We start from the raw sequence: 230,686 nt of genomic DNA, 5'->3' as shown, positions 1-230,686 counted from the left end.
AATTCAAAACGCTGCATCCAAAAAGAAACAAGTAAGCCTGTAATTCCTCCCAGAATAATCGGCATGATATAAAGAACGGGTTTAACGACACCAAAAACATAGATAAACTGAAACGTGGCGACAATAAAAAGCAGTAAAGAGCCAATTAGAAAGGCTCTAACAAACTTTTTTATGGAGTAAGGCTCTAAGAATTGCATTGATTGGAAATGCCTATTAACTCTTAATAATGAATTCAATGTAACAACAAAAACGGTTTTATACCAATAAATAACGTATTAACCTGTTAAAACGTTATTTATATCTATTTATTAATGATTTTTTATCATCTGCCTATGGAAGTAATGCATGGTGTTTGCACTTATATAGCAAGTAGATGTAATACAATGTCATTCCACTGATTTAAAATTGCTAACCTGTGAAGACATTACCTTTTTTACCGATTACTCCTTATTTACCTTCAATCTTGCAACAACTAGCTGAACAACAGGTTTTGGTGCTTCAGGCTGAGCCTGGTGCGGGAAAATCTACGGCTGTGCCGCTCTATTTATTGGCTAATATGTCTAGCGATAAGGGTAAGATTTTAATGTTAGAGCCACGGCGTTTAGCGGCCAAGTCAATCGCTCAATATCTAGCAAAACAACTAAATGAGCCAGTGGGTCATACGGTAGGTTATCAGGTAAGAAATGAGCGAAAAATTAGCTCAAATACTCGTTTAGAGATTATTACCGAAGGGATTCTTACCAGTAAGATTCAAAATGATCCTGAATTGAAAGACGTGGGTTTAGTGATTTTTGATGAATTTCATGAACGTTCTATTCATGCCGATTTCGGATTGACGCTGTGTAAAGATATTCGCAGTGGTTATAACGAATCACTTAAAGTGCTGGTGATGTCTGCCACCATCAATACCCAAAAAGTCAGTGCCTTTTTAGATAATGCACCCATTATTGAATCTGAAGGCCGATGTTTTCCTGTTTCTACACATTATCTTACCAGGCCTGTTAAATCTAACCATGCTAGAGATTGGTTGCCAGAGCTTATTAGTTTTATTGCTCAAGCATTAGCCGAAACCCATGGCGATGTTTTGGTATTTTTACCAGGCCAGGGTGAAATTAAACGTTGTTTAGAAACCCTTACCAATCAATTAGATTCGGCAAAAATTGTGGTATTACCGTTATATGGTGGCTTAAAAAATGACCAACAACAGCAAGCGATATTACCTGATAAACAAGGTCGCCAAAAAGTCGTTTTAGCTACTAATATTGCTGAAACCAGTTTAACCATTGAAAACATATCGGCGGTGGTGGATTCCGGTTTTGAAAGAGTCTCTTTATACGATGTCTCTAGCGGTATGAGTCGTTTACTGACTCAACGAATCTCTTTGGCATCGGCTAACCAACGACAAGGCCGTGCAGGGCGTGTGCAAGCAGGGCAATGTTATCGCCTATGGACGCAAAGCCAACAACAAGCCTTAAAACCATTTAGTGCGGAAGAGATTACCACCACCGATTTAGCATCATTACAGTTGTCTTTGGTGCAATGGGGGGTGAAAAATTATACCGATTTAGATTGGTTAACCTTACCACCCAAGGCCCATATAGATGCCGCCTTAAATTTATTGCAACGCCTTGATTTAATCAATACCAACCAAGCCTTAACAGCAAAAGGTAAACGAGCGATTCAGTTTTCTATTGAACCTAGGTTTGCTAGTTTATTAGTGTCCGTTGCTAATGCAGACTCTTCAACTCAATCAATGGCGTGTGATTTGGTAGCGGTTTTGCAAGACAGTCACTTTTTACACGCTTCTGATGATTCTGATTTAGTTACTAGAATGCTGGCATTACAAAGTTATCGTAAAGATCGTCAGCAGGCTGTGAAACGTTATCAAATTAAAACGGCTATTGCAGAACAAGCTCTAATCAATGCCAAAAAAATGGCGAGTTTACTTGGCTGTAAAGTGCTTGCTGAGCACGACTTATCTGCTTTGCAAAGCCAATTAGGCGGATTAGTTTCTAAGATTTATCCAGATAGAATTGCCAAACGTAGAACTCAACAGTCAAATGAAAACAGGTATCTATTAAGCAACGGTAAAGGGGCAACTTTAGGTGAATTTAATCATTTAAAAAACAGTGATTGGCTAGCTATTGCAGATTTAGATGGTCAACGCAAAGACGGTAAGATTTTTTTAGCGGCTCACATTGAACAAGCGGTTTTAGCAGAAACAATAGGCTTTGAGACTAAAGCGTATTATCGTTATGAGCCTACAACTCAAAAGATTGTAGGCAAACAACAAACTAAATTGGGGGTGATTGTATTAGCTGAAGCAGAACTGAATGAACCAGATAAGGATGAATTGCAAGCCTGCTTACGGCAAGCCATTATAGACAGTGATTTAAAGCTACTTAACTTATCGAAAAATCTCCAGGCCTGGTTAAACCGAGTTAATTGGTTAATATTGCAAAACCTACAACAGACTCAAAACTGGCCTGATTTTACTTTACCAGGCCTGGTAAATTCAGTTGAACAGTGGCTGTTTCCCTATATTGAGTCTATCACTTCAGTTAAAGAGTTAACTAAAGTTGATATAAGCAGTTTGATTAAATCACGATTGCCATATGAATATATGGCTGAGATTGATAGTCAAGCTCCTGAATATTATGTGACTCCAACGGGTAAAAAAATTAAGATAGATTATTCTGGGCAGTTACCAAAGGTATCCGTAGTATTACAAGAGCTGTTTGGTGAATTAAGCTCGCCAAAACTGGCTTGGGGCAAAACCAACTTAGCATTCGAAATGCTTTCTCCCGCACAAAGACCCATTCAAGTGACCAGTGATTTAGCCAATTTTTGGCAAAGTTCCTATTTTGAAGTTGCTAAAGAGATGAAGGGCCGTTACCCAAAACATCGCTGGCCCGACAAACCTCTAGAAGAAAAAGCAGGGCGTTCTATTAAGAGTAAAGCTTAATTAAGAATTACGTTTAACCAATATGGCGTAGATGCACTGCGTGAAAAAATCTAAAGCTATTCTGGATAAGTTGAAAGACAGCTTTACTGAAATACTTTTTACCAGGCCTGGTAATTCTTTTTTACGTTTTGTTTAGCTTTTATATTTGTTTCACTCTTTCAAATCGCTTCTGTCTAATAGTTGTATAAACGCAGACCTTTTATCCCTTAGCAGATTGAGTTGTCTTATAGCCTCTTCATCATCAAAAACAGTTTTTGCCTGTACAGCCTTCCTTGCTATATTGTGTATTTCTTGATGTGTGCGATTAATCTGATCAAAAGTGGTTTGGTATTTAAAGGTTTCAAGACCTTTAGAATGCAGCCATAAGCCAAATTCACATCTTAAATGCGATAAAATTTGAATGTTTTCTAGCGACGAGTTATGCAATACCGCAGATTCAATTTTATCCACCCAAGCAGTATGAGCGAGCTGTGCTTTTAAAATTCGTTTTTTATGAGAGTTTATTTCATAGATGTTTTCCCAGTTAGGGTCCAAATTTGGTTTTTCTAGCCACGCATAAGTCTGCTCTTTAGACATTGGCTTGGCAATGGCATAACCTTGAATGATATTTACACCTAACTGCAGTAAAAGTTTGATATGTTCTTGCGTTTCTGCCCCTTCAGCGACGACGGTTAAATTAAATGCTTCGGCCATCGATTTTATAGCTTCAATAATACTTAAACTGTTGGTTTCAGTGAATATCTCACGAATAAACATTTGGTCAATTTTGACCTCATTTACGGGTAAATTCTTTAAGTAATTGAGCGAGGCGTGGCCCGTTCCAAAGTCATCAATGGCAAATTTAAAACCTTTGGCTTGGAACCGTATAATTTGTTGAGCAATTTTTTGAACTTGCTCTAAAGCAGAGCTTTCTAAAATTTCTAGAGTGAGTTGCTGAGGAGCAATATTATGGTTGTCTTCAAAGAGTTGAATAAGTAGATTACAAAAATCTTCGTTGAGTAAAATTGAACCTTCAATATTCAAGCTCACGCCAAATCGGTAGCCTTTTTTATTGAAGTTTATCAATGCCTGGACACCCTGTTTAAGGATATACTGACTAATGGTATCCATTAAACCGAACTGCTGAATTTTTCCAAGAAATTTATCAGGAGACAGAATTCCTTTTTGAGGATGATTCCAGCGAACCAACCCCTCTAAAGAGAGGATTTGGTTACTTCTACAATTTACTTTTGGTTGAAAGAAAAGTTCAAACTCTTGGTTTTGAATGGCATCTAATAAGGCTTTTTTCTCATTTAAGTTATACCATTCATATTGAACAATTCTGTTTTTTCCTTGCTGTTTAGCCTCGTACATAGTTTGGTCGGCTAGTCGCAATAATTGCTCCGAACCAATTTTTTCTGAATATTTATGATGGTAATAGACCACACCAATACTGCATGAAACTTTAAGAGATTGTTCCTCATATTCAACCTCCTTAGAGGCATCAGTAAGTAAACGTTTTGCAATATTATAAAGCTCATGAATGTGTTGATTACCAGTAATGAGAACCACAAACTCGTCCCCACCAATACGTGATACCGTGTCACTTTCGCGCACGGTATTTACAAAACGTGAAGCAATGGTTTTAAGTAGGTGGTCACCCGCTTGGTGTCCATAAAGATCATTAACTTGTTTAAAACCATCTAGATCAATAAACATTAAAGCAATGATATCTTCTGTACGTTGTATGGAGGCAATAGCTTGGGTAATACGATCAGAAAGTAAAAAGCGATTAGGTAGATTGGTCAGAGCATCATAATGCGCCATTTTTTCTAACTCTAGCTGATATTCCTTTTCGTGGGTAATGTCCGCAAACAATGCAATAAAGTATTCCGGTTCATTATTAGTATCATACACAACACTGATTTTTAAACTTTGTGGGTAGACTTCACCATCTTTGCGGCGATTCCAGATTTCACCTTCCCAGCAGCCGTTATCTAGTAGGCTTTTCCAAAGCTTTTGATAAAACTCTTTGTCTTGATGACCTGAGCTGAACATGTTTGGGTTAGCACCCAAGATTTCTTCTATTTTATAGCCAGTAATCTCGCAGACTCTTTCATTGGCTTGTACTATTTTATTATTTTTGTCGGAAATAAAAATTCCTTCATTGGCAGACTCAAATACAGTCGCAGCTTGTTTTAGACTTTTTTCAGAGGCTACTTCTTGAGTGATGTCGGTTACTAAACCATCAATAGATATAAGTTTATCTTTTTCATAAACGCCATGCTGTTGAACTAAAACGATTTTTTCTTGTTGGCTTTTGGGAGTAATAAAACGAAGAAAAAATTGATTGTTAAGATCTTCACCAGAGATAATTCTTGCAATAAATTTTGTCCCTTCTTCGATAGAATCTGGTAACCAATTGATTTTTTCAAACCACGCTTTATGTAAAACCTCATCAACAGAAATTTCAAATATATCAACAATCCCTTCTGAAACATAATTCAGTATGCCCTCAGCACCATTGTGAGAAAAAACCAAATGGTTATTACCTAAGTCATTTAATAAACGTTCATATTTGTTTTTTTGAGATTCAAGTTTATCGACTGAACGTCGTTCTTTAACCAAGTGCCAAAGCTCATTACAAATCAAGAGGCAAGTATCGGTATCTAGTTGGTTATAGTCAGAGTTTTTATTGCCTATTCCTGCCAATAAAACCACTTGATCCTTTTCAATGACCGGTAAAGATATCATACGTTTTAATGGTGAGTGGCCTGTTGGTAAGCCTTTCTTATGTTGATAAGATGCATAGTCATTAATTATTACGATCTTTTTTTGGCGTGCAGCATCAGCCCATGCTCCCGCTTCTCTTATGGGGTAATGCGATTCATAGTCGGTCACATGGCAATATTCTTTTAAAGTATTGTGCGACCAAGCTACCAGTTGTATTTCTTGTTTGGCTTGGTCAACAATGTGAATAAAACTGATTTCGCTGTCAGTTAACTCTTCAATACGTTCTAAGGCATATTGCATTAAATCAGTTTCAGAATGTTCTTCTGCATATTTAGGGAGCGTTAACAGCACTTCATCAATTCGATTTTGACGGTTTAATTTTTTTTGTTGTTGATTAATTGTTTTTAAGCGGTTTTGGAACATGAATAAGAAAATAATAAAAAACAACATTGTAAGAGCAATACTTATGATTGAAAGCTTGTATTGTTCCCACAGGTCACCAAGGGTGATTTTTTCTTTAATATCATAAGGTGGAAGTTTTAATTCCCTTATAAGGTTATCTAAAGGCTTATAGTCCAGAGGTGCAACAAAACCAGCGATTCCAGCTTGTTTTGCAGCAGGGTTGTCTGCTCTTAAAGAGAAGAGAGCAACGACAATATCTCTTTTTAGATTATCATCTAAACCCGGCAGGATGATAAATGGCCATTCTGGATAAAGTGGAGTGGAAAGCAATTGTGGAAAAGCACGATCCGTTTTTTGATTGAGAATGTGCAATTGGTCTAGCTTGAGTTTACCTCTAGCAATCCACTTTTCAATTATGCCTGTGCGAACAAATCCAGCATCGACTTGATTAGCCAAAACGGCTTTTATTACCGAATCATTATCTCCTACTTGTTTAAAGTGCATTTTTTTATAGTTGATGCCTTTTTTATAAAGCTCATAAATTGGAATACGATAGGCTCCAGTATTATTCAAGGTAGGCACGGCTATTTTTTTACCAACTAAATCTTTAATATTGTGGATGTTGGGAGAGTTACTTTTAGTAAAAATTACACCTCCTAAGCTATCCAAGTGATGGTTTTTAAAGAGTGTCTGTTGCGTTGCAGTAATACCACCTAATACAACTTCGTTTCGTAAAACTTGATATAAATTTGGGTTGATAAGGAGTAAATCTACCTGTTTTTTTCGCACGGCTTCTATAAGAGCGGCAGAGGTAAAAACTTTAAGCTCAACTTGGTTGTTAGGTAGAGCGTTAGAAAGGTAATCAGCAAATCCTTGATATTGTTTTTGAACGGATTCTTTAGATTGATATTGGTAAATACCCAATACAAGCTTATGCGTAGCCATAGCCGTTTGAGTAAAAAAGCTCGCTACAATTAGGGCGAGTAACGCAATAAATGATTTCATTGTTAGCCTCTAGAGTGCCCGCTTATTTAATGCATTGATTACTGTACAAATTGGTTAAGTCATCATGGTTTTTTAGCAGTTTGTTTTTTTGTAAGAGGTGAAAAAGATTGTTAGAAATCTTTGAAAAATGGCTTTGTTTTTCTAAAAAATGATAATTTGCCTCAGTAGATGGAATGCTTATTCCGTTTAAACTTTTTTCAGCTTCTTGAGCTGTTACATTTAGCAGCTGTGCTAATTGGTATTTAGAATCTTCATAATTCGATTTAAGATAGTCTACGCCTCTAAGGTGAATGTGAACTGCGGAGCAGATATCTGAGGCTCTTGTCTTAAAAACGGGTTCTCTAACGGCTAATACATCTAATATGGTTTCGGGGATTTCCGAACTATCAAAAAGCTCATTGGCTCCCAATTTTAAAAGCTTGCTAGCTTGAGGAAAAAAGCTAATGACGATATCGATTTCTTTGTTTTTAAAGGCTTTAATCTCATCTTTTCCGTTAATGTCATAAAGTTTTACATCGGCACGTGTGAGCTGATATTTATGTAAAAAATGGTATAGCATTATTTCACCGAGTGCATTTTTTTTGTAACCAATGACTTTGCCCTTTATATCTGAAGCGGTTTGAATATTGGCTTGAGCCACTACGATATCCGAACCTGCTGAAATATTACTAATTAATAAGACCGTTAGCGGAACTCCTTGATCACGCAGTTGAAGCACTTGACCAAGGGTTAGATAGCCAGCATCCACCTCTTTGTTTTTAAGAAGATGCATGGTTTGAGATGAATTTATAGTGTTGATGTATTGAATTTCGGGATAATCTTTGAGGTTATCTGAGATGTAAGGCATCTCATAGCCAATCCAGGGTGAGATTGCAATTTTGATGGGTTCGGAGTTGTTACAACCATTCAATAAAAGTAAAGCTGTAAAAATTATCCAAAACTTTAAAGGCTTTAGTTGCTTCATTAACAAATCGCTTTTTATTCAACTAGTAAATCAAGTATAAGCTTTTACCTTTAACATTAACAACTTGTATATGTAGTTTATGAATCCCGTTCTGGTTTCCCTTTAGTATCATTTAGGGTTATTAAATAAATACCATCACAGTTCAGTACACAACACAACGGTACTGGATAGCCTCTATAGTTTTAGTGTGCTTCTTGGGTTTAAATATTTCTAGCGACTAAGCGATTTAAAAGACGAGTGTTGTTTTCTTGATATGGCGTTTTAAGAAATGACAGGCCTGCTATTTATTAGGTTCGAATTGAAGAAAAAATAAGTAATCAAAAAACTTAGAGATTTACTTCTTTAGTGTGATTTTCGCAAGGTTTCGGAAGGAGACTCACCAAACAGCTTTTTATAGTCGCTACTAAATTGGCCAGCATGAGTAAAGCCCCAGGTTTCTGCAATTTCAACTACAGTACTCTCTTTAGGAGCGTTTTTTAAAGCACGTCTCACTTGATTAAGCCGAGTCATGCGTAAAAATTTGAGTGGGCTGTACCCCAAAATAGTTTCAAAGCTATATTGTAAGGTTCGGCGGCTAACATAGGCAATTTGGCATAGTTCAGTCATGGTAACGGGTACTTGCTGATGTTCATGAATATAGCTTTTAACTCTCTCAACAACCTGTTTACGATGTTGGTAACTCGGTTTTGGTCTTCTAAAGTTTCCATTTTCGGGCAGGGCATTAATTAGGCTAGAAATTAAAATGTCCTCTTTTATATGTGCGGCCATTTTGTTTGAATTTTCCCCAACGATTTCTCCAAGATGATGTTTTAAAGCATCGAGATTTTTAGGATCGAGCTCCAAAGCGGGATTTTTAAATATATCCATCTCTCTTAACTCAATACCCTGCAATTCAGCAATTTGATTTAAAAACGTATTTTCTAAAACCACGCCATAAATCGTAAAGTCTTCAGGAGTCACTAGTTCAAACTCATGATCTCCTACACGAGTTGCTAAGGCATTATTCATTAAACCTTGGCCATTAATTCTCACATTTTTATTGTTTTCAAGCGGTATTCCAAACCAAATGGCGTCAGGCCAAATTTGGCATTGTTGGTGTAAGGCTTGGTTGCTGTACTCTCTAAAAACATGCAAGTTTTGGCTAGTGAGCTTGTCAACCGTGCCATAAAAAGCACCATCACTCATCTGATCGTACTCTTGCTGCCAATTGGTTAAGTTACCGGCTTGCTGATCAGGATCATCGGTTTGCAATATGCACCGTTGTAGTGCGCTTGATTGATTTTTAAACTTCAAAATAATCTCAGTCCTAATATTGAAATCAATTAAGGCTTTATTAAAACACTATAACTTCTTGTTTTAAATAGACTTTAAAACATTTGCCAAAATTCGATATTCGCTCGGAACATTACTCGCTTCTGGCTCTTCAGCAACTTTTGTTCCCTACAATTATTTTTTAAGCGAGTGTGCATGATCTTGAACTATCACTATTCTCTTGGCGGATATCGTTATCAATTTAAAGACTTAGGTGATTTGCTTGCCAAAGCGACGCCTGCTCGTTCGGGAGATCGATTAGCAGGTGTGATTGCTGAGTCGGCAGTGCAAAGAGCCGCCGCTCAAATGGCATTGGCAGAATTACCACTTAAGACTTTTTTAAATGAGGCGGTTATTCCTTACGAAACCGATGAAGTGACTCGGTTGATTATTGATGAGCATGATAGTGCAGCATTTTCTAGCATTTCACATCTTACGGTTGGCGACTTTCGTAACTGGTTGCTTAGCGACAAAGTTGATTCTGAAACTCTTAAACAAGTTCGTTGGGGTATTACGCCAGAAATGGCTGCGGCTGTGAGTAAAATCATGCGTAACCAAGATTTAATTATGGTGGCCAAAAAATGCAATGTGACCTCTGCCTTTAGAGGAACAATCGGCCTACCAAATCGTTTAGCTACTCGCTTACAACCTAATCATCCTACCGATGATGTTAATGGCATAGCGGCCAGTCTTTTAGATGGCTTATTGTACGGTAATGGCGATGCGGTGATTGGCATTAACCCTGCAACAGATAATGTGTCACAAGCTATTAAGCTGATGAATCTAATGGATGATGTGATTCAAACCTATAAAATTCCTACCCAATCTTGTGTTCTCACGCACGTTACCAACACCATAGAAGCAATTGAACTTGGTGCTCCTGTTGATTTAGTTTTTCAATCGATTGGAGGTACAGAAGCGACCAATAGTAGTTTTGGTTTTAATCTAAATACCCTTAAAGAAGCTCAAGAAGCGGCACTCTCTTTAAACCGTGGCACAGTTGGCAACAACGTAATGTATTTTGAAACAGGGCAAGGTAGTTCTCTTTCAGCTAATGCCCATCATGGATTAGATCAACAGACCTGTGAAACCAGAGCCTATGCAGTTGCTAGAAAGTTTTCTCCTTTATTAGTTAACACTGTTGTCGGTTTTATTGGGCCAGAATACCTATTTGATGGCAAGGAGATTACGCGTGCAGGTCTAGAAGATCATTTTTGTGGCAAGTTATTAGGCCTGCCAATGGGCTGTGATGTTTGCTATACCAATCATGCTGAAGCTGATCAAAACGACATGGATAACTTACTCACCTTACTTGGTGTAGCAGGGTGCTCTTTTGTTATGGGGATTCCAGGGTCAGATGACATTATGCTCAATTACCAAACCACATCGTTTCACGATGCTCTTTATGTCAGGAGAGTATTGGGGTTAAAGCCGTCACCAGAGTTTGAAAAATGGCTTAGTGACATGGCTATTTTTAAGGATGTTGATAACTTTATTTTGTCTGATGAGATGCCTTCCTCTTTTGCACATTCATTAACCTCTTTACCAAGGGGCAGACTATGAATAAGCACGACTCTATTAAAGGGAACTTAAGCCATTCAAGCACTCCCCCCTCTGAAGTAGTTGAAAACCCATGGCGAAAATTGCGTGAATATACCGATGCCCGTATTGGTTTGGGCCGTTCAGGGGTTAGCTTACCCACGCATGAAATGTTGGCATTTCAACTGGCACATGCACAAGCTAAAGATGCAGTACATATGCCTTTAAACGTGTCTTCTCTTCAACAAAAACTGAATAGTGTAATCCGCGTTAATCAAATTTCGCAGTATGTTTTACATAGTCAAGCAATAGATCGCGTTAGTTATCTTCAACGTCCCGATTTAGGCAGACGTTTAGATGAATCCTCGCAACAACAGCTCAACGCTCTTAGCCACTCTTTACAAGTCAATTTTGACTTGGCAATTGTGATTGTTGATGGCCTTTCATCAAAAGCGGTTCAGCAAAATGCGGCTCCGTTTATAGAAACATTGTTAAACCATTTTGCAAATGATGCCGATCTTAAAGAATTGCAATTAGCGCCCATCACAATTGTTGAGCAAGGCCGTGTGGCAATTGGTGATGAGATAGGTGAATTACTCAATGCCAAATTGGTTGTGGTATTGATTGGTGAACGACCAGGGTTAAGTTCACCAGACAGCTTAGGGTTATACCTAACTTGGGAACCCAATGTAGGTCGTAACGATGCTCAAAGAAACTGTATTTCAAATATTCGCCCAGCAGGTTTGTCTTTTGAAGATGCAAGCCAAAAAGCACTGTATTTAATTAAAGAATCACGTCGCCTAAAACTCACAGGCGTTAATTTAAAGGACCGAAGTAATGAAAAATCAATAAGCAATCAAATGGATGAAACTAACTTTTTAATTGAATGAGAGACCTTTGCACAACACGAAGAACGTATAAAAACGGCTATAATTCTCTATCTTCAGGCTAAAAAATCCGCCCAATAACTGGTTATTATGCGTATTTTTTAGCCTAAATCTAAAGAATTCTATCTCGTTTTTCTTACGCCCCTGAGTCGTGCAAAGGTCTCTATAAGTTTAGCTCTGGAGGCTAGAAAAATGGAAACGAAAGCAAATCAAGAATATTACGCCAAACGGCAACTTAAAAAAGGCACAGCAGGCTGGTTTTTATTGGCAGGTTTGGGTGTGTCCTATGTTATTTCAGGTGATTTTGCCGGTTGGAACTTTGGTATTGAACAAGCAGGATGGGGTGGTTTTGCGATAGCCGCAGTACTAATGGCGATTATGTATTTAACTTTAGTTTTATCATTAGCGGAGATGTCATCGGCTATTCCAACTGCGGGTGGTGGTTATGGTTTTGCCCGTCAAGCAATGGGGTCAACGGCAGGCTTTATGACAGGGTTGGCAGTATTAATAGAGTACGCCTTGGCTCCAGCAGCCATAGTTATATTCATTGGCTCTGCGTTTGAGGCTCTTACTGGCTTTAATGGCATGTGGGTGTACGCCTTGTTCTATTTGGTGTTTGTTGGTATTCACCTATTGGGAGTGGGTGAAGCCTTAAAAATCATGATGGTCATTAGCGGATTGGCAGTGTTTGCTATCTTGGCAACGGGTGTAGCGTTATTCAGTAGTTTTGATTCGTCTAACTTGTTTAATATAGCGGTGACCGATGCCGCAGGGGCTTCTGAACTTTTACCATTAGGTTGGTATGGTGTTTGGGCGGCTTTACCGTTTGCCATGTGGTTATTCTTAGCTATTGAAGGTGTACCTTTGGCGGCAGAAGAAGCTAAGGATCCAGCTAAAGACGTACCAAAAGGCATTATCGCCGCTATGCTGTTTTTATTGTTTACAGCGATTTTAGTGGTGTTTTTATTAGCAGGTTCTGCAGGTGCAGATATGATTAGTAAGAGTGCTGTTCCATTAGTGGATGCCTTAAATGCCAATGGTAACCATGCGTTAGCAACACTAGTAAACCTATTAGGTTTAGCAGGATTAATTGCTTCATTCTTCTCAATTATTTATGGTTATAGTCGCCTTATTTTTGCACTGTCTCGTGCAGGTTATCTTCCAAAATCATTGTCTTTAACCACTGAGCATAAAAAAGTCCCTGCACGTGCGTTAATTATTCCGGGTATTTTTGGGTTTTTGGTGTCGTTAAGTGGTGAAGGTGATTTGATTCTAGCCATGGCAGTTGTAGGAGCAACGGTTTCTTATGCGTTAATGGCTTACAGTCATATTGTGTTAAGAATCAAACAACCTGAGCTTGAACGTCCATATAAAACACCTGGAGGCATTGTCACTTCCAGTATTGCACTGGTATTGTCTTTAATTGCATTAACAGGCGTTTATGCATTTGATCCACGAGCTTTTTTCTATACTATGATTCTGTTTGTAATTGGTATGGCGTATTACTTATTGTTCAGTAAAAAGAGCTTGGTTGCCCATACTGCAGAAGAAGAGTTTGAAATGTTAGCTCAGGCTCAAGCAGATTTAGAACCTGCTTATCAAAAAGCGACTTAATTTCAAAAAACTTAGCTAAGACTGTATGCTGTTGAAGGTTATGTAGGGTTAGATTGATTTATATTTTGCGGAAGATTTCTTTAATCTTCCGTATATTTCTAGTTTCTAGAGTTTTTACCCTATGCTCACAAAATTTAATTTGCCACAGGACATGCCAGGCCTGGTAAATTCAAAAACTTCCTTCACTTTAAAACCAATTATTTTGGTTTATTACACACCATTACGGCACGAAGCGGAGCAGGGTAACCTTCTATGGTTTTGTTGTGGTCTTCTGGATCTAAGAAAGTTTCTAGAGAGTTCCAAGTCATCCAATCGGTGGTACGTTGTTCTTTAATGCTGGTTTGGTCAATATCCACACAGCGTACATTTTGCATACCGCAACGTTCTAACCAGTGAGTCAGTTCTTTTACAGAAGGTAAAAACCACACATTGCGCATTTGAGCATAACGCTCGCCAGGCACTAATAGTTGACCGTGTTCTTCTGGCACAACAATGGTTTCTAAAACCATTTCGCCACCTGGTAAAAGTTGGTTTTTTAGCTCGTAAATATGGTCAATCGGTGAGCGGCGATGGTATAACACGCCCATAGAAAATACCGTATCAAATGCTCCACCTTTTTTAGAAACGGGCAATTGTTCCAAGGTAAGCGGTAAGAAATAGGCAGGAATTTTTTCACCAATAAAGTGTTTGAGTACCAAAAATTGACACATAAACAGTAAGCTTGGGTCAACGCCTACCGCTAACTCAGTACCTTCACCCGCCATTCGCCAAAGGTGATAACCACTGCCACAACCAATATCTAATACTTTGCGGCCTTTTAAATTCGCTAAATGGGGGCGAACACGATCCCATTTCCAGTCTGAATGCCATTCGGTATCAATAAAAATATCGTGAATAGAAAAAGGCCCTTTACGCCAAGGATGAAACTCACGCAACGCACTTTCTAACTCAAGTTTCTCAGCTTCATTTAAAGGACTATTTTGGGCAACGGTTATTGCAGATTGATTAAGGTCAAACGGCATATTTGCCTCAAAACATTGCACACGCTTCATTGCATCTAACCAGCGTGGTAAGTTGCCATTACCTTCTGGATGTAGGGCGGTATCAATTAATAAAGGAAGCTGTTGTTTCCACTCATTAAATCGTTCGTCTTCGAGTTTATTCCAAAAAGTATCGTAATGTTGCTTCACGTGAAACCTTGTTTGTTAAATGGCAATTGGCGTTTTATTTTATCGCTAAAAAAGAGGCAAAATTATACGCTTGAAACCAAATGCCTGCTGAGCTAAAGCCTGCATTGTTTAAACGTTTGATATGTTCAGCTTCGGTATCGGATATGAGTACGTTTTCTAAAGAGCTGCGTTTTTGACTGATCTCTAATTCAGAATAGCCATTGGCGCGTTTAAACTGTAAATGCATATGTTCAATGGCATTTTGAAGTTTGCTGTCTTCAAAATGAATTTTTTCAGACAAAATCAACACGCCACCAGGTTGAAGGCCTTGGTAAATTTTTTTAATCAGTTCATCACGTTCTTCTGGATCAATAAACTGTAAGGTAAAGTTAATCACCACGACTGACGCGTTGATGATTGGCACCTCCGTCATATTGGCACAGTGCAAATTTACGGGAATATCTGAATGATAAGCGTGTAAGTACTCCTCAGCACGTTTAATCATCGCTTCTGAGTTATCAATGGCCTCAATTTCACAACCTTGCACCGTAATATTACGACGCATGGTTAATGCCGCCGCACCTAATGAACAGCCTAAATCATAGAGTTTGGTATTGGGTTGGGCATAGGCTTTAGTCAGCTCACCAATGCCCGTTAAAATGGTTTGGTAACCTGGCACGGAACGCTGAATCATGTCTGGAAAAACCGCCACGACCGATTCATCAAATTGAAACGCTCCAATGGCTTCATGAGCTTGGGCGTAAATGGTGTCTTTTTGGCTAGTTTTTAGCATGATGCACTCATTGTATTGATTGGTGAGTTGTTTGATTTAATAAACGATTATTTTATTGAATTTTTACAAGATTTACGACTTACATTAAAAATACTTTGAATGAGTAAGCTTCAATAACGACTTACATATATAAAATTAGGTGTACTTGCGTTTGTTTCGAGTCACTTTCTGCACATAATTTCTGGCCTCAGAACTTGATAAATGTTTGACCAAATGGGCATAAACTTGGCTACTAGAAAGTCGGTTTATTTTTGTTACCGCTCGGCTTCTATTGCTATCAAAGGCTTCTAATACATTGCCACTGCCGGTATTGTATGCCGCAATCACACAGTATTCTTGCGATTTTTTATTGCGAATCCCTTTGAGGTAACGTGTAAACAAAATAGATAAATACGCTGTGCCATATTCAATATTACGAGCTGGGGTGAATAACGTGGTTTTTGAGGGTATGCCATCACGATTGTGTAGTAATCTGTGGGCATCTCGTCCAGCGGTTGAAGGCACAATTTGCATTAAACCATAGGCTGGAGCCGAACTGACCGCATAAGGGTTAAAACGGCTTTCGGTTTCCATAATGCCATAAACCAAAGCGGGCTCAATATTAAAGCGTTTACACTGTTTTAACACATCAAACTGATAGTGACGTTTTTGTTGGTTTTGATAGTCGTTGACCATGCTAAAGCTGACAGCATGACGAATTTTGCCGTTATCCGAAAACGTTTTGTAATGTGTTTTCATTAAATAATCAGCAAAACGATTAGCGCGCCAAGCATAGCGAATCGGTTTTTTATCTTGATCTCTTACTAACTCTAATAAAAACGGTTTTGAACCTTGTGGTGGCGTTTTTGCACTGAATAAATCTACTTGAGTTGGGTCTTCTGGAGTGAGTAGCGTTTGCACAATGGCATTTTTTAGTGCGGTTTTTGGATGGTTTTTTACAATGGTCTCAATTTGAATTTGCCCACTGTTAAAATCAATAATCGCTCGGCTTTGGTAGTTGTCTGTGTATTTAACATAGGCCTTGGGCGATGCTGTTTTTTTATCGCTCCAATTTTTAGCGATTTCATCTATAAAAAGAGCGATTTGTTTACGAACTACGCCATCAATTTCAGGAATACCTACGCCAGGTACTTGGGCAGAAATGGCTTGCGAAACATTGCCGTTGTAGAGTTGGTGACTGGTAGTAATACCACGACGAATCTCTGAAACGGTACAACCGCTCAATGAAACTGCACCAATGCCAGATAAGCTTAATAGGCCTAGAAATTGTCGTCTATTGAGTTGATTATTTTTCATTGAATGTTGTATTGGTAGAGTGATTAACGTCTTTCAAAGAGTTGTTGGCTTGATTAAAATCGGGAAGCTCGTTTATGGTTTGTAATTCAGATTTTGCATCACGAATGATGACAAACGCTCCGCTTAGTAAAATAAGGGTAATACCACCACCAATAATTAAATCTGGCCATCTGGAATCTAGCCAAAACACTAATATCCCACTGATAATGACCCCTATGTTTGCCAACACGTCATTGGCTGAAAAAATCCAACTGGCACGCATATGCACTTCACCATTGCGGTGTTTGTATATTAGTTTTAAGCAATAGCTATTGGCGATTAGGGCGGCAACACCCATTGCAATCATCAATTCTGAGGTTGGATCACTTCCAAATAGTGTGCGTCGTAGCACCTCAAACCCCACAAGAAAGGCGAGCATTAATTGAAAATAACCACTGATTAAAGCGGCATTGGCTTTGATGCTAACAGCACGACCAATCGCGTAAAAAGCGATGGCATAAACAATCGCATCTGCCAGCATATCCAAGGAGTCGGCAATTAGCCCTGTAGATTCTGCATACCAACCTACTCCCAGTTCTAACACAAAAAACAGGGCGTTAATGGTAAGCAGGGTTATCAGGAGTTTTTTTTGTGAAGCGTCATTGACTTCGATATTGCAATTACAAGCCATTTAGTTTTTTTACATTTTATATAGATTGGTTTTAATCATACCAGTCTAAGTATCAGATTAGTATCGTGACGGGCGATTAGCCACTTCTTGTAAACGCCAGGCTTCGGGTGTTTGGCTAGATTCTAATCGTTCTTCAAAATCATCTTCTAAGTCTGCAAAAAAGTCGATACCGGTTAAACGTTCTACCTCATCGATGCTTGTAACAAACGTCATTAAACTTGCGGTAGATTTTGCATTTTGCGGAAAAATAAATGCCAGTGCTTTAGCGGGTGTTTGTGGCGTTGAGGGTTTAATCAAAATCTTATAAAACGCTTTTGGTATTTTCACGCTCGAGTTTTTTAAAGTTTTTGGTTGGGCATCAAAAATCGGTCCTGTTGTGACCCAAAAATCACCATTTTGTTCAGATAAATCATTCGCTATAACCTCTTCTAAACGTTGCCAAGACTTTTGGTTTAGCTTTGGTCTTTGCGGGGTAATGTTGGTCATTAAAAAAGTCTCTTTTTGAGCGGTAGAACCATAACGACTGGCAATCACATAGTTAGGTGCCATGTGTCCACGATCGTAACCAGAACCAGTGTAATCATCATGCTTTACCTGTTGATAAGAACGCCAATCACTTGTAAATCCAGAGGGGCGTTTGCCACTTTTGTATTTAGCTTTAGTTACTTTATAGGTTACCCACAGTGGGTTTTCTAAGCTTTCAGAGTATTCAAGCATATAACCTTGGTTTCTTAAAATATGAGAAAACCCTGTCATAATCCCGGTTTGTGGTGGTGTGGCGTTCACTTGCGGTACGCCCATATATGTCATGGCCGGGCGGGCAACAAACACCTCATAGCCATACCAAAGCCCGCCTAAAAGTGGAATAAGAATGAGGAATTTAGGGCGTTTAATCAGTAAATGAATTAAGGGTCTTACAAGTTGTTTTAAAGCGGATTGTTTCATGTGGTTTTAATCTATTATTTAAATTAGTAAGTTATTTGAAAATGGATTTGAATTTTACCCTCTGCTCACAAAGTTTAGTGTGTCACAGGGCATACCAGGCCTGGTAATTAAGGTTTTTAACCTTGTTTTTTAGCCAATATATGAATATATCGAGCCATATTACGGTAAGTAGGTTCTCGGCAATAGCGGTACTCCATTGCCAATAGCTCTTCTTGATTGGTTTGGTCTAAAGCTTCAGGTGACATATAGTCGTGAAACACTCTAATCCCAGTATGTATTTGAATCTCAAACCCCCAATCTTGTAACCATTGGCAAACCTCTTCGGGAATTTGTGGGTTAGGCGGGGTAAGTTTCTTGCCTTTACCCATATATTCATCTTTTAACAGGCCTGGTAAACGCCAAGCACCTTTTAAAGTGTTGCGAATGACGACCGAATTACGGTTATAGAATAAGAGTGAGAGATGTCCCCCTGGCTTCACTTTATTGGCTACGATTTGTAAAGTCTGTTGTGGAGTGGCTAACCACTCTAAAACGGCATGAAATAGCACTAAATCAAATTCTGGTAGAGTTAGAGCGACCTCTTGTGCTGGGCCTTCAATAAACGTAGCATTAAGGTGGTTTTCGGCAAAATTCTGCTTGGCTCGCATTAACATTTGGTGCGATAAATCACACAAGATGACATCATGACCGGCTTCTGCAAACCATTGACTGATTTGTGCAAAACCACAACCTGCATCCCAAATAGTTGATGGCGGTTGATTACGCAGTGAATCCAAATCTTCTTTAAGCAATTTTAAACGCCACTCACCTTTAATGGTGTCATACACTTTGGCTTCAAATTTATCGACCAACTTATCAAAGTTACGGTCTTGTAATGGTTTGTGATTATTCATAACCTCGTATTATAAGATTTACCAGGCCTGGTAAGTTAGCTTTTGATTAGTGTTTAATTGACTAATTAATTGACGCATTGCAAATACGTCCCTAAACTTAATTTTTTAACATTCAAATGAGAACCAAGCATGTCATCTAAAGTTTATTGTTTAGCTCAATTTCAACCTAAACCCGGTAAAGAACAAGAACTGTTTACCGTTTTACAAAGTCTAGAGCCAAATACTTTAAGAGAAGATGGTTGTATTCAGTATCGCGTAACTCGTCACATTAACAGCCCATTTGCTGAGGGCAATAGCTTTCCCATTGTCTTTAATGAAATTTGGGCCAATATGGCCGCTTTTGAAGCTCATTGCCAACGCCAAGAAATTGTTGAATTTTTTAATACTTATTGTGTGGCAGAAGATGGTTTAGCGGCTGATTGGAATGTCTGTGTTTATAGTGATGAGCCAGAAAACTACGATGCTCCAAAACTTTAATATAGAGACTGTAGCACAAGACCACAAACGGGCTAAAAGTTGATTAATATCAATAATTTGGGGTTTATTGACCTGTTTTAGATTTTTATAAAAAAACCGTGTTTTAGTCTCTATGCAGAGCTTGTAGAATAACAAGCAAATTTCGCATTATCTTGGCGTTATACATTGGAGTTATACATTGGAGTTATACAAATGAATAGCACAGAGATGAAAAGCACAGATTACTATCTAACCCAAAGTATTGAAGATTCCCTTTCAGATTTTCAAGTTAACTCCAAAATGGGGTTATCTTCAGAAGAAGCCCAAAAACGATTGGAGCAGTTTGGTGCAAACCAAATTACCGAAAAAGAAGAGCCTCTTTGGCATCGATTTTTTAAACGCTTTTGGGGGCCTATCCCTTGGATGATTGAAACCGCCGCTTTGCTTTCTGCTTTTTTGCAGAAGTGGGAAGATTTTGTGGTTATCGTCATTATGTTGCTTATCAATGTGTTACTCGATTTTTTTCAAGAGCACCGAGCTCTAAATGCCCTAAAGGTTTTAAAACAACAAATTACCCAAAAAGTACGAGTGTTGCGTGATGGTGAGTATCAGCTAACGCCTGCAAAATTTTTAGTGCCAGGCGATATTATCCGTTTGCGTATTGGAGATGTGATTCCGGCTGATGTACAGCTGTTGAGTGGTGATTTTTTATCCATAGATGAATCCTCGTTAACGGGTGAGTCTTTGCCCGTTACTAAGCGAGAAAGTGAACTAGGCTACAGCAATACCGTGATTAAACAGGGTGAGATGCTAGCCTTAGTGGTAAATACGGGCGGAAATACGCGTTTCAATTCCGTAGTGGCCTTGGTGGCCAAGGCCTCGCTAAAAGAACGTAGTCACTTTCAAAAAATGGTAATCAAAATAGGTAATTTTCTGATTTTTATTACCTTGATTTTGGTTGTAATGATTTTGATTATGGGGTTATTCCGTGGCGAAGATTTGTTTGAAATCGCCCGTTTTTCATTAGTGCTTACGGTCGCAGCCATTCCAGTCGCATTGCCAGCGGTTCTTTCTGTAACCATGGCGGTTGGAGCCTTAACTTTAGCCAGAAAAAAAGCCATTGTATCTCGATTAACTGCCATTGAAGAGTTGGCAGGAGTGGATGTTTTTTGCTCAGATAAAACAGGTACCTTAACCAAAAACGAGATGCAGGTTGCCGAACCGATTGTATTTGAAGGCCATACCGAAGAAGAACTCTTTATCTATGCGGTAATGGCATCAAAACACGAAAATCAAGACCCGATTGAGATTCCGTTATTTCACTATTTAGATGAAAAATACCCAAATTCTAATTGGACACAATGGCAACAAAATAGATTTACACCTTTTAATCCAGTCAGCAAGCAAACCTCCGCAAAGATCTCTTTTCAAGGTAAAGAGTTAGAAGTGTATAAGGGTGCCGCTCAGGTACTTTTAGATTTAGCCAATCTGTCAGAAAATGCCTTAATCGCCATAAATCAAAGTGTCAAAATGTTTGCCGACAAAGGCTACAGAACCCTAGCCGTTGGTGTGCAAGAGCTAGGAGGCAGTATTAAATTGGTTGGCCTTATTCCATTGATTGATCCAGAAAGAGCTGATTCAGCCCAAGTGATTCAAAATATGCGAGATAACGGTGTTCAAGTAAAAATGATTACAGGCGACAATGTTGCGATTGCAGAAGAAATAGGCCGAAGACTTGGCCTAAGTAAACGCAGTTTACGAGCCAATGAATTAACCGGTAAAGCCAGTCATGAATTCTTTGGATTTGCTCAAGCATTGAGTCGTGCTATTTACCAAAAACTTTACCCAGAAGTCACTCAAGACAAAGCTAGAGATTTTGCCGATGATGTCATGGTCGCTCTAGAAAAAAGCTTTGATATGCAAAGCTTAGAAAAAGAGTTTGTTCATACCCATGAATCGGTTTTGATAGATACCCTAGAAGCCGTAGATATTTTTGCTGAAGTTCGTCCAGAAGACAAATACACCATTATTGAAACCTTACAAAAAGCGAGCCACATTGTAGGTATGACTGGCGACGGGGTAAATGATGCCCCAGCACTTAAAAAAGCCGACTGCGGTTTTGCCGTATCAAATGCCACCGATGCCGCTCGTGCTGCCGCTGATATTGTTTTAACATCACCAGGCCTGTCAGTGATTAATAATGCCATTGACCAAGCACGTATCACCTTTGAGAGAATGAAAAGCTACGCTACTTTTAGGGTTGCTGAGAGTATTCGTATTATTTTATTTATGGCATTGAGTATTTTGCTGTTTAATTTTTACCCAATTACCACCTTAATGATTATCTTATTGGCGTTGTTAAATGATATTCCTATTTTAGCCATTGCCTATGACAATACCAAAATCAGCAAAAGACCCGTTAAATGGAATTTAAGCTCTTTACTTACGGTCTCTTCAGTATTAGGTGTAGCTGGCGTAATTTCTTCTTTTATGCTGTATTTCTTTTTAAGAGAACAAGGATTAAGTGAAGAGTTAATTCAAAGTTTACTGTTTTTAAAACTGATTATTGCAGGCCATAGCACCATTTATGTTACTCGTACTGAAGACTGGTTTTGGAAAAGCCCTTGGCCATCGCCTTTGTTATTAATAGCAACCTTTGGTACTGAAATAATAGCCACTTTGATGACTGTGTATGGCATATTAGTCACCCCAATTGGCTGGGAAAACGCACTCTATATCTGGTTATACGCATTAGCGTGGTTTTTAGTAAATGACTTTATTAAAGTCTCTGTTCATAAAATGCTAAATAGTAATCATGCAAGTGTTTAAGGCGACTTTACCACCGCTTACAATGGTTTTTAAAAAGAGTATGTAGTCTGTCAAAGCCAGTAACTTAATAATATTACTCATTAATATTACTCAATAATATTATTATGTTTTCTAAACTCTCTTAAAGAAAGGCAATGCCTGGTTGTTTATTCATATAACCAGGGCATTGGGTAACGGATAGGTTTTTCTTTTCTAATTTATTTTCTCTTCTAAGGCTTTCTCTAATTTATGGGTAGAGGCGAGTGGTGAGCCGCTGTTTTTGGCAATGAGTGCATAGGCACTTGGAATAATAAATAGGCTCAACAAGGTTGAGAATGCCACGCCAAAGAACAGTACAATTCCAAGAATATAACGGGTTTCTGCCCCAGCACCGCTTGAGAAGATAAGCGGAATGGTACCTGCAATGGTGGTGATTGCGGTCATTAAAATGGGTCTTAATCGTAGTTGAGTGGCAGACACTAGGGCGTGATAAGAGGCGTAACCTTGATCTCGTAATTGGTTAGTGAACTCTACAATTAAAATCCCGTTTTTAGTGGCTAAACCAAGCAGTAATACCAGTGCGATTTGACTGTAAATATTTAAACTCATATTAAATGCGAGTAAGGCAAATAACCCTCCGACTAAAGCCAGCGGCACGGTGAGTAATATCACCATTGGGTGAATAAAACTCTCAAACTGTGCGGCTAATACTAAGAAGATAACCAAAATTCCCAAAATAAATACCATATAAAATGCGTTTGAGCTATTTTGAAAATCACGAGATTGGCCTTTATAGTCAATAATGGCTTCAGGCGGTAAGGTGGCACGGGTGAGTTTATTGAGATAAGTCAGTGCCTGGTCAAGCGATAATCCATCTTGAAGGTTAGCAGACAGTGTCATTGAACGAACACGGTTGTAACGGTTTAAAGTGGATGCAACGCCCGACGTGGTATAGCTCACTACTGAGGATAGCGGTATCATTTGATCGGTTGTTGCTGATCGTAAATAAATACTTTCTAGGTCTTTTGGTGAGGTAAACCATTTGTGGTCAGCCTTGAGGTAGATATCAATCTCTTCACCTTGATGTTGGTAGGTGGTGACTTTTTTACTTCCCAAAAGTACCTGCAGGGTTTCGGTAATATCTTGCTGAGAGATACCTAGAGCAGCCGCATGAGCATAATCAATGTGTAATCTAATCTCAGGTTTATTGGGTTCATAGTCCCAATCTAAACCTACCAGGCCTGGGTTATTTTTTTGGAGGGCCTGGTTCATCATACCTTGCCATTTTTGCAGCTCATCATAACTTGAGCCACCAATCACAAATTGCACGGGTTTTTGTATTCTGCCACCAATCGGTGAACGCATAACGGGTATGGCTTTTACACCAGTTAAATCAGAGAGTTTTTTCTTAACCTCTTTCATAATGGCGTAAGCAGAACGGCGTTTTGACCAGTCTTCTAACACCACAATAACAAAACCGGTATTAAAGATTTCAGTACTGCTAAATGACCTTGGAGCACGAATCAATAAACGTTTGGCTTCACCGTTATCTACTAACGGCATGAGACGTTCTTCAATCTCATTCATATAACTTTGCATATACTCATAACTCGCTCCTTCAGGACCTTTTACCATCACAAAGAAAGCCCCTCTGTCTTCTTTAGGCACATATTCTTTAGGCACATCTGCTGAGTAATATACGCCTGCGGCAATGAGACCAATAAACAGTAATAGACTAATCCAGGCGTGGCGTAAATTTTTAATTAATAGCTTTTTAAAAAAGTGTGATGGAGCTCGCCTACGGCTAGATTCTTGACCATCTGTGTCTAAAGAGACTTTGGTTTTTCTAGGTTTTAAGAGGTTAGAGGCTAAAGCTGGTGAAAGGGTAAGGGCAACCCAACTAGAGAATAACACCGCTACTGCAAGGGTAACGGCAAATTCTGAGAACAGTCGGCCTACTTGACCCTCCATAAAGGCAATAGGTAAAAACACCGCCACCAAAGTTAGGGTGGTAGCTACGACTGCAAAGCCAACTTGGCGAGTACCTAAATAGGCTGCGGCAATCGGTTTATGGCCTTTATCTATATGGCGTTGGGTGTTTTCTAAAACCACAATGGCATCATCAACCACCAAACCAATGGCTAATACTAAGGCCAGCAAAGTGAGTAGGTTAACCGAAAAGCCCAGAGCCCATAACACACCAAAGGTGGCAATGAGCGATACTGGCAAAGTGACCATGGGTACTAAGGCTAATCGCCAGCTTTTTAAAAACGCCAGCATCACTAAAGCGACTAAGGCTAAAGCAATAAAAAGAGTTTTATAGACTTCATTTACCGCTTGTTGCACAAAGACCGATGAATCATAACTGTTGTTGAGTTTGAGGCCGTCGGGCAAAGATTGATTAACCATATCTTTACGTTCGCGGGCTAATTTGGCAACCGTTAAAGTATTTGCATTGGATTGTTTAATAATTCCAATCCCTACCATTGGTACGCCATTTCCTCTAAACAGGCGGCGACGTTCTATGGCTCCGAGTTTGACCTCGGCCACATCTTCTAAAGTGAGCTGACCGATCTGTTGGTTTTGTTTGATAATGAGGTTTTTTAGGTCATTAATGGTGCTAAGTGGTTTATCGGCCTGAAGGGTAAAGAGGACTTGATCGCCTTGTAATGAACCAATAGGTAATTCAATGTTTGAGGCTTTTAAGCGATTTTCTATATCACTTGTGGTAACGCCATACATAGCCATTTTTTTAGGGTTAAGCCAAATACGTAAGGCGTAAGATTGGCCACCGCCTACTCGTACACGTGCTACGCCATCTAAAACAGAGAAACGGTCAACCAGGTAACGTTCGGCATAATCGGTGAGTTGCGGCACCGTCATTTGGTCACTGGATAGGTTAAACCATAAGATGACGTTTTCATCACCATCTACTTTTTCTACTTCTGGTGCGGTCGCTTGTTCTGGTAGGTTATCGGCTATGCGGGCTACACGGTCACGTATATCATTGGCGGCATCGTCAATATTGCGATCAATAGAAAATTCGACTTTAATCCTTGAGCGGCCATCACTGCTGGTTGATTCAATGTAACGAATCCCAGAAACACCCGAGATACGGTTTTCAATTAATTTGGTAATGCGGTTTTCTACTACCTTGGCAGAGGCACCTAAATAGGTGGTATCGATAGTGACAATGGGAGCATCAACATTGGGGTATTCGCGTAAGCTCATGCGATCAAAGGCCATAAGACCAAATGCTAATAATAATAGTGATGCAACGGTGGCTAAAATAGGGCGTTTTACAGAGGTATCAGATAGCCACATGTTTTATTGACCTTGTGCTTTTTTCAAATCGGTTTTACCAGGCCTGGTAGGTGCTAGTAGTTCCGCTTGATTTTTGTTGTTTTGCATGGCTTTAATTTTAATAGGAGATTTGCTATTTACCCGCATAACGCCTTGGCTAACCACAATATCTCCTGCATTTAAGCCTGAAAGAATTTCGGTTTTATCTGCTCCCACTTCACCTGTTTGAACTTCTAGTTTTTCTGCAGAATATAGGCCATCTTTGCTCGGTTTTAGTCGGTAAACAAATTCATAATCACCTAACATTAAAATGGCGGTGTTTGGCACCATTAAGTGAGTTTTATTAGGTAAATCAATATTGGCGTTTACCACCATATTGCTTCGTAATAAACCGTTCTTATTGGGAATTTGGGCTTGTACCTGTATCAGGCGGACTGAGCTCTCTAGCCTTGGCGAAATGGCTGAAATTTTGCCGCTAAAAGTTCTGTTTGGAAACGCATCTGATTGGATAGAGACTTCCAGGCCAGGTGATAAAAATTCTAAATATTTGATAGGCACAAACAAGTCGAGCCGCATTTGACTGGTATCGTCTAAACTCACAATCTTGGTTTGTGCAGGCAATATGGCTCCCACCGAATAAGGCGTAAAGCCTAACTGACCACTAAAAGGAGCTTTGATTTGATAGTTGGCAAGTATGGCTTCTTGTTCTTGACGTTGTGCAATGGCAGTTTGCCAATCACGATATTTTTCATCCACCACTGACTTAGTCACGGTGTTACTTTTTAAAGCCTTTTTAACACGCTGGTACTGGGCATAAGTCTCTTGTTCTAGTACTTTGATTTCTTGAAGTCTAGCAAGCTCTTGTTTGTTATTAAGCTCAACTAAAAGCTGGCCTTTCGTTACAAGATCGCCCGCTTTAAAGAGGATCTTCTCAATGGTGTCAGTCACATTTGAAGCAATATTAATTGACTGATTAGCCTGCAAATTACCCAGTGCCTTAATTTGCTGTGGTTCAGACTCCATATTGGCCTGATAAGCAATGATTTGAATAGGTGGTTTGCCATTGGCGTAGCTTAATTGGCTAAACAATAAAACAAGCGGAGTTAACCATAAAAAAGATGTTTGCATTAGACGCTATCCAGTTATATCAGTAATGGATTGATTTTATGTTGAATCAGCAAGAATGCAAGATGAAATAAGAGCTGTTTTTACCAGGCCTGGTAAATTTTGAAAAACAGTAAAATAAAATGCGCTAAAAACTCAGTTTTTACAGGCCTGGTAGCTGGTGGCGTAGATTGTTCTATTTTAGTCAATAGTGTTTTGTTTTTAAGTGTTGTTTAGTCGCCCTATTAAACAACTTATACTTTAATAAGACATTACGAATAACTGAAAAAGGAGTATGTGATGAAAGTAGTTGCTTTGTCTGGGAGTTTGCGAAACAACTCTATTAATACGGGATTGATTAAAGCGATGCAGAAACTCGCTTTGCCAGATATGGAAATTGAGCTGTTAGATTACAGTGATTTTCCTTTTTATAATCAAGATATCAATGAAAAAGGGTTTCCAGCCAGTGTAGAAGAACTTGGAGCTAAAATTTTAGACGCGGATGCCATTATTATCGCTACACCAGAATATAACTATTCAGTACCAGGTGTACTTAAAAATGCGATTGATTGGTTATCACGTTTACCTAGTGCCCCTTTTGATAGTAAACCACTTGCCATAGTGGGGGCTAGTCCAAGTTTTATGGGTACGGCACGGGCTCAAATTCACTTAAGGCAGATGTTGCAATATTTGAATCCAACCATTATTAATCAGCCTGAAGTTTTGGTAAACAATGCTTTTGAAAAGTTTGATCAACAAGGGGTATTAACTGATGAAGCCACTGAAACAATTTTGACGACGTTATTAGACGTTGTTAAAACGAAAGTGGCTGAAAAGAGGTAAAGAAAATTAAACTAAGTTTAAAAAACTAAAGCGTGTTTAAGTTTTAAGTTTTAAGTTTGAGTTGATAGAGATTTTTGAACCAACTCAATAAATTCGTTTTCTGGCAGAGGTCTGCTGCACAAATAACCTTGGTATGCTTCACATTTAATGCTTTTTAAATAATCTAACTGATCCTCGGTTTCAACGCCTTCAGCAATCACGTCAATTTTTAGGTTATGAGCCATATTGACGATAGTCTCGATAAAAATGGCACCTGACATGGTGTCATAATCCCCTAAAAATGATTTATCAATTTTTAAAATATTAATGGGAAAGGTTTTTAAATAGGCAAGTGAGGAGTAACCCGTTCCAAAATCATCTAGAGACACGGTTGCACCTAAACCTCTTAATTTTTTAAGGGTAGTAAGATGTTTTTCGGTGTTTTCCATTAATACAGATTCAGTGATTTCAATATCTAACCGATTTGGTTCAAAACCAATGGTATGAATAAGAGTTTGCAGTTTTGTAAAAAACTCTTTGTGACTAAACTGCATGGCTGAGACATTGATCGAAACAGGTAAGTCTATGTTGTATCGTTTATTCCACAATAGTTGCTTTTGTAAAGCTTGTTTAAGGACCCAATCACCAATGGGTATGATTAAACCGCTTTGTTCCGCAATAGGAATAAATTCAAATGGAGATACAACCCCTTTGGTTGGATGGTTCCAGCGGATTAAGCACTCTAAGCCAATTATGCTTTTGGTTTCAGTTGAAACTTTAGGTTGGTAGTAAAGTTCAAACTCATTATTTTGAATGGCTTGACGTAACTCAGCCTCTAGCTGAACCTCTGTTTGAATTTTATGGTTTAGCTCTTCGGTAAAATAGTGATGTTGGTTTTTACCCTGTTTTTTTGCCTCGTACATAGCAATATCTGCACTTTTCATCAGTGCCTGACCATCGGTTCCATCTTTAGGGTAAAACGCTACACCAATACTGGCTGAGACATTAATTACTTGGTTACGGACAATTTGATCTTGCGAGATCTGTGAAAGAATCCGTTCAATAATATGATTTAGCTCAATATGGTTGTGGTATTTGCTCACAATAATGACAAATTCATCGCCTCCAACACGGGCAATGATGTCATATGATCTGAGGTCAGCTTGCATAATGTTTGAAAGATTAATGACAATTTCATCTCCTGCATCATGCCCTAGGGTATCGTTTATTTTTTTAAAGTTATCGACATCTAAAAATAAGTAAGCAAAGGGTGTTTGCGAACGTTCTGATTCTTTTATTAGCCAGTCGAGTCGTTCATTTAATTGATAGCGATTTGGTAAAGAACTTAATGAATCGGTTCTTGCTGAACGGTAAAGAGCTCTTGTTTCTTCAGCTAACAGTTGAAAGGTTTGCAGCATTGAACTGCGAATAGATTCTAATTCTCTGATTTTTAAAGGATCTGGCGTTCTATCGTGATAATAGGCAAACTTTTTTAGTTTTTCTAAAGGTTTCACTAAAAAAAGTTGTAATAGCCAATATAAAAACAGAGAGGTAATCAGAGTTGGAATGATAAAAAATATAATATATTGGTTCAAAGCATCCGCAAAATAAGTTTTTATTTCAGGCTGATTAGCAAACAATAAAATACTCAGTTTTATGGCTTTGTTTTGTTGATATACCTCAAATTCAAGTTCGTGAACCGTATTGTTTAAGATGGCTTCACGGGGAGAATTTTCATTTTTAGTGTGTTTGTGTGTTTCGACCGGAAGCTCACGAATACCTCGGTCACTTGTTAGCTGTATCTGTTTGCCTCTAGAGATAACTAGGGCAGAAATTAGATGGTTTTGGGCTACTTTACGATCAAGCAAAGCTCTAAAATTATTAATGTTATCGAGATTGTTTAACTGAGTGGTAATGCTATAGCTGGTTTCATGTAACACTCGATTAAAGTCGGCATTGATGATTTGAGCTTTGGTATTTTGTTCATCCATATAATAAATAACAAAAGACCCATATAACGCCATTACCGTTAAAATAAATAAAACACTCAAAAACCGATTAATCGTCAACATTTAGATTAAATTCCTTGTTTGAAAGTTAATCTCATTCATCTTTTGAATCATATTGTCCGAAAGATCTCCATTAAGCCATTCTATAGTCTCAAGGCCTTGGCTAAAATCATTATAGGTTGGATTTTCTAGATAAGATTTAACCACTTCATAATATTCTTTAGGATTCTCTTTAAGGTTTTTTATTGCCTTGTTAATAATCATTTTAAGAGCAATAAAATCGTTATAACGTTGATTTAGGACATTTTTATCTACAAACAATGCATCTAATACCATAATGCTTGAATTAGCACGTGTTGATTCAAGCACCTTAAAGCCTTTGTTAAGTAACTCATAATTATAAGGAACGTAGGTCACTACAATGGTAGGTTTATTGATGGTTTGTTGTTTAATATGGGTGACGATTTTAAGTTGATTTTTGTTAATAAAATGAAAGCTTTTGTTGGCTAATTGGTGGGTTTTTATGAAGTCCTTAAAAATAACGGAGTTTACTGAATTAGTCTCTAAATAGACATCAATCGATCCCGTTGTATTTTTTAATGTTTCGAGCGAAAGATTGCTCATTACCATGTCGCCGCCATTAGAGCGATCAAACATCATAATTGGCACTAAATCAAAGTGTTGACTATTTAGTTTTTGGTATTCGTACTGGGTGCCAGTTATTCCATCAAATCCACCCATCTTAAAGGTCATCATGCCTTCATTTAAAGAGACTAGGGTAGAGAGTTGAATATTGGATTCTTTTAACCAGCCTTTTTCTTTAGCGTAGAAAAGGGGAGAGTATCCAATCCAGGCGTTAGTAATGAGCTTGATTGGAGGAGCTTGCTGTTGGTTATTACAACCAGAGAGCAATAAAATAAAGATGATTAAAAAGAGTTTAAGTTTGAACACGTTTACCTCTAAACAAAACGGGTTTTGACTAAGCTAATTTTTAACTAAGTAAATATTATGGAAATTATTTTTTATAGAATGTTGCTTTCATAATAAAGCAATTTTTTTCAAAAATGGGTTTTAAAAAGTTTTTGACTATATAAAAAGCCAAAAACTTAATTGTGAATATTTATTTTTGATAATAAGAGGAGGTTTTTTAAGCTTTAGTCATTTAAAACAAATTCAATATCATCTATTTGCTGTTCATTTAGAAACTTGTTGTAGTGCTTGTAAGTTCCACTTTCATAAAAGAATCTAAGAAGCTTCTTATCAATAAGGCCACTATTGGCCATAGAGGTAAGAATTTTAAATATTTCTGATAGAGGATTAGGGCCTTTATAAGGGCGATATTGAGAAGACAGGGCTTCATATAGATCGGCTAAGATTAGGATTCGGTCTTCTAGTACAATTTGAGAGTCTACTAAGCCTCTGGGGTAGCCAGAACCATCAAGTTTTTCGTGGTGATTGGCTGCAATATGTACGACTCGATTATACTTTTTGGGAAAAGGTAGGGTACTTAAAATCTCTAGTGACACTCGTGCATGATCCATGATTTTTTCACGCTCGTCATGGTTTAATGTGCCTGATTGTATTAGTAGATTAATCTGTTCATCTTCATCTAGCATTGGGCGGGCCTGGTCATTAATGATGACGTGTTGTTGAGCGATTTGCTTAATTCTAGCAATATCCTCATCATTAAGAGATGTCATGCCTTTATTGCAGGTTTTTAAGAAGGCAAAATCATCATCTAATTGTTTTACTTTAGCCTCATAGTCAGCTTGGCTAATGGTCTTATTTGAAGATAAAAGCTGACTTTCTAAAAGTTCAATTTTGGCATCTCGCTTAGCAATCTCCATACGCTCTTGAATGAGATTGATACGATCAAAAATCTTTTCAAGTTTTGTGGCCTTTTGCATGATAAATTCTGGCGTGGCAATTTTGCCAACATCATGCAGTAAAGCTGCAATTTTAATTTCATGAAAGTCGTCAGTATCGTAATTCACATCCTTATAAACGGTATTATCTTCAGCAATACCGTGAGCAATAATTTGAGAGAGTTCGGCGACTTGTCGAACATGTCCACCAGTATATGAACATTTTTCGTCAAATGCTTTGGTAATGGTGCCAATTACCGATTCAAATAACCGTTCCAAGTCTTTTATGAGTAAGCTATTTGTTAGGGAAATAGCGGCCTGTGATGCTAACGCTAATGTGTTTTGTTTATCGGCTTCAGTAAAGGCAATATCTTTGCCTGTACCATCAAGTTTGTTAATTAATTGAAGTACGCCAACCAGCTCGTGGCTTGTGTTAAGCAGAGGCAAAACCAGCATTGATTTTGAGTGATAACCTGTAGTGGCATCAAACTTTTTGGTGCCTTCAAAATTAAAATTTTTATTGTCATACACGGATGCAATATGCACGATTTCTTTGTGTACGGCACAGTAAGTCGCTACCATCTGCTCGTTGGCGGAGCCATCTTCTAGCTTTAGCGGTAAATTAGGCCAAGTTATCGGTTTAGCCGTACCACCCATATGTATGTCAAGACTACGGTTTTGTACAACGGTAAAAATGAGTTCGTTTTGATCTTCTGATAATTGGTACAAGGTGCCCGCATCGGCATGAGAGAAACTCATCGCCTCTTGTAAAATAAGCTCTAAAAGTTTATTAACATTTGTTTCTGAAGAAAGAGCTTGTGCGATAGTCAGTAAGGATTGCAGCTGATTAGTGGTGGTTTCTTCAACCGCCTGATAGTGATGAACAAGCTGAATGTTGTTATTTTCAATAATAAGCTCATCTCCAGTTTGCAGCACTCTGATGGTAGCATTGGCCAATTCTAATTGGTTTAATTCGCCAATAATTTGATCTTCAAAAGCGGGTTTTAAATGATAAGGATAAACTGAAATAGGGCGTTGTATTTGTTGCAAAACCTGTTTTAGCATTTTTGGGGTAAGGTGCTTACTCTCTTTTGCTAAGTTTTCTAGATTAGACGGAAAAGAGACATCAATAATCAGGCCTTTTATGCTTTCATCCTGATTAATCAGTTGAGCCGTTTCTGGGTTGATGTAACTATCACCAGTAATTAAGCAGCTTGTATCATGTTTTTTTATTAAATACCCACAAGAGCCTGCAACGTGATTAGCTGGGATTGCGGTAATGCTGATATTTTGAGTATGAACGGTTTCACCTAAAACGATTTCATGAAAAGTGAGTAGAGGAACGCCTAGTATTGGATGAATAATTTCATGAAATTTTGGCCAAACGATTTCGTTAAAAACATGATTTTTAACAATCTCTAAGGTTTCCTTTAGAGCAAAAATTTGTAAGGGTTTTTGGCGTTTATCAAAATGCGTTTCTATTAAAAAAGGCAAATCAAGAATATGATCAAAGTGAGCGTGAGTTAAAAATACTTGTTCAATGGTATGGCTATTTTGTCCTAATGTACGAACAAGGTTACCTGCGTCAATAACCGTTTTATCATTGAGCTGAAATGAGATGCAAGATCTGTTTTTATCTAATGATCCCGAGGCACCCAATACTTTAATCATTCATTCATTCCCGTCAAATATAGGTTTTATCTCCTAAGATTTGGTGTTATGGATAAACACGCCATTAAAATCTTTAGGTGGATGTTCAATATAGTGTTTACAGCGTTTAATGTAAATAGCATAAGTTTTATGATTACTGCTAGTGCTATCATTTTGTAAATCCATAAATGCTTGATAAGCCTCTTTAAACAGGGCTCGTTGATATAATTCTATGGCTTGGTGATATTTTTTGAGCTCTTGATGCAGATTAGTATCGGCTTTACCTTGATTATGTACTTGCCAGATTTCTATAGGCTGTTCTTTGCCTTTTAGAGTGACTTTATCTAAAAATCGAAAGGTATATTCTTCAGTAAGAGCTTGTTTGGTTTGCCCAGAAATAGTTAACTCAGAGCCATAATATTTACATAAAGATTCAAGTCTAGAGCCAATATTAACGGTGTCACCAATTGCCGTGTAGTCGCTTCTGCCTGTGGTACCCATTTCACCAACAACCGCCTCACCTGTATTTAATCCAATACCAATGGTTATAGGCTCAATGTGCTGTTTTTTGCAATAGTCTGTGATTGGTTTAAATAAAGGGTCTTGTTTGATTTTTTGATTGAGTGCTTGTAAGGCATTAAGTTGTTGCAAACTCGCTTTAAGAGCAATGTCGGCATGATTTTTTAGTTGGTTGGGAGCATTCCAATAAGCCATAATGGCATCGCCAATATACTTATCAATCGTACCTTGGTTTTTGATAATGATATCGCTCATCCCAGAAGTGTAAGTGTTTAAAAACTGTATTAACGCTTGTGGATTAGGCATGATTTCTGAAAGGTGGGTGAAGCCTCTAATGTCAGAAAAGAAAATTGTTATTTCTCGGGTCTGCCCTTGCATGATTTTGGTACTTTCATTTTTTAGGATTTCGCTCATAACCGATGAACTCACCTTGCTGGCCAGTTTGGTTTTAATAAGGTTTTTTTGGCGAGTTTCAAAAAAGTAATTAAATAATGTTGAGAGTACTAAAGCAAAAATGAGTGCCAAAAAAGGGTTAAGAATATTGAGGATTAATCCTTCAGTAAATAGCATTGTGCTGAGGTAAAAATACAGCGCAATAAAGCCGGTAATAAAAAACACAATAAGATAAAAAGCACTTAGGTAAGTAAACAGCAAAAAACTCACTAAAAAAATGGCCACGGCAATGATTAAATCTAAGCCATCAATCCAATTTGGTTTAGAGATGATATCGCCCTTCAGAATATTATCGATCACCGTAGCGTGGGCTTCTACACCAGGATAAGCATTATCAAAAGGGGTGGCTCTTAAATCTAGTATTCCGCTTGCAGATGTACCAATAATTATCCACTTGCCGTTTACCAGGCTTTTATTGTAATTGCCGTTAATAATGTCAGCCGCACTAATGTATGTAAAGGTATGACCAGGCCCCCTAAAATTTAAAAAAAGTTGACCATGACGATTGGTTGGAATCTTAGTTTGGCCAATTTTTACAAAATCTACCCCTGTTTCGGAAGTTTTGACTTCAATCGTTTGACTTTGATTAGCAATTCTAAGCATCTCTAAAGCAATGGATGGATAGATTTGATTTTGATACTTCATCACCAAAGGTACGCTTCTTACCATGCCTGATGGATCTGGTAAATTGTTAAAAAAACCACTACTGTAAGCACTGTTTTGAAGAATTGAAATGTTGGGTAATACCCCTTCTGGTTTAGGTAAAAAGGAGTGTGAAGCGCTGTTTTTTTCTATGATTATCGCTGGTAATGGTGGCATGCTGATTTGCGGGGTAGGTTCATTCATTAAAAAAACGTAACCGAGAATAGTAGGCGTTTCTTCTAAAGCTTTTGCAAGAACTTGGTCGTTATTTTGCGGGTTATTTAAGCCCAATTGATATTTATGGTTTAAGTAAGAGGGTGAGGTTTTGTCTTGTTCTGAAAAAACCATATCAAGTCCAATGATGCCAGCACCATCTTGGCTAAGCTGGTTTAATAATTTGGCAACAAGATTACGTTCCCAGGGCCATTGGCCAAAAGCTTTAAGGCTTTTTTCATCTATATCTACAATGACAACATTATTAGTTGTGGCTATAGGACCGCGAATTTGAAAAAAGATATCTCTGAGTGAGTTATCTAAAGTTTGTAATTGTGGGGGCGAAAATACCGAAACTATAGCCATAAAAAAAGCACCTACTACACTCAGTAAAAGGGCAGATAGGTGCTTTTTATTCACTCTATTTTCCAGCTTCTTATTAAGGTTGTATGCCGTCAGGACGGGTATTAATGGCGTTATAACTACCTAGAGAGTTTTCTGTTTCACCAGTCACTTGGTTTTGTCCTGATAGGTTAAGTGTGCCAGCTATTTCTTCACCATTTGGACCATAAAAAGTGCCATCTAAATTACCGGTTATGCCTGTTACATCAGAAGCTGGGTTTTCAGTAAACGTATTAATACTAAAGCCTTCTTTTGTTACACCGCCTTCAAATTGAGAATCCCAACGAGTTTCACTCGCTCCACCTTTATCAACGGTATAATCAAAATTACCTTGAACTGAAGTGTCACCCCGGCTGAAGTCAAGATCAAAATTAATGGTTCCTTGAGTCATTTGGTTATTTTGATTAACAGCAAATACGTTTCCGTGATAATTGGCTTTTGCACTGGTTCCAATATAACTTTCAATTAATGATGTAGAGGTTTGTGGTGTGCCGTCTGCCCAAACATCATCAACTGTAAGACTATCTTCGTTTAGCCAGTAACCATATTCGGAGTAATCTCCTGAGCCAGTAATTTTTTTAGTACTAGCTATAGCCTCATCGGTGTTTGTGTTTTCTATTTTAGTCGTTTCATCTGTCAGGCTAGAGATAATATTATCTATAAATAATTCATCGCTATCGGTTAAAGAATCTGTTTCAGAAGAGGTTTCGTTTGACTCATTTGATGTGTCATTTTTTGTCCCAAGGTAAGAGGTATCGCTTAAAGGTTCAATGACGGTTTTTCTGTCTTTATGATCGAATATCAACTGTTTGTTTTTAGGTACTTCAAATACTTTGCCTGTTGCTAATGGCACTAAATAGGTTTGGCCTTTTAAGGTAGAAAGTCGAGTTTTTGATTTATTAGTAAGGACAGTAAAAACTGTACCGCGAATACCTATGGTGGCTGTTTTAGTCTTTATCTTAAATTTATTAGGAACAAGCTTGCCTATTTTGCCGGAGACAACTTTAATAAATCCATTAGAAAGATCAAATTTAGCTTGAGAGTGAGAAGCATCGCTAAAATTATAAGCAGATACCGCAAAAATGGTATTAGATCCTAAAGTGATGGTTGTTTTATCGTTAAAGATGATTTGTACATAGCTTTTATTAGCCGTATGAATAATATCTTTTTCTGTAATTTTCAGGCCTGTTTTAACAGCGATGTTTTGGTTAAACCGTTCAATAAAGGCTTTACCTTTAAGTGCAGTCACAGTGCCTATATCTGCAAAGGTATTCAAACTGAATAACAATGCACTTAAAAATAAAAATAGTTTCATAAATAAAATACCTAGCTCATTCCACTCATTTAAATTGGCTGCTGCACTAATGATTATTTTGCTTAGCTTAATGTTGGACGTTTAAGGTGTCACGCTACCTAATGCATTATAAGAACCAATAGAAGTTCGAGTAACACCTGTATCTTGACCAGTTAGCTCAAATGTACCAGCCAATTCTTCGGCATTTGGACCATAAAATTTGCCAGATAATGACCCGGTTATAGAGCTTATATCTGATGAAACCGCGGTAAAATTTTGTACATCAATTCCAGTAGGGCTTACATTGCCATTAAAAGTACTTTGCCAGTGGTTGCCTGCAACAGTATAGTCAATAATTCCTGTAGTGGCATTGCTGCTGGCACCAAAATTAACATTCAATTGTATGGTGCCAGTACCTTGTTGGTTATTATCAAAGGCGACAACTCCACCGGAATAATTTGCTGTAGAGCCATTGGTAATATAATTGTTTATTTGGCTGGTAGAGGTTTCGCTTTCTCCTGCAATGGCATCTGCCCAGACATCACTAACTACATTGGTCGATGTATTTTCCCAGTAGCCATACTCAGAATAGGTAGCTGAGCTCACAGTCACTTTGTCATAGCTTTTTTTAGACATAGTACTATTTTGTAAGCTATTTTGATTTACTTCATCTGCCTCTGTTAAACGTTGGTCAGGCAGGCTAATGTCTTGGTTGGTGTCTACTATATTAAAAGCGAAATCGTTATTAATCGCTCTGATTTCAACATTACCTGTTTTATGGTTAAAAATCAAAGTATGGTTTTTAGGTACTTCATAAATTTTTTGAGTGGCATTATCTTGATAATAGGTTGCCCCTTTTAGTGTCGTCAACTGCGTAAAGCGGTCATTGACCTCAAGAGTAAAAGTAGTGCCTCTTACACCAATGGTTGCATTGGCCGTTTTAACTTTAAAATGCGTTGGGTTGAGCTTACCAATTTGACCTGTAACTGACTTCATGAAGCCTTTAGTCAGCGAAAACTCAACTTGAGTTTTCTCCGTTTGATTAAATGAAAAATTAGATACCCTAAAAATCGTATTTTTACCCAAAGTGATAACAGTATTATCGTTAAAAATCATTTGCATCTGCGTTTCATCGCGAGTAATAACGGTATCTTCTTGTTTGATTGGTAAGCCAATATAGGCATTAATTTCTTGGTAGCTACGTTCAATCGTTGCAGATCCGTTTAGGGCTGTCACTTTGCCAACAGAGGCAAATGCCTCGGTGGTAACTAAAAAAGCAATAATAAATACAATCTTTTTCATGGTGATCTCCCTAAAAACGATTAATAAGATTTACTAAAAATACGTTTTTATTGTATGAGTAAGCCTTTTGGTTGGAGCTATTGTCTATGTGTTCGGCTCTTAGCTGAATGGCTAAATCTTTATTGAGATTTTTTGAAATATTGATTGCCGCTCTAATCGTAGAGTCTTGGCGCTTATTTAAGAAAAATAGGTTGTTATCTAAATAATTTTTTTGGTTGTATTGAATTTCTGCTCCCGCCTGTAAGGTTGCGGAATACTTATAACTAAGCCCTGTTTTAGCATAGATTGCATCATTTGAGACATCTAAAGAGCTTGATTTGTCTTGTCGTTCTTGTGCTAAAACGGCTGAATTTAACCATGTAGTAGCGGCATTAAGCTTTTTGTAGTAATCAATTCCAACTTCATTGTAACGGGCATCACGAGCTTGATCAGTTGATCTTAAGTAGTTTTTGAACATCAGTTTTAGATGAGCAGAGATTAAACTGGTTGAGTCTATTGAATGTGATATTTTTGGTTCAAAACCAAATGTTTCCAAATAAGCATCACCGCCATATTGCATGGTATCGTACAGCAAAGCTGTTTCTACGGTGTCTTGGTCATATTTAAAGATAAGCGAAGGTTTGTAACGTAAATAAAAAATATTATATTCACTCTCACCCGGTATAGATTTGTTATAGACCATTACGCTGTTTTTGATGCCAAAGCCATAGGTTGATGTTGCATCGTAATAATGATTTAAAATCCCTACTTGATGGGTGTATAGACTTTCTACAGGGTCGGTAACATTAGTAAATTCTTGGCCAAATATAGGTACAAACCAAGATGATGCTTCAGGTGAAACGTTGATATTATCATCATGCCCAACGCCCAAAATCACAGCACCACTAAGCTTTGATTTACTGGATTTTTTGGCGATTTGATCTAAATATTTATCAATATTAGTACGAACCGCGTCTGGAATATTGTCATTTCGTGCATCATTAAAATAGTGCTGAGATAGAACAAGATCGCCTTGTTCATAATAGAGCTTACCAAGCTCTAATTTAGCCCGAGTGTGATTAGGCTGTAAAATTAAGATACGTTCATAAGCGGTAATCGCTTGTTGATTTTTATGTAATTTAGCCGCGGTTTGAGCCAAATAAAAACTGTAATCAATAGAAGAATAATCTTGCTCAACTAACTTTGAAAACACTGCATAAGCTTGCTCATAGTCTTGATTATCATACATTTTTACCGCTTCAGTAAAATCAGTTGTCGTCGCCTGTGCCGCACCAGATAAGCCAACTAAGGTTAAGCTTAAAAAAAATAGAATACGAGCTTTACGCTTTGAAATCACATAGATAGAGGACATGGTTTTATCAAGTTCTTTTTATTTTGCTTTTAAAGAAAAACAGTTAAAGTTAAAGTGTGGGGTTTAAATTTTTTGTGATGTATTTTTTGAATACTTTAATTTTATGAGTCTTTTGTGAAATAGCAAGGAATAAGAGGAAAAACTGAGCTTATATTTGTGGCTACATTTGAATTTATACTCAGAAGAACATGACTGTAAATACATTTACGTATATAGATTATTTAAATGAATTGTTTTGAAACTTTAATAATAGATGCTCACTGTTGGTGGGCTAGGTTTAATACAATAAGCGGCCATCTCTCTTAAAATACACATGTTATGATTTACCCGCATACTCGCACGACTAACCAGGTTTAGGACGCAAAATGAGCACTAAAATAGAATTTAAAACACTTAAAGAGCATTTACAACGGGTAATCGTTGGTCAAGAAGCTCTGCTAGATAAAATGCTAATTGCCTTATTAACAGGCGGACATGTTTTATTAGAAGGCCCACCAGGCCTGGCAAAAACTACGGCGGTTAAAACGCTTGCAACGGGTGTTCATGCCAGTTTTCAACGTATTCAATTTACCCCAGATTTAATGCCTGGCGACGTTATGGGCTCTGATGTTTTAGATGTAAATACTGGAGCGTTAAGTTTTGTTAAAGGGCCAATCTTTAATGAGATTATTTTGGCGGATGAAATCAACCGAGCACCGCCAAAAGTTCAGTCTGCTCTATTAGAAGCAATGGCTGAAAAACAGGTCACGGCAGGTGGGCAAACCCGTGCCTTGCCAGAGATGTTTTTGGTTATGGCAACACAAAACCCGTTAGAACAAAGTGGTACTTATCCTTTGCCAGAGGCACAGTTAGACCGCTTTATGCTGCATGTAGTGCTCGATTATCCTAATGAAAATGAAGAGTTAGAAATCTTACGCCGTGATAGAGCTCATCATTTTGGTGAAGACAAAGAAAAACTTAATGCCTTTTTAACCCCGGATAATGTTTTGCATGCTCGTCATGAAGTGGCTGAACAATTTGTGTCTGACGAGGTTGAAAAATACATGGTTGCTCTGATTGCCGCTACTCGTAAATTGGGTGAGTTAGATACGGCTTTGCAAGGGGTTTTAGAGGTAGGTGCATCGCCACGTGCTTCTATTGCTCTGTTACATGCCGCCAGTGCTTATGCATGGCTACAAGGGCGTGATTTTGTGACTCCAGATGATGTGATTGCTTTGTTGCCTGATGTTTTGCGTCATAGGTTGATTCTTAGTTTTAGTGGTCGAGCTCAAAAGTGGACGGCCGATTCTATTATTAAAAAACTCATTGAACTCGTGCCTGTACCTATGATTCAAAACACGCTGTAAAGTTTGAGGTTTGAATGGAATGATTAAGGATAAAAGCAGATTGCATTGGTTGGTTGACTGTTTGGTTGATGGGTTTCTTGTTACAGGATTAACTCAGTGCCGTTTTTAAAACTGATTTTGGGTTTGTTTAACACGTTTTGGCGAAGCTTTAGCCAACGTTTAACGCTGCCCAGTTCACAGTTAGCCAATTTGCCAATCTTATCAATGAATGAAATTACCGCTTTTGCAGAAGAGTTGGCACAAACCAATGGCAAACTTGCGGCGAATAATAAGCAGAGTGAAGCTTTAAGGCAGGGTGAGCAAACCTCACAGTTTATGGGTGCAGGGCTAGAGTATGAAGAGAGTCGTTTGTATCAACCAGGTGATGAGATTAGGCGAATTAACTGGCGATTAATGGCGAGAACAGGCAAGGCTTACACCAAACTGTTTCAAGAAGAGCGTCAAGAAAACTGGTTTATTTTGGTCGATCACCGAGCCAGCATGCGTTTTGGTACTCGCAAGAGAATTAAGGCGGCACAAGCGGCAAGAGTAGCAGGTTTTTATGCTTGGCTAGCTCAGCAAATGTCTATCCCGGTTGCGGCAGGGCGATTGGCAGAAGGGCTGGAACAATCGCCGATTTTTGAAGGTAAATCTATTTATTCACAGGTTATGCAATTAGTGTGTAAGCCTTGCCCACCAGTAAATCAGCAACAGATGAAAACATCACCAACTGAACCCAGTCTAAATGATGTACTCATTAAATTGACCGCACAATTATCACCTGGTTCAAGACTGATTTTAATCAGTGATTTTGATGATGTAGATCAGCAAACTACCGAGGTGCTTACGGCGTTGCAAGCTAGAGTGTCTATTGAAGCGATTTGGATTAAAGACATTGCAGAAACGCAGTTGCCTGATATCGAAGGTTTGCAATTACAGTCTATGCATAATCAGCAGGTTTATGATATTGCTGATGAATCTCAAAGAGCAAATTACCAGGCCTGGTCAATGCAATATCAATCGCAAATTCAACTCAATTTAAACCAAGCAGGAGTAGGAGTTTACTCTGTTTATACCGATGAATCTACCCTAGAGATGATGCACTCATTACACGCTGAAAATAAAAATAAACTGAGTGTGCGAGGTCATCAACAAAACTCTTTAAGTGAGGTTATTGGTCATGAGATCTCTCAAGCAGAGAGTGTGAAGCATGGTTGAGCAAGTGGAACAGGTCGATAAGGTGCAAACATTGGTTAGCCAAACCGCAGATAACAGCATGACATTGTTAGATATAGAGTTGCCCTTGTCGCCTGATTTTGATTGGTTAGGTTTATTAACAACCAGTTTATATTGGTTATTTATTGTAATGATTTTAGCAGGCCTGGTAAGTCTGTATTTAATGTTGAAAACACGTCATCAACCGTTTGTTAAACAAAGTGTGTTGCTGCATTTTATATTGCTACGTAAGCAATTAAAAAACCTGCGACAGTCAATGAATTTAACCTCAAATGAACAGTCGGTTTCTAAAACGACAATAACGGATTTTTATGCACTGGTGCAAAGGCTGGACTATATTTCTGGGATTTTGCAATCTCATTCAGCAACCGAAACCTTGTCATTAACGCCGTTAAAGGATTTAAAAGAACTAGCTGATTTAATGGCGTTTGCCAAACAAACTGTTTCACGTGAAAACGTTACTATGGCAATAGAAGCCGCCCATAAACAAATCAATACTCAGCTTACCAGCAAGCAGTTAGCAAGTTATTACGGGCAAATTTACGGGCAAAAAATAAAGCAAATCAGCTCTGCAAAACCAACCTATAAACGAGGTCGTAAATAATGGACGTTTGGTTGGCAAAAATCTTTATGGATTTACTCAATTTTACAGGCCTGGTAACCCATACAGAGCAGAGTAGTTTGGTGTTTGAATCTCCGCTTTGGTTATGGCTCATTATTGTTTGGCCGTTGCTGTGGTGGTTAAGCAGTCTGTTTAATGCTAAAAATGATTTAAGTGAGATTCAAGCTCGTCGTCAACTGCGAGTTAAACATGCTCTGATTCATAAAATGCAGAATGCTCACCCGGTTCTACCATTGCGATTATTTTCATTTAAAACCCTGGTTTTTAATGCTTTGCGAGGCCTGTTAATCAGTTTACTTGCAATTGCACTTGCTCAGCCTGTTTTAAAATCCCCCACGCCATCAGAGCCAAACACTAAAACGGTGAGAGATATTGTGTTTGTTATTGAAAGCTCGGCCTCTTTTTTATTGCCTGATTATCAAATCAACGGTAAGCAAGAAACCCGTATGAATGTAGTTAAACAGGTTTTAGATAAGTTTATTGGCGGCCTGGAAGGTAATCGTTTTAGTTTAGAAATTTATGCCGATAATGCCTACACTTTAATGCCATTAACGTCAGACCAAACCTTGGCTCGGCTATCGCTGAAACGTCTCAAACCTTATTTGGCAGGGCGTACCGATACCGCTATGGGTCAAGCTTTAGGTTTAGCTCTAAAACAGACTGATCAAACCGCCATTACTAAAGCCAATAAAGAGACTTTAAGACGAGTCGTGGTGTTAATCAGTGACGGTCTTAGCCAACCCAGTAAAATTGAGCTGACCGAGGCCGTAAACTACGCTCAGCTACTAAAAGTTCCTATTTATACGATTGGTGTTGGGGCAAGTAATCAACAGGCCGATAAACGTATTTACACCGGATTGCTCTATCAGCCGTTAGAAAAAGAGTCGTTACAAATGATTGCTCAGCAAACGGGCGGTAAATATTACCAAGTTGGCAGTGGCGATGAAATTTCTAAGGTGTTAGACAAAATTAACCAGGCTGAAGGTGTACCTTATGAGCCGCCGCCAAGCCCTCCTACCAAACAAGATTTATCTTTTTATCCGTTAATTTTAGCGGTTTTGGTCTTTGCATTTTATTGGCTACTGGCTCTTTTATGGCAAGGTTCAAAACGCACAAACGTTTTAGCCAATAAGGAGGCAATCAAATGATTGACGCCTTATTAAATGGTGAATTACTGTGGCGAGATTCAGCTTGGTTGTGGGGGCTTGGCTTGCCTATTGTATTGTGGATTATTCAACGTCTACTCCGAAACCGCCAAAAACAAAGTTATGCCGATGCCGCACTTTGGCCGTGGGTCAGTACTGCAGACAATGTCATGTCACAATCAACACCTTCTGGATCTGTTAATAGATTTACCAGGCCTGGTAAATTAATCACGGCCAATCGTTTATTAATTTTGGCTTGGATCTGTTTAGTGATTGCGGTGGCAGGCCCGCGTAGTTTAGATTCTCAGTTTGAAAACCACACCCGTAATGGCGTGGATGTGATGATTGATTTTGATTTATCTCAATCAATGACGGCTCAAGATGTGAAGCCAAATCGGTTTTTATTTGCTAAATCCATTGCTCAAAGTTTAGTAGATGGGTTAGAAAATAATGACCGTATCGCCTTAAGTGTGTTTGCTGGGCAACCGCATTCTGTATTGCCATTAACCTACGATAAACAGGTGTTTAACCACTCTTTAAATTTAATCGAACCAGGTCTATTACCCACTAAAGGCAGTTGGCTGGAACTCGGATTAATTGGGGCTTTAAACACCCTAACGCAAACTGGTCGTAAAGCTAAAGTATTGATTATTTTTACTAACGGAGCACCTCCATTTTGGAAGCCCGTAGAGCTACCGAAAATTGTGCAATCATTAAAAGTGACTCAATCACAAGCGATGAGTCAAACAGGGGTAAAAGTGATTTTTGTAGGCGTGGGTAAAACGCGTCCAGTGCCTATTCCAGATAAGAGCGACTCGTCGGGTTATTTGCATGTTAATGGTTTGTTAGTACAAAGCCGATTAGAAGAGAGTCAGTTACTTTCATTTGCACAAAAGACCGAAGGGCTTTATTTACAGGCCAGCTCTGACCAAGAGTTTATGAACAAACTACAAAAAGCGATTACCGATACCGCATCAAGCTATCAAGACAAAACCGTTAAACAAGTTTGGGTAAGTTATGCACAGCCTTTTATGGTAATAGGTCTCGTGAGTTTACTATTGGCTTTTTATCTATGGCAAATTGCTTTTGGTGTAGCAGGTTTTAATAAAAAGGATGAAAAAAATAAAAAGAGTAAGTCGCCAGCTAAACCCCGTTTTAATCAGCCTTTAATTTTTATGCTGACGTTACCTATGTTGGCTTTGGCTGTCACAGGCTTGTGGACAAAACCTGCGCTGGCAAACCCAACAATGTCAAACTCAACTACTACAAAACTGCACCAAGCGTACGCTGCATTTGAAGAAGGTTCTTTTGAACTGGCTCAATCTTTATATGATGAAACATCCAATTATCAAGGTTGGTTTGGAGCTGGGGCATCGGCCTACAAAGCCGATGATTTAGACAGTGCGGTGCTGTACTTTAGACAAGCGGCTTGGCAAGCTCCTAATGATAAAGAAAGAGCTAAGGCTTTATATAATTTGGGTAACAGTTACTATTCAGCAAATCTACTGCCGCAGGCTATTGAGTCTTATCAACAGGCTTTGTTGTATCAATCACCTTATGCGAAGGCAGAACATAATTTAGCCATCGCTCAGCAACGTCATGATTTAGAGAAACAGGCTAAAAAATCAAAATCAGAAAAACAAAAGAAAGGTAAAGGTTCTCAAGGAGACAGTGCTGATGGGGCTTTTTATGGGGGGCAAAAGCCGCCAAGTTCAAAATCGAAAGAGCCAGGTTCTGGTTCAGATGGCGATTCGCCAAAAGGTGGCCGCAGCGGTAAACTTTTTAAAATACCCGAACCGGATACTCTTACCGACTATAAGCTAAATCCAAGTATTGCTAAGTTGCGACTTAATACTGTAACCAGTTCATCTAACAATGCGGTATTGCAGGCACAAGTTAACCAACAGCGTGCAGAGAAGTTTGAGCATAAATTACAAAGTTTGCAAGACGACCAAAAACAACTTTTAAAACGTTTGTTTGAAAGAGAAGAGGGTTTCCATGCGGCTCAAAAAGAGTCTCATGCTATTCCAGGGATTCAGCCATGGTAAACGGTATTAAATTTGCTAAATCGATGATTGTTCTTGGCATTGGACTGCTTAGTTTAGTGTTTATGGTTAATCTAGTTTATGCCAATGAGCAAATGACCAGGCCTGGTAAAACGCAATCAACGGTTTTAGCATCGGTAGAACCGTTAAAGTCTACGACTACAAATACAATAAATAGCCTAAATTACACAAACAATAACGATGTAACGGTAAAAATTCGCCCTTTAAACTTAATGTTAGGCCAGCCGTTAACGATTGTCATTGAAGGTGAACACTTAGGAAAGTCTTCTGCTTTTTTAGATTGGTCACACCTTAAAGCCGCGTTTAAAATTGATGATGTTGAGCAACATGCCAACTCGTTAAGAATAACCGCCTACCCATTAAAAGCTCTGCCATTTACTTTGCAAGAACAAAACGCGGGTTTGATTCATATTCCAAAAACGTTGATTAATGTAGCTAATAATCCACAGGTTAGCATTGAATGGCACAAACCGAATGCGGTTTTATATAGCTCTCAGCAAGGAGTGTGGCAAGCACAAGTTAAGGTTGCTAATCCGGCTTTTTTGGTGGAGATGAAGCCGTCCATTGATCTGCGAAATAAAGATGTGATTGTCCAAAAAATAGCTAAGCCAGAACAATCTACCACGTATATGATTAGTTATGAAATGCCAACGGTTCTTAGTGGCAAATCGTTGGAGCTCAAGTCTCCCGTGATTGAGGTAAAAAATACCACCAACCGTCGCTGGAAGTTTTTTGATAGCCCGCAGCAAATAGAAATAAAACCATTGCCGATATTTTTACCGATGTCAGTTGCCGTTGGTCAGTTAAATTGGCAGATAACGCCATTAGATACGTTTTACCAAAAAGGGAATTTGTATTATTGGAATTGGCAAATAACGGGTGAAGGCGTGAGTGCCGATTATCTAAAATCAACCGCATATCAATTAATTAACCAACTTGAACATAATGAGCAATTTTCTTGGTTAGCTGAATCCATGCAACTCTCGCAATCGAGTAATCAAAAAGGGCAGGTCACTCAGCTTAATATTCAAGTGCCATTTAGAGTTAAAGAATCAGGTTTGGTGAGTTTTCCACAACTGGTGTTACGCAGCTTTAATCCACTAACGGGCAAGGTGTCACAGCAAAAAATTGCCAGTAGCACAGCATTGGCTTTACCAAGATGGATAATTTGGGGAGTTAAATGGTTGGCGTTGATAATGGCCATAGCCACAGGGTATTTGATTTTATTGGTGGCTAAGCAGTTCTGGCTTAATCTTAAATTACGTAAAACCTTGTCTTTAGCAGGAAATGGCCAAGAAATTTTACAAGCCATTTTAGATTGGCAAGCCCAACATGTTTTGGGGGCGAATGAGGCTCAGCCAAACTCAAAAGTAAGCTCATTATTGCAACTTAAAGCGTGGTATCAATATCATTATGAGCAAGCAGACAGTTTGGCGATGTTATTAGATGATTTAAATAAATTACTCTATTCAAAGCAAAAGATGGAATCACAAAAAAGTGAAGATTTTGAGGTTATGAAACAAAATGCCAAGGCCTGGTCTGGGTCTTTAAGTATGAGAAAAGCCATATCAATCGCCCTAAAACATGCGTTACAAATCATAAAAAACCGCTTTAAAGCAATTAAAGCTTAAAAAAGCAGGTTTATCTATAATAAATAAACCATAGATTACAGGGCAAATTAAATTTACCAGGCCTGGTATTTTTTAAAAAGACCTATTTCGACCTATTTTGAGCGATAAGTTTCGTCAAAAGGCTTAATGATTCGCTGGTATTTCTTCCAAGCTAAACTTAAAGCATAAACCACAGAGCCAACTAAAATCGCTGTGCCTAAGTAAGCCACACCAATCGAGAAGGTGTTTTCTCTAAGCAGTAATGGAATAAATAGAATTACGCCTAAAATAAAGCCCAGGAAGATGGTTTTTAACGCAACCTTGATAATGCCCTGAGTAAGTAGCTGTTTGTGTTCTGGTGAGCCTAATTCCATGTGATTCTCTTAGTTAATGTTAGTGAATGATTATGTTTAATAAACAACATTGTGATTGAAGTCTGTATTGAACAATGGATTGTGGGTTTTAAAACAGTATAACCATCTTAAAACCCTAAGAGTGCTGTTTATTTAGGTAAATTTTGCTCTAACCAAAGGCTAAAGTTTCTAAAATCCATCGCCCCAGCCATTCTGGTAATTTCTTTGCCGGATTGAAAAATGGCCAAGGTGGGTATTGATCTAATGCCAAACTGACCCGCAATCTGTTGTTCATTTTCAGTGTTGATTTTAATAAACCGAGCCTTGGGTTCAAATTGTGCAGCCGCTTGAGCAAAAGTAGGTGCAAAACCTTGGCAAGGACCGCACCAAGGAGCCCAAAAATCGACTACTAAAGGTTGGTCTGTTTTTTGTAAAGCACGGGTAAATTGCTGACCATTCATCTCAAGAGGTTTACCGCTAAATAGCGGTGCTTTACATTTACCACAGCTTGCTTGATTAGAAAGTTTGTCATCAGGTACGCGGTTTAAACCGGCACAGTGTGGGCACATAATAATCATGATGTTTTTCCAATTTTACGTTTATTTAACTTTTTATAGGGTTAAATCATCCGTTTTCAAGTCAGTGAAATAACACCATTTTTAATCAAAACAAGTTTACCAAAGCAAGTAAATAAGTTAGCTAGAGAAAACGTTAGTCTTTTAGCCAACTTGGTTTAGGGCTCTCTCTTTTACCTGCATCAAAACCATCGTCTACAAAACCGTGTAAGGTATCGTCATGACAATGAATCAATTCAATGATTTTAGGGTCATCACTGGTTAAAGTCGCTTCTACCCCATCTTCAATATTGCGATATTGCATATTAATTTGATCTTTGTATTCAAACAAAGCAGCAAATAATGGATCCCAAGAACGAATTGCGCGGCCCATTCCAAAACGTTTTTCCATGCCTATAACGTGTTCTTGAATAATTTTAGCTAATTTTGGAGATTCAGATGTTGTACGACTACAAATACCGTTGGGTAAACGTTCGGTGCTGCGTTTAAGTTCTTTGTGGTGTTCAAGCAGATGACTAAAAAGGGCTTGGTCTTTTTTATGTTGTTCATCACTGCCGTGACCGTGTTTGTAGTGTTTGTGTTCAGATTTGTTTTGCATGAAGTTGCTCCAGTTATGTTGTTTAAATTGTAGGTTTTTTTAGGAGGTTTTGGCAAAAAAAAAGCACAGTATGGTCGGTACTGTGCCTTTCAAAGTTGAGGAGCATAAAAACCATGTTTTTAACACAGGGATATGTTTTGAGGTTTTTAAGACTATATTTTGGAGCAACTCGAATATGTTGGAAACTATATTTAAGTTACTGAAAAGTTTACTAAGTTATGGTTTTTTGAGCAATAGGTAAGGCTTGAGAAAGCCTTGAAAGAGTATGAAAAACTAATAGGGTTATTAAAAAAACTTTGCCATGATAAAAAATCATGCAATTAGAGTAGGGTTATTTAACCCTATTCTATCTTTTTTAAATCTAAACAAGAGCGCAATAATTATTTTTCAGATTTGACGGTTTTGGATTCCTCGTTATCAATAATAGTTTCTAACTCTTCATTTGATTTATTGTCGTTAATGGGCTTGGTCTCATCATAAGATTTTTCGAGGGAGTCTAGTTTTGACAAATTTTCTTTTGAGTCATTGGCTATGGAGTCATTAGACTTTGTTTGTGCCTCTTTACTATCATCTGTTCTTCCAGATGGGTTGGCAAATTGGTCATTTAAAGCCTGAATTGCTTTTTTGCTAGCATTAACAATATTATTTAATTTACGACGGTTGCGGTTTGACCAGCCTCTAGGTTCTTTTGGAAACATACGACGCCAAAAACGAGTGTTATGGCGTAATGCATTGGCAAGTTGAGGATCGGTTTTTTCTAATCTATTGGCATCCCAACGAGCAAATTTAGCACGAATGTAACCATGAATTATCAGCACGATAATGACAAAAAGAGCGGTTATTCCAATGCCAAAATAAATGGATTCATTAGCCAGCTTAATAAGAGGCCAATCGCTCATGGGAATATCAAAATAACCAAACGTATTTAAGCCATAAAATAGAGCAATGAGCAGGCCTGCAAACACCACAATATCTGTGGTAATGACTTTTTTACGCCATGCACTTATAGCCTTTTTAATGAGTGGAATTTTGTGCTCATGTATCTCATCAATAATGTTTTCCATCGCATGGGCAATACGATAAGTACGTTCAGTGCTAACCTTGTCTATACGAGAGTGTATGCGAGCGAGATCAATGTCTTTTTTGCGTTTAAAACGTTCTTCAAGGGCTGGGTCTGTAAAGTCATTGGCCGACTCTTCATTGTAAATAGTGTAAAAATTACCACCAATTAATCCCTGGCTTGAAATAGCTCTCTGCCAAGAACTAATAACCTCTTCGGGATTATCTTCTTTGGCCGCAGTATCTATTTGGTTAAGTATATAGAGTATTTTATCGGCATCTTTTCGAGCAATAGTGGTAGCAACTAGATGTTCTAGAGTGTCTCTCATAGCTCCAGGTTCAGGATGACGTGCATCAAAAAACACTAATACTAAGTCAGACATATTAATAATATGATTGGTAATACGAAGAGTAGAATCACGTTGTGAATCGGCATCAAATCCTGGAGAGTCAATTAAAATTTTGCCCTTTAAAACATCGGCATTAGTCGTTTTTAATTGCAAGTAATTGTCTATGCGACTGCCTTCACCGGTTTCCACTTTTTCTATCTCTTTACTGATGCCAAAAAATGGAAAGCGTGGGTCAGAATCTAAAGCCAAGCCTGGTAAGGTAGTAACCTCATCATTTGAGCCATAGCAAAGAACGGTAAATTTATCATCAACGGCTTGGTTTCCTGTGGTCTGTAGATTTTTGCCAGTATAACCATTAATAAAGGTAGATTTACCTGCTGAAAAGGTACCAAGAACCGAAATTAATGGCCACCATGAAATTTGCGTAGCATATGATTGCTCTTTAGTTAGTAGACCAATTTTATAGCCAACCTTGTCCAATTCACGATAGTTGTTAATGATATCAATAAGAACGGGGTTTTCTTCTCTAAGGTGTTGTTCCAATTTAAGATAGCGTTCTCTTGGTGTCATTATCTCGCTTCCTTTTTGTTAATTTGGCTTGGTGTGATTTGTAGTGAAGCCGTTTACAGTTTTTTTAAGTTGGATTGGTTGAACGGGTTATGAAAAGAATTATCTATTGGTTATTATGGCTGCTGGTTGATTATTTTGATTGACTTAACCACCAGCTGATATTCCCAAAAGCATAACTCAGTTTACTAGTAGTTGTGGGAAAGGAACTATTTTCATTCAATTTACCAGGCCTGGTAAATTAAAAGGTTATAGATAATCTAGTTTATTTTTTATCGTTAGCTTGAAGTGAAAAGTAGTTGTTTTGTGTTTGTAAGTTAGATGCATAAGTTAAACCACTAGTCATTCCAGTAGAGTCATTACTTGTGCCAGTCATTGCCGTCTTTTCATTAGTTGTCTGAGTAGCCTTAAGGTCTAAATAATCGTTTTCAGACTTTTCAATTGCTGAAGATAATGTCACCGAGCTATTGTTAATAATAGGTTTTGTCGAGCTTTCACTATTTTCATCAAGCTTCTCGTTAGTTTTGACTTGAGTTCCATTCTGTTGGTTCTGCATGGTAAGTGCAGTAGATGCAAGACTAGGATTAATGACAGCCATGACTATGCTCCTTATGTTGTCTAACAAAAAATAATTGTTGATTTAATCATAGGGTAAAAAACGATTGTATAAAACATCAAAGTATTTTTGATTTTTTCATCACTACATCTAGTGGTTGTTAACAACCAATCTACCTCCTTTAGTTGTTATAACAAATTGTTTTTACTCTTAATAATTCATACTGTCCTTAGGTACAGTAGTTTGATTTGTTTGGTGGGAGTATGATGTGTTTAATTAGAGTTTTAATAGCTTGATGTTCAGTGCAAATTTGGAGTGCAAAAAATGTCTACAATCGTCGGTAATGTTACAAAATTAGAAGGTATTGTCCGTGCTATAAATCCTGTTACAGGTGAATCACGCGTTCTTGAGGCAGGTAGTCCTGTTTTTGCAGGTGAGATTATACAAACCTCAAGCAAGGGTGGAGTTGTTGTTGACATGGTTAACGGATCTTTACTTACTTTAGGTAGAGATACCCAAATGCGTTTAGATGATGATGTTTCTGGACAGGCAAGTATGTTGGATTCAGGAACCGAAGGCACAGTTGATATTGAAGCACTCCAACAAGCAATATTAGAAGGTAACTTTGATGCACTTGAAGCAACCGCCGCTGGCGAAGGATTTGTAGTAGGCAGTGCCTCTGACGGCGGTGTTATTGTTGAGCGTATTGCAATGACGGGTGACGTTACATCAGGTTTTGAAACAAGCGTAAACAACCAAGTTTTCAATGACGTTCCTCGAGATGCCGTTCAGAACACTATTGTTGAAGATATTACCGCGAGCGTAGTCATCGGGGATGCAGGAACGGTTCAGGAAGCCGATGGTGTGTACCTGACCTACACAGTTAGCCTATCAAATCCAGTAGGAACAGACGTTGAAGTTGCTCTGAACACAAGTGGAACTGCAACCAGTGGAGACGACTACAACAGCACCTTAGAATATTTCGATGGAAGAAACTGGCAGCCGGTATCAGGTAATATCACATTGCCAGCGGATGCGAGTGCGGTTCAAGTTCGTGTTGCGGTCAAAGATGATGCTCTTAATGAAGGTTCTGAAACCGTCATTCTTGGAGCGACCACAACAGATCCTCAGATCGTTGATTCTAGTGACACTGGAACGGGAGTTATTCTTGATGAAACTGGACCATATATTCCAAATGATCCTAACTCACCAGATGCCGGAGCCACGGTCAGCATTGACGGTGACAAAACAGTATGGGAAGGCAATCAAGCAACCTATACCGTCTCAACAGATACCGTCTCTTCAAGCCCAATAGACGTTGTAGTCAAAACGCTAGAAGCGGTAACGAACCCAGCGACAGGCGATGTGGACTACATCAGTGTTGACAAAACCGTAACAATTCCAGCGAATCAAAGCTCAGCGACCTTCACAGTGCAAACGACAGACGATGCGATAGCCGATAGTGGCGAAAACTTCGTCGCTGAAATCGTTAGTGCAAGCGGAGCCCAATTCGAAGCGGTAGCGGTTGACGCGGCAGCGAACAGTGTCACGACCACGATCATTGACGCAAGTGATCCAACACCACCTCCAGGTATTCCAGGTATCCCAGATACACCGGATGCCGGAGCCACGGTCAGCATTGACGGTGACAAAACAGTATGGGAAGGCAATCAAGCAACCTATACCGTCTCAACAGATACCGTCTCTTCAAGCCCAATAGACGTTGTAGTCAAAACGCTAGAAGCGGTAACGAACCCAGCGACAGGCGATGTGGACTACATCAGTGTTGACAAAACCGTAACAATTCCAGCGAATCAAAGCTCAGTGACCTTCACAGTGCAAACGACAGACGATGCGATAGCCGATAGTGGCGAAAACTTCGTCGCTGAAATCGTTAGTGCAAGCGGAGCCCAATTCGAAGCGGTAGCGGTTGACGCGGCAGCGAACAGTGTCACGACCACGATCATTGACGCAAGTGATCCAACACCACCTCCAGGTATTCCAGGTATCCCAGATACACCGGATGCCGGAGCCACGGTCAGCATTGACGGTGACAAAACAGTATGGGAAGGCAATCAAGCAACCTATACCGTCTCAACAGATACCGTCTCTTCAAGCCCAATAGACGTTGTAGTCAAAACGCTAGAAGCGGTAACGAACCCAGCGACAGGCGATGTGGACTACATCAGTGTTGACAAAACCGTAACAATTCCAGCGAATCAAAGCTCAGTGACCTTCACAGTGCAAACGACAGACGATGCGATAGCCGATAGTGGCGAAAACTTCGTCGCTGAAATCGTTAGTGCAAGCGGAGCCCAATTCGAAGCGGTAGCGGTTGACGCGGCAGCGAACAGTGTCACGACCACGATCATTGACGCAAGTGATCCAACACCACCTCCAGGTATTCCAGGTATCCCAGATACACCGGATGCCGGAGCCACGGTCAGCATTGACGGTGACAAAACAGTATGGGAAGGCAATCAAGCAACCTATACCGTCTCAACAGATACCGTCTCTTCAAGCCCAATAGACGTTGTAGTCAAAACGCTAGAAGCGGTAACGAACCCAGCGACAGGCGATGTGGACTACATCAGTGTTGACAAAACCGTAACAATTCCAGCGAATCAAAGCTCAGTGACCTTCACAGTGCAAACGACAGACGATGCGATAGCCGATAGTGGCGAAAACTTCGTCGCTGAAATCGTTAGTGCAAGCGGAGCCCAATTCGAAGCGGTAGCGGTTGACGCGGCAGCGAACAGTGTCACGACCACGATCATTGACGCAAGTGATCCAACACCACCTCCAGGTATTCCAGGTATCCCAGATACACCGGATGCCGGAGCCACGGTCAGCATTGACGGTGACAAAACAGTATGGGAAGGCAATCAAGCAACCTATACCGTCTCAACAGATACCGTCTCTTCAAGCCCAATAGACGTTGTAGTCAAAACGCTAGAAGCGGTAACGAACCCAGCGACAGGCGATGTGGACTACATCAGTGTTGACAAAACCGTAACAATTCCAGCGAATCAAAGCTCAGTGACCTTCACAGTGCAAACGACAGACGATGCGATAGCCGATAGTGGCGAAAACTTCGTCGCTGAAATCGTTAGTGCAAGCGGAGCCCAATTCGAAGCGGTAGCGGTTGACGCGGCAGCGAACAGTGTCACGACCACGATCATTGACGCAAGTGATCCAACACCACCTCCAGGTATTCCAGGTATCCCAGATACACCGGATGCCGGAGCCACGGTCAGCATTGACGGTGACAAAACAGTATGGGAAGGCAATCAAGCAACCTATACCGTCTCAACAGATACCGTCTCTTCAAGCCCAATAGACGTTGTAGTCAAAACGCTAGAAGCGGTAACGAACCCAGCGACAGGCGATGTGGACTACATCAGTGTTGACAAAACCGTAACAATTCCAGCGAATCAAAGCTCAGTGACCTTCACAGTGCAAACGACAGACGATGCGATAGCCGATAGTGGCGAAAACTTCGTCGCTGAAATCGTTAGTGCAAGCGGAGCCCAATTCGAAGCGGTAGCGGTTGACGCGGCAGCGAACAGTGTCACGACCACGATCATTGACGCAAGTGATCCAACACCACCTCCAGGTATTCCAGGTATCCCAGATACACCGGATGCCGGAGCCACGGTCAGCATTGACGGTGACAAAACAGTATGGGAAGGCAATCAAGCAACCTATACCGTCTCAACAGATACCGTCTCTTCAAGCCCAATAGACGTTGTAGTCAAAACGCTAGAAGCGGTAACGAACCCAGCGACAGGCGATGTGGACTACATCAGTGTTGACAAAACCGTAACAATTCCAGCGAATCAAAGCTCAGTGACCTTCACAGTGCAAACGACAGACGATGCGATAGCCGATAGTGGCGAAAACTTCGTCGCTGAAATCGTTAGTGCAAGCGGAGCCCAATTCGAAGCGGTAGCGGTTGACGCGGCAGCGAACAGTGTCACGACCACGATCATTGACGCAAGTGATCCAACACCACCTCCAGGTATTCCAGGTATCCCAGATACACCAGATAGCGGTACGGAATTAAGTCTGAGTGGATCGACGAGCACCCTCGAAGGTGATGCGGTTGAATACACCCTAAGCGTGACCAATGCGCCACTTGCGGACATGGTTATCGAGATTACGACCTCCAATATTACGACAAACGGAGATGTGGTAGTTGGCACCCAAAACGTAACGATTCCAGCGGGTCTAACCGAAGCGAAATTTACAATCGATAACGTAGAAGACGCCATCAAAGAAAACCCAGAAGACTACAAAGTCGAGATCACCAACTATGGAACAGGTGGTTACGAAGCGGTGTCATTAGGGCAAGCGGAAGTCATCACGACGATCACGGATGATGACAGCGTGACGGTTGTGAGCATCACGGATGACACGCAAACTGAAGGTACGGCAAACAACAACCTAGTACACACAGTCACGATGAGTGGTCAGAGTACAACCGATGAAGTCTATTCCTTCAGCCTAGTGGATACGACCACACAAGCGGTGGATCATGGTACACCTGTGTTTAGTGATGGCGTGAGTTACGATGCCAATACCGGACTGATTACGGTCCCAGCGGGAGTTACCAGCTTCACCGTGAGCACGACAGTTACAGACGATGCGTTAGCCGACAGTGGCGAATACTACACCTTGACGATTGGAGGGCAAACGGCGACTGGAACGATCCTAGATGAGACGAATCCATACGATCCAAACAACCCAGATCAACCGAACGAAAAAGATGTCGGAGCCACAGTCAGCATTGACGGTGACAAAACAGTATGGGAAGGCAATCAAGCAACCTATACCGTCTCAACAGATACCGTCTCTTCAAGCCCAATAGACGTTGTAGTCAAAACGCTAGAAGCGGTAACGAACCCAGCGACAGGCGATGTGGACTACATCAGTGTTGACAAAACCGTAACAATTCCAGCGAATCAAAGCTCAGCGACCTTCACAGTGCAAACGACAGACGATGCGATAGCCGATAGTGGCGAAAACTTCGTCGCTGAAATCGTTAGTGCAAGCGGAGCCCAATTCGAAGCGGTAGCGGTTGACGCGGCAGCGAACAGTGTCACGACCACGATCATTGACGCAAGTGATCCAACACCACCTCCAGGTATTCCAGGTATCCCAGATACACCGGATGCCGGAGCCACGGTCAGCATTGACGGTGACAAAACAGTATGGGAAGGCAATCAAGCAACCTATACCGTCTCAACAGATACCGTCTCTTCAAGCCCAATAGACGTTGTAGTCAAAACGCTAGAAGCGGTAACGAACCCAGCGACAGGCGATGTGGACTACATCAGTGTTGACAAAACCGTAACAATTCCAGCGAATCAAAGCTCAGTGACCTTCACAGTGCAAACGACAGACGATGCGATAGCCGATAGTGGCGAAAACTTCGTCGCTGAAATCGTTAGTGCAAGCGGAGCCCAATTCGAAGCGGTAGCGGTTGACGCGGCAGCGAACAGTGTCACGACCACGATCATTGACGCAAGTGATCCAACACCACCTCCAGGTATTCCAGGTATCCCAGATACACCGGATGCCGGAGCCACGGTCAGCATTGACGGTGACAAAACAGTATGGGAAGGCAATCAAGCAACCTATACCGTCTCAACAGATACCGTCTCTTCAAGCCCAATAGACGTTGTAGTCAAAACGCTAGAAGCGGTAACGAACCCAGCGACAGGCGATGTGGACTACATCAGTGTTGACAAAACCGTAACAATTCCAGCGAATCAAAGCTCAGTGACCTTCACAGTGCAAACGACAGACGATGCGATAGCCGATAGTGGCGAAAACTTCGTCGCTGAAATCGTTAGTGCAAGCGGAGCCCAATTCGAAGCGGTAGCGGTTGACGCGGCAGCGAACAGTGTCACGACCACGATCATTGACGCAAGTGATCCAACACCACCTCCAGGTATTCCAGGTATCCCAGATACACCGGATGCCGGAGCCACGGTCAGCATTGACGGTGACAAAACAGTATGGGAAGGCAATCAAGCAACCTATACCGTCTCAACAGATACCGTCTCTTCAAGCCCAATAGACGTTGTAGTCAAAACGCTAGAAGCGGTAACGAACCCAGCGACAGGCGATGTGGACTACATCAGTGTTGACAAAACCGTAACAATTCCAGCGAATCAAAGCTCAGCGACCTTCACAGTGCAAACGACAGACGATGCGATAGCCGATAGTGGCGAAAACTTCGTCGCTGAAATCGTTAGTGCAAGCGGAGCCCAATTCGAAGCGGTAGCGGTTGACGCGGCAGCGAACAGTGTCACGACCACGATCATTGACGCAAGTGATCCAACACCACCTCCAGGTATTCCAGGTATCCCAGATACACCGGATGCCGGAGCCACGGTCAGCATTGACGGTGACAAAACAGTATGGGAAGGCAATCAAGCAACCTATACCGTCTCAACAGATACCGTCTCTTCAAGCCCAATAGACGTTGTAGTCAAAACGCTAGAAGCGGTAACGAACCCAGCGACAGGCGATGTGGACTACATCAGTGTTGACAAAACCGTAACAATTCCAGCGAATCAAAGCTCAGCGACCTTCACAGTGCAAACGACAGACGATGCGATAGCCGATAGTGGCGAAAACTTCGTCGCTGAAATCGTTAGTGCAAGCGGAGCCCAATTCGAAGCGGTAGCGGTTGACGCGGCAGCGAACAGTGTCACGACCACGATCATTGACGCAAGTGATCCAACACCACCTCCAGGTATTCCAGGTATCCCAGATACACCAGATAGCGGTACGGAATTAAGTCTGAGTGGATCGACGAGCACCCTCGAAGGTGATGCGGTTGAATACACCCTAAGCGTGACCAATGCGCCACTTGCGGACATGGTTATCGAGATTACGACCTCCAATATTACGACAAACGGAGATGTGGTAGTTGGCACCCAAAACGTAACGATTCCAGCGGGTCTAACCGAAGCGAAATTTACAATCGATAACGTAGAAGACGCCATCAAAGAAAACCCAGAAGACTACAAAGTCGAGATCACCAACTATGGAACAGGTGGTTACGAAGCGGTGTCATTAGGGCAAGCGGAAGTCATCACGACGATCACGGATGATGACAGCGTGACGGTTGTGAGCATCACGGATGACACGCAAACTGAAGGTACGGCAAACAACAACCTAGTACACACAGTCACGATGAGTGGTCAGAGTACAACCGATGAAGTCTATTCCTTCAGCCTAGTGGATACGACCACACAAGCGGTGGATCATGGTACACCTGTGTTTAGTGATGGCGTGAGTTACGATGCCAATACCGGACTGATTACGGTCCCAGCGGGAGTTACCAGCTTCACCGTGAGCACGACAGTTACAGACGATGCGTTAGCCGACAGTGGCGAATACTACACCTTGACGATTGGAGGGCAAACGGCGACTGGAACGATCCTAGATGAGACGAATCCATACGATCCAAACAACCCAGATCAACCGAACGAAAAAGATGTCGGAGCCACAGTCAGCATTGACGGTGACAAAACAGTATGGGAAGGCAATCAAGCAACCTATACCGTCTCAACAGATACCGTCTCTTCAAGCCCAATAGACGTTGTAGTCAAAACGCTAGAAGCGGTAACGAACCCAGCGACAGGCGATGTGGACTACATCAGTGTTGACAAAACCGTAACAATTCCAGCGAATCAAAGCTCAGTGACCTTCACAGTGCAAACGACAGACGATGCGATAGCCGATAGTGGCGAAAACTTCGTCGCTGAAATCGTTAGTGCAAGCGGAGCCCAATTCGAAGCGGTAGCGGTTGACGCGGCAGCGAACAGTGTCACGACCACGATCATTGACGCAAGTGATCCAACACCACCTCCAGGTATTCCAGGTATCCCAGATACACCGGATGCCGGAGCCACGGTCAGCATTGACGGTGACAAAACAGTATGGGAAGGCAATCAAGCAACCTATACCGTCTCAACAGATACCGTCTCTTCAAGCCCAATAGACGTTGTAGTCAAAACGCTAGAAGCGGTAACGAACCCAGCGACAGGCGATGTGGACTACATCAGTGTTGACAAAACCGTAACAATTCCAGCGAATCAAAGCTCAGTGACCTTCACAGTGCAAACGACAGACGATGCGATAGCCGATAGTGGCGAAAACTTCGTCGCTGAAATCGTTAGTGCAAGCGGAGCCCAATTCGAAGCGGTAGCGGTTGACGCGGCAGCGAACAGTGTCACGACCACGATCATTGACGCAAGTGATCCAACACCACCTCCAGGTATTCCAGGTATCCCAGATACACCGGATGCCGGAGCCACGGTCAGCATTGACGGTGACAAAACAGTATGGGAAGGCAATCAAGCAACCTATACCGTCTCAACAGATACCGTCTCTTCAAGCCCAATAGACGTTGTAGTCAAAACGCTAGAAGCGGTAACGAACCCAGCGACAGGCGATGTGGACTACATCAGTGTTGACAAAACCGTAACAATTCCAGCGAATCAAAGCTCAGCGACCTTCACAGTGCAAACGACAGACGATGCGATAGCCGATAGTGGCGAAAACTTCGTCGCTGAAATCGTTAGTGCAAGCGGAGCCCAATTCGAAGCGGTAGCGGTTGACGCGGCAGCGAACAGTGTCACGACCACGATCATTGACGCAAGTGATCCAACACCACCTCCAGGTATTCCAGGTATCCCAGATACACCGGATGCCGGAGCCACGGTCAGCATTGACGGTGACAAAACAGTATGGGAAGGCAATCAAGCAACCTATACCGTCTCAACAGATACCGTCTCTTCAAGCCCAATAGACGTTGTAGTCAAAACGCTAGAAGCGGTAACGAACCCAGCGACAGGCGATGTGGACTACATCAGTGTTGACAAAACCGTAACAATTCCAGCGAATCAAAGCTCAGTGACCTTCACAGTGCAAACGACAGACGATGCGATAGCCGATAGTGGCGAAAACTTCGTCGCTGAAATCGTTAGTGCAAGCGGAGCCCAATTCGAAGCGGTAGCGGTTGACGCGGCAGCGAACAGTGTCACGACCACGATCATTGACGCAAGTGATCCAACACCACCTCCAGGTATTCCAGGTATCCCAGATACACCGGATGCCGGAGCCACGGTCAGCATTGACGGTGACAAAACAGTATGGGAAGGCAATCAAGCAACCTATACCGTCTCAACAGATACCGTCTCTTCAAGCCCAATAGACGTTGTAGTCAAAACGCTAGAAGCGGTAACGAACCCAGCGACAGGCGATGTGGACTACATCAGTGTTGACAAAACCGTAACAATTCCAGCGAATCAAAGCTCAGTGACCTTCACAGTGCAAACGACAGACGATGCGATAGCCGATAGTGGCGAAAACTTCGTCGCTGAAATCGTTAGTGCAAGCGGAGCCCAATTCGAAGCGGTAGCGGTTGACGCGGCAGCGAACAGTGTCACGACCACGATCATTGACGCAAGTGATCCAACACCACCTCCAGGTATTCCAGGTATCCCAGATACACCGGATGCCGGAGCCACGGTCAGCATTGACGGTGACAAAACAGTATGGGAAGGCAATCAAGCAACCTATACCGTCTCAACAGATACCGTCTCTTCAAGCCCAATAGACGTTGTAGTCAAAACGCTAGAAGCGGTAACGAACCCAGCGACAGGCGATGTGGACTACATCAGTGTTGACAAAACCGTAACAATTCCAGCGAATCAAAGCTCAGTGACCTTCACAGTGCAAACGACAGACGATGCGATAGCCGATAGTGGCGAAAACTTCGTCGCTGAAATCGTTAGTGCAAGCGGAGCCCAATTCGAAGCGGTAGCGGTTGACGCGGCAGCGAACAGTGTCACGACCACGATCATTGACGCAAGTGATCCAACACCACCTCCAGGTATTCCAGGTATCCCAGATACACCGGATGCCGGAGCCACGGTCAGCATTGACGGTGACAAAACAGTATGGGAAGGCAATCAAGCAACCTATACCGTCTCAACAGATACCGTCTCTTCAAGCCCAATAGACGTTGTAGTCAAAACGCTAGAAGCGGTAACGAACCCAGCGACAGGCGATGTGGACTACATCAGTGTTGACAAAACCGTAACAATTCCAGCGAATCAAAGCTCAGTGACCTTCACAGTGCAAACGACAGACGATGCGATAGCCGATAGTGGCGAAAACTTCGTCGCTGAAATCGTTAGTGCAAGCGGAGCCCAATTCGAAGCGGTAGCGGTTGACGCGGCAGCGAACAGTGTCACGACCACGATCATTGACGCAAGTGATCCAACACCACCTCCAGGTATTCCAGGTATCCCAGATACACCAGATAGCGGTACGGAATTAAGTCTGAGTGGATCGACGAGCACCCTCGAAGGTGATGCGGTTGAATACACCCTAAGCGTGACCAATGCGCCACTTGCGGACATGGTTATCGAGATTACGACCTCCAATATTACGACAAACGGAGATGTGGTAGTTGGCACCCAAAACGTAACGATTCCAGCGGGTCTAACCGAAGCGAAATTTACAATCGATAACGTAGAAGACGCCATCAAAGAAAACCCAGAAGACTACAAAGTCGAGATCACCAACTATGGAACAGGTGGTTACGAAGCGGTGTCATTAGGGCAAGCGGAAGTCATCACGACGATCACGGATGATGACAGCGTGACGGTTGTGAGCATCACGGATGACACGCAAACTGAAGGTACGGCAAACAACAACCTAGTACACACAGTCACGATGAGTGGTCAGAGTACAACCGATGAAGTCTATTCCTTCAGCCTAGTGGATACGACCACACAAGCGGTGGATCATGGTACACCTGTGTTTAGTGATGGCGTGAGTTACGATGCCAATACCGGACTGATTACGGTCCCAGCGGGAGTTACCAGCTTCACCGTGAGCACGACAGTTACAGACGATGCGTTAGCCGACAGTGGCGAATACTACACCTTGACGATTGGAGGGCAAACGGCGACTGGAACGATCCTAGATGAGACGAATCCATACGATCCAAACAACCCAGATCAACCGAACGAAAAAGATGTCGGAGCCACAGTCAGCATTGACGGTGACAAAACAGTATGGGAAGGCAATCAAGCAACCTATACCGTCTCAACAGATACCGTCTCTTCAAGCCCAATAGACGTTGTAGTCAAAACGCTAGAAGCGGTAACGAACCCAGCGACAGGCGATGTGGACTACATCAGTGTTGACAAAACCGTAACAATTCCAGCGAATCAAAGCTCAGTGACCTTCACAGTGCAAACGACAGACGATGCGATAGCCGATAGTGGCGAAAACTTCGTCGCTGAAATCGTTAGTGCAAGCGGAGCCCAATTCGAAGCGGTAGCGGTTGACGCGGCAGCGAACAGTGTCACGACCACGATCATTGACGCAAGTGATCCAACACCACCTCCAGGTATTCCAGGTATCCCAGATACACCGGATGCCGGAGCCACGGTCAGCATTGACGGTGACAAAACAGTATGGGAAGGCAATCAAGCAACCTATACCGTCTCAACAGATACCGTCTCTTCAAGCCCAATAGACGTTGTAGTCAAAACGCTAGAAGCGGTAACGAACCCAGCGACAGGCGATGTGGACTACATCAGTGTTGACAAAACCGTAACAATTCCAGCGAATCAAAGCTCAGTGACCTTCACAGTGCAAACGACAGACGATGCGATAGCCGATAGTGGCGAAAACTTCGTCGCTGAAATCGTTAGTGCAAGCGGAGCCCAATTCGAAGCGGTAGCGGTTGACGCGGCAGCGAACAGTGTCACGACCACGATCATTGACGCAAGTGATCCAACACCACCTCCAGGTATTCCAGGTATCCCAGATACACCGGATGCCGGAGCCACGGTCAGCATTGACGGTGACAAAACAGTATGGGAAGGCAATCAAGCAACCTATACCGTCTCAACAGATACCGTCTCTTCAAGCCCAATAGACGTTGTAGTCAAAACGCTAGAAGCGGTAACGAACCCAGCGACAGGCGATGTGGACTACATCAGTGTTGACAAAACCGTAACAATTCCAGCGAATCAAAGCTCAGCGACCTTCACAGTGCAAACGACAGACGATGCGATAGCCGATAGTGGCGAAAACTTCGTCGCTGAAATCGTTAGTGCAAGCGGAGCCCAATTCGAAGCGGTAGCGGTTGACGCGGCAGCGAACAGTGTCACGACCACGATCATTGACGCAAGTGATCCAACACCACCTCCAGGTATTCCAGGTATCCCAGATACACCGGATGCCGGAGCCACGGTCAGCATTGACGGTGACAAAACAGTATGGGAAGGCAATCAAGCAACCTATACCGTCTCAACAGATACCGTCTCTTCAAGCCCAATAGACGTTGTAGTCAAAACGCTAGAAGCGGTAACGAACCCAGCGACAGGCGATGTGGACTACATCAGTGTTGACAAAACCGTAACAATTCCAGCGAATCAAAGCTCAGTGACCTTCACAGTGCAAACGACAGACGATGCGATAGCCGATAGTGGCGAAAACTTCGTCGCTGAAATCGTTAGTGCAAGCGGAGCCCAATTCGAAGCGGTAGCGGTTGACGCGGCAGCGAACAGTGTCACGACCACGATCATTGACGCAAGTGATCCAACACCACCTCCAGGTATTCCAGGTATCCCAGATACACCGGATGCCGGAGCCACGGTCAGCATTGACGGTGACAAAACAGTATGGGAAGGCAATCAAGCAACCTATACCGTCTCAACAGATACCGTCTCTTCAAGCCCAATAGACGTTGTAGTCAAAACGCTAGAAGCGGTAACGAACCCAGCGACAGGCGATGTGGACTACATCAGTGTTGACAAAACCGTAACAATTCCAGCGAATCAAAGCTCAGTGACCTTCACAGTGCAAACGACAGACGATGCGATAGCCGATAGTGGCGAAAACTTCGTCGCTGAAATCGTTAGTGCAAGCGGAGCCCAATTCGAAGCGGTAGCGGTTGACGCGGCAGCGAACAGTGTCACGACCACGATCATTGACGCAAGTGATCCAACACCACCTCCAGGTATTCCAGGTATCCCAGATACACCAGATAGCGGTACGGAATTAAGTCTGAGTGGATCGACGAGCACCCTCGAAGGTGATGCGGTTGAATACACCCTAAGCGTGACCAATGCGCCACTTGCGGACATGGTTATCGAGATTACGACCTCCAATATTACGACAAACGGAGATGTGGTAGTTGGCACCCAAAACGTAACGATTCCAGCGGGTCTAACCGAAGCGAAATTTACAATCGATAACGTAGAAGACGCCATCAAAGAAAACCCAGAAGACTACAAAGTCGAGATCACCAACTATGGAACAGGTGGTTACGAAGCGGTGTCATTAGGGCAAGCGGAAGTCATCACGACGATCACGGATGATGACAGCGTGACGGTTGTGAGCATCACGGATGACACGCAAACTGAAGGTACGGCAAACAACAACCTAGTACACACAGTCACGATGAGTGGTCAGAGTACAACCGATGAAGTCTATTCCTTCAGCCTAGTGGATACGACCACACAAGCGGTGGATCATGGTACACCTGTGTTTAGTGATGGCGTGAGTTACGATGCCAATACCGGACTGATTACGGTCCCAGCGGGAGTTACCAGCTTCACCGTGAGCACGACAGTTACAGACGATGCGTTAGCCGACAGTGGCGAATACTACACCTTGACGATTGGAGGGCAAACGGCGACTGGAACGATCCTAGATGAGACGAATCCATACGATCCAAACAACCCAGATCAACCGAACGAAAAAGATGTCGGAGCCACAGTCAGCATTGACGGTGACAAAACAGTATGGGAAGGCAATCAAGCAACCTATACCGTCTCAACAGATACCGTCTCTTCAAGCCCAATAGACGTTGTAGTCAAAACGCTAGAAGCGGTAACGAACCCAGCGACAGGCGATGTGGACTACATCAGTGTTGACAAAACCGTAACAATTCCAGCGAATCAAAGCTCAGCGACCTTCACAGTGCAAACGACAGACGATGCGATAGCCGATAGTGGCGAAAACTTCGTCGCTGAAATCGTTAGTGCAAGCGGAGCCCAATTCGAAGCGGTAGCGGTTGACGCGGCAGCGAACAGTGTCACGACCACGATCATTGACGCAAGTGATCCAACACCACCTCCAGGTATTCCAGGTATCCCAGATACACCAGATAGCGGTACGGAATTAAGTCTGAGTGGATCGACGAGCACCCTCGAAGGTGATGCGGTTGAATACACCCTAAGCGTGACCAATGCGCCACTTGCGGACATGGTTATCGAGATTACGACCTCCAATATTACGACAAACGGAGATGTGGTAGTTGGCACCCAAAACGTAACGATTCCAGCGGGTCTAACCGAAGCGAAATTTACAATCGATAACGTAGAAGACGCCATCAAAGAAAACTCAGAAGACTACAAAGTCGAGATCACCAACTATGGAACAGGTGGTTACGAAGCGGTGTCATTAGGGCAAGCGGAAGTCATCACGACGATTACGGATGATGACGAATCTCCATCTTCGACACCTATTGTTGATCAATCTGATGAGGATTCAGATTTAATAACTCTTGATGTATCATCAAGTTTTACTGATGATAATTCTTTGACGTATTCAGCGACTGGATTACCGCCAGGACTGACTATTGATCCATCGACAGGTGTTATTTCTGGAACGATTGATCATAGTGCTTCTCAAGGTGGAACTAATTCAGATGGTGTCTATACCGTAACAATCTCAGCTACTGATGGTGCAAACCCACCTACAGAACAAACATTTAATTGGGATGTTTCTAACCCATCACCGATTGCAGAGGATGATTCTGGAAGTGTATTAGAAGATGCGACTTTAACTGTTACTGCTGCTAATGGTGTTATTAACGGAAACGGTCAAGATGTAGATCCAGATGGAGATTCATTAACTGTATCTGCAATACGTACTGGTTCTGAAACGGGATCAGGTACTTCAGGTAATGTTTCTACGCCGCTTGTTGGTGTTTATGGTTCTTTGACTTTAAATCCAGATGGTTCATATACCTATATTGCAAATCAACCTGCAGCAAATGCTTTGTCAGCGGGTCAATCTGTGACGGATACATTTACATATACCGTGAGCGATGGAGAAGGTGGCTCTGACACAGCTGAACTTGTCATTAATGTAACTGGTACTAATGATGGGCCTGTATGTGGCCATGGTGATGCTCGAGTATCTGAAGAACTCCTTGCTGGGGGTATTGAAGATACGATTGGATCAAGTGATCTTGGTGCTGGCAAAGTATATACTGGTTCATTATCTGTTTCAGATGTTGATACAAATGATACTTTAAGTGTCACGTTAACAGCCCCTACAACCATCATTAAATCTGATGGTGTTACGATTCAATGGTCGGGTGATGGAACAGCGGCTAATCCATTAATTGGTACTGCAGGTTCAGATGAGATTATTCGTGCTGTTATTGATAATAATGGTGATTACACGGTGACTTTGTCAGGGCCTGTTGATCATACTTATGGTGATAATATTGAAGGTGAATTATCGTTTGATCTTGGTGTTAATGTATCGGATGGTATTCAATCTGCAAACAATACATTAACGGTTACTGTAGAAGACGATTCACCAGATGCACAACCAACAACCAATGTAATGGATGTTAATTTGGATGTCATTGAAATCAGAAATTACTCTGCTGGTTGGTCAAATCCAATATCGACAGCAAGTGATAACTCTGGTATATCACAATTTAATAACGACTCAGATTCTTATATTGATGAACTTCAATGGGGATCTGGAACAGATGGTCCATCAGGTTATGATTTAGTTGATAATCAGATTTTAAGTTCAAATGTGTCTACAACGGTCAATGCGGGTGATTCAATTGTTTTGGGTACATTCACCCACAATAACTTCCCAGTTACCGGTGAAACGTTAGACTCTGTTACATTAACCATGCAAATGGATATCTTAATTAATGGGGTGACATACCCAATCAGCTTTGATATTCCAATTGACCATAATGAGACTCCGAATGATGGTGCAGATCCACGTGATATTATTACACTGCCATCAACACAACAAACTGTTACGGTAGATAACCAAGATTACATTATTAGCATTGACGGATTCAAAGATGCTAATGGTGACGCCGTTGAAGTTATTTACACAAATGAAGGTGAGGCCAATACATTTGAGGTAGTTGGTTCTGTTCAATCTGTTGATTCTTTGCCTACGGTTACAGGTACTGTGTCTGCTGAAGCCGGTGCAGATGGTTCTGATACGGGTGTGGTTTGGGATACTATAACTAGCCCATACGGTACCTTTACTGGTAATGCTGATGGTAGTTATGAGTTTACGTTAAATAGAGAAACCAAAGATGCTCTTCAAGATGGTGAAACGCTACAAGCTACATTTGACTATACAATGACGGATAATGATGGAGATAGCACAACTTCAACCTTAACTGTTGATATTAATGGTCACTCAGTTTATGAAGACTTGCAGCCTCAATCTATTGATGAAGTTCGTGGTATGGACTTTACAAGTGATGCATTATCGCAAGATACCAATGTTGTTATTACTTTGGATATTTCTGGCAGTATGACGAATAACAGTTCAAACGTTAACCGATTGGCATTAGCTAAAGATGCATTAGGGCAAATGTTAAATGCCTATGATACATTTGGAAACGTTAATGTAAAACTTGTCACCTTCAGTAGTAGTGCAACGGCTTCGCAATGGATGTCTGTAACTGATGCAATTAATGCAATTAATGCACTGTCTGCTGGCGGTTCTACTAACTACGAAGATGCAGTATTAAAAACTTATACTAATTTCGCCTCTACAGAGCCAGTTGCTGATAAAACAGTTGCTTACTTTATCTCTGATGGAGAACCAACGGCAGAAAATAATGATGGTGGTAATGCTGGGCCTGCAGGGACTTATTTAGATGTCAATTATATTGATGGTTGGAATACATTTGTTGATAACAATGTTGATGATCTTCACGTAATTGCTTTAGGAGAAGGTATTACCAATATTGATTATCTTGATGTGTTGGCTAATGCAGGTAATGTTGAAACAACCATTGTTACAGATGAATCGGAGTTAGCAGATACATTAGCTCCAGAGCTAACCGTATCTGGTGGTGCTTTTGATAATATTGGTTCTGGTACCACTCTAGATAATATTTCTGGTGGTAATGGTACTATATCTATTGATCATATTACCGTTGATGGTGTCGACTATAATGCAAATGACTTCCCTACAACAGGTATAGAGATTGCTGGACAAGGTAACTTAACTTTTGACTTTACTACAGGTCAATATAGTTACTCTGGTAGATCAACTGAGTTTGCATCTGATACCATGAAAACATTTGGTGTGACTGCTGTTGACCAAGATGGTGATCCAACTTCGTTTGATGTTAGAATCTTTGTGAATGTTGAATCTTCAACTACTTCTGAGCAAGTAATAACTTCAGAGAATTTTGATTCTGGTCTAACCGGTTGGAGTTCAAATGCGGATACTTCAAATGGAGAGCTACGAATTCAAAGAGACGAAACTGTATCAAAAACATTTGACTATGGTGTAGAGAATGCTAATCAAACAGTTACAGTTAGCTTTGATATGAATATTGCCGGTGGTTGGGAATTATCCGGTGGTTCTAAAGACTACTTCAAAGTTTTTGCCAACGGTATAGAGAAAGAAAGCCAGTTTAATAGTATCTATGATGGCAATGATAACTCTACAAGCAATGATGGTCATCAATATGAGTTTGAAGCACAGCTAGATAGCCAAGGGCATTTAACTCTGGAATTACAGGTTGATTCTACCGCTAATGATGAAATTGCGTTTGTAGATAATCTGCAGATTACTCAGCAAGTACCAGGTACTCCTGAAGAAGGTCTAATTCTTTATGGTGATGATAATGAAATTGAAAACTTTGTTATCAATTCACAAGAAGATGCTAAATTAGTGGACTTTGATACAACTAATGATGTGTTAGATCTTAGTGAGGTTATTAATAGTGATGAAGCTGTTACTCAAGATAATTTAGCAGAATATTTAAATTTTGCTTTCCTTGATAGTAGCGGAAATGAAGTGGCAGACCAAGCTTCGGCGGTATCTACCCAAATCACTATTGATGCCAATGGTGAATCAGACCCTGGTGGAGCGATAACAACTGTTGTGCTTCAAGATAGAGTGGTTACTGAAGACGATATTAATGATTTAAATATTGATTATCAGCACGATTAAACTTTAAGCACAATGAATGGGGCACGTGGGTGCCCTTTTTTATATGACATGTTAAAAATAGGAATTAGACAAATATGTCTGTTGGTATTCTATCTGTTTTAGAACAGCAGCCCGATATAAGTAAAATAAAACCAATAAGCTCTAATGACGAGGCCATTGTATTTAAAGTAAAACAAACTTTAGATAAGGGTTCACGAAAACAGTTTGTTCGTGTTTTGAAAGATGTGAGAAGTCATCAGGCTGTCAAGCGTGAAAAAGACATATTGCATTATCTTAATCAATTTCCCGAATTTATTCACTTTAATGAAATTCGCAAAGTTGGATATCATTATCTGCAATTTTTTGACTTTAAAAGTAAAAAAAGCCTACAGCAAACGATAGATAAAAAAGGGGCTTTTAGTGCTAAAGCAGCCAAAAAACTATTAACTGATATGGTTGCCGTACTAGAACACGTCCATACCTTAGGGTTTGTGCATGGTGATATAACACCTAATAATATTTTGTTGGGTAAAAAACAGGCTTATCTAGTTGAATGGAGTCATGCTATTCCGTCATTAGGTTCTTATGAATCAGAACTTATTTTAGGGGATAAACTCTACTGTTCTCCAGAACGATTGAATGGTCGGCTAGACGAGGCAAGCGATATTTATTCTTTGGGTTGTACCCTTTATTTTGCTTTAACGGGTAAGCATATTTATCGACTTGGTAAAGGTGAAAGCGAAGCCAATAAATTATGGGCACATACACATCATTCTGTACACAAAATGAACAAACTGCCTATTTTTTGGCGTTATTTAATATTTTGGATGACACAGAAAACGCCTGAAAAAAGACCAGACCTGGTAGAACTAAAAAAGTGGTTAAAAGACCAAACCGTTCCTGAATGGGTTAGAAAAATGAGTGTTAGGGTCGATAAATCTTACCCCGCTGATCCAATGACTGTTTTGGCTGATGAACACTTTATGTACCCAATATTTAAAAAAGCACAAGCGAGTGAAAAAGCAGGCGATTTAGAAACTGCATTTAATCTATATGAAAATTGTGCCTTTAGAGATTATTCGCTTGCTGAAACAAGTTTAGGTTTGATGTATGAACAAGGTAAACCTATAAAACAGTCCTACGCAATGGCAGCCAATATGTATCATCAGGCCTTCCAAAAAGGCAATCCTGATGCCGCTTATAAACTGGGCCATCTTTTTGAAGAGGGTTTAGGTATGCCAGTTAATTTGGATTATGCCGTCAAACTTTATCGTTTTGCTGCCTTACGAGGTAATTTACGTGCCCAGAATGCATTAGGTATGATGTATTTTCAAGGTCAAGGCGTAGCCCAAGATATGGCTCAAGCTCATACTTGGTTAGGGCTAGCCGCAGAATATGGTAATGAAGAAGCTCAAACTAATTTAAAAATGCTTTTGCAAAAATCTAAGGCGATTGCTTAAAATCGCTTAAATTTAGACATCGCTTATTTAGTTTAATGTGTATCAAATAGTATTTTTACCAGGCCTGGTATTTCTTGTAGCGGATTATTTTAGTAAAGAGTATCTTCTTTTTTCTGTTTTAATAATTTAGCAAAGTCGGCTAGCCATTGGCTTAATACTGGGTATTCTTCTTGGCTTAACTCAATAACGTCTTTAATTGTATAAGCACTTAAAGGTTTATTAATACTATGGCATGCGGCTTTAATTAAATACAAAATCTCTTCTTTGCTCAATTTTTCATTGGGTAAAAAGTACGTTGTTTTAGCTAATAAAGTAGCATCAATAATCTCACCCCACAAAGCAACAGGCACCTTATGATGTGCCAGTAAATTAAGATTGGGCTCTTTTTCTTGCCACAAAATTAATAGCTCATTTAAAGGCGTTTTCGTCAATAGCTGTTCAGCAATATCTCTTGCGTGAGGTGGTAATTTTAATAATGCCGCTGTTTCGTACTTATTTTCAATTAGGTGCATATCGTTATCGTTCGTATTTTATTTTAGATAGAATTCATCAATATTAGGCCAATCATTTTTGTTCAATAAGTTCTTTAAGCAAGTTCTATTATGGCAATAAATAACTTAAAGTCTCACATCTTACAACCCAAAATCAGTGCAAATACAGAATTTAATTCTATTTAGCCCTCTTAGCTATGTTAACAAACTAACACTAAACCACTAACTTACTTAATGGGTAGAATAAACATTTCTGTTTATAGAGTAAATCAAACAGTTAGAATGGTATCTTTATTTTTTCATGAATAATCGAATTTGATTCAATAAAAGGCAACAAACATGGCTCAACATCCACTTGCACAATATCTTGATGCAGTTCCTGACTTTCCCAAACCGGGAATTTTATTTAGCGATATTTCACCGCTTCTTAAGACTCATTTTACAGAGACAATTGATGCAATTAGTGATTTATTTTCAGAACAAGAGTGGGCTGAGGTTGACGCTTTGGTTGGAATAGAATCACGTGGTTTTATCTTTGCCGCCGCCTTGGCCTACAAACACAACAAAGGTTTTATAAAAGTAAGAAAACCAGGCAAGCTTCCAAATGTCGAGGCTTGTATAGAGTATGGTTTGGAATATGGTAGTGACAAGCTTGAAATGCAAAAAGGCGATGGTAGTCGGGTACTTTTATTGGATGACTTAATTGCAACAGGTGGTTCTATGGAAGCAGCCGCTTCATTATGTGAAAAAGTCGGTTACAAAGTCGCTGGTATGGCTTGTTTAATTGATTTAGCAAGCCTAAACAGTTTTATGTATAAAGATTTGACTGTTCGATCAGTGATTCAATTTAATGATTAGAATGCTTTTAGTAAAGGATGAATTGAATGCATATACCTAGATTAACCAAAAGTATTTTTTTAGACCAATTTATCTATATGCAGATGGTCGGTGTTGTCATTGGCTTGGCTTTTCCACATTTTTTAGTGCTATATGGTTTTCCACCAGAAGAAGTTTTAACTTGGGATTTTTATTTAGTGACACAAATCGCAGGGCAAACGGTTGGTTTAATAAGTTTTTTAATGATATCAATGGTTATTCGTCCGCATTTAAAACACTTGTCGCAAAAAATGCAAGACATTGCCACAGGACTTCATCAAAAAGACTTTCTAGATTATTCAGCTAAATGCCACGATGAGTTATGTTTGATGGAAGTTGTGTCAAGTGATGAGATTGGCGTCAGTGCACATGCCTATAATGAGTTATTAACAGCACTGCTAGCCTCACATGACAATGAAGTTGTTTTTAATAAGTTTTCTTTGATTATGTCAGAAAACCTTGAAGTACAAAACTTGTCTGAAGATGTTATCGATTTGCTTATCTCAGCCACAAAAATAGAAGCCGCTACCATTTTGATGTTTAAGAATGGCGAGGTTAATGTAGAAGCAACTCGCGGTATTGTTAACCCAGAAAGTTTAGTTGAGCATCCTGTTGTTTTGGAGTCGATTCAAAAAGGTTCTGCGCATTACATTACTTTACCCAAACATATTAAAATGGATCGTGTGCTTACCCAATTTACACCTTCAGAGGTTTTTATTGAGCCAATAGATTTCAAAGGCACACATTTAGGGGTAATGATTGCTGCGACGGGTTCAGAATATGCTGATGAACGAACAACGAATACGTTACGCCTATTCTCAAGAAGTGTCGGTTTAGCTTTAAACAACGCCTTAATTCACTCTAAATTCCAACGTTTAGCGGCATACGATAGCTTAACTAATGTTTATAACCGTCGTTTTGGTATGGCACGCTTAAAAGAAGATTTTGGCCGTGCTTCAAGAGAAAAATCATCTTTAAGTGTGGTTATGGTTGATATAGATCACTTTAAAAATGTCAATGATACCTACGGGCACTTAGTTGGGGATAAAGCGATTATCATGATTTCAAGCATTCTTAAAAATGTTCTACGAGATGGTGATATTGTGGTGCGTTATGGCGGAGAAGAATTTTTAATGATTTTACAAGCTGCCAACTCCAAAGATGCCGCAATTGTTTGTGAGCGTATTCGTCATCAAGTGCAAGATTCGGTATTCCAAGACGGCAAACAACACATTCCAATTACGGTGAGTATAGGTGTCAGCGCTTTCCCAGAAACCGACGTTGTGGACGAAGTTCAATTGATTGATAAAGCCGATCAGGCCTTATATCAAGCAAAACAAACCGGCAGAAATAAAGTGGTTGAGTACGGTAATATGACATCTTAAGGTGCGATTAGTTTAGATTTTTTTGAGTCTAAATTTATTTTTACCAGGCCTGGTAAATCCTGCGACAGAGTATGCACTGTGAAGAATAGGATAAATATTAATTTTGTAATACTGAGTTAATTTCACTTTCTGTTAAAGCCCGGTATTGACCAGGCTTTAAATCCTTATCTAGCGTTATCTTACCCATAGATTCTCTATGCAATGACTGAACACGGTTTCCTGCCGCGGCAAACATTCTTTTTACTTGATGGTAACGCCCTTCATAGATGGTTAATCGGCACAAAGTGAGCGACAATTGCTCTAATTTGGCAGGAGAGGTAGTGATATTTTCATAGGCAAAGTAGATGCCTTTGGCAAACAGAGGTTCTGTTTCTGGTGAAATAGCATAAACCGTTTCAACCAAATAGCATTTAGGTATTTTCTGCTCTGGTTCGGTAATATGCCGAGACCATTTCCCATCATTGGTTAAGATTAGCAGGCCTGTTGTGGCTCTATCTAAACGGCCTGCAATATGTAAATCATTTGCCTCTTCGGGTTTAAGCAACTCAATCACGGTTTTGTGCTTTGGGTCAGTGGAGGCACTTAATATACCAGCAGGTTTATTCATCATAAAATAACGTGCTGGCTTATGTCTTGAAAGAGGTTGGTTTTCTATCAATATCTCAGAAAAATCGTTAACTTCTTGGTTTCTAGAAACTGCTATCTGTCCATCTACGATAATTTGCCCTAGAGTGAGTAGTTTTAAAATCGATTGACGACTCAAACCAGCATATTTACTCAAATAACGATCAAGTTGCATGGATGATCCAGAAAGTAACGGTTTAAATAAAAAAGCCGTCAACAAATTGTGACGGCTTTCAGACTAAAATAAGAGTTATTATTTTTAGTTATCCTATTTATCCTTAGCTGTTTAAATAGGCTTTAGCACGTTTAACCGCCGCTCTTACTTGATTAGGAGCTGTTCCACCTAAATGGTCACGTGCTGCCACAGAACCTTCAAGCGTCAGTACTTCAAAGACATCATCGGTGATTTTATCGCAGAAACCTTGTAGAGTTTCTAATGACATTTCAGACAAATCTTCACCCGTTTTAATCCCGTGTGCTACCGCTAAACCGACCACTTCATGAGAGTCACGGAACGCTAAGCCTTTACCCACTAAGTAATCGGCTAAATCCGTTGCAGTAGAAAAACCTCGTTTGGCTGCTTCATAAGTCATTTCACGTTTAACTTGAATCGCTGGCACCATATCGGCAAAAGCACGCAATGAACCTCTAACGGTATCTACGGTATCAAATAAAGGTTCTTTGTCTTCTTGATTATCTTTGTTATAAGCCAAAGGCTGAGACTTCATTAACGTAAGTAAACTCATTAAATGCCCGTAAACTCGGCCTGTTTTACCACGAACTAACTCAGGCACATCTGGGTTTTTCTTTTGCGGCATAATCGATGAACCTGTGCAAAAACGGTCAGGTAAATCAATAAACTGAAATTGTGCAGAAGACCATAAAACCAACTCTTCTGAAAAACGAGACATGTGCATTAATAAAACAGCCGCAAAGTGCGTGAACTCAATGGCAAAATCACGGTCAGAAACACCGTCTAAAGAGTTTTCGGTAATGCGTTCAAAACCTAATAATTCAGCGGTGTATTCACGCTCAATTGGATAGGTTGTACCTGCAAGTGCGGCTGAACCTAATGGCATAGTGTTTGTACGTTTACGGCAATCTTGTAGACGTTCAACATCACGTTTAATCATTTCAAACCAGGCCAGCATATGGTGGCCAAAAGTAACAGGCTGAGCGGTTTGCAGGTGAGTAAAACCAGGCATGATGGTATCAGCTTCACGTTCGGCAAGTTCTAACAAACCTGTTTGTAAGCGTTTAAGTTCAGGCAAAATAGCATCAATTTCATCTCGAATATACAGGCGAATATCAGTAGCCACTTGGTCATTACGCGAACGACCTGTATGTAGTTTTTTACCAGTAATGCCAATTAAGCTTGTTAAACGTGCTTCGATATTCATATGAATATCTTCTTGCTGAATTGACCATTCAAATTGACCCGCTTCTATTTCTTGCTGAATTTGAGTTAAACCTGTGATGATATCGTTTAATTCAGTTTCATTTAATATGCCAACCTTAGTCAGCATTTTGGCATGAGCAATTGAGCCTTGAATATCTTGTTTGTACATGCGTTTATCAAATTGAATCGATGCCGTAAACGCTTCTACAAAAGCATCGGTTGACTCGCTAAAACGCGCGCTAGATAGTTTTTCTTGGTTATGTTGATTACTCATGTTTGTCCCAAATTTTTCGGTATAAATGTGTTTGTTTTTAATTGTTTTGCTAATTATCTATTTTAGTAATTTATCTATTGTGTTTTTTTGACTGATTCTTTCTCAAGTAACTCTGGTGTTACTGGTATGCGTTTAGTTAGTCCCATATTTTTATAAGCGGTGTTTAAACGTTGATGAATTAGTCCTGCGTATAAAGTAATTTCTGAAATCCCTATAATTCTTGGAGCTACTTCATGGCCATTTGCATCAAAAAACAACACAGTTGGGGTTAGGTCAGCGTCTAACTCATAAGCCCATTTGGCTTTGTTAATCAAAGTGCCATCCCAACTCGGGATTGGTTCTGCCTCATCTACTCCAACATGGCGCATTAAAACCACTTTTTCTTCATAAAGTCCGCCCAGCATCATTGGGTCAAAAACGGATTCTTGAAGCAGTTCACAGAATTCACACCATTCTGCTCCAAACATTAACATAATCGGCAATTTGAGTTGTTGCGATTGCTCAGCCAATTTTTGTAAATTAGTTAACTCTTTAAAGCTTGAGTCAGAATTTGCATCAGCTTGCTGAGTGATTTTTAAAAGAAAAACCAACAGCAAAATAAGCATGAATGTCTTAGAAGTCTTGTTAAATGCATTTTTAAGTAGGATTTGTTTCACTGTAACAACCCCCTTCTTGACAATAAAGTATGGTTTTACCATCAGACTTACCTTAATCCCTTATTTTAACTAAAACTCTAAGGGCTTTTTCAGTAAAATGGTGCTAATCAAAAAATCATTAATAAAAAACGCTGTATTTAATATCTGTCAGTAACTAGATTTTTACAGACGTGAATGGAAGTCCTATGAAAAAAACCTTAAGAATCGCTACTCGTAAAAGCCCTTTAGCCATGTGGCAGGCTGAATTTGTTAAAGCAGAACTAGAGAAAGTACACCCAGGCCTAGAGATTATTTTGTTACCAATGGTCACTAAGGGCGACAAAATCTTAGATGTGCCTTTGGCAAAAATTGGTGGTAAAGGTTTATTCACAAAAGAACTTGAAGACCGCATGATGGATGGCGATGCTGATATTGCCGTGCATTCAATGAAAGATGTGCCAATGGAACTGCCAGAAGGGTTTGCACTGGGCGCCATTTTAGAACGTCATGCCCCAACTGATGCCTTTGTTTCAAATAACTATGAAACGTTTGAATCATTACCTCAAGGAGCGATTTTAGGAACTTCTAGCTTACGCCGTAAAGCTCAGTTAATGGCTTTAAGACCTGATTTAGATGTGCGTGATTTACGCGGTAATGTGGGCACTCGTTTAGGTAAATTAGATGCGGGTGAATATGATGCAATTGTATTGGCAACATCAGGTTTAATGCGTTTAGAGTTAAATGATCGAATCCGTCATGAGCTTGCCCCAGAGGTTTGTTTGCCAGCAGTAACACAAGGTACTTTAGGGATTGAGTATTTTGAAAAAGATCAAGAAACCTTAGACATTATTAAGGTTCTAAATCACAAAGAAACTGAGATTCGCACCACTGCTGAACGTGCCATGAATCACCGTTTAGAGGGTGGTTGCCAAGTGCCAATCGGTGTATTTGCAGAATTGGATGGCGACCATATCAGCATGCGTGGTTTAGTAGGAGCTTTAGATGGTTCAGAAATCTTAAAAGCGGATATTGAAGGTCCTGCAAGTGAAGCTAAACAGTTAGGTATTGACTTGGCAGAAAAACTGTTGGCACAAGGTGCAAAAGCTATTTTAGATGAAGTGTATGCTAATGACGCTCATCATAAAGGCTAATGAGTCTTATTGAGTGACTGACTTTACGTTCTTAAACACTCGACCGGCTCATCAAGCTGAAGCGTTAACCCTCTTGGTTAAAGAGTTGGGAGGGTTGGTTTTAGCTTGTCCAACCATGCAAATTCACTGGCTTACACCTTCCCAGAATCAATTAGATTATATTCAAAATTTTGATAAGCTTATTTTTACCAGTGCTAATGCCGTACAGGGTTGGTTAAAAGCAGAACAACAATTAGCGTTGAACCAAGCAAACTTTACTGGCAAGTTCTACGCTATAGGCAAGGCCACTAAAGTAAAGGGTGAAGAGCTGGGTTTACAGATTGAGACTTTATCTCAAACTCAGTTTGATAGTGAACACCTCTTAGCACACAACCAAATGCAAGCCGTAAACGGTGAAAAGATTGCATTAATAAAAGGTGAGGGTGGTCGCCAGTTGATTGAGCAAACCTTATCTGAACGTGGTGCTGAGGTTGAAGAAGTCAATGTATATAGGCGAAGCCAAGTGCCATTTTGCAAAAAGGAGTGGCAACATTTTATTGAATCACCCTCTCCTATATTATTGATTAGTAGCTTAGAAAGCTGGCAAAACTTAAACAATGGCTTACAAGGTTTGCAAGGTGGTAATTTACCAGGCCTGGTAAATTCTGACCTGGTTAATCAATTACAAAAGGTGTTTAATAAATTAGCAGGCCTGGTGGTAATGAGTGACAGAATTGCCATAGACATAAAAAAGTCTGGTTGTTTAACACCCATTCAAGTGGTAAAAATACAAAGTAACGCTGGTATTGTTCAGGCAATACAAGATTTGCTGGAACATCAATGAAGCATTCATCATAAAGTGTCAAGAGTCGATAAGTTAGGCTTAATTAAATCGATATCCATGACAGAATAGATAATGCGAATAGGTTATCTTAAAAAACAAAGTTTTTAGGTAAAAATATGTCTAAACGTATAAAACCCAATGTTGAGCACCGAATTGTTGATGGTGAGATTATTTCAGGCAGTATTGATGAAAAAATATTGCGTGGGCAAACTTTTTCTGAAGAGAAAGCTGAGCAAAATAAATCTGAAGATATCTTAGAGCAGGACGTTGCTATTGAAATGTCTGACAACAATAAAGACGAAAAGATAAATGACAAGAACATGGATGATGAGAGCGCAAGTTTTCAGCATGATGATGAACCGCTAGTATCAATATCTGATGGAGTCGATGTGTCAAATACTCAAGAAAACGCAGTGAAAAAACCAGGATTTTTCTCAAGATATCGTGGTTATGTTTTATGGATGCTTCTATTTATTGTTGTGATTGTAGTTTTGTTTATTACTCGCCCAAATACTGATTGGGAAGTTCAAAAAATCAACGATATGCAGTCAGAAATTGCTCAGCTTAAACAAGATAATATGAGTTTAAGTGACCGCCTTCAAGAGCAGCAATCTAATGTTGAACAGATGATTAATGACCAGGTTTCTAAGGCGGTTTCTGATCTAAAAACCAATAGTGATGCTCAACCCTCGATTGCACAAACTGATCTGAATGCGTTTGAACAGAAAGTTCAGCAACAAATTGAATTGTTGCAAAAAGAGTTATCGGCTCTGTCTGGTACCGCCTCTAGCCAAGCGAGTGAAGCCTTATCAAAATTAAACAAAATGGCCGATGATGCACAAAATAATTTACAGCCTTCTGAAGAGCAAATTCAGGCATTAAAACAGTTTGAAGAGAAACTGCAAAATCAAATGGAAGGAGTTGGTAAGCAATTAAAAGAGCTTTTTGATTTTAAAACAGAGCAGCAAGTATTAACTAAAACGCCTACTGTTTTAAAGTTAGACATGCCATTAGATAGCCTTCAAATCCAGCAGTGGATTGTTGAAGTTAATACCCAGTGGATGTTAAATAACCGCCCAGATGAAACAGAGCAGCAATTACTGGCTCTTGAACAGGCGGTAAGTTTGAGTGACTTTAAATACACCACTCAGCTAGCCCGTTTAATTGGTCAAGATTTAGGTTACCTTAAACAACTGCAAGACAATCAATTACGTAACCCTTTACCCTCTACGGATGATCTAAAACAAGCGATTATGAAACTAACAGGCGACAACATAAAATCTAAAGCCCCGGCCGCTGATGACAAGAACTCAGCTACGGGTTTAGATGCTCTTTTAGAACGTTTCAGTGCCATGATTACCGTAAAAAAACGTGCCGATGAAACCTCTATTACAAACGTGGATAGTATGTTGTCAAATGATGTTTTAAAACAGAGGTTAGCTCTATTGGTAGATCGATTAGATTGGGGATTGCAGACTCAATCAGCGAGTGTGGTTCAACAAGCTGCTGCTGATATTAAAAAGTTTATAAAGCAACACTATGCAAATGAATTTAGCGAATTTCATCTACTTTTAGAGCCTTTTGTTAATATTCAGTTCCCAAGCAAACAGAATTTATCAATTATGAAGCTGGATGAAGTCGTTGAAAAATAACCCGCTGAATTTCATTATAAAAAAAGAGCTACTAGCTATATGAGATTAATAATTGTTTTAGCCATTCTATTTTTGTTTGCAACATCACTAGCCACCTTGCTTTTAAATGACAATGGACAGGTTTCGATGGTTTGGCAAGATTATGTCATTGAAACCAGTGTGAGTTTTTTAATTGCCGCGGTATTAATTAGTTTTATTGTCGCTTACGGTGTGATTAGGCTAATTATCAATATTTGGCATTTCCCTGTCATTTGGCGTCGTCACCGTAAAATGCGTCAATACAGCAAAGCTGAAACAGCCATGGCGAAAGGTATGATCGCGTTAGAATATGGTGATTGGCACAAAGCTGAAAAACAGTTAATTAAGAGTGCTAAAAATAGTGAAGCAGGCCTGGTGCATTACCTAAGTGCCGCTAAAATGGCTCATAATCAAAAAGCCTATAGCCGCCGTGATCAATACTTGGCACAAGCAAGAGATTTATACACAGAAGAATACGTAACCATCGGTTTAGTCGAGGCTCGTTTGTTGTCGGATGATAAGCCTGAAATGGCTTTAGCCATACTGCAAGCACTACATGAACAGCAACCTAAAAATCCAACCATATTGGCAGAGTATGCAATGGGTTTACGTAAACTAGGCTTTTGGAAAACCCTATCTGAAATACTGCCTGATATTAAAAAAACACGAGCTTTAGGTACGGCAGAATACTTTGAATTAGAACAAAGTTATTGGGCTGGTAAATTGGCCTCAGCCAGTGACCAAGAAGAGTTAGATTCTATTTGGAAGTCCCTCACCACAAAACAACAGTATGACCCTGCATTATTAGCAGAATATGTTGAGCAGCGTATCGGCTGGGGTCAAGAGGTTACTTTACAGGCCTTGCTAGAAAAGGCGATTAAAAAGCACTGGAATGACCGCTTGATATACCAGTATGGCCGTTTAACTTTAGGTCCCGCATTTGAACGCCTTAAGGTTGCAGAAAAATGGCGAACCACTATTGGGGAAGAAAACCCAGTTTTACTGTTAACATTAGGTCGTTTAGCATGTAAAAGCCAATTATGGGGAATGGGGCAAAGTTATTTAAAACAGAGTTTAAAATTACGACCTGAGGTTGAAACCTTTCACGCATTGGCACAATGTTATGAAGCGGAAGGTAAAGATAATCAAGCCGCTCTTATCTATAAAGAAGCTATATTGAAGTTAGAACGTAAATAAAGCCGTCTCTCAGCCAGTTTAGTCTATGCTGGCTCATCATGTTGTTTTTCATTTTAATTCACAACCTTCAGGCTGATGAATTGTATGAATAGTTTGTGAGTTTACTGTAACTTAATTTAGTCGATTTATACGCCTGCCAAATTACTACAGATATACAGTTTCAGTTTTGAATATAGCATTATCGGTATTTAGCCAACTTAATTAACTATATATCTTTTCTAATAAGGCTTATCAAGCAGATTTAGTCATTAGATTTACCAGGCCTGGTAAATTATGTTTGCTAATGCAATTCGATAAGAGAAGTCATTCAATTTTACGATTATACAGATTGAAGTGTTTTGATAACCTTCTTGTTGATCTTATTATATCTGTGATTTAGCGCTAGTCTTGCTAAGATTTATGCCTAGTTAATATATAAAAGAAGCTAATAAAAAACCCGCTAAACAGAGTTATGCGGGTTAATTGTGTAGCTATTTTGGAGTACTGATTATGTTTTTTATTCCGTAATCTTTTTAGGCTCGTCGTTATTACTTGGCGGGTAACGCCCTGTTTGTTCAGGCGAGTTACGCATAGAGACAACAGCGGCTTTTAGTAGTTCTTTAGCCGTTGTGTCATCGCCAGTATAGGTTGCATGCCCTAGTTGAATAGTAAACTCATATTCTGGACGTACAATCGATTTTTGAACCTCATTTGGTATTTCTACTTCGCTATTAATCAGTCGATTATAAATATCATTCTTAACGTGCTCAATACCTTCTGCATCAGTTTCAGGAGCGACTATTGCAAAAATATGCTCCTCTAAACGGAAAGCCATATCTGTTTCACGTGTGTCATTATGTAGAACTTGCCCAAACACCATGTATTTAGAGCCAGGTTGTTCCATCTCAATGTTTTTAGCTGTTGAGTTCATAACCTTGACGTTAACCAGTTTAATCAGTAGTAATGAAAACGGATGCTGATAGCGATGGCTACGGAATAGCTCATATTTCATGACTTCATTAAATCGTTCTTTATGGAACAAGCCAGTTTCGTGTTCTGTAACAACTAGGGCATCTAACTTATCGTATATACCATGAATAGTATGGATATGGTTAGAGATGCTTTCATCAATTTGATCTATTTCAATCATTTTTTGTGGGGTTCTTTCCCAGTCAATTTGTTGTTCATGACTGCTTAATCGTAAACGTTGAACACGTTCATTTAGCCCTGCTAATGGCACTAATAAGTTTGTTTGTACCAATTTATTGGTAATGATGGTTGCCACCGCAATAAAAATTAATAGGAATACGACAAAAAATATAATGATAGAAGTGGCAGAAACTTGGTTAATTGACATAGGTACTTGAAGCACCATCGTGCCTGCTAAAGCCCCAGCATAAATTTGACCAGTTTTAACTTCTTGAGAGTGACAAACTAAACACTGACTTTGGAATTTAATTGGAATAGCCGCATTGATTGTGCTGTTAAGAATGTTGGTTTCAATAATCACTCTTTCGTTACGTTGAACATCTTCAATCAAACGTTTAAAAGTAGCTGTTGTCGGTGTTGATGGGTCCACCACATCGTCAACTTCAGGGTCGATAAACTGCGGTGCTTTTTGTAAGAACAACGCAGCACCAGGCATTCTTTCACGCAGTTGCTGATAAACCTTATCTATATTATAAGGCTGCCAACCGGTATTAAGGTGCTCATTGACAGAGGCATAACTCTCTTTTTCTAAATGAGATATATCTGAATTAACAGCATGATTCAAAGCAAAAAATGCTGGAATACTTATAAGCGGCAAACTTATTGCAAAAGCGACAGCGATCGCAATAAACAGCTGGTTCAGAAGAACAGATTTGAATGTATATTGTTTAAAATTTATTCTAGCCATGATGTTCTTTTAGTTTTTTCACTAATGCATTATAGACCACGAAAAGAGCTAAATTTCATCTATTGGTAATCAATAAATTAATAAGGGTATTAGGGTATTCTTAATAGTATTTTAAGGATTAGGTTTTTATTCCGCTTTTTAACGGAAAAACCGCTTAATAAATTAGCTTATCTTTTTGTAATCCAGCATCTATAAACTCATCTTTAGCTGTTTGAATCATTGGCCACGGACCACACATATACAAGGTAGTTTTTTCTAAATTAGGGTGGTTTTTTAACACAGCGTTATGCACTAAGCCCGTTTCTCCTTGCCAATTGGTAAAATCCTCAGAAATAACAGGAATGTACTCAATATGACCGTGTTTTTGAGCTAAATCAATCATGGTGTCATGCATATAAAGATCTTCTGGAGAGCGTGCTCCCCAATAAAAGGTCATTGGTACGCTAATATTTTGGCGTAAAGATTCATTCAATAAGGCACGCATGGGGGCAAAACCTGTACCACCAGCTACAAAAATTACCGCTTCATGAGCAGGTTGTAAGCTCATTTGGCTTTTAGGCCCTTGCATAACAAGTTGGTCACCAGCGGTTGTGGCAAATAGTTTTTCCATCCATTCATTACTGTCTTGTTTACGGATATGACACTCAATCAAACCGTCATCACGGGGTGCATCGGCAATAGAAAACGGTTTAAGGTCACTGGTATCAAAGCCTAACATTATGTAATCACCAGAGGTGTATTTAATAGGATGTTCTGGTTTAAGCAATAATTGAATAATTTGCGGTGCAAGTTTATTGGCTTGTACTACTGTTAATAAGTGGGTGATGTTTTCAGAAGAAGACATTAGGGTTCCTGGCGACATAGTCGTGTTTAAAATTTAAATTCAGTCCAAACGGGAGCGTGGTCAGATGGTTTTTCCATTCCGCGAATCTCATAACTGACTTCACTTGCAATTGCTTTTTGATTTAAAGATGGGGTCGCCAATACAGTATCAATTCTTAAACCGCGGCGTGGCTCTCTATCAAATCCTTTTGAGCGGTAATCAAACCAGCTGAAGACATCATTTTTATCTGGGTGCACGGTTCTAAAAGTATCAATTAGTCCCCAGTCTAACAAAGTTTGCCACCATTCACGCTCTTCAGGTAAAAAGCTTGTTTTACCATCTCGTAACCAGCGTTTTCGGTTAGGTTCACCAATACCAATATCTAAATCAGTTGGTGAGATATTAAAGTCACCAATTACCGCAATGTGTTGGCTTGAGTCACAGTCTTGTTGCAAGTAAGCCATTAAATCTTGATAAAACTTCTCTTTTGCAGGGAATTTAACCGGGTGGTCTCGGCTTTCACCTTGTGGGAAATAACCATTAATAACCTTAACTGTTTCTCCGTTTTCAAACTTAAAATCACCAATCACCATACGTTTTTGAGCGGTTTCATCGTCGGTTTTCCAACCGAGCTGTGAGTGAATCAACTCAATGCCTTTACGGTATAAAAGCGCCACACCATAATGGGTTTTTTGACCCATAAAAATTGCGTTATAGCCCATAGCTTCTATCTCTGCTAAAGGAAACTCATGATCCTGAACTTTTGTTTCTTGCAGGCCAATGATGTCTGGTGATATTTGATCCGTTAATGCTTGAAGTTGGTGTAAACGTAAACGTACGCTATTGGTATTAAATGAAACGATTTTCATAATAGTGAAGTGCCTTGGTATTGCGATGATGTCTTTTAAGTTAAGTTTTAAATCCAGTTGAAAATCAAGTTATCAATAAGGAGGTGACAATAACAAATTATAACGAATTTACTGCGGTAAACTTAAAAGAATCCAGTTGGATATTGGACTTATAGCGATTTTTTGTGCCTTAATCTTACTTGTAGATAGATACTTTTTATTTTTACAGTTTGGTATTATTATCAGCAACAGAATTCAAGTGAGTCCTACATGCTTTTTAGTATAGGTCTCTTCAAATATCTATTAAGGAATGCAAAACAGTATGAGTCATGTTTATCGATTAGTTATTTCATGCCCTGATCAAGTTGGGATTGTTGCTAAAGTAGCCGAATATATCGCTACCCAAGGCGGCTCTATTATTGAAGCTAACCATCATACCGATGCCATGAATGGCTGGTTTTTTATGCGTCATGAAATTTTAGCTAGCTCATTATCAGCCACCTTAGCTGAATTTGAAGCAGGGTTTGCAGCCGTTGCTGAAGAATTTTCCATGGAATGGTATGTGTCTGACTCAGAAAAGCCTAAAAAAATAGCTTTATTTGCATCAAAAGAATCACACTGTTTGGCTGATTTGTTGCATAGATGGCATGAAAATGAGCTACCTGGTGAAGTGGTTTGCGTTATTGCTAATCATGATGACTTACGTTCAATGGTTGAGTGGTATCAAGTGCCATTCCACCATATTCCAGTTACGCCAGACACTAAGCCGCAAGCTTTTGCTGAGGCTGAAGCTACAGCGGCTAAATACAATGCCGATGTCATTGTTTTAGCACGTTATATGCAGATCTTACCACCTAAAATGTGTAGAGATTATGCTGGACAAGTCATCAATATTCACCACAGTTTTTTACCTTCTTTTGTGGGTGCAAAACCTTATCATCAAGCAAGTGAGCGTGGGGTGAAATTGATTGGTGCAACTTGTCACTACGTAACCGAAGATTTAGATGAAGGACCAATTATTGAGCAAGACGTCATTCGTGTGAACCACTCTAAAACCATTGATGATCTAAAGCGTTTAGGACGTGATGTTGAAAAAACCGTATTAGCTCGCGGTTTACGTTATCACTTAGAAGACAGAGTGTTAATTCACGGCAATAAAACGGTTGTATTTGACTCTTAAATCTAGGGTTAAACAGGATTTACCAGGCCTGGTAAATCTTAAAACCAATCAAAGTTAAGTAAAAAGCGGGTGTTTCAATTATGACATCCGCTTTTTATTATTTGGTCGTTATTATTTGGTCGTTTTAAAAAGTAAGCCTTATTTTTTAAACAAGACATTTGGCTTGTGTTGTAACCACGTATCAATACAAGCTTTTAATTGTTCTTCTACGCCTTTTCTACCTGCTAAATGATGCTGGTGAGCCACTTCTTGCCAACTGAGTTTTTTAAGCACCTTATCGCACCAGATAGCCTGTTCTGTAATGCTACCTTGCTTAACTTTGGCAGCAGATTGCAGACTCCATTTCCATAGTTTATTACTCACTGATTCATAAGGTCTTGAACCATTTTGGTAGCTTTGTAGAGCTTTTTCATAACCAACATTACGTTGTTTAAACCTAAATGTTTGAACAATTGGCCAGACTTGTAGTGAGGGTAGATTAGGCAGTGACTCTAACAATAAATGCGGAAATTGTTCTTGAAAGCTGGTCTGAATAAGAGATAAGGCTTGTCTAGCCATTGCTGAAATAGGTTTGGCCACCACGATATTATGAGAACCACTGGCTTTATCGCGTTTAACACCCACATGCAGGGGCCAAAAATATTGTTCAAACCAAAAGGGTAAAAGCTCTTCACTTGAACCAAAACTACTGCAAATATAATCCACACGGTTCTGTTTACCTAGTTGCTCAACTTGGCTAATAAGCTCTTTACCAATGCCGATTCTTTGACATTGAGGGTGTACCGCAATACGCATGATTCTTAAAGTAGAAAGCATTAAAAAATCATTTTGGGCATAATGTTTGGTGAGGAGTTGTGGTACTAAGTGACCATGAGCACGACCACTACCAGGGCTGATTTTGCCCTCTTCTATACAGAGTGCCGCACCTAAAATGGCGTTTGGTGTACTCTCTTGATTGTGGATGCTAGCAATGATGATTTTTATATTGGGTGCGTTTAATAGCTGCTGTAAATCATTGGGGCTGGTTTGGTAGTGGGCTTGAACTAATAAACCAAATAGGGTTTTTAACATGCCTGGGTTAGCGATAAGTTGCTGTGCCTCAACCTGTTGAAAGCAAAGTTTGTTTGCAGCAATGTTTTTTATCTTAATCTCATCTAGCTCGGTAATATTGGCATCTAGCAATAAAGCCTTATTGATTGCTTTCTCTAAAGGATCGTTTTCTGCCCAGCGAATAGGTTGATGAAGAGTGAGGTTTTTCCAATCTGGAGTTTGCTGATTTAATTGCTTTTTAAAACGTAGCTCAAACCCACGCCCAGAACCTTCATAGCCATGTAATGTGGTGGCAAAAACTAAGCGATGGTGACGTAACAATATTTCTGTTAAAACCGGAGTGGGCAAGTGTGCGGCTTCATCTACCAATAATAAATCCGCACCCGTTGGGTTAAGAATTAAATGGTCTGGTGCCAAAAACTCTATGGTTTTGGTTTGGCCTTGATAACTAAATTCTAACAGGCCTGGTTTGTTTGTTAATAAAGTTAATCCAGACAATTCTTGGTCTGTATCTAGGCGGTTATTAATTTGTGCTTCTAACCATTTTGCAGCATGCTCAAACGCTGCCCCAACCTGATCTAAACGACTGGCGGTGATGGCAATATGACTTTTACCATTTATTAAACTTTCTATCGCAGCAATTCCTAAAATACTGCTTTTACCTCGTCCTCGGTCTGCGGTGATGACGAGTGGGCGTTTTCTATGCCCAAATGCCACGGTATGAATGGCTTTAAGAGCGGCTTTTTGGTCGTCAGTAGGCAAAGAAATTGTAGGGTTAAAGCATTGAGGTAGTGCAAAACTGGTTTTTGGATTGTTTTCTTCAAGCCAAACAATTTCACTGTGTTGCCAAGTTTGAATAAGGTGTTGGGTAAAGCCCTTTTTGGCATCTGAAATCGTGTAGGGGGTATTTAAAAAACGGCTATTTTCTGGGTTGGCTAAGGTTTGCCATTCTGCTGTTTCTGGGGTGAGTAAAATAAGCAGACCGCCAGCCTGAATCATGCCTGCGGTAATGCCTAATGTGTCTGCACTTAAGCCATGTCTTACATCAATAATGGCCCCCGCAATTTCTTGGCCTAAATAATAGCTTAAACGTATAGGTTCAATAACTTCGCAATGAAAGTCAGTGAAAGGTTCTTTTCTAGTAATCTCTGTTGGTGATTTTGAATTGAGGACTGAATTTGAACTGATCCAGAAAACCCTTTCGTCTTGTTTATAGAGAGAGGTAAGCTGCTGTTTTTGCCATAATTCAGAACCACTTAAAATAACCAGTTGACGGTGTTTACACTGAGCTAATTGTTTTCTCAAAGAGAGTAAGTCAGACATGAATAACCTGTTGTTAAATTAAGTGGAATCAATATTGCATTACTTGGTCTGGTTGTTCTTATCTATAGATTCACCTTTTATAAAGGTCTCTTTTAGTTAAGATGATATTTACCAGGCCTGGTAAATTCTATAGTAAAAGTTAAGTTAGATTTATGAAATTGTTAGGTTTGTTGCGTTTGTTAGATATATTGAACTTTTTAAGTTTCTTGAAACTCTAAACTTGCCGAGTTAATGCAAAAACGTAAACCAGTAGGTTCTGGGCCATCAGTAAACACGTGGCCAAGATGACTGTGGCAAGCAGAACATAAAACTTCAGTTCTAATCATGCCATGGGTTTTATCAATACGTTCTAAAACGGCCTCTTTATTTATAGGTTGCCAAAAGCTTGGCCAGCCTGAGCCAGAGTCGTATTTATCTGCTGAAGAAAAAAGCGGTGCTTGACAACAACTGCAGGCGTAAATTCCAGAGGCTTTTAAATCCCAATATTTACCACTAAAAGCGGGTTCAGTTCCACCACAACGACATATTTGATATTGTTCTGGAGTGAGCTTTTCTTTCCAAAAATCGGCATTCAGATTTTTATCATTACCTTCATTAGAATCGGTTAAAGGCATCATATTATCTTCTTTCATAGAGCTCTCCTGTGTTGCGTATAATAACGGTATTTATGATTAACTGAATCATCAATCTTTTGTACTCGCCAAGGCTGAATTTTTTACTATGTCATCTATCAACAAACCTTCTCATACCCTTACTTTAGCACAAGTTAATTGGACAGATGAAGCGGTTCCTAAATCGGCACAATTTGATGACTTTTACTTTTCAACCGATGGTGGTATGCAAGAGGTTGAACATACTTTTATTAAGCCAAATCAGTTGCCAAAACGGTTTGCAGAGTTGGCAGAAGACAGCACTTTTCGGATTGCAGAAACCGGGTTTGGTTCGGGTTTAAACTTTTTAATGGTTTGTGATTTATGGTTGCAAGCGGCTCCTAATTCATCGCAACTTCATTTTATTTCATTTGAAAAATATCCATTACAACTTGATGATTTAACCAAAGCTCATTTGGCTTTACCAGGCCTGCAAAAAATCGCAAAGACTTTGCAAGAGGCTTACCCTTTGTTATTGCCTGGTTGGCATGATGTCTTTTTGTTTGATAAACGAGTCAGGTTAACTTTGTGGTTTGGTGATGTATTAAAAGGTTTGCCAGAGTGTGATGCCAATGCTGGTTCTAAAATGGATGCTTGGTTTTTGGATGGTTTTGCTCCTGCCAAAAACCCCGATATGTGGCAAGCGGGTTTGTATCAACAGATGGCACGTTTAAGTCATTCACAAACTACATTTGCCACGTTTACTGCTGCAGGTGATGTTCGCCGTGCTCTTGAAAAATCCGGATTTGAAGTTAAAAAGGCATCAGGTTTTGGTAAAAAACGTGAGATCTGTTTTGGTCGGCTTGCTCAGGAACGCCCGTACAGTTTAAAAGCCCCATGGTTTAGTCGGCCAGAGCCGATTACAAAAACAGGCACTGCAATTGTGATTGGAGCCGGTTTAGCCGGTGGTGCGGTAGCTAATAAGCTTGCACAAGCTGGCTGGCAGGTAACCGTATTAGAGGGTCAAAAAGAGATTGCTACTCAGGCTTCTGGTAATTTGGCAGGAGCGGTTCACCCATTAATTACCGCCGACTGGAATTTACGCAGCCAATGGTATTTACAAGGTTTTGAAGCGACCTTAAGAACGGTATTGCCTTGGTTTCAAGAGCTGCAAAAAGAGAAGATTTCCAATCAATCAAATGAATCCGATTCATCTGATACAAATAATGAACAAGATTTGCTATTAGGTGATTTAACCGGCCTGGTGCAATTAGCCGTTAGTAAAACAAGTGCCCAAAGAGTTAATGATGCGTTTGAACGAGTAGGTTTACCTCAAAATTTTGTGCAAACGCTTTCTCAACAACAAGCTACCGAAATGATTGGTACTCAAACCACAACAGGCGGAGTGTTGTTCCCGCAGGGTGGGTGGTTGTATCCCAAAGCTGTAATTAATAAATGTTTAGCTCATCCAAACGTTACTCTTAAGACATCTTCTCAGGTAACGGATATTCAACAATTGGCAGATAAGTCTTGGCAAGTGACTACTGATTTGGAGGGCTACAACGCCAATATTGTGGTGGTGGCGACGGGTAGTTTAGATCATTATTTAAATGAAAAGTTAGGGTTGCCAATTCGTCCAGTTAAAGGTCAGGTGAGTCATATACAAGCCAATCAACAACAGCAGACACTAAAAATTGCAGTCACGCATGAAGGCTACTCTACTGCTTGTGGTAATGGTTGTGCAGTAACAGGGGCTACTTTTGAGGCTCCAGATATGAGCACAATATTAAGTGAAGAAGCCCACCAAGCCAATATAGATATGACCAAAAATGCCCTACCTAATTGGTTAACAGTCAAAGCCAGCGAGCTCAATGATTTACAAGATTTGGGGGGACGAATTGCTTTTAGGCCCACCACACCTGATCATTTACCAATTATTGGTGCCATTGCAGACCAGCAATGGATGCAAGAGAAATATTTGTCTCAGTCTCACACTCATGCGGTGTACCGTTACCCTAAACAACAATATCAAACGGGGTTATATGTATCCAATGGTCACGGACCAAGAGGCTTGATGTCGGTGTTTTTGGCGGCCGAAACTATTTTGGCCGACATCTCTGGTAGTGCTTTACCTCAGCCCTTATCGTTGTATCAAGCAAGTCACCCCGCACGTTTTAAAATTCGCTATTGGCGAAGTGGTAGTAAACAGGAAAATGGTAAGTTAAATTAGGTTTTAATTATCGGTTTAAATTTTAGTGAGTTAAACGGTAAAATAACCTGCTATATAAGTAGGTTAGCCGAATATAAGTAAGGCAATCAGGTATGATGAACGCCTATGCGTTAAAAACAAAAATACAAAATAGAACCAAAAAAATTGCCAAGCAAATTTGCTAAACAACAAACGCTTAATAAGTTAAAAAGGAGACTGGATGTTATCCAGTAAAAGCAACACGGTTTTAATAAACCAGAGTCAAAAAATAACAAAAGGTGTAAAGGTCAAAAAAATGTTTTTTAGATCAATGTCTTCATTGGTGTTTATTTTTTTATTCAGTGTTCAGAGCCTTTTTAACCCTGTTTGGGCGAGCTCAGTTACTGAGCAAACTATTTGGCAAAAGGCAGCATTAAATCTACCTGAGCCATCAGGTATTTTTAATAAGGTATTACGATCAGAAATTCAAAAAAGTATCGTATTGCCAGAACTTGAAACTTCTAATCAATCGGACCAATTAATTAAACGTTTGCAAAGCTTAGATAAAGAGCTCTTTAAATACGTTAGAGTCAGTGAATCTTCGACTCGTTTTGAACAATTAAACCGTTTAATGCCAGCCTTGGTTAATATTGAAGAACGAAAATTAATTGAGCAATACCTTACCGACCATGGTCAGAGTGTGCCACGTTTAAGAAATGATCGGCTATATAGTCTTTTAGACAAAAGAATTAGCAGATTAGCTAATGGATTAATATTTAATATGAAACCATTAGTGCGTGAACGCAGAGACTATGAACCCGAGCTTTTACAGGCTATGGCTAACAATGGCATTGAGTTTTCAGCAAGACCGCCTGACTTTATTCTAGATTATCAGCTAGAACCCGAAGGCCAAAATAAACAGAATGAGTGGACATTTAAAGGCAGTATTGCATTATTAAATACATTTGAAATGCCAATTGTTTCTGTTGAAAAAGAGCTAACAGAGCCATCAGGTATAAAAGAGCAAGCTCAAATTGAGGGTGTTACCCAGTTAGCACACTTGGTGACAAATAAGCTCAAACAGTTTTTAATACAAACCATTCCCCCATAGTGTTTGCTGAATAGGTTGTTTATTACCCATTAATATAATGTAGTAACGATATTATGAATCAACGATATTATGAGCAACAATACTATGAAACAATCAAGATACAATAGAATTTAGCAGGAAAATAGCATGAATTTATTTGGAAAAATCAGCATTATTATTTGGATTATTATCTTAATAGCCGCCGCCATTATGTTTGATTGGTTTGGTAGTAGGGAGATTGCAGTGGATCTTTTAGATTCTAGTCAAACTGCGGTAGAAAAGCTTTCTGAAACAGGTGACCACGTTCAAGATGCCATTGACGTGGTAAAAGACAGCACCGAACCTGCACGTGAAGATATAAAAGAAAAAGTAGCGGAATAAAACCTGTTTTTTTAACCTTGGTGAATGCCTGTTAATGGCTTACTCTATGCTTTGGGCAGGCCTGGTAAAATTGAATTCAGGTCGTTTAAAGTCGGTAAATGTTTTAAATAGCCGATAACTGCTTTTTAATGCCTTTTGGTGGTTTTTGATTAAAAGTCTGTTAAGTCATACCTTTGTAAAATTGCTTTACCAATCTCAACAATCACTTTATCTCGCTCATTTATGGTTAGCTGTGTTTGTGTTAAATAAATACTGACTATAATCGGTTTGGTTTCTTTATTCCAAATTACCGCCGTTATGCCTCTTGAACCATTGTTTCCTGCACCTGAACGATCGGCAATTAAAAAATTGCTAGGAAGGATTGAGCGTAATAAAGTGTCTGATACTTGGTTATTAAGCATCCAATTTTTTAATTGGATTTTAGATGCTTCAGAAAGCACATTGCCATATAGAAGTTTATAGAGTGTATTGACCATGGTTAATGGCGTTGATGTATCTCTTGGGTCATTCACAATTGCCGAATTTAATTCAGGTTCCTTTCTATCAATACGGGTAATAAAATCGCCGTTTTGTTCTAAAAACTTCGTTACCGATGCTGGGCCGCCAATATGAGATAAGACAAGATTAATTGCGGTATTGTCACTTTTAAGCATGGCCGCTTCGCATAACTTTTCAAGCGTCATTTTTTTACCAATAAACTTTTCGGTAATAGGTGACCAAGTAATCATTTTTGTTTTATCAATTAAAACGGCTTGTTGTTTGTTTAAAAGCTGGCGCTCAGAATCAGCCAGCATTTTGGCACAGGCAAGTGTTTTAAAGGTGCTCATAAGTGCAAAACGTTCATTGCCACGGTAACTCCAATGACGCATGTTTTTTGTGTTTAATACTGCCACACCAATTTTACCGTGAGTTTGTTTTTCTAAATTGATAATGGTGTTTTTAAGCGACGGCCTAGCGTTACCAGCATTGGCTAAAAATGAAAGTGAAAGTAATCCAATAAGTAAGATGAAATTAGTCATTTTTGTGTACCTAGGAGCCGTTTGGATAGTTTGAATCATTCTTCTTCATCGTTATAGAAAGTTAACGCTTTTTGACCAAAATGATTTAAACCACCGTGTCTGATTAGCTCATTAGTACCTATTTGTTTAACATTTGGTTGGCCATAATCGGCTGTCATTAAGGTATTTTGTAAATAGCTTTTTGCTAATTTTACTGCTTCAGGTAGTGAACGTTTAAAAGCCAATTGAGTTGCAATCGCAGACGATAAAGTACAACCGGTACCATGACTATTTTGTGTATCAATACGTTGGGCGGGAAACGCAAAGACTTCTTCTGATTGTTGCTCTGTTTGCGGTTGAATTTGGGGATTTTGTTGAGTAATAAACAAATAATCAATCGCTAAGGCTTCTGCGGTGTGGCCTCCTTTTAATAACGTATTTGGCCAGTCTTTCTTTTTAAGAAGTTGCAGAATCTCCAATGCATCATCGGCTTGCCCTTTAAAGTCAGTTTTTAATAACGTATTCAGTTCTGGCAGGTTGGGGGTGATGAGCGTAATCAGCGGTATAAGGTGTTCTTTTAATAGATTAATCGCGTCTTTATCCAAAAGATTTTTGCCGCTACTACTTAATAAAATAGGGTCTAGAATTACGGGTATATGACGATGCTTTTGCAAAAAACTGACCACAACATTTATCAATTCTGCATTGGCTAGCATGCCAATTTTTATGGTATCAATTTCATAATCACTTAAAAGAGAATCTAGCTGTTCAGTGAGCTGTTGTGTTGATACGGGGTAAACCTGTTGAACCCCTTGGCTATTTTGTGCTGTAACGGCGGTAATGGCGGTGAGTGCATAACCACCAACGGCATGAATGGTTTTTAAATCAGCTTGAATACCTGCACCTGCAGAAGTGTCTGAACCAGCAATGGTTAAAACGGTTGCTAAAGGAGTTTGAATGGTCGGTTTAGTCATAAGTGTAATACTGAATAGTGTTGGTTAATAATATTGGTCAATAATGTTGATTAATTTTAAAGCTCATGCTGATGTTCATCTTTAAACATGAGACAATTTAGTTTTGTAGCTTGAATTTTTGTAACAGAAAATAAAATTTAAAGACAGACCATCTTAAGGTTTAAAACCGGGAAAGAAAAGAACAAAGGCTAGGTGTCTATGAAAAATGACAGATTAAAAATTGGTTTATTGATAATAGGTGATGAAGTTTTGTCAGGGAAAAGGCAAGACAAACATCTCGCTCAAGCGACCAGCCTTTTGCAGCCAAGGGGATTGAGCTTAAGTTGGGTTAAAATAGTAGGTGATGAGCCAGACTTTTTAGTAAAAACGCTGCAAGAGAGCTTTGCAACCGACACAGTTGTTTTTAGTTTTGGCGGCATTGGAGCAACACCAGATGATAGAACACGCCAAAGTGCGGCAGCCGCATTAGGTGTCTCTATAGAACGTCACCCTGAAGCCGTCGCAGAGATTGAAGCCCAGTTTGGTAAAGAGGCTTACCCACAAAGAATTCATATGGCCGAATACCCTAAAGGGGCTGAGATTATCCCTAATTTTTATAATCGTGTACCTGGGTTTTCTATTCATAATCACCATTTTATGCCAGGGTTTCCTATGATGGCTAAACCCATGATGGAGTGGGTGTTAAATCACTATTATTCTGAGTATTATCAAAGCCCAACCATTGAAAAAGGTATTAAGATTTTTAACGGTCAGGAATCTGAATGGGTTGAATTCATGGAGCAATTTGAAGAGCAGTTTCCACAACTCAGATTATTTAGCTTACCCAGTATTCTTGCTGATGAAACCCGCACCATTGACTTGGGTGTAGAGGGGTTAGAGGTCGATGTTTTGCAGGGCTATCAAGTTATTATTAAAGAGGCTAATTCAAGAAATGCCTCTTGGAAACCGCTTTAAAAGCACTCTGTTAACAATATAAGCAATCAATGTAAAATTTTATGGAAGAAATAGAACGTATAAAATCAATTTTAAAAAACAGCCAAGCGGTTATTTTTTATTGGAAGACGACAAAAGGCTGGCCAGTTGAGTATGTTTCTGAAAATGTTTCCATGTTTGGTTATCAATCCCAAGAGTTTATTTCTGGATCACGTCTTTATTCAAGCATTATTCACCCAGACGATCTTGAATATGTAAGCGAAGAAGTTGAGGCTTATACTCAGCTTGGTAAGAATGAATTTCGCCAGGTTTATCGTTTAATAGATATTGATGGTAATACTCGTTGGGTTGATGACCGCACTGTCATTCAACGAGATGAAAATAATCATCCGCTACATTACGTGGGTACCATTATTGATATTACGGAGCAAAAAAACGCCGAACAACACAATCTATTACTTGGTAATGTGATAGATAATAGTGGTGATGAAGTGTATGTGTTTGAAAGAGGTTTACTCCGTTTTACATATTTAAATTTAGCTGCAATCAATAACATTGGTTATAGTCTAGAGGAGGCTAGGCAGCTTACGCCTTTTGATATTAATGGCGAGTTAAATGAATCTGAATTTACAGACTTGTTAACCTCTTTATTGGTTAAAAATGAAGCGGCAACTACAGTAAGTTTTGAAACGCTTTTGAAGCGTAAAGATGGCACTATTTATCCCGGTGAAGTTAAGTTGCAGTCTATGGAGGTAGATGGCCGCATGCAGTTTGTGGCGATGGTTAGAGATATTACTAAGCAAAAACGTTTGCAAGCACAAAAAGAGGAGGAACAACATTTTGTTCAATCAGTGATTGATGGAGTGGTTGATTCCGTTATGGTAATTGATAAAAATTATAACGTAACTACCATGAATAAAGCGGCACGGACAAAGCTTGATTTACAGTACGTTAAAAATCATTCTCAGCCAAAATGTTATGAAGTTTCACATCATAGAGATACGCCTTGTGACGGCGTTGACCATCCTTGTCCGTTAAAAATCGCCTTAGATGCTCAAAAAACCATTACTTTAATTCATAACCATGGTCATGATGGTGTCAATAGTTATGTAGAGATCACTGCCACACCGCTAATAAATAAAGAGGGCTTAGCATCTTCTATTGTTGAGAGTTCTCACGATATTACTAAATTAATTGAAACTCAAGAAGAGCTAATCCATCAAAGCGCATTAATGTCTTATGAAGCAACCCATGATGAATTAACAGGTTTAGCCAATAGACGTTTATTTGATGACCGACTTGAACAAGCTATTTTTAGAGCAAAAAGAATGGGGACACAGCTGGCTGTTGCCATTGTTGATGTAGATAAGTTTAAACACATTAATGACACCTACGGGCATATGGCGGGTGATGAAGTCATCAAAACGGTTGCAAAACGCTTAAAAAATGGCTTGCGTAGAAGTGATACTGTGGCACGTTTAGGGGGCGATGAATTTGCTATTGTGCTTGAATCTATTAAAAATGTAGACGATTTGAACGTGGTAATGAATAAGCTAGTTTCTGCTTTTACTACACCTATGAAAATAGATCAACATGCTGAGGAAAAGGTGACTGTAAGCATAGGCGTTTGTATTTATAAACAAGATCAAATTACTGCACCAGGCCTGATTAAACAAGCCGATTTAGCTTTATATAAAGTAAAAAATGAAGGTCGTAATGGTTTCTGTTTCTATGATCAGTTGTAATGCTGTAATGTTTTGATGATTGATTATCAAAGATTAAAACCATTTTTATTTAACTATTCGCTTAACCCTTTTCATTTAAAGAGATTATATGTCTAACAAACCCCAATATTGGGACGTAATTATTATTGGTGCTGGAGCATCAGGGTTAATGTGCGCCGCTACCGCCGGTTATCAAGGTAAATCTGTTTTGGTGATAGACCATGCACCTAAAGCGGCGGCTAAAATTCGTATTTCTGGTGGAGGTAAATGCAACTTTACCAATCTAGATGTGTCAGCGAATAATTACATTTGCCAAAATCCACATTTTGTAAAATCCGCTCTGTCACGTTATCCATCCTCTGCATTTATTGAATTGGTAGAGCGCCACGGTTTGGCTTATGAGCAAAGAGAACTCGGTAAACTGTTTTGTGCCGAGCGTGCCTCTGATTTAATTCAAATATTACGTACTGAAGCCGATTGGGCTGGTGTACAAGTCATGACTCACTGCTCAATCACTAAACTTGAATATGCCAATGAAATTTATCAACTTCACACTTCTGAAGGTCTGTTTGAAAGCTCAAAATTAGTTGTTGCTACAGGTGCGTTGTCTTTTCCAAAACTCAAAGCCACTGGCTTAGGGTATGACATTGCAAAACAATTTGGGCTTAATGTGATTTCAACTTTACCAGGTCTGGTACCCTTAGTATTTAAAGATAAATGGTTAGAACGTGTTGCAGGTCTAAGTGGTTTGGCTTTAGATGTTACGGTTTCTGCGGGCAAGCAATCGTTTCAAGAAGCCATTTTATTTACTCATAATGGGTTAAGTGGCCCAGGGATTCTACAAGCTTCAAATTATTGGCAAATGGGTAAACCTATCCAGATTAATCTTTTACCAGGCCTGGATATTTTAGAAGAGTTAAAACAGATTAAACAATCTGGTGAAAGCCTATCAAAATGGTTAAATCAACACTGGCCAAAACGTTTTTCCCAGGCCTGGTTAGATTGGTTTCCAATTGAAAACCAACTATCCAATTTAACTGATGATGCTCTCATTGAGTATGCCGCACTCATTCAAAACTGGACTTTATATCCAAGTGATACGGCTGGCTATGATAAAGCTGAAGTGACATTAGGTGGTGTAGATACCAATGAAGTTTCCTCTAAAACCTTTGAGGCCAAAAAACAACCAGGCCTGTATTTTATTGGTGAAGTCTTAGATGTGACTGGTCACTTAGGAGGCTATAACTTTCAATGGGCATGGGCTTCTGGTGTGGCTTGCGGTTTAGCGGTTTGATTTAAACAAACCTATTCACAATATAGCCGTTTGGTTATGTTATAGCTCTGTTTATGACCAACCATTAATAAACTATATAAACTTTGTTCATGGTAACTTCAATTTCAAGTCATTTTTGACTATTGAAGTGAAGTGGTTGATTGCTCTAAACTGAACTCAGTCCAAAAGCTTTTCTTCTCTCTAACCTCTCTCCTATAGCTTTTGGATGTTTTTATAAGTTTAGTTCAATGTTTTAGTACTTAGTTTTACAGTTGTATCTTCCAATTATGCCTTTGTAAAGCTAAGTACCTTTTATAACTTTTAACCTTTATTTATCAATATATTTTTAATTAATCGAATTTAGTTTAAAAATTTGGTAATTCAATCAAAATTTATTAGAGCACTACAACAAGAACCTGTTATCTAAAACACAAATTCATTGTGTAAAACGGGTGAAATACCTTCATTGCTTTCTACAATTTTGTTAAGTGCTTACAACGTAAATTTCTTGCTTCTGCTAAAAGGCCGTTTGTTGATTTTAAATGTGTCTTGTTAGTTATTAGCAATAAAGCATTTTAACGGAGAATTGAGATGTTCAGAATTATAGAATCGCAACAATTTTTACAAAAAAAAGATGTCATCATTGGTTCAGTCATTGCCATGATTATGGCCAGCGTATTTATTTATGTTGGAGGTACGGCCTTGCTGGCAACCTTTATACCGGCTTTAATCGTAGCTTGGTTAGTATTTGTTTCCATGTATTTAAAATCAATGCCATTACCAAAAGGAACAACCTTTGTACCCTTGTTTATGATGGCAATTTCGTGGCAGTTTTTGCACTTTACGGAAGAATTTTCTAATCACTTTTCAGACTTGTTTCCCGTTTTATACGGTGCTCCCGCCTTTACTCATGTTAAGTTTATTTCTATTAATATGATCTCGTATTTTTTATTCACCATAGCAACGGTTTTGGTGTTTACCAAAGGACTAAGATTTTTATTTGTGCCGGTGCTGTTTTTTGTAATGGGTGGGGCTTTAGGCAATGCGATTTGGCATACTTGGTGGGTGATTTGGTTTAAGGGATATTTTCCAGGTTTTTACACCGCACAAATATACTGGATTATTAGCTTTATTTTAATCAGTGCCATTGTAAAGTCTAATAAAGCCACCGTTGGTATTATGGTTCTGCTTATGCTTTTGTTGGTACCGTCTTTAACCTATTTGGCTTCGCCAGATGGAATTATAGCGGTGAAACAACAGATCATAAATCATTGGTAGTTGACTAAGTTAAGACGGTTTTAAATTCAGTATAAAGGGGGAGTAGTCCCCACTTATATTGGCGGTGGATTATTCGTGTCTCAAGGCATCAATAGGGTTTAAGCGGGCGGCGTTTCTGGCGGGTAGATATCCAAAAATAACGCCAACAGCGGCTGAGAATAAAAATGCCAATACGATAATGTTAATATCTAGCATTAATGGAACCGCCATTACATCGCTGAGAATTATTGAGGTGATTATGGCCAAGACAATACCAATAATACCGCCTAATGAAGACAGGACCATTGCCTCTACTAAAAATTGCCATAAAACCTCTTTTTCTAAAGCCCCAATGGCTAAACGAATCCCAATTTCACGGGTTCGTTCCGTTACGGAAACCAGCATGATATTCATAATGCCAATACCTCCAACCACTAAACTTACCGCGGCTACCGCGCCTAACAACATGGTCATGACTTTGGTGGTACTGGTGAGCGTTTCGGTGATTTGTCGGGTATCTAAAACTGAAAAATCATTTTTTTGATTATCGCTGAGGTGGCGACTATCTCTCAATAGTAAGGTAATAGCACGATTGACTACATTGGTATCGATATTGGGTTTAACAGATACACTAATCATGCTGACATCACTATTTCCGGTTATTCTGCGCTGTAATGTTTTTATTGGCACAATCACCATGTCATCCTGATCACTGCCCATAATCGATTGCCCTTTGCTCGCTAGCACACCGATAATTTCACATGAGAAGTTGGTGAGACGCAGTCTTTGCCCAATTGGATTGGTATCACCTAAAAGCTCTTTTACGATCGTTTTTCCGATAATACAACTAGATTTACCAGATTTAATCTCACTTTCAGTGAATTTTCGACCTTCTTTGAGATCCCAGTTACCAGTAATAAAGTATTCGTTATTGGTTCCCACAATTGAGGTTGACCAGTTTTTATTGCCATAGACAACTGTATTTTTAGCCGTAGCTATTGGAGCGACTGCGATAATTGAGTTTATTTCGTTTCGAATCGCATTAGCATCACTTACTTTAAAGCGTTTTACACTGACCGCATCTCGGATTGGCCCTCGTTGCCCTGGGCGTATCATTAGTAAGTTACTTCCTAAGCTTGATATTTGTGCAGTGACTTGGGCGGTGGCACCATTACCGAGAGTCACCATAGTAATTACAGCCGCTACACCAATAATAATACCGAGCATGGTTAAAATGGAACGCATTAAATTACGGCGAATTTCTCTTAGAGCAAGTAAAAAGGCATTCCAAATCATACTGAATCCCCTTGTTGCAGTTGGTCATTTTCTATTTCACCATCGACAAAATGAATAATGCGTTTTGCATAAGCGGCCATTTCTGCTTCATGGGTAACCATCAATACGGTAATGCCCATCTCGGTATTTAACGAGCGTAGTAGCTCCATAATTTCGAAACTTCTAGCGGTATCAAGGTTACCAGTGGGCTCATCGGCTAATAATACTTGTGGGTTGCTGACCAAAGCACGGGCAATGGCGACACGCTGTTGTTGTCCTCCAGATAGCTCTCCAGGAGAGTGATCTCCCCAGCCTTCCAAGCCCACTTTTTGAAGTGCTTGTTGGGCCGCTTGATGTCTTGAGTTCTTTGGTTCACCACGATAAATTAGTGGTAGTTCAACATTTTCAAGTGCTGAAGTACGCGCTAATAAGTTAAAGCCTTGAAACACAAAACCTAAATAATGTCGGCGAAGTAAGGCGCGTTGATCTCTATCTAAGTTTTCAACAGCAATGCCTTGAAAGAGATAGCTGCCCGATGTTGCCGTGTCTAAACAACCCAGTAAATTCATTGCAGTTGACTTACCTGAACCACTTGGTCCCATAATAGCCACAAACTCACCTGGGTAGATTTTTAAAGAAACATTCTTTAAAGCATTAAACGCGTTGCTACCTTCACCATAAACTTTGGTAATAGATTGAAACTCAATTAACGGTGTTGTGGCAGAATCATGATTCATTTTGTAGGAACCTCAACACCAATAATAATCTCATCTCCCTTATGTAAGTCGCCTTTGAGCACTTCTATTGAGGAGCCGTTAGAGTCACCTAAAGTGATAGATACAGGTTTAAGTTCGTTATTGACCATTTTCCATACCGTTTCAGTACCATCTTTGTTTTTAGATTTAACCAAATTCTGATTTGAACGACGGGGTCTTGGCATTAGGGATTGCATAATGCTGGTTTGTTTTTGCTTTGCACTGACTAAGTCAGGAGTGAAACGCAATGCTGCCATAGGAATTAGCAACACATTCTTTTTCTCTTTAACCAAAATATCGGCAGATGCAGTCATGCCAGGGCGTAATTTTAAGTCTTTATTAGACACACTTAATAAGGTGGCGTAAGTAACAACACCATCAAGAGTTTCGGCACCAAAACGTACTTGTTTGATTACTGCTGGAAAACGGGTATTGGGGTAGGCATCGACCGTAAATATCGCAGTTTGTCCTTGATTAACTTGACCAACATCCGCTTCGTCCACATTTACTTCTAGCTCCATGCTGGTTAAATCCTCAGCTAAAGTAAATAGAACTGGAGCAGTCATGGTAGCAGCAACCGTTTGCCCCGCCTCAATAGAACGTTTTAAGACAATACCATTAATGGGAGAAAGCACTTTAGTTTTGGCTAAATCCGTTTGATTTTGATCTAAATTGGCTTTAGCCTGCTCAACTTTTGCAAGAGCCGTGGTTTTGGCTGCTTTAGCTCGCAGTTGCGAGGCTTTTGCTGAGCTTAAGTCTGTTTTTGATGGTGCTTTTCCTGCAGAGAGTTTATACACTTCTAATAGACGTGCATAGTTTGCATCGGCTTCTTGTAAAGTGGCTTCAGCCTCTAAAACACCTGCTTCGGCCACTTGAAGTGACGCTTTGCTTTGCAATACTTGAGCTTGAAGCTTATCGGTGTTGAGTACGGCAAGTAATTGCCCTTTAGTGACTTTGTCATTGTAATCAACCAAAACTTTTTCAACGGTTCCAGATAGTTCACTACCCACTTCTACTTTATTGGTAGGCTGTAATGTTCCTGTTGCTGATACGGTAGCACGAATATCTCCTATTTTTACCTTGCTAGTTTGGTAAATTGGAGCACTACTTTGTTGCGGAAATAGCCATATTTTTAACCCATAGCCTAAGGCAATCACCAAAATAAGAACGAAGACCCAATACAATTTTTTAATGCGGGTTTTGGGTGATTTTTTTAATAGTGATTGCAATGCTTTCTTATCGTTATCTTGATTCGTTTTTAGCTCGTCATTTTGGGCACTATTCATTTTCTGATTCCTCTGACTTTGGCGATGAAGCCGCTTGCATTTGTTGCCATGCCCAATCACCCATGGTTGATTTGGTAAAGCTGATGGTGTATTTCAATAGCGATTGCTGTGCATTTAATACTTGTTGCTGAAGTCCTAAACGGGTTCTTTGTGCGATAAGAACTTCTGAAAACGCAATTTGCCCACTTTGATATTGCAACAAAGCCAGTTGCTCTTCATTTTTGGCTAACTCTAAAGCGGTTAAGGTTTTTTGTAGGTATTGCTGGGCGTTTTGTCTTTGTGTGTTAGCTAATTGCACTTCTGATAAAGCACTCAGCACCGTTTTTTTGTAATTTAACAAAGCTTGTAGGGCTTGTTCTTTGGCAATCATTACTGCAGATTTTCTTTGTCCGTTATCAAATAAAGTTTGTGACAAACTTGCGGCTAAACTGGTGATTAAACTGTTTACCGATAACATATCCGCTAAATTGGCAGCGGTACTGGTGAGTGAACCTCTTAACACAAAGTTTGGGTATAAGTTGGCTTGAGCCACCGCTTGATTCAATGCGGCTGATTTTGCTCTGTATTCAGCCGCTTTTACATCTGGACGATTACGTAAAATTTCAAGCGGCAGTTGATTGGTTTTAATGTCAGGAGCTGTGGGTAAGTCTTGTTCAGTTAATAAGCTTTTAGGGAGTTGAGCATAATTTACGCCTATTAAGCCCGCCAACTGATGTTGTAATTGTGCAATGGTCGCCTGATAATTTGGGATAGTTGCTTCTGTTTGAGCGTAACTACGGCGTGCCTGTTCTACAGCTAGTTGACTTTCTAATCCGGCGGTTGCTTGCCATTGCACCAGTTGTTCGGTCTCCTTCCAAGTTTGTAAGCTGGACTGTACCAATTTTAATATCTGTTGTTGTTGGCGTAGAGAAAAATAGGTATTGGCTACCTCAGAACTCAAAGAGATAACTAAGTCAGCATAGTCTGCTTTTGTGGCTTGCAAGAGCTCGGTGGCAGATTGAGTGGCGTTGCTTTTTTGGTTAAATATATCCGCTTCCCACTGAGCGTCTAACCCTAGAGAATAATTGTCAGTTTGTTGGTCTGTTTTATTTACATATTGGCTATTCATACCCGCAGAAGCAGACACCGTAGGGTAGGCATTAGCGTTGATTTGGCTTTGATAGGCACGGGCTTGTCTAATGGCGGATACTGCACTTAGGCTGTCTGGATTTGCAATGATTGCCTGGTTGATTAAGCTATTCAGGCTTGAATCGTTAAAGGTTTGCCACCAACCATTTTTTAAGGCTTTTAGCTCATTATTATCTAAGGATTGCGGTGTTTGTATTTGCGTGTAAGTTTCATTCACCGTAGGTGTTTTTGGTACAACAGGCTGCATCGAACACCCTGATGTTATTCCAACAATCATGAGCAATACCAAAAACTGACGTAGCATAATTAATCTCTCTGTTGGTTGCTGCAAATATTGAGCATTTTTAGGAGTCAAAATAAAGGTTCATTTACTATAAATATAGTTTAGTTGATTACGCAAGCGAAAAATGTGCAAATAAAGAGGAAATATGTCAGATTGACATAACGCTTGAATTTCAAAGTTCAGAACCAAATATTATGAATCCTTGCATGCTTTATTGAAGGTGCTTAAAGCATGCGGTTAAAATGCTAAATGGACAGCTTTAAACAATCCGTTTTAATGAGGTTATAATAAGCGGATAATTTAAAACAGCTAAGTAATAAGCCTGTAAGTAAAACGTATGAATAGGCTTAATCGTAGTGGCAATAGCAAATCATGCCATTTTGTTCACCAAGTATAGATAGTTAACACCATGAATTTATTAAATTTAGATGAAGCACAAAGAGCCCCTTTTGCACGTATTGCAGCGGGTTTGATTCGCGATAAGGGGATTGATCCCCGTGAGATTTTTTTGAATGTGCTAGAAAGCCAAGAAGCCCCTGAAATGAACTATTGGATGACTATAGTTTTGGTACAGGAGCATTTTGTTTCTGCACAACAAGAAGTCGCTAAAGATGCGGCAGGCGAAACGGTTAAACCTCTGCAAGCGGCATGTTTAATGCAAAATGTAGGTATGGTTGCAGCCTTGTTAGAGCTAGAAGGTTTTAAAGGGGGCGTAACCGATAGAGAATTTCAGTTAACGGCACGTATTGCTTCATCTCATGAAGACCAGGCAGTTTTGGGTTTATTAATGAAATATGCTCAAGAAAAAGACGTTTTAGAACCTTTTATGCGCACTTTACAGGGCTCAACGCTGCAATAAGTAGATGAATAAATGAATTTACTGATAGTTAATAACTATTGATATATTAGAAATAATTGATTTTATTTATTGTATTGCTTTCAGTATACTGGGTTTCAAGTTAACGAAAGATCTCGTTAAAACTTTAATTAACGACTAAACAGCACAAAACAGCTGTTTAATTGAGGAGTAAAAAATGGCATTAGTAAACAAAGAAGGTCAAAAAGTTCCAGCAGTTACATTCCGCACACGTCAAAATGATGAATGGGTTAATGTTACAACAGATGAATTATTTGCAGGTAAAACAGTCGCTGTGTTTTCACTGCCGGGAGCATTTACCCCAACGTGTTCTTCTAGCCACTTACCACGTTTTAACGAGCTAGCTTCTGTATTTAAAGCAAACGGCGTTGATAGCATTGTTTGTATGTCTGTAAACGATACATTTGTAATGAATGCTTGGGCAGAAGACCAAGAGGCAGACAACGTAACACTAATTCCTGATGGAAACGGCGAGTTCTCTGATGGTATGGGGATGCTGGTTGATAAAACGGACCTAGGTTTTGGAATGCGTTCATGGCGCTACTCTATGCTGGTTAAAGATGGCGTAATCGATAAGATGTTTATTGAACCAGAAGTAGAAGGCGACCCGTTTGAAGTATCTGATGCTGATACCATGCTTGCTTATATTAACCCAGAAGCACAGCCACCACGTGTTGCAACAATCTTCACTAAGCCTGGTTGCCCTTTCTGTAAAAAAGCGAAAGCGATGTTGACAGAAAACGGTATTTCTTATGAAGAAATTACCATTTCTAATCACGGGCCAAGCTCAAAAACATTACGTGCAGTTGCTCAGGCAAGTACTGTTCCACAAGTATTCATTGAAGGTGAACACATTGGTGGTTCAGATGATCTAGAAATGTTTTTAGCGAAGTAATTTTTATAAATTACTTGTTTTAACGCAATTTAATATTTACCAGGCCTGGTAAATATTAAGCTAGAATAATCTGCATTGATTATTTTAAAGAGCCGATAATGTTCTTCGCTATCGGCTTTTTTTATTGCTATTTATTAATGCCTTATAAAGTGATAAATAGGTTGTAAATAGCTATTAAGTCTATTAAAAACAAAGGATTAACCATGAGTTTTGATTATGATGTAATTGCAATTGGTGCCGGAAGTGGCGGTTTATCGATTGTAGAGCGTGCAGCAGAATACGGTAAAAAATGTGCAGTAGTTGAAGCCAAAAAACTGGGTGGAACTTGCGTAAACATTGGTTGTGTACCTAAAAAAGTCATGTGGTTTGGTGCACATATTGCCGAAGCTCTGCGTGATGCTCCTGACTTTGGTTTTGATGTTGACCAAAAAGGCTTTGATTGGGCAACTTTAGTAGAAAAACGTGAGCAATATATTAGCAATATCACCACTTGGTATGGTGGTTATATGTCTGATAAAGGGGTTGATGTTTTACACGGCTGGGGAAGTTTAGTTGATAAAAATACCGTTTTAGTTGATGGTAAAACCTATACAGCTGAAACCATTGTAATTGCTCCAGGTGGTACGCCACTTATTCCGCAAGAAACGGAAAATGCGGATCTAGGTATTAGCTCAGATGGATTTTTTGCGTTGACTGAACAACCTAAAAAAGTCGCTGTTGTAGGAAGTGGTTATATTGCCGTTGAACTTGCAGGAGTGTTTCAGGCTCTAGGTACCGATACCACATTGATTAGCCGTAAAGACTTAGTGTTACGTGGTTTTGATGACATGATTCGTGAAACATTAACGGATTCAATGTTAGAAAGTGGTATTACAAAAGAATATCACTTTGCAGTGAAAAAACTTGAACGTGCTGAAGACGGAACCATAAGTGTATACAGTACCGATGGCCAAGAAATTCACGGTTTTGACCAAGTAGTTTGGGCAGTTGGTCGTACTACGTTGATTGAACCTTTAGCTTTAGAAAACGCAGGCCTTTCTGCCAACGGTAAAGGCTTTATAGAGGTTGACGAAAATCATAAAACGGCAGTAGATAATATCTACGCTATCGGTGATGTTACAGGTCAACCTCAATTAACTCCTGTGGCGATTCGTGCAGGTCGTTATTTGGCTGAGCGTTTATACAACAATAAGCCTCACTTGAAATTAGATTTAAGTTCAGTGCCAACGGTGATTTTTTCTCACCCACCAGTAGGTACGGTTGGTTTAGCCGAACACGATGCTCGCAAAGAATATGGTCATGACAATGTGAAAGTTTATACATCAAGCTTTACGCCAATGCGTTATGCATTTACTAAGCATCAAATCAAAACCGCTTTAAAATTGGTGGTTACTGGTGACGATGAAAAAGTAGTGGGTATTCACATTGTGGGTGATGGTGCGGATGAAATGTTGCAAGGTTTTGCCGTTGCAGTGCAAATGGGAGCTACTAAAGCGGATTTAGATGCCACCATTGCCATTCACCCATCTAGCTCAGAAGAGTTAGTGACAATGCGTTAAGTTTTGAGTTTTGTTTACTTGATTAGACACGTTAATTAAAAAAGGCCGTTTATTTATAATAAACGGCCTTTTTTTATGCAAGGAACCAAATTACCAGGCCTGGTAAAAACAAAACTTGGCTTAAATAGGCAACAGTAAGGTAATGTGTTTTAGGGTTTATTGATTTGGATGTTTAATGGTTTCAAAAAACTTTGTATATTCAAGTGATTGCTTGTAAATACTACCCCCAATGTAATATTCAAAATCAACCTCTTGGCAAGACTGGACATTTACCTTTAGGCTTACAGGGGTCATGGTGTTCATTGATTTACGTTCAAAATTGATCTCTACTTGCTCATTAGTATTCAGAGGAACAGCCGATAAAAAACCAATACCTGTAGATGATAGATTGATGATTGTGGTGTAAATGGTGTGACCTTTCTGAATCAGAATAGAAGGTAAGTGAGCGGGCAACCTTTCTTCTCTGCGTCGATCGATGAACTCTTGGCTCTGTTTTTTTGGCTGTAACAAACTATGTTCTGGCGTTTTCATCTGGCTAATTAATCATCTGATTTAATATGAGTTAAGTTTAGCAAACTAAGTAATTAATAGAACTATGTATAAGTGCGTATAAAGTGCTTTTTGTAATAAAATTTTTTTAGTAAATTGCTTAGGTTATAAATCTTATTATGTAACCTATGTAAAGCTTATCTGTAGAATCTGGTTATTATGAGATGCCTTTTCTTGAACCGTATTTAAGCTAGCATGATATGACTAGGGATTATGACTAGGCTATAATCTTGGGTTATAAAATGAAACACTTGGAGTAAGTTATCAATATGAATTGCTGGGTTATCCAATAAAAAGTAAGGGAGAAAGTATAAATGGCAATTAGAAAATATAAGTCATTTATTCCGCAAGTGGCATCAACTGCTTGGGTGGATGATAGTGCCGTAGTTATTGGCAAAACCGTATTAGGTGAAGATGTGGGTATATGGCCTAATGCCACTTTGCGTGGTGATGTGAATGATATTGTTATTGGAGATCGTTCTAATATTCAAGATGGTGCTGTGGTGCATACCACTCATGAAAGTGATCGGTCTAAAGGATCCAAATGTATTGTGGGTAAAGATGTGACCGTTGGTCATAATGCGATATTACATGGCTGTATTCTTGAAGACGAGTGTTTAATAGGTATGGGAGCGGTTGTTTTAGATAATGCCGTAGTTCAAAAGCATGTGTTGGTTGGGGCAAATAGTTTAGTACCACCAGGTAAGGTTTTAGAGAGTGGTTATTTGTATGTAGGCTCTCCGGTTAAACAAGCACGTCCATTAACTGAAAAAGAGATTGCTTTTTTTAAGTACTCAGCCCAACACTATGTAAAGCTTAAAAATGACTATCAGGCAGCAGAGTAGTCGTTAGAGGGTTTATTTAAACTAGCTTAAACCACAATAGTATGGAAATACGATGATTGCATTGCAACATGAGCTTTGGGCTCAATTGGTACTGATTTTACTGTTCAGTTTTTTAACCGGTTCTGAGTTAAGGGGTTATCAGCATAAGTTTCATGCGGCCACTCAAGAACTGTTTTTGGGCACAGTAAGAACAATGACCCTAACAGGATTAATGGCAAGTGTATTCTTTTTAGTAAACGAATGGCTTTACTTGCTTGGGTTTGCCTCTTTATCAGTGCTTTTTGCTCTGTTGTATTGGCAACGTCTAAAAGTTCAAAACAGTAGCCTGCTTACATTTTTGGTGTGGGCGTTAACCTATAGTTATGCTCCTTTAGTTATGACTCAACCATTATGGTTGGCTTCTGGAGTTTTTGTGGTGATAGTTTTATTGCTTAATTCTAAACAAGTGTTAAACGATCTGGCTGAAAAGGTCTCTAATGATGAGCTAAATACGCTCGCTAAACTTGTACTTTTAAGCGTGGTTATTTTGCCGCTGTTACCACAAGACAATATTAATCTATGGATTCCTGTTTCACCGTTTAAGATTTGGTTGGCGGTGGTGGTGGTTTCGTCTGTTTCTTATTTAGGTTATGTTTCACAAAAGTTCTTTGTAAAAGACCAAGGATTAATGGTAACGGGTATTTTAGGAGGGATTTATTCTTCTACTGCTACCACGGTTGTTTTGGCTAAAAAATCAAATGAATATCCTCGCCTAAGTTACAAAATGACCGCTGCAATTATCTCTGCAACCGGTCTTATGTACATTAGGCTGTGGGTTATAGCTGCTTTATTTATGTGGAGTGTCGCACTTGAACTTTTACCTGTTTTATTAGGGTTAAGTGTAGCGGCGTTTGTACTGTCGTTTATTTATATTCAAGTCGAAAATCGTAATGGTGAACATAAGAATATTGATAGCAGTAGTGTTCAAAATCCGTTAGAGCTTAAGGTCGCCTTTATTTTTGCCGGTCTGTTTGTTCTTATGGCGGTGGTCACACAATTTGTTATGAATAGTTATGGCGATACCGGGGTGCGGTACCTTTCTGCTTTAGTTGGGTTTACCGACATTGATCCTTTTGTACTTTCAATATTAAACGGTAGCTATGAAGCTCAAAATAATGTGATTGCGGGGGCGATTTTAATTGCAGCAGGTTCAAATAACCTACTTAAAGCTACCTATGCTTTGGCGTTGGCTGAGCCAAAATCTGGGCGTTTTTCTGCTTTTTGGTTGGCGGTACTTGGTGTGATTAGTATTGCGATTGGTTGGCAGTTGTAATAAGTTTTGAATTGAATTGAATTGAATTGAATTGATTTGAGGTGTGCTAATAAATAGCAAACGAGATTGATTTATTGGAAGATAATTTAATTACCAGGCCTGCTAAATAATAAAATTACCAGGCCTGGTTGTTTTGACTTGTTTTAAGAGATGGTTTCTCTTACTTCTTTAATGACTGAAGCGGTTTCTGGCCTAACACCTCGCCAAATATAAAACGCTTCTGCAGCTTGACCTACTAACATGCCTAAACCATCCATGGTTTTACAGCTAGGTTGAGCGTGCTGAGCCCAATCCATAAATACAGTGGGTTTAGCACCGTACATCATGTCATAAACCAAACTATCAGCTCCAATTACCTTGTTGGATATAGGCGGTAGTTTGCCCTCTAAACTGGCGGACGTACCATTAATGATAATATCAAATGGTGTTTCAGGAATCTCTTCCCAGCCACTGGCAGTAATAGGCACAGAGCTATTGAAGCGCTCAGCTAATACTTGTGCTCGTTTGGCTGTGCGGTTGGCAATGTGTACCAGGCCTGGAGATTTTGCTAAAAGAGGTTCTAAAATACCTTGTACCGCACCGCCAGCACCTAATATTAATACTTTTTTGTCTTTAAAAGAGCACAGGCCGTTTATTTCAATGTCATTCACTAAGCCAATACCGTCAGTGTTGTCACCTAAGGTTAAACCGTCTGATTTAAAATCAAACGTATTCACCGCATGTGCAGTTTGAGCTCTTTGTGAGAGCTGGTCAGCATATTCAAATGCATCGAGTTTAAACGGTACGGTAATGTTAATGCCTTTATAACCACGGTTTTTTAAGTCAGCAATCGCCCATTCAAATGTCGTCTCTTCTGAATCAATCAAAATCGCTTCATAAACTAAATCTTGCTCAGTTTGTTCTGCAAACAAACGGTGAATCAGCGGTGATTTTGAATGAGCAATGGGATTACCAACAACGGCATATTTATCTGTCATTTCTTAGTTACCTTGTTGAGCTTCTTTTAACCAAATGGCTGCCAATTTTGCGTAGTAGGTTAAAATGCCGTCAGCTCCTGCACGTTTACAGCTTAATAATGTTTCAAGAACCACTGATTTTTCATCAATCCAGCCATTTTGAGAGGCCGCTTTTAACATCGCATATTCACCACTAACGTGATACACATAAGTTGGGGCTTTAAATTCATTTTTAATATCACGCACTATATCTAAATACGGAATACCAGGCTTAATCATCACCATGTCAGCACCTTCATTTAAATCTAAAGAGACTTCGTGAAGAGCTTCGTTTCTATTAGCTGGGTCCATTTGGTATGTGTTTTTATTGCCTTTACCTAAATTACCAGCTGAACCTACTGCATCGCGGAATGGACCATAATAAGATGAGGCATATTTTGCTGAGTAAGCCATAATACGGGTGTTAATATGTCCGTGTTCCTCAAGCAGTTCTCTAATTTCAATAATGCGTCCATCCATCATGTCTGAAGGTCCAATAACATCGGCTCCCGCTTCTGCATGAGACAACGCCTGTTGCATTAAGGCATCAATTGTATCGTCATTTAATACATAGCCATCTTCATCAATAATGCCGTCTTGACCATGGGTGGTAAATGGATCTAAAGCTACATCCGTCATTATTCCTAACTCAGGACAAGCCGCTTTAACGGCTCTTACTGCTCTTTGTGCTAAACCTTCTGGATTGTATGCTTCTTCTGCCGTTAATGATTTAACTTCTACCGGCGTAACTGGAAAAAGTGCAATCATTGGAATACCTAATGCGTGAATCTCTTTGGCTTCTGCAACTAAAAGGTCTATACTCAATCGCTCAACTCCTGGCATAGATTTTACGGGTTCGCGGCTATTGTGGCCTTCAATCACGAACATAGGCAATATTAGGTCATTGGTTGTCAGCACGTTTTCACGCATTAAGCGACGAGAAAACTCATCCTTACGCATGCGACGCATTCGAGTAATGGGAAATTGGCGATCAATCATAATGGTTACCTTTTTAAAATAGTCAGCGAGAACGGATAATAGTATCGAATGATACCTCCCACAGTGTTAAAAATAAAGGAGACAACGAGTGGAAGACTTAATGGAGTATATGTTTTTTGATGAAGCCCTAGCAAAACGCTTTCAAACCTATTGTGAAAATCTAGGTGTAGCAACGGAGCTGGTTGTTGACATTACTCATACAGATGACGACTCTTTTACGATTAAGATTGCCGACGGTCTTGACGACACTTTAATGGAAAAAATTGAAGAAGAGTATGGAGATATGTTGTTTGGTGAGCAAGCGGCACAAGTTGAAGGTAATGATGATGGGGGAGCAATTGCGGATGCATGCGGTGTTCAAGTTCAGTTAAGCTCGGGCCAATTTACTACTGTAGCGATTCACCCTGAAATTATGAATAAGATACTTTCTGTACTAACAATTGATGAATTACAACAATTCTTAAGTCAAGTTGCTGAAGATATAGAAAATCCTAAAATGGGGCCAATATGCTCAAGAGAAAGCCTACCCACTATATAGTGTGTTTTAACTGAAAAAAAGACAGGGTATAGATATAAACCGTTACCCTTATAAAAAAATTATATAAGAGATTCCTAATTTTTGTTGTGTTTAGACTTGCAGTCATAGATTTTAAAATTTATTATAGCTAGCCAGCAATAACTGTATTAGCCTTGGTTGGTGACAACTGTTCGGCAATCAGGCTATTTGGATAATTTAAACTCTTGAATCTGGGGTGTTACTTTTAGTAAGGCCATCAAGGAGCAATAAATGACAGATCAAATCGTAGAAAAGGTTGCAGTTCAGACTGAAGACAGTCGCAACCAAGGTCGTCGTGCCTTTTTAAAAGGTAGTGCGGCTGTAGCTGGTGGAGTGATGTTCACTAAAGCAGCTAGTGCAGCAGAAGGTGCTGGTTATGATGCTAAGAAAGCAGTAGCCCCTTATGCTGGTAAAGAAGAAATTACAACAGTATTACAAGACGGAGCGGCTCGTAAGTCTCTTGGTTTTGGTGTTCGTAAGTACCCATATGGTATGCCTTCACCTTTTGAAAAAGAAGTTCAACGTCGTACTTTAGAATGGTTAACACCAGATTCTATGGCTTCGATTACTATGACTCCTATTCAAAGCCTAAACGGTATCATTACTCCTAACGGTCTTCACTTTGAACGTTACCACGGTGGTGTACCAACAATTGATCCTGAAAAACATCGTTTAGTTATTCACGGTTTAGTTGAGCGCCCATTAATCTTCACTATGGAAGATCTTAAGCGTTTCCCATCAGTATCACGTATTCACTTCATCGAATGTCCTGCTAACGGAGCGTTAGAGTGGAAGGGTGTTCAGTTGAACTCTGTACAGTGGACTCACGGAATGATGTCTTGTGTTGAATACACTGGTGTACGTCTATCTGATCTATTAAAAGAAGCTGGTATTAAGCCTGAAGGTAAGTGGATTATTCCTGAAGGTGCGGATGCTTCTGGTATGTCTCGCTCTATTCCTTTAGATATGGCTATGGATGACTGTTATGTAGCTTATGCACAAAACGGTGAAGCTCTACGTCGTGAGCAAGGTTACCCAATCCGTTTAGTTGTACCTGGTTGTGAAGCTAACATGTGGGTTAAATACCTACGTCGTGTACAAGTTCATGATGTTCCTTTACAGCACCGTGAAGAAACTTCTAAGTATACTGAACTTATGCCTGATGGAACTGCTCAGCGTTTCTCATGGTATATGGAAGCTAACTCAGTTATTACTTACCCATCACCAGACTTTAAAATGCAAGGCCCAGGTAAATACTATGTTCGTGGTTTAGCATGGTCAGGTCGTGGTAAGGTTGCTCATGTTGATATCTCTGTTGACGGTGGTAAAAACTGGAAAGAAGCACATTTCACTTCTCCTGTTCTTGATAAAGCTTGGACTCGTTTTGAGTTTGAATGGGATTGGGATGGTTCAGAAGCATTCCTAATGAGCCGTGTTACAGATGAAACAGGTTATGTACAACCTCCTATGCCGCAAATGCGTAACTTAGAAGGTACTAACAATGTTTATCACCGTACAGCTATGGTTACATGGCGTGTACACGCATGGGAAGATGGTAAAAGCGGAGGCATGGTAGAAAATGTTCAGTACTAAAAAAACGTTGGTTGTAGCTACTGTTACAGCATTATTCTCAGGTTCTGTTTTTGCTATGTCTGGAAACTCAGACAGCAACTCAGCATCGGGTGAAAAAATTGATGGCAAATATGCCGCAAACTACAAGCAAATTATCAAAGATGCTGACGGTAAATATTTAGATTCTAAAGTTATCGAAGCCATTCTTGGTAAAGATGCAGCTTATGGTCGTGAAGGTTTGGAAGGAAAATTAGATCCTGCTAACCCATATTCTTTCGAAGTTGATGACAGCATCGATGGTGGTAATCACGGTAACGCTCAGTGTAAAGTACCTGATGCTTTCGTTGACGTTCACCAAGCTGCTGACAAGCATTTCTACAGCGATTCAAAATTCGTTGCTAAAGGATTTGGTACACCAATCGCTGAAGCTGCTTTAGCTAAATGGAATATCTCTGTTGATGGTGATGGTAATGGTCTTCCTGATCCTAAAGTTGGTATGACTGTAGAAGAAGGTGGAAAGGTTTACGTTCAGTTCTGTGCTATGTGTCACGGTGAATTTGGTGAAGGTGCTAAAGGTTATCTTCCTCTTGCTGTTGATGAAAACTTAGTAACATCTGACTTCAGTGATCCAGCTCCTCAGAAAACTGTAGGTAACTACTGGCCTTACGCTACGACATTGTTTGATTACATCCGTCGTACAATGCCTTTCTGGACTCCAAACGCTCCGTTCATCGGTGATGCTGGATACATGGGTATGGTTGGTTACATCCTTCAGTCTAACTATGTTCCAATGGATGCAGAAGGTACTCAGTTAGAAGATGATACTTTCTTCAACTCTGAAGTTCTTATGAAAATGAATAAATTCATGAAGAACCAAGGTAACTTCTTCTGTGACCACCGTCCAGTTATCCATAACGCACGTTGCATGACTAACTGTCCTGACATCGAAGTTGGTAACGGTAAAGGTGATATCCATAAATATCGTCAAGCACGTAAACTACCTGACGGAACTCCTCAGTACAACGTTCCACAACGTTTACATGAAGATCCACCAGGGGTAGGTCACGCTGGAATGTAATTTTTAGTGGCCGAATGGCCGCTAAGAATTACTAACTCATCGTTGGGAAATCATCACTTACATTTGTAAGCTCAGATTTCCCGCCTTGATTTAGTAAATTTAGCATCCATTCTCCTCACTAAAAAGTTATGTTGAAAACCCGCGATTACTTAGGTAATCGCGGGTTTTTTTATGTCTAAAGAAAAGTCTGTGTGATTAAAAATTACCAGGCCTGGTATGCCCAGTGGCTATCCAGGCTTTTTGTGCATAAGGTAATTAAAACGTTATGAGTGAAGTAAGAGAGAGAAATCTAAAAGTTAAAAGCGATATGTAGTTAATTTGATTAGAAAAATTAATCTTAGCGAATAATAATTTTAATAACAAATCATTGAATTCTAATATGTATTACGTGTAAAATGCGTTATTCCCGCTTGGCTATATCGCTAATTGAGATGCTTCATGTTTTATGAAAGCTGTACGGGTTAAACAAAGGGCTTGTTACAACAAGATAGATATTATGCGTAAAGAATTAATAGATCCATTTAACAGAAAGATTGAGTATGTTCGTGTATCGGTAACCGATAAATGTAATTACCGTTGTGGTTATTGCATGCCTGAACAAGGTGTACATCCGGACGGTACTCATACTGAATATCTTTCCTATGATGAGTTGGCTCGTATTATTAAAGCTTTTGTTAATCTCGGGGTTGCTAAGGTGCGTCTAACTGGTGGCGAGCCGCTTGTAAGAAAAAATCTTTCAAGTTTGGTAGAGCAAATTAGTCAATACGAAGGGCTTGAAGATATTGCCTTATCAACGAATGCTCATCATTTAGGCCGAGAAGCTGAAGCGTTAACTAAAGCCGGTATTACTCGTTGTAATATCTCTATTGATTCACTTAAGGAAGAGCGATTTAATAAAATTACTCGTGGTGGTGATCTGGTTAAAGTATTGGCAGGTGTTGATAAGGCTTTAGAAGTTGGTATGAAACCGGTTAAATTCAATATGGTCGTTATGAAAGGTACTAATGACGACGAAATTGAAGCTATGGTGGATTACGGCTTAGAAAAAGGTGTGGAAGTACGTTTTATAGAAACGATGCCTATTGGCCCAGCAGGCGTTAGCATGATGGATCAACACTATCCGGCAGATAAAATATTAGCCAGAATTAAAAAACATGTTGGTACTGACTTAATTCCATCTTCTGGTAAAAGCCACGATGGCCCTTCACGTAATTTTTTAATTGCTGGAACAAATACTAAGATTGGCGTTATTTCAGCTGTTTCTCAACATTTTTGTGAAACCTGTAATCGTGTACGATTAACGGCTAAAGGCGTTTTGGCTCTATGCTTAGGTCAAGAAGATTCGGTAGATTTAAGAACGCCATTACGTAATGGCGTTACTGATGAAGAATTAGAACAAATCATTACTGATGCGATGTTAAAGAAACCAGAAAAACACTTCTTTAATGAAAACGTTCACAATATAGAATTTAGACAAATGGTTCAACTTGGTGGATAGGTTTAAGTTAACTAGCTTAAGCAAATTAACCTCTTTTTGAATAGGAAAGTGAAATGGTAAATGTATTATATTTTGCAAGTTTTAGAGAAATGCTTGGTACAGCAGATGAACAAATTAAAGCCGACTACGGAACAGTGGGGGCATTAATTGAAGACTTAGCAACACGTGGTGAAAATTGGCAACAAGCGTTATTAAATAACCAAAACTTACAGATTGCCGTTAATCATGACGTGGCTCAAAGAGACACTTTAATCAAAGCGGGTGATGAAGTTGCATTTTTCCCTCCAGTAACCGGTGGTTAAATTTTTGTGAGCCAGTATCCATTTATTAAAATTCAATCTGAAGACTTTGATTTAACCACTGAAGTAGCTGCATTACGTGCTGGGCATAAAAATATTGGTGCGGTAGTGAGTTTTGTAGGTACGGTTAGAGATATTAATGAAGGTGATGAAGTTAGTATTCTTGAATTAGAACACTATCCAGGAATGACTGAGAAAGCTCTTGAAAAAATTCGTCTAGAAGCACATGAAAGATGGGAGCTTGAATCCAGTTTAATTATTCACCGAATTGGTAAAATGTACCCAACAGATCAAATTGTTTTGGTAGCCGTTTCAAGTCGTCACCGAGAAAATGCATTTTATGCTTCGCATTTTATTATGGATTATTTAAAAACTAATGCTCCTTTCTGGAAAAAAGAAACCCTTCCAAATGGTGATGAGCGTTGGGTTGATGCAAGAATCTCTGATAAAGATGCTGAACAACGTTGGGCTAAGTAAAACGCCTTGATTTTTATGTAGTCATATAAGCTATAGTTGTTCTAAAACACCAGCTACACCAAAAAAACTATCATTTCCCTGCTAATGCGGGGATTTTTATATAAGATCTTTGCACGTAATGACGCGAAACAAAGCACACGTTCAAAGGTCTCTATTAATATTCCTTTAGAGAAAATTCATGAAAACATTTGATGAAGCCTTGCACTATCTGCTTACCAAAGCGATACCAACAGAGCAAACTGAAACCATTTCTATTTTTGATGCGTTAGGTCGTGTTTTAGCTCAATCTATTGTCTCACCTGTTAATGTACCACCACATGACAACAGCATGATGGATGGTTATGCGATTCATGCGTTTGACTTAGAACACAATAATACCTTTGAAGTGAGTCAGCGTATTCCTGCGGGTACAACACCAAAGCCTTTACAAACAGGAACGGCAGCAAGAATTTTTACAGGTGCTCCTATTCCTGAAGGGGCCAATATGGTGATTATGCAAGAAGAGACTGAGCAGGTTAGTGAGTCTCAAATTCGCATAACAGCAAACAAAACTAAACCCAATCAAAATATACGAGTTGTTGGTGAAGACATTGCACAAAATGCCACGATTCTTAAACCAGGTCATAAATTACGACCACAAGATTTGGGTCTAATAACCTCAATTGGCTTTGCTGAAGTCACGGTTTATAAGCCGCTTACAATTGCTACCTTTACAACGGGTGATGAATTGCTTGAACCAGGGCAAGCCGCAGAGCCAGGTAAAATCTATAATGCTAACCGTTACGTGCTTAATGGTTTAGTGCCGCAACTTGGATTTAAACTAATTGATTTAGGGCGAGTCGAAGACACCGTTGATGCTACTGTAGAAGCGATGAAAAAAGCTGCAGAAGTAGCAGATGTTGTGATTACAACTGGCGGTGTGTCGGTAGGTGAAGAAGATCATATTAAACCTGCTATTGAAAAGCTAGGTAGCTTAGATATGTGGAAGGTGAAAATGAAACCTGGTAAACCAATCGCTTATGGTGATATTCAAGGTACCCCATTTATTGGTTTACCAGGTAATCCAGTTTCGGCGTTTGCCACCTTTAATTTGTTTGCACGTCCGTTTTTATTAAAAATGCAGGGTGCTAATATTCTTAAGGCCAAACCTATTTGGCTAGAGGCTGATTTTGATTGGTTAAAAGCCGGGTTTAGACGAGAGTTTGCTCGTGCAAGATTAGTGAATAAAAATCAGATTAGTGTTGTTGAGATCTATCCAAATCAAGGATCTGGCGTATTAACCTCAACCGTTTGGGCTGATGGTTTTGTCGTGATTCCCGAAGATACTCAAATACATAAAGGCGATAAAGTCGCGTTTTACCCTTTTAACCCAGTGGACGAATAAGCATGTCAGATAACGTATTAACGCACCTAGATGAAAAAGGCCAAGCACGCATGGTTGATGTAAGTGCAAAGGCACACACCGAACGATCTGCAACGGCAACCGCCACAATCTTTATGCAACCTGAAACCTTAAAAATGATTGTTGAAGGAAAGCATAAAAAAGGTGATGTGATGGCTACAGCTCGTATTGCCGGGATTATGGCGGCAAAACGTACACCTGATTTAATTCCAATGTGTCACCCGTTAATGATTACCTCGGTAAAAGTAGAATTAACACCAGATTTTGAAAAAAATTGTGTGGTGATTGAAGCGACTTGCAAAACCGTTGGGCAAACAGGTATTGAGATCGAAGCTTTAACATCGGCATCAACTGCCGCACTGACTTTATACGATATGTGTAAAGCGGTTGACCGAGGCATGGTCATTGATCAAGTGAAGCTGCTTGAGAAAATTGGCGGTAAGTCAGGGCATTGGACTAGAAACGGTTAATCAAGCCATGAGCTCGGACTTTGCGTTTCTAATTTCCAATTTCTACGTTACAAAGCTTCGCAATAGCCAGCTATATCAGCTATTGCGTGCACTGTGTCTTGAACTTGAAAATGATAAGCTGCAAATTCCTTCGTCCACGACTTAATTAAACGTTGCAGATGCTGATGTCTTTATGAATAATCAGGATGTTTTAAAGCGGGAAACTCCCTCTATAAACAACCAGGCCTGTCAAAACTGGTTTGTTTATCTATTACGTTGTGCCGATAATACTTTATATTGCGGGATAACCACTAATCTTATAAAACGCCTTCGCCAGCATAATGGTGAGATAGTCGGCGGAGCAAAATACACCAAAGTACGCCAACCCTGTGAGCTCGTATATTCAGAAAAGTCAGAAAGTCGCAGTGAAGCTTCTAAACGAGAATATGAGATTAAACAATTATCTAAAAAAGCTAAAGAGCAATTGATTAACAACAAGTAACCCTCTTTAATCTATATGCTCAGAAAATATGGATAGCCACAGGGCAATACCAGGCCTGGTAAAAATCTTGATTTAAGAATTTGTAGACATTAAAAAACCCGCAATTGAGCGGGTTTTTTGTTTGATATCATAAAATACTAAGTTAAATATTTTAAGTTAAAGCTTAACTACGTTTTGGTGCACGACGTGGTTTACCTTTGTCTTTTCCTGGAGCAGGTTTATTACGTGAAAGGCGTTTGCGAGGCTCTGCACCAGCTGTACCAGATACTTCACGAATTTTAAGTTGCTGACCACATACCCAAGCTTTACTCAAATCTTCTTTAGCTGCTTTTGGCATATCAGAAGGTAAATCAACTGTGCTGTATGTGTCTTCAATGTTTAACTGGCGAATGAATTCGCTATCTAATCCAGCTTCGTTAGCAATACAGCCAACAATATTACCAGGACGAACACCGTGTTGAGTTCCAACTTCAATACGGAAACGAGTCATACCTTCATCCGGTGTAGCCGAACGCTCACGACGAGGTTTACGTTCACGACCGCCACGATCACCGCCGCGATCTGAACGACCACGACCACCACGATCGCTATCACCAGCATTGCGTTCTGCACGTGGTTCACGAATAGGCTTGTCAGACATAAAGAATGGAATATCGCCCTGCAATAAACGAGCTAAACCAGCAGCGATTTCTACTGCAGGAATATTCTTTTCAGATTCAATTTGTTCAATCATTTCTTGGTAGAAAGCGGTATCTTCTAATTGAGTCGCTTCAACAATACGTGATTTGAACTTCTCAACACGGCTATCGTTAATGTCTTGCGTTGACGGCAAGTGCATTTCTGGAATTTTGCTCTTCGTGGTACGCTCAATAGAGCTTAATAAACGACGTTCACGCGGGGTAACAAATAAAACGGCAGTACCTGTACGACCTGCACGACCAGTACGGCCAATACGGTGAACATAAGATTCGTTATCTTGCGGAATATCGTAGTTAAATACATGGCTAATACGTGGAACATCAAGCCCACGCGCAACCACGTCGGTCGCCACTAAGATATCTAACTTACCTTTTTTAAGTTGGTCAACAATACGCTCACGTTGGTTTTGGGCAATATCACCATTTAAAGCAGCTGCAGCATAACCACGTGCTTCTAAACGCTCTGCTAAATCAACCGTAGCGGTTTTAGTACGCACAAAGATAATTGAACCATCAATTTCTTCTTCGGCTTCTAAAATGCGGGTTAGCGCATCTAGTTTGTGACCGCCGCTTACTAACAAGTATTTTTGATCAATTGTGGTTGCAGTTGATGTTTTGTTCTTAATAATGACTTCAGTCGGATTATTAAGGTAATTGCTTGCAATACGGTGTACTTCTTTAGGCATGGTTGCCGAGAATAATGCAATTTGACGGCTTTCTGGTGTTTGTTGCAGAATCCATTCAACATCATCAATAAAGCCCATGCGAAGCATTTCGTCAGCTTCATCTAAAACAAGTAGTTTTAGAGTATCAAGTTTCAATGTTCCTTTACGGATATGGTCCATAACACGACCAGGTGTACCAACCACAACGTGGACACCACGGTTTAGGGCACGGATCTGAGTTCCGTAATCTGAACCACCATAGATTGGTAATACGTGAAAACCTTTCATATGGTGTGCAAAACCTTGGAATGCTTCAGCTACCTGAATCGCTAATTCGCGAGTTGGTGCTAATACTAAAATCTGAGGGTTTTTTTGTTTAATGTCCGCTTGCGATAAGGCTGGTAAAGCAAACGCGGCAGTTTTACCTGTACCGGTTTGTGCCATACCAAGGATATCGTTTCCTGTCATTAAAGCAGGGATAGCTTGTGCTTGAATTGGTGAAGGCGTTTCATAGCCAATATCGGTAATGGCTTTAAGTACGTCTGGAGATAAATTTAAGTCTTTGAATGTTACATCAACAGTCATCGGGGGTTCCTTTCTCTTTTTGAGAAGTGTGTGCCCGTGAATAAATCAGCGTTTTTTCGAGTCAATAGCAACTGAGCCAAATACAAATTAAATCAATTTGTTGGCTGGAGGTAAAACTATTAACGAAAGGTTTGAGTCGTTATTCTGGGGCAAATTGCTTTAGGGAAAATACCCTACTAGAGCACCTTTGCATCAGAATAATCAGATCGCTTGTACATACAAGCGTAGGCAAATGGCTCTTTGAAGCATGATTTAAATGGTTAACTCTAAATAATAGAGTAGTTGTAATCATTGCGAGTTCGCGGATTCTACTAAAAAGTAAGTGATAATGCAAATTTTTAGTGATATTAATTTTTTTGATGATGTTTTGAAGAGAGTATAGAAAGAAGGAGTTTATGGTTTTTGTCATTAAAGGAATCAAAACCCTGTAAGGAGAGAAACAGAGAAAAACGACACAGGGTTTTGATGTTAGGAGGGCTTTTAAGTTTTGCTAATTAGACAATTACCAAGACTTATAGGCTAAAAATTTACCATTCATAGTAACTTTAACGCGGTCACCTGCTGGGTTTTCTTCTTTATCAATATCCATAGTAAAGTCAATGGCACTCATAATTCCATCACCAAACTTTTCATTAATGATTTCTTTCATTGTTGGGCCATAAACTCCCACAATTTCATATAAACGATAAATAAGAGGATCTGTTGGTACGATTTGATCCCATGTTTTAGTTGGGAATGCTTTTAAAGCGGTCGCTACTTCACTGCTTAACCCTAAAAATTCTGCAACTTTTTCTGCAGGCTCTGGGTCTAAATGGTTCATGCCTAAACAAGCTGATGTTGTATAAACTTCGCTTAAGCCAGCGGCTGTTGCGATTTCAGCCCAGCCTACAGACTTTTCACTTTTAGCTAAGATAATTGCTTCGGTCATTTCTAATTTTGTCATCATTTTTATATTCTCCAAATTGTTTGTAATAAAAACAATGTCTATTATGCAATCTATGTGCCATTTTTATTAACATTTTGATTTATAAGGAAAAACTTTAATTTCTAGATTTTTTACAATTTAATATGTTTACAAATAATTACAAATTGTTATCAGTTTTAGGTAATTGTTTACAATTGATGACAATTGTTAATACCAAAGTGATTATATACATTACATGTTTATCTTAACTAATTGATATTAAAAGATTTATAATTTTTTGGCATCTTTAAAGCTATGAAGAGGATAACTTTCGAGCAAACGAAAATTATTAATTAACTATTTAATCTTTAGGAGATTTACATGACTGATACATTACACATTCCATCTTGCTTACGTCCAATTGATATGGAAGGACTTGGAAAACTAGGAGATGCAGGTAAGGCTGCACCAGATACGATTAAAACACTTAAAAGTAAAACTGTTTTAGAAGGTCAGTTTAAGAATTATAACTACATTCGTGATTTAGAGCCTGTTGTTGTTGATGAGCCACCTGTTTTATTAGGTGAAGATACTGCTCCAAACCCATCAGAGATGGCGTTACTTTCATTAGGTTCATGTTTATCAGTAGGTGTACAAGCTAATGCTTCAAATCGTGGAATTCCACTCACTAAGTTAGAAGTTGAGCTTGAAGGTGATATTAATATCACAGCCGTTTGGGGTACAGGTGATTTAGATCCAAACAAAAAGTTAGGGGTTACTGAAGTAAGAGCAATGTTCACAATTGAATCTCCAGGTACACCAAAAGAAGTTTTAGAAGAGTTAGTTGCTCATGCTATGAAGTGGTCGCCAGTGGCTAACACCTATTTAAATGCTGTAACTATGTCAGGAAAATTGGTTAGCTAATTTTTCCAGGCCTGGTCAATCTAAAATTACCAGGCCTGGTAATTTATAAGGAGTAAAAACTCATGATTAATCAAATTGTTAAAAATGATTTAAAACCGCTAACACTAGCAATTGACCACGGTACCTATACAACCGAAGTGCTTGAAAAATTAGGTAAAGCGGGTGCATTTCGTCATCACATACCATCTCAAAATAATGGCAAACTAAATTTATTTGGCACCATTGCTGATATGGCTGTGGTATCAGAAGAATGTATGTCTACTGGATTTATGATGTGGGCTCAAACGGTTTGTGCTTGGTATATTGAAAACTCAGACAATGAATACCTAAAAACTGAAATTTTACCAAAAATGGTTGATGGTGATTTATTTGGTGCAACGTCACTTTCAAACCCAATGAAACATTTTGCAGGTATTGAAGAATTAAAACTGACTGCAGAAGAAACAGAAGATGGTTACATCATCAACGGCACTTTACCGTGGGTTTCAAATTTATTAGAGGGTTCAAGTAAGCATTTCTTTGGTTCTATTTTTCATGTATTAGATAAAGAGGGCAAACCTGCTAGAGATGCAATGGCATTAATTCCATGTAACCTGGAAGGTTTGACTATGAAACAGCTGGTTGAATTTGTTGGTATGGAAGGAACAGGGACTTATGCTCTTATTTTTGATAACGCATTTTTGCCAAAGAAATACCTATTGTCAGACCCTGTAAAACCATTGTTACAAAAAATGAAAGCTGGTTTTATTTTATTGCAGACAGGTATGGCTGCTGGTGTGATTCAAGGTGCGATTAATGATATGAAAAAATCAAACCTAACGCTTTCAGAGATTAATGAATACCTTGATGACTCTCCAGAAGAGATGCAAGAAGAGCTTGATGATGCATTAGAGTTTATTCAAGAGCTTTGCGAAGAACCTTACACCGTGGGTGAAGAGTACATTAAGTCTGTTTTAGAGGCACGTCTATTAGGTGCTGAAATTTGCAAACGTGCAGCAGATTCAGTTATGCAACACGCAGGTGCTAAAGGTTATATTGTTGATGCAGTAGCACATCGTAAACAACGTGAAGCCTATTTTGTGATTATTGTTACCCCTTCAATTAAGCATTTAAGAAAAGAAATTGCCCGTATTGAAGAAGCGGCTTAGGAGAAAAAAGATGAGCATGCCATTTCAAAAGTATATTTGTAAAACTTGCGGTTTGATTTACGACGAGGAGCTGGGTGATGAAGATTCAGGCCTGGCACCAGGAACACGTTTTGAAGATATTCCTGATGATTGGTATTGCCCGCTTTGTTTAGTCAGTAAATCTGATTTTGTTTTAATCGATACAACCAAAAAAGTAGCCTCAGATGACCAACCAAAACGTAAGGTCAGCAATAAAGCTGATATTCTTATTATTGGTTCTGGTTACGCTGGTTGGCAAGCGGCTGAAGCGATTCGTAAAGAAAACGCTGATGCGGTGATTACCTTATTAACAGCAGATGATGGAACGGTTTATCCAAAGCCTGCATTGTCTATGGCCTTGAGTCAAAGTCGTAAGCCAGAAGATTTGCCAGAAGCCACGGCTAATCAAAAAGCGGCAGAACTTGATTTAGGTGTTAAAGTCAGAACCAAAGTGATGTCTATTAACAATAAGCGTAAAAAAGTCATGACCACAACGGGTAGTTTTAGCTATGACAAGTTAGTCTTAGCAACCGGTGCTAAAGCCTTAGTACCAAAAGTTGATGGAGATGCAAGCCATGAGATGGTAACCATCAATGACCTAGCAGCATACAAAAAGTTTTATAAAACCTTACAAGGGATTAAAAAAGTTACTTTGGTTGGCGGTGGTTTAATCGCTACTGAATTAGCTGAGGACTTAAGATCATTTGGCGTTGATGTTGATATGATTATTCGCGGTTCTCATTTGATGAGTCAAATTATGCCCGAAGCTATTTCAAGCAATCTTGAAGCAAAATTGCATGACCGTGGCGTTAATTTGATTTTTAACTCTGAATTAAAAGAGATGAATAAAACCGAAACAGGTTATGAGTTAAAAACGGATCAAGGTGAAACCTATGAAACGGATTTAGTGTTAGCTGCAATTGGTTTGTCGCCAAATATAGAACTGGCCAAAAAAGCCAAATTAGAAACTAATTTAGGTATTTGTATTAATGAACACTGCCAAACTAGTGATCCTGATGTTTTTGCCATTGGTGATTGTGCTGAGTTAGATGGGGTTGTTCAAGCTTATTTAGAGCCAATTAGACGCCAAGTTAAAGCATTAGCCTCACATCTATATGGTGATTCAACAGCAAGTTTTAACTCTTTACCAACTTTAATTAAAACCAAAACACCTAGTTTATCTATTATGTTAAGTCCGCCATTGCATGCAACGCATGGTCATTGGGAAATGAATATGGATGAAGGTGAAAATCAACGTTTACTTTATACTGTAGATGGTGAAGTATCAGGTTTTGCGTTGAGTGGTGAATTTGTTACCTCTGCCAATAAGATGTATCAAGAACTGTATTCGGCTTAAAAACCCGTTTAGATCTGCATAAAAAAGGCTCTATATATTAGAGCCTTTTTTATGTCTGCTACTTTTATCGGTAATGCTTAAATCGTTTTAATTAACTAGGCTTAAAATTAAAATATAGGTATATTTATCGGCTTTATTTAGCTTTCAATCCCTAATTTTTTTAAGCGATAGCTAAATTGACGGGGTGTCATATTCAAAAGCATGGCGGCTCTGGTTTTATTGCCACGAGCCATTTCTAAGGCTTGTTGTAAACGTTCTGTTTCATTTTCAGAAACACGCCAATAGGTGCGTTTTTCTTCTTCAGGATTGCTGACAGTATCGACAAATTCTAAAGGTGGATAAGACTCAATTTTGGCTGTTGTTTGTTCTACAGGTGCAGGACTTCTAGCCACCGTTGTGCTTTGCTGCCAATTATCGGCATATGCTGTTGGCTGAACAGGTACCTGCGCTGGCTCGGGAGGGGGTTTAGGTGTGCCTCCACGAATAATGCCACTTTCTTCAGAAATAATCCGATTAACTAAGCTAGCAGAAATAAGACGATTATTATCAGCAAGTAGAACCGCACGCTTAACTACGTTCTCTAGTTGACGAATATTACCTGGCCAATCATAGCGTTCTAAAAATGCCATAGCCTCAGGGTCAAAAATAGCACTAGTTGAATACTCTTGGTTAGCGTGGTTTAGAAAGTGTCTTGCAAGCAATCTTACATCACCTTCTCGCTCTCGTAATGCGGGTAATTCAATAGGGAAAACGTTTAAACGATAGAATAAATCGAGTCTGAAAGCACCATTATTTACTGCTTCGTGTAGATCTTTATGGGATGCAACGATGATTCTAATATCAATTGGAATCGGTTTGGTTGCCCCAATTCTAGTTATCGTGCGGTCTTCTAGTACCCGTAATAGTTTAGACTGTAAGCCTAAGTCCATGTCACCGATTTCATCTAAAAATAAAGTGCCATGATTCGCTAATTCCATCTTTCCAAGTTTGGTTTGTACCGCACCTGTAAAAGCCCCTTTTTCGTGGCCAAAGAGTTCCGATTCTAATAGTTCTTCAGGAATAGCTGCACAGTTAATGGCGATAAATGGCCCGTCTTGACGGTGAGAAGCAAGATGAAGCATACGTGAGAACCGCTCTTTTCCTGTTCCAGATTCACCTTGCAACATAACGGTAACAGAGGTATTGGTAGCTCGGCTTACTTTATTTAAAGCGGACATTAATGCAGGGCTTTCGCCAATAATGCCGTATTGACTTCCTTGGCCAAGGGCCAGAGAACGAAGTTGTTCGTTCTCTTCTTTAAGAATTTGCGTTTGCTTTTCAATCATGGCGTGAACAGATAGAATTTCACTTACAAAGAGTGCAATTAATTTAAGTAGGCCAAGATCTTTATCTAATGAGCGCCGAGGATTAGCCATTCTGTTAACGGCAAGTACACCAATAACCACGCTGTTTCTGGTAATTGGAGTGGCAATAAAAGAAACTTTTCCGGGGGGTAATATGTCGCGATCTACCGTTCTAAATAGATAATCATCTTCTTTGTCTATATCTGAGACGATAGTAGGCGTTCCTGTGTACATCACTTTTCCGGAGATCCCTTCACTCATAGCAAAGCGACTACGTGTGATTTCTTCTGGGGTTAGGCCATAAGAGTAGGCTGCATGAAGATAGCCAGTATCGCCATCTTGCAATAAAATACGACCTCTATTCAAACCCATTTGTCTTGAAATAAGGCTAAGAATGGTGCGAATCGCCTTTTCAGGATTGTAGGCGTTTTCAATCTGTTCAGCCGCTTCTTTGATAACGATATATTCTAAATGACTGGCAATATCTAAATGTTCAACTTCTTTCACTGAGTTACCTGTATTTACAGTCTTGTATGGTTTTTGATTAAAAGGGTAAGATGGCTTCATAGTATCACTTTGTTATATCAACCTAAAGATAGAAAGGGCAGAATATGGGGATTTCTTGTTCGATTTATGACCAATTAGAAATTGCATCGATGCATCAACAATTAGTACGTTTAAAGTTTAATGCTCAAAATAATGAGTCATTTTCAGTGGAGGGTGTAATTGATAATTTATTTACAAAAAAATCTAAAGAATATGTCTCAATTAAAGATGGTAAAACATATTGTTTAGATCAACTGATAAGTATTGAGCTCATCAATTAGTCTTGGTTGCTTGTCTTACACGCCACCCCAGGGTAGCGTGTAAGTAACATTTTATAAAACGCTAGGTTTTAGAATTTGACGCTAGTCCAAACCCATAGTTTTGATGTGTCTAAAGCAAGAGCTCCTGGAGCAGAACTGTCACCAGAGTAGCTTGCGTATTTAACACCGACTAAATAGTTCTTACCGAATTTTTTAGCGGCTAATAAATCAATCTCAGAACCGTAGGAATCACTGTTTTTATCTGACTTGAAGTCATGGTAAGCAGCACCTAATTTAATACCAGAAATTTTTGTTCCAAGTGTTGCATAAGTATCAACTAGACCTTTTACAGGTGTTGTTAAAAACTTATCAGCCCAACCGTTGTATAGGTGTAAAGTAGCAAGCGGAGTTTGGAAAGATGATACGCCATCACCACCTAATTTTTCTTGAGCAACAACAGCAGTGATACCACTGAATTTGCCACCAAGTTTAACGTGGTAATAGTCTCCACCAACCGTGCTTGCAGAGTCTGCATATTCTGTTTGGTCAGCATATTCGGCAAAATAGGTTAAATCCACACCTTCAGAAACAGATGCTGAACCTTTAATTCTGGCACCTAATGTTTTGCTATCAGCCGTGCTGTTTAATTTATCAATAAAATAACCATAACCTGTTACTACGGCACCTGGAATAACTTTGATGTCAGCTTTTACAGCGTGCGTTGACATTGGAATTTGTAATCCAAGAGGATTGTCTTGCTCTGCAATGTAAGCATAGTCAATTGAAACGGCATCAAATTCTTTGATTTTTGCACTGAAACCATTGTAAACCTGTTCAGTTTGGCGCCAACCAACGTTACCTAAATAACGGTTGTCTAGAATAATGCGTTGTTTACCTAACTTAAGATTAGATTTTGAAAAGCTGTAATCTATCCAGGCTTGGTTTAAGCGAGTAATGGCAGGGTCTAAAACGACACCTTTTGATACGGTTGGGTTAGCGTCAGGTCCAAGTGGTACTTTATAATCATCTCTACTACCAATAGATTCTGTACCAGACATTTCAACAAATGCACTGAACCCTTTGAAGTCACCTGTTTTATACCCTAAACGAGTACGTTCAGTTAAGGCTGTTCCTGATGGGGCACCATCCACATCAACGGTTTCATAACGAATGTTAATATCTGCATTGACCTTACCACCCGTTAGAGCTTCAGTGAAACTGTCAGCAGCTGAGGCCATATTTGGTAAAAACATACAGCTAGATAAAGCTAATGCAAGCGGAGTTAGAGCAGGTTGGTTTTTTAAAGACATTTTTCTTGTCATGATAATTCCTTAATTTTAATTTTTGATGAGAGTGTTTTCTTTATGAATAAAACGTTTCTCATTAGTCTTTGAGTTATTCCAACGCCGTTGTTGTTTTGTTCTGTTTGGCCATCTCTTTAAAAAATAAGCGAGTAGGCGGTTAAATTTAGGGTGTAAGTAACCCTATTCATTCTTTGGAGAGAATTAAATATTAGTGAGCTTTGTACGAGTCATAGACGAATGAATTCGTGCAAAGGTCTCTATTAGTTAGTGTTTTATGGTGTAAGAAAAGCCTAATGAAGAATTATCATTAGGCTAGATTTAAAAATCAGAATTACTCTACGCGCCATGAATAACGTTTGATTAGCATGACGGCAATCGCATCAAGCAGGTAACCAATGACACCGATAACAACTACGATAGCGGCTAGAGAGTCATAAGATAACGTATCTCGAGCATCGTTGATTGCGTAACCTAAACCAGAGGTAACACCTAGGTATTCCGCTGGAACAAGTACCACCCATGCCACACCGATTGCTAAACGAATACCGGCAAAAACATCTTGTGCAATCGCAGGCATAATAACTCGGCGAAGCATTTGGAAACCATCGGCACCGAGGTTTTTAGCAACGCTAAACCAGTTTGGATCAATACGCTGTACGCCGTGAGCCGTACCAAAAATAATAGGCCAAACGGTTGCCATAATTAATAAAAAGATAATGGCATTGTCCCAGGTTTCAAAAGCTAAAACTGCGATTGGCATCCATGCTAAAGGGCTAATCATTCGTAAGAATTGAAAAGGCATGTTAGCAATTTGGCGAACGGTAACAAAATAACCGACCAATACACCTACTGGTACACCGATTACAATCCCCCAGAAGAGACCGATAATAATTCGGTAAAGACTCGAGTAAATGGTTTCCCAGATAGAGCCTGTTTCAATTAAATAGTACAAGGCTGAAAAAGCTGGGCCTGGGGCAAAGTCAGCAAATGCTTCTGTATCAGGGTTTGATTGAATTAAGATTCCACCAATCCACCAAAGTAATAAAAGTATTGCCATACCTAATGCGGCATTTGAAAAGTTTTGCACCCCTGGTGGTAGTTTTCTAAAGCCAGAATAAAGTTGGCTAAAAGAAAAAGTTGGTTTTACTGCTAGAGTGCTCATAGTACAAATACCTCCTCTCGATTGGTTTTATCTTCAGGGTTTACGCCAGGTACTCTGTCCCAAACATCGTATTTATCCATCGCATTTTTAACGTAGTCATAATTCACTAAATCTTTAACCACAAAGTCTGTGTCTAAGTTATTTAAGAATGTTTTATCACCTGCGACTAACGTTTCTTTAAGTTCATCAATAATAAACTTAGTGGCAGTAGGATAAGGATATGGGTTAAAGTCAATACGACCAATTTTCCAATCTTCATGCTTAATCGCATCTGGTTCTTCGTAGTGTTTTGGGTCATAGTCCGTCATGGCTTTTAATACCACTTTCGCTTTCATTGGTAAGTATCTTTTACCTTCGCGAGATAGCATGTGTGCAACTTCTTCTTTGTTCTCTTGAGCGTATAAAGCACCACGTACTACAGCGTTCATTACTTTTTGTGACCATACTTTTTTCTTGTCAACGTGCTCGTCGTGCATACAAATTACGCAACAAGGATGGTTTTTCCAAATATCACCTGTAAAACGAAGCATTTTGGCACCAGCTAATAATTCACCAGCCGCGTTGAATGGCTCTGCAACGATAAATGCATCAATCTTTTTAGCCGCTAATGCAGGTGGCATATCTGGTGGTGGCATGATTTGTAAGTTAACTTGGTTGGGTTTAAGAGGATCAGTTTGATCTTGAATAACTGGCTCTAATCCGGCGTTTTTAAGTGCCATCTGTAATACAACGTTGTGCATTGAATACCAATAAGGAACGGCAATCTGTTTTCCACCAAGCTCTTCAAACTTTTCAACACCTGTATGTTTACCAACAACAAGACCAGAACCATTAGTGTGAGCCCAGCCTGTAATTTTGACAGGGAACTTATTGTTGTATCGCATCCAAACTGGAATTGGCTTTAAGAAATGCACCAAGTTGAATTTTTTAGCTGCAAAACCTTCAATTAATGGCGACCAGCCACGAATAAGTGTTGGCTTTTCTACTTTTAAACCTTCGTCTTCAAAAAAGCCCATTGCGTGTGCTACTAATAAAGCACTGGCATCAGTAATTGGTAAGTAACCAATACGTACCACTTCATCATCAGGCATTTCCATATTGGCAAGCGCATCAAGAGGTAAGCTCATCGCTGCAGTTAATCCACCAGCGGTAGCTAAGCTATCAAGAATGAACTCTCTACGACCTTTAGCAGGGTTAAATTTATAGTCTACTTTTGCAGATTCTTCTGAAATATCACAAAGTTGGCACATGGTAAATCTCCTTAAAAACAAAAAATTGGGTAATTAAATAGGGTATTAAATTAAGAGGCTTGCTCTTTAAGTTCGAGTTGCTTGGCCTGGTCGATTTTTTCAAACTCTTCAAATAACTGCTCTTTCAAAGCAATAAATTCTGGGGCGTTACGGTCGCGAGGGTAATCAACAGGTACGTCCAATGAACCCACAATACGGCCAGGGTTGTGATTCATAATCACAACTTTATCAGCCATGGCCACAGCCTCTTCAATATCGTGGGTAACAAGTACCATCGTAATACCTTGGTCATGACAGATTTGTGCAACTTCTGTTTGTAAAGCAGAGCGGGTAAATGCATCAAGTGCAGAAAATGGTTCATCTAAGAGTAGTACTTCTGGCTCGGCAGCTAATGAGCGTGCTAAAGCAACACGTTGTTGCTGTCCGCCTGAAAGTTGTTGTACATTTTTGTCTTTGTGCTCAGAAAGGCCAACCATATCGAGTAGGTTTTCAACACGATCTTCATTGCCTTTGTAAGTTCCAGCAAAAACAAGTGATAAAGCAGCGTTTTCTCTAACTGTCATCCATGGGTATAACGATGGTTTTTGGAACATCATGTTCCACTTTGCATTTGGCTTAAGTACGGTATGAGCGTTAATACGCACAGCACCTTCTGAAGGCATAAGAAGGCCTGCCATCATCTGTAGCAAGGTAGATTTACCGCAGCCACTTCGACCAATTAAGGCGGTTAATTGGCCTTTAGGTATGGTTAAATTGATATCGTCAAGTGTTGGCGATGTTTGTTTTTTATTGTAGTAATGTGTTAGATCTGAGATCCAAATGTTTGAAGCTGACATAAATAAAATCCTGATTAGTTTTATTATTTAATCGATATAACGCATTTATATGGCCAATTTTTAATTATTCATTAAAATCAATATGTTATACAGATAACTTAATATAGCTTAACTTTTATGTGTATTTATATGTCTTAATTTGTTAACAATTTGCATCAATGTTGTGCAATAGGTTCAGAATTGTCAGAAAAAGGCAGATGGAAGAGAGCGAGAAAAGGATTATTTTTTGATAGACGTGAGAAACTTAGTTTCAAATTCTGTTGCTGTGCATGGCTTAGAGTAGAAATATCCTTGTATCAGGATATCTTTGTTAAGAGTGTGTATAAAATCGGCTTGGCTTTGAGTTTCTACACCTTCAGCAACGATATTTAGGTTCTTGGTTTGAGCAAGGCGGACAATTGAATCAATAATGGCAATATCATCTTCACTTTCAGGTATGCGTTGAATAAAGCTTTGATCAATTTTTAATTCACGAATTGGTAGTTTTTGTAAATAACTTAAAGATGAATAACCCGTACCAAAATCATCAATTGATACATCAAATCCTAGGCTCACTAAGTGCTTAATTTTTTGTAAAGCCAAGTCTATATTACGGATTAAGACACCTTCGGTAAGTTCTAAAGTGATATTTTTAGGGTTAACTTGAGTGAATTTTACGAGTCCAATAACCAGTTCTACAAAACTATGTTCGTGAAATTGAATAGGACTTATATTAATAGATATCCGCATTTTAGGGTGTGTTTTGTTCCATGCTTTTGCTTGCAAAAAAGCCTTGTTCATTACCCAAAGACCTATCTTAATAATTTGACGGCCTTCCTCAGCAATTGGGATGAATTGATTTGGAGGTACCAAACCTAAGTGTGGATGAAACCATCTCAATAAGGTTTCTGCACCAATGGTTTGGCCCTGCGAATTAACTTGTGCCTGATAATAAAGTTCAAATTCATCATCTAACTCTGAATGGTTTAAAGCTTGCAGCATCTCTAAACGCTGTTTGGCAATATCTCTTAACTTTTCTTCAAATAAGTAGACCTGATTACCGCCTAAATTTTTGGCCTCATGCATAGCTAAGTTACTGTAGCCCATAATGACATCAGTGTTTGTGCCATGTAGAGAGTTGTTAAATAGATAGGCTCCAATACTAGAAGAGATCTTTAGAGAATGATTGGCTATCTGATAGCGATCATCAAGGGCCTGTCTTATGTTATGAGCAAAATTAAGAAGTTGAGTTTTGGCCTCTATCTCATCTTGACTTGTTTCTTTAATAAACACGGCAAACTCATCACCGTCTAACCTAACAACGAGTTCGTTATCGGAAACGAGAGCCTGTAATTTTTTGGAGACAGAAATGAGTAACTTATCCCCTATACCGTGACCTAAGGTATCGTTTATCATTTTGAAGTTATCTAAGTCGATAAGAATAACACCAGAATGATGACAGGCATTGTTTTGATTTCTAAGCACAGAATCAAGACTATTGTTAAGCAAGTTACGATTTGCCAGGCCTGTTAAATTGTCGTAATACGCTAAACGTTCTATTTTACTTTGTGCTTCATAAATGTCAGTTATATCCTGCAATACACCAATAAAGTGCTCGATATTACGATTGCTATCGGTCAGCATTGATAGGCTTAGAATGGAAATATACTGAGTGTTTTCTGAAGGGGTCAACTTGACTTCACCGCTCCAACAACCTTCCTCTAAAAGGGCTTGCATAACGGAGTCAAAAGGAATCTTAAATATAACTTGTTTTTTTAACCATTCTATATAGGTCATATTGGCAAGCTTGTCAGAGCTTAAACCCGTGTAAGCAGAAAAAGCGTAATTTGGCTGGATAATAAAACCATGCGGATCAGTAATGAATTGTCCGGCATAACTTGCCTCTATAAGTTTTAGTTGGGCTTGTGCTTGAATCTGTAAGGATTGATCTTGAAATAGCACCAAGAGGCTTTGGGTTTTATTTTGACTAGATTGTATTTTATGGACGGTGATGACAACAGGAATTAAAGGTTTATTTTTTTGTTTGCTTTTTTTATGGGTTTTTATCCATAAAAGCGGACTTGTATCACTATTGGGTTTTAGTCTATTTTTAAGTAGCCATTCTTTAAGGTCAAACACGGTTTGATGACGTTTTTGGCTATATATTTCAATATGATCAAATAGGCTGTCTGAATCTGGCTGCTGGGTAAAGTATTGTTGAGCTTCTTGGTTGAACAATAAAGGTTTTAGCGTTATTGATAGTAGCAGCAAACCATCATGAAAACTGTCAGCTATATGCTGCTTTTCTATATCATGTGCTTTATTGAGTTTGCCGATAAAATGGCTAACATAAGCATTTGGTTGATTTGCAGGCATAAGTCAGAAGCGTAGATTATGTAAGTAAGTTACAGACATAATACACAAAAAAATAAAAAGGTCGAGTATTGAGAATGCGAAATTTGATTTTATCGTTCACTTAGGAACGATTCTTCAAATTCTTTTGAAGGACAAGGAGTACTGTAGAGATAACCTTGAATAAGAATATTATTGGGTTGAGCTTTCAAAAAATCAAGCTGTTCTTGAGTTTCAACGCCTTCAGCAACAATCCAAAGATTTTTACTTTGAGCAAGTCTTACAATGGATTCAATTATAGCAACATCTTCTTTGCTCTCAGGCACTCGAGAAATAAAGCTTTTATCAATTTTTAATTCATTAATTGGAAGTTTTTGAAAATAACTCAACGATGAATAACCCGTGCCAAAGTCATCGATGGAAATTTTGAAGCCCAGTTGTACTAAACGTTTTATTTTTTTAACGGCACTTTCGGTGTCTGAAATTAATACCCCTTCGGTTAATTCCAAGGTGAGGTTTTGAGGTTTGACTTTTGTTTCTTCAAGTATAGAAAGTACGTTTTCAATGAAGTCTGCTTCATGAAATTGAATCGGGCTAATATTAATTGAGAGATTAAAGTTAGCGTGTTTTTGACTCCATTTTTTAGCCTGAACAAAGGCTTGATGCATAATCCAAGCACCCAGTTTTAAAATTTGACGGCTCTCTTCAGCAATCTTAATAAATTTATAAGGAGAGATATAACCATGTTCAGGATGGTTCCATCTCGCTAGGGCTTCAGCACCATGTAAGGTGTTATGGCAATCTATTTGAGCCTGATAGTAGAGCTCAATCTCATTTCTTTTATGAGCAAGCAGTAGGTCGTTTTCAAGTTGTCGGCGACTCTTAGCCTCTTCTGAAAGAGCCGATTCATACAAGAAAATTTTATGTTTCATCTTAACTTCTTTTGCTTTACTTACAGCTAAGTCTGCCTTTATCAATAGAGATTCAGCTGAATCACTCTCGCTACCAGGAAATAAGACTATGCCAATCCTGGCTGAGCTGTGTAAAGTAAGTTCATCCACTAAAAAATGGTGGTTTAAAGCGTGAAAAATCTTTTGTGATAATTTTTGGGCGTTGCGAGTAGTTTGCTCAGGGCTTTCATCTCGATCTTGAGTGACAATAATAAATTCATCACCTCCTACACGAGCTATTTGGTCTTCTTCTCTTAATACTCGTTTTAATACAAAAGAGACTTTGCGTAAAAAACGGTCACCAGTTTTTCGTCCAAAGGCATCGTTAATGCTTTTAAAACGGTCCATATTGACCGCTATAAGAGCACTATAGGTTTTATGGCGACGGTGGGTTTTAATTGCAGTGTTGACATATTCAATAGCCAATTTACGATTCGCCAGGCCTGTTAATGCATCATAAAACGCTAGGTGTTCAATTTTTTGATGAGCTTCTTTGATGTCGGTTATGTTTTGTAGTGTGACAATGTAATGTTCAACATTAGAGTCTTTGTCAGCAATCATTGAAATACTAAGAACCGCATAAAAGGTATCAATTGCGTTGGGATGTATTTCAACTTCACCACTCCAAAATCGTTGAACCAGTAATGTTTTTAAAAAACTGCTGTTGTTTTCATTAAATACAACTTGTTTTTCTAACCAATCCATTAGAGTCATTTGCTGTAAACAGGCCGGAGTTAGGCTCGTCATCGCAAGAAAACTGTCATTGGCTTTAATAATAAAGCCCTTTTCGTTTGAGATGAATTGTGCATTAAAACTGTTAAACGCGGCTTGCATTAATCGTTTTTGTTCATCTGCTAGGCTATGAATACTGCGGTCATATATGGCTAAAAGTATATTTTTAACTTTGCCTTTTTTATTCAGCAACGCCTTAGCACTGAGTAGTAGCGGCTTCACTTTAAGAGTTTCAGGCTCGGTATACCAAACTAAGGTTTCGGTCGCTTCAGAAGAGGGGTTATCTTTAACACAGTTTAACCAGGAGTCTAATTTGAAAACTAGGGTGGCTTTTTTATTTTTGAAAAATGACAGTCGATCTTTTGCAGGATGATATTTGGAATTAATCGACAGTAATTTCTTAGCTTGATTGTTGATATTTTTAATTGATAGGCTTGGTTTGAACACAATGATGCCGTCGTGAAGTGCTTCAAAAATTTCACGTTTATTTTCTTGCTCTTCTTTTAACCGTTGTACCGTTTTTTCAAGCTGAAGAAGTTGTTGGTTGGCACTCATTAGAAGTTTTTTGGCCTAGTTGTGTTAAAAAATAGTGGTTGATTCTAGCTTATGTAGAAGTGGCTTAAAAGCCCCAATAGTGCGTATAGGAGCTTTTTATACACTTAGATTTTATGCGGTATATACCAATTTTGGAAGCCAAGTGACAATTTCAGGCCAAATGGCAAGCACAACCAGCATACTCAACTGTATGAGAATAAATGGAATTGTGCCTTTATAAATATCCGTGGTTTTCAATTCAGGCGGAGCAACGCCACGTAAATAAAATAGAGCAAAACCAAATGGAGGTGTTAAAAAAGCAGTTTGTAAATTTATAGCAATCATAATACCTAACCAAATTGGATCAACACCCATCATTAATAAAATAGGGGCAACAACCGGCACTACCACATAGGTAATTTCAATAAAGTCTAAAAAGAACCCTAGAATAAACATTAGGATCATAACAATCAACATGGCAGTAAAAACTCCGCCAGGTAAATCGGTGAGTAGATTGGTAATCAGGTCGTCACCACCAAGACCTCGGAAAACTAGCGAGAAAAAAGCCGCCCCAATAAAAATTAAAAATATCATGCTAGTGACTTGTAACGTATTTTGCATAACAATTTTTAAGGTACTGAGTTTGAGTTTTTGGTTTAAAAAAGCCAGAATTAATGCACCTAAAGCACCTAGTGAAGCGGCTTCAGTTGGGGTGGCAAACCCACCTAATATTGAACCTAATACTAATAAAATTAAGATTAATGGCGGCAATAAACTTTGAATAACACGTTTTACCAGGCCTGGTGCAACGGGTTCGCCAGCGTGGCTGGGTATTAGTTCTGGGTTTTTAATGGCTTTAAATAAAATAAAGCCCATATAGGCAACAACCAACAGTAAACCAGGTAGTAAAGCACCTACAAATAAATCACCTACCGATAAGGTTTCAGGCGAAAAAATCCCTTGGTTTAGCTGTGCTTGTTGGTAAGACGAGGATAAAACATCACCCAGTAAAATCAGTACGATTGATGGAGGGATGATTTGTCCTAAAGTTCCCGATGCACAAATAGTACCGCTTGCAATTTTAGGGCAGTAACCTTGTTTCAACATGGTGGGGAGAGCGAGTAATCCCATGGTCACCACAGTTGCTCCAACAATCCCGGTACTGGCGGCAAGTAACGCACCTACAATAATTACGGCAATGCCTAAGCCTCCTTTAATGCCTCGCATAACTTCTTCCATAGTTTGGAGTAGCGATTCGGCAATTTTAGATTGCTCTAACATAATGCCCATAAAGACAAACAGCGGCACGGCAATAAGGTTGGCGTTGTTCATAATGCCAAAGATTCGGTTAGGAATACTCTGTAAAAAAGACATATCAAATACACCAAATAGATTGGCAACCAAAGCGAACATAAGAGATACGCCTGCAAGCGTAAAGGCCACAGGGAAACCTACCAATAAAGCAATAAAGACCAACGCAAATAAAACGAGAGCTAACCATTCCATTATAGTTTGCCCTCCGTTTCTGGATTATGATCTGAATCAGACGGGATTGTTGGAGCGGGGTGCGTTGCATCACCTGCAAATAAGGTGATTGCCGATTGAATCAAAATAGATAGGCTTTGTAAGATTACCAGGCCTGCCATAATAATAATTAAGGTTTTTAGCATGTATAGATACGCTAAGCCGCCAGCTTCACCTGAGCCTTCATGGATCTGCCAACTGGTTAAAACGTAGTCCCATCCAGACCAAATAATAAATGACATAACAGGCAAAGCTAATAAAAGCGTGCCTAAAAAATTTACCCAGGCTTTTTTTCGTTCATCAAATAAGCTATAAAACACATCCACCCTTACATGTTTATCTTGCTCGTAAGTGTACGCAATTCCCAACATAAACAAAATGGCGTGGTTGTACATAATGCTTTCTTGCATGGCAATTGAACCGCTATTAAAACCGTAGCGAAGCACCACCACCAAAGCAGAAATTAATACTAGTGATAAGGTTCCCCAGGCGACTATTTGCCCAAAGCCTTTTTGAAACTGGTTTTGCTTAATAACTAAATACGTAAGTTTTTCAGATAACAACATAATGATAAACGTCTAAAAATTAGAAAATAATGTTAAGAAACCTTAGTAAGAGGGCTAAGGGCTCTAAGTATTCTACCGTTTTTGCTTATTTAACGGGAGCTAATGTTTTAACTCGTTAGAGGTGTAAAAATCTAATAGGGTTTTATGGTGGGTTTTAGCCGTAGAGAGGAGGGCTGCAGAGCTATTAAAATTAAAGTGGTTGTTGAATTTAGCCTATGCACTTTAAATTAAGTAGAGTTGATAAAGTGTATAGGCTAAATGGAGTTGATATATTTAAGACATACTGCAATGGCATTGCCTTGAAACGCGTTAAAGCTTACCGTTCTTTTTTAGTATGTTTTGAACGGTCACCACGTTCATTTAGTAATCGAGAAGATGGTTTACTTCTATTATCAGCAATTTGGTGATTTCTTTTTGCCTGTTGCGCAGTAGCAACTAACCCGCGATTAGGTTGTGAATGTGAGCTGGGTTGCGGTTTTTTATTCATCACGGGACGAGGCTTTTCATAACGTTTAACAGGCATTTTGTTGTAAGGATTATCTTGCCTGTTTCGATTGCTTTGGTATGGCTGTTTAGAACGTTTATCATTATAGCTATTATGAACACGCCTATTATCATAACGATTATCATGCGATCTTTTTTCTAGGCCTGGTACTCTCGAATAGACGGGTTTGTGGTACATTTTATTATCTCTACCGTCTTTATGATATGCATTATACGGTGAGCGGATGGTCGGCCTAACATGAGCTACTTTCGGCTTAACTTTATGAACGACCACCGTTTTTGGTTGGTAATAAGAGTTAGAGTAAGGTCTAACATATCCCGCTGGATAACCATATCTTTCGTAGTAAGCAATGTTAGAACTAATCAATAGGCGATCATTATATGGGTAAGCACTGTGATGAGACTTTACAACGGTTTGTTGAACACAACCAGATAAACCGCCCACTAAAGCGATACTTAACCCGATAAATCCAACTTTAAAAAACGTTAATGTTTTCATGACGACTCCTTGCTACTCACCTTGCCAATATTTATTTACTGCACAAGGCTTTGGCTGCTTGCAACTGCGGTTAGTTGTTTAAGAGATAACAAGCCTGTTCGATGACTTTGACCAGGCCTGGTAAATTTTTAAATCTGTTTGTTGAGGTTTTTGCACATCATTCTAAGAACCATACAGAATCATAAATAATCCGTGTACGAACGTTCATAATGGCAATATCATCACCAATTCGAATACGGATATAGTCACGTGGCAATGGACTTAAACGTCTTTCTAATTCGTAAGGCAATCTTGTGTAGTGAACGTTTCTAGGCAAGGCGTGATGATGTTTGAAGCTACGAACATGACGAGGTCTATGTCCAGGTTTGCGGTACATATCTCTGTAGTTATAAAGGTAGTAGCCTTTGATTCTGGCACGGTCATTACTGCTAAAGTACAAGCTTACATGGGTGTTTGGTGAGACTTGTTGGTGGCTACTCACCCTCACCGACTGTGATGTGACACAGCCAGAAGCCAATAAAACAGAGCTACTTAATAAAACAACAATTGATTTTTTTAACATGTTGATTTCTCCTAGTTGTTTCAATTTTTCTTACTTAGTTTCTAGTCTAAAACAACAAAATGCAAGAAATGTGAAAGTTTATGAAAACACTTGTTTCATGAGATCGTGTAACCGGATTGTTTACCCAATTAATCTGCATTAACGGTAGAATAGTTGCATTATTCATCATCACCAAAATACTAAAAATAGAGAGTTCATTTGTCTACGCCGCAAATTGCCAAGGTTGCCGTACCAGGCCCATTTTTATTTCCATTAGATTACTTGTTGCAAGCCGACCTGCTTTCAGATCAACAATCGCAAGCCGTGGTTGGTGGCCGGGTTTGGGTGCCATTTAGAAATAAAAAAGTACTGGGTTTGGTGATGGCATTGAGCGATTCTGCGGATTATGAAATGAGTAAAATCAAATCAATTAGCAGTGTGATTGATAGCACGCCAATTCTTCAAAAATCCCAGCTCGATTTACTTAATTGGGCAAGTCACTATTATCATGAGCCGATTGGTGAAGTCGTGATGGCCGCCTTGCCTAAACGTTTGCGAGCGGGTGAAGATGCTCAAATCAATGGTATGCAATATTGGCAGTTATCGACTGAAGGTCAAAGCAAAACCCTAGACGATATTTCTAAACGTGCCTTGCGTCAGCGTGCGGTATTTAGTGTGTTTTTAGACAAGCAGCTTAAGTCAGAATCGGATTTAAATGCCGAACTAGATAACTGGCGTAGCACGGTGAAGAAGTTTACAGAAAATGGCTGGCTACAATCGACCTATGGTCCCTGTTTAAGGGAGACTGCTTATCCCGCCGCACCTAATCACACTTTAAATGATGCTCAACAAGCCGCAGTCGATGCGGTGACGGGTAAAGCGATTAATACCTCAGAATTTAAAGCCTATTTATTAGAAGGAATAACGGGTAGCGGTAAAACGGAAGTCTATTTGGGAATGATTCAAGCCATGCTTGAACAAGGCAAACAAGTACTGGTTTTAGTACCAGAGATAGGCCTTACTCCACAAATGGTGCAACGTTTTGAAGCCTTTTTACAAACGCGTGTAGCCGCTTTGCACTCAGGCTTAAATGATTCTGAACGCCATTGTGCTTGGCACTTAATTCGCACTGGTCAAATTAATGTTTTGTTAGGTACTCGCTCTGCTATTTTTACCCCGTTTAAAAATTTGGGGCTGTGCATTATTGATGAGGAGCATGATCTTTCCTATAAACAGCAAGAAGGTTTTAGGTATTCAGCCAGAGATATGATTGTGCAACGGGCGTATCGTGAAAAAGTGCCGGTGGTATTAGGCTCGGCTACTCCAAGTTTAGAAACTTTATATAACGCCAAATCAGGCCGTTACCAACACCTACATTTAAAACAGCGAGCGGGGGTGGCAAAGTTGCCATCGCTGAAATTGTTAGATATTCGTGGTGAAAAAGTTCAAGAAGGTGTCTCTCGTCCTTTAAAAACCGCTATGACTAAACATTTGGAAAAACAAGGTCAGGTATTGCTGTTTTTAAATCGCCGTGGTTTTGCCCCTGTTTTAATGTGTCATGATTGCGGTTGGCAAGCTACCTGCCCAAGTTGTGATGCTAATATGACATTTCACCGCATAAACGACCCCAAACAACCGGATGCCGATTTAGGTTATTTGCAATGCCATCATTGTGATGAACAGTTGGCTAAGCCCACTTGTTGTCCAAGTTGTCAAAGTGAAGATTTTGTTAAGGTCGGCCAAGGTACGGAACGCGTAGAAGAGACTATCCAAGAATGGTTTCCTGATAAACGTATATTGCGAGTAGATAGAGATACGACTCGTTTAAAAGGCTCTATGGCTGAACTTACAGGTAAAGCACAGCGAGGTGAGGCTGATATTTTAATTGGCACGCAAATGCTTGCAAAAGGGCATGATTTTCCTAATGTAACGTTGGTGGGTTTATTGGATATTGACCAAGGCTTATTTAGTGCAGACTACCGTGCATCAGAACGTATGGCTCAGTTAGTTTTACAGGTTTCTGGACGAGCAGGTCGTGCAGAAAAGCCTGGTGAAGTGTTAATTCAAACGCATCATCCAGACCACCCATTACTCACCACATTAGTAAAGAATGGCTATACTGCATTTGCAAATAAAGCGTTAGAAGAACGCCAAAAAGCCAAGTTACCACCCTATAAGTATCAAATATTAATTCGTGCTGAAGCAACCAATCCTAATGATGGTATGGCGTTTTTACATTCGCTTAAATCAGGGTTAGAGAACTATTGGCAACAATGGTTGGCTACTAAGATGGTAAATGGGCAAATTGATTTTTGGGGGCCTGTCTCCGCCCCCATGTTACGCAGACAAGGGCGATACCGTTATCAATTGATGTTGCAATCCTCAAATCGAACTGACCTACATAAATTATTGGCAGAAATGCATCCGCATATTTACAACAGCCCGTTAACCCGTAAAGTGCGATGGAGCATTGATGTTGACCCGCAAGAGATGTATTAAGCAATTTATGACTTAGTCCCAAAATTTGTAAGCATAAATGCTAAATAATAAGTTAAGATTCATAAATCATTTTTACAAAAATCTTTTTTAAGGAGAGTGGTTATGGAATTTTTGAGCTTTGTTGGGACCTTATCAGTCGTGATAGTTATCTATTTTATTTTGGCTATTAAAATTGTTCCCCAAGCAGAAAAATGGGTGATTGAACGATTAGGTAAATATCATAAAACCTTAGATGCTGGGATTAATTTTATTGTGCCTTTTATTGATCAAAGACGCTCTCACTATTCAACCCAAGAACAGATTATTGATGTGCCACGCCAAGCCGTTATTACCAAAGATAACGTTGCGATTCAAATTGATGCTGTGGTGTTTATTCGTATCAATGATGCCAAGCAAGCCACCTACGAAATTCAAGATTTAAAGTCAGCGATTAGCCAGTTAGCCCAAACCACCTTACGTGCAGAAATTGGACGAATGGAATTAGATGAAACCTTAAGCTCTCGCGCCGATCTAAATGCTGCTCTATTAACAGCACTTGACTTGGCGAGTTCAACCTGGGGAGCAAAGGTAACCCGTGTCGAAGTTGCTGATATCTCTGTACCAGAAGCCGTGCAACGTGCCATGGAATTACAGATGGAAGCAGAGCGTCGTCGCCGTGCCACGGAAACCGAGGCCGAAGGGGATAAAAATGCCTTGATTATGCAAGCCGAAGGTGAGCGTCAACAAGCCTTTAAACAGGCTGAAGCCGTTGAGCGTATGGCAGATGCCCAGAAATATGAAAAAGAGCAACTTGCTTTAGGTGAACAACGCGCCATGGAAGTCATTAACCAAGCAATGGCAACCAATGGTAGTGCGGCAGATTTTTTATTGGCAAAAGATAGAATCGCCGCGTTTTCTCAATTGGCGGGAAGTGATTCGGCAAATAAAGTGATCGTGCCAGTTGAAACAGCAGAAATGGTTGGTTCATTAGCCGCTTTAACCAGTTTATTAAATCAAAATTCTTCAGCCTCTAAATAAATTAGCCTTGATGAGATTTTATTAACAAAGTTTCTGGGTTACAGCTTAGAAGTTGTAGCACATAAGATAGAGAACATAAGTTAGAGAACATAAGTTATGGAAAATATTATAGAAGTTATACCCGTCTGGATTATGTTGGCTATCGGGATAGTTCTTTTAGGGATTGAACTACTCATTGGTACATTTGTCGTTCTATTTTTTGGTATTGCATTTGTTGTGATTGGTTTTGTAGGCTTCTTTTTGGCGTGGCCATCTGGAGAGCTACAAATTTTAGTGGCAATGTTATTAAGTGGTTTACTGGTTTTTTTACTAAGGCCACTTATGGTAAAAGGTTTGCAAAAAGAAGACCTTCCTTTAGAAACTATGCAGGTTGGAGAGCTTGGTGAAATTGTAAGTCATGGTGGTGAACTTAGATTGATGTACAAAGGCACGACTTGGGCTTTTAAGACACAAGATCAAGCAACGGTATCTGCTGGCGAAGAGGTTATGGTTGAAAAGCTACATAACAATGTAGCCATAATTAAAAAAATAAACGAATAAAGCTTTTGAATTTAATCTGTTCTTACCTGATTTTTACAAAATCTAGTTATATTATTCCTTATATCAATAAAACTTATGTGGTTATAAAATTATTGATTTATTAATCCTTTTCCATAAAATAGATTTGATTAGAGAAACCTATCATCTTGTATCGGTAATTTATTTTATAAAATTAAGGGCTAATATCATGAACTTCAAACTTATTACAGCAGCTTTATTGAGCGCATCTATTTCTTCAGTAGCTTTTGCTGCAGAAGATACTACTGCAGATTTAAAAGAAGCACGCACTCTAGTAAAAGCATTTGGCGGCGAGCTTAAACCAGAACTACAAAAAGCCATGAAAACAGGTGGTCCAGTACACGCAGTTGGTTTCTGTCATTCAGCTGCTCCTAAGATAGCAATGGATTTAGCTAAAAAATCTGGTTGGACGGTAACTCGTGTCAGCTTAAAACCTCGTGGTGCAATGGCTAAGCCAGACGCTTGGGAAACAACGATTCTAGAAAAATTTGAAACGCTTAAAAAAGACGGCGAACCAGTTAAAAAAATGGAATTTTCAGAAGTTGTGCATGATGGCGATAAAACGACATTCCGTTATATGAAGCCGTTACCAACAGGTGAAGTGTGCTTAAAATGTCATGGTACTAATGTTTCTGAACCAGTAAAACAAGCGATTGCTAAATTTTACCCAGACGATAAAGCGATGGGTTATAAGAAAGGCGATATCCGTGGTGCATTTAGCTTTTCTAAAGCAGTAAATTAATATGAAGGCCTTATTAGCAGTTATGTTGATGTCCTTGGCGTTTGTGGCACAAGCCCAAACGTTAAAGGCACAGCAGTTTGAAGATCAGTGGGAAAAACCTGCGGTATTAAATGCAGATACCCACTGGTTAGTATTAACGCAAACTAAGGATGCAGGTTCTAATGTTAAAGAAGCTTTTTCTGAACTCAAATTAAGTGATTTAAGCCAATATAAATTGCTTTATATTGCAGATGTTTCAGGTATGCCAGGCTTTATTACTAGCATGATTGCAATTCCTAAAATGAAAGATTACGCTTTTCAAATTGGGTTGATTCGTGATGAAGCTCAATTAAAAGAGTTGCAGTTAGGTGATGTAAATAAAGAACAAGTTTTAGTCTTAAAGCTGAATAACTTAGAAGTGGTTTCTAGCCAATCATTTGCAGATAAAGAAGCGTTAATCGCATTCCTAAAGGCTGATGTATTAACGGATAATCAAAGCAAGTAACGTTAAATCAATAATCAAACAAACCAATTTACCCTGTGCTCACACATCCTATATGGCCACAGGGCATGCCAGGCCTGGTAAATTGGTTTTTTTATCTCTTAAACTTCAACTCTCTTCTAAATTTCATCTCTCTAAAATGAAAGCTAAGTTCTACTTACTTGGTGGATATTGATTCATAATCGCATCAATCACTTCTTGTGTATAAGCTTGTGCTTGTTCTGGGTTATCAAAATTTTCTTGTGGTCGAACTGTTTCACCACGCCATATTAATTGGCCATGAGTGTTGTAAATACCCACTTCCCATTTTACATCGTAATAAGTGTCTGTATCGTAGCCAAGCGGTACGCGTGTACCTAGACCAATATTGCGACCATACCAACCAAAACCAACGCTAGAAGAGGGGGTTACAACTTGAGTCTTGCTGACCGAATAGTTATAGCTAATATACGCTTGAGGTTGGTCGCGATCAATTAGAGCACCGCGTTTATGGAGGTTATTAATAATCGCTTTTTCGATTCGCTGGGCAATAAAGGGTTCTTTAGATTTTAGTTGTTGTGCATTGCCAGCGATTTGCATGCTGGCAGGTAACCATTGATAGGTTTGATAATTGGTTAAAGCACTGCGGTCGGTATAATCTTGAGTAACAGGTATACCACTACAAGCCGTTAACAGACTAGTAATGACAGCAATAAACAGCAGTTTTTTTATATGGGTAAAGGTTTGATTCGATTTCATTAGCGTATTCTCAACCTCTTTTTAAAACTTGATTGAATTTGAATTAATAAATTTATTTTACGCCTAATTGGCTAAAAAAGTATTAATAACAATGAATATACTTTTGATCTAAAGAGATAGAAATGTGGATTTAAAAGTCTTACATCGTGTGAGAAAAAAGTAAAAACATAGAATTAACCTTTTTTGGTTGTACAGGCCTTTTTAAGGTTTGATTCTAACTAACAACCAAGCTCATCGACAATGCAGTGCAGCGTAATTGCCAGTCCGAGTCAACGCGATAATTAGGTTTGTTCATTTTTTGAAGGCAGTTTACGCATGGCTTCTTTCCAAGGAGGTTTTTCCCAATCAGGATGTTTTTTCCATATGCCTTTCAATATTTTTAGCCATCTAAAATAAGAACGAAATGAAGGAATCATAGGTGTATAAGCCAACTCAAAGTGTATTCCCGTTATCGGATCATTGAAGAATACCGCATAGTATCCTGGAGTATATATTGGGTACTCTGAGGGAGTGTCTGTTACTTCGACATTATTCTTTATCAAAAACTCCTGATAAAACAAATCCACTTCTTTTCTGCTTTTGGCCCAAAGAGCAATATGATGTATGCCCGTTTGATGTTCAGATGATTTTAACTTTTCACCCGTCTTTGCTGGCTGGATACCAATATAGCTATGAAAGAAAGGAAATCTTGCCATGTAATATGTTGAACGATACTCAATATCGAGTGTCCAAAAGCTCTTATAGCCTAGCCATCCAAACATTTTATCGAAAAACTTGATTGACTCATCGTATTCGAGCACTGAAAACTCAATATGATGAACCCCCTTGAATCTCATACTCTCCTCCCGTCTTGAAGCTTAACGTTGAACTAACCTGCCGCACCAACAGTCCTCGCGGTCAACGACTCCGTTCACGTGGTCAGGTTGAGAGACTTGTTAGTTGTTTTCCTTTAAGTAAGCTCTTACGATCATATTAAAAAGTTCTTGGCTATATTGATATTTCTTTTCTTTTTCTGGAAATTTTTTATCAAATTCCTCTACCTTGTTCTGATCTAAATTAAAGGCATCAGATTGCTTGATTTTCCATTTTTTCTTTCCAAAGAATCCTGGCTGAAGCTCAAGAACAAGTAACCCTAATGGATATTCACCATCCATATTACTTACTTGATAATCAAGGCCATTCTTAAAGCCATGTTTACAATAATTGTTTGGATCTCCGTAAATAATAATTGATGGCACTCCCTTCTTTAATACTAATGCTTTTGTCTTTTCGATTAATGCAGTGCCAATACCTTTTCTTTGATAATCAGGATGAACACATAAAGGTCCAAAAGATACAGTAGGGATTTTTTCATCGTCACTGATTAAATACGAGTGTGTGTACATAATGGAGGCAACTATTTTTCCATCAAGTTCTACTACATAATCAAGCTCACTGATAAAATCTTTATGTTCCCGTAGTATGTGGCATAAATAGTGTTCATCACACCCTGGAAAATATAAATTCCAAAAGGCTTCTCTTGCAAGCTCTTCAACTTGGGCGTAATCGTCCTTTGTTTCTAATCGTATTTTCATATAGTGCTGTTTCCGATCTCTGTTCAGCTAACACCGCAAATAACCAGGCGAAAATGAAGCGTAGCGGAATTTGCGGTCCGAATTAATTTGCATTGTTAGGCCATACACTATCAACAAGCTCTTCTAAAGAATCTGTCTCTCTTGCAAGTTCTTCAAATTCTTCAATGTTAAATGCATTGAAAGGCATCCAGTCTGCGCCAGCATTGAAATGCTGTATTGCATTAAGGTTTTTCAATGTTCTATCACGGCTATATAGAGCTCTAGACTTTGGGTCACGGTAGTAGTGAACCACCAAGAACAAAGAACTGTTCTTATCTCCGTCATACATGCCATTAAGCAAGGCGTATTGGCCTGCCAATAGCTTGGCCATGTTTCCAGAATCAACTTCTATTAATACACGCCTATCATTCAAAATAATTGAATCATCAACTGAAATGCTTGCCTCTGGAAACCCGGCCAGTAGGAGGGTATATCGTTGCTTGCCCCTCAGACATTCAGCACCGAACTTCTCTTCCATGAACTTACGGAATAATCTTTCATTGTCTCCTGCTGGCATATCACTTTCTTCTAAGGTCTAACTATTATTAATAGGCACTTTTGACAGGTTATTCCGTATTAGGAGTAAAACCAGGCATTAAATGCCAATTTTTTTAATTTATATTTACATCAGATTTTTCGTTATTTTCAGCATGAATCTTTTGTTAATAGCTAATGTTACGTATGAATGGTACATCAGAAAATCAAAGCTTACTAGAGCAAATGCCGATTCAGTTGCGGTGAGGGTTATGATTTAGATTCCCGGGTCAAGCCGGAAGATGACGACTGTGCTTTAAACTTTTTATTTACTATTTACCAGGCCTGGTAAAGTTGAACGCGACAAGGGTTGTCTTAAGTAAATAGAGGACAACGAGCTAGAAGTCGTTGCCGTTAGAATTTTTACAGTATTATTTTTTAAGCTGTTTAGAAAACTCGTCTAATGAGATTTCGATATGGCCAGATTTATCACGATTTGGGCCTTTAATAATTTCTTGTGCTGCCCAGGCGTGGCCGTGCACCACCTCATAGGTAGCAGGCACTTTATTATCTTTTGGGTTTCTTAATTCATCGTAGGCGTTTAACATTTGAGCAAAACGCTGTTTACCCATTAAGCCTGTATTACGTTGTTTATTGGCATTGGTTGCACCAATGGCTTTTAAATCTTTTAACACACCAATGGGTTTGTCATAAGTTAAGGTAAAGATTTCCATATCCATAACAGGTTGCCCAAAGCCAGAACGAATTAAAGCATCGCCAATATCGTGCATATCAATAAAATTATTGACGTGTTCGTAATCGTAATCTGCAACTTGCCACGCTTGCTTAAGTTCTTTTAAGGTATCAGGGCCAAAGGTGGTGAACATAATTAACCCTTCTTTGCGTAACACACGTCTAAACTCGGTAAAAACCGTGTCTAAATCATCGCACCATTGCAGCATTAAATTACTGACAATTAGGTCAACACTGCCATCAGCAAAAGGCAGTTGATAAACATCGGCATTTACTGGTTTAGCGGCTTTACGAGTGGCTATCTTTTTTGTGATTTTACAGGCCTGTAAAAACTGATTAAGTTTGTTAGGTAAATTTGGCCAGCGTGGAGCTTGTAATCTTGGTGCGGCTATATCTAACATATTGGCGGATAAATCGACCGCAAAGATTTGTGCATTAGGATAACGTTTAATGACTTTTTCTGTGAGTAAGCCTGTTCCAGCCCCTAAGTCTAAAATGGTTTTTGGCTCAATGGTCGTGAGTTCTAAACGTTCGTCAATTCGATCGGCAACCGTTTTTTGCAAAATAGCGGCATCATCATAGCTGGGGGCGGCATGATTAAAGTGCTTTTGGATATGTTGGCGGCTAAAGTTTTGCATAGTTATTGGGCTTTTTAAATTGAAATGGCTATTGCTAAGGGTGGGTTGATGAGCTATTTGAGCTTAAGAAAGTCTTGATGTATTGTGCCGTTTCTTCTGCTTGTGAATAAAACGGAATATGACTACCACCAGGAATCACTACAACTTGAGCACTGGGCTGTAACTCTAGCAGGTTTAAACGGATCTCTTGCGGAATTAACGGATCACGTTCACCCAAAAGCCACAAGGTAGGCATTTTTAGATCTTTTAATTGTTTACGGTTGTCCATATCTTTTAGCAAAATCAACCCTTGATTAAGCGGTTTAATTGTTGGCATCTTGCGGCTAGACATGTGCTGAACCAGCCCCTTCATTAAGGCACGACCATTGTCTGAGCCTTGTAGCTGTAAACGCCAAAACTTTTTTAATACCGCAGAAACTTCAATACCAATTGCTTGAATAAAATCACCAATGATTTTTGGGCTAACAGAACGTTGCCAGCCATCATTTTGGGTAAAACGAGGGGTAGACGCTAAACAGATTAAGCTTTGAATTCTATCAGGGCAACGCAATGCAATTTGCTGGGCAAGCAAACCACCAAGAGACCAGCCGAGCAGATGGGTTTTTTCTGGTAAGACATCAATTATGGCATTAATCCAATCGTCTTCAATGGTGCTGCTGTTTGGCAGTATAGGGCTCTCACCAAAGCCAGGTAGATCAATTAGGGTTACCGTGTAGTTAGAAGCCAATGTTTCTGTGGCCCATTGTTCCCAGGTGCAGCTGTCTGCACCCCATCCATGTATCAGCGTGAGGTTTGGATTTGGCTTTTGGTTAGCATTAAATGATGGAATGATAATGGTGTTTAGTTTCATGCGGGTATTTTAGCGTTTTTTAACCAGGCCTGTGCAATACATTATGAGGGTAATATGAAGGTATTTACCTTACTTAACTATAATTCTTAATATTGAATGTTTTGCGATTTTACCAGGCCTGGTAAAACCTGTTTGAGTAAACTGATTGCAGAAATGCAATTGGTTAAATGGTTAATTTAACTTGACCATTTGCTTTGCTTTTTGCTGAACCAGAACCACTATTTTTGACTATTTCAGGTTTACAAATGAGTACTTGTTTACTGGCGGTTCCAATTTTTAACAGATAGCGTTTAATCGCTTTTTGGCGTTTACGGGCTAGGTTTAACAGCTCGGTATCGCTGATTTTGATATCGGGTATGGTGAGTTTCTTGTCTTGATTTTTGTCCGTTTTATTCTGTTTTGCTTGTTCTTCGATAGCCGCTTTAAGTGCTATTTGTTTAAGTGCTTGGCGATCTGCCTCGGTAACACCGCCACAAAGTTTGATTTGAATAGCTTTACGCTCATTAAGCAGAGTTTTAATTTTGCCTAAATAACTTTGCATCTCTGTACTTAACGCATTGGAGCCATTATCAAAATTGACTGGTTGAAGTGTAATCGCTGAGGCTTTATCTAAAGCATACTCACCTGCTAGAGCAATCGCCCCAAATGGTTGTAACGCCAATAACAAATAGGTACGAGTTGCACCTGCTAAAGCTCCGCCCAAAGCCGTTGAAATAATGTCATTAATATTAAAATCAGGGTTGTTTAAATCCCCTTTGATAGGAAGTGACAGTTTAATGTTATCGTTCTTATCTTGTAACATCGCTAACCCCGTTTTAAGCGGAACAGGGAAGCCTTTCTCAAATTTCGAGCTTTTATTGGTATCGGCTGTTTGCAGTTCAAATTTGTTTAAATCTAGTTTGTTTATGGCGTCAATTTTATTGTCTTTAATTGTGGTTTTTAAATCCGCAGAGAGTTGACCGCTAGTGATTTGATAGCCAATTTTGTTTTCAGATAAACCTGAAAACGGCACTAAAGACAAACTGTCTATAGAGGTTTGGGCTTGCAATTCATGAGTTGGCTTAAGAGGGGTGAACGTGCCTTTACTGACTAAATGACTAAATTCATCAAAAGCCACATTAACACTAAAGTTGGTGATTTTTTGTGGTGCATCACTGGCGATTTTATCAAGGGTGAAGCTTTTAAGTTGCAAGGTTTGTTTTAAGGCTGGTTTAAGCTGATTATCTGTAATATAAACAGGGTTATTGCCTTTGATTTTTAAGCCTGCAAGCTGGTAATTAAAAGCAGATTTTTGAGTGTTTTTATTAACCTTTTTAGGGCTTTTATCCGTTTGAGTTGCGTCAGTTTTTGAATTTAGTTTTGGTTGAGGCGGAGTTTTATCGCCCGGCAACGCTGCTAATAACGTTTGTAGCTCTGCAATACTGCCTTCTTTATCAACACTAATATGAGTTTGGCTACCATTGATGGTGATTTTTCCTAGATTAACGGATTGGTTGTTACCTTGCTTATTATAGTCGGCATGATTCAGCGAGATGTTTTGTAAATTTACCAGGCCTGGTATTTTGTTTTTTTGACCAATTTTTAGCTCTGTAAAACGAATATCGCTCAGTGAGATGTCGTTTAAGTTTTTAATGTTGATTTGTTTGATTTGAGCTTTTTTACTTTGGGCAATAACGGTGTTTACCTTGTTATTGGTTAATGCAAACTGATTGAGGTTGAGATTACCCTTTGAATCAATCTCAAGCTCTTTATCTGTGCTTACATTGAGATTACCTTGCCAGTTTAGTTGTTGTAGCTTAGCGAGTAAGTTTTGTTGTGATGCACTGAGATTTTTAACGGTTAAATCACCATTATGATTTAGGGTGAATTTATCACCATCAATGCTGATTTGGCTATTTAGCGTGGCTAAAATATCACTCGATAAGGCTTGTTTTGTTGCTAAATCTTGCAGTTTTAAGGCGGTTAAATTCAGTTTTTGATTGGTATTTATAGAGATTGTTTTGTCGAGTGTCACTTGGGTTTTGCCCGCTAAAGCGGTTTTTTTAATATCTATTTTCTGTTGGCCTTTTTGAGCTTGTAGCTGTTGTAAGCCTAAGGTTCCGTCTAGGGTGATGTCTTGTTCACTGGTTCCTTTATATTGAACGTCCCCATTCCAATTTAGGGATTGAATTGCGAGTGTTGTTGCTTCTTGAGTGTCGATTTGTTTTTGAACAAAGGTAAAGTCATTTAGTGAAATGAGGCCTTGCTCAAATAGTATTGGTCCTTGCTCGGTTTTGCTAAGGGTAAAAGTTATGTCTGTAGTCAGTAAACCTTTTAAGCTGAGTGCATTATTTTCATTGAATTGAGCAAATTTACCGAGGTCAAGTTTATTGGCTTTAAATGTTCCCACCACTTTAGGTTGCTCAGAAAACAGATGAAGTTGCAGATTAGCATGTACGGGACTTTCATTGACTAAAGCACTTAGCTGCAAACGGCCATAATTGTTAGACCAAGCAAATAGGTGATTAAGTCTTAGGTCATTAATGGTAAAAGTCGTGGTTTTTGATTCATGTTCGAGTGAAAGTTGAATATTGTGTAAATCAATTTTATCCAGGCCTGGTAATAAGCTGGTGTTTGTTTGATCTTTTGTTTTGTCGTTGGTTTTAGATTCAGAAAATAGTGGGATATTTGCTAAAAATAGACGGTTTTGATTATCTAAACGAAAAGGTAACTTAGCATCTTTAAATGAGAGAGATTGGATTGATATGCGTTTTTCAAATAGACCTAACCAGCCAAAATTAAGGCCAAATTCGCCAATGTGAATAACGCTTTGTTCATTTTTGTTTTTACTTTTTGTGCTGTTTTTGGCTGTTTTATAAAGATTAAGCTGATTAAGTTTAATCTTGCCAGTAAAAAGGTTGAGCTTTAAATCAGCAATCGTCACTTGTTGAATACCGTAGGGTTTGGTGTAGTCCAAAATTATGCTTTTGGCGGCAAACTGTAAAATATAAGGCAAACAAAGAAACAGAACAATGACAGACAAAATAATTGAACTTTTCCATTTGTGTTGTTTGAATACAGTCAGCATTTTGGTTCTCACTTAGGCTGTTTTTATATTGGATTTTATTCAGTATAACGCAGTTTTAAGCGTTGAAAAACCCACTTTGTATGATGACTATACTGATATTTTTATAGTCGTTTTTTATGGAGGTCATGCACAAAATTAACGCACATTAATTTTGATTAGAGCGTGCTTAGTCGATTTATTATCGTTTTATATAATGTGCTTTATGGCGTGTGAGTCGCTTGAATTTTTGCGAGCGCTGTTAGCAATTGATCAATTTGTTCAATGGTATGGTTTGCAGACAAAGTAAGCCTTAAACGTGCTTGATTTTTGGGCACAGTAGGCGGTCTAATCGCACTTACCCAAAAACCAGCTTGTTTTAAGGCATCGCTCCAGGCCATAGCTGTTTCACTTTTACCGAGCATAATCGGTTGAATTGGAGTGTCACTTTGCCAAAGTTCTAGGCCAATTTTTTGGGCTCCCGCTCTAAAATATTGGATATTTTTTTGTAAGGTTTCACGTGAAGCTTTGGCATCTTTCACCAGCTTTAAGGCTTCACGAATTGCTAAGGCATTGAGTTGTGGCATTGCGGTGGTGTATATATAAGGGCGGGCAAATTGAATCAGTGCTTCTATAAGGGTCTGGCTGCCCGCAACAAATGCACCTGATGTACCAAAGGCTTTGCCTAAAGTACCTACAATGATTGTATTTTCATCTGGCTGTAAACCAAAATATTCAAAACAACCTTTACCCTCTTCACCTAAAGTACCAATCCCGTGAGCGTCATCTACAAATAACCAGGCCTGGTATTTTTGAGCCAGTTTTTGCAAAGTGTCTAATGGTGCTATATCACCATCCATACTGAATACGCCATCTGTGACAATCATTGCTTGGCTATTATTGGCTTGAGTTTGCTGCAAACGGCGCTCTAATGCATGCATATCTAAATGCGGATAGCGTTTAAAGTCAGCCTCAGAAAGCTTGGCACCATCAATCAAAGAGGCATGATTGAGTTTGTCAGCCAGAATGGTGTCGCCAGCTTGCATTAAAGCTTGTTGCACTGCGAGGTTAGCCATATAACCCGTTGAGAATAACAAGGTACGCTCAACACCAAGCCAATCGGCTAATTCATCCTCTAGCAAATGATGATGTATATGATGGCCTGTAACTAAATGTGCCGCCCCAGAACCATAACTGCTTTCGCTATTTTTTAACTCATTTAGTAGGGCGGTTTTAATTTGCGGGCTATTAGCCAAACCTAAATAGTCATTAGATGAGAAGTTAATGCATTCAATGCCATTAATTTGCATAACAGGTTGTTGTGGCGAAAACACCAACGGACGACGGCGATACAGATGTTCTGATTCGCGTTGTTGCAAAAGGGGAGCGAAGCGCTGTTTGATAGACATTGGAATGGTCATTAAGGTAATACGGTTCAATCTGTAAATTGAACCGTTTAGTTTCTTTAAGCCGTTAATTCAGTGATTTGCTCAGCCATTTTTTTGGCATGGGCTTCGGCTTTAACGTTTTGTTGCATTTGAATACCCAGTTTTTTGAATAGCATAATGTCATGATCAGATTCAGGGTTTTCAGTGGTGAGTAATTTATCACCGTAAAAGATTGAGTTGGCTCCAGCAAAGAAACATAAGGCCTGGGCTTCATCCGTTAAGCTCATACGCCCGGCTGATAAACGCACGTAAGTTTGCGGCATAATAATGCGTGCTGCGGCAATCACTCGAATGAATTCAAATGAATCGGTTTTGTCCTTCATATGTGCTAAAGGTGTACCTTCAATCGCCACCAATAAATTGATAGGTACTGAGTTTGGGTGCACACGCATATTACCAAAGGTTTTTAATAGCTCTGCACGGTCTTTGTGTTGTTCGCCCATACCAATAATGCCACCAGAGCACACATTAATACCGGCTTGCTGCACTTTATCAATCGTATCTAAGCGGTCTTGGTAACTACGAGTCGTAATAACTTGTGGGTAAAAGGCTTCTGAAGTGTCTAGGTTGTGGTTGTAATAATCTAGTCCAGCTTCTTTCAGCTGAGCGACTTGGTCATCATTAAGCATGCCCAATGTTAAACAGGTTTCTAGACCCAAGTCTTTAACAACACGAACCATCTCTAAAACACGAGGAAAATCTTTTTTATTTGGGTTACGCCATGCGGCTCCCATACATAGTCGGGTCGCACCACGCTCTTTGGCAACTAAAGCTTGTTCGATGACTTCTTGCACTTCCATCATCTGTTCTTTTTCAATATCGGTATAGTTGCGAGCACTTTGTGAGCAATAAGAGCAATCTTCGGCACAACCACCAGATTTGATATTAACTAAGGTGCTGGTTTGTACCTCATTAGGGTTAAAGTGCTGACGATGAACTGTCTGAGCTTGGAACATTAAGTCATTAAAAGGCTGATCCATAATCGCTCTAATTTCTTCTAAGGTCCAATCGTGACGGATTTGTCCAAGGTTTTGCATAGTCATAGCTCTATTCCAATATTGTTCTAACAAAATGCCAAAGAGGCGGGCGTTTTGTGAATAAATTTTTAATTGAGTTATTATATCGTATAACTTTGTTGAAAAAAGGAGTGTTCATGCATTGGCTAGAAAGTTGGTTGCTACCTCCTGAATGTGTGTTGACTCATCAACCCAGTCAAGACCGAGATATTGACGCTAAATTGGTTGCTGAATGGCCAATACCCACCGAGGTTTGTCCGCAATGTTGTGAGCCCAGTAAAGACAGCAAAATCTGTGGAGCTTGTTTAACACATCCCCCTGCATTTAGCCGCACTCAAATAGGATTTTATTTTGATAAAGAGTTGGTGGATTTACTGCATGGACTCAAATATGGCAATAAACCTGCCTATGCAAGAATTTTGGCCGAACTATTAGCTGAACGTGTTGATGCAAATGGCATTGAGGCGATTATTGCAGTGCCACTTTATGCAAAAAGGTTTCGCGATAGAGGGTTTAATCAAGCTCAATTAATTGCAGAAAGCTTAGCTAAAATATTGCATATTCCGGTTATCAATCAAGCCGTATTTAGAGTGAAAAATACGCCAACTCAAACCCATCTCAATGCTAAGCAACGTAGGCAAAATTTAAAAAACGCTTTTAGTGTAGATGCCAATAAATTTTCTGGGTTAGTGCACGTTGCATTGGTAGATGATGTTATGACCACCGGAGCGACTATGCAGTCATTAGCAGAGCAGATTAAGAAGAAAACCCATATTGAATTTATCCAGGCTTGGTCAGTCGCAAAAACAAAGTGATACAGCTGATTTTGTTGTTATGATATTGCCAATATTTTTGGATATGTGCATTTTTACATGCACTGTTATAGATACCGCTTTGAGGAGCTAGCATGAGCGTTCAACCCATCTCACATCACCATAATCATATTGGCCAAGCTAATAAATCAAATAAGCGAAAAATTATGCTTGCCGCCATTATTACTGCCAGTTATATGATGGTAGAGATTATTGGTGGTCTTTGGGTAAACTCAATAGCGTTGGTGGCCGATGGCGTGCATATGATGACAGATGCAATGGCTCTAGGTATTGCTTGGTGGGGGTATCACATTGCACAAAAACCAGCCAATGAACGTATGACATTTGGTTACCAGCGTTTTCAGATTTTAACGGCGTTTATAAATGGTTTTACCCTATTGCTGATTGTAGGTGGTATCGTCATTATGGCTGTTATGCGCTTTATAGAACCGCAAGAGGTTATGGGTAAAGAGATGTTTGTGATTGCCTTGATTGGTTTGCTTAATAATCTAATCGTCTTTTGGATTTTGCACTCAGGTGACCAGCACAATATGAATATGCGTGGGGCAACCTTACACTTTTTGGGTGATACATTAGGTTCTGTTGCCGTAATTGGTGGGGCGATTTTGATTTATTACACCGGTTGGATGCCAATTGACCCAATTTTATCTTTATTAATTGCTGTCATAATTGGAGTGGGGGCGTATCGCTTAAGTAGAGAGTCAGCTCATATATTATTAGAAGGCGTGCCAGCAGGCTATGAAATTCAGGCAATAAAAACCGATTTAGAAAAGCACTTTACATTTTTAACTTGTGTACATCATATTCATCTTTGGGCGATAGCCGAAGAGCAAGTTATGATGACTTTGCACGCCAAAACTGATCTGCAACACATCAATGACGAAACCTTGTCAGAAGTAAAACAATATCTATTTGATACACATAAAGTGCATCACGTAACCTTGCAGCTAGAAACTGAGATCTCGGTTTAAGTGGCTATTTTGTTAAATCGTTAATCTCATTTTTATTAAGTTATATTTATGATTTTTTTATAAACCCAAATATTTCCAAAGTAAGAGTCTCTATTGAAAATAGGAATATAGTCACGTTCTAAAAAGGTACCATCTTTCATTTCAATCAATTCATTGAAGAAAGGTAAGTTATTTATTGTAAGGCTCTGAATGCGGCTAATAAACTTTTTTGGATCGAGAATCTGATTTTTGCATTGTTCACCATGGTTTGAACAGATATTAATATAACTTCCGGATGTAGGTTTTATGGCAAATAAATCGCAGAAAGCTTGATTACATAAAGTAATATTGCGGTTTTCGTCTTCAATAAAGATAGCTTTTTTTATGTGATGGAGAAACTCTGTATATAGTGTTAAATCACTGTTCATTTTTACCTACTACATTAAACTTACATATTACGTAAATAATACTAAGTGATTCGGGTAAATACAAGCTTGAACAGCTTATCTTAATTCTATTTTAACGCTTTAATGCTTTTAGCCATTTCCATAAATTAAATAGGCTTGATAAAGAGGCTGCTACATAGGTCATCGCACAGGCAAACAAGATCTTTTTAGCGATTTTATTGTCCTTTTTACTCAGGTAGTTTCCCTCTTTTAATAGAGGTAATGCCCGTTTAAAGCTGGCATCAAACTCAACCGGTAAGGTGCTTAAATGAATGATGACCGGTACGCCCATCGCAATAAACCCCGCTCCAAAAGTCAAAAATGCCACCATTGGCGTGTGTGCTAGTGGAATCATTAATGGGGTGATCATAAGTGCCATTCCCGCAAACTTTTGCATAATGGCCGCACGTTCAATTAATGCTGTACGCTGTTTGAGTTCGGGATAATCTGTTTTATCTTGTAAAGCATGTCCCATCTCATGAGCCACTGTTGTAATGGCTGTTAAAGAGTTGCTGTGAGCATTTGCTGTTGAAATACGCACCACTTTTTCTATTGGATCATAGTGATCGCCTTGATCCGTCTCTTCGACTTTTACCCCTTTCAAATCTAATTTTTGTAAAAGATGTTCGGCAAATTGTAGCCCGGTGCCAGGGATGTCTGGATGAGGTTTGCGGTATTTATTTAAAATGGCTTTTGTCCATAAGCTTGGCAAAGTAGTCAAGATGAATAATGCAACAAAAAGAAGAATCAACAGGCCCATAAAACAATCTTTAAAATTTTTGATTTAATGAAAAGTTAGGGCTATTTTACGGGATTTACCTAGCGGTTAATACAGTTGAGGTTATTTAGATAGCTAGCATACTGAATGGCTTGAGCTTTAAGTAAGGCTTGTGCTTGATATGCTACTTTGGGTTTTAAACAGCTGACGATTGCGGTGGGGCTTGAAATTGCATTGTCTGGCATAACGAGCTCGCCATGTTGTTGGGGAAGAATGGGGGTGGAATCGTATCGCCAGCCAGTAACACCAAAAAATAAATTTGGGATTTTTTGATTTAAAAAATCAAGAGCGAGAGCTGTATTCTGGTTATTTGACCAGGCCTGGTAATCTGTTAATCCTTGTTTGATAAAAGCATAGTCTTGAAGGTTTGCCTCACCCATAAATTCACCATTTTGAGATAAGGCACGCGGTGGTTTTGGGGTTTGAATGAGATCTGTAAGAGTTTGAGCTAATTGATCTGCAGATTTTTTATATTGTTCTTTATTGAGAATTAAGTAGGCCTTACTTAAGGTACTTAGCACCAGACCATTCCAACCTAAAATACTCTTGGTATCTTTAGGTATTTGTGTGCTTGGAGTTTTGAGTTTTTGCTTAACCGTTTGCCAAGTGTTATTGGGTTTAAATGGAGCTGGTAGCCAACCCAGGTCATAAGGAGAGGGTTGGTCAAGTGACCAGGCCTGGTAAACGGCTTCATATTCATTCTTATTAAGGCGTTTTTGCAGTGTTTGTTTACTAAAAAGGTAATTACCTCCCTCTTGATTGAGTCTATCTAATGCCGATTGGCTGCTTTGATAGAGTTTTGTATCCGCTGAATAGAGTTGAGTTTGTAGGTAGTTAAGTGTATTTTCTGCCGTTTGTAAAAAGTCTTTACGTTGCCAACGTTGGCCAGCTATTAAATAGGTTTGAGCCAGCAGTGCATTGGTATAGGTCATTTTTTCAAAATGTGGTGTTTGCCATTCCGGATCAACGGTATAACGATAAAACCCGCCATTGATATGGTCAATTAAATGCTGAGACTGCATTTGTTCAAGTGTCAAAATAAGCCACTCTTCTATCTCTTTGGGGAGTTCTTTAATACTCAATAAAGCATTTAAAAGTGGTGCCTCTGGAAACTTGCTGGTGCCTTTTAATCCTCCGCTAAAATCATCCTTTGCAGAACTTACTTGTGTAAGCAGAGCAGATCTAAATTGAGCACGATTGATTTGATTAGATCCATTAAGTTGTTGTTGAGAATCAGAAACGGTTTGTTGTTTAGAAGACTCTTTTGCGAGTTGGTTAATTTTATTGGGTTGAGTTTCCCAAAGCTGAATAACTCTATTTAGGTAGCTATTGAGATCTTTGTTTGGCAGATAAATAAATGCAGCAAAAGGATAGCCATTTGGTGTCAGTATGACGTGTTGCGGCCAGCCCGCGTGCCCGGTGGTTTTTTGGGCAAATTCAATTAACGCTTTATCAAGCTCGGGATTAAGTTCACGGTCAATTTTAACTGAGATAAAGTGTTGGTTGAGAAATTGAGCGGTTTGAGTGTTTTGGTAGTTCTCATGTTGCATAACATGACACCAATGGCAGGCAAAATACCCACTTGAAATAAAAATCAGTTTATTTTGTTGTTTAGCCTTTTTGAGAATGTAGGCACTCCATTGTTGCCAATGAACAGGATCATTGCCATGCATAGCTAAATATTGGCTACTGTTGTTAGTCAGTTGATTCTTGTTGAAATCGTTTGTTTGAGCGTAACTATCATTAAACGCCAGTATAAAAAAGCTACTGCAAAATATCGCGATAGGTTGTAGGGATTTAGAACGGGGTTTGAAAAAGCGATTAAATAGCTTTGAGAATAACAAAAAGAATGTGTTTATGAATTTAAAACCCTCAGCCATAAAGGCTAAGAGTTTAGGATTTGTTTTGACTGTTATTCTCTGGTTTATCAGAGTCAGTTGATTCAGTTTTAGGCTTATCAGATTCAGAAGGCTTTTCTGCTGAGGTATCAGTCGTTGAAGGTTCATCTTTAGAATCCTCTTTTTCTGCCTTTTGACGATTTGCGTAGTCTTTCTCTAATTGAGACATTTCTGAATCAATTTTATCAAATTCAGCATCCCAGTCTAAATCATCATCAACTTGATCAGCATAACGATCGTCAAAATCGTACTCTGGAGTTGCAGCATTTGTATCTGACTGAGTGTTTGTTTTTGGCTGATTAGTTGATTGCTCATCTTGAGTTTCTTGAGCTTCATCATCCATTTGGTCGTTATCTTTGTTGCGACGTTTAACGACAATAACACCAATCAATAATCCAAGTTCAAACAGTAGCCACATAGGAACCGCTAACAGGGTTTGCGATACTACATCTGGCGGTGTTAATAACATTCCTACCACGAATGCACCCACCACAATATATGGGCGTGCATGACTTAGCTTTTCTGGTTTAGTCATTCCTGTTAGGATCAATAGAATAGTCACAATAGGGACTTCAAATGCCATACCAAAAGCAAAGAACATTTTGATAACAAAGTCTAGGTAAAGACTAATATCCGTTGCAATAGTGACCCCTTCTGGAGCGGATTGAGATAAGAATCCAAATACCAGAGGAAAGACTACATAGTAGGCAAATAACCCACCTGCATAAAAGAGAAATGAGCTAAAAAATAGCAGTGGAGCAACTAACTGTCTTTCATGCTTATAAAGTGCAGGTGCAATAAAACGCCATAGCTGATAAAGCAAAACCGGCATAGCTAAGTAGATCGCTAATACAAAACTTAGTTTAAATGGTGTTAAGAATGGCGATGCAACCGCTGTTGCTATCATGCTAGTGCCTTCAGGCAGATAGCGTGTTAATGGTTCTGATACATAGGTGTATATATCGTTAGCAAACGGAAAAAGAAAAATGAAAAAAACAATAATAGCCAAAATACCACGAGTCAAACTCGCCTTTAAATCCAACAAATGTTGAATTAGCGTCATTTCTTGATCGTTTGGTGGTAATGCAGCATTACTCATAAAGGACTAACTTTTTTGAGTGTCTTTTTCAGGAGCCGATTGAGTCGGTTCTGAAACGTTGGCAGGGCTACTGTCTGTCTTTAGGTCAGTAGTGTTATTTTTTTCTTTAGTTTCTTCAGAGTCTAAAGAAGGTTGAGCAGGCGGTTTTGGTTGACTTGGTGCTTTATTAAACTGGTTTGAACCGACTGACTCCGCTGGATCAACTTCGCCACCAAAAGGTCGCTGAAAATCATCCAGGTTAATATCATTAAGATTCATTCCTTGTTCAAGCTCTTTTCCAAGATTATCAATTTTGGTTTTTTCTTCTTCGAAATTCATCGAATCTTTGATTTCACGAAGTGTCTCCTGGACTTGCCCTTCCTCTTTCATAGAGTTGACAAAACGACGCATCTTGCCCATGAACTGACCTATCTTACGGGCAAGTTCAGGCATGCGTTCAGGCCCAATAACCAATAAGGCAATCACCAGAACAACCAGGATTTCGAGAAAACCGATATCAAACATAATTTTGCGTGCTCAAAGATAAGCTTAAAATTAAGCTTTATCTTTTGTCTCTTCAGTTTTTTTCTCTTCAGCGGCAACATCAAAAACATTGTCACCGTCTTTTTTCTCTAGCTTTTTCTCGTCTTCTTCTGCAGTTTTTGTTTCTTCTTCTTTTACAGCTGATTTGAAGCCTTTGATTGCTCCACCTAAATCGCTACCAACGTTACGTAAACGTTTTGCACCAAATAATACTAAAACGATTGCTAAGATGATAAGTAATTGCCAAATGCTAATGCCCATGGTTTTGCTCCATTTAAAATCTAATATGTGGCTTGTTTGCCAGTTTTTACGGGATTTATTTGTTGCTTATAAAGCCGAATTTTTTAGTGACCGCTAATCATACCAAATTCAATGATTTGTTGGCACTAAAAAATACGATAAATTGCTTTAGTAAAGATATGTATCCAAGATTTTTATGAAAAAGGTAAGGAATCTTAGTTACCAAGTAAGTGTATGTGAATATGAAAAACTTCTTGACCGCCAGATTCTCCGGTATTAATTTGAGTTTTAAATCCATCTAGGCCTTGCGATTGTGCAAGTTGTGGTAACAAAAGTATCATATGACCCATGGTGTCTTTGTCTTCCGGTTTTAAATCAAACAGAGTTGGAATGGGTTTTTTAGGAATCACCAGTAGGTGTACTCTTGCTTTCGGGTTGATATCATTAATAACAATGCATTTGTCATCTTCATAAATTATTTCAGCTGGAATTTCACGATCGATGATTTTAGAAAATACACTTTTTTCTGCTGTACTCATGGGTCTCATCCTTTATTGATTTTGACTGGAGCGGTGATCTTTATTCGCTGCGGCTGGCTTTTTCTTCATGCCCTGAAAGGCCGAAGCGTCTTTGTAATTCTGTAGTCACATCGTTGCTCGACAGATTTTGAGATGCCAATAGTACCATAGTGTGAAACCACAGGTCTGCAATTTCATAAACAAGGTGTTCTTGGTCTTTTTTAGCATCATTGCTATGTTCTAAATCTTTTGCAGCCATGACTGTTTCAGCGGCTTCTTCAGATACTTTTTTAAGAATCTTTTCGATCCCTTTGTCATAGAGACTCGCAACATAAGAGCTATCGGGAGTGTCTAATTTACGTGCTTCTAATACCTCGTCTATTTGTTTTAGAATATCGCTCATAGTCTCACCTCAATACCTTCTTTTTGCATAGCCAGTTTAGCTTCTTCTACGGTATGTTGGCCAAAATGGAATATGCTGGCTGCAAGAACGGCTTCGGCATGGCCTTCAGTAATGCCTTTGGCAAGGTGTGAAAGTTCACCTACGCCACCAGAAGCAATAACGGGGATTGAAACACTGTCAGAAATGGCGCGAGTTAACTCTATATCAAAGCCAATTTTTGTACCGTCTCGATCCATGCTAGTAACTAGAAGTTCGCCCGCACCTAAACAGGCCATTCTTCTTGCCCAATCAATTGCATCAATACCTGTTTCTTTGCGACCACCATGGGTAAATATTTCCCACTTGTTGTCTTCATCAGGTTGACTAACTTTTTTAGCATCAATGGCAACCACGATGCATTGTGAGCCAAATGCATCTGCGGCTTCTTTGACAAATGCTGGGTTAAAGATTGCAGCAGAGTTAATGGCGACTTTATCGGCACCTGCATTGAGCATGGTGCGAATATCTTCAACACTGCGAATACCACCGCCAACAGTAAGCGGAATGAATACTTGACTAGCAACTTGTTCTACCATGTGTACTGTTGTATTGCGTTCATGTGCGGTTGCGGTGATATCTAAAAATGTGATTTCATCAGCCCCTTGTTGATCGTAACGTTTGGCGACCTCAACGGGATCACCCGCATCGCGAATATCAACAAATTGTACGCCTTTGACAACGCGACCGTCATCCACGTCTAAGCAGGGAATAATACGTTTTGCAAGACTCATTGGTTAGTTCCTTTGTAAGAATCTAAAATAACCAGGCCTGGTAAGCTGGGGTTATTATTTTGGGGCGAGTTGATCTGAAAGAGTTTGACCTTCTTTAAAGTCTAAGGTGCCTTCATAAATAGCACGACCCGTAATGGCTCCAGTGACGCCATCTGCTTCAATCTCGGCTAATTTGCGAATGTCATCTAAATTGGTAATGCCGCCAGATGCAATAATAGGAATAGTTAGTGCTTTTGCTAAAGCCTGTGTTGCCTCAATGTTTACACCCTGCATCATGCCATCACGACCAATGTCGGTATAAATAATCGCTTCAACACCGTCATCTTCAAATTGTTTACCAAGTTGGGTTACTTCATGGTCAGTAACTTCAGCCCAGCCATTAATGGCAACCATGCCGTCTTTGGCATCTAAACCTACCATTATATGGCCAGGAAATGCTTTACAAGCTTCAGCTACAAACTCTGGATTATGAACTGCTTTTGTACCAATGATACAGTAGCTTACACCCGCATTTAGATAGGCTTCTATCGTTTGCAGGTCACGGATTCCACCACCAATTTGAATGGGTAAATCAGGGAAAGCTTGGCGAACTTGATAAACGGCTTCACCATTAACGGGTTTACCGTCAAAAGCTCCATTTAAATCAACCATATGTAAACGGCGAGCATCTTGATCAACCCAACGTTGAGCCATCGCAACAATGTCACCAGAAAATACGGTTGCATCTTCCATGATGCCTTGACGAAGGCGGACGCATTCACCATCTTTTAAATCGATAGCAGGAATTAATAACATTTTTTTGAACCTTTAAAAATTATTGACCGTTCCACTGTAAAAAGTTTTTGAAAAGCTGTAAGCCGTGATCGGCACTTTTTTCAGGGTGGGCTTGAATTGCAAATAAGTTGTTATGGCTAAGAGCAGATGGAAAAGTGAGGCCATGCGTGGTCTCGCCAATAATATAATCTGCTTGGTCAGGCTTAACATAATAGCTATGCACAAAATAGAAGCGGCTATCTTGTGGAATGTTGTGCCATAAAGCGTGCTCTTGAGTTTGATGGATTTGGTTCCATCCCATGTGCGGTGTTTTTAGCGGACTGTTTTCTTCAAAATCAAAATGTTTAACCGTTCCTGGGATGACATTCATGCACTTAATGCCATTGTTTTCATCACTGCTCGTCATTAAAACTTGAAGTCCCATGCAAATACCTAAAAAAGGTTTTTCTTTGGCGGCTTGTTGAATTGGGTGAATCATCCCTGTTTGCTCTAAAGCAGACATGCAGGCTTTGGCTGCTCCTTGTCCAGGAAAAATAACCGCATCAGATTGAGCAATTTCATCGGGGTTGTTAGTGATTATTATTTTGGTATTGCTTGGAGCTACGTGCTCAGCCGCTTTTGAAACAGAGCGTAAGTTTCCCATGCCATAATCAATAACGGCGACTAACTTTTGGTTCATTTTACAAAGTTCCTTTAGTCGAAGGCATTTTACCCGTCATGCGGTCGTCTTGACTTAATGCCATGCGTAATGCACGGCCGAAGGCTTTAAAAATGGTTTCAGCTTGGTGGTGTGCATTGTAACCACGAAGATTATCAATGTGCAGTGTGGCGTTACAATGATTAACAAAACCTTGAAAGAACTCTAGAACTAATTGGGTTTCAAAGTTTCCTATCTGTTCACGTGTCCAATCACAGTTAAACTCTAGGCCTGGTCGGCCAGAAAGGTCGATAACAACACGAGATAAAGCTTCATCTAATGGAATATAAGCGTGACCATAACGAGTGATACCTTTTTTATCACCAGCCGCTTTGTTAATAGCTTGGCCTAAAGCAATGCCCACATCTTCAACTGTATGGTGGTCATCAATGTGATTGTCACCATTAGCTTTAATATCAATATCGATCATTCCGTGACGAGCGATTTGGTCAAGCATGTGTTCAAAAAAAGGTACACCTGTTTCTAAGTTTGCATTGCCTTCGCCATCAAGGTTGATGGTAATTTGAATTTGGGTTTCTAGGGTATTGCGTTCAACGCTTGCAGTTCGCATAACAGAGTTCCTAATATAAAGTTGCCAATATAATAACTGAAAATGTCTTTATTGGGTATGTCCAGTACTAATTATACTTTCTAAAGCAAGTCGTAAGTTAAGGTTGATTTAATTTATATTTGAATAGCCCTACAAAAAGTGTTCCATAAAAAAATCTTGAGGACCCCTATAAGTTTTTTTTACTATCAACAAAGCCCGTATTTTGGGATAATTCGAGAGATTTTTTTAAAGTGTCTATTTCTATATAGGTGTTTTTTAAGTTTAATTCTATAAGCTTTCTTGATGTGAGTTAACTTTTTAAAGTGTTTATGGCTGAGATATGGCTTCAATACAGGTATAATGCCCGTTGAGGAGTCTCTATCTAGAATGGTCCGTTAAGTTATTGTTTGTTTTGAGCGGTAATTTAATGATAGATAAGGGCAGAATATTAAGACTATAAAGGGGATCCGACTGATGGATACTACAGTAAAACCACAATATGATAATGGCGTGGTTAAGTATTTAACAGTAGGTGCAATTGTTTTCTTGGTGCTAGGTACTATGATTGGTACTTATGCAGCAGCAGAACTTGCGTGGCCTGCGTTAAACTTAGATATTGCGGAAATCACTTTTGCTCGTTTACGTGTTGTTCATACGAACACGGTAATCTTTGCATTTGGTGGTATGACGCTAATGGCAACAGCATTTTATACGGTTCAGCGAACCAACGGTGTAAAGCTTTGGAGCAATGGCTTGGCTTGGTGGACAGCAATTTTGTTCACAATTGGTCTTTTGGCAACAGTAACGTCTATCGCATTAGGTATGACAACTGGTAAAGAATACCATGAACAAGAATGGCCAATGGCAATTGCAATTGCTATCGTGTGGACTTTATATACATTTAACTTTGTAATGACAATTGCATCACGTAACAAAGATACGCATCCAAGTGTGTATGTTTCTAACTGGTTCTTCTTAGGTATGATGATTGCAATCACATATTTATATGTTGTAAACGGTTTAGCAATTCCAGTATCAATGTTCCGTTCTTACTCAATGTTTGCTGGTGTACAAGATGCCATGATTCAATGGTGGTGGGGGCATAACGCAGTTGGGTTCTTCCTAACAGCAGGTTTCCTTGCAATTATGTACTACTTTGTACCTAAGCAAGCACAACGTCCTATTTACTCTTACCGTTTATCTGTAATTCACTTCTGGGCATTAATGTTTGGTTATGTATGGTTAGGTGCTCACCACCTTCAATACACAGCTCTTCCAGATTGGACAGGTTCTTTAGGTGCAGTAATTTCATTAGCAATGATCATCCCTTCATGGGGTGGTGCCTTAAACGGTATGTTAACGCTTTCAGGTGCTTGGGATAGATTACGTACAGATTATATCTTGCGTTTCTTAATTATCTCTTTAGCATTCTATGCAATGTCTACATTTGAAGGGCCTGTAATGGCTGCAAAAACTGTAAACGCTCTTTCTCACTATACAGATTGGACAGTTGGTCACGTTCACTCTGGTGCGTTAGGTTGGGTTGCAATGGTTTCTATCGGTGCGATTTACCATATGGTAATGAAACTATGGAAAACTGAAATGTATTCAATGCAGTTAATTAACTTCCATTTCTGGCTAGCTACTATTGGTACAGTGTTTTACATCGTTGCGATGTGGGTATCAGGTATTATGCAAGGTCTAATGTGGCGTGCTTATGATGAGTACGGAACTCTTGCATATACTTTTGCTGAATCAGTTTCAGCTATGCACCCTTATTATGCGATGCGTGCATTTGGTGGGTTATTGTTCTTTAGTGGTGCAGTAATCATGTTATACAACGTTGTTATGACGATTCGTATGGCAAATGCTAAAGCGACTAATACAGTAGAAGCACACGCATAAAGTAGTAAGTCATATTAAGCAACGACATATCTTATATTTCGTTGCTTAAATTGAAAAATTTATGAGTTGAGGAGCACAAACTCATGTCAGATAATCAAGCACCAAAAAATATCCAGGAAGGGTTAGAGCGTAATATCTTTGCTTTATTCCTGGCAACAGCTCTAGCAGTTTCGATTGCTGGTATCGTTGAAATCGTACCGTTGTTTTATCTCAAGTCAGCTGTAGATTACACTGAAAAAACAGATAAATACGGTAATGCTAAGAATGAAAAGTTTCCAGAATTAGTTTGGGAGCGTACATTCACTAAAGATGCTAATGGTAAAATAGTGTCAGACAAAGCCCTTTACAAGCAGGATAAAAATGGCAAGTGGGTTATTGGCGATTGGAAAGCAGGCGACGGTGTTCGTCCTTACACTCCGCTAGAACTTGCAGGTCGTGATTTATACTTGCGTGAAGGTTGTTATATTTGTCACTCACAAATGATTCGTCCTTTCCGTGATGAGCGTGAACGTTATGGTCACTACTCACTTGCTACTGAATCTATGTATGATCACCCGATGCAATGGGGTTCTAAAAGAACTGGTCCAGATATTGCACGACTAGGTGGTAAGTACTCTGATGAATGGCATGTTCTTCATTTAATGCGTCCTCAAGACATGGTTCCTGAGTCAGTAATGCCGGCTTACCCATGGTTAGCTGAAAACCTTGTATCTAAGGATTTCTTTGGTACAAAGCGTGATATGAAGAAACGTTTGTCAGTTATGCGTACACTTGGTGTGCCATATACAGATGAAGAGATTGAGAATGCGGATGCAGCTATTGCCGGTCATACCGAAATGGATGCAATGGTAGCTTACTTACAAGTACTTGGAACGATGGTTAAGCTGGATGACAGCAAAGTATACCGTCAATAAGGTTTTATGAGTAATTTAGAAAGTTATTTAAGCACTGACTGGTCGTCTATGACGACACAGGACTGGGCAGGTTTAATCGTTACGGTAGTTGTATTTCTGGGCATGTTAATTACCTTTGCAATGGCATTACGTCCTAGCAAACGTAAGGAAATGGAAGAACAGAAATACAAAATACTAAACGATGACTAGTCATTTGAGGAGATTTTAATATGGCACATCATAATCCATGGCCAGATGAAGGGAACACTGGTCATATTTGGGATGAAGATATTCGTGAATTAGATAACCCGCCACCATTGTGGTGGATGTTGTCTTTTTACGCGGGTTTTATCATGATTGTATTCTATGCACTTTATTATCCAACTATTCCATTAACTAATGGTACAGGTCAGTTTACAAAAGGTTTAGCTGACTGGACTCAGATTAATGAATATAACGATGATTACAAAGTGTTAAAAGATTGGCGTGTAGCTAAGTTTGCAGATAAAGAAGAGAAGTTAGCTTCAATGTCTGTTTCTGACATCTTAAAAGATGAAGAGCTAAAATCATATGCTGTAGCAACATCAAAAATGTTATTTGGTGATTATTGTGCGGCTTGTCATGCTGTAGGTGGAGCAGGAAATCCGGGCTTCCCAGTATTAGCTGATGATGATTGGTTATGGGGTGGTAATATCAATCAGATAGACGCTTCTATTACTAATGGTCGTATTGGTAATATGCCTGCTAAAGGGATGATGGGGAACTTGACTGATGAAGATATTGATCATGTAACAGATTATGTTATTGCTTTGTCTGAAGGTAAGGGTTCAGATCCTTCTGTTGCTGCAGGTAAAGCAGTATATGCCAAAGGTATGTGTTTAGCATGTCATGGTCCAGCAGGTAAGCCTCTTGCTCCAGCAGGTGCTGCTAACTTAACTGACCAAGTATGGCGTTTCTCTTCTGACCGTGATGCGATCAAAAGAGTTATTACATACGGTGTAAACGTTAAGAAAAATGGTGAGTATATTCCAAATACACACAGAGCAGTTATGCCAGCATTTAAAGATCGTCTGCCAAATGCAGACGTAAACATTAAACGCTTAGCGGTTTATGTTTACTCTTTAGGTGGGGGTCAATAAGGTGAGTGCTGAAGCACTCATCTAGATAAAGAAAAGGAGAGCTCTCATGTTCTCCTTTTTTGTTTAAGGCACAACTATATAAATTGATTTTAATCAACTTTGGAGAGGAAAGTTATGAATGAACTAAACAATGATTTTGTACTTTGGATTTCAATCGGTGCACTTATATTAAGCATAATTGCTCTAGTAGGTTTTGCATGGAAAGCTACACGTGGTATTGAAGGTCTTGAGAAAGACGAAGATAAGGAAAGTTAATTCTTTTCTATAAACAAAAATAGGCCTTTTTAATGGGCCTATTTTTGTTTATAGAAATAGATAGAAAAATTTACTTATGATAGGCACGGCTATTTCTATAAAATAGCCGTTTTAATAGACTGGTAGCAAGGATAGCCCTATGTCAGACAAAAAAGAATTGTATCGAGATAATGGACAAACAGGTTCAGTACTTGATGAAATGGATTTGGATAATAAAAATCTACAAAACATCGGTGTAGAAATATTACCTGTTCATACTGGTGGTACGGTTCACGCTAAGAGAATGCCTGGAAAGTTTAGAACAATTAAATGGATCACGGCTTCATTTTGGCTTTCTTTATTTATTTTTCCATATTTTAGATGGGATGGTCATCAAGCGCTTTTGTTTGATTTAGCAAACCGCCAATTTCATATTTTTGGAATAACAATTCTGCCACAAGATATTTGGATGCTTGCAATGGTGTTGTTATTTGGGGCTTTATTACTAGCTGCATCAACCGCTGTAGCTGGACGTTTGTGGTGTGGATATTTTTGTTTTCATACTGTTTGGACTGATGTATTTACTTGGATTGAAGAAAAGTTTGAAGGCCAGCCAAATAAACGTATTAAATTAGATGAAGCTCCAATGAGCTTTAGTAAAATTAAAACTAAATTACCAAAGTTTGCACTTTGGGCATTAATTGCATTTTTAACTTCATTTAGTTTCGTTGCATATTTTACGGATGCATTTGATCTTTGGGGCCGCCTGTTTAGTTTTGAATGGGGTGGAACTGAAACATCGGTTATTTTAGGGCTTGCTGCTGCAACATTCTTTTTTGCAGGAATCCTTCGTGAACAGACTTGTATTGGCTTTTGTCCTTATGCTCGAATTCAAGGGGCAATGATTGATACACAAACAGTTGTTCCTACCTATGATGTAGATAGAGGTGAACCACGTGGAAGAATGAAGCGTGTTAAGCCTGGAGAAGAAGCTCCAGATCTTGGTGATTGTATTGACTGTAATCTTTGTGTTGCCGTTTGTCCAACAGGAGTTGATATTCGCCGAGGGCAGCAGTTTGGTTGCATTACCTGTGGTCTATGTATAGATGCATGTGATTCTGTTATGGACAAGATCAAAAAACCAAGAGGTTTAATCCGTTATGCGTCACTTGCTGAGTTTGCTGGTCAAAAATTACCACCTTTATTCAAACGTCCTCGTGTAATTGTTTATTCCGCAATAATGGCATTTGCAGCTATTGCAATGGTATATGGCATGTTAACGATGTCGCCGATTGATTTAAAAGCACTTCATGAACGTTCACCGTTATTTGTGCAAATGAGTGATGGAACTGTTCAAAACAAATGGACAATTAAAGTTGTGAATAAATCAAACCAAGTAATGTTGGCTAAAATAGATGTTACAGGACCTGCTGGACTAACATTCCATGCAGACAAACAAATTACCATTCAGCCTGGTAATGTGGGTGCAACAACGTTGTTTGTTAGAATTCCTAAAAAGAATTTAACAGAAACAAATACGCCTATTGAGATTCATGTAATAGATGTCAATAACGAGAACATATCAGCGACTTATGAGACTGCATTTATCAGTCCTAGAAAACGTTAATACTTTCGTTAATATGTAGTAAAGACTGTATATAAATTAGTCGTTATAATAGCCCTATTTAGGAAAGCCCTGAATAGGGCTTTTTTGTTGCTTGGGAAAACAACCCCACTATTAGGAGAAAAGACAATGGCAGAAACTAAGCAAGATACTCGCGATTGGAGTGTCGCTTGGAAAAACCCTTTCGTAATTGCGTGGTTCGTAATTCTTGTCATCGTATTATCAGTAAACTTCTTCATGGTGAGTATGGCAATCGTCACAAATCCAGGGCTTGTAGTAGAAGATTACTATGAACAAGGTAAGCGAATGGATGTGGTGTTAGCAGAACAAAAACGTATGGAAAAGATAGGGTGGCAATTAAAAATTGAAGTTCCTATTTTGTCAGAAGGTAAATCAGATTTAGTAAAATTGAAGGTCTTAGATAAAGACAATAAGCCATTAGACGTTGAAACGGCCATTCTTTATTTCTATAGACCTTCCAATAAAAATCTTGACGGTAAGATTGTAATGAATAAAACCGATAAAAAAGGTGAGTATGAACAACAGTTTAGTCTTCCATTAAAAGGCAAATGGGATTTAATTATGGAAGTGACTAAAGGAGAAAATAGAATTAATATGGGCCGTAGTATTATGGTTCAAGATCCAGAATAGTTATGGCTTCTAGTTGTTTTCATTGTGGACAAGCTATTCCCAAAGGGGATTTAGTTCTAAAGTCAATTAATGGCAAAGAACAAGAATTTTGCTGTAATGGCTGTGCTTCTGTTTGTGAAGTCATACATGAAGCGGGGATGGAAAGTTTTTATAAAAGAACGCCAGATGGCGAATTATTATCCCCGCCACCTCCGCCAAATAAAGATATTGAATTTTTTGACTACGATGAAGTTCAATCACAGTTTGTTGATAACTTATCAGACAGACGTGAAATTACATTGATGTCAGAAGCAATTCATTGTGCTGCCTGTGTTTGGTTAATTGAACATACACTTGCCAAAATGGATGGGCTACTATTAGCCAGAGTAAATTTTACAAATAAACAGATTAAAATTCGCTGGGATAACAGCAAAACAAAACTCTCAGAAATAATTAAAAAACTCAATTCAATTGGCTATGATGCCACCCCATATGACCCTTCCGCTAGTGAGCAAGCCTATAAAAAAGCAAATAGGGATCTGCTATACAGACTAGGTTTTGCTGGTTTCGCTATGATGAATGTCATGTGGTTTTCAGTTGCACTTTATACAGGTGCCGCAGATGATGCTGAATATCGTAACTATTTTCATTGGTTAGAATTCATTATTGCCACAGCCGCATTAGCATATTCCGGACAACCTTTTCTTAAAGGAGCATGGACAGCTCTCAGGTCTAGAACGGTAGGTATGGATGTCTCAATCAGTTTGGGGATGCTTACAACTTACTTATACTCATTTTGGGTCACCGTTGAGCCAAGTCATTCAGGTGAGGTCTATTTTGATACGCTCATAGACTTTATCTTTTTATTGTTAATTGGTCGTTACCTTGAAGCGATTTCAAAAAATAAAGCAATTGATGCCTCTCGAAAATTAATGGATTTACAGCCAAAAGTTGCACGAAAACTTAATGAAGATATAGAAAATATTGTGCCAGTAAGAACACTTATTCCAGGCGATTTAATTGTTGTGAAACCCGGTGAGCAAATACCCGTTGATGGTGTAATTAGGTTTGGTCAGAGTATGCTGAATGAATCGATGTTGAGTGGGGAATCTAAAGAGATTAGTAAACAGGTCAACGACCATGTTATTGCAGGTACATTAAACATTGATGGCAACCTTACCATTGCGGTAGAAAAAATTCTGCAAGATACACAGTTAGGCAAAATTGTTCATATGGTAGAAGAGGCCCAAGGTTCAAAGGCTCCTATTCAATGTACTGCAGATAAGATTATGCCTTGGTTTGTTACTACAACCATCAGTTTAGCCTTTGCAAGTTTTGCGTTTTGGTTATTTAGTGCAGATCTTGAAGTAGCCGTTATGACTGCAACAGCAGTACTTATTATTACTTGCCCATGTGCATTTGGTTTGGCAACACCTATGGCCATTGCAGTTGCATCTGGAGTATCAGCAAGAAATGGTATATTGGTTAAAAATGGTACTGTATTAGAGGTTTTGCATTCAATAGAGCATTTTGTTTTTGATAAAACAGGCACTCTGACTAAAGGTCAGATGAAAGTGGTTGCTGAAGCATTTGTAGAACATGCTGAACGCAAAGAAATTTTACGAGCCGTTGGCTCAATAGAAAATTTATCTGAACACAGTCTAGGTAATGGAATTGTGAACTCGATTAAGGATGAGTTTGCATATGGTAATAACCACTGGCACCAAGTTGACGGCTTTAAAATTATGGCTGGTAAAGGTGTTGAAGGAACTATTAACAGTACTTTTTATCAAATTGGAACGGCAAACTGGCTACTTTCTCAAAATATTGCCTTACCAAAGGATTTGTTGCAGTTAGCTGAAGATAAAGCAAAACTGGCTCAAACAGCGGTTTGGATTGCGGCTAATGAAGTGGTTAAAGGCGTTATGTTTTTAGAAGACGAGCTTCGACCAGAAGCCGTTGAATTGATTAACAGATTAAAAGCCAAAGGTAAAAAAGTTTCTTTATTAAGTGGTGATTTAACCATTGTGGCTAACCGAGTTGCCGAACAATTAGGAGGCATGAATGTTATTGCTGAAGTGTTACCTGAAGATAAGAATGAAGTAATTCGTCAACTGCAAAAAGAAGGTCAAACTGTCGCGATGGTTGGTGATGGAGTCAACGATGCACCTGCTTTGGTTAGAGCCGATGTAGGTATAGCTTTAGGCTCTGGTACAGATGTTTCTATGGATAGTGCAGATATCGTCTTAATGAATAATGAGTTATTGGCGGTTGATACGGCTATTGAGTTGTCGGCCAGAACATTACGTACTATCAAGCAGAATATCGCCAGCTCAATTACCTATAACATAATTATGGTTCCGTTAGCGATGTCTGGAGTGCTTACGCCTTTAATTGCCGCAATTACGATGCCATTAAGTAGCTTGGTAGTCATTGGTAATGCAGCACGTATTAGACGTTTTTTTAATAAAAGATAAACGTCTTAACCCAAAGGGTAGGTTTGTATAAATATATAAGGTGGAAGACAAATGGAAGTAATCTACGGACTGATACCAATGATGCTGTTTTTTGGTTTTTTGGTTGTTGTTGTGTTTATTTGGATGGCTAAAAATGGACATTTTGACGATTTAGACGGACAAGCTAATCGTATCTTTATGGATGAGGAATATCCTGAGGATACCTCAGTTAAAACAAATGAACAGTCAAAAGAATCTGAAAAGAAAGATGAGAATGCCTCTAATAATGAAAAGACTGTAAGTTCTTAACGAATATTGGTATTCAAGATTTAAAGTTAGAAGGTTATAAAAAGCCAATTTACCAGGCCTGGTATGCCTTGTAAGCATTTACAGACAATGTGGGCATAGGGTTAATTGGCTTTTTAGTTTGATATAAAGTCTTTAACTTGTAATCTAACAAACTATTAATTATCTAGATTAATTGGGTTTAACATTGGTTGTGTACTGTAAGGCTTCTGGGCCTTCTGCATCTAATATTAACTCTAAGCCTAACTTACCGAAGAACCAGTGCGGTAAATGGTCTGACTGAACTTCTATGCGATCAGGTTTACCAAAGCGTTTATCAATGGCTCTTTCAGTTAAATTATTTCTGGGAATCAATGTAAGGCTAGAAATAGGTGTATTAAAAAATTTAGTAATGTCTGAGTTATAAAGTTCCACCTCACGTTCTCCAGAGGTAGTCACTGTGATTTTTTTACCATTATCAAAGGCATGATCTAGTTCTGCTTTTGAGGCCTCAAGTTTGAGTGTTAAGGCTGCTTTAATTGATCCTATATATATCACCGGAAAATACGCTTCTAATGATTTGTGAGATTCATCCGTTTTTGAGAACATTTTTACTTCAACATCTTTGCCATATATTTTCATCGCATCGCTAAGAGTTGATTGATGCACCGTTAAACCTAATGCATGTAATTTTCCAGCACTATCATAATGAGCATTCCAAGGCAGAAGCTTTTGATCAAGTGGCTCTCTATCTGGTTGAATAAGTAGTAATATTCCAAAACCAACTATACTGAATATAAATAAAATCCAAAATACAGGCAGATTCTTTGTTTTAGGCTTTTTTGGTTGATTCATTATCATGCATCTTCCGTAGTTTTGTTTTTCTCATGTTTAACTTCATCAGTACCTTCACCAAGTTCTTCATTAGAATTTTCATCACGAGGTAATAATTTGGCAATTGAGGGGTTTGAAATACCGTTACCCGCATCATAAACGGCAATACCTGTTTGCATAAAGGTGATAAGCACCGCGACAAAAATCACAACCGCTGCAAAGCGTAATGTAATAACTTCACCTAAATTAGTTTGACTGCCTTCTGTTGAAAAGTCATTCATACTAAAACCGCCAGGGAATATTTTGTTAATAATCAAATAAATTACAACCATGCCAATGGCAATTGCGTAGCTAAATAATAAAATTCTTCCACGTCTCCAAGCCATAAGCCAGTGTGAAGCAACAAACCAAGTGTCGTTCTTAATTTTCTTTTTTGAGGTTGCATAGAGGTAGGCAATCACAAGGCTAGAGATAACTGGTATTAGTAATAACTCAAGAGTATCACCAATTTCTAAGACAATCATTGACATAAAAAGGTGAGTAATAATGATATTGATATTAAAAATATGGTGTGGTGTTTTGGCCCGACGTTTTTCGTCTTCGGTAACGCGATAATGCATGATTATATTCCTTGTGGATAAAGCGTAAAGCTCTAATTGAGAGCGTTAGTTATATTTTTAAAATGTCTGAATGTAGCTTTTTAAAGCACTCTCAACGGATTTGGCTTCAATAATGATTTTATTCATTGAATCGGTAAAGGCTTCGGTATCATTATTTTTGGCTTGTTGTTCTAGTTCAGCCCCTAATATAGAAAGCTGATTGGCTCCTATATTTGCAGAACTACCCTTAATATTATGCGATAGAGATTGAACCTTATTTATGTCTTTAACTGCAACCGCTTCTTTCAGTTGAGCAATGTTATCTGGAGCCGTTTCTAAAAATATATTTAAGATATCGACTAATTCATCGCCAATAATTTCTTTGAGCATATTTAGGTTGTTTAAATCAATGTGCATTTTTAGCTCCGTCGTTATATTCTTTTATGGGAGGGTAGTACTGTTTTAACCATTGTGTAAATTCTTCATGCGGCATCGGTTGACCGAATTTATAGCCTTGAAAAATATCACAATGTTTTCCTGTAAAGAAATCTTGTTGTTCATCAAGCTCTATGCCTTCTGCCACAACCTCTAAATTTAAGCTTTCAGCCATGGCTAAAATGGTTTTTGCTATCGCTTCACCCTCAGGTGTATCTAAGTTTAAAACAAAAGACCTATCTATTTTGATGGTGTCAATTGGAAAACTGTGTAAATAAGCCAAAGATGAATAACCTGTACCAAAATCATCAATGGATATTTTAAAGCCCATCCCTTTAAGGCGAGAAAGAATGTCTATATTATTTTCAGCATCACTCATTGCCAAACTTTCGGTGATTTCTAGATCAATAAAATGGCTAGGCAAATTTGTTTTTTGTAAAGCGGATTGAATATCGTCAATTAAGCTCGATTGGCCGAATTGTCGGCTAGACAAGTTAATACCAATACGCATTTGGTTGTAACCCATGGCGTGCCATTGTTCAGTTTGTTTAATAGCTGTTTCTGTAATGAAACGGCCAATTTCTATGATCATTCCAGTGCTTTCAGCTAATGGCACAAATACGTTAGGTACAATTAAACCACGACTAGGGTGTCGCCAGCGAACCAACGCTTCAGAACCTATAGGCTGTAAGGTTTTGGCATCCATTTGCGGCTGGTAAAAAACTTCAATTTCATTGTTAGTTAATGCTTTACGTAAATCGTTTTCTAGAGAAAGCATATCTAATGCATCGTCATTCATATCCGGACGATAAAAAGCAAATTGATTGCCTCCTAAAGCCTTTGCAGTCACTCGTGCACTATTGGCGTGCTCAATAACGGTTTCGGTGTCTGTAGCATCATCAGGAAACACTGAAACGCCGCAACTATAACTAATAAAAAGATCTTTGTTATTAACAATAAATGGAGCATTAAGATCATGGCTAAAGCGGTTAATGACTAGATTAAGTTCGTTATTGCTTTCAATGTGCGGTAATAAAATCGCAAATTCGTCACTACCTATTCGTGCTACAAAATCACCTTCGCGAGTTATTCTGTTAAGTCTTTGAGCAAGAGAAATAAGAACATCATCACCTTTGTCTTGACCAAGATTTTTATTAATCTGTTTAAAACGATCTATGTCAAAAATAATCACGGCAACCAAATATTTGTCGGTATTTTCAGTAAGGGCGTTATTTAACATCTCATTAAAACTAGCACGGTTGGGTAGCTCAGTTAAGGTGTCATGCTTAGATTGGTAATGTATTAAGGTTTCTGCTTTGTGAAGACGGCTAATGTCCTGAGCAGATCCCATTATTTTAGAAATATTGTCTTCATGATCAAAGGAGACTTCACCTAAACATTCTATATGACGTAGATGACCATCTTGCTGAATAACTCTAAAGCTAATTTGAATATGGGGTTGTCCGCTTCTTGCGTCTGAAATAACTTGTTGAATGATTGGCATGTCTTTGGGCAAGACGCGACTTAAGAAATTATCTAAGGTAGAGCTTGAATTGATTGGTACATTAAATAGCCCAAAAGCAGACTGAGAAGCCGTAATTTTATCTAGTTTAGCATCCCATTCCCAATAGCCAAGTTTAGCTAATCTTTGAGCGTAAATAAGCTGAGATTGCGTTTTTCTAAACTGCTCTTCTATTTGCGAAGAGCGTAAAGCATATTTGATGCGTTGAGTTAACAGTGACCAATTAATAGGCTTGGTTATAAAATCGGTTGCCCCTGCTTCAAATGCTTTATTAATTGAGTCTATGTTGTCTAATGCTGTGAGCATAATGAGTGGAAGTGAATGCCTATGCTCAAGATTTCTAATGGCTTTTATAGTCTCGTAGCCATCCATTTCTGGCATCATGGCATCAACAATAACCAAGTTAGGTTTATGTTCAGTGTAGGTGTTTAAACCTTCACGGCCATTAGTGGCTTGTATCACAATATGCTCTGTTTTTTCTAAGACCTTAGCCAAAGCCAAACGGGTAACAGGGTCATCCTCAATAATAAGAATTTTTATGTTTTCAGGTTCGGATATAGGCATATTGCAAGAAGGCTTCTAAACAGTTGGATTTAATAAGCTAGTTTAGCCGATTTACAACTTAAATTGGAATCAGTTTGGTAAAGAACCCATAACCTTGAAGGCATAACATGAGCCACATCAAAAAAAGTTAAGTTTCTAGCCAAAATGTCACCGGACCATCATTAATTAGACTCACTTGCATGTCTGCACCAAATTGTCCTGTTTGAATTTTTGGGTATAGTAATCTGTTCTGTTGTACAAATTCATCAAACAACTTGGTTGCAATCGCTGGTGTTGCGGATGATGAAAAACTAGGCCTTAAGCCTTTTTGTGTGTCGGCAGCTAGAGTAAATTGTGGTACCAGTAATACCTCACCTTCAATCTGCTGAACATTGAGATTCATCTTGTCATCTTCATCAGAAAAGACACGATAATTTAATAACTTATTTGCCATTTTAATAATGTTGTTACTGTCATCATTGGGCTGAAAACCGGTTAAGACTAAAAGCCCAGAACCAATTTCTGCAATATCCTGATTATTAACGGTGACTTTAGCTTGAGTGACACGCTGAATTAAACAAATCATGATTTATACTTTGTTAACTAAGAAGTTCTGCAAATTCATCTGTTGCATCAACGAGAGTTTTACTAATTTCTGGTTCCATTGCAGAGTGTCCAGAATGGTTGCAAATAATAAGTTTTGAATGCGGCAAAGCCGTATGCAAATCAAATGCCTGGTTAATTGGACAAATCATGTCGTAACGACCATGCACTATGGTGGTAGGTATATCGCGAATAGCAGAAGCATTTTGTATTATTTGGTTTTTCTCAATAAAAGCGTCATGTTGAAAATAATGACACTCAATTCTTGCCATCGCTAACGCATGAAATGGATCCCCAAAATGGTTCACGGTATTTGGATCAGTTTCTAAATTAGAGGTTCTGCCTTCCCAAATTGACCAAGCTTCAGCAGCACGCATTCTCGCTACTTCATTATCACTGGTTAATACTTCATGATACGCTTCAATCATGTTTTTACGTTTCTCAATATCAATAGGTTCAATAAAGTCAGCCCAATAATCTGGATAAAATTGATCCGCACCTTTTTGGTAGAACCAATTTATATCTTGTTCGCGGCATAAAAAGATACCGCGAAGAATTAATCCTAATACTCTTTCAGGATACGTTTCTGCATATAAAAGGGATAAGGTAGAGCCCCAAGAGCCACCGAATAAAAGCCATTTCTCTATGTTTAAAAGTCGTCTAATTTTTTCAATGTCTTCAATCAAGTGGGCGGTGGTATTGTTGGTTAAACAAGCGTGAGGGCGAGATTTTCCACAACCTCGTTGATCAAATAAGATAATACGATAGCTTTCAGGGCAAAAAAATTGACGATGGATTGCTGAATATCCACCACCAGGGCCACCGTGAACAAACAAAACAGGAATTCCGTTAGGGTTGCCACACTCTTCCAAATGCAAAGTGTGAGTACTATCTACTTGTAAGCTGTGCTGAACATAAGGTTCAATGGCAGGATATAAATTGAATGTCTGTATCAACGTTTATTGCTCCAAAAAGTTTTTTCTAAGTTTACTAGAAATAAAGACTTTTCGTAGCGTCAAAATCCAATAAAAAATCAAATTAAGCTGAGTTTTTTGTTTTGAATTATCTTTTGGTTATTTAGAACTGTCGGTTAAATATTGTTGCAAGATGTTCATTAACTTTGGAATATTAACGGGTTTAGTAAGATATTCATCCATTCCTGCTGCCATAAAACGCTCTTTGTCTCCAGTCATGGCGTTTGCCGTTAAAGCAACAATAGGTAATCTTGGTTTATTTTCTTGTTGTTCCCATTCTCTAATTTGTTTGGTTGCTTCAATCCCGTTTAGATTGGGCATGTTTTCATCCATTAACACCAAAGCATATTGATGTGTTTTTACCGCATCGATTGCTTGCAGTCCATCTTCAGCTAAATCAAAAGTAATGCCTTGCTTACTTAAAATAGCACTCATTAAAAGCTGATTAGTTTTGTTGTCTTCAACTAACAGAAGATGACCAGTAAAAGGGGTAGGAGAGACGGTTTTTTGGGCGATAGATTTTTGTTTTATCTCTACCGCTCTTGCAGGAACACTAAAATAAAAACAACTGCCTTTACCTGGCGTAGAGTTAACCTCTAAATGACCTCCAAGCATTTGGACTAGTTTATAGCTAATCGCTAGACCCAGGCCTGTTCCACCAAATTTTCTGGTAGTTGATGCCTCTGCTTGAGAGAAAGCTTCAAAAATGTGTTGTTGAGATTCGGCTGAAATTCCAATGCCTTCATCTTTAATAAAAAAGTGTAGATGGCCATCAATATAGTCAATTTTTAAAGATACGGCTTTATTAGGATTGGTAAATTTAATCGCATTAGACAGTAGGTTTGTGAGCACTTGTTTAATTCGTAAAATATCATTAAGTACCCCATCAGGAAGAGAGTCAGAAAGTTCGATTGAGAAAGTTAAATTCTTCTCACTGCATCGTGCTCTAAACAGGTCTGCGGTAGAGGCAAATTCTTTTCTGGGATTAAATACCACCGGATCAATGTCAAGCTTACCGCTTTCAATTTTAGTAAAATCTAAAATGTCATTGATAATGCCAAGCAGGGAATGGCTTGAGTTATCAATGGTGTTTAAATACTGAGTAGATTCATCATCATGATGTTTTTCTTTTAGCAAACCAATAAAGCCTAAAATCGCATTCAACGGTGTGCGAATTTCATGTGACATATTGGCTAAAAATACCCCTTTAGCTTGAGTTGCTTCAAGAGCTTTATTTTTTTGTTCTTCTAGTACTTGGTTAATACGTTCGTTTTCAGAAATATCAAACATAGAAATAATATAACGATGATATTTATCTGATTTAACCGCATTAATCTGGAAAGTGGTTATTTTGTCTTGATAATCGATTTTAACTTTATGGGTTTGCTTTGGGTTTTCTATTAAATACTCAATCCAGCTTTTGTCTTCAAATTTATATACTAGGCCTGGTTCTTTCACAAACAGATCACAAACGCATGAATAGTCCTTAGAAAAATCTTCTAAGTTGGGGTAATCAGAAAAAAATTTAAAGAATCCACCACTTGCGTCAATAATCTTAACGCCATCATTCACAACAATAATATTGGATTGTGAGTCTAAGATGTCTTGACTATAGTCTTGATTGGTTTGTATTTCTTGAGTGGTTTTACGAATATTGCGGCTAAGTTTATAAAACGCAATTAATCCTAAAAACAGTACCGATACAGTAAGACCTATTTGAATGTTTTGATAATATTCTTTTTGTGCCTCAACCTCTTTGCGAGTTTGTTCAAAGTGCAATTTATTTTGGTAAAAAATATGGTTAGCATCTTCTTTAATACGTACAAACAAGGGTTTAATAAACTTTACTTGGAGTTTTAAGTCAGTAATTGCTTGAGAGAGTTCTACAGATTGGCTTTTGCGCAGTTGATCTATGTAATCTAAGCGTTGAGTTAACTCGTGCATTTTATTATTGATAATGACAAACTTAGGCAAAATATCAGAACGTGAAAACGAGAACTTATCCAGTACTTCAGGTTTATAAAGTAAAATTTCAAATTGTCTTTCTGTATTAGGTAGGTTTAAATCAATGCGGTGTTTGTATATGCCGCCTTCATTCAAAATGGTTAACGCATCTTCAATCTCTTTTTGTTGTTCAAGAATGTCTTTGACGATGATTTTTCGTAAATGTTTATTAGGAAACGATGCCATTTGAAAGAAGTCTGATTCAATCTTGTGAATCTCTAAAATGATCTCTTGCCCCAGCAGGTTTTCAACCTCAGAGTTTTGTACTTTTTGGTCTAAGTCTGAAATAAAGTTTGAGATACTTAAATTGAGCACTGCTTGTGAGCCAATGCCAAAAATAAAGATAAGTAATAACAGAAATAAATTTCTAGGTGTATGGTTTAAGTAGGCACGTTTTAGATTATTCATCTTGCCTCTTGGTCAGTGGCCTGACGAGCTTGGTCTGTTTTATTGTTTATGTTTGCTATGGCTTGAGTTAGTTCTTGATTCGTTAAAAATCCATATTCAGCAAAAGTTTCTAAGCCATGTTTTGAACTGGCAAAAGCCATAAACTTTTTGGCCAACTCAGGGTTTGATGAGAATGAAAGTAAATTCAATTCTAATCGCTTGGGTTTCGCTATACTCTCAGGCAGTAAAATAGCATCCATATAATCTTCTGTTTCAGGCCATTTTGTGGTGGCAAACCAATTTAAAGCGATGTCAGCCTGACCATCTTTAATGGCATTAAATATTCTATGAGAATCGGTTGTAAAAAAAGTAACGTTGTCATAAACCTCGCCAGTTAATCCTTGCTTATCTAATACTGCCTTTGCATTTTTGCCAACCGCACCTGATTCTGGTGCCGATAAAACTACGGAATAATCTGGATTAGTAAGTTGTTTTAAGTCATTCGTTATATGTTTAGGGTTACCTTTGGCAACCACGATGGCTAACCGGTTATAACCAACAAATACATGGTCTTTTAAAAAGCCATCATGCTTATTTTTAAGGCGATAAGAGTTAGAACCAGGAAAGAAAATATCACCTTTATGTTCCGTTTTAATTGCTTTATATAGGTAACCTGAAGCACCTTGTTTAAGCTCAATGTTTACATTATTTTTGGCTTCAAATTCTCTAACCAATTCATTTAAAGGCCTCACCATTGTGATACCGCTATAAATGATTAAATCTACTTTTTGTTTTTCAGAGGTGGGCGAATCCGAAGAGCTACAGCTCGATATCAAAGTAACAACAACAAGTAAAATGACTGTACGAAGCATGGCGTTGACTGTCCTTTAAAATGAGAAAGCTAGGCGATTGATTTTTCATTTTATCATTACCGCAAATAGGGTTTGTAGTTTTACTATTTAGCTTCTATTTAGTGTCGACTATTTAACGTCATTAAATATATTTACCAGGCCTGGTAAAACAGTTTTTTCAAAGAATTTTTAGCAAAAAAAAAGGCCTCAAATATGAGGCCTTTTTCAGTCTAAGTGATAAAAACTTACTTAGAACGTCCTGCACGCTTACGTTCATTTTCTGTAAGAAGTTTCTTACGGATACGAACGCTTTCAGGTGTTACTTCAACTAGCTCATCATCGTCAATGAATTCAAGTGCTTGCTCAAGCGAGAAGCGAATTGGTGGTGTTAATGTTAACGCTTCATCTGTACCAGAAGCACGCATGTTAGTTAACTGCTTACCTTTAACAGGGTTAACGGTTAAGTCATTTGCACGGCTGTGCAGACCAATAACCATACCTTCATATACTTCTTCACCGTGTCCAACATATAAGCGACCACGATCCTGTAAGTTAAATAAAGAGAACGCTAGTGCTTTACCTTTTTCCATAGAAATTAGTACACCACGTGTTCTTTCACCTAAAGTACCCGTAAATTTAGGACCATAATGAGAGAAACTTGAGAAGATTAAACCTTCACCCTGAGTCGCAGTCATAAATTCTGTACGGTAACCAATCAAACCACGTGAAGGGATAATAAAGTCAATACGTACACGGCCATGTCCGTCTGGAACCATGTCTTGCATTTCAGCTTTACGAAGACCTAAACCTTCCATAACCGTACCTTGAGCAAATTCAGGTACATCAACGGTTAGGGTTTCATAAGGTTCTTGAGTTTCACCATCTATTTCACGGAAGATAACTTCTGGACGAGAAATCCCCATCTCAAATCCTTCACGACGCATAGTTTCAATCAATACTGAAAGGTGAAGTTCACCACGACCAGAAACACGGAATTTGTTTGCATCATCTGTGTCTTCAACACGTAAAGCCACGTTAGTAATAAGTTCTTTTTCTAAACGCTCACGAATCTGACGAGATGTTAATAACTTACCTTCTTGACCAACAAACGGAGAGTCGTTAACTTGGAAAGTCATGCTTACAGTCGGCTGGTCAACGGTTAGAGCAGGAAGTGCTTCAGGGTGGTTAGGATCACATAAAGTATCAGAGATGTTTAGTGGATCTAAACCTGAGAATGCAACGATATCACCTGCGTGAGCTTCATCAACATTAATACGCTCAAGACCCATGTAACCAAAGATTTCACCAATCTTACCTTTACGCTGTTCACCTTTAGCATCAACAATAACAACTGGCATACCCACTTGAGCAGCACCACGTTTGATACGTCCTGTACCAATAACACCTTTGTAGTTATCGTAGTCTAGAGAGATACACTGAAGCTGGAAAGGTCCTGCTATATCAACATCTGGAGCCGGAACTTTATCAACAATAGTTTCAAAAACTGGCTGCATGTCACCTTCGCGAACATCTTCTTCAAAACCAGCAAAACCATTTAAACCAGAAGCGTAGATAACATCAAAGTCCATCTGCTCATCGGTTGCACCTAAACGGTCAAACAAATCAAACGTTTGGTCAAGTACCCAATCAGGACGAGCACCAGGACGGTCGATTTTGTTGATAACAACAATTGGCTTTAAACCTTGTGCTAACGCTTTAGACGTTACAAAACGTGTTTGAGGCATTGGCCCTTCAACAGAGTCAACAAGTAGTAAAACTGAGTCAACCATAGATAGAATACGTTCTACTTCACCACCAAAGTCGGCGTGGCCCGGAGTATCTACGATATTGATACGGTAACCGTTCCAGTTTACTGCGGTGTTTTTAGAAAGGATGGTAATTCCACGTTCCTTTTCTAAGTCGTTCGAGTCCATGACACGGTCGCCCAAGTCTTTACGAACATCGTCAAATGTTCCAGACTGCTGTAGTAATTGGTCAACCAGGGTGGTTTTTCCGTGGTCAACGTGGGCAATAATCGCAACATTGCGAATGTGATCCGTTTTCATGGCTCGCTCTCTATCTAGGGGTAGTGGCAAAATAGCAGTGATTTCACTGGCTTATTGTCCGCTAAGAATTTGAAAAAGAAGGTATTATAATGAAATTAAAAGGAATTTATAGCTTATTGATGAATTTTATTACATGCACGAACAACATATAACTAAAAATGGCTAAGAAAGTGAGCGTAAAAGAGAGGTATTTTAAATAAAACCAATGGCTTTAAAATGGTAAAGCCAATTTAGCGGTTTAATCTTTAAAAGTGTCCGAGTAACTTTTGTTATGGGCAATAAAACTCTGTAAAACACCATACGCCATCGTGCCTAAAAGCAATCCAATAAAGGTAAAAACAGCACTTATTTTACCCTCGCCTAACATGGCAGGAACCGTACCTGGACAAGCTGCCGTCATTGCCCATCCAATCCCAAATAAAAAAGCTCCGGCAATCAATCCTTGTTGATAAGGTTTTTTAACAAAGTCCACCTCCATTCCGGTTGTTAATGCCAGAACATGGTATTTTTTCATTAAATAGACCCCAATTATAGCAACCACAACAGCAGTTCCTATTACCTTCATGAGCTGCATATCAATAAATAAAAACATTTTTGCATGATAATCAAATGTGGTTGCCCCCGCATGACTCATTAAAAAACCAAAGATTGCTCCCATCAATAAACCCAGAATATTGGCACGGTAAGCATATCCAAAAGAGATGAGTGTTAATTTGATGCTTTTGAATATAGGTAAGTTATGTGTGCTTTCTTTTTTCATTTTTATTCTTCTTTTTCTAGCATGTTTTATATATGGCTAAGATATTTGGCTAAATTAAACGGGCAAAAGGTTAGGTTCCAAATAGCAGGCGAGTGGTTATAAACGCACTCATGAAAAATACCGCACCCGCTAAAAGACTAGGCGGGTTTAACATCGCTCCACCGACCAATGCATGCCCTGTAGTACAAGCCCCCGCTAGTCGGGCTCCAAAACCTAATAACATACCGCCAAAAATCAACCATAGTGCTTTAGCTGCATCTGAATTCGGCAAAATTTGTTCATACATGCCCATATCAAAACTAAAATGCCACGGTTCTGGTGAACTCATCGCACTCAAAAACCCACCAATAGGAATACCAATTAAAAACCAAAGCTTAGGATTGTTTTTATGGCGATATTCTCCTTCATGGTAATAACTCATGTTTTTACATATATATCCGCACACATTTCCGTAGCCCGTTGAGCAACCAGCAGGTTTACCAATAAGCCAAAAATGCAAAATAACAAATAAACCAATTGCCAGGCCCGCTAACCATCCAGACCAAACTGTAATTTCCATGTCACCAAACCCTTAAGAATCTTAATTTAAAGACTATTGTTCAACCTTTTAATAACCGAGTCAAAACAGGGTTTTTATTAGGTCGATAAGTAAGTCTTATTGAGGTCAGAAATAATCTTTATATCTATATGAGTGTATTTATATAATATATTGATAATAAAGAATAAATTGTTAATTCTGTGTGTTGAATATACTACTTGATATTTTTTAGTCTTAAAAGCATATAAATTAAAAGTCTGCTATATTGAATTTATAAAGATTTATAGGAATAAAAATCATGGATATTTCTAATGTTTCGGTTAATGGTGCTGTCAGTGCGGTATTGGCACAAAAAGAAGTGTATAACCAAGAGCAAGTTAGTGTGGGTATGTTAAAAAAAGCCTTAGACACTCAAACTCAAAGTGCCTTAGCCTTAATAGAGTCTATTCCGCAAATAACACCAACTACACAAGGTTTACCAGCTAATTTAGGGAATAATATCAACACTACTGCTTAATTTTGATAGGCGTTCAGCGTTTTACCAGGCCTGGTAATTTATAGAATTGGTTGCCCATAAAAGCAAAAAGCCTAAGAAATGATTTCTTAGGCTTTTTTAGTTTTAAGACGTTGAAAATTGCTTTAGTTTGCAAAATCTTCTGGGTCATATCCAAGATTAGGAGCTAACCATTTTTCAGTTTCTTCGATTGACCAGCCTTTACGGTGGGCGTAGTCTTCTACTTGATCTCGACCGACTGATCCTACACCAAAGTAGCGAGATTCTGGGTGAGCAAAGTAGGTACCTGAAACGGCTGCCGTTGGGTACATCGCAAAACTGCTGGTAATCTCTAAGCCGATTTTTTCATCGGGTTTTAGAATTTCCCACAGAATACCTTTCTCGGTATGGTCTGGGCAAGCAGGGTAACCCGCGGCTGGGCGAATCCCTTGGTAACGTTCTTTAATGAGGTCTTCGTTTTCTAAGGCTTCATCTGGCGCATAACCCCAATCTTCTTTACGCACAATCTCATGCAAGGTTTCGGCAAAGGCTTCAGCAAAACGGTCGGCCAGAGCTTTAAGCATAATCGATTGATAGTCATCGTGATTGGCTTCAAAACGGTCGGTGTGTTCATCAATACCAATACCTGCAGTCACGGCAAACAAACCAATATAGTCGGCTACACCAGATTCTTTTGATGCCACAAAATCAGAAAGACAGTTATTGGCACCACCTCGTTTTTTCTCAGCCTGTTGGCGAATATGGTGGAAGGTGTGAATGACTTCAGAGCGACTTTCATCGGCATAGATTTCAATATCATCGCCCACGCGGTTTGCTGGGTAAAAACCGTAAACAGCTTTTGCCGTTAACCATTTCTCTTCAATGATTTGTTTCAACATGACTTGTGCGTCAGCAAAGACTTTTTTGGCTTCTTCACCGACCACTTTGTCGTCTAAGATGCGTGGGTAAAGGCCGTGCAATTCCCAAGATTGGAAGAAAGGCGACCAATCAAAACGTTCCACTAGGGTTTCTAGCGGAAAGTCTTCTAATACCTTGGTGCCTAAAAACTTAGGTTTAACTGGCGTGTAATTTTCCCAGGCCTGGTCAGTTAATGCTGGGTTTTCACGGGCTTTGTTAATTGGGATTCGACGTACTTCTTTAGCACGAGCTTTACGTTCTTCACGCACTTGTTCATATTCCGCACGAATCTTATCGGCAAAGTCGCCTTTTAAATCGGCAGAAATTAAACTTTGAGCCACACCTACAGCACGAGAGGCGTCTTTAACATACACCACAGGATGCTCATATTGTGGTTCAATTTTAACCGCGGTGTGTGCCTTTGAGGTGGTAGCTCCACCAATTAACAACGGTAAGTCCATGCCGCGTTCTTTCATTAACTTGGCCACATTCACCATCTCTTCTAAAGATGGGGTGATTAGCCCTGAAAGACCGATAACATTCGCACCTTCTGCAATAGCGGTGTCTAAGATTTTCTCGGCAGGTACCATTACGCCAAGATCAATGACTTCAAAGTTATTACACTGCAGAACCACGCCTACAATGTTTTTACCAATATCATGAACGTCACCTTTTACGGTGGCCATAACAATTTTACCCTGCACACGAGTCGAATCTTTTTCGGCTAGAAGGAATGGATCAAGATAGGCTACGGCACGTTTCATAACACGGGCCGATTTAACCACTTGCGGTAAGAACATTTTACCTGAACCGAATAAGTCACCCACCACGTTCATGCCGTCCATTAATGGACCTTCAATCACGTTAATGGGTGCCCCTAATTTTAAGCGAGCTTCTTCGGTGTCTTCTTCAATAAAGTCGGTAATCCCTTTTACCAAAGAGTGCTCTAAACGTTTTTCTACTGAGGCTTCACGCCATGATAAATCTGCGACTTTAGAGGCGGCAGAGCCGTCACCCAAGAACTCGGCGGCAATGTCTAATAAACGTTCACCCGCTTCTGGGTCTTTGTTCATAATGACGTCTTCTACGGCAATGCGTAGTTTCTCTGGTAGGTCATCGTAAATCGCCATTTGCCCGGCGTTTACAATCCCCATGTCCATGCCTTCTTTAATGGCGTAGTACAAAAATACCGAGTGAATCGCTTCACGCACCGGGTTATTACCACGGAAAGAGAAGGAGACGTTAGAAACACCACCTGAGATTTTGGCGTAAGGTAAGTTGGCTTTAATCCAAGTGACGGCGTTAATAAAATCTAAACCGTAGTTGTTGTGTTCTTCAATACCGGTAGCTACTGCAAAGATATTTGGGTCAAAAATAATGTCTTGCGGTAAAAAGCCGACCTTTTGAGTTAACACCTCATAAGAGCGTTTACAGATTTCGATTTTACGCTCTAAGGTATCGGCCTGACCGTCTTCGTCAAACGCCATAACAATCGCCGCCGCACCGTATTTTTTAACTAGGGTGGCGTGTTTAATAAAGGCTTCTTCACCCTCTTTAAGTGAGATGGAGTTAACCACGCCTTTACCTTGAATACACTTTAAGCCCGCTTCAATGACTTCAAACTTAGAGGAGTCGATCATAATCGGTACACGAGACGCTTCAGGTTCTGAGGCCAGTAGGTTTAAGAAACGCACCATGCACGCTTTGGCATCCAGCATCCCTTCGTCCATATTGACATCGATGATTTGTGCTCCATCTTCCACTTGCTTAACGGCAATGTTAATGGCATCGTCGTAGTTTTCTTCTATGATTAAACGTTTGAATAGAGCAGAACCGGTGACATTGTTACGTTCACCGACGTTAACAAATAGGCTCTCTTCATCAATATTTAACGGCTCTAAGCCCGATAAACGACAGGCTGGTTTAACTTCTGGAAGTGCACGTGCTGGGTGTTTTAAAGCCGCTTCTGCCATGGCTTGTACGTGGTCAGGTGTGGTTCCACAACAGCCACCAATAATATTGATCCAACCACGATCTGCCCAAACGGCAATCTCTTCGGCCATTTGCTCTGGAGTTTCATCGTATTCACCAAATTCATTTGGCAGGCCAGCATTTGGGTGAATAGAAACATAGCTTTCACAAACACGGCTTAGTTCTTGCACGTAAGGGCGTAATTCTTGTGGCCCTAATGCACAGTTTAAACCGACGGATAAAGGTTCGGCATGGGCAACTGCATTGTAAAACGCTTCGGTGGTTTGACCTGATAATGTACGGCCAGAAGCATCGGTAATCGTGCCTGAAAGCTGAATAGGTACTTCATAACCGACTTCATCTTCCACCTCTTTTACCGCAAAAATGGCCGCTTTGGCGTTAAGCGTATCAAAGATGGTTTCAATCAGAATGGTGTCTACACCACCTTCTAAAAGTGCGTGAGTGGCTTGTTTGTAGGCAACAACGAGTTCATCAAATGAGGTATTACGGTAACCTGGATCGTTTACATCAGGTGAGATTGAGGCGGTACGGTTTGTTGGCCCTAAAACACCCGTAACAAAACGTGGTTTACCGTCTTCGGCTTCAGCAATGTCACAAGCTTCACGTGCCACTTTAGCCGCGGCGATATTAATTTCGGTAACATGCTCTTGCATGTCGTAATCAGCTTGGGCAATAGTGGTGGCGTTAAAGGTGTTGGTTTCAAGAATATCCGCACCGTTACGCAAAAACGATAGGTGAATCTCACGAATTACGTCAGGTTTGGTAATGACTAAGATGTCATTATTGCCTTTGATGTCCATGTGATAGTCGGCAAAACGCGTTCCTCTAAAGTCTTCTTCGGTAAGATTCAGGTTTTGAATCATGGTGCCCATAGCCCCATCAAGAACTACTACACGTTCTTTAAGAAGGTTACGAAGAGTTTGAATGCGTTCTGTACGATTAGTCATAAATTTGCCGTTTGATTACGTTAGTTTAATTGCGTTACATGAATTTCTAAGAACCGCACATTTTACCCGATTTAAATATCAATCACTAATTTAGAATGGCAATTTAATATAAATAAATAAGCAAAATCTAATATTTTGAAAGGGCGATAAAAGTATGGAATTATTAAGGTTTTATGAGCATTGGTTTAAGAGGATATCTAGTTTGCAGTGAATCAAGTATAATTGCCGCTCTTTTTTACTTATCTCAACATAAAGCTTTAGATTATGCTCTGCCAAGTTTTTCCTGAACAATATGATAGCCAATTAGCCGATAAAGTAGCTAGACTCAATCAACTACTTCCAGAACCTGCTTTAAACAAACCACAAACCGTGTTTGCATCAAGCCCAAAACATTACCGTGCTCGTGCTGAGTTTAGAATTTGGCATGAAGGTGATGAGTCTGACTACATTATGTTTGACCAGGAAACCAAAGAGAAGGTAGCAATTAAAGAGTGCCCAATGGCGATAGAGTCGATTGCTGATCTAATGCCTAAATTGATGGCTGAAATCACCCAGAAGCCCGTTCTGCGTGAACGTCTATTTCAGGTAGATTTTTTAGCGACCTTGAGCGGACAGATGTTGGTGACGTTGATTTATCGCAAATCTATTAAAGAAGACCAGGCCTGGTTAAATGCAGCAAATGCTTTAAAAAACAGTTTACCCATTACCCATATCATCGGCCGAGCTCGTAAACAAAAGATTTTATTAGATGAAGAGTTTGTGGTTGAAGAGCTGCAAGTAGATGGTAAGACATTTATCTATCAGCAAATAGAAAATAGCTTTACTCAGCCTAACGCCAAAATGGCTCAAAATATGTTGCATTGGGCTCGCAAAATGTCGGCTGATGCAGAAGGGGATTTGATTGAACTTTATTGCGGAAATGGCAACTTTTCAATTGCGTTAAGTGAGCATTACAACCGTGTATTGGCAACTGAAATATCAAAAACCTCGGTGGCTTCAGCACAATACAATATTGCCGCTAACCAAATAGAAAATGTTACCGTCATTAAGATGGCGGCTGAAGAGATTAGTGCCGCTTTACAAGGCCAAGAGTTTTTTAGATTAAAAGATATTGATTTAAAGAGCTATGATTTTAAGACTATTTTTGTGGATCCACCACGCTCTGGATTGGATGATTTAACTCGCAAAATGGTCACCGAATTTGAACGCATTATTTATATCTCTTGCAATCCAGAAACACTGGCGATTGATTTAGAGTCGATTCAGAAAACCCATGATATTGTTGAAACAGCGCTGTTTGACCAATTTCCGTATACTCATCACATTGAATCTGGTGTGTTTTTAAAAAGAAAGGAAAAGTAGATGATTTTAGCTTGGATTGGTGCCTTATTTATTGGCTTAACACTTGGTTTATTAGGTTCTGGTGGATCTATTTTAACGGTACCAGTATTAACCTATCTTGTAGGACAAGAGACCAAAGTTGCTATTGCCAGCTCTTTAATTATTGTGGGAATTATTAGTATTTTTTCAGCGATTCCTTATGCACGTCAAAAATTAGTTAAATGGCGTACCGTGGTTATTTTTGGTGTGCCAGGTATGGCGGGTGCGGTGTTTGGTGCTTGGTTGGCTCACTATGTGAGTGATGCATTGCAAATGTTGATTTTTGCAGGGCTCATGATTGTGGCTTCTTATTTAATGTTTAAACCAGTAAAACTCGATGCAGAAGAAATGGAGCAAGAAGAGCGAGCCATTTACAAGATTGCTTTAGATGGATTTGTTGTTGGCGGAATAACAGGCCTGGTTGGTGTGGGCGGTGGTTTCTTAATTATTCCTGCGTTGGTTTTATTAGGTGGTTTGTCTATGCGTTTGGCAGTAGGCACCAGTTTGGTGATTATTGCTTTTAAATCATTTGCAGGTTTCTTAGAGTATTTACATGTTTTACAAGAAATGCAATTAAGTGTGGACTGGCAAATTATTGGCCTATTTTCAATTATAGGTGTTGTTGGTGGCTGGTTAGGGCACAAAATTAGTAGCAAGATTAATCAACACCATTTAAAGCGCGGTTTTGCTGTGTTTTTAGTGTTAATGGGGGCGTTTATTCTTTATAAAAACGTGCCAACGCTTTTTTAATATTTAAAGATTTTAATTAAAATTAAAAATTTAAAAATAAATTAACCAACTACTTATCGCTTTTTGCTATTGTTTGGTTTTTATTTTGGCTTTACCAATTTACCTCTCTTATTTGAGGCTTTTACAGGCCTGGCATGTCCTGTGGCTATATTTGTAGTGTGAGCACAGGGTAAATTGATAAAATTGTGGTTTGCGAGTTTTGCATAAAGGAATCTGTATGCGAATTGTGTCACTAAATATTGGAAAAAAGATTGAACAGCCTTGGCGTTCAGGTACGCAGACGGCTATTCATAAAACCGCCATTCAAGATAAGGTTTGGATAGGCGAAAACGGTTTAGAAGGTGATGAACAAGCTGATTTGAAAAATCACGGTGGTAAAGATAAAGCCGTTTTGGTTTTGCCTTGTAATGCTTATCAACGTTTTGAAATCTCACACCCTTATGGTTTTTTAGGTGAAAACCTGAGTATTAGTGATGTAGATGAAGCCGAAATTTGTTTGGGTGATCGTTTACAAATTGGCTCGGTTTTACTTGAAGTGTCTCAACCACGTTCACCTTGTTGGAAGCTTGATGCTCAAGCTACGCAGGATTCTAAATGGCAAGCAGGTGAGTTTTTAAAAGTCTATAGTGACAGTGGTAGAGTTGGTTTTTATTGCCGTGTATTGGGTCAAGGTTGGTTGCAAGAAAAACAGTCCGTAAGATGGCTAACCCGTAATGAAGAGCAAGAGAAGAAGTATCCTAAAATTTGTATTAAAGACCTGTTTTTAGCCAAGCAACATTCTAGTGATAAAGCGTCTAAAAAAATCCTCAAAGAGGCGATAAAACATCCAGCACTTTCAGAAGCGTGGCGTTTAAATATTCAAAAGAATTTAGATAAAAAGGTTTAAGATTAATACTCGATCATAGTGATTACATAGTTAAAACAGCCTAATAAAAAGGCCCGCTGAGCATAGTTTTTCTCAGCGGGCCTTTTTTATACACAAACGTTAGGTTTGGTTATTACATTAAGCTAATGCATGTTGTGGTAACTGTCTTAGCTGTTTAAAGTCAAAACGTAAAAAGTTATTTTGCTTTAGCAATTTAAAGAGTAAGAAAATGGTTGCTAACTGCAAAGCGATCATCGGTATCCACATAATAAAGTAGCTCGTGCTGCCGTGAGTCACAATGCCTGTATGCACCATACCAATTGAAAGCCACAATACCATTTGCACCTCTAAGGCAAAGCCAGGGCAAACCATTGCTAAAGCACCGGCATCAGTTTGATTGTTGTTTAAGGCTTTAAAAAAACCTTTTTGACGCATCGCTTGCAAGGCAAACAGACCTATTAAAATAGAAACACCAACCCCAACAGTAAATAACACTAAGTGATAAGTGGTGTTTCTTTCTAAATCTAAAGTATGCATCGTGCCAATATCCGCACGGTAAGAGGCAACTATTAACATGGCAATAACGGTAACAGGTATCAATAAAGTTACCGTTGCTTTTGCATCAATACCATGTTCAAAGATCGACTTGAATCCTAATACAAATTTTAAGGTTGATAAAATCAGCGTTAGACCAATTACAATATAGGCTAAAGACGTCCCAATAAAGGCAATTTCTGGAATTTTAGAAAAACTTAAAGCCCCAAATCCTACCCCTATCATGCCAAATGAAAACAGTGCTAACAGCTGTGATAAATTGGCATTTTGAATAAAGTCTAACTCACCATCAATTAGGCGTAAGAAATATTTACTAAAGATTCTTAATGCCAAATAAAAGACCGCTGCAAAATACAATCCTGCCATCATAAACAGTGGGTCAATTAATTGCATTTGCATGCCTAGTATATTAATTGGATTGAATAGGCCTGGTATAAATAAAGCACCTAAAATAAAGAACACATTCATCGTCATGGTCAAGGTCAGCGGGATGGCCATTAACTGAACTTCACGGTTTGAGTTTACTACCTCTTGATATTCTGTGGTTTTTCTATAGATGTTAAAACCTCTAAACCATCGGCTTAATAATACAAAATGTAAAATTGCCGCCCCAACTGCTCCCACAATATAGGTTTGAATAAAAAGTGATAGTGTGTCCACTTGACCAATGTGATTGGTCATTAAGGTATCAAAATCAACAAAGACTTTGCCAGGATGAACCGTCATATAATTAATGGCGAAGAAAAATGAAGCTGTCATACCCGCTGCACCGAGTGCGGCCAAAATATGGAGTATTTCAAATTTTTTAGAATTCATGGGATAACCCCTGTTTTAAGATATAAGTTTAATTAATAACTAATTAAGTTTATTTAATTACGGAGGCTAGTATATAAATAAATACCAATATTGTAAATGTAAAATTATTACATTTATTTTAAGGGGTTGTTTTTTTACGCGTATTTATATGGGATTGGTCACTGACATTTATTGCTTGAAAGGGTTTCGAAACAAGTTTTTTGAGTTTTAATGAACAAGGTTGCAGCTAAATAATGTTGGTTTTCCATTAGGAATGCCATCAAATACTATTAAAAAATCAATAGATTGACCTGTTTGGTGAATAAATTGAATACCTTCTGCTTTACCATTTTGAGTGAATGATGAGGGTAAGTCACATAAAGGTTTAAAAGCGTTTTTTGCATCTGAATCTGAACCTCGTAAGGCGTTTTTGCCATTCCAAACGGAGACTTGATAAGGTAGAGGTTGATCTCCCACGGCACCGGTTAATACTAAAAATTGTTGCGATTGATCGGTTTCTGATAAGCCTCTAATGCCTGTGCCAATGGTTTGTATAAATAGCTGTTTGGATGACTTAATTTTGAAGGCCTTTTTAGCCAGCTTAATTCTTAAAACAGTAGCAATATTGCCACGCAAAACAGGGCCTCTAAAGCCTACTAATAAACGGCCTTTTTGATCAATGGCTAACCCTTCTAAATCAATTCCATTCTCTTTACTTGGAATACCCACAAAGGATTTTAAGATTGGGTCATTTTTAATGATCTCTTGCAATGAAAGGCTTTGAATTTCTTTTGCTTGAGCATTTTTATCTAATTTAATCCTAAACAGTTGTTGTCTAGCTGGCTCTAAGCTCGTTTGATTAAGGCGTTCTTGGTTTTCTTTTTGTGTTTTATTTGTTTTGAGTTTTTTGCGTTTAGCACTATGTGACCCTAAAGCATATAAGTAGGGTGCTTGCCAGGCGAGGGCTTCGATATCAATTTCATCACTATTATTGGTTAAGGTAATAACAGAGTGGCTTGCCCAATGCTGAGAATCGCTAGATTGTAAAATCTGTATTTGATTACCTTCATCTGTGGCCAATGCCATAAATGAATACGGCAACGCAATCCCACTAATATTGAGATTATCAATTTGTAATGAGTTGGTTATTAGTTTTTCCTTAGTAATAGGCTTAGCAATTGGATTTTCAGTGTTATTGCTTGAGTAACTCGTATTGCTAAAAAGTAACATTAGGCAAGAACATGTAATGATAAATAAACGCATTTAGCCTCACTAAAGAAAAATAGAATCAGAATACTTAGAATTTTAGCTCACAAACCATCAGTAACCATGACATTCATGAACTTATTTTAAGTTATTTTGGGAATCGACTTTGGCACGTGTAAAATAGGCCAACTAACGAACAATTAACGAACAATAAGCAATGTGATAACCGTAATGACACAGACCGTAATTCAAAACGAAACAGCGACTAAACTCAGCAAAAAAGAACGCACCAAAGATTGGATTAAACCTCCAAAGTCTATTATGAAACTGGTGGGTAGAGCGATGGCTCAATACAGAATGCTTAGAGATGGTGACCGAGTATTATTAGGTTTGTCAGGTGGTAAAGACTCAATGGCTTTATTGGTGATTTTAAAACACCTACAACGCCATGCACCAGTTAAGTTTGAATTGGCGGCTTGTACGATTGACCCAGAAATACCAGGCTTTGACCCTTCTCCGCTTAAAGAGTGGTGTGCCAAAATGGAAGTACCGTATTTTTATGAAAGTGAAGATATGGTTGGTTTGGCAGAAGAGCGAATGAAAGGTGACTCTTTTTGCAGTTTTTGTGCTCGTCAAAAACGAGGTATTTTATATACCGTTTGCCGTAGAGAAAATTACAACGTTTTGGCGTTAGCACAACATTTAGATGATTTGGCCGAAAGTTTTATTATGTCTGCCTTTAATGCCGGCCAACTGCGTACCATGAAAGCCCACTATTTAAATGATGATGAAGATGTGCGCATTATTCGCCCATTGGTAAGAGTGCGTGAAAATCAAACTCGTGATTTTGCGATTGCAGCTGAACTGCCAGTGATAGAAGACAACTGCCCGGCTTGTTACGCTAAACCACAAGCTCGTGCTGAAACCAAAGAATTGTTATTGGCTCAAGAGCAAAAAAATAAACATCTTTATGCTAACCTCTGGCGAGCTATGCAACCCTTAATTGCTGATGATAATCATGAAGGTCAGGCGGATTTAACGGCGATGACAACCGATAAATCAAATGAACAAACAGATGAGATAGACTTGTAAATGAGTAAACAATCAGCACAACCTCAAAATCAGCAGGCCTGGTTAGGCGGCTTATTAAAAGGTATTGTTAAGCTATTAAGCTGGATGCCTTTACGTCTCAACCATGCACTAGGTTCTGCTTTGGGTTCTCTTTTTTACTGGATTCCCAACAGTAATCGTCGCATCGCATTAATTAATATTCAGCAAGTTTATCCTGAGCTAAGCTCTGAACAGCAAAAAGCGATGCTTAAAGCGAATTTAAAACAGACCGCAAAAGCCTTTTTAGAGCTAGGGCCTGCCTGGTATTGGTCAAGCGAGAAACTGTTTGACAAAATTGTAGAAATTAAAGGCAAAGAGCTGGTTGATCAAGCAATGGCTAAAGAAAAAGGCGTTGTTTTTTTAGGACCGCACATTGGTTCTTGGGAATTGATTGCTACTTATCTTTCGGTGCTTTATCCATCGACTATTCTTTATCGTCCGCCTAATGTACCGTCTATTGAAGAGTTTATGGTTAACGCTAGGGGGCGATTTGGTGCGACTATGGTAGCTACTGATGGTCGCGGGGTGAGAAACTTAATGAAAGCCTTAAAAAATAAAGAAGTCACCGCTATATTGCCAGACCAAGACCCAGGTGAATCTGGAGGCGTGTATGCCCCATTTTTTGGCAGACCTGCCAGAACAATGACGTTGGTTAGCAAGCTACTGCAAAAAACCGACAGCGAATGTTTATTTGCCGTTATGCAACGTTTACCAAAAGGTGCGGGTTATGTTTTGCACTTTTTACCTGCCGATGAATGCATAGCGAGTGAAGATCCAGAAGTGGCAACCATTGCTTTAAATAAAGGAGTGGAACGGTGTATTGCCATTGCTCCAGAACAGTATTTATGGTCTTACAAACGTTACCGTAAACCACCGCAAGGTGTAGCGGATATATACAAAAACAAACCTTAATTGAGTTTTGAGGTTTTGTTTGGAATCAAGCAAAATGCAAAACGAATCTTAGTTTAAACCTCAGTATAAATCTTAGTTTAAACCTGCGTTTTAGATGGCTTTAGGTGTTTTGTAATAAAACGGTTAAGCGAACTAAAATGTTGTTCAATTTTATCTATCGAATCATGATCCGCATCGGGTATTTCTAAGCACTCAATATGCTCTTTTGGGGCTACATTGCAGAGCATATGGTGGTCGCTTAATGGAATCACTTTATCTGCATCACCATGAACTAATAAAGTCGGTTGGGTTATATTGGTTACGCTGGTTGAGGGTGCAATATCATCAAATTTATGACCAATTACCCATTGCACATAGTTTGAAATCAATTTTACCAGGCCTGGTATAACGTCTAGCTTTTTAAGATGTCTTTGCATCATAAGTTTTGGGTGCACAAAACTGGCTATAGCCACAAACATGTTGGCCTTCAACCCTTTTGCGGCAGCGAGCAAAGTAGCGGCGGCCCCAACTGAATGGCCTACTAGAATCAGTTGCCGACTCTTATTCGGTTTATTTTGCTTTAACCAATCTGCCCCTGACTGAATATCTTCAGCAAATTTAGGCATAGTGCTAACACCACGTTTTTGGCTATCTCCATGATTATGGGCATCCATAATTAATAGATTGTAACCCGAGTCATGAAAGGGTTTTGCCAAAGGTAGCATTAAGCTTTTATTTGCTCCCCAACCATGCATAAGTAACACGGTTGTATCACTTGGCTGATTGGAAGGAATCCACCAAGCTGAAAGTTGTGTTGCTTGATTACCTTTAAATTCAAAAGTATCAGCATTAAGACTGTAATCACTTGGCTTAACCTCATTGCTGAAGCGGGGTGCTCTAAAGCTCAAATGTATCGCGACGATAAACCCAACCAGTAATAATATAGGTAACAAAATACATAATAAAATTAGATAGAGCATGGTTGTATTGTGACCTTTAAAGTTCTGAAACAGTTAATTGTAAAAACATCGCAAAAATTATTGTTTTAATGCTTTTACCAGGCCTGGTATTCTCTGTTGTTAATATAGATTTGTCAGCACAGGGTAAATTAAATTTAAGCGATTTTATGTGCTGATTTTCGGTGCTGATTACGTCCATGTACGACCAAACCTAAACCGCTCAGCATTAACGCAGCCGCAATCATAAAAGTTAGATTAATCGGTTCGTTGATTAACCATATAGCACCAAATGCCGCAAAGAGTGGTACCAGTAATTGCGATGCTGATGCCATGCTGGATGAAATTTTAGGTAAGGCGGTGTACCACAAAATATAGCCCAAACCTGTGGTTACGCCACCAGAAATAATCGCCAAAACAAATCCTTTTGGAGTAATAAAGGCGTGTTCGGTAAACGATAAAATCAACAAACTAGCGATGGCCACCATTGGTAAGGTGCGATAAAAGTTAAAGGCACTGTCGGCTAATGGGTTAACGGATTTACGTCCGTTAATGGTGTAAAGCCCCCAAGTGTAGGCTGAAATAGTCATCATCACTAATCCCCACCAAGAGGGAGTGGCGAGTTTTGGATAAACTAAATACAGTAAACCCATTAACGCGAGTGCCACACCAATCCATTCTGCTAGATGCAATTTTTCACCGTTACGCACCGCGTGGCCCAAGATCGTTAGCTGCACGACTCCAGCCAACAACAGCGCTCCAGTTGCGGTACTAATAGAAACATAGCCGTAAGAAAAGGTAATAGTGTAAATAAACAAGATGATTGCGGCTTTCCAACTACCTTTACTGATGGGTTTTGCAGGTTGAGATAACCCCTTGTTTTGCTTTTTGGCTTTACGTACTGAAAACCAAGCCATCACCACAAATAAAACCAATGCTGCCGAACCTAATCGTAAACTCGTAAAACTCATAGGATCAATTAACTGATGATCTAAGGCCCAGCGACAAATGACCGCGTTAGCAGAAAACGCCACAATTGAAAAAAAAGTAAAAAGAGAAATTTGAAAAAGAGATTGGTTTGGCATTTTATTTAGGTGTTTTTGGATCGTTAAATTGAAAGAATTAAACTATTTTACGCAGAAAATGTAGCAACTGCTACACTTTTAAAAAAGATTTTAGCGTACCCTATCAAGGCTATGGAGAGGGGCTAATTTTGAAAAAGAATGAATGGTGTTGTTGAGAAGCCATTTATTGATATATCAATTGCAGAATCAAATCAAAAAGCCTCTCAATAACATCGTTTATTTCGCTGGTTTGTTATTTATTTTATCGTAGGTTTTATCCCAAGCTTTTACTTCACCTTCAAGAACTTGTCCGCCAGGGCCACCAGTAGTAACTTCGCTTTTTCCCCAACTGTTAAAACCTTGTTCCATTGCAGCACCAGATCCTTTTACATTCACCGGGCTTTGATCTTCTAATACCGTATTTTTAGTGTTTCCAGGGCTTATGATATCTTGAGCAAAAGCAGCTGAATTAAAAGCAATACCAAAAAGTAATATAATGAATTGTTTTTTCATAACGTTCTCCTATGAATAAGTCATGTCGTAAATTAGAAAGAACTATGAGTTTTTTTCGAACTCAATTTCACTATACGCCAAGAAATTAATTAAATTAATAGCCAATCATTAAATTTTATGCATATTCAGATTAAGTTCATCTTTATAACAATATGTATCAAAACTTTGACTGTTTTTAGCTTGTTTTTACTATTTACTACAGCCTACAAAAGCGATGTAAAGGCAAATCATTTGGATTAATGAATAATTAAAGACAATTAAAATGCCTGTTTATAAATCTAGGAATAGATAATGAATTTGATTTTTACCAGGCCTGGTAAATTTGAAAGTTGAATGCTTTTCTAAGCTGTTTAGAAGCCTTTTTATATACCTATATATCTTTAGTTTTAGTTATTAGGCTTCCCGTTACTCTTTTTGCTTGTCCAAAAAGAGTAACCAGAAAAAAGACCCCCTGCTGACACAAACTATTTCACTAAGCTTGCTGGCTAAGATTTCAAAACTCGCTCCGCTCGGACAATGAAATCTTTTAACGCCCGCTACGCTAAGTGAAATGACGATTGCTTACAAAAGGGAGGTTTTACTACGATATTTTAAGTTTCTAATTTCTAATATCTTGAGCTGTGATTTTGATGTATACCAGGCCTGGTTATTTTGAAGTAAAAAATATAAAAGCCAGCCACAAACGCCAGAGATCCGCCTTGGAATAAATTGTGCAGAGTTCTTAACGAAGTGAACGGTTAAAAAACGCTGCTCTTTCTTGTCTCTCCGCTTCGCTTCAGCCAAGTTCTTCGTTTGAGGGTAGCGGTTTTTGGATCGGCTGGATGTTATTGTTATGTAATTATTTGACGGAAATATAAATCTCAATTTCATTTGGACTTTTGTATAATTCAAAGTCCGTTGTATATGCCCTCTGATATTCTTGGGTATCGGCGGAAAAGTAATCCCAGATGTTTGACCACGTGTTGATGACAGCATGAGGCATTTCCCCTGTACCTTCAAAAACTAGATAATTCCCCTTTTGGATTGTGGATTGCTCTAATTCATTGCTTGCTGATTCATTTACCTTATCGGAACAAGCCATAACAGTAAATTCATCAGACGCATCAGATTCATAATTGGAATACAAACCAAAAATAGTCGCACCGTTTTGTAATTTTGGGGCAATGTCCTGATAAAACTGTTGCCACAATTCTCCAATCTTTGCTGTTTGAGGCTGCATTTCATCCGAGTTCTTTGTTCGAACACTGATACCGAGGACAGTTTTCTCATCAATTGGGACTGTTTTCATGTTGGTTCTCCTTATTACATAACGATAAAACTAAGCGGCACACGTTAGCGCGTCCTTGCTTGAGCGCCTTGTTAAGAGTGTTAGTTATCATGCAATTTAGTATCTTAAAAGGGGTCTGACCCCTTTTTCTCTTTTTCTTTCGATATTCTTGTTACCTTGGGCTTTGTAATTTACCAGGCCTGGTAAAACTCAAATAATTGATTTTGGTAATTATTGAGAAGCCTTTTTAATATTTATAGATTTTCATTTTAATGGCTCTGGCTTCCCGTCACTTTTTGCTATTCGGCAAAAAGTAACCAAAAAACGAACCCCGCTGACGAAACCGATTTTACTAAGCTTGTCTGCTGAAATTCCCATAACTCGCTACGCTCAAACAATGGGAATTTTTAATCGCATCCTACGCTAAGTAAAAGAGCGATTTCTTACAGAGGGGAAGCTTTTCCTACGTTAATTCCGTATTTCGATATTCTTGTTATCTTAGGCTTTGTAATTTACCAGACCTGGCACGTCCTGTGGCCATTAATACAGTATGAGCATAGGGTAAATTTAATTGTTATTCTGAAAAGCGAACCTCAAACGCCAAGATTCCCCTTGGAATAAATTGTGCAAAGTTCTTAACGAAAAGAACGATTAAAAAACGCTGCTGTTTCTTGTCTCTCCGCTTCGCTACAGCCAAGTTCTTCGTTTGAGCGAAGCGAGTTCAGCGTTTTCAGTGAATGAGTTTTAGAACTTGCCAATATATGGAGCGGGGTGCCCTTTTTGTGGTTACTATTTTTAGGCAAGTAAAAATAGTAACGGGAAGCCAATGACGAGGAATAAAGGCAAAGTAACAAAATTAAAAAGGCTTCTCAATTGAATATCAGAAATAAAAGGGTAGCGTCCCGTTTTCCAGTAGTGGCGTCCCAGTGAGTGAGAGCGAACGATCTTGATGTGTTTGTTAGGGCTTATTTAGGCCAAGATTCACAACTCTAACATTATTAGTTGATATATATTTATTGATGATTGAAAAGTTGTGCACCTTCGACAGGAAGAAGCCATATATTTCAAGTTGTGCCTTAGTAATTTCGCTTTGCTCTCTAAGTGCGTCTACTTGAAATGAAGTTAGATTCTGTTCCAACAAATACCGTTGTTCCTCAGTTGACTGAATTACTCTACGCTCAAGTAATGTGAGTTTGGCTATTTCTTGGCCGCACGAAAGTTTCACAATTACTCTGTCTGGTTCAATGGGGAACGGTGTTAGATTTGTTATTTCTAACCACACTTGTGCACGAGGAAGTTGGCCTGCCTGAATATATACCCCATCACCTTCACTTCCAACTATGATTTTGACTTTTGACGCAAGTCGTTCCTGAGTGTACATACGTCGAATTATGAATGGTGCGATATAGCTTAGAAATCTAATCAATCCATTTATTCCTATTTCAATCATATTTTCGAAATCTCATTTTGAGCCCTAACCGTTTAAGCTAAGCCGCTGCGCGTTAGCGCGGTAGGGTTTAGTGAATTGTTAGGCGACTTGTATTTGTAAGTATTCATAATGACCGATCTATGGCTTTAGCCATTTCTTTTATAGTTACACCATCTAATCCTAGGGTGTTTTTATTAAGGTTTGCATCATTCATACTCTTTATGTGATTTAACCAGCTTTTGTGAAAGTTCTCTGTTCTGCTGATAGTACTGATGCGTGATTTCTGGGTTTTTATCGAAGCCCAATTATTGTGATTTGAATCAACATATTGATGGTAGAGATATGAAACAAAGAAAGAGGCTCCGATTGTGGTAAGTTTCTCTCCTCCGTCAAAGGAAAATGTATGTCGCCCTGATTTTTTGTTTGTCATATTTTCTCCACATTAAAGCTGATGATAAATCGTGCTTTATATAGTTATGTGCCCAATATTTAGTATAAGGCACTATTGCCTTGTTATTAGGTCTTGGAGTTATGAGCCTGTCAATTTAGCAAGTTCTTTAAATACCAATACCTTATATTTTGGTTTGTTTTTTTAATGTAAGTTTTAAATCATACACGAGTTTAATACGTAGTAATACGTTTTTAGAGTGGGTAATTTATTGGCTTAAAAAAGTGATTAGTCACGTTTGCTTTTGCTTCGGTAGCTCAAAAAAGAAACCCCGCCAATAACTAATAACATGCCCGTTGCATGCCAGATGGTAAAGGGTTCATTGAGTATCCAAATGGCTAAGCCCATGGTCATTATTGGCCCTAAGGAACCGACGATTCCCGTTTGGGCCGGGCCAATTTTATTGATGGCTTCGCTTATCATAAAGCTAGGAATTACCGTGCTAAATACGGCTAATAATCCTAACCAAATCCATGCCATTGGTGTAACCGTCAAGTGGCTAAAATCATTAAAAATTGCAAAATGAATAAGCACAAAAATACTGGAAATACTCATGGCTAAACCAGTAAACCAAACACTGCCGATTTTTTGAATTTCTTGCTTACCAAATAGCACATAAAACGAGAATGAAAGTGCCGCTAAGGCAACCAAAAGGGTGCCTAAAATAACGTTATCACCCTCTAGTGATAACTCTTTGTAAAACACTAATAATAGACCTGAGTAAGTTATGGTTAACGATATGATGATCTTACGTGTTAGCGGTGTTTTAAAAAATATAGCACCCAATATCGCGACCATAATGGGGTAGGTAAAGAGAGTTAATCGTTCAAGTTGAGCACTAATGTATTCAAGGCCTTTTAAATCAAACCAGGATGAAAGGTAATAACCTATAAAGCCTAAAAAAGTTATTTTTAATAGTTTTGACGATAAGTTGTTGGGTACTTTTTGCTGTTTGGTTAAATAGACCAGTACGATTAAATAGAGTGGTAAGGCAATGGCCATGCGTAGCATTAACACGCTGTCAGTATCTAGACCTTGCGCATAGGCGAGTTTAATAAAGATGGATTTAAGCGAGAACAAGCCTGTGCCAATAATGGCGAGTAACAGCCCAATATTAAATGCAGATATTGGTGTTTTTTTGTTCACCGTTTACAACCAACATACCAAGCATAACGCTGTTTGGGGGCGTCGCCATCATTTGAGTCGGTTGCGTTTTCGCTAGGTAACCAGCCCTCACCGTAAACCAGAGTTTTTAGGTTTGACCAGGCCTGGTTAAATTCATTGGGCTGAATGTAAAAGTCTGGATTTTGTGGGGCATTTTCTTGCACAGGGGCTAAAAAGGTTTGGTAAAACAATAAACCTTTTGGTTTTAATGCACCTTCAATAGCTTTAAATTGCGAACGGTCTAAGTAACGGCTGACGACAATGACATCAAATTGCTGGTAAGGCAAAATCATCTGTTGTAAATCAGTTATTAGCGGAGTAATAGCTAAATGATTAAGGCTGGCGTAGTTATTTAAAACGGTGAGGGCATTATCAGAAATATCCCAAGCATGGGTTTTAAGGCCGCATTGGGCTAAAAACCGAGCATTACCGCCAAGCCCACACGCTAAATCTAATGCTTGGCCGTTAAATGGCAATAAACGACTATGCTCTTTTAATACAAAGCAGGGATTGGCAGAGGTTTGTAAAGTGGCTTGGGCGTATTTTGCGTCCCATTTTTCAGCGGTATTATGGCTCATTGGTGATGGTTATTTTCTCCAGAATGCGGCGGTAAACAGTACTAATAAGGTAAATATTTCTAAACGCCCCAGCAACATGGCAAAGGTGAGAACCCATTTAACAGGATCGCTCATTGATTGATAGTTTGCGGCTACATCACCTAAACCCGGGCCTAGATTGTTCATCATGGCAGCTATGGCAGAGAAGGCGGTAACTTGGTCAACGCCAAGTGCCATAACAATAAGCATTAAAATTGCAAAGGTAAAAACATATACGGAGAAAAAGCCCCAAACTGCAGTCATGACTTTTTCCGGAATGGTTTTTCCGCTTAGTTTTACGGGCATAATCGCATTTGGATGGAGTAGCCCTGAGATCTCTCGCATACCTTGTTTGAATAGCAAGATAAAGCGAATAACTTTCATTCCCCCTGCGGTTGAACCTGCACTACCACCAATAAAACTCATAAAAATAAGCATGATAGGTAAAAAACCAGGCCAGATTGAGAAGTCGGCATTGGCAAAACCTGTGGTTGTTGCAAGAGATATGGTCTGAAAGAGTCCGTAACGAATGGCTTCTTGCCAGGTTGGATAAATATCTTCTGCATAAAGGTAAATGACTACAATAATGGCCGAACCAATGAGTAGTCCTGCATAGGATTTAAATTCAGGGTCAAAAAAGTATGGTCGGGGACTTAAATGACGAAAAGCTGTAAAGTGGAGTGCAAAGTTGATACCTGATAACACCATAAAAATCATCGTAATAATTTCTATATTGATGTTATTAAAATAGCCAATACTGGCGTCATGTGTAGAAAATCCACCAATTGCCACGGTTGAAAAGCTGTGCCCAAAAGCATCAAACCAGCTCATGCCTGCAAGCCAATAACTGACCGCACAAACTATGGTTAATCCGAGATAGATATACCAAAGGGCTTTAGCGGTTTCTGAGATTCTTGGAGCAATTTTGGTGTCTTTTACCGGGCCTGGTGTTTCGGCTCTATAAAGCTGCATGCCCCCGATACCTAACATCGGTAAGATGGCTACCGCTAATACGATAATCCCCATGCCACCCATCCATTGCAATTGTTGGCGATACCAAAGTACTGCGTGTGGCAGTTCATCAAGTCCAATAATAACGGTTGCCCCAGTTGTGGTTAGACCTGAAAACGATTCAAAAATGGAATCGGTTAAACTGAGCGGCACATTTTGATCGATATAAAACGGCAGTGCCCCTGCAAAACCAAGTACCGTCCAGAACATGACCACAATAATAAAACCATCACGTATTTTGAGTTCTTTTGAATAGTTTCTAACGGGATACCAAATGACCAGGCCTGTAAAAAGTACGCCAAGCAAGACTTCTGAAAATGCAAAAAAGCCGCCATCTTGGTAGTAGAGTGAAATCATAATAGGTGGTAGCAGACTAATGCTGTATACCATTAACAGAAGACCAAACACTTTTAAAATAATTTTTGAATGCATAGTGTAATTCTTTACGCTGGGCTGATTTGGTTAGTAAACTGTGTCATTTAATGTCCAAACCAACTACGTTTGGTTTCTGGTGAGAATAGCTTGGCAATTTCGGCGGCATTCTCTGGGTTACTTAAGAACAAAATAGCGTGGTCTTCGGCTTGAATTTCTAAATCACGATGGGCAATAATGACTTTTTCATCACGAATAATGCAACCAACAGTAATGTCACTAGGCCAATTAATCTCGCCAATTTTTTTACCAATAATTTCAGAGCTGTTTTCACTACCATGGGCAATCACTTCCATTGCTTCTGCAGCCCCTTTACGTAAAGTAGCCACTTTAACCGTGTCCCCCTTACGGGTGTAATGCAGTAGATGGCTGGTGGTAATACTGTCGGCAGAGATGGCAACATCAATACTGTTTCTTTGAATAAGCTCTACATAAGATTGGTTGTTAACCAAAGCAATCACTCGGCGAACACCGAGTTTTTTAGCGAGCATTCCTGAGATGATATTCGCCTCGTCGCTATTTGTTACCGCCACAAACAGGTCGATTTCATCAATGTTTTCTTCAAGCAGCAAATCTTTGTCAGAAACATCGCCATGAATAACAATGGTGTTGTCTAATAGTTCGGCCACTTCTCGGGCTTGTTGCATATTGTGGTCAATGATTTTTACTTGATGATCTTTCTCTAAAGCTTGTGCCAGGTTAAACCCAATATGGCCACCACCAGCAATCATAATTCGGCGTGATGGCCGTTCTTTACTGCGACGTAGCTCGTTAACAATGGTGGTTGTGTGAGCGGAATCCGCTAAAAAGAAGACTTCATCACCCTCTTTAATAATGGTATCACCAGTAGGCATGACCACTTGATTTTGGCGATATAGAGCAACAATGCGGGTTTTAATATTGCCTGGTAGAGTATCACTAAGATTACGAATCGCTTTGCCCACTAACATACTCTCAGGGTAAGCACGCATGGCTACTAATCGCACCTTACCATTGTGAAAATCTATAACCTGCAAAGAACCGGGGTACTCAATTAACTGTAAAATATAGTCAGTAACAAGAGATTCTGGGCTGATTAAAACATCAATAGGAATGGCGTTGGCGTTGAACTGGCGGTCAAAAAGTTCGGGGTGTTTAAGATAAGACTGGCCACGTACACGGGCGATTTTTTTATCGGTTTTATACATGCTATGAGCAAAATAGCAGGCTAAGATATTGGTTTCATCGTTTTGAGTAGCGGCGATTAACATATCGGCATCTTCAAGACCCGCTTGCATCAAAATATCTGGGTGCGAACCATGACCAACAACGGTTCTGATATCAAGACGATCTTGCAGGCGTTGAAGTTGTAAGCGGTCAAGATCAACAACAGTGACATCATTGTTTTCTTGGGCTAACAATTCAGCCAGAGATGAGCCGACTTGACCGGCACCTAAAATGACAATATTCATAATTGTATTTGCTCAAATATTTAATAAATTAAATTTAATACTTTGCTAAGAACTTTTTGGAAAGGTCCATTATTGTGGGTTTTTTGGATCGATTCCTAATGCTTTTAACTTACGATATAGGTTCGTTCTATCTACACCTGAACGTTTAGCGGTTTCAGATACATTACCACTGGTTTCACGTAATAGTTGGCTTAAATAACGGCCTTCAAAATTGTCTTTAGCCTCTTTTAATGAGAGCGATGTATCAACGACTTCACCTAAACTATTTGTTGCTTGAGCACTGGTTAGAAGCTCTTTCACTTCATCATCAGTAACTTCATCATTGCCTAAAATTAAGAGACGTTGAATATGGTTTTTAAGCTCTTTTAAATTACCGGGCCAGTTATGTTGACGCAAAATGTTTTGTGAAGAGACGCTAAAATGTCGGTAATCTAAACCTTCAAATGTCACAAAGTGGTCAACATAGTACTCGATTAATTCTGGAATGTCTTCTGTATGTTGACGAAGGGCAGGTATATGAATTTGCATGACTTTTAAGCGTTGATATAAATCTTCTCTAAAATGATTTTTGTCTACTTCAGATTCTAAATCACACTTGGTTAAGGCAATAACTCGAATATCAATGCAAATGGCATCAGCGGTTTCATCAACTTGGTAACATTGATTTAAAACAATGTTGGATAGTTGTGCCTGTGCTTCTTTTGAAAGTTGCTCTACATTACTAATTACCATTGAACCTTGGTGTGCTTCTCGTAATGTTTTTTTGAGTTTTTCCAAGTTTTCAGGCAAGCAAAGATGGTTAAAGTCTAATGCGTGATATTGTGCATAAGGCAGACTTTGACGGGTACTGGTTTTGTGTAAGGCTTCGGCAAAATGGTGTTTACCCGTTCCTGATTCACCTGTGACTAAAATAGGCATGGTAAATTTTGAAAGACGTTCAATGGTTTCACGCAGTTGCATAACCGCTTTACTTTTACCAATAGGCATAAAGTGGTCAGGTTGTTTTTGTTTGAGTTGGCGGTTTTCTTGATTGAGATGATTGTGTTCTATGGCACGCTCTGCGGTAACAATCAATTTGGCTAATGAAAGGGGTTTTTCTAAAAAATCATAAGCCCCAAGCTTGGTTGCTTCTATAGCCGTTTCTATGGTTCCGTGACCAGACATCATAATAACTTTGGTATTATCTAAAACCTGCTCTTCTTGTAACTGTTTTAATAGAGAAATGCCGTCAATATCGGGCATCCATACATCCAAAAAAATCACATCTGGTAAAAAACTTCTCCAAGCTTTTTGTGCTTGTACCCCATTGGCAGCAGTTTCAACTTGGTAACCCTCTTCTACAAAGATTTCTTCCATTAGACTGCGAATATCTTTTTCGTCATCAACAATCAGTAATTTACCTGGTTTCATGCACGCTCACTTAAATACCTCGGTTAGAAATAGCTTGTAGTTTAATTATAAAGCAGGTTCCGTTTTCGGGTGAAGAAGTTAATGTAATTTGCCCATTATGTTCTTCTACAATTTTACGCACCACCGCTAAACCTAAACCTGTGCCTTTGGGTTTATCTGTAGCATAGGGTTCAAATATCCAGTTTTGTGATGTTTCAGGGATTCCAGGACCATTGTCACAGACCGATAAAATTAAACTGTCTTGGTCACAGGCCGTTTTTACGGTTATTTTGGTATTAGGCTCTTCTTCACAAGCTTCAATCGCATTTTTAATGAGATTATGTAGCAGCTGTCTAAGACGGGAGTTGTCGGCCATGATTTGTGGGCAATTCTCATCCAACTCAGCATATACCTTCCAGTTAGCATCTGGGTCGCGGTACATTTCAGTAATATTGGCGATTAAGGTGTTGATTTGTGATGGATGCAGTTCTACTTCTGGAGTGTTGGCGTAATCACTAAATGCCTGTACCAGTTTTTGCATGGTTGAGACTTGTTCAATAATCGTTTCGGTCATTCTTCCAAGTAGGTCTTGATCGTCGGCGTCTAATTTTTTGTGAAGCTTAAATTTTAAACGCTCGGCAGATAGTTGTATTGGTGTAAGAGGGTTTTTAATTTCATGTGCTAAACGCCTTGCAACATCACTCCAGGCGGCATGCACTTGTGCTTGAACCAGTTCGGTAATATCGTCAATAACGATGACGTAACCGCCTATTTTTTTATCAATGCTGGGTAAAGTAGAGCCATGAATCAACAGGATTTTCTGGCCTTTTTTGCAAGAGAAATCGACCTGCATAGAAAATGGCTCAGGGCTTTTTGAAAATTTAGGGACAATTTGATTCACCAAATCATTTAAGTGAGCACTGTCTTCGTGGCTAGTCACATCAACCAGTTTTTTGCCGATGTGGCGATTAAAATCGGTGTTTAAAATCTCTTGAATGGCATCGTTAATGGTGCGGATACGATAGTGCATATCCAAGGTAATAACGCCACTGGAAAGGTTGGTGATAATGGCTTGCAGATAAAGTTTTTGTACTTCTGTTTGCTGGTGGCTGAGCTTGATCTCATTTCGGGCTTTAGCGATACGTTGAATCATGTCGTTAAAAGATTGAATTAAATCGCCAAATTCATCGTTTTCTGGCACCTTCATTTTTACACTGTAATCTCCTTTAGAGACTGCCCTTGTTCCTTTGGCAAGTGTGCGAATAGGTTTGGTAAAGTTTTGTACGGCCTGAATGGTAAACAAAACAGCGGTAACGATGGTTAATAATAAAACCATGGATAGAATCAGTATAAAACTAGCTGTTAATGGTGTTTTCAGGTAACTCAGCTCTTTATATTGTCCAGATGCAGTACCTACCGATTCGGCCAATAAAGTGATATCCGTTGGTACCGGAAAAATGACTTGTAACGCATAAAGCGTGTTCATGGTGAGGTCGTTAAAAGGGACAACGACACGTATAAATTGCTCTTTAGTGGTAGCACCGGGCCGGCTTTCTAGAGCGGCGTAGGTTTTATTGTTACGAATCTGTTGAAAGAGATTGTCGCCAGGTGTTTCTGGCAAAATGGCGGTGTCATATTCACTACTAAAGGCAATTAACTGTTGGTTTACGTGGTACAGCGAGACTTCTTGAGCATTGAGTTGTTCTCGTAAAGCATTTACCGCCAAACTGGGGGCTGTCATTAGCAAGGTACTGTTAGCTTTAGAGAGAGAGAGTGTCATATTTAAACTCTCACGGGTTTTGTTATCTAAGGTCGTTCTTACTAAAGTAGTGGCATTATCTAGGGCGACTGCGGTCTTAACATCAAACCATTGATTGATACCTTGCTGAATAAAACTCAAAGAGAAATAGAAGATAATTGCGGTAGGAATTCCAAGCAATAAACTGGTGATGAAGGTCAGACGTACTGTGACTTTGCTTCCTGGAACTCTTTTGCGATATTGTTTAAAAAGACGGTATAGGGTTTTGGCTAAGAAAAAGAGTAATAAGCTTACACCACCAACGGTAAAAAACAGCAAGGTTGAGTAGCTATCTGCAAAACTAGAGGCGTTTTGCAAAGTTTGACTCATAATGACCAAAGCCAACAGCAATAAGCTAGATAGTAGGGTCAGTAAACCATATTGTTTTAAATAACGACCAAATGAATTCATTGCCAACTCAATGGGGTTTGTAGGGTAGTTTCATACCACTGGCTGTCTAGTTGCCACACTGATGGAGCTAATAATGCTTCAAGTAACAACGGGGCAGGTAGTTTCCAAAAATCAAGTGATATACGCATTCGTAAAGTATACATTTGTTCTGGATGTAATTCAGAAAGAGATGCTATTGGAAACGCTTGTAGTGTCGCTAAAGTTGTAAGGGCTTCATCAATGGTTCTAAAGCTTTCTGCTTTTTGATTACGGTTGTTATAGAGGGCATACGTTCGATTTACGCCGTAGGCATAAATATCGGTGTTGTAACTAATAAGATTACGTGTGCGTTGGTAGTTAAACCCTAATAGATTGGTTTTTTCAGTGAGTTCAATTTGGATTTTAAAACTTAATGCGATTTCATGATGAATTGCTTCAATGACCTTGGGTGGTAAATTGAAAACACTTTCTGAATCAATGAGGAGTTGTTTGTTTTTTTGATAATCCTGTACCTGAAGGATGGTAATGCTATTGTGGGCATTAGGATTTGCCTCTGGTATAACGCTTTCAGCGTAAGTCATTGGCGAAATTACCAGGCCTGGTAAAATGCAAAAAAACAGTATTCTCAGTTTTCTTAAGATGCGATCTAGCTGATTTTTAGATGAGTAAAACTTAAAAGCTCCTAGCCCAAATAAATCTAAAAGAGGCTCCAATTTAGCCAAAGTTTGCCAGTAATGCGTTTTAACAGTAGCAAAAAAGGCAAAATTATTCATCGTTTATTCGCTTTTTTCTAACAAGCAATAAAAGAAGCCATCCATAGCAAAACGGCCTGGTAAATATTGATTACCTGGAGTTTCAAACGTGATGGTGGCTTCTAAATTGAGTGGAATAACTTTAGCGGTTGGTTCGCTTTCAATAAAGTCCTGCATCTGTAAGGTGTTTTCTTCAGGTAAAACAGAGCAGGTTGCATAAAGCAGTTTTCCACCTGGTTTAAGTAGTGGCCAAAGTGCTTTGAGAATGCTTGCTTGGGTTTCGACTAATGTTTCAATGTCTTCTGGCGTTCTATGCCATTTAATATCGGGATGACGGCGAATAATCCCAGTTGCAGAACACGGAGCATCGAGTAATATTTTGTCAAATAACTGGTTATCCCACCACTCTTCTGGGCAAGATGCATCGCCCGCAGCGTAGTCTGCTTGCAAGTCTAAACGATGTAAGTTTTCCGCTAAACGGTCAATGCGTTCGGGTTCTTTTTCTAAGGCAAATACTTTGGCTTTATTAGCGGATAGTTCTAATAAATGAGTGGTTTTACCGCCAGGAGCGGCACAAGCATCCAAAATGTGTTCATCCGCTTTAGGTTGCAAAATATTAGCCGCTTGTTGAGCCGCACCATCTTGCACACTAAAACCACCTTCTTCGTAAGTAGGTAATTGGGTAATATCGGTGCTAGTTTCTAATACCACGCCTTGTGGTGCGGTTGCATGTGGTTTAGCGATAATATCTTGGGATTGCAGTTTTTCAATGAAGGCATCGCGACTTTGCTGAATGGTGTTTACTCTTAAAGTCAACGGAGCAATCTCGTTATTAGCTTGCATAATAGATTGCCAATCATCAGGGTAGGCTTTGCGAAGTGCTTTAAACAACCATTGTGGGTGAGAATATTTTTGAGCTGGTTTTAAATCTGCCTCAGCACAAATGTTTTCTTGATCTCTTAAAAAGTTACGTAATACCCCATTAACCAAGGCTTTTGCCCAAGGCTTTTTAAGCTTTTGGACTACCGCAACGGTTTCAGAAACCGCCGCATGCTCAGGGGTTTCCATATATAAGATTTGATATAAACCTAGCAAAATAAGTTGGTTAATATCTTCATCTTTTTCTTTGAGTTTCTTTTTTAATAGTTGGTCACGAATCGCTTCTAAACGCATTTGCCAACGTAAGGTACCTATCACAAGGTTTTGAGTAAAGCCACGCTCTCGACGATCTTGAAATTGTGCCAAACCTTCTGGCAAGCTCTGGCTTAAAGATCGGCCTTTTTGAATCACCGTTAAGCAAATTTTTAATGCAATAAAACGGCTATTTAAAGCACTATTTTGAGTAGATGGATTTGCCGATTGATTACTCATGCAAATTGATAACCTTTAAGATTACGAGACTGTGCAAAGTCATAGGCATTCATGGCTTTTTTACCCGCAGGTTGCAGTAGCTCAATACAAATAGGTTGGTCAGCCGTGTTCACTATTAAACCTTGTTTGGTTAAACCAATTACCAGGCCTGGTAAATTATTTTCAGGGTTTAATTGTGCTTGCTGTGCCTGTTCATCTGCGGTTAATAAACGGGCTTGCCAAATGCGTAACGGTTTACCTTCATAAAGTGTAAACGCGACAGGCCAAGGGTTAAAGGCTTGAATTTTACGAATAATTTTTTGTGCAGGTTGTGTCCACTGAATTTGAGCTTCTTCTTTATGCATTTTTTCTGCATAGGTCACGAGTGATTCATCTTGTTTTTCAGGAATTATGCTCTGATTTTGTAAGCCATCTAAGGTGGCCATGAGAGCATCACACCCCATTTGACTTAGTCGGTCGTGCAGGGCTTGTGCATTATCATTTTGGGTGATGTCTGTTTCTATTTTATAGAGCATATCACCTGTATCAAGGCCAGCATTCATCTGCATAATGGTGACCCCAGTTTTGTCATCACCCGCTTCTATTGCTCGCTGAATGGGGGCGGCACCACGCCATCTAGGTAGCAAAGAAGCGTGAATGTTTAAACACCCCATTTTGGGCATGTCTAAAACGACTTGCGGCAAAATTAAACCATAAGCTACCACAATCATAATGTCGGCATTTAATGCCTTAAGCTCATCTTGGGCTTCTTGATTGCGAAGTGATTCAGGTTGATAAACGGCAATATTATGTTCTAAAGCAACTTGTTTAACCGGGCTAGCGGTAAGTTTACGGCCACGACCAGCAGGTCGGTCGGGCTGGCTGTAAACGGCAATTACTTCATGCTGAGAGTCAATTAACGTTTGTAATGGAGCAACAGAAAAATCGGGTGTGCCAGCAAAAATAATGCGTAACGGCGGGTTTGCAGACGTGCTCATAAATTAGTTTTGCTCTTCTTCCATTAATTTGCGAAATTTTTGTAACGCACGGGTGCGTTTTAAACCAGAAAGATGGTCAACAAACAATTTGCCATTTAGGTGGTCAATTTCATGCTGAATACATACTGCTAATAAATCGTTAGCTTCAAATTCAATTGTCTTGCCATCGCGGTTCATACCACGCACAATGATGTCGCTTGGTCTAGTAACGGTTGCGTAAATGCCAGGAATAGATAAACAACCTTCTTCCCAATTAATTTTACCTGCAGAGCGAACGATTTCTGGGTTAATTAATGCAATCGGTTGATCTTTAGATTCTGAAATATCAACCACAATTAAACGCTCTTGCACAGCAATTTGCGGTGCTGCCAAGCCTATGCCTGGAGCATCGTACATGGTATAGAACATATCATCGATGAGTTTGTCTATATCATCATTCATTTCAGCAATGGGTTTACAGACTTCACGAAGTCCAGCCTCAGGATAGAGAACGATATCGAGTTTTTCCATGGTGTCGTATATACTTTCAATAAAATAACTGCGAATTATTATAGCCGATTATGTCAAATTTTGCCGATTTACCCACCATGCTTGCTTTTCACTCTTGTTATGTTTCTTTTAAACAGTTGCAAGAGATTAAGAGCACTTTTGGTAGCTTGCAAAATGCTTTGCAAAGTTCGCCCTCTGATTGGCAAAATCGTGAGCTGTTAACCGATAAACAAGTTAACGATTTATTGAGTGATCATAATAAACAATTGGTGGACGAGGCTATGTTGTGGGCAGAACAAGATAACCAGGCCTGGTTAACATTGGGAGATAAGCAGTTTCCACAGCAGCTTAAGGAGATTAATGATCCTCCAATCATGTTAGGTGTGCGTGGTAATGTTGAGTTATTAAGCGATCCTCAGGTAGCTATTGTAGGTAGTCGTCATGCTTCTAAGCAAGGGATAGAAACCGCAAAAGATTTTGCACATTTTTTATCGAATCAAGGGTTAGCAATTACTAGCGGGTTAGCTCTGGGTATTGATACAGCCGCTCATAAAGGGGGCTTGTTGGGAATTGGTAAAACGGTTGCCGTTGTGGCAACAGGATTAGACCGAATATATCCCGCATCAAACCAAAAATTGGGTCATCAGATTGTGGATGAAGGGGTGATGATTTCAGAGTTTACTTTGGGAACTAAACCGTTAAATTACAATTTTCCGAGGCGTAATCGCATAATCAGTGGCTTGAGTGTCGGTACTTTGGTTATCGAAGCCGCTTTAAAAAGTGGTTCCTTAATAACCGCCCGTACTGCCTTAGAGCAGGGAAGGGAGGTGTTTGCAGTACCAGGTTCTATTCATAATCCTCAGGCAAAAGGCTGCCACCAATTGATTAAGCAAGGTGCAAAATTAGTGGAATCTGGTCAGGATGTGCTGGAGGAGTTGTCGGCTAACTTACAATACAGTTTGGATTTACAATCCAGTGAAGAGAGTTTGCATTCTTTGACTAATGAACCAGTGCATAGCAAGCAAGTTAAAGGTTTATTAGAGTTTATTGGTTATGACCCAACCAGTTTGGATGAGCTAGTGGTCCTGAGCAAGCAGCCCGTTTCGAGTTTGCAGGGTGATTTAATGTTGTTAGAACTCTCAGGGGAAATTGAGGCGATGTCTGCTGGTCGTTGGCGAAGAATTAAATAGATAAATAAAGAACCCAATTAGGGCTTATTGCTTCGTTTTATAAGTTTACTTTGCAAATCACTTTTGAACCATTGTCTTGGTATTTGATTTCGTCAAAACTTAATTGATTGGCAATCATAATGCCTCTACCGTGATGATCTAAAACGCGATTTTCAGAAAAGTCTAAATAGTTCATAAAGTTAAATCCATCTCCGCAGTCTTTGATTGTAAATCTCAATTGGTTTTTAAGCCTTTTAACTTTAACGGTTACGTATTTTTTAAGGTTTTCAGGTAAATTTAAACGGCGTTCAATCTCATTTTGTAAAGCAGCATTAAAAGTTAAACGAGTTTTTTCTTTATAGCCAATATTTAAGTTACCATGCTCAATTGCATTGAGAATGAGTTCAAAAAGTCCAATCGCAACGCGTTTTTGATCCGGTGTAATAAACGCCAATACAGAAGAAACCGTTTGTGCATCTTTAATGTCTCTAACGTGAAATACTGCCTCTTGAGTTAATGGACGAATATTTTCAAAATTAGTAAGGCGATTTGCGGCTTCTAAATGCTGAGTAAACCCTTGATTGGCTGCTGTTAATACCGCATTAAATAAAGAGCTATCATATGGGTAGTTGAGTGAAAAATAGATACCACTCTCTAAGGCTTTTTGCACCATTTTAAGGTTGTTTGAACTGTTGATCTGTAAAATCATTGGAATGATATTAATAACTGGTTGTTTGCGGTAATTTTGAAAGACTGCAAAGTCATCTCTATCAAGGATGCTTTCATCAATAATAAAGGCGAAAAACTTGGTAGTTACTTGGCTTTTTAAAAGTTTAACGGCTTGGATTGGAGAGTCACAAAAAGCAAAGTTAATGTTAAGAACACTAAGACAGGCTTTAATAGCTGGCTGAAGGCTTGGTGTTATACCTATAAAGAGCAGATTCTTAGAGTCTGTTTCAGTGTTTGCTTTTTGTAAACTTGGCATTTAATTTCCAACGGTCGAGATAAAAAGGCAAGTAGAGTCGCATACAGTAATCGAAAATTGCAAACCCTATTTTGTCATAAACAATATCATACCAATAAAATTTGAGTAAAAAAGCGTAGTTTATGGCTAATTTATGCAAATAGGAGCATTTATATATGTAACCGTTTGCTAAATTAGAAATAAATATTAAATAAGTGTTTGCAAATCGTTCTAAAATTATGCATCTTAAAAAAGAAGAGAAATTTATAACCGTATTTAAATATCTAGTAACCCTTTTACATTTAGAGCAAATTATATGACGAACTTGGTGATAGTGGAGTCCCCTGCTAAAGCAAAAACAATTGAAAAATATTTAGGTAAAGATTTTACTGTACGCTCAAGCTACGGACATATTCGTGATATTCAAAAGAAAGGTATGGGGATAGACCTTGAAAATGGGTTTGTTCCTAATTATGAAATTTCTACAGATAAAAAGAAAAATGTAGCAGAGCTTCGTAAATTGGCAAAAACTGCGGAGACCGTATGGTTGGCAACGGATGAGGACCGCGAGGGTGAAGCCATTGCTTGGCACCTTGCAGAAGCTCTCAAGCTGGATATCAATACCACTAAAAGAATTGTTTTTCATGAAATCACTAAACCAGCAATTCAAGCGGCTATTGCAGAACCTCGTACTGTAGATTTGGATTTGGTAGATGCCCAACAAGCACGACGTGTATTAGACCGAATTGTAGGGTTTGAGTTATCACCTATTTTATGGAAAAAAATTCGTACAGGATTATCTGCAGGGCGTGTGCAATCTGTTGCGGTGCGTCTAATTGTCGAGCGTGAAAGAGAAGTAGAAGCCTACGAATCAAACTTTGTATACCGTGTACAAGGTGTTTTAAATCTTCTGGACAATAATGGTCAAAAAGTAGGTGCTTTAGATGTAAAACGCACCGCTACGTTTGCAACAGAAGAAGAAGCTACTGCTTTTTTAGAAGCAGTAGCCAAAGCTAATCTATCTGTTATTGCACTTGAAGAGAAGCCAGCAAAACGAACGCCAAAAGCCCCTTTTACTACCTCGACTTTACAACAAGAAGCCTCTTCTAAGTTGGGCTTCTCTGTTAAGCAAACGATGATGGTAGCTCAGCGTTTATATGAATCTGGAAAAATAACCTATATGCGTACTGACTCAGTCAATTTGTCTGAGTTAGCTATTGAACAGGCTAAAAATGTCATTAGCTCTGATTACGGTGCTCAATACAGTCATACGCGTCGTTTTAAAACTAAAAATGCAGACGCACAAGAGGCTCACGAAGCGATTCGTCCAACCGATTTTGGTGTAGAGAATGTAACGGGTGAGCGTAATGAACAACGGCTTTATCAATTGATTTGGCGTCGAGCGATTGCTTCACAGATGGCCGATGCCCAGTTGAAAAGAACGACTGTAGATATTGGAATCGATAACTTGCCCGAAGACAAACTTACCGCAAAAGGTGAAGTAGTTACGTTTGATGGTTTCTTAAAAGTATATGACTTTGATTCTAAAGACGACGGTGGTTTATTACCACCTATGACGATTGGCCAAGCGTTAGATGTTTCAGAACTTGGTGCAAGGCAGAGTTTTAGCCGACCTCCAGCTCGTTATAACGAAGCCAGTTTGGTACGTACGCTTGAAGAAATGGGTATAGGTCGTCCGTCAACTTATGCACCTACTATTGATACGGTTCAGCAACGTGGTTATGTGGTTAAAGAGGACCGTGAAGGTAAGCCAAGAGAGTATCGTCAAATTACTTTGGCTGATGGTGAGGTAAAAGCTGAAACCCTTACTGAAATGGCTGGAACGGAAAAAAACAAACTGTTCCCAACTGATATTGCTGGCATTGTTACCAATTTCTTAACAAAGCATTTTGGTGATGTATTAGATTATCAGTTCACCGCAAAAGTAGAAGATAAATTTGATGTTATTGCACAAGGAAAAATGCAGTGGCAACAGATGTTGGCTGAGTTTTATAGTCAATTTCATCCAAGAGTTGTCGCCGCTGAAGATGTTTCACGTGAAGAAGCTGGACAAGCACGTTCTTTAGGTAATCATCCGCAAAGTGGTAAACCGATGTTTGTTAAAATCGGTCGTTTTGGGCCTTATGTGCAAGTTGGCGATGGTGAAAATGATGAAAAGCCAACTTTTGCTAGCTTGATGCCAGGTCAAAAAATGGACTTGCTGACCATGGATGAAGCTTTAGAGTTGTTTAAACTGCCTCGTGAAGTAGGTGAGATGCCAGAAACTTATAAGGCCACAGCAGTTGATGGTAGTGAATTTGGTGTAGAAAAAGGCCAAATGATTATTGCTAAACAAGGTCCGTTTGGCCCGTATTTAGAATATGGACCTAAAATGTTTGCACCTATTAAAGGATTTGATCCTTTAAGCATTACCTTAGAAGAGTGTGTTGCCTTAATCGAAAATAAAATTCAGGCCGATGCTGATAAAATTGTAAAAACATTTACTGGTACGGATGTGAAGATTCTTAAAGGCAGATGGGGACCATACATTACCGATGTCACTACCAAGAAAAATGCCAAGATTGCTAAGGATGAAGATGCACTTGAGCTCTCTTTAGAAGAGTGTCAAAAGCGTTTGGATGAAGCGCCGGAGCCCAAAAAACGTGGGAGAGCGGCGGCTGCTAAAAAGGCACCAGCCAAAAAAGCACCAGCTAAAAAAGCCGTAACGAAGAAGCCTACTGCCAAAAAAACTACAACACGTAAACCCGCTGCGAAAAAAGCACCGGCTAAAAAAGCAACAACCAAAAAGCCAGCTACTAAAAAAACAGCCTCTGAATAAGCTCTTTTTTAGTTAACCGTTGCCTATGAGAATATGAAAATATGGAAAAGGCGAGTAGTTTTACTCGCTTTTTTGTTTTTTTGAGTGATGCAAATTTATCTAATCAAAATTACCAGGCCTGGTAATTTAAAATTATCCTCGTTGACTAAATTTAATTTAGTAAAATACCTGGTTTTATAAAATATTTAATCTTTCTGATTTAGGTAATTGGTTTCAGTTTCTCTGATTGGCCATTATTTAAGCATAGAGTTCAACTAAAAGAGACGTTCGCATGAAGCAGCAAATTGCGCAAATTTTGATTGATGTGGTTCAACAGTTAAAACAACAAGGCATTATTCCAGAAGATGTTTCGCCACGCATTAATGTCGAAAATACGCGTGATAAATCTCATGGAGATTTTGCGACTAATTTAGCGATGATGCTAACCAAACAAGCTGGTATGCCGCCAAGAGAGCTAGCACAGAAAATCGTTGATTTAGTTGCTGCGGACTCAAGTGTTGTAAAAAAAGTAGAAATCGCAGGGCCTGGTTTTATTAACTTTTTTGTGGATGATTCAGCCAAGTTTGCAGTAGTAAAAACAGTATTAGATCAAAAATCAGAGTTTGGTAAATGCAATGTAGGGCAAGGTCGTTCAGTTTTAGTTGAGTTTGTCTCTGCTAACCCAACAGGGCCTTTGCACGTAGGTCATGGCCGTGGTGCTGCCTATGGTGCGAGCGTCGCTAATTTGCTTGAAGTAGCTGGCTTTGAAGTAGCCAAAGAATATTATGTAAATGATGCTGGTCGCCAGATGGATATTTTAGCGACTTCAGTTTGGTTGCGTTATTTAGAACAGTGCGGTGAAGCTTTTGCCTTTCCAAGCAACGGTTATAAAGGGGATTACATTTACGCTATTTGCGCTACTCTTCAGGCTGAATTTGCTTCTACCTTACAAAAGCCAGCTTCAGAAATTTTTGCTGGGATTACCCCTGACGAAGGTCAAGAAAATGGCGATAAAGAAAAGCATATTGACGATTTAATTGTCAAAGCTAAAAACCTGTTGGGTGCTAAACATTATGAAGCGGTTTTTAAAACGGCCATTGATGCCATTTTGGGTGATATTAAAGAAGACTTAGTTGGCTTTAACGTTAATTTTGACGAGTGGTTTTCTGAACGTTCATTAATGGATTCTGGCGTGATTGATGCGGCTATTGAAAAGCTCCAAGCGTCAGGAAAAATCTATGAAAAAGGCGGAGCTCTGTGGTTTAAATCAACGGATTATGGTGATGAAAAAGACCGTGTAGTTGTGCGTGATAATGGTATTAAAACTTATTTTGCCTCAGATATTGCCTACCACTTTAATAAGTTAGAGCGTGGCTTTGATATTTTGATTGATATTTGGGGATCAGATCACCATGGTTATGTACCGCGTGTAAAAGCGGCAATGCAAGCAATGGGTACAGATTCTGAAGCTTTAAAAGTATTATTGGTACAGTTCGCTGTACTGTATCGTGGTGGCGAAAAACTCTCTATGTCAACTCGTAGTGGACAGTTTGTAACTCTAAGAGAGCTGCGTGAAGAAGTAGGAAGTGATGCGGCACGTTTCTTTTATGTGCAACGTAAATCTGAACAGCACATGGATTTTGATTTGGATTTGGCTAAGTCTAAATCGAATGAGAACCCTGTCTATTACATACAGTATGCTCATGCACGTATCTGTCGAGTCATGGAACAAGCTATTCAACAAGGTTATACGTTTGACGCTCAAGTAGGCCTGGATAATATAGAACGTTTAGATAACGAGCATGAGGTAAAATTAGCTACTGAGTTAGCTAAGTACCCTGAGATAGTCGCTCGTGCTGCTGGTGTCTATGAACCGCATCAAATTGCTTATTATTTAAAAGATTTGGCTCATGGTTTGCACTCTTATTACAATGCAAGCCAGTTTATTGTAGAAGATGATATAACTCGTCAAGCTCGTTTAACACTAATTTCTGCCGTTCAGCAGGTGTTGCAAAATGGCTTAGCCATTATTGGTGTCTCCGCTCCAGAGAAAATGTAAATGGCTAGAGATTTTCGTCACGGACATGGACAACATCGCAAACAAACGTTTCAGCGAAAGTCTCAAGCTACACCCAAATCCGTTCAATCAGGTAAATCTTCTGTTGCTAAGATATGGGCAGGTGGTTTTCTGGTTTCGATTGTCCTATTGATTGGCTTTTTTGTCACTCAACACTTTGCCTCTCAGGGTGTAAAGTCGAATCAAGTTACTGAAAAGTCAATATTTTCAACGGCGACAGAGATAAAGGAAAAAGCTGTGGAGTCGGTTCAGGGTGTTTCTGCCAAACTTCAGCCTAAGCCTGTGGTGGTTGAAGCGGTTAAAATTACTCCAGATAAACCTGAACAAGCATCAACTCAAGAAGAGCCAAAATACAGCTTTTATGATGGTTTAGGGCAAATGGAAGTGGTAGTGGATGCGGAGCCTATCCCTGTTGCTTTGGAGCAGCCGTATTATATTCAGGCAGGAACGTTTGGTTCGGAAGAGATTGCCAAAAAAGAGCAAAAGCGTTTAGCTCGTCTTGGTCAAAAAGTTGAAATTTCAAATTTAAAAACAAAAGTTAGAACTTATTATCGCCTAAGGGTAGGGCCATTTACTGATCGTTTAGTTATGAATAAGCGAAGAAATGAATTGCGTCAGTTGGGTGTGGATACCTTGTTAATCAAGGCTCCTAAAGTTGAAAACAAACCGTAAATTTACAGACAAAAGCAATGCGAGAAAAGGTATTAGTTAACGTTAGTTGGCTCGTTAATTGACGATTAACTCACATTAAAACTCCCTAGGAAAAAGCCCTAGTTAATTTGCAATTATTTACCGTCATTTTCCTCGGTATCTTTTAGTTCTGTCTCTAAAATAATACAGTTTCTACCAGATGCTTTTGCTTGATAGAGTGCCTTATCTGCTCTAGCAACAAACTCTTCTTCCGTTTCTGAGCCACCTTTAAAACTAGCAATACCGAATGATGCTGTTATGGTTGAGATAGGCTTATCTTCGTTTTTGCGTTTTAAATGAGCTGATTCAATTGCTTTACGAATGCTCTCTGCTCTGACTTGAGCCTCTTCTAATGATGAATTGGCGAGCAATATGGCAAATTCTTCTCCACCGTAACGACAAATGGTTTCATTGTCGGCTTTATCTTTTTTCATAATGCTTGCGTAGTATCTCAATACGCTATCGCCAACTAAGTGACCATAAATATCATTGAATTTTTTGAAATGGTCAATGTCACTAAGGATAAGACACAGGTTTTCTGGTGAATCCTTGGCATCTAGAATGAGTTCTCTGATGGAGTTATTAAAGGCTTTACGGTTACCAATTTCAGTGAGTTCATCTTGCATGGCCTCTGCACGAGCTTCTATAAGCTGTTGTCTTAACTTTTTCACCTCATCGGAGCTTTGACTCATCTCTTCTTGAAAAGCGATACTGCTTTGGTGCATATCCGTTGCCGCATTTAGTACGGTGTTAGTAATCGCTTTAACTTGATCAGCATTTAAGTTGGGATCGGAAAGTTTATTAGTACAGACATCGAGTTCTTGAGTGTGAGTTTCTAACTTTTGGCTCCAAATATTCATTTTTTTGACCATAAGGTCAATTAAGCGTCTAAAGGCACGATCAAAATCAGAACCTTTATCATCGTTTTCGCTTAGAAATTCATCATATAAACGTCGGCCAACACGGTCGTTATAGCCAAACGGGTCATGTAATATGGCATCCATTTCTTGACGAAACTTAGGGTTGTCGCCTTTGTAATATTCATACCAAACATAATAATTTAACGGAGTTGGATTAATACTTTGCTCTTCAAAAACATCAATTAAATTATCAAAAATTCTTTTAGCTTTATCAGGGGTGTCTTTTATATCTAATAACACGAGTTAATATTCCTTCTCAGTATGCGTAACTATGCTTTGATTTTATCATGAAAGTTGTGCGATAAAAGTGCTTTGCATCATATCAAAGTCACGTTGTTTTGAGAAATAATCTGCGTATTGTTATAGCGAAAATTCACATAAACCGTTATAGTTTGGGATTCGTACAACCAATCAAGGAAAGTTTTATGTTAAACCCATCTCAGTTAGAATCGGTTGCCAAAAAAATTGCGGATGTCATTCCTGAAGGATTTGGTGAAATGCCTCAAGGTATGCAGTCACAATTGAAATCTATACTTTCTAATGCTTTTGATAAGATGGATTTAGTTACCCGTGAAGAGTTTGATATTCAAGCCGGGGTATTAGCTAAAACTAGGGCTAAATTAGAGCAGCTAGAAAAACAAGTATCTGAGCTAGAACAGCACCTAAACTCAAAATAGGTTCTGCTGCATGTTAGTTGCCAGTCTTTATACGCGAGCAGTTTTGGGGATGGATTCTCCCCAAGTCGTTGTGGAGGTGCACGCGAGTAATGGTTTGCCTTCTTTTTCTATTGTAGGGCTGCCAGAGGCATCTGTTAAAGAGAGTAAAGATAGGGTAAGGAGCGCCATAATTAGCTCAGGTTTTAAATTGCCTCCTAAGCGTATTACGGTGAACCTTGCTCCTGCGGATCTGCCAAAATCGGGCGGCCGTTATGATTTGCCTATTGCTATTGGCATACTACTAGCCACTGAGCAACTTAATATTAATAATATTGCCGACTTTGAGTTGTTTGGTGAGTTAGCTTTAACAGGCGAACTTCGCAGTATAAACGGGGCTATTTCAAGTCTATTAGCATCCTATTCATCTAATAAAAAAATCCTCCTACCTCTCTCTAATATCAATGAAGCAAGGCTTTTAGTACAAACCTATCCCGAGCTTAAAAGTAATCTGTTTTTGGTTAATGACCTTAGAGAGGCTTGCCAAGTTTTAATGGGGCAGGTTGCCGCAAAAAATATTGATACTGAGTTGATTCTTAAACCTGGCAACGATAATCATTATGCTCAAGACTTGTCTGAGGTGAGAGGGCAGTTGCAGGCAAAAAGGGCATTAGAAATTGCCGCAAGTGGCCATCACTCAATGATGATGGTGGGACCACCTGGCTCGGGTAAAAGTATGTTAGCATCACGTTTGATAACGATACTGCCTGATTTAACTTCTGATGAAGCTATTGAGGTTGCTAATATTCGCTCAATTTCAGGGCAACAAATAGAACAAGATTCTTTTTATTCACGTCCTTTTATTCACCCGCATCATACGGCTTCAGCGGCTGCAATGGTGGGAGGTGGTTCAACGCCTAAACCAGGAGCTTTGTCTTTGGCACATAACGGTGTTTTGTTTTTAGACGAGTTACCAGAGTTTAACCGTGCCGTACTTGAGGCTTTAAGAGAACCTTTGGAGACTAAATCGGTAAATATTTCTAGAGTAAATCAGCATGTTAGTTATCCTGCCAACAGTTTGCTTATTACCGCCATGAACCCTTCTCCTAGTGGTTTTTTTGCCGACGACCCTTTGGGACGTTGCAAAGACACTCCTGATCAAATTATACGATATCAAAAAAAGATTTCTGGACCTTTAATGGATCGTATTGATGTGCATATTGAAGTGCCGGCTGTAGACATTGTGGATTTGCAAAATCATTCACAAACTCAAGAAGAAACGAGTGCAGTTGTAAAACAACGAGTGACTGATGTAAGAGCGTTCCAGCTTGAAAGACAGGGTTGTTTTAATTCTGAGTTAAGTTCAAACGAATTAAATGAATTAGCCAAGCTGGATACCGTTGAACAAGCTTTTATGGAAAAGGCCGTTACAGGCTTAGGATTGTCTGCTAGAGGCTACCATCGAGTGTTGCGTTTGTCTCGCACTATTGCAGATATGCAGGCGGATAATCAAATTAAGATTGAACACCTGGCAGAAGCATTAAGTTATCGAACAACCTCTAAGGTATTTATGTAATGGATTCTATTTATATTACTGCCTTAGTGGTTGGCCTGTTAGGTGGTGTGCACTGTTTAGGCATGTGTGCAGGTGTTGTTGGAGGCTTAACGTTTAGTTTAGAAAGTCGTATACAAACCAGTTGGCTGAAAATGATGCCATACCAATTTTTATACAATATAGGTCGTATCACTAGTTATGTGATTATAGGCGGTGTATTTGGTGCCCTTGGCGCAGGTATTGGATCTCTAGCTACGTTTCTACCCGCCCAACAATTTTTGCAGGTTATAGCTGGGTTATTTATGATTGCTTTAGGATTGTATCTAGGCGGTTGGTGGTTTGGTGTAGCCAAAATAGAAAAGCTTGGCCAAGCCCTATGGATTAAGTTGGCACCTTATGCAAAAAATATGACGCCAGTTAAACATTATTACCAGGCCTGGTTATATGGTCTTATTTGGGGCTGGTTACCATGCGGATTAGTTTACAGTATGTTGATTATGGCGATGTCAGCTGGAAGTGCCTTAAACGGCGCGGCAGTAATGTTCGCTTTTGGTTTAGGTACGTTGCCTAATTTGATGTTAATGGGAGTATTCGCATTTTACTTTACGCGTTTAGCAAGAATGGTTTGGGTAAAGCGCATCGCTGGACTTAGCGTGATGTTGATGGGAGCTTGGCAACTTTATTTAGCTTATAGTGTATCGGTTTGATGACGATTAATTTTGTTGAGATTTGATATTTATAAAAAGTAGTAAGTATAAAATAGAGCTTCTTTATAAAATTACCAGGCCTGGTAACTCTTTTAAATTATTAAGTTTGAAAGTATTCGTTGTTAGATAGCTCTATTAAA

184 protein-coding genes (1 of these 184 only partly in view) are annotated in these 230,686 nt (G+C 39.2%); 76 read left to right on the top strand and 108 right to left on the bottom strand.

Translation table 11 applies throughout. From position 1 onward, the window contains the following. A protein-coding gene (locus ACORJQ_RS01360; RefSeq protein WP_321325328.1) for a sensor domain-containing diguanylate cyclase crosses the window boundary here: on the bottom strand, positions 1–197 show its beginning. The gene continues 961 nt to the left of window position 1, outside the view; 197 of the gene's 1,158 nt are visible here — the first part of the coding sequence; it begins with the start codon at positions 195–197; its stop codon lies off the left edge, out of view. Between the two features lie 218 nt (positions 198–415). On the opposite strand from ACORJQ_RS01360, the gene hrpB reads away from it, so the two are divergent. Next, positions 416–2,965, top strand: a complete 2,550-nt coding sequence (gene hrpB / locus ACORJQ_RS01355; RefSeq protein WP_321325325.1) for an ATP-dependent helicase HrpB — start codon at positions 416–418, stop codon at positions 2,963–2,965. Between the two features lie 150 nt (positions 2,966–3,115). Here the strand turns inward: hrpB and ACORJQ_RS01350 are convergent, their stop codons facing one another. The 3 genes from ACORJQ_RS01350 to ACORJQ_RS01340 form a co-directional block, all read right to left on the bottom strand. Continuing rightward, complete coding sequence (locus tag ACORJQ_RS01350) at positions 3,116–7,084, bottom strand: EAL domain-containing protein (protein ID WP_321325323.1); 3,969 nt, start codon at positions 7,082–7,084, stop codon at positions 3,116–3,118. A 22-nt stretch (positions 7,085–7,106) separates the two neighbouring features. Beyond that, positions 7,107–8,048 (bottom strand): ABC transporter substrate-binding protein, encoded by a 942-nt coding sequence (locus ACORJQ_RS01345; RefSeq protein WP_321325322.1) that lies wholly within the window; start codon positions 8,046–8,048, stop codon positions 7,107–7,109. Positions 8,049–8,390: 342 nt separating this feature from the next. Next, complete coding sequence (locus ACORJQ_RS01340; RefSeq protein WP_321325320.1) at positions 8,391–9,341, bottom strand: helix-turn-helix domain-containing protein; 951 nt, start codon at positions 9,339–9,341, stop codon at positions 8,391–8,393. Between the two features lie 174 nt (positions 9,342–9,515). Between ACORJQ_RS01340 and ACORJQ_RS01335 the strand changes: the two genes are divergently transcribed. From ACORJQ_RS01335 to eat, 3 genes are all read left to right on the top strand, one after another. Continuing rightward, positions 9,516–10,922: an ethanolamine ammonia-lyase subunit EutB gene (locus ACORJQ_RS01335; protein WP_321325318.1), complete on the top strand. Its 1,407-nt coding sequence runs from the start codon at positions 9,516–9,518 to the stop codon at positions 10,920–10,922. Then, positions 10,919–11,788: an ethanolamine ammonia-lyase subunit EutC gene (eutC, locus tag ACORJQ_RS01330; RefSeq protein ID WP_321325316.1), complete on the top strand. Its 870-nt coding sequence runs from the start codon at positions 10,919–10,921 to the stop codon at positions 11,786–11,788. Before ACORJQ_RS01335 ends, eutC begins: the two co-directional genes overlap by 4 nt. A 189-nt stretch (positions 11,789–11,977) precedes the next feature. Then, positions 11,978–13,399 (top strand): ethanolamine permease, encoded by a 1,422-nt coding sequence (gene eat / locus ACORJQ_RS01325; RefSeq protein ID WP_321325315.1) that lies wholly within the window; start codon positions 11,978–11,980, stop codon positions 13,397–13,399. A gap of 197 nt (positions 13,400–13,596) precedes the next feature. Here eat and cmoB read toward each other — a convergent pair whose 3' ends face one another. The 6 genes from cmoB to ACORJQ_RS01295 all read right to left on the bottom strand — a co-directional run bounded on the left by cmoB (position 13,597) and on the right by ACORJQ_RS01295 (position 19,165). Beyond that, a complete protein-coding gene (gene cmoB, locus ACORJQ_RS01320) occupies positions 13,597–14,589 on the bottom strand; it encodes a tRNA 5-methoxyuridine(34)/uridine 5-oxyacetic acid(34) synthase CmoB (RefSeq protein WP_321325314.1) in 993 nt (330 codons plus the stop codon). A gap of 34 nt (positions 14,590–14,623) precedes the next feature. Next, on the bottom strand, positions 14,624–15,361 hold the full coding sequence (gene cmoA, locus ACORJQ_RS01315) for a carboxy-S-adenosyl-L-methionine synthase CmoA (RefSeq protein ID WP_321325312.1): 738 nt from the start codon (positions 15,359–15,361) through the stop codon (positions 14,624–14,626). 135 nt (positions 15,362–15,496) lie between these two features. Continuing rightward, the gene (locus tag ACORJQ_RS01310) at positions 15,497–16,657 is read right to left on the bottom strand and encodes a murein transglycosylase domain-containing protein (RefSeq protein WP_321325310.1); all 1,161 of its coding nucleotides are present in this window, start codon (positions 16,655–16,657) and stop codon (positions 15,497–15,499) included. After that, complete coding sequence (locus ACORJQ_RS01305) at positions 16,647–17,327, bottom strand: cation efflux transmembrane domain-containing protein (protein WP_321325308.1); 681 nt, start codon at positions 17,325–17,327, stop codon at positions 16,647–16,649. The genes ACORJQ_RS01310 and ACORJQ_RS01305 overlap by 11 nt, the downstream gene beginning before the upstream one ends. A gap of 57 nt (positions 17,328–17,384) precedes the next feature. After that, on the bottom strand, positions 17,385–18,272 hold the full coding sequence (locus ACORJQ_RS01300; protein ID WP_321325306.1) for a DNA/RNA non-specific endonuclease: 888 nt from the start codon (positions 18,270–18,272) through the stop codon (positions 17,385–17,387). A gap of 116 nt (positions 18,273–18,388) precedes the next feature. Next, on the bottom strand, positions 18,389–19,165 hold the full coding sequence (locus tag ACORJQ_RS01295) for a methyltransferase domain-containing protein (RefSeq protein WP_321325304.1): 777 nt from the start codon (positions 19,163–19,165) through the stop codon (positions 18,389–18,391). A gap of 129 nt (positions 19,166–19,294) precedes the next feature. Between ACORJQ_RS01295 and ACORJQ_RS01290 the strand changes: the two genes are divergently transcribed. Together ACORJQ_RS01290 and ACORJQ_RS01285 are read left to right on the top strand one after the other, a co-directional pair. Then, on the top strand, positions 19,295–19,642 hold the full coding sequence (locus ACORJQ_RS01290) for a putative quinol monooxygenase (protein ID WP_321325303.1): 348 nt from the start codon (positions 19,295–19,297) through the stop codon (positions 19,640–19,642). A gap of 192 nt (positions 19,643–19,834) precedes the next feature. Next, positions 19,835–22,450: a plasma-membrane proton-efflux P-type ATPase gene (locus ACORJQ_RS01285; RefSeq protein ID WP_321325301.1), complete on the top strand. Its 2,616-nt coding sequence runs from the start codon at positions 19,835–19,837 to the stop codon at positions 22,448–22,450. A 192-nt stretch (positions 22,451–22,642) separates the two neighbouring features. On the opposite strand, the gene ACORJQ_RS01280 is transcribed toward ACORJQ_RS01285, so the two are convergent. Both ACORJQ_RS01280 and ACORJQ_RS01275 read right to left on the bottom strand, forming a co-directional pair. After that, positions 22,643–25,753 (bottom strand): efflux RND transporter permease subunit, encoded by a 3,111-nt coding sequence (locus ACORJQ_RS01280; protein ID WP_321325299.1) that lies wholly within the window; start codon positions 25,751–25,753, stop codon positions 22,643–22,645. A 3-nt stretch (positions 25,754–25,756) separates the two neighbouring features. Then, entirely contained in the window at positions 25,757–26,860 is a 1,104-nt protein-coding gene (locus ACORJQ_RS01275) for an efflux RND transporter periplasmic adaptor subunit (RefSeq protein ID WP_321325297.1), read from the bottom strand. 276 nt (positions 26,861–27,136) lie between these two features. Here ACORJQ_RS01275 and ACORJQ_RS01270 point away from each other — a divergent pair, with 276 nt between their 5' ends. Beyond that, positions 27,137–27,679, top strand: a complete 543-nt coding sequence (locus ACORJQ_RS01270) for an NADPH-dependent FMN reductase (protein ID WP_321325295.1) — start codon at positions 27,137–27,139, stop codon at positions 27,677–27,679. A gap of 50 nt (positions 27,680–27,729) precedes the next feature. On the opposite strand, the gene ACORJQ_RS01265 is transcribed toward ACORJQ_RS01270, so the two are convergent. The 7 genes from ACORJQ_RS01265 to ACORJQ_RS01235 form a co-directional block, all read right to left on the bottom strand. Then, complete coding sequence (locus ACORJQ_RS01265) at positions 27,730–29,730, bottom strand: putative bifunctional diguanylate cyclase/phosphodiesterase (RefSeq protein ID WP_321325293.1); 2,001 nt, start codon at positions 29,728–29,730, stop codon at positions 27,730–27,732. After that, positions 29,731–30,618, bottom strand: coding sequence for an ABC transporter substrate-binding protein (locus tag ACORJQ_RS01260; protein ID WP_321325291.1), 888 nt, complete (start codon positions 30,616–30,618; stop codon positions 29,731–29,733). 203 nt (positions 30,619–30,821) lie between these two features. Then, positions 30,822–33,203, bottom strand: coding sequence for an HD domain-containing phosphohydrolase (locus tag ACORJQ_RS01255; protein WP_321325289.1), 2,382 nt, complete (start codon positions 33,201–33,203; stop codon positions 30,822–30,824). 33 nt (positions 33,204–33,236) lie between these two features. Beyond that, positions 33,237–35,429 (bottom strand): CHASE2 domain-containing protein, encoded by a 2,193-nt coding sequence (locus tag ACORJQ_RS01250; protein WP_321325288.1) that lies wholly within the window; start codon positions 35,427–35,429, stop codon positions 33,237–33,239. 19 nt (positions 35,430–35,448) lie between these two features. Next, a complete protein-coding gene (locus ACORJQ_RS01245; protein WP_321325287.1) occupies positions 35,449–36,726 on the bottom strand; it encodes a FecR family protein in 1,278 nt (425 codons plus the stop codon). 81 nt (positions 36,727–36,807) lie between these two features. After that, entirely contained in the window at positions 36,808–38,007 is a 1,200-nt protein-coding gene (locus ACORJQ_RS01240; protein WP_321325284.1) for a FecR family protein, read from the bottom strand. Between the two features lie 10 nt (positions 38,008–38,017). Continuing rightward, positions 38,018–39,358 carry a tetratricopeptide repeat protein gene (locus tag ACORJQ_RS01235; RefSeq protein ID WP_321325282.1) on the bottom strand — a complete coding sequence of 447 codons (1,341 nt, stop codon included), beginning with the start codon at positions 39,356–39,358 and terminating at the stop codon, positions 38,018–38,020. Between the two features lie 365 nt (positions 39,359–39,723). On the opposite strand from ACORJQ_RS01235, the gene ACORJQ_RS01230 reads away from it, so the two are divergent. From ACORJQ_RS01230 to ACORJQ_RS01205, 6 genes are all read left to right on the top strand, one after another. Further along, the gene (locus tag ACORJQ_RS01230; RefSeq protein ID WP_321325280.1) at positions 39,724–40,704 is read left to right on the top strand and encodes an AAA family ATPase; all 981 of its coding nucleotides are present in this window, start codon (positions 39,724–39,726) and stop codon (positions 40,702–40,704) included. Positions 40,705–40,800: 96 nt separating this feature from the next. Beyond that, a complete protein-coding gene (locus tag ACORJQ_RS01225) occupies positions 40,801–41,901 on the top strand; it encodes a DUF58 domain-containing protein (RefSeq protein ID WP_321325278.1) in 1,101 nt (366 codons plus the stop codon). Then, entirely contained in the window at positions 41,894–42,523 is a 630-nt protein-coding gene (locus ACORJQ_RS01220) for a hypothetical protein (protein ID WP_321325276.1), read from the top strand. Before ACORJQ_RS01225 ends, ACORJQ_RS01220 begins: the two co-directional genes overlap by 8 nt. Next, positions 42,523–43,689: a vWA domain-containing protein gene (locus ACORJQ_RS01215; protein ID WP_321325274.1), complete on the top strand. Its 1,167-nt coding sequence runs from the start codon at positions 42,523–42,525 to the stop codon at positions 43,687–43,689. The genes ACORJQ_RS01220 and ACORJQ_RS01215 overlap by 1 nt, the downstream gene beginning before the upstream one ends. Next, positions 43,686–45,734 (top strand): VWA domain-containing protein, encoded by a 2,049-nt coding sequence (locus ACORJQ_RS01210; RefSeq protein ID WP_321325272.1) that lies wholly within the window; start codon positions 43,686–43,688, stop codon positions 45,732–45,734. Before ACORJQ_RS01215 ends, ACORJQ_RS01210 begins: the two co-directional genes overlap by 4 nt. Continuing rightward, the gene (locus tag ACORJQ_RS01205; protein WP_321325270.1) at positions 45,728–47,383 is read left to right on the top strand and encodes a hypothetical protein; all 1,656 of its coding nucleotides are present in this window, start codon (positions 45,728–45,730) and stop codon (positions 47,381–47,383) included. Before ACORJQ_RS01210 ends, ACORJQ_RS01205 begins: the two co-directional genes overlap by 7 nt. Positions 47,384–47,475: 92 nt before the next feature. Here the strand turns inward: ACORJQ_RS01205 and ACORJQ_RS01200 are convergent, their stop codons facing one another. The 5 genes from ACORJQ_RS01200 to ACORJQ_RS01180 all read right to left on the bottom strand — a co-directional run bounded on the left by ACORJQ_RS01200 (position 47,476) and on the right by ACORJQ_RS01180 (position 51,462). Further along, a complete protein-coding gene (locus ACORJQ_RS01200; protein ID WP_321325269.1) occupies positions 47,476–47,736 on the bottom strand; it encodes a hypothetical protein in 261 nt (86 codons plus the stop codon). A gap of 128 nt (positions 47,737–47,864) precedes the next feature. Further along, a complete protein-coding gene (gene trxC, locus ACORJQ_RS01195) occupies positions 47,865–48,293 on the bottom strand; it encodes a thioredoxin TrxC (RefSeq protein ID WP_321325267.1) in 429 nt (142 codons plus the stop codon). A gap of 133 nt (positions 48,294–48,426) precedes the next feature. Next, positions 48,427–48,888: a hypothetical protein gene (locus ACORJQ_RS01190; RefSeq protein ID WP_321325265.1), complete on the bottom strand. Its 462-nt coding sequence runs from the start codon at positions 48,886–48,888 to the stop codon at positions 48,427–48,429. A gap of 380 nt (positions 48,889–49,268) precedes the next feature. Further along, a complete protein-coding gene (locus tag ACORJQ_RS01185; protein ID WP_321325263.1) occupies positions 49,269–50,867 on the bottom strand; it encodes a dynamin family protein in 1,599 nt (532 codons plus the stop codon). A gap of 262 nt (positions 50,868–51,129) precedes the next feature. After that, entirely contained in the window at positions 51,130–51,462 is a 333-nt protein-coding gene (locus tag ACORJQ_RS01180; RefSeq protein ID WP_321325262.1) for a hypothetical protein, read from the bottom strand. 282 nt (positions 51,463–51,744) lie between these two features. Here ACORJQ_RS01180 and ACORJQ_RS01175 point away from each other — a divergent pair, with 282 nt between their 5' ends. Both ACORJQ_RS01175 and ACORJQ_RS01170 read left to right on the top strand, forming a co-directional pair. Then, positions 51,745–69,720, top strand: coding sequence for a Calx-beta domain-containing protein (locus ACORJQ_RS01175; protein WP_321325261.1), 17,976 nt, complete (start codon positions 51,745–51,747; stop codon positions 69,718–69,720). A 74-nt stretch (positions 69,721–69,794) separates the two neighbouring features. Beyond that, positions 69,795–71,159, top strand: coding sequence for a protein kinase domain-containing protein (locus tag ACORJQ_RS01170; protein ID WP_321325259.1), 1,365 nt, complete (start codon positions 69,795–69,797; stop codon positions 71,157–71,159). Positions 71,160–71,248: 89 nt separating this feature from the next. Here ACORJQ_RS01170 and ACORJQ_RS01165 read toward each other — a convergent pair whose 3' ends face one another. Continuing rightward, positions 71,249–71,671: a hypothetical protein gene (locus ACORJQ_RS01165; protein ID WP_321325257.1), complete on the bottom strand. Its 423-nt coding sequence runs from the start codon at positions 71,669–71,671 to the stop codon at positions 71,249–71,251. 318 nt (positions 71,672–71,989) lie between these two features. On the opposite strand from ACORJQ_RS01165, the gene ACORJQ_RS01160 reads away from it, so the two are divergent. Next, entirely contained in the window at positions 71,990–72,508 is a 519-nt protein-coding gene (locus ACORJQ_RS01160; protein ID WP_321325255.1) for an adenine phosphoribosyltransferase, read from the top strand. A gap of 26 nt (positions 72,509–72,534) precedes the next feature. Continuing rightward, positions 72,535–73,911 (top strand): sensor domain-containing diguanylate cyclase, encoded by a 1,377-nt coding sequence (locus ACORJQ_RS01155; protein ID WP_321325253.1) that lies wholly within the window; start codon positions 72,535–72,537, stop codon positions 73,909–73,911. Positions 73,912–74,008: 97 nt separating this feature from the next. On the opposite strand, the gene ACORJQ_RS01150 is transcribed toward ACORJQ_RS01155, so the two are convergent. The 3 genes from ACORJQ_RS01150 to ACORJQ_RS01140 all read right to left on the bottom strand — a co-directional run bounded on the left by ACORJQ_RS01150 (position 74,009) and on the right by ACORJQ_RS01140 (position 76,864). Then, entirely contained in the window at positions 74,009–74,710 is a 702-nt protein-coding gene (locus ACORJQ_RS01150; RefSeq protein ID WP_321325251.1) for a pseudouridine synthase, read from the bottom strand. Positions 74,711–74,813: 103 nt separating this feature from the next. Beyond that, entirely contained in the window at positions 74,814–76,208 is a 1,395-nt protein-coding gene (argH, locus tag ACORJQ_RS01145) for an argininosuccinate lyase (protein WP_321325247.1), read from the bottom strand. Positions 76,209–76,282: 74 nt separating this feature from the next. Further along, on the bottom strand, positions 76,283–76,864 hold the full coding sequence (locus ACORJQ_RS01140; RefSeq protein ID WP_321325245.1) for a thioredoxin family protein: 582 nt from the start codon (positions 76,862–76,864) through the stop codon (positions 76,283–76,285). A gap of 185 nt (positions 76,865–77,049) precedes the next feature. Here ACORJQ_RS01140 and hemC point away from each other — a divergent pair, with 185 nt between their 5' ends. The 4 genes from hemC to ACORJQ_RS01120 all read left to right on the top strand — a co-directional run bounded on the left by hemC (position 77,050) and on the right by ACORJQ_RS01120 (position 81,684). Beyond that, entirely contained in the window at positions 77,050–77,994 is a 945-nt protein-coding gene (gene hemC, locus ACORJQ_RS01135) for a hydroxymethylbilane synthase (RefSeq protein WP_321325244.1), read from the top strand. A gap of 13 nt (positions 77,995–78,007) precedes the next feature. After that, positions 78,008–78,817 (top strand): uroporphyrinogen-III synthase, encoded by an 810-nt coding sequence (locus ACORJQ_RS01130; RefSeq protein ID WP_321325242.1) that lies wholly within the window; start codon positions 78,008–78,010, stop codon positions 78,815–78,817. Positions 78,818–78,933: 116 nt separating this feature from the next. Then, the gene (locus ACORJQ_RS01125) at positions 78,934–80,469 is read left to right on the top strand and encodes a hypothetical protein (RefSeq protein ID WP_321325240.1); all 1,536 of its coding nucleotides are present in this window, start codon (positions 78,934–78,936) and stop codon (positions 80,467–80,469) included. Positions 80,470–80,508: 39 nt separating this feature from the next. Then, complete coding sequence (locus ACORJQ_RS01120; protein ID WP_321325237.1) at positions 80,509–81,684, top strand: heme biosynthesis HemY N-terminal domain-containing protein; 1,176 nt, start codon at positions 80,509–80,511, stop codon at positions 81,682–81,684. Between the two features lie 496 nt (positions 81,685–82,180). On the opposite strand, the gene ACORJQ_RS01115 is transcribed toward ACORJQ_RS01120, so the two are convergent. The 3 genes from ACORJQ_RS01115 to xthA all read right to left on the bottom strand — a co-directional run bounded on the left by ACORJQ_RS01115 (position 82,181) and on the right by xthA (position 85,252). Beyond that, positions 82,181–83,560, bottom strand: coding sequence for a GGDEF domain-containing protein (locus ACORJQ_RS01115; RefSeq protein ID WP_321325236.1), 1,380 nt, complete (start codon positions 83,558–83,560; stop codon positions 82,181–82,183). Between the two features lie 154 nt (positions 83,561–83,714). Then, entirely contained in the window at positions 83,715–84,404 is a 690-nt protein-coding gene (locus tag ACORJQ_RS01110) for a ferredoxin reductase domain-containing protein (RefSeq protein ID WP_321325235.1), read from the bottom strand. A gap of 26 nt (positions 84,405–84,430) precedes the next feature. Next, positions 84,431–85,252, bottom strand: a complete 822-nt coding sequence (gene xthA / locus ACORJQ_RS01105) for an exodeoxyribonuclease III (protein WP_321325233.1) — start codon at positions 85,250–85,252, stop codon at positions 84,431–84,433. A 301-nt stretch (positions 85,253–85,553) separates the two neighbouring features. Here xthA and purU point away from each other — a divergent pair, with 301 nt between their 5' ends. Next, on the top strand, positions 85,554–86,411 hold the full coding sequence (purU, locus tag ACORJQ_RS01100) for a formyltetrahydrofolate deformylase (RefSeq protein WP_321325231.1): 858 nt from the start codon (positions 85,554–85,556) through the stop codon (positions 86,409–86,411). A 138-nt stretch (positions 86,412–86,549) separates the two neighbouring features. Here the strand turns inward: purU and ACORJQ_RS01095 are convergent, their stop codons facing one another. Together ACORJQ_RS01095 and msrB are read right to left on the bottom strand one after the other, a co-directional pair. Further along, complete coding sequence (locus ACORJQ_RS01095) at positions 86,550–88,784, bottom strand: tRNA(Met) cytidine acetyltransferase TmcA (RefSeq protein WP_321325229.1); 2,235 nt, start codon at positions 88,782–88,784, stop codon at positions 86,550–86,552. A 197-nt stretch (positions 88,785–88,981) separates the two neighbouring features. Further along, positions 88,982–89,416, bottom strand: a complete 435-nt coding sequence (gene msrB, locus ACORJQ_RS01090; protein WP_321325226.1) for a peptide-methionine (R)-S-oxide reductase MsrB — start codon at positions 89,414–89,416, stop codon at positions 88,982–88,984. A gap of 88 nt (positions 89,417–89,504) precedes the next feature. Here msrB and mnmC point away from each other — a divergent pair, with 88 nt between their 5' ends. From mnmC to ACORJQ_RS01075, 3 genes are all read left to right on the top strand, one after another. Then, a complete protein-coding gene (mnmC, locus tag ACORJQ_RS01085) occupies positions 89,505–91,604 on the top strand; it encodes a bifunctional tRNA (5-methylaminomethyl-2-thiouridine)(34)-methyltransferase MnmC2/FAD-dependent 5-carboxymethylaminomethyl-2-thiouridine(34) oxidoreductase MnmC1 (protein WP_321325224.1) in 2,100 nt (699 codons plus the stop codon). 274 nt (positions 91,605–91,878) lie between these two features. Then, positions 91,879–92,673 carry a hypothetical protein gene (locus ACORJQ_RS01080; RefSeq protein ID WP_321325222.1) on the top strand — a complete coding sequence of 265 codons (795 nt, stop codon included), beginning with the start codon at positions 91,879–91,881 and terminating at the stop codon, positions 92,671–92,673. 126 nt (positions 92,674–92,799) lie between these two features. After that, positions 92,800–93,033, top strand: coding sequence for a hypothetical protein (locus tag ACORJQ_RS01075; RefSeq protein ID WP_321325220.1), 234 nt, complete (start codon positions 92,800–92,802; stop codon positions 93,031–93,033). 149 nt (positions 93,034–93,182) lie between these two features. Here the strand turns inward: ACORJQ_RS01075 and bla are convergent, their stop codons facing one another. Beyond that, on the bottom strand, positions 93,183–94,052 hold the full coding sequence (gene bla / locus ACORJQ_RS01070; RefSeq protein ID WP_321325218.1) for a class A beta-lactamase: 870 nt from the start codon (positions 94,050–94,052) through the stop codon (positions 93,183–93,185). Between the two features lie 35 nt (positions 94,053–94,087). Next, positions 94,088–95,005 carry a bifunctional hydroxymethylpyrimidine kinase/phosphomethylpyrimidine kinase gene (thiD, locus tag ACORJQ_RS01065; RefSeq protein ID WP_321325216.1) on the bottom strand — a complete coding sequence of 306 codons (918 nt, stop codon included), beginning with the start codon at positions 95,003–95,005 and terminating at the stop codon, positions 94,088–94,090. Positions 95,006–95,203: 198 nt separating this feature from the next. Between thiD and ACORJQ_RS01060 the strand changes: the two genes are divergently transcribed. The 4 genes from ACORJQ_RS01060 to ACORJQ_RS01045 all read left to right on the top strand — a co-directional run bounded on the left by ACORJQ_RS01060 (position 95,204) and on the right by ACORJQ_RS01045 (position 100,213). Continuing rightward, positions 95,204–95,959: a competence/damage-inducible protein A gene (locus ACORJQ_RS01060; protein WP_321325215.1), complete on the top strand. Its 756-nt coding sequence runs from the start codon at positions 95,204–95,206 to the stop codon at positions 95,957–95,959. Positions 95,960–96,000: 41 nt separating this feature from the next. Next, positions 96,001–97,683: a diguanylate cyclase domain-containing protein gene (locus ACORJQ_RS01055; protein ID WP_321325213.1), complete on the top strand. Its 1,683-nt coding sequence runs from the start codon at positions 96,001–96,003 to the stop codon at positions 97,681–97,683. An 88-nt stretch (positions 97,684–97,771) separates the two neighbouring features. Then, positions 97,772–98,956, top strand: a complete 1,185-nt coding sequence (locus ACORJQ_RS01050; RefSeq protein ID WP_321325212.1) for a BaiN/RdsA family NAD(P)/FAD-dependent oxidoreductase — start codon at positions 97,772–97,774, stop codon at positions 98,954–98,956. Positions 98,957–99,526: 570 nt separating this feature from the next. Beyond that, positions 99,527–100,213 (top strand): hypothetical protein, encoded by a 687-nt coding sequence (locus ACORJQ_RS01045; RefSeq protein ID WP_321325210.1) that lies wholly within the window; start codon positions 99,527–99,529, stop codon positions 100,211–100,213. A 69-nt stretch (positions 100,214–100,282) separates the two neighbouring features. Here the strand turns inward: ACORJQ_RS01045 and ACORJQ_RS01040 are convergent, their stop codons facing one another. Genes ACORJQ_RS01040 through ACORJQ_RS01025 form a run of 4 tightly spaced genes read right to left on the bottom strand, consistent with a single transcriptional unit; the run spans position 100,283 to position 104,940 of the window. Then, positions 100,283–101,488: an ABC transporter permease gene (locus ACORJQ_RS01040; RefSeq protein ID WP_321325208.1), complete on the bottom strand. Its 1,206-nt coding sequence runs from the start codon at positions 101,486–101,488 to the stop codon at positions 100,283–100,285. Beyond that, positions 101,485–102,204 carry an ABC transporter ATP-binding protein gene (locus tag ACORJQ_RS01035; protein ID WP_321325206.1) on the bottom strand — a complete coding sequence of 240 codons (720 nt, stop codon included), beginning with the start codon at positions 102,202–102,204 and terminating at the stop codon, positions 101,485–101,487. The genes ACORJQ_RS01040 and ACORJQ_RS01035 overlap by 4 nt, the downstream gene beginning before the upstream one ends. Beyond that, positions 102,201–103,508, bottom strand: a complete 1,308-nt coding sequence (locus ACORJQ_RS01030) for an efflux RND transporter periplasmic adaptor subunit (RefSeq protein WP_321325204.1) — start codon at positions 103,506–103,508, stop codon at positions 102,201–102,203. Before ACORJQ_RS01030 ends, ACORJQ_RS01035 begins: the two co-directional genes overlap by 4 nt. Next, complete coding sequence (locus tag ACORJQ_RS01025) at positions 103,501–104,940, bottom strand: efflux transporter outer membrane subunit (RefSeq protein WP_321325203.1); 1,440 nt, start codon at positions 104,938–104,940, stop codon at positions 103,501–103,503. The genes ACORJQ_RS01030 and ACORJQ_RS01025 overlap by 8 nt, the downstream gene beginning before the upstream one ends. Before the next feature lie 388 nt (positions 104,941–105,328). Between ACORJQ_RS01025 and ACORJQ_RS01020 the strand changes: the two genes are divergently transcribed. From ACORJQ_RS01020 to gorA, 3 genes are all read left to right on the top strand, one after another. Beyond that, positions 105,329–105,778, top strand: a complete 450-nt coding sequence (locus ACORJQ_RS01020; RefSeq protein ID WP_321325202.1) for a hypothetical protein — start codon at positions 105,329–105,331, stop codon at positions 105,776–105,778. A 175-nt stretch (positions 105,779–105,953) separates the two neighbouring features. After that, on the top strand, positions 105,954–106,691 hold the full coding sequence (locus tag ACORJQ_RS01015) for a glutathione peroxidase (RefSeq protein WP_321325201.1): 738 nt from the start codon (positions 105,954–105,956) through the stop codon (positions 106,689–106,691). Between the two features lie 203 nt (positions 106,692–106,894). Further along, a complete protein-coding gene (gorA, locus tag ACORJQ_RS01010) occupies positions 106,895–108,250 on the top strand; it encodes a glutathione-disulfide reductase (protein WP_321325200.1) in 1,356 nt (451 codons plus the stop codon). Between the two features lie 156 nt (positions 108,251–108,406). Here gorA and ACORJQ_RS01005 read toward each other — a convergent pair whose 3' ends face one another. Next, positions 108,407–108,781, bottom strand: coding sequence for a PilZ domain-containing protein (locus ACORJQ_RS01005; protein WP_321325198.1), 375 nt, complete (start codon positions 108,779–108,781; stop codon positions 108,407–108,409). A 332-nt stretch (positions 108,782–109,113) separates the two neighbouring features. On the opposite strand from ACORJQ_RS01005, the gene ACORJQ_RS01000 reads away from it, so the two are divergent. After that, a complete protein-coding gene (locus ACORJQ_RS01000) occupies positions 109,114–109,644 on the top strand; it encodes a gamma carbonic anhydrase family protein (protein ID WP_321325197.1) in 531 nt (176 codons plus the stop codon). Positions 109,645–109,696: 52 nt separating this feature from the next. Further along, positions 109,697–110,956, top strand: a complete 1,260-nt coding sequence (locus ACORJQ_RS00995) for an MgtC/SapB family protein (RefSeq protein ID WP_321325195.1) — start codon at positions 109,697–109,699, stop codon at positions 110,954–110,956. A 143-nt stretch (positions 110,957–111,099) separates the two neighbouring features. Here the strand turns inward: ACORJQ_RS00995 and aroE are convergent, their stop codons facing one another. Both aroE and hemB read right to left on the bottom strand, forming a co-directional pair. Then, positions 111,100–111,933, bottom strand: coding sequence for a shikimate dehydrogenase (gene aroE / locus ACORJQ_RS00990; RefSeq protein ID WP_321325193.1), 834 nt, complete (start codon positions 111,931–111,933; stop codon positions 111,100–111,102). 3 nt (positions 111,934–111,936) lie between these two features. Next, positions 111,937–112,950, bottom strand: a complete 1,014-nt coding sequence (gene hemB / locus ACORJQ_RS00985) for a porphobilinogen synthase (protein ID WP_321325191.1) — start codon at positions 112,948–112,950, stop codon at positions 111,937–111,939. A gap of 88 nt (positions 112,951–113,038) precedes the next feature. Here hemB and ACORJQ_RS00980 point away from each other — a divergent pair, with 88 nt between their 5' ends. From ACORJQ_RS00980 to ACORJQ_RS00940, 9 genes are all read left to right on the top strand, one after another. Continuing rightward, on the top strand, positions 113,039–113,488 hold the full coding sequence (locus ACORJQ_RS00980; RefSeq protein WP_321325189.1) for a hypothetical protein: 450 nt from the start codon (positions 113,039–113,041) through the stop codon (positions 113,486–113,488). Between the two features lie 249 nt (positions 113,489–113,737). Further along, positions 113,738–115,099, top strand: coding sequence for a sulfite dehydrogenase (gene soxC, locus ACORJQ_RS00975; RefSeq protein ID WP_321325187.1), 1,362 nt, complete (start codon positions 113,738–113,740; stop codon positions 115,097–115,099). Continuing rightward, positions 115,086–116,156: a c-type cytochrome gene (locus ACORJQ_RS00970; RefSeq protein ID WP_321325185.1), complete on the top strand. Its 1,071-nt coding sequence runs from the start codon at positions 115,086–115,088 to the stop codon at positions 116,154–116,156. The genes soxC and ACORJQ_RS00970 overlap by 14 nt, the downstream gene beginning before the upstream one ends. Positions 116,157–116,652: 496 nt before the next feature. Further along, positions 116,653–117,654: a GTP 3',8-cyclase MoaA gene (gene moaA / locus ACORJQ_RS00965; RefSeq protein ID WP_321325183.1), complete on the top strand. Its 1,002-nt coding sequence runs from the start codon at positions 116,653–116,655 to the stop codon at positions 117,652–117,654. 53 nt (positions 117,655–117,707) lie between these two features. Beyond that, the gene (gene moaD / locus ACORJQ_RS00960) at positions 117,708–117,956 is read left to right on the top strand and encodes a molybdopterin converting factor subunit 1 (protein WP_321325182.1); all 249 of its coding nucleotides are present in this window, start codon (positions 117,708–117,710) and stop codon (positions 117,954–117,956) included. A gap of 6 nt (positions 117,957–117,962) precedes the next feature. Next, positions 117,963–118,430, top strand: a complete 468-nt coding sequence (gene moaE, locus ACORJQ_RS00955; protein WP_321325181.1) for a molybdopterin synthase catalytic subunit MoaE — start codon at positions 117,963–117,965, stop codon at positions 118,428–118,430. Between the two features lie 178 nt (positions 118,431–118,608). Next, positions 118,609–119,814, top strand: coding sequence for a molybdopterin molybdotransferase MoeA (gene glp / locus ACORJQ_RS00950; protein WP_321325179.1), 1,206 nt, complete (start codon positions 118,609–118,611; stop codon positions 119,812–119,814). Positions 119,815–119,816: 2 nt separating this feature from the next. Next, the gene (moaC, locus tag ACORJQ_RS00945; RefSeq protein WP_321325178.1) at positions 119,817–120,302 is read left to right on the top strand and encodes a cyclic pyranopterin monophosphate synthase MoaC; all 486 of its coding nucleotides are present in this window, start codon (positions 119,817–119,819) and stop codon (positions 120,300–120,302) included. 172 nt (positions 120,303–120,474) lie between these two features. Next, complete coding sequence (locus ACORJQ_RS00940) at positions 120,475–120,783, top strand: GIY-YIG nuclease family protein (RefSeq protein ID WP_321325176.1); 309 nt, start codon at positions 120,475–120,477, stop codon at positions 120,781–120,783. A 163-nt stretch (positions 120,784–120,946) separates the two neighbouring features. Here ACORJQ_RS00940 and ACORJQ_RS00935 read toward each other — a convergent pair whose 3' ends face one another. Beyond that, entirely contained in the window at positions 120,947–122,731 is a 1,785-nt protein-coding gene (locus tag ACORJQ_RS00935) for a DEAD/DEAH box helicase (protein WP_321325175.1), read from the bottom strand. 502 nt (positions 122,732–123,233) lie between these two features. Continuing rightward, a complete protein-coding gene (gene cynS / locus ACORJQ_RS00930; protein WP_321325173.1) occupies positions 123,234–123,677 on the bottom strand; it encodes a cyanase in 444 nt (147 codons plus the stop codon). A 339-nt stretch (positions 123,678–124,016) separates the two neighbouring features. On the opposite strand from cynS, the gene ACORJQ_RS00925 reads away from it, so the two are divergent. From ACORJQ_RS00925 to ACORJQ_RS00915, 3 genes are all read left to right on the top strand, one after another. Then, positions 124,017–124,559, top strand: a complete 543-nt coding sequence (locus tag ACORJQ_RS00925; protein WP_321325171.1) for an OsmC family protein — start codon at positions 124,017–124,019, stop codon at positions 124,557–124,559. A gap of 62 nt (positions 124,560–124,621) precedes the next feature. After that, on the top strand, positions 124,622–125,707 hold the full coding sequence (locus ACORJQ_RS00920; protein WP_321325170.1) for an acyl-CoA dehydrogenase family protein: 1,086 nt from the start codon (positions 124,622–124,624) through the stop codon (positions 125,705–125,707). Between the two features lie 10 nt (positions 125,708–125,717). Beyond that, positions 125,718–127,082, top strand: coding sequence for an FAD-dependent oxidoreductase (locus ACORJQ_RS00915; protein WP_420719566.1), 1,365 nt, complete (start codon positions 125,718–125,720; stop codon positions 127,080–127,082). Between the two features lie 137 nt (positions 127,083–127,219). On the opposite strand, the gene ACORJQ_RS00910 is transcribed toward ACORJQ_RS00915, so the two are convergent. Beyond that, positions 127,220–128,992 (bottom strand): sigma-54-dependent Fis family transcriptional regulator, encoded by a 1,773-nt coding sequence (locus ACORJQ_RS00910; RefSeq protein ID WP_321325168.1) that lies wholly within the window; start codon positions 128,990–128,992, stop codon positions 127,220–127,222. Positions 128,993–129,036: 44 nt separating this feature from the next. On the opposite strand from ACORJQ_RS00910, the gene ACORJQ_RS00905 reads away from it, so the two are divergent. Next, positions 129,037–129,252: a Rho-binding antiterminator gene (locus tag ACORJQ_RS00905; RefSeq protein WP_420719565.1), complete on the top strand. Its 216-nt coding sequence runs from the start codon at positions 129,037–129,039 to the stop codon at positions 129,250–129,252. Positions 129,253–129,320: 68 nt separating this feature from the next. On the opposite strand, the gene ACORJQ_RS00900 is transcribed toward ACORJQ_RS00905, so the two are convergent. The 10 genes from ACORJQ_RS00900 to ACORJQ_RS00855 all read right to left on the bottom strand — a co-directional run bounded on the left by ACORJQ_RS00900 (position 129,321) and on the right by ACORJQ_RS00855 (position 141,985). Then, positions 129,321–130,553, bottom strand: a complete 1,233-nt coding sequence (locus tag ACORJQ_RS00900; RefSeq protein WP_321325167.1) for a hypothetical protein — start codon at positions 130,551–130,553, stop codon at positions 129,321–129,323. Between the two features lie 313 nt (positions 130,554–130,866). After that, positions 130,867–131,697, bottom strand: coding sequence for an ABC transporter permease (locus ACORJQ_RS00895; protein ID WP_321325165.1), 831 nt, complete (start codon positions 131,695–131,697; stop codon positions 130,867–130,869). Then, positions 131,694–132,947: an ABC transporter substrate-binding protein gene (locus ACORJQ_RS00890; RefSeq protein ID WP_321325163.1), complete on the bottom strand. Its 1,254-nt coding sequence runs from the start codon at positions 132,945–132,947 to the stop codon at positions 131,694–131,696. The genes ACORJQ_RS00895 and ACORJQ_RS00890 overlap by 4 nt, the downstream gene beginning before the upstream one ends. 50 nt (positions 132,948–132,997) lie before the next feature. Then, positions 132,998–133,783, bottom strand: coding sequence for an ABC transporter ATP-binding protein (locus tag ACORJQ_RS00885; RefSeq protein ID WP_321325161.1), 786 nt, complete (start codon positions 133,781–133,783; stop codon positions 132,998–133,000). A gap of 219 nt (positions 133,784–134,002) precedes the next feature. Continuing rightward, on the bottom strand, positions 134,003–136,138 hold the full coding sequence (locus ACORJQ_RS00880) for a sensor domain-containing protein (RefSeq protein WP_321325159.1): 2,136 nt from the start codon (positions 136,136–136,138) through the stop codon (positions 134,003–134,005). 89 nt (positions 136,139–136,227) lie between these two features. Continuing rightward, positions 136,228–138,351, bottom strand: coding sequence for an EAL domain-containing protein (locus ACORJQ_RS00875; protein ID WP_321325157.1), 2,124 nt, complete (start codon positions 138,349–138,351; stop codon positions 136,228–136,230). 111 nt (positions 138,352–138,462) lie between these two features. Continuing rightward, positions 138,463–139,836 carry a TRAP transporter large permease gene (locus ACORJQ_RS00870; RefSeq protein WP_321325156.1) on the bottom strand — a complete coding sequence of 458 codons (1,374 nt, stop codon included), beginning with the start codon at positions 139,834–139,836 and terminating at the stop codon, positions 138,463–138,465. Further along, positions 139,836–140,420 carry a TRAP transporter small permease subunit gene (locus tag ACORJQ_RS00865; protein WP_321325154.1) on the bottom strand — a complete coding sequence of 195 codons (585 nt, stop codon included), beginning with the start codon at positions 140,418–140,420 and terminating at the stop codon, positions 139,836–139,838. Before ACORJQ_RS00865 ends, ACORJQ_RS00870 begins: the two co-directional genes overlap by 1 nt. Positions 140,421–140,736: 316 nt before the next feature. Beyond that, positions 140,737–141,423 (bottom strand): hypothetical protein, encoded by a 687-nt coding sequence (locus ACORJQ_RS00860; protein ID WP_321325152.1) that lies wholly within the window; start codon positions 141,421–141,423, stop codon positions 140,737–140,739. Positions 141,424–141,580: 157 nt separating this feature from the next. After that, complete coding sequence (locus ACORJQ_RS00855) at positions 141,581–141,985, bottom strand: hypothetical protein (RefSeq protein WP_321325151.1); 405 nt, start codon at positions 141,983–141,985, stop codon at positions 141,581–141,583. Between the two features lie 198 nt (positions 141,986–142,183). Here ACORJQ_RS00855 and ACORJQ_RS00850 point away from each other — a divergent pair, with 198 nt between their 5' ends. The 5 genes from ACORJQ_RS00850 to ACORJQ_RS00830 all read left to right on the top strand — a co-directional run bounded on the left by ACORJQ_RS00850 (position 142,184) and on the right by ACORJQ_RS00830 (position 147,264). Beyond that, on the top strand, positions 142,184–144,463 hold the full coding sequence (locus tag ACORJQ_RS00850; RefSeq protein WP_321325149.1) for a primosomal protein N': 2,280 nt from the start codon (positions 142,184–142,186) through the stop codon (positions 144,461–144,463). 102 nt (positions 144,464–144,565) lie between these two features. Further along, entirely contained in the window at positions 144,566–145,480 is a 915-nt protein-coding gene (locus ACORJQ_RS00845) for an SPFH domain-containing protein (RefSeq protein WP_321325148.1), read from the top strand. A 96-nt stretch (positions 145,481–145,576) separates the two neighbouring features. Next, positions 145,577–146,020 (top strand): NfeD family protein, encoded by a 444-nt coding sequence (locus ACORJQ_RS00840; RefSeq protein ID WP_321325146.1) that lies wholly within the window; start codon positions 145,577–145,579, stop codon positions 146,018–146,020. Between the two features lie 187 nt (positions 146,021–146,207). Next, complete coding sequence (locus tag ACORJQ_RS00835; RefSeq protein ID WP_321325144.1) at positions 146,208–146,780, top strand: Tll0287-like domain-containing protein; 573 nt, start codon at positions 146,208–146,210, stop codon at positions 146,778–146,780. Position 146,781: 1 nt separating this feature from the next. Further along, positions 146,782–147,264, top strand: coding sequence for a hypothetical protein (locus ACORJQ_RS00830; RefSeq protein WP_321325142.1), 483 nt, complete (start codon positions 146,782–146,784; stop codon positions 147,262–147,264). A 150-nt stretch (positions 147,265–147,414) separates the two neighbouring features. Here the strand turns inward: ACORJQ_RS00830 and ACORJQ_RS00825 are convergent, their stop codons facing one another. From ACORJQ_RS00825 to bioB, 9 genes are all read right to left on the bottom strand, one after another. Next, on the bottom strand, positions 147,415–147,999 hold the full coding sequence (locus ACORJQ_RS00825) for a DUF4136 domain-containing protein (protein WP_321325141.1): 585 nt from the start codon (positions 147,997–147,999) through the stop codon (positions 147,415–147,417). 281 nt (positions 148,000–148,280) lie between these two features. Continuing rightward, entirely contained in the window at positions 148,281–148,835 is a 555-nt protein-coding gene (locus ACORJQ_RS00820; RefSeq protein WP_321325139.1) for a VOC family protein, read from the bottom strand. Between the two features lie 99 nt (positions 148,836–148,934). Further along, positions 148,935–149,573 carry a GNAT family N-acetyltransferase gene (locus tag ACORJQ_RS00815; RefSeq protein WP_321325138.1) on the bottom strand — a complete coding sequence of 213 codons (639 nt, stop codon included), beginning with the start codon at positions 149,571–149,573 and terminating at the stop codon, positions 148,935–148,937. Between the two features lie 82 nt (positions 149,574–149,655). Next, positions 149,656–150,129 (bottom strand): hypothetical protein, encoded by a 474-nt coding sequence (locus ACORJQ_RS00810; protein WP_321325137.1) that lies wholly within the window; start codon positions 150,127–150,129, stop codon positions 149,656–149,658. 388 nt (positions 150,130–150,517) lie between these two features. Beyond that, complete coding sequence (gene bioC / locus ACORJQ_RS00805) at positions 150,518–151,477, bottom strand: malonyl-ACP O-methyltransferase BioC (protein ID WP_321325136.1); 960 nt, start codon at positions 151,475–151,477, stop codon at positions 150,518–150,520. Positions 151,478–151,511: 34 nt separating this feature from the next. Further along, positions 151,512–152,327 carry a pimeloyl-ACP methyl ester esterase BioH gene (gene bioH / locus ACORJQ_RS00800; RefSeq protein ID WP_321325134.1) on the bottom strand — a complete coding sequence of 272 codons (816 nt, stop codon included), beginning with the start codon at positions 152,325–152,327 and terminating at the stop codon, positions 151,512–151,514. A 163-nt stretch (positions 152,328–152,490) separates the two neighbouring features. Then, positions 152,491–155,394, bottom strand: coding sequence for a DUF748 domain-containing protein (locus ACORJQ_RS00795; protein ID WP_321325131.1), 2,904 nt, complete (start codon positions 155,392–155,394; stop codon positions 152,491–152,493). A gap of 200 nt (positions 155,395–155,594) precedes the next feature. Then, on the bottom strand, positions 155,595–156,779 hold the full coding sequence (gene bioF / locus ACORJQ_RS00790) for an 8-amino-7-oxononanoate synthase (RefSeq protein WP_321325129.1): 1,185 nt from the start codon (positions 156,777–156,779) through the stop codon (positions 155,595–155,597). Between the two features lie 56 nt (positions 156,780–156,835). Then, positions 156,836–157,855, bottom strand: coding sequence for a biotin synthase BioB (gene bioB / locus ACORJQ_RS00785; RefSeq protein ID WP_321326899.1), 1,020 nt, complete (start codon positions 157,853–157,855; stop codon positions 156,836–156,838). A gap of 116 nt (positions 157,856–157,971) precedes the next feature. On the opposite strand from bioB, the gene ACORJQ_RS00780 reads away from it, so the two are divergent. Further along, complete coding sequence (locus ACORJQ_RS00780; protein ID WP_321325127.1) at positions 157,972–158,649, top strand: ComF family protein; 678 nt, start codon at positions 157,972–157,974, stop codon at positions 158,647–158,649. A gap of 92 nt (positions 158,650–158,741) precedes the next feature. Beyond that, positions 158,742–159,638: a cation diffusion facilitator family transporter gene (locus ACORJQ_RS00775; RefSeq protein WP_321325125.1), complete on the top strand. Its 897-nt coding sequence runs from the start codon at positions 158,742–158,744 to the stop codon at positions 159,636–159,638. Between the two features lie 35 nt (positions 159,639–159,673). On the opposite strand, the gene ACORJQ_RS00770 is transcribed toward ACORJQ_RS00775, so the two are convergent. The 12 genes from ACORJQ_RS00770 to hisB all read right to left on the bottom strand — a co-directional run bounded on the left by ACORJQ_RS00770 (position 159,674) and on the right by hisB (position 168,333). Next, positions 159,674–160,045, bottom strand: coding sequence for a PAS domain-containing protein (locus tag ACORJQ_RS00770; RefSeq protein WP_321325124.1), 372 nt, complete (start codon positions 160,043–160,045; stop codon positions 159,674–159,676). Positions 160,046–160,136: 91 nt separating this feature from the next. Then, the gene (locus ACORJQ_RS00765; protein ID WP_321325122.1) at positions 160,137–160,823 is read right to left on the bottom strand and encodes a zinc metallopeptidase; all 687 of its coding nucleotides are present in this window, start codon (positions 160,821–160,823) and stop codon (positions 160,137–160,139) included. 59 nt (positions 160,824–160,882) lie between these two features. Continuing rightward, positions 160,883–162,514 (bottom strand): thioredoxin domain-containing protein, encoded by a 1,632-nt coding sequence (locus tag ACORJQ_RS00760; protein ID WP_321325120.1) that lies wholly within the window; start codon positions 162,512–162,514, stop codon positions 160,883–160,885. Between the two features lie 220 nt (positions 162,515–162,734). Continuing rightward, positions 162,735–163,838 (bottom strand): twin-arginine translocase subunit TatC, encoded by a 1,104-nt coding sequence (gene tatC / locus ACORJQ_RS00755; protein ID WP_321325118.1) that lies wholly within the window; start codon positions 163,836–163,838, stop codon positions 162,735–162,737. Between the two features lie 6 nt (positions 163,839–163,844). Then, the gene (locus ACORJQ_RS00750) at positions 163,845–164,303 is read right to left on the bottom strand and encodes a Sec-independent protein translocase subunit TatA/TatB (RefSeq protein WP_321325116.1); all 459 of its coding nucleotides are present in this window, start codon (positions 164,301–164,303) and stop codon (positions 163,845–163,847) included. 69 nt (positions 164,304–164,372) lie between these two features. Next, positions 164,373–164,621, bottom strand: coding sequence for a Sec-independent protein translocase subunit TatA (gene tatA, locus ACORJQ_RS00745; protein WP_321325114.1), 249 nt, complete (start codon positions 164,619–164,621; stop codon positions 164,373–164,375). A 194-nt stretch (positions 164,622–164,815) separates the two neighbouring features. Next, positions 164,816–165,139, bottom strand: a complete 324-nt coding sequence (locus ACORJQ_RS00740) for a histidine triad nucleotide-binding protein (protein ID WP_321325112.1) — start codon at positions 165,137–165,139, stop codon at positions 164,816–164,818. A 40-nt stretch (positions 165,140–165,179) separates the two neighbouring features. Then, a complete protein-coding gene (locus ACORJQ_RS00735) occupies positions 165,180–165,521 on the bottom strand; it encodes a phosphoribosyl-ATP diphosphatase (RefSeq protein ID WP_321325110.1) in 342 nt (113 codons plus the stop codon). Beyond that, positions 165,518–166,291 (bottom strand): imidazole glycerol phosphate synthase subunit HisF, encoded by a 774-nt coding sequence (gene hisF / locus ACORJQ_RS00730; protein ID WP_321325109.1) that lies wholly within the window; start codon positions 166,289–166,291, stop codon positions 165,518–165,520. Before hisF ends, ACORJQ_RS00735 begins: the two co-directional genes overlap by 4 nt. A gap of 54 nt (positions 166,292–166,345) precedes the next feature. Next, positions 166,346–167,086, bottom strand: a complete 741-nt coding sequence (gene hisA, locus ACORJQ_RS00725) for a 1-(5-phosphoribosyl)-5-[(5-phosphoribosylamino)methylideneamino]imidazole-4-carboxamide isomerase (protein ID WP_040726777.1) — start codon at positions 167,084–167,086, stop codon at positions 166,346–166,348. A gap of 19 nt (positions 167,087–167,105) precedes the next feature. After that, the gene (gene hisH, locus ACORJQ_RS00720) at positions 167,106–167,744 is read right to left on the bottom strand and encodes an imidazole glycerol phosphate synthase subunit HisH (RefSeq protein WP_321325105.1); all 639 of its coding nucleotides are present in this window, start codon (positions 167,742–167,744) and stop codon (positions 167,106–167,108) included. 1 nt (position 167,745) lies between these two features. Then, positions 167,746–168,333, bottom strand: a complete 588-nt coding sequence (hisB, locus tag ACORJQ_RS00715) for an imidazoleglycerol-phosphate dehydratase HisB (protein ID WP_321325103.1) — start codon at positions 168,331–168,333, stop codon at positions 167,746–167,748. A gap of 453 nt (positions 168,334–168,786) precedes the next feature. On the opposite strand from hisB, the gene ccoN reads away from it, so the two are divergent. The 9 genes from ccoN (at position 168,787) to ccoS (ending at position 177,502) form a co-directional block, all read left to right on the top strand. Beyond that, on the top strand, positions 168,787–170,217 hold the full coding sequence (ccoN, locus tag ACORJQ_RS00710; protein ID WP_321325102.1) for a cytochrome-c oxidase, cbb3-type subunit I: 1,431 nt from the start codon (positions 168,787–168,789) through the stop codon (positions 170,215–170,217). An 83-nt stretch (positions 170,218–170,300) separates the two neighbouring features. Next, positions 170,301–171,131 carry a cytochrome-c oxidase, cbb3-type subunit II gene (gene ccoO, locus ACORJQ_RS00705; RefSeq protein ID WP_321325101.1) on the top strand — a complete coding sequence of 277 codons (831 nt, stop codon included), beginning with the start codon at positions 170,301–170,303 and terminating at the stop codon, positions 171,129–171,131. 48 nt (positions 171,132–171,179) lie between these two features. Then, the gene (locus ACORJQ_RS00700; RefSeq protein ID WP_321325100.1) at positions 171,180–171,320 is read left to right on the top strand and encodes a cbb3-type cytochrome c oxidase subunit 3; all 141 of its coding nucleotides are present in this window, start codon (positions 171,180–171,182) and stop codon (positions 171,318–171,320) included. Between the two features lie 20 nt (positions 171,321–171,340). Then, complete coding sequence (gene ccoP, locus ACORJQ_RS00695; RefSeq protein WP_321325099.1) at positions 171,341–172,249, top strand: cytochrome-c oxidase, cbb3-type subunit III; 909 nt, start codon at positions 171,341–171,343, stop codon at positions 172,247–172,249. A 114-nt stretch (positions 172,250–172,363) separates the two neighbouring features. Then, complete coding sequence (locus tag ACORJQ_RS00690) at positions 172,364–172,504, top strand: hypothetical protein (RefSeq protein ID WP_321325097.1); 141 nt, start codon at positions 172,364–172,366, stop codon at positions 172,502–172,504. 139 nt (positions 172,505–172,643) lie between these two features. Next, positions 172,644–174,110: a cytochrome c oxidase accessory protein CcoG gene (ccoG, locus tag ACORJQ_RS00685; RefSeq protein WP_321325095.1), complete on the top strand. Its 1,467-nt coding sequence runs from the start codon at positions 172,644–172,646 to the stop codon at positions 174,108–174,110. Between the two features lie 126 nt (positions 174,111–174,236). Further along, on the top strand, positions 174,237–174,758 hold the full coding sequence (locus ACORJQ_RS00680) for a FixH family protein (protein WP_321325093.1): 522 nt from the start codon (positions 174,237–174,239) through the stop codon (positions 174,756–174,758). A 2-nt stretch (positions 174,759–174,760) separates the two neighbouring features. After that, entirely contained in the window at positions 174,761–177,214 is a 2,454-nt protein-coding gene (locus tag ACORJQ_RS00675; RefSeq protein ID WP_321325091.1) for a heavy metal translocating P-type ATPase, read from the top strand. A gap of 51 nt (positions 177,215–177,265) precedes the next feature. Next, entirely contained in the window at positions 177,266–177,502 is a 237-nt protein-coding gene (gene ccoS, locus ACORJQ_RS00670; protein ID WP_321325089.1) for a cbb3-type cytochrome oxidase assembly protein CcoS, read from the top strand. A gap of 168 nt (positions 177,503–177,670) precedes the next feature. Here the strand turns inward: ccoS and ACORJQ_RS00665 are convergent, their stop codons facing one another. The 11 genes from ACORJQ_RS00665 to ACORJQ_RS00615 form a co-directional block, all read right to left on the bottom strand. Then, entirely contained in the window at positions 177,671–178,339 is a 669-nt protein-coding gene (locus ACORJQ_RS00665) for a hypothetical protein (RefSeq protein WP_321325087.1), read from the bottom strand. Next, a complete protein-coding gene (locus tag ACORJQ_RS00660) occupies positions 178,336–178,932 on the bottom strand; it encodes a hypothetical protein (RefSeq protein WP_321325086.1) in 597 nt (198 codons plus the stop codon). The genes ACORJQ_RS00665 and ACORJQ_RS00660 overlap by 4 nt, the downstream gene beginning before the upstream one ends. Positions 178,933–178,989: 57 nt before the next feature. Then, complete coding sequence (locus ACORJQ_RS00655) at positions 178,990–179,328, bottom strand: Hpt domain-containing protein (protein WP_321325084.1); 339 nt, start codon at positions 179,326–179,328, stop codon at positions 178,990–178,992. Next, entirely contained in the window at positions 179,318–181,432 is a 2,115-nt protein-coding gene (locus ACORJQ_RS00650) for a two-component system response regulator (protein WP_321325082.1), read from the bottom strand. The genes ACORJQ_RS00655 and ACORJQ_RS00650 overlap by 11 nt, the downstream gene beginning before the upstream one ends. Before the next feature lie 127 nt (positions 181,433–181,559). Next, the gene (dtd, locus tag ACORJQ_RS00645; RefSeq protein ID WP_321325078.1) at positions 181,560–181,997 is read right to left on the bottom strand and encodes a D-aminoacyl-tRNA deacylase; all 438 of its coding nucleotides are present in this window, start codon (positions 181,995–181,997) and stop codon (positions 181,560–181,562) included. 13 nt (positions 181,998–182,010) lie between these two features. Beyond that, positions 182,011–182,967, bottom strand: a complete 957-nt coding sequence (gene pip / locus ACORJQ_RS00640) for a prolyl aminopeptidase (RefSeq protein WP_420719584.1) — start codon at positions 182,965–182,967, stop codon at positions 182,011–182,013. Between the two features lie 120 nt (positions 182,968–183,087). After that, positions 183,088–185,400: a hybrid sensor histidine kinase/response regulator gene (locus ACORJQ_RS00635; RefSeq protein WP_321325075.1), complete on the bottom strand. Its 2,313-nt coding sequence runs from the start codon at positions 185,398–185,400 to the stop codon at positions 183,088–183,090. Continuing rightward, entirely contained in the window at positions 185,397–186,251 is an 855-nt protein-coding gene (gene modA / locus ACORJQ_RS00630) for a molybdate ABC transporter substrate-binding protein (RefSeq protein WP_321325074.1), read from the bottom strand. Before modA ends, ACORJQ_RS00635 begins: the two co-directional genes overlap by 4 nt. Before the next feature lie 224 nt (positions 186,252–186,475). Continuing rightward, on the bottom strand, positions 186,476–188,296 hold the full coding sequence (gene typA / locus ACORJQ_RS00625; RefSeq protein ID WP_321325072.1) for a translational GTPase TypA: 1,821 nt from the start codon (positions 188,294–188,296) through the stop codon (positions 186,476–186,478). A 238-nt stretch (positions 188,297–188,534) separates the two neighbouring features. Then, positions 188,535–189,056 carry a DUF6691 family protein gene (locus ACORJQ_RS00620; protein ID WP_321325071.1) on the bottom strand — a complete coding sequence of 174 codons (522 nt, stop codon included), beginning with the start codon at positions 189,054–189,056 and terminating at the stop codon, positions 188,535–188,537. 70 nt (positions 189,057–189,126) lie between these two features. Then, positions 189,127–189,615, bottom strand: a complete 489-nt coding sequence (locus tag ACORJQ_RS00615) for a YeeE/YedE family protein (RefSeq protein ID WP_321325069.1) — start codon at positions 189,613–189,615, stop codon at positions 189,127–189,129. A gap of 277 nt (positions 189,616–189,892) precedes the next feature. Here ACORJQ_RS00615 and ACORJQ_RS00610 point away from each other — a divergent pair, with 277 nt between their 5' ends. Then, on the top strand, positions 189,893–190,111 hold the full coding sequence (locus ACORJQ_RS00610) for a YjfB family protein (RefSeq protein WP_321325068.1): 219 nt from the start codon (positions 189,893–189,895) through the stop codon (positions 190,109–190,111). A 122-nt stretch (positions 190,112–190,233) separates the two neighbouring features. Here ACORJQ_RS00610 and metH read toward each other — a convergent pair whose 3' ends face one another. Further along, the gene (metH, locus tag ACORJQ_RS00605; RefSeq protein WP_321325067.1) at positions 190,234–193,944 is read right to left on the bottom strand and encodes a methionine synthase; all 3,711 of its coding nucleotides are present in this window, start codon (positions 193,942–193,944) and stop codon (positions 190,234–190,236) included. 264 nt (positions 193,945–194,208) lie between these two features. Between metH and trmA the strand changes: the two genes are divergently transcribed. The 3 genes from trmA to ACORJQ_RS00590 all read left to right on the top strand — a co-directional run bounded on the left by trmA (position 194,209) and on the right by ACORJQ_RS00590 (position 196,960). Next, positions 194,209–195,306 (top strand): tRNA (uridine(54)-C5)-methyltransferase TrmA, encoded by a 1,098-nt coding sequence (gene trmA / locus ACORJQ_RS00600; RefSeq protein WP_321325066.1) that lies wholly within the window; start codon positions 194,209–194,211, stop codon positions 195,304–195,306. Continuing rightward, positions 195,307–196,074, top strand: coding sequence for a sulfite exporter TauE/SafE family protein (locus ACORJQ_RS00595; protein ID WP_321325065.1), 768 nt, complete (start codon positions 195,307–195,309; stop codon positions 196,072–196,074). A gap of 217 nt (positions 196,075–196,291) precedes the next feature. Continuing rightward, positions 196,292–196,960 (top strand): MOSC domain-containing protein, encoded by a 669-nt coding sequence (locus tag ACORJQ_RS00590; RefSeq protein ID WP_321325064.1) that lies wholly within the window; start codon positions 196,292–196,294, stop codon positions 196,958–196,960. A 117-nt stretch (positions 196,961–197,077) separates the two neighbouring features. Here the strand turns inward: ACORJQ_RS00590 and ACORJQ_RS00585 are convergent, their stop codons facing one another. Both ACORJQ_RS00585 and ACORJQ_RS00580 read right to left on the bottom strand, forming a co-directional pair. Next, positions 197,078–198,310, bottom strand: a complete 1,233-nt coding sequence (locus ACORJQ_RS00585) for a TsoY family (seleno)protein (protein WP_321325062.1) — start codon at positions 198,308–198,310, stop codon at positions 197,078–197,080. Between the two features lie 207 nt (positions 198,311–198,517). Further along, positions 198,518–199,552, bottom strand: coding sequence for a DUF3616 domain-containing protein (locus tag ACORJQ_RS00580; RefSeq protein WP_321325061.1), 1,035 nt, complete (start codon positions 199,550–199,552; stop codon positions 198,518–198,520). A 174-nt stretch (positions 199,553–199,726) separates the two neighbouring features. Here ACORJQ_RS00580 and ACORJQ_RS00575 point away from each other — a divergent pair, with 174 nt between their 5' ends. Both ACORJQ_RS00575 and ACORJQ_RS00570 read left to right on the top strand, forming a co-directional pair. Beyond that, the gene (locus ACORJQ_RS00575) at positions 199,727–200,587 is read left to right on the top strand and encodes a tRNA 2-thiocytidine biosynthesis TtcA family protein (RefSeq protein ID WP_420719564.1); all 861 of its coding nucleotides are present in this window, start codon (positions 199,727–199,729) and stop codon (positions 200,585–200,587) included. Continuing rightward, entirely contained in the window at positions 200,588–201,517 is a 930-nt protein-coding gene (locus tag ACORJQ_RS00570) for a lysophospholipid acyltransferase family protein (RefSeq protein WP_321325059.1), read from the top strand. Between the two features lie 77 nt (positions 201,518–201,594). On the opposite strand, the gene ACORJQ_RS00565 is transcribed toward ACORJQ_RS00570, so the two are convergent. The 16 genes from ACORJQ_RS00565 to def all read right to left on the bottom strand — a co-directional run bounded on the left by ACORJQ_RS00565 (position 201,595) and on the right by def (position 219,014). Continuing rightward, positions 201,595–202,476, bottom strand: a complete 882-nt coding sequence (locus tag ACORJQ_RS00565) for an alpha/beta hydrolase (RefSeq protein ID WP_321325057.1) — start codon at positions 202,474–202,476, stop codon at positions 201,595–201,597. A 134-nt stretch (positions 202,477–202,610) separates the two neighbouring features. Beyond that, the gene (locus ACORJQ_RS00560) at positions 202,611–203,537 is read right to left on the bottom strand and encodes a DMT family transporter (protein WP_321325055.1); all 927 of its coding nucleotides are present in this window, start codon (positions 203,535–203,537) and stop codon (positions 202,611–202,613) included. A gap of 216 nt (positions 203,538–203,753) precedes the next feature. Beyond that, positions 203,754–204,029: a hypothetical protein gene (locus ACORJQ_RS00555; RefSeq protein WP_321325054.1), complete on the bottom strand. Its 276-nt coding sequence runs from the start codon at positions 204,027–204,029 to the stop codon at positions 203,754–203,756. An 838-nt stretch (positions 204,030–204,867) separates the two neighbouring features. Further along, positions 204,868–205,317, bottom strand: a complete 450-nt coding sequence (locus ACORJQ_RS00550; RefSeq protein ID WP_321325052.1) for a GyrI-like domain-containing protein — start codon at positions 205,315–205,317, stop codon at positions 204,868–204,870. Between the two features lie 937 nt (positions 205,318–206,254). Next, positions 206,255–206,746: a hypothetical protein gene (locus tag ACORJQ_RS00545; RefSeq protein WP_321325050.1), complete on the bottom strand. Its 492-nt coding sequence runs from the start codon at positions 206,744–206,746 to the stop codon at positions 206,255–206,257. 103 nt (positions 206,747–206,849) lie between these two features. Further along, positions 206,850–207,155 (bottom strand): hypothetical protein, encoded by a 306-nt coding sequence (locus ACORJQ_RS00540; RefSeq protein ID WP_321325048.1) that lies wholly within the window; start codon positions 207,153–207,155, stop codon positions 206,850–206,852. A 246-nt stretch (positions 207,156–207,401) separates the two neighbouring features. Then, positions 207,402–208,319 (bottom strand): DMT family transporter, encoded by a 918-nt coding sequence (locus ACORJQ_RS00535; protein ID WP_321325046.1) that lies wholly within the window; start codon positions 208,317–208,319, stop codon positions 207,402–207,404. After that, positions 208,316–208,915, bottom strand: coding sequence for a class I SAM-dependent methyltransferase (locus ACORJQ_RS00530; RefSeq protein ID WP_321325044.1), 600 nt, complete (start codon positions 208,913–208,915; stop codon positions 208,316–208,318). Before ACORJQ_RS00530 ends, ACORJQ_RS00535 begins: the two co-directional genes overlap by 4 nt. A gap of 9 nt (positions 208,916–208,924) precedes the next feature. Then, on the bottom strand, positions 208,925–210,376 hold the full coding sequence (locus ACORJQ_RS00525; RefSeq protein WP_321325042.1) for a TrkH family potassium uptake protein: 1,452 nt from the start codon (positions 210,374–210,376) through the stop codon (positions 208,925–208,927). A 47-nt stretch (positions 210,377–210,423) separates the two neighbouring features. Then, complete coding sequence (gene trkA, locus ACORJQ_RS00520; protein WP_321325041.1) at positions 210,424–211,827, bottom strand: Trk system potassium transporter TrkA; 1,404 nt, start codon at positions 211,825–211,827, stop codon at positions 210,424–210,426. Positions 211,828–211,896: 69 nt separating this feature from the next. After that, a complete protein-coding gene (locus ACORJQ_RS00515) occupies positions 211,897–213,237 on the bottom strand; it encodes a sigma-54-dependent transcriptional regulator (protein ID WP_321325039.1) in 1,341 nt (446 codons plus the stop codon). Positions 213,238–213,247: 10 nt separating this feature from the next. After that, on the bottom strand, positions 213,248–215,425 hold the full coding sequence (locus tag ACORJQ_RS00510) for a HAMP domain-containing sensor histidine kinase (RefSeq protein ID WP_321325037.1): 2,178 nt from the start codon (positions 215,423–215,425) through the stop codon (positions 213,248–213,250). Further along, entirely contained in the window at positions 215,422–216,177 is a 756-nt protein-coding gene (locus tag ACORJQ_RS00505) for a DUF4390 domain-containing protein (RefSeq protein ID WP_321325036.1), read from the bottom strand. The genes ACORJQ_RS00510 and ACORJQ_RS00505 overlap by 4 nt, the downstream gene beginning before the upstream one ends. A gap of 3 nt (positions 216,178–216,180) precedes the next feature. Beyond that, entirely contained in the window at positions 216,181–217,527 is a 1,347-nt protein-coding gene (gene rsmB, locus ACORJQ_RS00500) for a 16S rRNA (cytosine(967)-C(5))-methyltransferase RsmB (protein WP_321325035.1), read from the bottom strand. Then, entirely contained in the window at positions 217,524–218,504 is a 981-nt protein-coding gene (gene fmt, locus ACORJQ_RS00495) for a methionyl-tRNA formyltransferase (RefSeq protein WP_321325033.1), read from the bottom strand. The genes rsmB and fmt overlap by 4 nt, the downstream gene beginning before the upstream one ends. 3 nt (positions 218,505–218,507) lie before the next feature. After that, the gene (def, locus tag ACORJQ_RS00490; RefSeq protein WP_321325032.1) at positions 218,508–219,014 is read right to left on the bottom strand and encodes a peptide deformylase; all 507 of its coding nucleotides are present in this window, start codon (positions 219,012–219,014) and stop codon (positions 218,508–218,510) included. Between the two features lie 50 nt (positions 219,015–219,064). Between def and dprA the strand changes: the two genes are divergently transcribed. Next, positions 219,065–220,183, top strand: coding sequence for a DNA-processing protein DprA (gene dprA / locus ACORJQ_RS00485; protein WP_321325031.1), 1,119 nt, complete (start codon positions 219,065–219,067; stop codon positions 220,181–220,183). A 37-nt stretch (positions 220,184–220,220) separates the two neighbouring features. On the opposite strand, the gene ACORJQ_RS00480 is transcribed toward dprA, so the two are convergent. After that, positions 220,221–221,147, bottom strand: a complete 927-nt coding sequence (locus ACORJQ_RS00480; protein ID WP_321325030.1) for an ATP-binding protein — start codon at positions 221,145–221,147, stop codon at positions 220,221–220,223. Positions 221,148–221,442: 295 nt separating this feature from the next. Between ACORJQ_RS00480 and topA the strand changes: the two genes are divergently transcribed. From topA to ACORJQ_RS00465, 3 genes are all read left to right on the top strand, one after another. Beyond that, complete coding sequence (gene topA, locus ACORJQ_RS00475) at positions 221,443–223,965, top strand: type I DNA topoisomerase (protein ID WP_321325029.1); 2,523 nt, start codon at positions 221,443–221,445, stop codon at positions 223,963–223,965. Between the two features lie 271 nt (positions 223,966–224,236). Next, entirely contained in the window at positions 224,237–226,003 is a 1,767-nt protein-coding gene (gene argS, locus ACORJQ_RS00470; RefSeq protein WP_321325028.1) for an arginine--tRNA ligase, read from the top strand. Further along, positions 226,004–226,693 (top strand): SPOR domain-containing protein, encoded by a 690-nt coding sequence (locus ACORJQ_RS00465; RefSeq protein WP_321325027.1) that lies wholly within the window; start codon positions 226,004–226,006, stop codon positions 226,691–226,693. 113 nt (positions 226,694–226,806) lie between these two features. Here the strand turns inward: ACORJQ_RS00465 and ACORJQ_RS00460 are convergent, their stop codons facing one another. Continuing rightward, on the bottom strand, positions 226,807–227,871 hold the full coding sequence (locus tag ACORJQ_RS00460) for a GGDEF domain-containing protein (protein ID WP_321325026.1): 1,065 nt from the start codon (positions 227,869–227,871) through the stop codon (positions 226,807–226,809). A gap of 185 nt (positions 227,872–228,056) precedes the next feature. Here ACORJQ_RS00460 and ACORJQ_RS00455 point away from each other — a divergent pair, with 185 nt between their 5' ends. Genes ACORJQ_RS00455 through ACORJQ_RS00445 form a run of 3 tightly spaced genes read left to right on the top strand, consistent with a single transcriptional unit; the run spans position 228,057 to position 230,546 of the window. Further along, complete coding sequence (locus ACORJQ_RS00455) at positions 228,057–228,308, top strand: accessory factor UbiK family protein (protein ID WP_321325025.1); 252 nt, start codon at positions 228,057–228,059, stop codon at positions 228,306–228,308. Between the two features lie 10 nt (positions 228,309–228,318). Continuing rightward, entirely contained in the window at positions 228,319–229,860 is a 1,542-nt protein-coding gene (locus ACORJQ_RS00450) for a YifB family Mg chelatase-like AAA ATPase (RefSeq protein WP_321325024.1), read from the top strand. Continuing rightward, positions 229,860–230,546 (top strand): sulfite exporter TauE/SafE family protein, encoded by a 687-nt coding sequence (locus tag ACORJQ_RS00445; protein WP_321325023.1) that lies wholly within the window; start codon positions 229,860–229,862, stop codon positions 230,544–230,546. The genes ACORJQ_RS00450 and ACORJQ_RS00445 overlap by 1 nt, the downstream gene beginning before the upstream one ends. Positions 230,547–230,686 lie beyond the last annotated feature (140 nt).

This window comes from Thiomicrorhabdus sp. (assembly GCF_963662555.1).
Classification (GTDB): domain Bacteria; phylum Pseudomonadota; class Gammaproteobacteria; order Thiomicrospirales; family Thiomicrospiraceae; genus Thiomicrorhabdus.
This window is presented reverse-complemented; position numbering and strand designations above follow the sequence as displayed.

Excerpts from the sequence above, each read along its gene's own strand:
- ACORJQ_RS01350 (WP_321325323.1), bottom strand. The coding sequence starts at position 7,084 with ATGAAATCATTTATTGCGTTACTCGCCCTAATTGTAGCGAGCTTTTTT.
- ACORJQ_RS01345 (WP_321325322.1), bottom strand. The coding sequence starts at position 8,048 with ATGAAGCAACTAAAGCCTTTAAAGTTTTGGATAATTTTTACAGCTTTA.
- ACORJQ_RS01335 (WP_321325318.1), top strand. The coding sequence starts at position 9,516 with ATGATCTTGAACTATCACTATTCTCTTGGCGGATATCGTTATCAATTT.
- eutC (WP_321325316.1), top strand. The coding sequence starts at position 10,919 with ATGAATAAGCACGACTCTATTAAAGGGAACTTAAGCCATTCAAGCACT.
- eat (WP_321325315.1), top strand. The coding sequence starts at position 11,978 with ATGGAAACGAAAGCAAATCAAGAATATTACGCCAAACGGCAACTTAAA.
- cmoA (WP_321325312.1), bottom strand. The coding sequence starts at position 15,361 with ATGCTAAAAACTAGCCAAAAAGACACCATTTACGCCCAAGCTCATGAA.
- ACORJQ_RS01310 (WP_321325310.1), bottom strand. The coding sequence starts at position 16,657 with ATGAAAAATAATCAACTCAATAGACGACAATTTCTAGGCCTATTAAGC.
- ACORJQ_RS01305 (WP_321325308.1), bottom strand. The coding sequence starts at position 17,327 with ATGGCTTGTAATTGCAATATCGAAGTCAATGACGCTTCACAAAAAAAA.
- ACORJQ_RS01300 (WP_321325306.1), bottom strand. The coding sequence starts at position 18,272 with ATGAAACAATCCGCTTTAAAACAACTTGTAAGACCCTTAATTCATTTA.
- ACORJQ_RS01295 (WP_321325304.1), bottom strand. The coding sequence starts at position 19,165 with ATGAATAATCACAAACCATTACAAGACCGTAACTTTGATAAGTTGGTC.
- ACORJQ_RS01290 (WP_321325303.1), top strand. The coding sequence starts at position 19,295 with ATGTCATCTAAAGTTTATTGTTTAGCTCAATTTCAACCTAAACCCGGT.
- ACORJQ_RS01285 (WP_321325301.1), top strand. The coding sequence starts at position 19,835 with ATGAATAGCACAGAGATGAAAAGCACAGATTACTATCTAACCCAAAGT.
- ACORJQ_RS01280 (WP_321325299.1), bottom strand. The coding sequence starts at position 25,753 with ATGTGGCTATCTGATACCTCTGTAAAACGCCCTATTTTAGCCACCGTT.
- ACORJQ_RS01275 (WP_321325297.1), bottom strand. The coding sequence starts at position 26,860 with ATGCAAACATCTTTTTTATGGTTAACTCCGCTTGTTTTATTGTTTAGC.
- ACORJQ_RS01270 (WP_321325295.1), top strand. The coding sequence starts at position 27,137 with ATGAAAGTAGTTGCTTTGTCTGGGAGTTTGCGAAACAACTCTATTAAT.
- ACORJQ_RS01265 (WP_321325293.1), bottom strand. The coding sequence starts at position 29,730 with ATGTTGACGATTAATCGGTTTTTGAGTGTTTTATTTATTTTAACGGTA.
- ACORJQ_RS01255 (WP_321325289.1), bottom strand. The coding sequence starts at position 33,203 with ATGATTAAAGTATTGGGTGCCTCGGGATCATTAGATAAAAACAGATCT.
- ACORJQ_RS01245 (WP_321325287.1), bottom strand. The coding sequence starts at position 36,726 with ATGAAACTATTTTTATTTTTAAGTGCATTGTTATTCAGTTTGAATACC.
- ACORJQ_RS01240 (WP_321325284.1), bottom strand. The coding sequence starts at position 38,007 with ATGAAAAAGATTGTATTTATTATTGCTTTTTTAGTTACCACCGAGGCA.
- ACORJQ_RS01235 (WP_321325282.1), bottom strand. The coding sequence starts at position 39,358 with ATGTCCTCTATCTATGTGATTTCAAAGCGTAAAGCTCGTATTCTATTT.
- ACORJQ_RS01230 (WP_321325280.1), top strand. The coding sequence starts at position 39,724 with ATGAGCACTAAAATAGAATTTAAAACACTTAAAGAGCATTTACAACGG.
- ACORJQ_RS01220 (WP_321325276.1), top strand. The coding sequence starts at position 41,894 with ATGGTTGAGCAAGTGGAACAGGTCGATAAGGTGCAAACATTGGTTAGC.
- ACORJQ_RS01215 (WP_321325274.1), top strand. The coding sequence starts at position 42,523 with ATGGACGTTTGGTTGGCAAAAATCTTTATGGATTTACTCAATTTTACA.
- ACORJQ_RS01210 (WP_321325272.1), top strand. The coding sequence starts at position 43,686 with ATGATTGACGCCTTATTAAATGGTGAATTACTGTGGCGAGATTCAGCT.
- ACORJQ_RS01205 (WP_321325270.1), top strand. The coding sequence starts at position 45,728 with ATGGTAAACGGTATTAAATTTGCTAAATCGATGATTGTTCTTGGCATT.
- ACORJQ_RS01200 (WP_321325269.1), bottom strand. The coding sequence starts at position 47,736 with ATGGAATTAGGCTCACCAGAACACAAACAGCTACTTACTCAGGGCATT.
- trxC (WP_321325267.1), bottom strand. The coding sequence starts at position 48,293 with ATGATTATTATGTGCCCACACTGTGCCGGTTTAAACCGCGTACCTGAT.
- ACORJQ_RS01190 (WP_321325265.1), bottom strand. The coding sequence starts at position 48,888 with ATGCAAAACAAATCTGAACACAAACACTACAAACACGGTCACGGCAGT.
- ACORJQ_RS01185 (WP_321325263.1), bottom strand. The coding sequence starts at position 50,867 with ATGACACCAAGAGAACGCTATCTTAAATTGGAACAACACCTTAGAGAA.
- ACORJQ_RS01180 (WP_321325262.1), bottom strand. The coding sequence starts at position 51,462 with ATGGCTGTCATTAATCCTAGTCTTGCATCTACTGCACTTACCATGCAG.
- ACORJQ_RS01175 (WP_321325261.1), top strand. The coding sequence starts at position 51,745 with ATGTCTACAATCGTCGGTAATGTTACAAAATTAGAAGGTATTGTCCGT.
- ACORJQ_RS01170 (WP_321325259.1), top strand. The coding sequence starts at position 69,795 with ATGTCTGTTGGTATTCTATCTGTTTTAGAACAGCAGCCCGATATAAGT.
- ACORJQ_RS01165 (WP_321325257.1), bottom strand. The coding sequence starts at position 71,671 with ATGCACCTAATTGAAAATAAGTACGAAACAGCGGCATTATTAAAATTA.
- ACORJQ_RS01160 (WP_321325255.1), top strand. The coding sequence starts at position 71,990 with ATGGCTCAACATCCACTTGCACAATATCTTGATGCAGTTCCTGACTTT.
- ACORJQ_RS01155 (WP_321325253.1), top strand. The coding sequence starts at position 72,535 with ATGCATATACCTAGATTAACCAAAAGTATTTTTTTAGACCAATTTATC.
- ACORJQ_RS01150 (WP_321325251.1), bottom strand. The coding sequence starts at position 74,710 with ATGCAACTTGATCGTTATTTGAGTAAATATGCTGGTTTGAGTCGTCAA.
- argH (WP_321325247.1), bottom strand. The coding sequence starts at position 76,208 with ATGAGTAATCAACATAACCAAGAAAAACTATCTAGCGCGCGTTTTAGC.
- hemC (WP_321325244.1), top strand. The coding sequence starts at position 77,050 with ATGAAAAAAACCTTAAGAATCGCTACTCGTAAAAGCCCTTTAGCCATG.
- ACORJQ_RS01125 (WP_321325240.1), top strand. The coding sequence starts at position 78,934 with ATGTCTAAACGTATAAAACCCAATGTTGAGCACCGAATTGTTGATGGT.
- ACORJQ_RS01120 (WP_321325237.1), top strand. The coding sequence starts at position 80,509 with ATGAGATTAATAATTGTTTTAGCCATTCTATTTTTGTTTGCAACATCA.
- ACORJQ_RS01115 (WP_321325236.1), bottom strand. The coding sequence starts at position 83,560 with ATGGCTAGAATAAATTTTAAACAATATACATTCAAATCTGTTCTTCTG.
- ACORJQ_RS01110 (WP_321325235.1), bottom strand. The coding sequence starts at position 84,404 with ATGTCTTCTTCTGAAAACATCACCCACTTATTAACAGTAGTACAAGCC.
- xthA (WP_321325233.1), bottom strand. The coding sequence starts at position 85,252 with ATGAAAATCGTTTCATTTAATACCAATAGCGTACGTTTACGTTTACAC.
- purU (WP_321325231.1), top strand. The coding sequence starts at position 85,554 with ATGAGTCATGTTTATCGATTAGTTATTTCATGCCCTGATCAAGTTGGG.
- ACORJQ_RS01095 (WP_321325229.1), bottom strand. The coding sequence starts at position 88,784 with ATGTCTGACTTACTCTCTTTGAGAAAACAATTAGCTCAGTGTAAACAC.
- msrB (WP_321325226.1), bottom strand. The coding sequence starts at position 89,416 with ATGAAAGAAGATAATATGATGCCTTTAACCGATTCTAATGAAGGTAAT.
- mnmC (WP_321325224.1), top strand. The coding sequence starts at position 89,505 with ATGTCATCTATCAACAAACCTTCTCATACCCTTACTTTAGCACAAGTT.
- ACORJQ_RS01080 (WP_321325222.1), top strand. The coding sequence starts at position 91,879 with ATGTTTTTTAGATCAATGTCTTCATTGGTGTTTATTTTTTTATTCAGT.
- ACORJQ_RS01075 (WP_321325220.1), top strand. The coding sequence starts at position 92,800 with ATGAATTTATTTGGAAAAATCAGCATTATTATTTGGATTATTATCTTA.
- bla (WP_321325218.1), bottom strand. The coding sequence starts at position 94,052 with ATGACTAATTTCATCTTACTTATTGGATTACTTTCACTTTCATTTTTA.
- thiD (WP_321325216.1), bottom strand. The coding sequence starts at position 95,005 with ATGACTAAACCGACCATTCAAACTCCTTTAGCAACCGTTTTAACCATT.
- ACORJQ_RS01060 (WP_321325215.1), top strand. The coding sequence starts at position 95,204 with ATGAAAAATGACAGATTAAAAATTGGTTTATTGATAATAGGTGATGAA.
- ACORJQ_RS01055 (WP_321325213.1), top strand. The coding sequence starts at position 96,001 with ATGGAAGAAATAGAACGTATAAAATCAATTTTAAAAAACAGCCAAGCG.
- ACORJQ_RS01050 (WP_321325212.1), top strand. The coding sequence starts at position 97,772 with ATGTCTAACAAACCCCAATATTGGGACGTAATTATTATTGGTGCTGGA.
- ACORJQ_RS01045 (WP_321325210.1), top strand. The coding sequence starts at position 99,527 with ATGTTCAGAATTATAGAATCGCAACAATTTTTACAAAAAAAAGATGTC.
- ACORJQ_RS01040 (WP_321325208.1), bottom strand. The coding sequence starts at position 101,488 with ATGATTTGGAATGCCTTTTTACTTGCTCTAAGAGAAATTCGCCGTAAT.
- ACORJQ_RS01035 (WP_321325206.1), bottom strand. The coding sequence starts at position 102,204 with ATGAATCATGATTCTGCCACAACACCGTTAATTGAGTTTCAATCTATT.
- ACORJQ_RS01030 (WP_321325204.1), bottom strand. The coding sequence starts at position 103,508 with ATGAATAGTGCCCAAAATGACGAGCTAAAAACGAATCAAGATAACGAT.
- ACORJQ_RS01025 (WP_321325203.1), bottom strand. The coding sequence starts at position 104,940 with ATGCTACGTCAGTTTTTGGTATTGCTCATGATTGTTGGAATAACATCA.
- ACORJQ_RS01020 (WP_321325202.1), top strand. The coding sequence starts at position 105,329 with ATGAATTTATTAAATTTAGATGAAGCACAAAGAGCCCCTTTTGCACGT.
- ACORJQ_RS01015 (WP_321325201.1), top strand. The coding sequence starts at position 105,954 with ATGGCATTAGTAAACAAAGAAGGTCAAAAAGTTCCAGCAGTTACATTC.
- gorA (WP_321325200.1), top strand. The coding sequence starts at position 106,895 with ATGAGTTTTGATTATGATGTAATTGCAATTGGTGCCGGAAGTGGCGGT.
- ACORJQ_RS01005 (WP_321325198.1), bottom strand. The coding sequence starts at position 108,781 with ATGAAAACGCCAGAACATAGTTTGTTACAGCCAAAAAAACAGAGCCAA.
- ACORJQ_RS01000 (WP_321325197.1), top strand. The coding sequence starts at position 109,114 with ATGGCAATTAGAAAATATAAGTCATTTATTCCGCAAGTGGCATCAACT.
- ACORJQ_RS00995 (WP_321325195.1), top strand. The coding sequence starts at position 109,697 with ATGATTGCATTGCAACATGAGCTTTGGGCTCAATTGGTACTGATTTTA.
- aroE (WP_321325193.1), bottom strand. The coding sequence starts at position 111,933 with ATGACAGATAAATATGCCGTTGTTGGTAATCCCATTGCTCATTCAAAA.
- hemB (WP_321325191.1), bottom strand. The coding sequence starts at position 112,950 with ATGATTGATCGCCAATTTCCCATTACTCGAATGCGTCGCATGCGTAAG.
- soxC (WP_321325187.1), top strand. The coding sequence starts at position 113,738 with ATGACAGATCAAATCGTAGAAAAGGTTGCAGTTCAGACTGAAGACAGT.
- ACORJQ_RS00970 (WP_321325185.1), top strand. The coding sequence starts at position 115,086 with ATGTTCAGTACTAAAAAAACGTTGGTTGTAGCTACTGTTACAGCATTA.
- moaA (WP_321325183.1), top strand. The coding sequence starts at position 116,653 with ATGCGTAAAGAATTAATAGATCCATTTAACAGAAAGATTGAGTATGTT.
- moaD (WP_321325182.1), top strand. The coding sequence starts at position 117,708 with ATGGTAAATGTATTATATTTTGCAAGTTTTAGAGAAATGCTTGGTACA.
- glp (WP_321325179.1), top strand. The coding sequence starts at position 118,609 with ATGAAAACATTTGATGAAGCCTTGCACTATCTGCTTACCAAAGCGATA.
- moaC (WP_321325178.1), top strand. The coding sequence starts at position 119,817 with ATGTCAGATAACGTATTAACGCACCTAGATGAAAAAGGCCAAGCACGC.
- ACORJQ_RS00940 (WP_321325176.1), top strand. The coding sequence starts at position 120,475 with ATGAATAATCAGGATGTTTTAAAGCGGGAAACTCCCTCTATAAACAAC.
- ACORJQ_RS00935 (WP_321325175.1), bottom strand. The coding sequence starts at position 122,731 with ATGACTGTTGATGTAACATTCAAAGACTTAAATTTATCTCCAGACGTA.
- cynS (WP_321325173.1), bottom strand. The coding sequence starts at position 123,677 with ATGATGACAAAATTAGAAATGACCGAAGCAATTATCTTAGCTAAAAGT.
- ACORJQ_RS00925 (WP_321325171.1), top strand. The coding sequence starts at position 124,017 with ATGACTGATACATTACACATTCCATCTTGCTTACGTCCAATTGATATG.
- ACORJQ_RS00920 (WP_321325170.1), top strand. The coding sequence starts at position 124,622 with ATGATTAATCAAATTGTTAAAAATGATTTAAAACCGCTAACACTAGCA.
- ACORJQ_RS00915 (WP_420719566.1), top strand. The coding sequence starts at position 125,718 with ATGAGCATGCCATTTCAAAAGTATATTTGTAAAACTTGCGGTTTGATT.
- ACORJQ_RS00910 (WP_321325168.1), bottom strand. The coding sequence starts at position 128,992 with ATGAAGCCATCTTACCCTTTTAATCAAAAACCATACAAGACTGTAAAT.
- ACORJQ_RS00905 (WP_420719565.1), top strand. The coding sequence starts at position 129,037 with ATGGGGATTTCTTGTTCGATTTATGACCAATTAGAAATTGCATCGATG.
- ACORJQ_RS00900 (WP_321325167.1), bottom strand. The coding sequence starts at position 130,553 with ATGACAAGAAAAATGTCTTTAAAAAACCAACCTGCTCTAACTCCGCTT.
- ACORJQ_RS00895 (WP_321325165.1), bottom strand. The coding sequence starts at position 131,697 with ATGAGCACTCTAGCAGTAAAACCAACTTTTTCTTTTAGCCAACTTTAT.
- ACORJQ_RS00890 (WP_321325163.1), bottom strand. The coding sequence starts at position 132,947 with ATGTGCCAACTTTGTGATATTTCAGAAGAATCTGCAAAAGTAGACTAT.
- ACORJQ_RS00885 (WP_321325161.1), bottom strand. The coding sequence starts at position 133,783 with ATGTCAGCTTCAAACATTTGGATCTCAGATCTAACACATTACTACAAT.
- ACORJQ_RS00880 (WP_321325159.1), bottom strand. The coding sequence starts at position 136,138 with ATGCCTGCAAATCAACCAAATGCTTATGTTAGCCATTTTATCGGCAAA.
- ACORJQ_RS00875 (WP_321325157.1), bottom strand. The coding sequence starts at position 138,351 with ATGAGTGCCAACCAACAACTTCTTCAGCTTGAAAAAACGGTACAACGG.
- ACORJQ_RS00870 (WP_321325156.1), bottom strand. The coding sequence starts at position 139,836 with ATGGAATGGTTAGCTCTCGTTTTATTTGCGTTGGTCTTTATTGCTTTA.
- ACORJQ_RS00865 (WP_321325154.1), bottom strand. The coding sequence starts at position 140,420 with ATGTTGTTATCTGAAAAACTTACGTATTTAGTTATTAAGCAAAACCAG.
- ACORJQ_RS00860 (WP_321325152.1), bottom strand. The coding sequence starts at position 141,423 with ATGAAAACATTAACGTTTTTTAAAGTTGGATTTATCGGGTTAAGTATC.
- ACORJQ_RS00855 (WP_321325151.1), bottom strand. The coding sequence starts at position 141,985 with ATGTTAAAAAAATCAATTGTTGTTTTATTAAGTAGCTCTGTTTTATTG.
- ACORJQ_RS00845 (WP_321325148.1), top strand. The coding sequence starts at position 144,566 with ATGGAATTTTTGAGCTTTGTTGGGACCTTATCAGTCGTGATAGTTATC.
- ACORJQ_RS00840 (WP_321325146.1), top strand. The coding sequence starts at position 145,577 with ATGGAAAATATTATAGAAGTTATACCCGTCTGGATTATGTTGGCTATC.
- ACORJQ_RS00835 (WP_321325144.1), top strand. The coding sequence starts at position 146,208 with ATGAACTTCAAACTTATTACAGCAGCTTTATTGAGCGCATCTATTTCT.
- ACORJQ_RS00830 (WP_321325142.1), top strand. The coding sequence starts at position 146,782 with ATGAAGGCCTTATTAGCAGTTATGTTGATGTCCTTGGCGTTTGTGGCA.
- ACORJQ_RS00825 (WP_321325141.1), bottom strand. The coding sequence starts at position 147,999 with ATGAAATCGAATCAAACCTTTACCCATATAAAAAAACTGCTGTTTATT.
- ACORJQ_RS00820 (WP_321325139.1), bottom strand. The coding sequence starts at position 148,835 with ATGAGATTCAAGGGGGTTCATCATATTGAGTTTTCAGTGCTCGAATAC.
- ACORJQ_RS00815 (WP_321325138.1), bottom strand. The coding sequence starts at position 149,573 with ATGAAAATACGATTAGAAACAAAGGACGATTACGCCCAAGTTGAAGAG.
- ACORJQ_RS00810 (WP_321325137.1), bottom strand. The coding sequence starts at position 150,129 with ATGCCAGCAGGAGACAATGAAAGATTATTCCGTAAGTTCATGGAAGAG.
- bioC (WP_321325136.1), bottom strand. The coding sequence starts at position 151,477 with ATGCAAAACTTTAGCCGCCAACATATCCAAAAGCACTTTAATCATGCC.
- bioH (WP_321325134.1), bottom strand. The coding sequence starts at position 152,327 with ATGAAACTAAACACCATTATCATTCCATCATTTAATGCTAACCAAAAG.
- ACORJQ_RS00795 (WP_321325131.1), bottom strand. The coding sequence starts at position 155,394 with ATGCTGACTGTATTCAAACAACACAAATGGAAAAGTTCAATTATTTTG.
- bioF (WP_321325129.1), bottom strand. The coding sequence starts at position 156,779 with ATGTCTATCAAACAGCGCTTCGCTCCCCTTTTGCAACAACGCGAATCA.
- bioB (WP_321326899.1), bottom strand. The coding sequence starts at position 157,855 with ATGCAAAACCTTGGACAAATCCGTCACGATTGGACCTTAGAAGAAATT.
- ACORJQ_RS00780 (WP_321325127.1), top strand. The coding sequence starts at position 157,972 with ATGCATTGGCTAGAAAGTTGGTTGCTACCTCCTGAATGTGTGTTGACT.
- ACORJQ_RS00775 (WP_321325125.1), top strand. The coding sequence starts at position 158,742 with ATGAGCGTTCAACCCATCTCACATCACCATAATCATATTGGCCAAGCT.
- ACORJQ_RS00770 (WP_321325124.1), bottom strand. The coding sequence starts at position 160,045 with ATGAACAGTGATTTAACACTATATACAGAGTTTCTCCATCACATAAAA.
- ACORJQ_RS00765 (WP_321325122.1), bottom strand. The coding sequence starts at position 160,823 with ATGGGCCTGTTGATTCTTCTTTTTGTTGCATTATTCATCTTGACTACT.
- ACORJQ_RS00760 (WP_321325120.1), bottom strand. The coding sequence starts at position 162,514 with ATGCATGGCAATGATCCTGTTCATTGGCAACAATGGAGTGCCTACATT.
- tatC (WP_321325118.1), bottom strand. The coding sequence starts at position 163,838 with ATGAGTAATGCTGCATTACCACCAAACGATCAAGAAATGACGCTAATT.
- tatA (WP_321325114.1), bottom strand. The coding sequence starts at position 164,621 with ATGGGCATTAGCATTTGGCAATTACTTATCATCTTAGCAATCGTTTTA.
- ACORJQ_RS00740 (WP_321325112.1), bottom strand. The coding sequence starts at position 165,139 with ATGAGTACAGCAGAAAAAAGTGTATTTTCTAAAATCATCGATCGTGAA.
- ACORJQ_RS00735 (WP_321325110.1), bottom strand. The coding sequence starts at position 165,521 with ATGAGCGATATTCTAAAACAAATAGACGAGGTATTAGAAGCACGTAAA.
- hisF (WP_321325109.1), bottom strand. The coding sequence starts at position 166,291 with ATGAGTCTTGCAAAACGTATTATTCCCTGCTTAGACGTGGATGACGGT.
- hisA (WP_040726777.1), bottom strand. The coding sequence starts at position 167,086 with ATGTTATTAATTCCTGCTATCGATTTAAAAGATGGTGAATGCGTCCGC.
- hisH (WP_321325105.1), bottom strand. The coding sequence starts at position 167,744 with ATGAACCAAAAGTTAGTCGCCGTTATTGATTATGGCATGGGAAACTTA.
- hisB (WP_321325103.1), bottom strand. The coding sequence starts at position 168,333 with ATGCGAACTGCAAGCGTTGAACGCAATACCCTAGAAACCCAAATTCAA.
- ccoN (WP_321325102.1), top strand. The coding sequence starts at position 168,787 with ATGGATACTACAGTAAAACCACAATATGATAATGGCGTGGTTAAGTAT.
- ccoO (WP_321325101.1), top strand. The coding sequence starts at position 170,301 with ATGTCAGATAATCAAGCACCAAAAAATATCCAGGAAGGGTTAGAGCGT.
- ACORJQ_RS00700 (WP_321325100.1), top strand. The coding sequence starts at position 171,180 with ATGACGACACAGGACTGGGCAGGTTTAATCGTTACGGTAGTTGTATTT.
- ccoP (WP_321325099.1), top strand. The coding sequence starts at position 171,341 with ATGGCACATCATAATCCATGGCCAGATGAAGGGAACACTGGTCATATT.
- ACORJQ_RS00690 (WP_321325097.1), top strand. The coding sequence starts at position 172,364 with ATGAATGAACTAAACAATGATTTTGTACTTTGGATTTCAATCGGTGCA.
- ccoG (WP_321325095.1), top strand. The coding sequence starts at position 172,644 with ATGTCAGACAAAAAAGAATTGTATCGAGATAATGGACAAACAGGTTCA.
- ACORJQ_RS00680 (WP_321325093.1), top strand. The coding sequence starts at position 174,237 with ATGGCAGAAACTAAGCAAGATACTCGCGATTGGAGTGTCGCTTGGAAA.
- ACORJQ_RS00675 (WP_321325091.1), top strand. The coding sequence starts at position 174,761 with ATGGCTTCTAGTTGTTTTCATTGTGGACAAGCTATTCCCAAAGGGGAT.
- ccoS (WP_321325089.1), top strand. The coding sequence starts at position 177,266 with ATGGAAGTAATCTACGGACTGATACCAATGATGCTGTTTTTTGGTTTT.
- ACORJQ_RS00665 (WP_321325087.1), bottom strand. The coding sequence starts at position 178,339 with ATGATAATGAATCAACCAAAAAAGCCTAAAACAAAGAATCTGCCTGTA.
- ACORJQ_RS00660 (WP_321325086.1), bottom strand. The coding sequence starts at position 178,932 with ATGCATTATCGCGTTACCGAAGACGAAAAACGTCGGGCCAAAACACCA.
- ACORJQ_RS00655 (WP_321325084.1), bottom strand. The coding sequence starts at position 179,328 with ATGCACATTGATTTAAACAACCTAAATATGCTCAAAGAAATTATTGGC.
- ACORJQ_RS00650 (WP_321325082.1), bottom strand. The coding sequence starts at position 181,432 with ATGCCTATATCCGAACCTGAAAACATAAAAATTCTTATTATTGAGGAT.
- dtd (WP_321325078.1), bottom strand. The coding sequence starts at position 181,997 with ATGATTTGTTTAATTCAGCGTGTCACTCAAGCTAAAGTCACCGTTAAT.
- ACORJQ_RS00635 (WP_321325075.1), bottom strand. The coding sequence starts at position 185,400 with ATGAATAATCTAAAACGTGCCTACTTAAACCATACACCTAGAAATTTA.
- modA (WP_321325074.1), bottom strand. The coding sequence starts at position 186,251 with ATGCTTCGTACAGTCATTTTACTTGTTGTTGTTACTTTGATATCGAGC.
- typA (WP_321325072.1), bottom strand. The coding sequence starts at position 188,296 with ATGAAAACGGATCACATTCGCAATGTTGCGATTATTGCCCACGTTGAC.
- ACORJQ_RS00620 (WP_321325071.1), bottom strand. The coding sequence starts at position 189,056 with ATGAAAAAAGAAAGCACACATAACTTACCTATATTCAAAAGCATCAAA.
- ACORJQ_RS00615 (WP_321325069.1), bottom strand. The coding sequence starts at position 189,615 with ATGGAAATTACAGTTTGGTCTGGATGGTTAGCGGGCCTGGCAATTGGT.
- ACORJQ_RS00610 (WP_321325068.1), top strand. The coding sequence starts at position 189,893 with ATGGATATTTCTAATGTTTCGGTTAATGGTGCTGTCAGTGCGGTATTG.
- metH (WP_321325067.1), bottom strand. The coding sequence starts at position 193,944 with ATGACTAATCGTACAGAACGCATTCAAACTCTTCGTAACCTTCTTAAA.
- trmA (WP_321325066.1), top strand. The coding sequence starts at position 194,209 with ATGCTCTGCCAAGTTTTTCCTGAACAATATGATAGCCAATTAGCCGAT.
- ACORJQ_RS00595 (WP_321325065.1), top strand. The coding sequence starts at position 195,307 with ATGATTTTAGCTTGGATTGGTGCCTTATTTATTGGCTTAACACTTGGT.
- ACORJQ_RS00590 (WP_321325064.1), top strand. The coding sequence starts at position 196,292 with ATGCGAATTGTGTCACTAAATATTGGAAAAAAGATTGAACAGCCTTGG.
- ACORJQ_RS00585 (WP_321325062.1), bottom strand. The coding sequence starts at position 198,310 with ATGAATTCTAAAAAATTTGAAATACTCCATATTTTGGCCGCACTCGGT.
- ACORJQ_RS00580 (WP_321325061.1), bottom strand. The coding sequence starts at position 199,552 with ATGCGTTTATTTATCATTACATGTTCTTGCCTAATGTTACTTTTTAGC.
- ACORJQ_RS00575 (WP_420719564.1), top strand. The coding sequence starts at position 199,727 with ATGACACAGACCGTAATTCAAAACGAAACAGCGACTAAACTCAGCAAA.
- ACORJQ_RS00570 (WP_321325059.1), top strand. The coding sequence starts at position 200,588 with ATGAGTAAACAATCAGCACAACCTCAAAATCAGCAGGCCTGGTTAGGC.
- ACORJQ_RS00565 (WP_321325057.1), bottom strand. The coding sequence starts at position 202,476 with ATGCTCTATCTAATTTTATTATGTATTTTGTTACCTATATTATTACTG.
- ACORJQ_RS00560 (WP_321325055.1), bottom strand. The coding sequence starts at position 203,537 with ATGCCAAACCAATCTCTTTTTCAAATTTCTCTTTTTACTTTTTTTTCA.
- ACORJQ_RS00555 (WP_321325054.1), bottom strand. The coding sequence starts at position 204,029 with ATGAAAAAACAATTCATTATATTACTTTTTGGTATTGCTTTTAATTCA.
- ACORJQ_RS00550 (WP_321325052.1), bottom strand. The coding sequence starts at position 205,317 with ATGAAAACAGTCCCAATTGATGAGAAAACTGTCCTCGGTATCAGTGTT.
- ACORJQ_RS00545 (WP_321325050.1), bottom strand. The coding sequence starts at position 206,746 with ATGATTGAAATAGGAATAAATGGATTGATTAGATTTCTAAGCTATATC.
- ACORJQ_RS00540 (WP_321325048.1), bottom strand. The coding sequence starts at position 207,155 with ATGACAAACAAAAAATCAGGGCGACATACATTTTCCTTTGACGGAGGA.
- ACORJQ_RS00530 (WP_321325044.1), bottom strand. The coding sequence starts at position 208,915 with ATGAGCCATAATACCGCTGAAAAATGGGACGCAAAATACGCCCAAGCC.
- ACORJQ_RS00525 (WP_321325042.1), bottom strand. The coding sequence starts at position 210,376 with ATGCATTCAAAAATTATTTTAAAAGTGTTTGGTCTTCTGTTAATGGTA.
- trkA (WP_321325041.1), bottom strand. The coding sequence starts at position 211,827 with ATGAATATTGTCATTTTAGGTGCCGGTCAAGTCGGCTCATCTCTGGCT.
- ACORJQ_RS00515 (WP_321325039.1), bottom strand. The coding sequence starts at position 213,237 with ATGAAACCAGGTAAATTACTGATTGTTGATGACGAAAAAGATATTCGC.
- ACORJQ_RS00510 (WP_321325037.1), bottom strand. The coding sequence starts at position 215,425 with ATGAATTCATTTGGTCGTTATTTAAAACAATATGGTTTACTGACCCTA.
- ACORJQ_RS00505 (WP_321325036.1), bottom strand. The coding sequence starts at position 216,177 with ATGAATAATTTTGCCTTTTTTGCTACTGTTAAAACGCATTACTGGCAA.
- rsmB (WP_321325035.1), bottom strand. The coding sequence starts at position 217,527 with ATGAGTAATCAATCGGCAAATCCATCTACTCAAAATAGTGCTTTAAAT.
- fmt (WP_321325033.1), bottom strand. The coding sequence starts at position 218,504 with ATGAGCACGTCTGCAAACCCGCCGTTACGCATTATTTTTGCTGGCACA.
- def (WP_321325032.1), bottom strand. The coding sequence starts at position 219,014 with ATGGAAAAACTCGATATCGTTCTCTATCCTGAGGCTGGACTTCGTGAA.
- dprA (WP_321325031.1), top strand. The coding sequence starts at position 219,065 with ATGTCAAATTTTGCCGATTTACCCACCATGCTTGCTTTTCACTCTTGT.
- ACORJQ_RS00480 (WP_321325030.1), bottom strand. The coding sequence starts at position 221,147 with ATGCCAAGTTTACAAAAAGCAAACACTGAAACAGACTCTAAGAATCTG.
- topA (WP_321325029.1), top strand. The coding sequence starts at position 221,443 with ATGACGAACTTGGTGATAGTGGAGTCCCCTGCTAAAGCAAAAACAATT.
- argS (WP_321325028.1), top strand. The coding sequence starts at position 224,237 with ATGAAGCAGCAAATTGCGCAAATTTTGATTGATGTGGTTCAACAGTTA.
- ACORJQ_RS00465 (WP_321325027.1), top strand. The coding sequence starts at position 226,004 with ATGGCTAGAGATTTTCGTCACGGACATGGACAACATCGCAAACAAACG.
- ACORJQ_RS00455 (WP_321325025.1), top strand. The coding sequence starts at position 228,057 with ATGTTAAACCCATCTCAGTTAGAATCGGTTGCCAAAAAAATTGCGGAT.
- ACORJQ_RS00450 (WP_321325024.1), top strand. The coding sequence starts at position 228,319 with ATGTTAGTTGCCAGTCTTTATACGCGAGCAGTTTTGGGGATGGATTCT.
- ACORJQ_RS00445 (WP_321325023.1), top strand. The coding sequence starts at position 229,860 with ATGGATTCTATTTATATTACTGCCTTAGTGGTTGGCCTGTTAGGTGGT.